Genomic DNA, 195,407 nt, shown 5'->3' with positions numbered 1-195,407 from the left:
AGCGGGCACACACGGAATTCAAGCGACATCAGCCAATCGACCCCAACAGCTTCATTCGTGACCTGGGCGCGCCGGCATGCCTGCAACTTCTACGCGAGTTTTCCCGCAGCGGCTTGTCCTTGCGGGCGGCGTCGGCGGCGGAAATCCAGGCGTTCAACCAGACCCGCGATGCTGCGCTCGACCTGCGCCGGCAGCTCAAGGACACCTACAAACAGCGCCATCGCGAGCTGGCGCGGCAAATCTATGGCCTGACCGAGCCAGGCGGCGAGCAGAGGCTTAACCAGCGGATCATCAGTCTCAAGACCGCGTTGGTGCCGCTGGAAGACCAGCTGAGCCGGGCCCTGGCAAATCGGCACCGTGATCGATGGCATGGCCCCGGCGCTGCGTGACGAAATGTTGCGCACCGTGCGTGATTTTCGCGCCACGGGGACGTTTGGCCAGCCACTGATGAGTGCGTTGAAGTCCGGGGGCGACGGGATTGCGTTGTTGCTGTTTTTTTATCAGGGGCAGAAGTTTTTAGAGGTGTTGAGTGCGTTTAGTAAAAAGACGGTTCACTCCCTTTCAGACTTGGGTGTCCTCGCAGAATCGTTCATTGGTATATCGGCTGCGGGTTTTGCAGCGGTACAGGGCCTGTCGGTGACGATCCTTCAAGCGCATATCGTGCAGATGGACAGTGCGGCCGGTAAACTCAACACGATGAGTCGTTTGGGACGCTGGAGTGGTATTGCTGGTAATGCTGCATTTGGGTTTGGCGCATTGGCCGCCGCAATCGATCTAGGCAAACACTCCCGACAATGGGCTAAAGCTCTGGCCCAGGGCAATCAACAGGCCTTGGCGGCCACGACCCTGCAAATCGCCGGCGACGGCATCCTCGTGGGCACCAACACCTGGGGCGCCAAACACACGACGTCGATCATCAACCAGATCCTCAAAAATCCCGCCGAACTGCGGGCGCTGGCCTGGGCCGAAGCCAGTCCACGGCTGCTGAGCATCGCTGCCAGGGCCAACCTGGTGGGGCTGATCGGCACGGCCCTGCAACTGGTGGGCGAAGGTTTGTACAACTACTTCAACCTGGACGAACTGCGAAAATGGCTGCAAGCCAGCGCCTGGGGCAAGGCCAATCTGCAACGCAGTCTGGCCGAGGACTGGAGCGCGTTGGCGCGGGTGGTGCAACAGCCCACCTGCGAACTGGTGCGCGAGGGTGAACGCACCTATGTGCAACTGCGACTGCCCGGCGTGCGCACCCGGGAAATGGACAGTCGTCAGCTGCATTTGCAGGCCTATCGTCAAACCCGCGATCTGAATCGCCCTCGGCCCCACAGTCGGCAGTTACCGCCGGCCCGCTGGCAGGAATGCAGCGCGGCATGGGCGGCGGTTGCCGTGGTCGCCAGCCAGGAAGAGGAGGCCCTGACCCTACACCTGCCCATCGGCAAAGGTATACAAAAATGGGATTTCGCCCTGGCGATCAACATCGGTTACCAACTGGAGCCCGGGCGCGACTTGCTTCACCGCACTTGTTTCGTCCTGAGCGACCTGCGCATCGCCACAGTGCGAGGGGTACGTTTGCCGGCCGAGGGCCGATTCAAGCTTGAGCCCGTGGACAGCTTGCCCCGCGGTACGGGCGATGCCCCTTACTGGTGGTTCACCCGAGACGAAATGGCGACGGTCGATGTTTAGTCAGCTGTTCAAACGCAAAAAAAAGCCTGAAAGCTCTGAGCCGGCACTTGACATTCGCAGCCAGCGGCCCAGCGCCGGGGAGCTGCGGGTTCGGGGCTTGAATGAAACGCTGTTTCTGGCGCCGTTGCCGGTGTACACCGGGCAGGTGCCGGTCTCTCGCCGTAATTTTTCGGCGATGAATGAGACCTATCTGGAGTTGGGGGGGAGCAACTACGGGATGGTGGAACTGGGGAAAAGACTGGCGATTCAGATATGGATCGCCTTGTTCACAGCATTTATGGCCCCTAGTTTTGTAATCCTCTACGGCGTACTTTTTTATCCAGAAAATTTTCCGACACCGTTTAAGGATCTCATCAATGGGGTCAAGGTGTTTTCTAGTTACGCTCTTTTATTCATTATCCCCATCGGCGCCTTCATCTACGGCATGCTCTCCAACGTCCGTACCTTGGCCAAAAGCTACCCGGTGCGCTTCAACCGCCAGCGCCGCGAAGTCTGCTACATCGACGACACCACCCACCGCGTGCTGATCGTGCCCTGGGAAAGCGTGGTGGCTTGGGTCGCTCGCAGCCAGGGCGTCACCAGCTACGGCGCGATGCGCGATTACACCTTCGGCATGGGCCTGGAGGACGAAGCGCACGACACCGTGCAATTCATCCTGTCGGCCCAGCCCAGCGATGCCCATGCCCTGGGCATGTGGACGGCCATTCGCAACTACATGGAAGAAGGGGAGTTGGTCGATACGCCCAACCCCATGCTCGTTGTTCTGGGCCTGACGCCAACCGAGGACGAGCTCAAACCGTATGAAGGCTTGCATACGTTTGAGATTGAGCGCAAAGGGGCACGTTTCATGGGCTCATTGGACGATGGTGCCGAGCACCTGAGCGCCGAACAGCGTCACCGTTACGGTTATGGCAAGCGCACGCCATGGCCCCTGCGCTGGTGGTACGTCCGCCGCGTCCTGACCTTCTGGAAAATGCCCTACCTGATCGCCGAGTGGGCCCACCGCAAGGGCCGTCCGACCCTGCCGCAAAGCGTGCAAACCTGGTCCCAATCACTGCCCCCCGAACAATGGGCCAAGCCCAGCCCGGCGCTGCAAAAAGCCAATGCACTGGTGAAAACCGCGATGGACAAAAAAGGGGCGAACTTCATCGATGCCTGCAAAGCGGCGGGGCTGCATTGAGCGCGCCGTTGCAAACGAGAAAGTGGACTCACTGGTGGTTCACCCGAGACGAAATGGCGACGGTCGATGTTTAGCCAACTGTTCAAACGCAAAAACAAACCGGAAACCACCAAGCCGGCACCGGACATTCGCAGCCAGCGGCCCAGCGCCGGGGAGCTGCGGGTTCGGGGCTTGAATGAAACGCTGTTTCTGGCGCCGTTGCCGGTGTACACCGGGCAGGTGCCGGTCTCTCGGCGTCATTTTTCGGCGATGAATGAGACTTATCTGGAGTTGGGGGGGAGCAACTACGGGATGGTGGAGCTGGGGAAAAGACTGGCGATTCAGATATGGATGGTTTTGTGTACCGCTTTTTTTGTGCCTGTGCTTATTTGTCTATGGCTCGTTGCTTTTAGCCCCCCTGAAATCGACCGAAAGTTTTTCGACATTGTTGGGGATGCTGTGCAGGTATTCGCCACGGGCTCGCTTCTATTCATTATCCCCATCGGCGCCTTCATCTACGGCATGCTCTCCAACGTCCGCACCCTGGCCAAAAGCTACCCGGTGCGCTTCAACCGCCAGCGTCGTGAAGTCTGCTACATCGACGACACCACCCACCGCGTGCTGATCGTGCCCTGGGAAAGCGTGGTGGCCTGGGTCGCTCGCAGCCAGGGCGTCACCAGCTACGGCGCGATGCGCGATTACACCTTCGGCATGGGCCTGGAGGACGAAGCGCACGACACCGTGCAATTCATCCTGTCGGCCCAGCCCAGCGATGCCCATGCACTGGGCATGTGGACGGCCATTCGCAACTACATGGAAGAAGGGGAGTTGGTCGATACGCCCAACCCCATGCTCGTTGTTCTGGGCCTGACGCCAACCGAGGACGAGCTCAAGCCTTATGAAGGCCTGCATACGTTTGAGATTGAGCGCAAAGGGGCACGTTTCATGGGCTCATTGGACGATGGTGCCGAGCACCTGAGCGCCGAACAGCGTCACCGTTACGGTTATGGCAAGCGCACGCCATGGCCCCTGCGCTGGTGGTACGTCCGCCGTGTCCTGACCTTCTGGAAAATGCCCTACCTGATCGCCGAGTGGGCCCACCGCAAGGGCCGCCCGACCCTGCCGCAAAGCGTGCAAACCTGGTCCCGACCACTGCCCCCCGAGCAATGGGCCCAGCCCAGCCCGGCGCTGCAAAAAGCCAACGCACTGGTGAAAGCCGCGATGGACAAGAAGGGGGCGAACTTCATCGATGCCTGCAAAGCGGCGGGGTTGCATTGAGCGCGACCTTGCCCAACAAAAAGCCCACGTAAAGTGGGCTTTTGTGTTTTTTCGACCTTCAGGCATAACTTCTGAGGGCCATCGGGGGAATGAACGTTTCAAGCTCATCCTCCACGGCTTCGATTATTCGCTCTACATCGGCTGCATTCATGACCGTTGCACAAGGAATACCGGCAATGGCGATCATGGTCTCGCCAGTGGCGCGATCGAACAGACGGGCAATCATGCTGCCCGGGGCGTCCATGCTCGCCTCGAAACCCATGGGATGAAAATGCCAGCGCATCAGCTGACAGGCGTTTGGAAACGTAACCTTACTGAACCCTTTATTCATATGTTGCCCGCCTTCTTCATCGAGCGCTTCCATTAGCTCATGGTAGGAGGGAAGAACCTTCATTGGTTCAACCGGTGACAGACTTTAAAAGTAGCACCCGGATGTGAAAATCATGTGTTTTTTTCAGTCCGTTTGGCGATTGCCTCGCGCTTTCTTGATCCAGCGCACGAGTCGGCGAATTTTCCGATAAAAGGTTGCCAGCGGGTGACCATTGAAGCGACGGCAGAAGTTCGGCAAAGTCGTTTCTTTTCTTCGAGACCCTTATGCACGTCGAGGATGATGGCCCGCAGCAAACCCAGGCCACGGGCGAAACGGTCATGCGCTACCACTTGCGCTGGAAACACCGGGACCTGGATGGGGTCATGGCGCTGTATCACCCGGACGTCCTGTACAGCGATTTTTTCCAGAATCGGGTGATGGGCCTGGCCGAATTGCGTGAATACGTGCGCAGCAGCATGCCGAGGGATCCGGATGAGGCGCTCGAGCATTCCGACCGTATCCGCCTTGATGGCAACACCGCATTCATTCAGTACCGCATTACCCTGCGTGGCGGGGACGGCCTGGTGTCGTTCCGCGCCAGCGAGGCGATCACGGTCAAGGACGGGTTGATCTGGCGGGTCAACGAATACGCGTCACTGGTGCATGAGCAGCCCCCCAGCAAGGCCGCCAACAACCAGCGTCCGGCGGTGAGTCGGCTCGGATTGTCGCCCCGTCAGTTGAGCTTCATGGCCGAGGACTTGCAGCAATATTTCCAACGCCAGCAGCCTTACCTCGATCCAGAGCTCGATCTGCAGCGGGTGGCGAAGGAGTGCGGCTACAGCCGCAATCAGATTTCCTATCTGCTCAATCAGGTGTTGGGCCAGAGCTTCTATCGCTACGTCAACCAGGCGCGCCTGCGACACCTGCTTGCCGCACTGGATAACGCCACACCGCCGCTGCGTATCGACGAACTGGCCTTTGCCGCCGGGTTCAATTCGCTGTCGGCGTTCTACAGCTGTTTCCGCCAGCACACCGGCCAGTCGCCCAAGGCCTACGCCAAACAAATTTCTTTGCGTGCACGCGCGCAAGACAGTCTCTGAGCCCACGCACTAGGATCACCGCCATCGAAGTTTGAGTGGCGGAGTCCTGCATGCCGGCGTGGCGCACTATCAGTTTGTGGATGGACCAACTCGACGAGCCACTGTTGGCTCGTCCGGCGCTGGCCGAGGATCTGGATGTCGATGTCGCCATTATCGGCGCGGGCTACACCGGGCTCTGGACGGCGTACTACCTGAAACTTCAGGCACCGGGGCTGAAGATTGCCATCATCGAGGCGCAAACCGCCGGTTTTGGCGCTTCGGGGCGAAATGGCGGCTGGCTGATGGGCAATCTGCTGGGGGAAGACCGGCTACTCGCCGATTTGTCGCCCGTGCAGCGCCGGGCGTCCTATGACCTGCTGCACAACATTCCCGATGAAGTGGAAATCGTCCTCGAACGCGAAGGCATCGCCTGCGATTACCGCAAAGGCGGGGTACTGTACTGTGCCGCCCGGTACCCCGAACAGGAAACAAGCCTTCGCCAGTATCTGGACTCGCTACACAAGCAGGGCCTCAACGAAAACGATTACCGCTGGCTCAACCCGGAGCAGTTGGCGCAGCAAATCCGCATCGCCAAGCCCTATGGCGGGATCTACGCACCTCACGTCGCGACCCTGCACCCGGCCAAACTGGTCCGTGGTCTGGCGCGCACGGTCGAGCGCATGGGCGTCAGAATCTACGAAAACAGCCCGGTCACCCATTGGCAGGCGGGTAGCCTGCGCACGGCGCAAGCCTCGGTTCGCAGCCGCTGGGTGGTGCCGGCGGTGGAAGGTTATTCGGTCACGCTGCCGCCGCTCGGGCGTTACCAATTGCCGGTACAGAGCCTGATCGTCGCGACCGAGCCTTTATCCGCGGCTACCTGGGATGAAATTGGCCTGAGCAACGGCCAGGCGTTCAGCGAAAGCAGCCGTCAGGTCACTTATGGCCAGCGCACGGCTGACAACCGTTTGATCTTCGGCGCGCGCGGCGGCTACCAGTTTGCCGGCAAGCTGCGCCATGACTTCAACCTGACCCGCAGCGAAATCTCGCTGCGCCGCTATCTGTTCGGCGAGTTGTTCCCGCAGCTCAAGAACGTGCAGATCACCCATGGCTGGGGCGGCAATCTGGGCATGTCGCGGCGCTTCAAGCCGCACATGCTCTGCGACCCCGCCAGTGGCATCGCCTTGTCCGGCGGTTATGGCGGGGAGGGCGTGGGCGCCAGCAACCTGGGCGGGCGAACCCTCGCCGACCTGATCCTGCAGCGCGACACCGAGCTGGTTCACCAGCCGTGGGTCATCCCCCGGCGCGGGCTCGATGCGCTCAGGGCCTGGGAACCCGAACCCTGCCGCTGGCTCGGCTACAACGCGATCATCCGCAGCTTCGTCCACGAAGACCAGACCCTGGCCAACCCGGCCACCGCGCCCTGGCGGCGCAAGCTTGCCAGCGGGGTCGCGGGGTTCATGGAAGGTTTCATGCACTGACCGACGCGCTCTTCATCCATAGGCATCATCGACAGGTACTCCCATGAGCATCACGCAATTCAAGAACACCGCCACCCTGACACTGAAAGAGTCGAACCCGGTCGCCGTGCCGCTGGGCTTGCCCGTGGCTGTCGCATCGACCACCAGCGTCGAGCGCGACGACGGCGTCGAAACCGGGGTGTGGGAGTGCACGCCCGGTCGCTGGCGGCGGCAGATCGTCGCCCAGGAGTTCTGTCACTTCATCCAGGGCCGCTGCACCTTCACCCCGGATGACGGCGGCGAAACCCTGCACATCGAAGCCGGCGACGCACTGATGTTGCCCGCCAACACCCTCGGCATCTGGGATATCCAGGAAACCGTGCGCAAGACCTATGTTTTGATTTTTTGAAAATAGAAAGTTGAAAGCTGATCGCTTGATTGCCTGCCAAACAAAAACAGCCTCTACAGGAATCGACTCATGATCCGAAAGACACTCACCCTTGCTCCGCTGATGCTCGTCGCTTCAATCAGTCAGGCCGCCGACACCGTCAAGATCTACAACTGGTCGGATTACATCGCACCGGATACCACGAAAAACTTCCAGAAAGACACCGGCATCGCCTTCACTTACGACGTCTACGACAGCAATGAAACCCTCGATGGCAAGCTGATGACCGGCAAATCCGGTTACGACGTGGTGTTTCCGTCCAACCACTTCATGGCGCGGCAAATTGAAGGCAAGGCGCTGAAAAAACTCGACAAGAGTCAGTTGCCGAACTGGAAAAACCTCAATCCGGTGCTGCTCAAGGCCTTGCAGACCAACGATCCCGGTAACGAGCACGGCTTTCCGTATCTGTGGGGCAGTACCGGGATCGGCTACAACATTGCCAAAGTCAAAGCAGTCCTGGGCGACAACGCACCGGTGGATTCCTGGGACCTGATCTTCAAACCCGAGAACATGCAAAAACTGCAGAAGTGTGGCGTGGCCATTCTCGACAACGGCCCGGAGTTGTTGCCCGCTGCCCTGAACTATCTGGGCCTGCCGCCTCACAGTAAAAAACCGGAAGACTACAAGAAGGCTGAAGCGTTGCTGTTGAAAGTCCGGCCGTATGTCAGTTATTTCCACTCGTCCAAATACACCAGTGACCTGGCCAACGGCGACATCTGCGTGGCCGTCGGCTTCTCCGGCGACATCCTGCAAGCGGAAAACCGCGCCAGGGAAGCCAAGAACGGTATCGACATCGGTTATTCGATTCCCAAGGAAGGTGCGGCGATCTGGTTCGATATGGTGGCCATGCCCGTCGACGCCCCGGACGAAAAGGCCGGGTACGCCTTCATGAACTACCTGCTGCGCCCGGACGTCATGGCCGATATCAGTAACTACGTGCATTACGCCAATGGCAACGAACAGGCCGACAGCTTGATCGAGCCGGCCATCAAGAACGACACCAAGGTCTATCCGAGCCCGGAAATGATGGGCAAATTGTTCGCGCTGGAAGCCATGCCGCTGGACATCGACCGAATTCGCACCCGCGTGTGGAACAAGATTCGCACCGGTAGCTAAGCGGTTCAGGCCATCGGGACAGGACGTCCCGGTGCGTCATCAGCCAACCGGCTCGGCCTTGCAACTCATTTCCGCCGAGCCCGGCATCTGCAACAAGGCGTCGTCGCCGTCGTACCAGAAGCTGTAGCTGCCCCTGAAATCCTTGCCGCCGTATCGGGTGCCGATACTGCTCGGCTGCTGGTTCAGGGTGACGGAGGTGTTCGCCCACTTCAGGTACACGACAGCCGGGTTGACCGTAAAAAAGGTGGCCGCGACCAATGCGTTCAATCCCGCGCAACGAAACGCCACGGGGCCTTCAGTCAGGCGGCTGGGATCTTTGGTCCTGGCAATGGCTGAGCCCTGGCGCAGTTGATAGGCGCGCTCGGCATAACTACGGATCGTGCATGCCTTGGGCTCGCGATCCGTGGCGCACTGATTACGGGCGTCGAGCCAGAACTGCTGGTCGATTTCGACCTTGTTTCGAGGCGGTACGGCGTGGTCATCCGTCAGCACCAGTAGATAGAGGCGCTGCAGTTCGATGTCCATTTGCGCCAGCTGCGGGTCGCGACAGATCAGTTTTTCGATGGATGCCCTGGTCGAGGCGCAATCGAAGCTGGTCTTGAACTCTCGTGAAGACGTGGCGGCACCGGCGCACAGGCTCGTTGCCGCGCACGCGCCGGCGGCGAGGAGAGAGGCCAAAAGGGGTGTGAGCGTTTTCATTCCGGCTTCACCTGAATCATGACGTCATGCCTGCGCAAACATTCGCTCGCACTGGGTGTATCGGAGTGTAAGGCAGGTATCGAAACCTGCCACACCCGGGGGACAAGCAGGGGGGGCGCGATCAAGGAAAACGCGCTACTCAGTCCTCACGACGGATCGTGGACACGTCATTGGCGTTGACTCTGACCTTGGCTCCGGAAATGTCCTCGAACTCGAAGAAGCCGTCCTTGGTCTTGGTTTTAGGCATGTCCTTGGTCAGATACTGTGTGCCGTTCTGCAACGTCACTACCGTTGGCGTCGAGCAGCCGGCCAGTGCCAGAAAGGCCGCGATTGCCAGGGGCAGGCCGAAAGTCTTGATGTTCATATCCACCTCTCATACTCCAAAAAACGCTGTCATGGCCGCAAACGACCGCAGCTCTAACGCGGTTGGTGCCGCGCAAAGGCAGAAAGTTCGACATCCGCTGAAAATTACCTGTCAGTGCCGCCTTTTATCCCTTTTCGTTTGCATCGGGCAGGGCGTAACTGGTATCTGTACGCATAACCAGTATTCGCTTGCCATGGCCCTTTTTCCTGTGACTGAAAACCCTCTCGACGACCCGTTCTATTACCTCAATAACTTCATGCAAGTGCTTGATTGGCTTGAGCATCGCTATGCCGATGTACTGAGCCTCGAGGAGCAGCGCTTCATTCGTGAATTCAATGGCCTGCCGCGTGAGTCCCGGGGCCTGCTGGTCAGAATGGTCATGCGCAAGGGCATTCACTTCAGGGCCGGCAAGCTGCATTACGTCGAGATCGGCGACATCGCCAGCGCCGCCGGCCCGTTACTGGCGCTGGGCTGGATCGATTCACAGGCGCCGTTGACGCTTGAAACGCTGTTCGAGGTCTTGCTCAAGGCCGAGATCGTGCAATGCCTGGGCAACGCCATCGATCAACCCAAGGGCAAAAAAGCCGACTGGTTGCCGGCGCTGAGCGAGCGCTATCCAGAAACGCAAAGCTTCCGCGATTGGTGCCCGACACTGGACGATTGCCTCTACAGTCTGACCATCATGGGCCTGTGCGATCGACTGCGCTTGATGTTTTTCGGCAATCTTTACCAGGACTGGTCCGAATTCGTGCTCGCCGATCTGGGCATCTTCACCTACGAAAAAGTCGAGTTCAGCGCCGACTCCCGCGGTTTGCGCAGCCGTGAGGACGTGGACGCCTGCCTGTTCCTGCATGAGCAACAGCAGCAGTTCGAGGCCGGTGAGGCGCTGGCGGAGGTCGTCGAGCGGATCAACGGCCTGACACTGAGCAATCCCTGGCTGCAAAGACGTCGAGACAAGCTGCTGTTCCAGATCGGTCAACACTGCGAGCGCATTGCCGACTTTTCCACCGCGTTGGCCCTGTACCGCCAGTGCGCCTATCCCGGTGCGCGCCTGCGGCTGATTCGCGTACTGGAGCGCTGCGAGGAATATGAACTGGCGCTGGAGCTCGCGACCCAGGCCGGGCAATCACCGCAAAGCGCTGCCGAACAGCAACAATTGCTTCGTGTGCTGCCCAGGCTGCGGCGCAAACTCGGCGGGCCGGCGATGAAGCGGGCATCCCCTCGGGAAATGGTGCGCCTGGACCTGCAATTGCCCAGGGTCGATCCGGCCTTGTCGGTGGAGTACCACGTCCAGGCGCACTTGTCTGAAGAGGCGGCGCCGGTCCATTACGTTGAAAACAGCTTGATCAATTCGCTGTTCGGCCTGTTGTGCTGGCCAGCGATCTTCGCGCCGTTGCCAGGGGCGTTTTTCCACCCGTTCCAACGCGGCCCGGTGGATCTGCTGAGTGAGGATTTCCACAGTCGACGTGCCGACCTGTTCCAGGCATGCCTGGCCGAACTCGATGACGGGCGTTACCGGCGGACCATTGGTGAACGCTACGCGCAAAAGTGGGGCGTGCAGTCGCCCTTCGTGTTCTGGGGTGTGCTCAGCGAGGAGCTGCTGGAACAGGCCCTCGATTGCCTGCCGGCCGAGCACCTCAAGCACTGGTTCAACCGCTTGCTGCTGGACATCAAGGCCAATCGCGCCGGCATGCCGGATTTGATCCAGTTCTGGCCGCAGCAGAAGACCTACCGCATGATCGAAGTCAAAGGCCCCGGCGATCGCCTGCAGGATAACCAGCTGCGCTGGCTGGAGTTCTGCCATGAGCACCAGATGCCGATTGCCGTGTGCTACGTGCAATGGGCGGAGCAAGACGCTTGAGCTATAGCATCGCGGTGCGGGCGCTGTGTGAGTTCACCGCCAAGGTCGGTGACCTCGACCTGCGCTTCACGCCGTCGCCGACCGCGCTGGAAGGCATCGTCGGTCATCGCACCGTGGCATCCCGGCGCAGCGAGGGTTATCAGAGTGAAGTTGCGCTCGCAGGGCAATATCAGAACCTGACCGTCAAGGGCAGGGCAGATGGCTACGATCCCGGGCAAAACTGTCTGGAAGAAGTCAAAACCTACCGTGGCGACTTGAGCAAGCAACCCGCCAACCACCGTCAACTGCACTGGGCCCAGGCGAAAGTCTACGGCTGGTTGATGTGCTGCAAGCTCGACCTTGAGCAGATCAACCTGGCGCTGGTGTACTTCGACATCGTCAGCGAAAAGGAAACCTGTCTGCTCGAAGCGTTCAGCGCCGCACAGCTGAAGCCGTTCTTCGAGGAACATTGCGAACGGTTCCTGCACTGGGCCGAGCAGGAAATGACTCATCGCGAGGCGCGCAATCGGGCGGCGCAGCAGCTGGCGTTCCCCCATGCCGGTTTTCGACCGGGCCAGCGTCATCTGGCCGAGTCGGTGTTCAAGGCGGTGAGCACGGGCCGCTGCCTGATGGCCCAGGCGCCGACGGGGATTGGCAAGACCGTCGGTACACTGTTTCCAATGCTCAAGGCCCTGGCCCCCCAACAGCTGGACAAGGTGTTTTTCCTGACGGCGAAAACGCCGGGACGAAAACTGGCTCTGGACGCCGCCCAGGTGATCCTCGACAGCGCCGATGCGCCACCCTTGCGGGTGCTGGAAATGGTCGCCCGGGACAAGGCCTGCGAGCACCCGGACAAGGCCTGCCACGGTGAGTCCTGCCCGTTGGCCCAGGGCTTCTATGACCGTTTGCCGGCGGCACGCCAGGCCGCCAGCGGGCTCAACCTGTTGAATCAGGGCGCCTTGCGTCAGGTTGCGTTGGAGCACACGGTCTGCCCGTATTACCTGAGCCAGGAAATGGCCCGCTGGGCGGACGTGGTGGTTGCGGACTACAACTATTACTTCGATTTCAGCGCCTTGCTGTTCGGTCTGGCCCAGGCCAACCACTGGACTGTCGCGGTGCTGGTGGACGAAGCGCACAATCTGGTGGAGCGTGGCCGTCAGATGTATAGCGCCAGCCTCGATCAATCGACCCTCAACGGCGTACGAAAAACCGCGCCCGAAGCGCTGAAAAAGCCGCTGCAACGGGTCAACCGTGAATGGAATGCCCTGCATAACCTGCAATCAGGTGCCTACCAGGCCTATGACAAGCCCCCGGAAAAATTGCTTCAGGCGCTGTCTTCCTGCACTGCCAGCATCGGTGATTACCTGAACGATCACCCGCAAGGGCTGGACAGTGCGTTACAGAGTTTCTACTTCGAGATGCTGCAGTTCTGCCGAGTGGCCGAACTCTTCGATGAACAGTTTCTGTTCGACATCAGCAAGCGCGACCTCGACCGCAAACGATGTCTTTCGCAACTGTGCCTGCGCAACGTGGTGCCCGCCGGTTTCATCGGGCCACGCCTGACCGCCGCACGCAGCACCGTACTGTTTTCCGCGACCCTCAGCCCTCGCCACTATTACGCCGATCTATTGGGCACACCGGCCAACACCGTGTGCATCGACGTCGAATCGCCGTTTCATGCCGACCAGTTGCAAGTGCACATCGTCAATCAGATCTCCACGCGGTTCGTGCATCGGGAAGCCTCGCTGGCGCCGATAGTCGAGCTGATCGCCAACCAGTTCACCCAGCGTCCCGGCAATTACCTGGCGTTCTTCAGCAGTTTCGACTATTTGCAGCAAGTGGCGCAGTTGCTGGCCGAGCGGCACCCGCAGATCGAATTGTGGTCACAATCCCGAGGCATGGGTGAGGCACAACGCCAGGACTTCCTCGACAGATTCACCGAAGACGGCGAGGGTGTCGGCTTTGCGGTACTGGGCGGTGCGTTCGGCGAAGGTATCGATTTGCCCGGCGCGCGGTTGATTGGTGCGTTCATCGCCACCTTGGGGCTGGCACAACTGAACCCGGTCAACGAGCAATTGAAACAGCGCATGGCCGCGATTTTCGGCGCTGGCTACGACTACACCTACCTGTTTCCCGGCGTGCAGAAAGTGGTTCAGGCCGCGGGACGAGTGATCCGCAACGAGCAGGATGAAGGGGTGGTGATGTTGATCGATGACCGTTTCGGCGAGCATAAGGTCAGGCAATTACTGCCGCGCTGGTGGTCGATTGCCCCAACGAATTTGTATTCTGCGCCGTAGGAGTTTTTACGTTAAATAACAAATACATACCTTGATTAAAACAACGATTTGAACAATTGGGGCCAGTACGTTTTATTGGAAGGGCTGGATATCACAACTCAATTCTTTGATAAGGAAATCAAGGTATGTCAGATGTACCGAAATACAGTTACTCCTCAGACGACGTGATCAAGGCGTTCGACGAGATTTACCCGACGCTCTTTGCCGACAAAACTGCTGAAACCATCCCGAAGTTGCTGATCACCGCCGGAGTGGAGGGCTCGGGCAAGACTTACCTGCTGGAAAAGAGCTTGCTGCCATCCGGGAAATACGGGAACTACATTCGACTGTACCTGCCCGAATATCGAAAAAAACACCCGCGTTACGACGACATGATCGAGTTGGGCGTTTTGCACGCCTACGAACATTCAGAAGCGTTTGCCAGGGAGCTGGGTTCGAAAATCTTCGCCAACGCGCTTTCTTATGGATACAACATCATCATGGAGTGCGCGTTCGATGACATCGGTTTTGCCGGATTGGCAAAGTTTGTGCCTGGTTATCAACTCGAAGTCCATGTCGTGGGTTGTAATCACGCGTTCGCCCATCTGTCCAGCATCAAAAGAGCATTCTCCAGCCTGCAAAAGCAGGAGATGGAGCGGTTTGTCAGCTATTCGAGACTCGAGTCGAGCATCAGCAACGCCCCGGCGGTTCTCGTTGCGTTCGAGTTCATCGCAAAGACGGTAAGTGGCTCGCAGATCTTCTTGTACGAGCGTGGCCTGGGAACGCTGAGCGAACGGGTACTGCGTGCTCACAGCCGCTATACCCTGGACGCAAACGGGAATCTGAACGAAGCTTCAACGTTGCAGCCATATGTGTACAGCGCTTATGACACCATCCTCAGGAGGTCCGTCTATTCGATGGAGGAGCGTGACGAGATGGTCAAGGAATGTCATCTACAGCTGCTTAAAACCAGCCAATATGACAAACAGGTTCCTGATTTCGTCTACAACGACCTTTATTCCTATATCACCAAATACGTCTATCGCTAGGCCGGGATTGCAGGCCGCGAAGCAAACTGCCGGAATCATGGCTTTCCAAATGCGGTTTGTCTCATACTCCAGAAAAGCAATGATGATGCGAGAACTCAATGAGCGAGGATCGAAGCAGGCCGAATGCCGTTGAGGACAAGCGTTTTCGCCTGTTGATCGATGCGGTGATTGACTATGCGATCTACATGATTGACCCCGACGGCATCATCACCAGCTGGAACGCTGGCGCCAAGCGTTTCAAGGGGTATGAGGAGGCGGAAATCCTCGGCCAGCATTTCTCGCGCTTCTATACCAATGAGGACCGCCGTGCCGGTTTGCCCCAACGGGCGCTGGACACGGCGATTCACGAAGGGCGATTCGAAGGCGAAGGCTGGCGCGTACGCAAGGACGGCACGCACTTCTGGTCCCACGTGGTGATTGATCCGATTATTGACCCTTCGGGAAAATTGCTGGGATTTGCCAAGATCACCCGTGATCTGACCGATCGTAAAATGGCCGAAGAAGTCCTCAAGCAGAGTGAGCAGCAGTTTCGCTTGCTGGTGCAAAGCGTCACGGACTACGCCATCTACATGCTCGCTGCGGATGGACGCGTGACCAACTGGAATCTCGGTGCGCAGCGCATCAAGGGCTATTTGCCCCAGGAAGTGATCGGCGAACATTTCTCAATGTTCTATACCCCGCAAGACCGCGAGGCGGGTGAGCCGCAGCGAACGCTGGATACGGCGATCCGTGAAGGGCGATTCGAAAGCAAGGGCTGGCGTGTGCGCAAGGACGGTACGCAGTTCCTTGCGCATGTCGTGGTCGATCCGATCCGGGGCGACACCGGCACCTTGCTCGGATTCGCCAAGATCACCCGCGACATCACCGAAGCGACACAGGCCCAGCAGACGCTGGAGCAAACCCGCGAAGCCTTGTTCCAGGCGCAGAAAATGCAGGCCATCGGCCAACTCAGCGGCGGGATCGCCCACGACTTCAATAATTTGCTGACCGTCATTCTCGGCAATCTGGAAATCGTCCGCAAACGTCTGGCGGATGATCCAAAAGTCGTGCGTTTGCTCGACAACGCCACCCAGGGAGCCTTGCGCGGTGTCTCCCTCACCCAGCGCATGCTGGCTTTTGCACGGCGCCAGGAGCTGAAGTCCGAACCGGTCGAGATACCGGCCCTGGTGCAGGGTATTTCCGGGCTGTTGCGCAGTTCGTTGGGACCTTCAGTGGTATTGGAAACGCGTTTTCCCGCGGATGTCGAACCGGTGATGGCCGACGTCAACCAACTTGAACTGGCCTTGTTGAATCTGGCCACCAACGCCCGTGACGCCATGTCCCAAGGCGGCAAAATCGTCATCAGCACGCGAAGCGAAGAGTTTCAGAAGGGCAACCGCCCGGCACTGGCTGCTGGCCGTTATGTGTGCCTGAGTGTCAGCGACACCGGGGAGGGGATGGATGAGGCGACGCTGGCGTCGGCGATGGACCCGTTCTTCACCACCAAAGGACTGGGCAAAGGCACCGGGTTGGGGTTGTCGATGGTCCACGGCTTTATCGCGCAATTGGGCGGACGGTTCGTACTCAAGAGCCAGAAAAACCAGGGCACCACGGCGGAACTGTGGTTGCCCGTCGCTACCGAGTGCACGGCTGCCCTTGTTGCCGACGAACCCGTGGCACCGGATGTGCCTCGCCTGTGCGTCCTGGTGGTGGATGACGACAGCCTGGTGCTGACCAGTACCTGTCTGTTGCTGGAAGACCTTGGTCATCGAGTCGTCAGCGCAACATCCGCTGTCCAGGCACTGGAAATATTTGTCGGGCAACAGGACATTGACCTGGTGATCACTGACATGGCAATGCCGCAAATGAATGGTGCGCAACTGGCGGATGCGATCCGCATACTGAACCCCACCGTACCGATTATTCTGGCCACCGGTTATGCCGAGCGACTGGAAGGCTTCGCCGCCAAACTGCCGAGGCTGCCGAAACCCTTTACTCAACTCAGCCTGGTGGAAGTGATTGCTTCGGCGATGAAGTGAGCGACCGGGTGTACTGCTCATAACGCGCCAACGGCGGTTGCGTGCTGAAGTCCCAGTGCCCCACCAGCACTACGCCGAGCAAGGTCACCAGAAACACTTCCATGGCCCGTTCGACCAGGCTGCCAAACGACAGTATGTCGCCGACTCCAGTGCGCCGCGTTCAGTCTGGTTAAACGCGTTATCGTTCACGTCCATCGCGAGCAAGCTCGCTCCTGCAATCGGGCGGTATCAGGCGTGGAGGTTGCGCAAACTGCGTTCCATCCGCGCGATGCCTTTTTCCAGCAACGAGCGCGGGCAGCCGAAGTTAAGGCGCACGAACTGTTGGCAGTCATCGCCGAAGTCCAGGCCGGCGCTCAAACCGACTTTGGCCTGTTCGAGGAAAAACTGCTGGGGGTTCTCCAGGCCCAACGCCGAGCAGTCGAGCCAGGCCAGGTAGGTGCTTTGCGGCACGTTCATGCTGATGCCCGGCAGGCGGCTGCGTACGGCCTCGACCAGGTAATCACGGTTGGCTTGCAGGTAGGCCTTGAGTTCGTTCAGCCAGGGCGCGGCTTCGCTATAAGCGACGCGGGTGGCTTCCAGGCCCAGGGGGTTGACGCTGTCGACCATGCCGCAACGGGCGTGGTTGACGCGCTCGCGCAGGTGACGGTCCTGAATGATCATGAACGAGGTTTTCAGTCCGGCGATGTTGTAGGCCTTGCTGGCCGACATCAGGGTGATGGTGCGCTGGGCAATTTGCGGGCTCAGTGTCGCCATCGGAATGTGCTGGCGACCGTCAAAACACAGTTCGGCATGGATTTCGTCGGAGATGACCCAGGCGTCGTGCTCCAGGCAGATATCGGCAATGGCCTGCAGTTCGGCACGCGGGAAGGCCTTGCCCAGCGGGTTGTGCGGGTTGCTCAACAGCAGCGCGCCGCCACCTTGCAGCGACTGGCTCAAGGTCGCCAGCGGCGTGCTGTAGGTGCCGTCAGGCTGCGACTCGAAGCCCAGTTCGACCTTGTTCAGCCCCCAGTGGCCCGGGGCGTGGCGCAGCGGCGGATAGTTCGGCACCTGCACCACGACATTCTGTTGCGGTTGTACCAGCGCCTTCAGCGCCATGTTGAAGCCCGACTCGACGCCCGGCAGAAAGATCAGTTCCTGCGGCTCTACGCGCCAGGCGTACTTGTTCCACAGATCGGCAACGATGGCCTCGCGCAAGTCGTCCGGGGCCACGCTATAGCCGACCATCGGGTGTTCCAGGCGTTTTTGCAGGGCCTGGATGATGACCGGCGGCGCAGCGAAATCCATGTCGGCGACCCACATCGGCAACACGTCGGCCGGGTAGCGGCTCCATTTGGTGCTGCCGGTGTTGTGGCGGTCGAAGACCTGATCAAAATCGAAAGTCATGCGCAGTCTCGTGAAGGCTGGGTTGGATATGGCGCCATGATAAGCGCCAAGCCCCTGTAGGAGCGAGCCTGCTCGCGATGAAGTCTGAGTCGACACACCATCGCGAGCAAGCTCGTGTCTACAGGTGACCGCGTCCCCCGGGAATGCCCGACGGTCGGGTGACATCGCGGTTTCGACAGCCTTGACTAGAGTTTAAGTGTCGGCAGCCCGCCTGCCGCAAGGGTGTTTGTCCAGAAAAATCCGGGAAAACTACCGGATCTCCACCTGATCAGGAGTGCACGATGGACCTCAGCCGTCGTCAGTTCTTCAAGGTCGCCGGTATCGGCCTTGCAGGCTCTAGCCTGGGCGCGCTGGGCATGGCCCCGGCGCCTGCCTTTGCCGAACAGGTGCGCCACTTCAAGCTCGCCCACACCCATGAAACCCGCAACACCTGCCCGTACTGCTCGGTCGGCTGTGGGGTGATCATGTACAGCCAGGGCGATGCGGCGAAGAATGTCGCGCAAAGCATCATTCACATCGAAGGTGACGCCGACCACCCGGTCAACCGCGGCACCTTGTGCCCCAAAGGCGCGGGCCTGCTGGACTTCATTCACAGCCCCGGCCGCCTGCAGTACCCGCAGGTCCGCAAGCCCGGCAGCAGCGAATGGACGCGGGTGTCCTGGGATGACGCGCTCAATCGCATCGCCGACCTGATGAAGGCCGACCGCGACGCCAACTTCATCGAAAAAAACGCCCAGGGGCAAACGGTGAACCGCTGGCTGACTACCGGTTTCCTCGCGGCCTCGGCGGCGTCCAACGAAGCGGGCTACATCACCCACAAGGTCATTCGCAGTCTCGGCATGCTGGGGTTTGATAACCAGGCGCGTGTCTGACACGGTCCGACGGTGGCAAGTCTTGCCCCGACGTACGGCCGTGGTGCCATGACCAATACCTGGACCGATATCGCTAACGCGAATCTGGTTCTGGTGATGGGCGGCAACTCGGCAGAAGCGCACCCTTGCGGTTTCAAATGGGTGACCGAAGCCAAGGCGCACAACAAGGCGCGGCTGATCGTGGTCGACCCACGATTTACCCGGACCGCCTCGGTGGCCGACTATTACGCGCCGATCCGCACCGGCACGGACATCGCCTTCATGGGCGGGCTGATCAACTACCTGCTGACCGAGGACAAAATCCAGCACGAATACGTGCGCAATTACACTGACGTGTCGTTCATCGTCAAAGCCGGCTACGGCTTCGAAGACGGGATTTTCAGTGGCTACGATGTCGCCAAACGCGCCTATACCGACAAGTCCGGCTGGGGTTACGAGCTGGGCGAGGACGGTTTTGCCAAGGTCGACCCGACCCTGCAAGACCCGCGTTGCGTCTATCAGCTGATGAAGCAGCACTACAGCCGCTACAACATCGACCTGGCGAGCCAGGTGTGCGGCATGCCGGTCGATGCCATGCAGAAAATATGGGAAGAAATCGCCACGTGCTCGCAACCGGGCAAGACCATGACGATTCTCTATGCCCTGGGCTGGACCCAGCACTCCATCGGGTCGCAGATCATCCGCAGCGCCGCCATGGTGCAATTGCTGCTGGGCAACGTCGGCATGCCGGGCGGGGGCGTGAATGCCCTGCGCGGCCACTCCAACATCCAGGGGCTGACCGACCTGGGGCTGTTGTCCAACTCGTTGCCCGGTTACCTGACGCTGCCGGGCGACGCCGAGCAGGATTACAACGCCTACATCGTCAAACGGACGCAGAAACCGCTGCGTCCGGGGCAGTTGTCCTATTGGCAGAACTACGGCAAGTTCCACGTCAGCCTGATGAAAGCCTGGTACGGCGCCAACGCCACGGCCGAGAACAACTGGTGCTACGAGTACCTGCCGAAACTGGACATTCCCAACTACGACATCCTCAAGGTGTTCGACCTGATGGGGCAGGGCAAGGTCAACGGCTACATGTGCCAGGGCTTCAACCCGATCGCCGCGTTGCCCGACAAGAACCGGGTGATGGCGGCGCTGGCCAGACTCAAGTGGCTGGTGGTGATGGACCCGCTGGCTACCGAAACCTCGGAGTTCTGGCGCAACGTCGGACCGTTCAACGATGTGAAGAGCGCCGACATCCAGACCGAAGTGATACGCCTGCCCACCACCTGCTTCGCCGAAGAAGACGGCTCGCTGGTCAACAGCAGCCGCTGGCTGCAATGGCACTGGAAAGGCGCCGATGGCCCTGGTGAGGCGCAAACCGACATCCGCATCATGAGCGAGCTGTTCCTGCGCTTGCGCCAACGCTATCAGAGCGAAGGCGGCAAATACCCCGACCCGATCCTCAAACTGTCCTGGCCCTACAAGATCGCCGACGAGCCTTCGCCAGAAGAACTGGCCAAGGAAATCAACGGCTCCGCCACCGCCGACTTCACCGACGCCACTGGCGCGGCGGTCAAGGCCAATACCCAACTGGCGGCGTTCAGTCAGCTCAAGGACGATGGCAGTACGGCGTCCGGTTGCTGGATTTTCTGCGGCAGCTGGACCGAGGCGGGCAACCAGATGGCCCGCCGCGACAACAGCGATCCGTATGGCATGCATCAACATCAGGGCTGGGCCTGGGCCTGGCCGGCCAACCGGCGGATTCTCTACAACCGTGCCTCGGCCGACGTGCAAGGCAAACCCTGGGATCCGAAAAAGCGCCTGGTGTGGTGGAACGGCAAAGCCTGGGGCGGCACCGACGTGCCTGACTACAAGGCCGATGTGCCGCCGGAAGCCGGGATGAACCCGTTTATCATGAATCCCGAAGGCGTGGCGCGGTTCTTCGCCGTCGACAAGATGAACGAGGGGCCGTTCCCCGAACACTATGAACCGTTCGAAACGCCCATCGGCATCAACCCGATGCACCCGGACAACAAGAAAGCCACCAGCAACCCGGCGGCGCGGATCTTTGATTCGGTGTGGGATTCGCTCGGTGTGGCCAAGGATTACCCGTACGCCGCCACCAGCTACCGGCTGACCGAGCATTTTCACTTCTGGAGCAAGCACTGCAAGCTCAACGCGATTGCCCAGCCCGAGCAGTTCGTCGAGATCGGCGAAGTGTTGGCCAAGGAGAAAGGCATCGTCGCCGGCGACCGTGTGCGCGTCAGCTGCAAGCGCGGTCATATCGAAGCGGTGGCGGTGGTGACCAAGCGGATTCGGCCGTTGCAGGTCAACAATCAAGTGGTGCACCAGATCGGTATCCCGCTGCACTGGGGGTTCACCGGCCTGACGCGCCACGGTTACCTGACCAACACCCTGGTGCCGTTCCTCGGCGATGGCAACACCCAGACCCCGGAATCCAAGTCATTCCTGGTCAACGTGGAGAAAATCTAAATGGCCAGCCAAGACATCATTGCCCGCTCGGCCACCACCACCGTACCGTCCTCGGTGCGCAATCAGGAGGAAGTCGCCAAGCTGATCGACACCACCAAATGCATTGGCTGCAAGGCTTGCCAGGTCGCCTGTTCTGAATGGAACGAGCTGCGCGACGAGGTCGGCCACAACCACGGCACCTATGACAATCCGCAGGATCTCAGCGCACAAACCTGGACCCTGATGCGCTTCACCGAGCACGAAAACGATGCCGGCAACCTCGAATGGCTGATTCGCAAGGACGGCTGCATGCACTGCGCCGAGCCCGGTTGCCTGGCGGCATGCCCCAGCCCCGGTGCGATCATCAAGCACGCCAACGGCATCGTCGATTTCAACCAGGACCACTGCATCGGTTGCGGGTATTGCATCACCGGTTGCCCGTTCAACATTCCACGCATCTCGCAAAAGGATCACAAGGCCTACAAATGCACCTTGTGTTCGGACCGGGTGGCTGTAGGGCTGGAGCCGGCCTGCGTGAAAACCTGTCCGACCGGGGCCATCGTCTTCGGCACCAAGGAAGACATGAAGGAGCACGCCGCCGAGCGCATCGTCGACCTCAAGAGTCGCGGTTTTGACCAGGCCGGTCTGTACGACCCCGCAGGCGTCGGCGGCACCCATGTGATGTACGTGCTGCACCATGCCGACACGCCGAAGCTCTACGCCGGACTGCCCGCCGATCCGGCGATCAGTCCGTTGGTGGGCCTGTGGAAAGGCGTGAGCAAACCCCTGGCGCTGCTGGCGATGGGCGCGGCGGTGCTGGCCGGCTTCTTCCACTACGTGCGCGTCGGTCCGCAGATCGTGGAAGAAGATGAACGGCCGCCAGGCAACGACCCGGCGGTGCATGAGGTCGATCCGTCGGTGCACACCTATGATCCGAAGCGGGAGAACAGGCCATGATCCGCAAAGAGATCCTTCGCTACACCGCCAATCAGCGCACCAATCACTGGCTGGTGGCGATCCTGTTTTTCATGGCAGGGCTGTCCGGGCTGGCGTTGTTTCACCCGGCGCTGTTCTGGCTGAGCAACCTGTTTGGCGGCGGTCCCTGGACACGCATCCTGCACCCCTTCATGGGTGTGTTGATGTTCCTGTTGTTCCTCGGGTTGGTGGTGCGTTTCTGGCGCGCCAATTACTTCATTGCCAATGACCGCTTGTGGCTCAAGCGCATTGACCGGGTGATGAAAAACGAGGAGGAGGGCGTGCCCCCCATCGGCAAGTACAACCCCGGGCAGAAGCTGCTGTTCTGGACTTTACTGCTGTGCATGTTCGGGTTGCTGTTCACCGGTCTGGTGATCTGGCGTGCGTATTTCAGCGACTACTTCGGCATCACCCTGATCCGTTGGGCGATGTTGCTGCATGCACTGGCCGGTTTCGTGCTGATCCTGAGCATCATCGTGCACATCTACGCCGGGATCTGGATCAAGGGCTCGGTCAGCGCCATGTTGCATGGCTGGGTCAGCCGCGCCTGGGCGAAGAAACACCATGAACTGTGGTATCGCGAGGTGACGCGTGATGAGCGTCCCGACCCGCCCTTGAGCAAAAAAGGATAACGATTTGGCCACCATTCTGGAGCCAGGAGAGATCGAAGCGGCGGCCACGGCACCGCCGTTTCTGCACCTGCCACCGTCCAACCTGTTCACCTTGCGCGCGCTGCGCCTGGAGCGTCTGGCAGAAGGGCATCCATTGGCCGAGTACCTGCGCCTGATTGCCGGATTGTGTCACGCGCAGCAGCGTCTGATGGATGATCCGCCCGACGCGGCCGTGCCGGACCCGCAGCGTGTCCAGCGCTGCCTGGAGCACGGCTTGCCACCGTTCGCCGCCGACAGCCTGGTGCGCGAAGACGCCTGGTTGCCCTGGCTGCACGGTTTGTTGCAAGGCTATCAACCCGCAGCGCAATCAGCGGTGGAGCAGGCCGTGACGACATTACGCAACGCCAGCGCCGGGCAGCTCAAGATCTGGGCGCTGACGTTGGTCAGCGGTCAGTTCTCCTTGCTGCCGGCGGCCCTGGTGCCGTTTCTCGGCGCGGCATTGCAGGCCGCGTGGAGTCATTGGTTGCTGACGACGCCAGACCTCGCCCTGAAACCCGGCACCAGCCTCAACCAGTGCCCGGCCTGTGGATCACCGGCCATGGCCGGGGTGATTCGCCATCGCGGAAAATACAACGGCCTGCGCTATCTGGTGTGCTCGCTGTGCGCCTGCGAATGGCATGTGGTGCGGGTCAAGTGCGTGTATTGCGAGCAAAGCAAGGGCCTGCAATACGTCAGCTTCGACAGCGACCGGCATGCCGCCGACAAAGCGCCGTTGCGCGCCGAAACCTGCCCCGGCTGCCAGAGTTACCTCAAGCAGATCTATCTGGAGTGCGACGCCGAAGGCGAAGCGCTGTCCGCCGACTTGAGCAGCCTGATGCTCGACATGCGCCTGGAGCAGGAAGGCTTTCAGCGGCCGGCGCCCAATCTGCTGCTGGCCCCCGGAGGCGACTGACGCGAGCGTCTACACTCAGGCGGTCCACCTTTGCCGGAGCGCCTGATGTCCGCCAGATCCGCCAGCCCAGCCTTGCGCCTGCCCTCCATCGACAGCTTGCTACGCGACCCGGCGTGTCAGCCTTTGGCCGAACGCTATGGGCGCGATGCCTTGCTCGCCAGCCTGCGGCAGTTGCTCGACGACTTGCGCGAACCGGTGCTGGCCGGACAACTCGACGCCGTTGAACTCGCCCCACAAGTGCTGGCGGGCAGGGCGGGTGAGCGACTGGCCAGCCAGCATCGCAGCCATGTACGCCGGGTGTTCAACCTCACCGGCACGGTGCTGCACACCAATCTGGGGCGCGCCTTGCTGCCGGAAGAAGCCATAGACGCCGTACAAATGGCCGCGCGTTATCCGCTGAATCTGGAGTTTGACCTGCACAGTGGCAAGCGCGGCGACCGCGACGATCTGATCGAAGGCCTGATCCGCGAGCTGACCGGCGCGGAAGCGGTGACCGTGGTCAACAACAATGCCGCCGCCGTGTTGCTCACCCTCAACAGTCTCGGCGCGCGCAAGGAAGGCATCATTTCCCGGGGCGAGCTGATCGAAATCGGCGGCGCCTTTCGCATCCCGGACATCATGGCCCGCGCCGGGGTCAAACTGCATGAAGTCGGCACCACCAACCGTACCCATGCCCGTGACTATGAAGCCGCCATCGGCCCGCGCAGTGGACTGGTGATGCGCGTGCATGCGAGCAACTACAGCATCCAGGGCTTCACCTCCCGTGTGCCCACCGCAGAGCTGGCGCAACTGGCGCACCGGCATGGCTTGCCGCTGCTGGAGGACCTCGGCAGCGGCAGTTTGCTGGACCTCACGCGCTGGGGCCTGCCGGCCGAGCCGACGGTGCGCCAGGCGTTGCTCGACGGCGCAGACATCGTCACCTTCAGCGGCGACAAACTGCTCGGCGGCCCCCAGGCCGGTTTGATCGTCGGCCGCAAGGAACTGATCGCGCGGATCAAGAAAAACCCGCTGAAACGTGCGCTGCGCGTCGATAAACTGACCCTCGCCGCCCTCGAAGCCGTGCTCGGCCTGTACCGCAACCCGGATCGCCTGGCCGAGCGGCTGCCAAGCCTGCGGCTGCTGACCCGACCCCAGGCGGATATCTTCGCCCAGGCCCAACGCCTGTTGCCGCCCCTGGCGCAGGTGCTGGGCGCTGCCTGGGGCGTCAGTGCAGTGCCGGCGCTGGGCATGATCGGCAGCGGCAGCCAACCGGTGGCGCGCTTGCCGAGTGCGGCGCTGTGCCTGCGGCCGAACTGCTCCAAACGTCTGCGCGGTCGTTGGCTGCACGGTCTGGAAGAGCACCTGCGGAGCCTGCCGATTCCGGTGCTCGGGCGCATCGACGACGACGCCTTGTGGTTGGACTTGCGCCAACTGGACGACGAGCCGGCGTGGCTGGCGCAACTCGGCCAGTTGCAAGCAGGGGAAGCAGCACAGTGATCGTCAGCACCGCAGGGCACATTGATCACGGCAAGACCGCATTGCTCCAGGCTCTGACCGGGCAGGCCGGCGACCGACGCCGGGAAGAGCGTGAGCGCGGCATGACCATCGACCTCGGTTACCTCTATGCCGCGCTGGAACCGGGCGCTGGCCTCACCGGTTTTATCGACGTCCCCGGTCATGAGCGCTTCACCCACAACATGCTGGCCGGGGCACAGGGCATCGATCTGGTGCTGCTGTTAGTGGCTGCCGACGACGGGGTGATGCCGCAAACCCGCGAGCACCTGGCCATCGTCGAACTGCTGGGCATCCCCCGGGCGCTGGTGGCAATCAGCAAATGCGACCGGGTCGATGGGGCTCGGGTGCAAGACGTTTGCGAGCAGATCAACGCCTTGCTGGCGCCCGGCCCTTATGCCGATGCGCCGCAGATTGTGCTGTCGAGCGTGACCGGGCAGGGCATCGACACCCTGCGTCAGGCCTTGATCAAGGTGCAACGCGAGGTCGTTCAACGCAGCCACGAAGGTGGTTTTCGCCTGTGGATCGATCGGGCGTTCAGCGTGGCGGGCGCGGGTATCGTGGTCACCGGCACGGCGCTGTCCGGGCAGGTGGCGGTGGGCGATACGTTGATGCTTGGCCCCCTCGGCAAACCGGTGCGGGTGCGCGGCCTGCATGCGCAGAATCAAGTGGCCGAGGTCGCCCTGGCCGGCCAGCGTGTTGCCTTGAACATCAGTGCCGAACGCCTGGCGCTGGAGCAGATTCATCGAGGTCAGTGGCTGTGCGCCGAATGGCTGTATGCCCCGACCCGGCGAATCGATATCGACCTGCGTCTGTTGCCCGGCGAACCGCGCGCTTTCGAGCACTTTCAACCGGTGCACGTTCATCTCGGCACCCAGGATGTGACCGGGCGCGTGGCGTTGCTGGAGGGCACCAGCCTGGCGCCGGGCGCACGGATGTTCGCGCAACTGCTGCTGAATGCGCCGGTGCAGGCAGTCAAGGGCGATCCGCTGATCCTGCGTGACCAGAGCGCACAACGCACCCTAGGCGGTGGCCGGGTGCTCGACCCGTTCGCGCCCGATCGGCAACGACGCAGCCCCGAGCGACTGGCGCAGTTACACGCACTGGCCACGCACAATGAGTTGGAGTACTGCCTGCCGGCATTACTGGCCCACGGCGAAACGGGGCTGGACTCGGTGCGTCTTGAGCGTCAATTCAATCGCCCCCACGACACCTGGGTGTTACCTGCGGACGTGCGTCTGATCGACACCCGCCAAGGGTCTTTGCTGTTCAGCGCGGCGCGCTGGGAAGGGCTGAAAACACGCTTGCTGGAACAACTGGCGCGCTTTCACGAACTGGAGCCGGACCAGATGGGGCCGGACCGTGATCGCCTGCGTCGATTCAGCGCCACGGTGCTTGATCGTCCGACGTTCATCTGCCTGCTTGACGAACTGCTGGCCAGTGGCGCCATCGCCAGCAGCGGGCCGTGGCTGCATCTGCCTGGCCATCAAGTGCGCTTGAGCGACGCAGACGAGGCCCTGTGGCAAGCGTTGCAGCCCTTGTTCGAAACAGCCGGTTTCGATCCGCCGTGGGTGCGCGACTTGCCCCATGACGAAGCTACGGTGCGGCTGCTCCTGCGCAAAATGGCCCGGTTGGGGTTGCTGCACCAGGTGGTCCGCGACCTCTTCTACACCGATGCGATGATCCGCCGTTTGGCGGCTATGCTGTTGCAACTGGCCGACGACAACCCGGTGATCCAGGTGTCGGCGTTTCGCGATGCCGTGGGCCTGGGGCGCAAGCGCAGTATCCAGATTCTCGAATACTTCGACCGCCTGGGCCTGACCCGACGGGTTGGCGACCGGCGCCAGATTCGCCCCGACAACGTGTTGGCCCGGCGCCCATAGCAGGTTTCAAGGAAGGTAATCGCGCCCGGTGGCGCGGCCGGGCTTCAAACCCGGAGGGGGACGGCATCCGTTCCCGGGCAGGTTCGACTCCGGCTACCTTCCGCCATTTTCCACTCAGAAGGGCCCGAAATTCAGCGGGTACTGAATGACCACGTAAAGCCTGTCGATGTCGTCACCGCCCTGGGCAGCGTTGGCGCGGTGCGACACATGGGACACCTGCAGGCTCAACCCCTTGGCGGAACCGGACTGCACGATATAGCGCAGGTCGATGTCGCGTTCCCAGTGGCGTCCGCCATCCCCTTGTTGCGGCACGTACTCACCCAGCGACGGGTCGAAGGGGTTGTAGGCGCCGCCCTGGGGCGCATGGGTGCCATCGATGCCGGTGCCTTTGACGTAGCGGGTCATGAAGTTCAGGCCGGGCACGCCAAAGGTGCTCAAGTCGAGGTCGTAACGTGCCTGCCACGAGCGTTCACCCGCGCCGTTGAAGTCGGCGTACTTGATCGAGTTGGCGAGGTAGATCGAATCGCCGCCGACAAAATCGAAGGGTGTGTTGCCCTGGACTTTTTGATACGCCAGGGTGAAACCGTGGGCTCCGAGCGTGTATTTGCCTGACAGGCTGTAGGCGGTGTTGTCGATGGCGCCGGCCAGCGCCTGACCGGTTTGCCGGGTGTGGTAGATGTTCGCGTCGAGGAATATCCCCGGCTGTTTCAGGTGCAGGTTGCCGTAGTACTGGTACCAGGTGTCCGTCAGCTCTGACGCGTACAGTGCGCCGCCGACAGGGCTCTGTGTGAACAGGTCGGCGCCGGCGAACGAGATCCCGCCCGCGTCGGTATTGGCCCCGTAACCGGAAAAATTGCCCTTGCTTGAGGAACTGTCCTGGTTCTTGAAGGCGGTGAAGTGGCCGGCAGTAAGGTTCATTCCGTCGATTTCGCGGCTGTTGAGCAGAAAACCCGTGGCGTATTCCGGTTGCAGGCGCTTGTCTGAGGTGTCGAACACCGGGGTTTCCACCGTCATTTCACCGAAGGATAGCGTGGTTTTCGACCGTTTGAGTTTGATTGCACCACCACCGCTGGAGTAGTCACTGGCGCTACGCCCGTCGCTGTCGACCGGCAACAGGCCGGTTCCGGAACGGCCCTTTCCGCTGTCCAGTTTCACGCCCAGGAAGGCATGGGCGTCGAGGCCAAAACCCACGGTCCCCGGTGTGAATCCGGATTCAAAAGAGCTGATAAAGCCCTGAGCCCATTCGGCTTTATAGCTTTTGCCCGTCGGTGAGGGGGAACGGTAATCGCTGTTGAGGTAGAAGTTGCGACTGAGCACTTCCAGCGACGCACCGTCGAGAAAGCCTGATGTCGGTTCGTCTGCCAGGGCGGTCCCGGTGATGCCGGTGGCCAGTAGCGAAAACCAGAAGCACGGTCCGATTCGATGATCTTGCAATGCAGTTTCCTTGCGGGCTGACGGGAAACGAGGCGTGCATGATTGCGTAGATTCAGCCGGGAATATTGAATCGGTGTGCTGTGTCAGAAATGTTTTTCGAGGGGGGCTGCGTTTGTCGTTCCCACGCAAGCGTGGGAACGACATTTCGGGGTTTACCAGATCGGTAAGGTGTAGCTGAGGATCAAGCGGTTTTCATCGAGGTCGCTGCCAAAGTGGCTCGAGCGCACGGTCGCGTTGCGCCATTTCACCCCGACATTCTTCAACGGGCCACTCTGGACCACGTAGCCAATGTCGGTATCGCGCTCCCATTCCTTGCCTTCGGGCCGATTGCTGCCCAGGTCAATGTTGGAACCGTTGATGTAGCGGGTCATGAAGGTCAGGCCGGGCACGCCGACGGCTGCGAAGTTGTAGTCGTAGCGCGCCTGCCAGGACTGCTCGTCCTTGCTGGCGAAGTCGCCGATCTGGACGAAGTTCACCAGGAATGCATCGGCTCCGTTGATATAGGCAAACCCGGTGTCACCGCTCATGCCTTGATAGCCCAGGCCGAAGGCATGCCCGCCCAGGCTATAGGTGAACATGGCGCCGAACGCATTGTTGTCGATATTGCTGCCGCCATCATCGGTCGAGCGGGCAAAGCGCAGGTCTGTCTTCAATGACTGGCCAGCGGTCACTGGCAACAGGTAAGTCAGGTTGACCATGTGCTGGTCATAGAAGTTATCGAGGTGGCCGTAGGCATACCCGGTGGTCAGATTGCTGGTCCACTTGTAGCTCAGACTGGCGAAGTCGAAGCTGTCGCTCGTCAAATGGCGACTGGTGATGCCCTTGGCGCCGGTTCGGGTAATGCCCATGTCTTCATAGTTCGAAGAGTCGCGCTGATTGACCTGTGTCAGCCGTCCACCATCGATGGTCAGGCCTTCGATTTCCATCGAAGTCAACTGACCGCCTTCGAACGTTTGTGGCAACAACCGTGAGTCGTTGGCCAATACCGTCGGCACCTTGGGCAGCAACGTGCCGAGTTTCAGCGTGCTTTTGGATGCACGCAGCTTTGCCGTCACACCCATTTCGCCGTATTCGTCCTGAGCGCCTTTGCTTGTGTCGCTATGGCGTTTGAGCAGGCCGGAGCCGGCGCGATCAGGGCTGGAATCGAGCTTGACGCCCAGCAGGCCGATGGCATCGAAACCGACACCGATCAACCCTTCGGTAAAACCGGACTCATAGCGCAGCAGGAAACCTTGCGCCCATTCCTCTTGTTTGGATTGCGCAGCGTTGTCCTGGCGGTAATCCCGGTTGAAGTAGAAGTTACGCAGCTCGAGGCTGGCCTTGCTGTCCTTGACGAAGTCAGCAGAGGCGGGAGCCGAGAGACTGATGATACCGCCGGCAAGCAGCAGTCGGGTCGAGAGGGTGCAGGTATTGCGGTCCATGATGAAGCCCCTTTGTTTTTTTATTGTTGAAATGACGGGCACAGCGGCCCTCGCCATGGCGGCAAGGGCTTATGAATAAAAAACGCGGCGCCAAAATGAGAGGAGCTGACGCCGCGTTGGTGAAAACGTCAGAACTGTTCGGCGCTCAAGCCGAACAACGGACCACTGCCAGCGCGAATGGATTGCTCCAGGCTCAAGATGCGTGGCAGCAGGCGGTGGATGTAGAAGTCGGCGGTGGCGATTTTCGCGCCATAAAAACCTTCGTCTTCACTGCGTTTTTGCTGGGCGACCTGAGCCATCCGTGCCCAGAGCCAGGCGTAGGCGACATATCCGAAGAGGTGCAGGTATTCCACCGAAGCGGCTCCGACTTCGTTGCGATTGGTCGCCGCGCGATCCTGCAGCCAGTCGCTCAGTTCCTCCAGGCATCGCACCGCGTCGAGCAGTTGAGCGGCATAGGGGGCGTTCGGCTGGGTGGCAAAGCGGCGAATCTCCCCGGTGAATTGGCGCAGCGCCAGCCCCTTGTCGGCCAGCACTTTGCGGCCGAGCAGGTCCAGCGCCTGGATGCCGTTGGTGCCTTCATAAATCTGCGCGATGCGCACGTCACGCACCAACTGCTCCTGGCCCCATTCGCGGATGTAGCCATGGCCACCGAACACTTGCTGGCCGTTGACACAGCTTTCCAGCCCGGTGTCGGTAAAAAACGCCTTGGCCACCGGTGTCAGTAACGCGACCAGGTCCTGTGCGCTTTCGCGTTCCCAGGCATCGTCGGAAAACTTCGCCAGGTCCAGTTGCTGCCCGACATAACTGGCGAACGCGCGGCCGCCTTCAGTCATGGCTTTCATGCTCAGCAACATGCGACGCACGTCAGGGTGAACGATGATCGGGTCGGCTGCCTTGCCCGGGGCCATGGCACCGGTCGGCGAGCGGCTCTGAATGCGTTCGCGGGCATATGCCACGGCGCTCTGGTAGGACGCCTCGGCACAACCGATGCCCTGAATGCCGATGGACAGGCGTTCGTAGTTCATCATGGTGAACATCGCCGCCAGGCCCTTGTTCGCTTCACCGATCAACCAGCCGCTGGCACCGTCGAAGTTCATCACGCAGGTGGCCGACGCCTTGATGCCCATCTTGTGTTCGATCGAACCACAGCTCACGGCATTGCCGGCGCCCAGGGAGCCGTCGGCATTGACCAGCACTTTCGGCACCAGAAACAGCGAGATGCCTTTCGGGCCAGCCGGCGCATCCGGCAGCTTGGCCAGCACCAGGTGCACGATGTTTTCAGTCAGGTCCTGATCGCCACCGGTGATGAAAATCTTGCTGCCGGTGATGGCGTAGCTGCCATCGGCCTGAGGCTCGGCGCGGGTGCGGATGAGCCCCAGGTCGGTGCCGGCGTGGGCTTCGGTCAGGCACATGGAACCGGCCCAGCGACCTTCATACATCGGCGGCAGATAGAGGTTTTTCAGGGTCTCGCTGGCATGGGCATCCAGCGCCAGGCACGCACCGGAACTCAAGGCCGAATACAGTGCAAAGCTCGAGTTGGCGCCGTAGAGCATCTCTTCGAACTGCACCGCGAGCATCTTCGGCATGCCCATACCGCCGAACTCGGCATTACCGGACAAACCCACCCAACCGCCTTCGATGTAGGTGGTGTAAGCCTGCTTGAAGCCGATGGGCGTGGTGACTTGGCCTTCATGCCATTGCGCGCCTTCTTCATCACCGCTGCGATTGAGTGGTGCAATCAAGTGCGAGGTGACTTTCGCCGCTTCTTCAAGAATGGCGTCGGCCGTATCGGCGTCGACGCTGTCGGCCAGGGCCGGCAGGCGCGCCCACAGGGCCGGGGCGTCGAATACTTCATGCAGCACAAAGCGCATGTCGCGCAGCGGGGCATTGAATTGGGGCATAACGTGAACCTCGTTGGGACGGTTGTGCAACGGGCACGGCGCCGCATGGGCGGGCCGTGCCTTTTCGATCAGTGACTGGAAGCGGCGGCGGCACCGAGACCGGTCTGGGCGCGGACAAACTGGTCGGCGAAGGCATCACGCTCCTTGTCGGCGCGCACGCTGCGGTCGAGCCTGGACACCACGACGATCACCAGGAACGCCAGCGGCATGGAAAACAGCGCCGGGTGGTCATACGGGAAGATCGCGTGAGCATGACCGAGCACAGTGACCCAGACCGCTGGCGAGAGGATCACCAGCACCAGCGCGCAAACCAGGCCGGCAAAACCGCCGATGATCGCGCCTTTGGTGGTCAGGCCTCTCCAGTACATGGCCATGATCAGCACCGGGAAGTTGGTCGACGCGGCGATGCCGAAGGTCAGGCCCACGAGGAACGCGACATTCATCTTCTCGAACAGAATGCCCAGCAGAATCGCGATGATGCCCAGGCCTACCGTGGCCATGCGTGTGACGCGCATTTCCTGTTTCTCGCTGGCCTTGCCCTTCTTGAACACGGTGGCGTAGAGGTCATGGGAGATCGCCGAAGCACCGGCCAGTGCCAGCCCGGACACCACCGCCAGGATGGTGGCGAATGCGACCGCCGCAAGGAAGCCGAAGAACAGGTTGCCGCCGACCGCTTTGGCCAGGTGCATGGCCACCATGTTGCCGCCGCCAATCAGGGCGCCGCCGACTTCACCGTTGACGTAGTACTGCGGATCGGTGCCGATGATCACCATCGCGGCAAAGCCCAGGGTGCACACCACCAGGAAGAAGAAACCGATGAAGCCGGTGGCGTAGAACACCGATTTACGCGCCTCTTTGGCGTTAGGCACGGTGAAGAAACGCATGAGAATGTGCGGCAGGCCGGCGATGCCGAACACCAGGCCCAGGGACATCGACGCGGTGTTGATCGGATCGGCGAGCATCGAGCCCGGGCCCATGATGTTCCAGCCGCTGGCGTGGGCCTGCACGGCTTTGTCGGCCAGGGTCTCGTAGCTGAAACCGAACTGCGACATCGCCATCACCGCGAGGGTGGTGCCACCGGCCAGCAACAGCACGGCTTTGATGATCTGCACCCAGGTGGTGGCGATCATGCCGCCGAAGATCACATACACCAGCATCAGCGCACCGACGATCACCACCGCCACCGGGTAGTCGAGCCCGAACAGCAGCTTGATCAGCTGACCCGCACCGACCATCTGCACGATCAGGTAGCAGCACACCACCGTCAATGAACCGAAGGCCGCGAAGATCCGCACCTTGTTCTGGTCCAGCCGATAGGAAACGATGTCGGCGAAGGTATAGCGCCCCAGATTGCGCAGACGCTCGGCCATCAGGAAGGTGATGATCGGCCAGCCGACGAAGAAGCCAATGGTATAAATGAAACCATCGTAGCCCTTGGCGAACACCAGGCTGGACAGCCCCAGCAGGGTGGCCGCCGACATGTAGTCACCGGCAATCGCCAGGCCATTCTGAAAGCCGCTGATACCGCCGCCGGCCGTGTAGAAGTCCGAGGTGGATTGGGTTTGACGCGCCGCCCACCAGGTAATGGCCAGCGTGCCCAGGACGAAGACGAAGAACATGCCGATCGCATTCAGGTTGAGCGGCTGTTTTTCCACCGCCCCGAGGGCCGGTGCGGCGAGTACGACCGAGGCCGGCAACAGGCCGAGAGTGCCGAGGATGAGCTTGTTGAACAGGGTCATCATTTGCTCTCCTCGAGAATGGCGGCGCCCAGGACATCGAAGCGCGTATTGGCGCTGTAGACATACCAGCCGGTCAGCAGCCAGGAAAACACGATGATTGCCGCGCCTACCGGCATGCCGAGCGTCAACATCCGGTGCTCGCCGAGCGGCGCGTGCAGCCACTGCGGGGCAAACGCCACAATCAGCATGAACAGGTAGTAAGTGCCCAGCACGGCGGCACTCAACGACCAGGCCAGGCGCGAACGACTGCTCACCAGTTCAAGGAATTTGGGATTGTTGCGAATGCGTTCGCAACGTTGGGTATCGGTTGAATGGATGTCGATCATCAGTAGCTCCACTTTTGTTTTTGTTATCGGTCCGTGGTGGGCCCGGCATCGCCGAATTCGGCGTGCACGAACCCGAGGCGGCAGGTTGATCACCTGCCGCCCGAGGGGTACATCGTTGTTTCGGGTTAGAGCGCTGCGGCCCGGTCGCGCAACACGTACTTCTGGATCTTGCCGGTGGATGTCTTCGGCAACAGGGTAAAGATCACGGTGCGCGGCACTTTGAAGCCGGCCAGGTGTTCGCGACAGAAAGTGATGATGTCTGCCTCGCAAACGTCCTGGTGATCGGTCTTGAGTGTGATGAAGGCGCAGGGCGTTTCGCCCCATTTTTCATCGGGACGGGCAACCACCGCAGCTTCCAGCACACCCGGATGGCGGTAGAGCACACCTTCGAGTTCGATGGTGGAAATGTTCTCGCCGCCGGAAATGATGATGTCCTTGAGGCGATCCTTGATCTCGACGTAACCGTCGGGATGACACACCGCCAGGTCGCCGGTGTGGAACCAGCCCCCTTCGAACGCTTCGGCAGTGGCGGACGGGTTCTTCAGGTAGCCCTTCATCACGGTATTGCCGCGCATGAAGATCTCACCGATGGTCAGGCCATCGCGCGGGGTCGGCTCCAGGGTCGCCGAATCAGCGACCATCACGCCTTCCAGTGTCGGGTAGCGCACGCCTTGTCGAGACTTGATTTGCGCCCGCTCATCCAGGGGCAACTCGTCCCATTCGGCATGCCAGGCGCAAATCGTCACCGGGCCGTAGGTTTCGGTCAGGCCATACACGTGAGTGACCTTGATGCCCATCGCTTCGACGGCGCCGATCACTTTGGCGGGCGGCGCGGCGCCGGCAACCATGGCGTTGACCGGATGATCGATGGCCGCTTTCGCCGATTCCGGCATGTTCACCAGGGCATTGAGCACGATCGGTGCACCGCACAGGTGAGTGATCTGGTGTTCGCGAATCAGCGTCAGGATTTTCTGCGGGTCGACCCGGCGCAGGAACACATGCACACCGGCCATTGCGGTGATGGTCCAGGGGTAGCACCAACCGTTGCAATGGAACATCGGCAACGTCCAGAGGTACACGGGGTGGTTGCCCATGGCCCAGGTCATCTGGTTGCCCAGTGAGTTCAGGTAGGCACCGCGATGGTGGTAAACCACGCCCTTGGGATTACCGGTGGTGCCGGAGGTGTAGTTCAGGGAGATGGCTTGCCACTCGTCGGTTGGCCATTTCCAGGCGAAATCCGGATCGCCTTCGGCCAACAGCGCTTCGTAGTCCAGATCGCTGACGGCCTGGCCTTCGCCGTATTCCGGGTCGTTGACGTCGATCACCAGCGGCGGGTGATCGAGCATGCCGATCGCTGCGCGGATCACGTTGTGGAACTCACGGTCGGTAATCAACACCTTGGCTTCGCCATGCTGGAGCATGAAGGCGATGGCCTCGGCATCCAGACGAACGTTGAGCGGGTTGAGCACGGCACCGATCATCGGCACGCCGAAATGCACCTCAAGCATCTCGGGAATGTTGGGCAGCATCACCGCCACCGTGTCGTCCTTGCCGATGCCGCGACCGGCCAGAGCAGAGGCCAGTCGCCGGCAGCGGGCGTAGGTCTGCGCCCAGGTACGGCGGATCGAGCCGTGGATGACGGCGGGGTAGTGGGGATAAACGTTGGCAGTGCGCTCGATGAAACTGAGCGGAGACAGGGCAATGTGATTGACAGCCGAAGGGTCTAACCCTTGCTCATAGATCGACATTTTCGGGTACTCGGTGGCTTATTGTTAGCTCTATGGGTGAACTCGCGAGGCAGTCGCTGAGGGCACCTTGATGTCCGGAGTACGTTATATAACATCCAGCTATACGTATGGAAGTACAACCTAGGGCGTATAGTAGTTCTACTATATTTAATTCTTTCCGATCCAAATCAATGCCGCCGCACCTCCAAAGCCGGTATATGCTTGGTTTTCCTGACAAAGTGGACCCGCGATGACCCTGACCCCCGTTCGATTGCACAGCTGGTTGCGCCTGCAGCGCGAAGGCGTGGCGTTATCCGCCCGCGCCGATGCGTTGTGTCGTGCCCTTCAGGATTGCCCCGAAGTGCAGCGTGCGGTTTATCTCAGTTGGCAGCCCGGTGCGCGGATCTACGGTCACGAGGGCTCGGCCCAGCACTTTCCGCCGGGCCAGGGCGACCCGGCGCTGGCCAGCGATCAGTTGCTGTTTGAGCATCTGGTCGAAGCCGGGCGTCTGGATCTGGCTCAAGTCCGTCAACTCGACTGCTGGTTGTCGGGCCGATTGCGTCGAGCGGCCATCAGCCATGGCCAGGTGTTCGATCTGGCCCTGCAGCCGGGGCAGGCCGGGTTGTTGCTGGTGGAAGTGCGCGAGGGTGTGAGTCTCGACTGGCTGGGCTGGGTGCAGGACTTGTTGACGACATTGCTGACCAGTGTCAATGGCATGCTGCGCGGTTCGCCGTTGCTGGGCCATGATCCGCAACCGAGCCTGTTGCTCGATGCACAGGGCCGACCGCTGGAGTTCAACGCGGCGCTATTGGCCTTGCTTGCCGAAAAGCCGTTGACCGATGTGTTGGGCTTTTTACCGGTCAATCATCGTGTGTTGGTGCGCGCATGCCTGGATCAGCAACGTGCCATCGAAGGCGTCGAGGCACAGTTCGAAGAGCAAATACTGATCTGGACCTTCATCCCCGATCCCCAGGACAACCGCGTGCTCGCCCGTTGCCGGTACGCCACGACCCAGGTGCTGGCAGAACGGGAAGCGGCCACCGCTCGCCGGCTGTACCGGCTGATCATCGAAAACACCACTGACCTGATTTCCCGGCACACGCCGGACGGGCGCTTTCTCGATGCCTCGCCCGCGTCCTGGACCTTGCTCGGCTACTGGCCCGAGGAATTGCGCGGGCAAATGGCCCAAGGCCTGTTCCATGGGCAGGACCTGGCCAGCCTGGTTCAGCGCGCGCGCGATGCGCTGGAGCAGGATGGATATCACACGATGACCTACCGCATCCGCCATCGCGACGGGCATTACCTGTGGTTCGAAACCGCCTGCCGCGCGATACGCGAAACCTACACCGGAGCGGTGGTCGAAGTGGTCAGCGTCTCCAGGGACATCACGGCGCGGGTGCAGGCCGAGGAAAACAAGCGACGACTGGCCGAGGTGGTGGAGGCCAACACCGATCCGGTGCTGTTCATCGACCCCAAGGGCCAAGTCACTTACCTCAACCCGGCGGCGCGGCGCATTCTCGGCATCGATGAGCAGCAAGCGATGCCAGCCCTGGCCGAGTTGTTCGCCAGTAGCGACCTGGGGCGCCTGCAACGTGACGGCTGGAGCAGCGCCGAACGCGATGGCGTCTGGAGCACCGATGCGCGCTTGCAGCCGCCTGGCGGCGGCACGTCGGTGCCCGTGTCGCTGGTGTTGCTGGCGCACCGTTCTGCCGGCGGCGAGCGCTATTACTCGCTGGTGGCACGGGACATGACCGAAAGGGAGCTGCGCGAAGTGCAACAACGTCGCCATCAGGATGAGCTGGCGCACACCGCGCGGTTGGTGACGCTGGGCGAACTGGCCTCGGGGATTGCCCATGAAATCAACCAGCCACTGGCTGCCGTGGTGAATTACGCCAATGCGAGCCAACGCTATTTGCAGACCCTGGGCAGCAATCCCCAGGCGGCCGCCAGGGTGGCGCAGGGCCTGGAGCGCATTACCCATCACGCCACCCATGCGTCTGAAGTGATCCGGCGTCTGCGCGCGTTTCTGCGCAAGGGGCAGCGTCGCATGCAGGCGCTGAACCTGACCGAAGTCGCCCGTGAATCGGTGCGTTTGTGTGCCTGGGAGGCGAGCAATTGCCAAGTGACAATCGAGGATCGACTGCCGGATAATCTGCCGCCCGTTTATGCCGACCGCGTGTTGCTTGAGCAGGTGTTGCTCAATCTGCTGCGCAATGCCATCGACGCTAATCGCGAGCAACATCCTGGCCAGCCTTCGCTGATCGTGATGGCGGTGGAGCAGGGCAGTGGTGGCACCCTGGAAATCAGTGTGCGAGACCAGGGGCCGGGGGTCGGCGAGCCCGAACTGGAGCAGATTTTTACCCCGTTCTACACCAGCAAGGCCGATGGCCTGGGGCTCGGCTTGTCCATGAGCCGCAGCATCATCGAGGGTTTCGGTGGCGAACTGCAGGCCCGGCGCCAGCCTGTCGGGTTGCTGATGTGTTGCCGCCTGCCGCTTGCCGGTCCAACAAAACAACAACAGGAATGACGTAATGGCAGGTGCGACGGAGCACGTGGTGTATGTGGTCGACGATGACCAGGGCATGCTCGAATCAACAGTGTGGTTATTGGAGTCGGTCGGTCTCAAGGCCTTGCCGTTTACCAGTGGTGTCGAGTTCCTCGATGCCTGCGACGCCAGTCTCGATGCCTGCGTGATTCTCGACGTGCGCATGCCCGGCATGGGGGGGTTGAACGTACAGGAAGAAATGCGCGTGCGTGAGCTGAACCTGCCGATCATTTTCGTCAGCGGCCACGCCGATGTGCCAATCGTGGTCCGTGCCTTCAAGGCCGGCGCCCATGACTTCATCGAAAAACCCTACAACGAGCAGTTGCTGCTCGACAGCGTGCAGCAGGCACTGAGCAGTTGCGCCACGCAGCGGTCCGGCAATCAGGCCTTGCAGGCACGCTTGCTGACCCTGACTCCACGGGAACGCGACGTCATGTTGCCTCTGGTGCAGGGTTACACCACCCGCGAAATCGCCGAGCAACTGGGGGTGAGTGCAAAGACCGTCGATCTGTATCGCTCGCGCGTCATGAAACGTATGCAGGCCAGCACGTTACCGGACCTGGTGGGCATGGCCATTGCGGCGAACATGGTCGATCCACTGAAGCTGCGTTGAACCTTCGCGCCGTGCAATGTGCGTCTATGCTGGGCTAACAGATTCGCCCACTTCACGGCGAACCGTGAGGAGACAGCAATGGCGCCCACATCGATCACAGTGAAAACCTTGTCCCGCGGCCTGCTTGACGTAATGATCCGCGCCGGACTGATTGTCGTCATGGTGCTGTTTTGCTTCGAGATTTTCCGACCGTTTCGCGACTTGATGTTGTGGTCGTTGATCCTGGCGATCACGCTTTACCCGTTGCAAACGCGGCTCAGGGGGCCCCTTGGGCACAAGGATGGATTCATTGCGACCCTGATCGTGCTCGTCGCCATCGCGATCCTGATGGTGCCGGTCTATCTGTTGGGCTCCTCGATTGCCGACTCGGTGCAGAACACCATCACCACGGTCAAGACCCAAGGCTTTCAAATTCCCCCTCCGGCCGAATCCGTCGCCACCTGGCCATTGGTGGGCAAACCCATATCGGCCCTGTGGTTGCAGGCAGCCAACGACTTGCCAAGCCTGACCGTGAAGTACATTCCGCAAATCAAAGGCATCAGCCTGGGGCTGCTGAGTAAACTGGCCGGACTCGGCATGGGCTTTCTCATTTTCATCTTTGCGCTGATCATCGCCGGTATCTTCATGGCCTACGGTGAAGCCGGCAACCGTAGCGCGATCCAGATCGCCTCGCGTATCAGCGGCCCGGACAGAGGGCCGAGCATCGCGGCACTGTGCACCGCAACCATCCGTGCCGTGGCGCTCGGGGTGGTCGGCATCGCTTTTATCCAGATGTTGCTGGTGGGCCTGGGGTTTGTCTTCAAGGGCGTGCCTGCCGCCGGGTTGCTGGCACTGGGGATATTGTTGCTGGGGATCATGCAGCTGCCGGCGACGCTGATTACCATCCCGGTCATCGTTTATGTGTTCGCCACCGAAGGCCCCAATACCGGCACCATCGTGTTCGCCATTTATGTGTTCGTTGCGGGGCTGGTGGACAATGTACTCAAACCCTTGATGCTGGGGCGCGGTGTGGATGTGCCGATGCCGGTGATATTGATTGGTGCCCTGGGCGGCATGGTCACCAGCGGCATCCTCGGCTTGTTCATCGGCCCGGTGGTGCTTGCGGTCGGCTATCAGTTGTTCTGGCAGTGGGTGGAGGATCGGCCCCAGGATGAAAATCAGCCATTACTCTGAACCTGTGCGGGAAGGAGCTCAGCATGCGCATCAGGGTACTCACCGTCGTCATCGCCGTTTTCTGTTTATTGAGCCCGGTGCATCTGTGGGCCGAGGATGCACCCAAGGCCTCGGATGTGTCCGCCGAACTCAAAGTGGCCAACCGCAGTGTCATGGTGTTCCGTGCCACGGTACTTGGAGAACCGCCGCAATCGCGGGTCAAACGCGCTGGCGCCGTGATCCGCGAGGCGCTGGATGAATCCGACGATCTCAACGTCCGCATCGATCCGATCCAGAACAGTTACCTGGTGCTGTTGGGCACCCGGCGCGCTTTCATTGTCTCCCCCAAAGACGTCGACAGCCTGGGCACCGCGTCAGTCCTGGAGACCGCCGAGCAAGCGGCGCAGAACCTGCGTCAGGTAGTCGCTGAAACCCAGGAAGCGCGCAGCCTGCGGCTGATTCTCAGGGCGTTGATCGCCGTCACGCTGGCCACCACCCTTTATTTCGCGCTGCTATGGGGCATGGTTTACCTGCGGCTCAAATTGTTGAAAAAACTACCGGCGTTGATGCATCGGCACACCCAGGCGTTGAGCGTGGGACGCGTGCAGCTCATCGATGCCAATTTCCTCTACCCGCTGGTCAGCCGTGTGTTGTGGTTTCTGCGTTGGTTGGTGGTGTTGCTGTTGACCTATGAATGGCTGGGATTTGTCCTGTCGCGTTTTCCCTACACCCGGCCGTGGGGCGAAAGCCTCAATAACTACCTGCTGGAGGTCGCGACCTACCTGTTCCAAAGCATTATCAGCGCGATTCCCGGGCTGGGCGTGGCCCTGATGATTTTCTTCATTGCCCGGGGCGTCAGCGCATTCAGCAAGCGAGTGTTGCGGCGCATGGCCGGCCCCGGCATCTTGAATTGGCTGAATGAGGAAACCCTGCAGCCGACCACCCGGCTGATGTCCCTGGCGATCTGGTTATTTGCGTTGGCCATGGCCTATCCATACTTGCCGGGGGCGGGTACCGATGCATTCAAGGGCTTGTCGGTGCTGATCGGCCTGATGATTTCCCTGGGCGCCACCAGTGTGGTTGGCCAGGCGGCGTCGGGGCTGATTCTGACCTACACACGCACCCTGCGACCGGGGGAGTTCGTGCGCATCGGCGAATACGAAGGCACGGTGACCGAGCTGGGCATGTTCACCACGCGCATCCGTACCGGCCTGGGCGAGGTGCTGACCTTGCCCAACTCGATGATCACCAACTCGGTCACCAAGAACTATTCGCGGACCGTGCAGGGCGCCGGTTATGTGGTCGATACGGTGGTGACCATCGGCTACGACACGCCGTGGCGGCAGGTCGAAGCCATGCTGCTGGAGGCCGCCAGACGCACCGCCGGGATACTCGCAGTGCCCACGCCTCAAGTGTTTCAGACCGCTTTGTCGGACTTCTACCCGGAGTACCGCCTCGTGGCCCAGGCCATCCCCAGCCAGCCGCGCCCGCGTGCCGAATTGCTCAGCATGCTGCACGCCAATATCCAGGATGTGTTCAACGAGTACGGCGTGCAAATCATGTCGCCGCACTATTTCGGCGACCCGCGGGAAGAGAAGTGGGTGCCGAGGGAGAAATGGTATTCGGCACCTGCCCAGGAGCCGAAGGAGACAAAGTGACTGACCGCGAGAAGCAGAAGACGAGCAAGCCCGCACCGCCGCAATGGCCGCTGTGATTCTCCCGGCGAGCCCCACGCCTGTCATGAAATGAAAAGCCGTTGTCGTCTGATGAGAAGCGATGACTGAGCCGCAGACCTACAGTCCAATCAGCGCAATTCGACGCACTCGCCAAAATGCAGATTGGAGAATAAGAAAAAATGGCCAAAGCCGTTCGCTTTTACGAAACCGGTGGTCCCGAGGTGCTTCGTTACGAAGAGGTCGAAGTGGGGGACCCGGGCCCGGGCCAGGTTCGTCTTCGTCACGTCGCGGTCGGCCTGAACTATGCCGACACCTACTTTCGCAACGGCACTTACCCGATCCCGCTGCCGAACGGCATGGGGGTCGAAGCGTCCGGCGTGGTCCAGGCCGTTGGCGAAGGGGTGACCAATGTACAAGTGGGTGATCGCGTCACCTATACCGGGTTTCTCAACACGCTGGGGGCCTACAGCACCGAGCGTCTGATCCCGGCGGCACCGCTGATCAAACTTCCGGAAACCATCAGTTTCGAGACCGCGGCGGCCATGACCATGCGCGGCCTGACGTCGTCGTACCTGATGCGGCGCATCTACGATTTCAAGGTCGGCGACAGCATTTTGCTGCACGCTGCCGCCGGTGGGGTCGGCCTGATCGTTTCGCAGTGGGCCAAGCTGCTGGGCCTGACCGTGATCGGCACCGTATCCACCGAGGTCAAGGGCGAAATCGCCCGGGCCCATGGCTGCGACCATGTCATCAATTACAGCCATGAAGATGTCGCCCAGCGGGTTCGCGAGCTGACGGACGGTGTTGGCGTCAACGTGGTGTTCGACAGCGTCGGCAAGAACACTTTCATGGGCTCGCTCGATTCGCTCAAGCGCCGCGGCCTGATGGTCTGCGTCGGTACGGCTTCCGGCCCGATCCCGGCGTTCGACCCGGTGATGCTGGCGATGAAAGGCTCGCTGTTCCTGACTCGCCCGGCGCTGGCCGATTACATCGCCGACCCTGCGGAAAAAGCGGCCCTGGCCGGTGAACTGTTCGACCACGTCGGCAATGGCCGGATCAAGATCGAGATCAACCAGCACTACGCCTTGCAGGATGCCGTTCAGGCCCACCGGGACCTGGAGTCGCGCAAGACCACTGGCTCGTCGATTTTCGTCATTTAAGGGAGTCCGCTGCCATGAAAGTCGAACAATTGACCTGCAACATTGGTGCGGAACTGATCGGCGTCAACCTTGCCGACGCGATCCATGACGAGGGTCTTTTTGCTGAGATTCGGGCCCAGTTGCTCACTCATCGTGTGGTGTTCCTGCGCGACCAGAACATCAGTCGTGCCGAGCACGTCGCGTTCGCCCGGCGCTTCGGCGAGCTGGAGGATCATCCGGTAGCCGGCAGTGATCCGGATCACCCCGGCCTGGTGCAGATCTACAAAAAACCGGGCCAGCCAATGGACCGCTATGAAAATGCCTGGCACACCGACGCCACCTGGCGCGAATCACCGCCCATGGGTTGCGTGCTGCGCTGCGTGGAGTGCCCACCGGTCGGCGGTGACACCATGTGGGCGAACATGGTCGAGGCTTACGACAACCTGCCCGATGACGTGAAGGTGAAGATTGCCGACCTGCGTGCCCGCCACAGCATCGAAGCGAGCTTTGGCGCGGCCATGCCTCTCGAAAAACGCCTGGCGCTCAAGGCCCTGTATCCGGACGCCGAGCACCCGGTGGTGCGCACCCACCCGGAAACCGGCGAGAAGGTGCTGTTCGTCAACGCCTTCACCACCCATTTCAGCAACTACCACACCCCCGAGCGGGTGCGTTTCGGCCAGGACGCCAATCCTGGCGCGAGCGAGCTGCTGCGTTACCTGATCAGCCAGGCGTACATCCCCGAGTATCAAGTTCGCTGGCGCTGGAAGCCCAACAGCGTGGCCATCTGGGATAACCGCAGTACGCAGCATTACGCCGTCATGGATTACCCGCCGTGCCATCGCAAGATGGAACGCGCCGGGATCGTCGGCGACAAGACTTACTGATCGACCCCTTCTGCATACGCACTCGTAAACACGTCTGCCCGGCACGATCCCGGGTGGACGGGACAATCATAAAAACAGGAGTAAACCATGCAATTCTTCGACGATTCCCTGCACCCCGAAAACATGGAAAAGGTCGTCATTACCGTGGCCCCCTACGGCCCGGAATGGATGCCGGAAGACTTCCCCGAAGACATTCCGCTTACCATGGACGAGCAGGTGCAAAAAGCGGTCGAGTGCTACGAAGCCGGTGCCACGGTCCTGCACCTGCACGTGCGCGAACTCGATGGCAAGGGGTCCAAGCGTCTGTCCAAGTTCAACGAGCTGATCGCCGGTGTGCGCGAAGCCGTGCCGGACATGATCATCCAGGTCGGCGGCTCGATTTCCTTCGCCCCTGAAAGCGATGGTGAAGCAGCCAAGTGGCTGTCCGACGACACTCGCCACATGCTGGCCGAGCTGACGCCAAAACCGGATCAGGTCACGGTGGCGATCAACACCACCCAGATGAACATCATGGAGCTGCTGTATCCGCAATACCTGGAAGGCACCTCCCTGGCCAATCCGTTGTTCCAGGCCGCCTACAGCGAAATGACCGTGCCGGCCGGTCCGGCCTGGGTGGCCGAGCACCTCAAGCGCCTGACGGAAAACGGCATCCAGCCACACTTCCAGCTAACCGGGATTCATGCCTATGAAACCCTCGAACGTCTGGTACGCAAGGGCATCTACAAGGGCCCGCTGAACCTGACCTGGATTGGCATCGGTGGCGGTTTCGACGGCCCGAACCCGTTCAACTTCTTCAACTTCATCCACCGTGTTCCGGACGGCTGCACCCTGACCTCTGAATCGCTGCTCAAGAACGTGCTGCCGTTCAACACCATGGCGATGTCCATGGGCCTGCACCCGCGCGTGGGCAACGAAGACACTATTATTGATCACAAGGGCGAACGTTTCGGCTCGGTCGCACAGATCAAGCAAACCGTGCGCATCGCCCATGAACTGGGTCGCGAAATCGCCACCGGCAAAGAAGCCCGTGAGATCTATCGCATCGGTGTGCAATACCAAAGCATCGAAGAAACCCTGTTGGCCAACGGCATGGCCCCCAACCGCAAGGCCGGGCAAAAGGGTGTGCCGCAGCGCGGCTGACCGGCAGTGGCGGCGAGAGGTCGCTGGCCTCTCGCTCACTGCATGCAACACGCTTGATAACAACAATAAAACGAAGCTTTGAGGAGGCTGCATGGCCTTTCATCCAATCGCCGCGGACGATGACGACTGCAGTGGCGTCGGCGTTGCGCGCAAATATGCCTGGATCGTCTTTGCACTGACGTTCGGCCTGTTGATTTCCGACTATATGTCGCGTCAGGTGCTGAACGCGGTGTTCCCGATGCTCAAGGGCGAGTGGTCCTTGAGCGATGGTCAGCTCGGCTTGCTCAGTGGCGTTGTCGCCCTGATGGTCGGCCTGCTGACGTTTCCGCTGTCGTTGATGGCGGATCGCTTCGGCCGGGTCAAAAGCCTCGCCCTGATGGCGCTGTTGTGGAGTGTGGCCACTCTGGGTTGTGCCCTGGCCCAGGATTACCAGCAGATGTTCATTGCCCGGTTCATGGTCGGGGTCGGAGAAGCGGCTTACGGCAGTGTCGGTATCGCCGTGGTGATTTCCGTGTTCCCCAAACACATGCGGGCCACCCTGGCCAGCGCCTTCATGGCGGGTGGCATGTTCGGCTCCGTGTTGGGCATGGCCTTGGGTGGAGCCATCGCTGCCAAGCTGGGCTGGCGCTGGTCGTTTGCCGGGATGGCGCTGTTTGGCCTGCTGCTGGCGGTGCTGTATCCGGTCATCGTCAAGGAAGCCCGCATCGCACCGAAGCGCATGGCCAACATGGCTGCCGCCAAGGCCAGGCAACCGTTGCGCACGCTGTTTTCCAGCCGCTCGGTGATCGCGACCTATGTCGGCAGCGGCTTGCAATTGTTTGTCGGCGGCACCGTGATCGTGTGGATGCCCAGTTACCTGAATCGCTACTACGAAATGGGCACGGACAAAGCCGGAGGCATGGCGGCCATCATCGTGTTATGCAGCGGTGCCGGGATGATTCTGTGCGGCATGCTCAGTGATCGCCTGTGCCGGCAATCGCCGGAGCGCAAGGTGGCCCTGGCCATTGCCTATTGCCTGGGCAGTTGCCTGCTGTTGTCGGCGGCGTTCGCCCTGCCGGCGGGGCCTGCGCAACTGGCGTTGATCTGCCTCGGTATGTTGATCGCCGCCGGCACTACCGGTCCTGCCGGGGCGATGGTGGCCAACCTGACCCCGTATTCATTGCATGGCACAGCGTTCGCCACCCTGACCCTGGCCAACAACATGCTCGGCCTGGCGCCGGGGCCGTTCATCACTGGCAGGGTGTCCGACCTGATCGGCCTGCACGCGGCCTTCCAGTGGGTGCCTCTGGTCAGCCTCGGGGCAGCCGCGGTGTTCTTTTATGCCAAGTGTCATTACCACAGAGATATTGCCCGCTTTCAGGGTCAGCACGTGCCTGATCCTGTCAATGCAGCCGGGTTAGAGGTGAAGTTGTGAGTCGTCGCTTATCCATTGATGTGTTTTTCGATTTCATCTGCCCCTGGTGCCTAATCGGCAAACGCCAGTTGGAGCATGCGCAAGTGCAGTTTCGCAGTCGCTATCCGGACGTGCAGATCACCACGGTGTGGCATGGGGTGCAGTTGCTGCCTCAGTTGCCCGTGGAAGGTGAACCCTTCGCCGATTTCTATCGCAAGCGCTTGGGCAATGCCGATGCAGTGACCATGCGCCAGGCCCAGGTAAAGCAGGCTGCCTCGGCGGTTGGACTGACCATCGACTTCAGCCGTATCGAGACCATGCCCAACACCGCTGATGCCCATCGTTTGTTCGAGCGAGTCAGCGCGCGGGGCAATGCCACTCAGCGTGAAATGCTGCTCGAACGATTGTTCGCCGCTTATTTCCGCAAAGGCGAAAACCTGGGTTGCCGTGAGACCTTGCTCGCCATAGCCCGCTCCTGCGGCGTCGATACGGACAGCGTGCTCGATTGCCTGAAGGGCGATGCCACGCCCTTTGCCGGATCCCCCGAGGCGACCAGCGGCGTACCGGGCTTTCAGTTCGACCGCCGTTTGACGGTGATCGGTGCACAACCCGCGCAGTCGCTGCTCGGGGCCATGAGCGAAGCGCTTAACGAGAGTGCGCACGAGCGGCAACCGGCATGACCAGACGTATCCCCGTACCGGCCGGCAAACACCCGCAGGCCGGTGGCCGTGCGCTGTTCGAATTCGAAGACAAAAGCCTGGCGCTGTTCAACGTCGACGGGCAGTTGTTCGCCATCGACGACAGCTGCCCGCACCAGGGCGCCTCGCTCTGTGGCGGGCGCCTGGAGGGCCGGGTGATCCAGTGCCGCGCCCACGGCCTGCGCTTCGACCTGCTCAGCGGCTACCTGCTCAATTCCACCCAGGTCAAGGTCACCCACTACCCGGTCGAGATCATCGACGACCAGGCGTTCATCATCATTTCCGAGGAGTCCGCGCCATGAGCGCCATTGCTCTTACCCGTATCCATAGCCGCACCCGCGAATTGGCACCGGGGTTCATTGTCAGTCTGATCGTGGCGGCCGCCGCGTCGTTTTTGTCCGAGCATTACGGCGCCCCGGTGATGCTGTTCGCGTTGCTGCTGGGCATGGCGCTCAACTTTCTGGCGGGTGACGGCGCCTGCAAGGCCGGCATCGAGTTCACCGCTCGCAGCGTGTTGCGCATCGGCGTCGCGCTGTTGGGCATGCGCATCACCCTGGAACAGATGGCCGCGCTGGGCTGGAAACCGGTGGCTTTGGTGGTGATTCTGGTGGTCGTGACCATTAGTGTCTCGGTGATTGCGGCCAAGGCCATGGGGTTCCAGCGCCTGTTCGGCATGCTCACCGGCGGGGCTACCGCGATTTGCGGGGCATCGGCGGCGTTGGCACTGGCAGCGGCATTGCCCAACCATCCGCAGAAAGAGCGGGCTACCTTGTTCACGGTCATCGGGGTTTCGGCGCTGTCGACCCTGGCGATGATCGTCTATCCGATGATCGCCAATTGGCTGGCCTTGTCGCCGCAAGTGGCCGGTGTGTTTCTCGGCGCCACCATCCACGACGTCGCCCAGGTCGTCGGGGCCGGTTACAGCATGTCGACCGAGACCGGCGACACCGCCACCGTGGTCAAGCTGATGCGCGTCGCCATGCTGCTGCCGGTAATCGTCAGCGCCGCCATGATCACCCGCATGCAAGGCGCCGATCCCACCGGCAAACGGCCGCCGCTACTGCCGTGGTTCGCGGTCGGTTTTCTGATACTGGCCTGCATCAACAGCACCGGCTGGGTGGTCCCGGCGGTGCAGGGCGCGGTCAATGAACTGTCGCGCTGGTGCCTGGTGGTGTCCATCAGCGCCCTGGGCATGAAAACCCAGCTCAAGGAGCTGGCGGCCGTCGGTATCAAGCCGATCCTGCTGATGGTGGGGGAGACCGTGTTCCTGGTGGTTCTTGTGCTGCTGTTGCTGCACTGGGGGATGTAAACCCGGCTGCTCGCGACCGCATTCAACAAGCGGCGCCACATTGTGTTCACTCCGACGCAGTGCGGCACTCGACCGGCGTCATAAGCACCGGTTCCTTTACGGCGACTGTACCAGCAGTCGTCGTTTTTTTATTTGGAGGCTGCCTGCAGGAAGATCGGCGCGTGTTCAGGGCTTCTTTGGATCGGAAAGGACGCTGCTGCCTGCCGGCGCCTTGGCACTGCCAGGCTTATGGGTGGTGCGCCAAACGGCTGGCGGCATGTCGAACTGGCTGATGAACCAGCGCGTGAACGAGCTCGCCATGGAGTAGCCGAGCATGTCGGCGATTCGGCTCAGCGAGTAATTGGGGTTGTCCAGATAGCGCAGCACCAGGTCGCGACGCACGTCGTTGATCAGGTCGTTGAACGCGCAGCCATCCTCTTTGAGGCGACGTTGCAGGGTCCGTACGTTCATGCCCTGGGTCTGGGCAATCTGCTCGATCGTGGCGCGCCCCATCGGCAGCAGCAGGTAAATGGCCTTGCGCACCTCAAACAGCATCGACGGCCCTTCGTGGCTCTGTAGCGAATCCAGGTAGCTTTGGGCGTAACGGGCCATGGCCGGGTCGGCATGGGGATTGGTCATGTCGAGGCTGGCGTCTGGGCAGACAATGCCATTGAACTCACTGCCGAACTCCAGGTTGCAACCGAACAGGCGGCGATGCAGGTGCAGGTTTTCCGGGGCCTGGTGGGTGAAGTTGACGCTGTACGGATGCCAATGCGTTCCCAGCAGCGCCGCGCAAAGACGGAACATCACGCCGATGGCCAGTTCATTGGCCTGCCGGCAGGACATCGGAGACTCGGTGACCACCTCTTCACGGATGATCACCATCTTGCCCGCTTCCTCGACGAAGATCGCCAACGAGTCGTTCATGAGATGGCGGTAATGCACCAGCACCTGCAACGCATCACGCAGCGTCCGCTGGTGCGTGAGCAGCAGGCTGACCACGCCAAAGTCCGAGAGTTGACGCGACTCGGCCATGCTCAGGCCGAAGGTCTGACAACCGCTGGCGGTCGCCGAAAGCTCCAGCAGACGCACCGCGGAATCGATCGGAATGCGTTGTTCCGGGGCCAGCAGGCGGGCCTTGCTCAGGCCGACCTGCGCCAGCACATCATGCGGATTGAACCCCAGGTAATGGGCTACATCCAGGTAGTTGGTCAAGACAGCGGCGCGAACGAGCTTGGTCATGAAGAGGTCATCCCTGGAGCGTCTCGATGGAGTTGAGCGGGGCGGACTATATCCAGCACATCATGAAATGAAAAGTTTTTGAAGCCATGTTTTGCGCGTCCACACGACCACCAATCAGGCGCCCTTGTCCTGTCATCAAAAGAAAAGTCGGTGTCGTCAAATGAAAAGCGTAGCGGGTGGGCGCTCTTTAATGTCGGTACTACAAAAAGATTCTGGCGAAACAGCCAGGCGAGCTACCGAGAAGGTGAGGGTGTTCAAGTGAACAAACTGCAAACTGCCGCAACCGTTCTAATCGTACCGGGCCTGCGTGACCACGTTGCCGAGCATTGGCAAACGCTGCTTGAGGCCCGTTTAAGCAATGTGCGCAGTGTACCGCCTCTCCAGACCGACAAGCTCGACTGCGCTGCCCGGGTCCGGGCGATCCAGCATGAACTGGAACAAATCGACGGCCCGGTGATTCTCGTTGCCCATAGCGCCGGCGTGCTGATGGTCGCCCACTGGGCCGCCCGCCACAGCGGCTCGATCAAGGGCGCTCTGCTGGCCGCGCCGCCGGACCTCAATGCCACCTGGCCGGCAAACTACCCGTCCCCTGAAACCCTCAAAGCCAACGGCTGGGCCCCTCTGCCTGCCGGTGCGCTGCCGTTTCGCAGCCTCGTGGCGGGCAGCACCAACGATCACCTGGCCAGCCTCGAGGCCGTCACCCGCATGGCCCGCGACTGGGGCAGCGAACTGGTCAACCTCGGCGAGGTCGGCCATCTCAATCCTGCTTCGGGCTTCGGCCACTGGCCGCTAGCCGAAGCCCTGATTCTGGAACTGGATCGCCAGTCAGGCACCTGACCGGACGCGATCCGTCCGGGAATTGCTCTAACGCGTGAAAAAACGCAGGCCTCTCAGCAGGGCCTGTGCAAGGAAAGCTGCGCTTAAAAAACAAGTACAACATGGCGGAGACAACGTAATGCATAACAATAAGAGTCACAGCCACACACTTCCTTCGCGACACAGTCTGTTGGCCCTGGCCATTCTGGCGGCGTCCATGCCGGTCGCTCACGCCGTCGAGGTGGATACCGGCAACCCTGACTGGTCGGTGCGTTTCGATAACACCGTGAAGTACAACTACGGCGTGCGCACCGAAGGTGCCGACAAGCGCCTGTTGGCGACCCCCAACAATAACGACGGCGATTACAACTTTCGCAAGGCCGGGACCAACATCACCAACCGCGTCGATCTGTTGACCGAAATGGATGTGGTCTACCAGCAGAGCATGGGCTTTCGGGTCAGTGCCGCGAGCTGGTACGACAAGGCGTATGAAAACACCGGTTCCAATTCCAACCCGTTCGTCAACGGCAATGGCGGCACTTCCGGCCTGGTCGCCAATGACCCGCGCCTGGCGGCGGTTACCAACGACAACGTCGGCTTCGGCAGCCCGCACCTGAGCAACTATGCCCAGCGTTATTACAACGGACCTTCCGGGGAAATCCTCGACGCCTTCGTGTTCTACAGCACCGAAGTGGGCGATGAATCGATGTTCAGCGTCAAGGCCGGGCAACACAACGTGTTCTGGGGTGAAACCATCCTCAACCCGGTGCATTCGATCAGCTACGGCCAGTCCGGCCTGGACCTGGCCAAGCTGGCCGCATCGCCGGGGACCGAGGCCAAGGAACTGTTCGTTCCTCGCAATCAGCTTTCGATGACCTTCACCCTCAATCCGGAATTGACGGTAGGCGCCCAGTATTTCCTCGATTGGGATGCGGCGCGCCTGCCCGAGGCCGGGACCTACTATGGCGGTTCCGACCTGGTGGGCTTCGGCGCGCAGTCGTTCCTGCTGGGCAATACCAACTCCGTGACGCCGGGCAGCCCGCTCGGTTGTGGCATCGCGCCTTGCAACGGCCTGACCAACGTGCGCCGCGGGGATGATCTGACGCCGCGCAATTCAGGCGATTGGGGCGTCATGGCCAAATGGTCGCCCGCCTGGCTGGACGGTACGCTGGGCTTCTACTACCGCCAGACGTCGGACATCTTGCCGCAAGCCTGGCTCGACGCCCGAGGCGTGAGCTCGGTCAACCCGAACGGTACGCGGCCAGCGGGCCAGGTGCCGGCGGTGGTCAATACTCTGAACTCCCTGAGCACCGCCACCTATCAACTGGCCTATTCCGACAAGATCGACATCTTCGGCTTGAGCCTGTCCAAGGACATCGGCGGCATCAGCGTCGGCAGTGACCTGAACATCCGGCACAACATGCCCCTGGCCAGTATTCCGGCGATTGTCAGCAGCACCAGCCCGCTCGGACTGGGGCAGGGTCTTGGCCTGTTGCCGGCGCGTTCGGCGGCCAGCGGCGTGATCTATGACACCCCGCACGATGGCGACAGCATGAGCGCCACCGGTGACACGCTGCACTGGACACTCAACGGTCTGATGAGCCTGCCGAAAACGCCGGTATACGATTCGGCGACCCTGCTCGCCGAGCTGTATTACAGCAACCTGCTCAAGCTCGATAGCAAGAACGAGGCGCTCTACAAAGGCAAGAGCACCTATCGCGGTATCGATGCGCCGACCCGCGACAACTGGGGCATTGCCGTCAACTTCACCCCGACCTGGTATCAGGTGTTTCCGGGCGTCGACATGACTCTGCCGATGTCGGTCAACGTCGGCCTCGCTGGCGTGTCCCCGGTCTCCGGCGGCGGCGCCAAGGACACCGGCAACTACGCGTTCGGCGTCGGTGCCGCGGTTTACAACAAGTACTTCGTCGACCTCAAGTACGTGGACTCCTTCGGCAAGACCGACAAGTGCAATGTCAGCGGCAACAGCACCGGCGCTGCCAATGCCGGAAGCGGCGATGGCTCCACGCCGAACGCCTTCAGCGGTAACGAAAACTATGCGTGCTACGCCGGTGGCTATTCAGCCTTCTCGGGTGGCGGCGCGACCACCGAAGACCGTGGCGCCCTGTACCTGACGCTGAAAACCACCTTTTGATTCACCCAATGCTTAGTCACTAAGCAGGAGTATGACCCCATGAAATTCGTGCAAACCTTGCTGGCCGCTTCCCTGGTCATGGCCATTGGCGCCCAGGCGCAGGCCGCCGTTTCGACTCAGGAGGCCGCCAAACTGGGCAGCAGCCTGACCCTGGTGGGGGCCGAAAAGGCCGCCAGCGCCGATGGTGCCATTCCCGCCTATGCTGGCGGGCTGACCACGGCCCCGGCCAGCTTCAAGGCAGGCGACAGCATGCGCCCGGACCCCTTCGCCAGTGAAAAGCCGGTACTGGTCATCGACGGCAAAAACGTTGATCAGTACAAAGGCATGCTCACTGCCACCACCGTGGAGCTGGCCAAGCGTTTCCCGACCTTCCGTGTGGATGTCTACCCGACCCACCGCACCGTTGCATTGCCCCAGGCGGTGCTGGACAACAGCGTGAAGAACGCCAGCGGCGCCAAGTCCCTTGAAGGTGGCCTGGCCATCGACAACGTCTTGCCGGGCGTGCCGTTCCCGATCCCGCAATCGGGCAGCGAGGCGATGTGGAACTTCCTGCTGCGTTATCAGGGCGTCAACATCAACTCCAAGTACGACTCCTGGAACGTCGACTCGGCCGGTGTACCGAGCCTGGCGACCACCGGGCAGGCGTTCATCACGTACCCGATCTACGAAAACCTGGCGCAGACCATCAGCAGTGCCGACGTGTACTACCAGATGAAGCTGTATTACACCGGGCCGGCACGCCGCGCCGGTGAGTCGATCATGCTCCAGGACGCCGCCAACCCGCTGCAGCAGCCGCGCCGCGCCTGGCAGTACCTGCCGGGCCAGCGTCGCGTCAAGCTGGCACCGAACCTGGCCTACGACACGCCGAACCCGGGTACCGCCGGCGCCGGTACTTACGACGACGTGTTTGTGTTCAACGGCGCGCTGGATCGCTACGACTGGAAGCTGGTCGGCAAGCAGGAAATGATCGTGCCGTACAACACCTACAAGCTGACCTACGCCCAGGACCCGAAAAGCCTGACCACGCCGAACCACCTGGCCCCCGATTTCGTGCGCTGGGAGAAACACCGCGTGTGGGTGGTCGAGGGCAACCTCAAGGCCGGCGCACGCCATGTCTACCAGAAGCGTCGCTTCTACCTGGATGAAGACAGCTGGGCCGCTCTGGCCTCCGACCAATACGACGCACGGGGTCAGCTCTACCGTGGCTCCTTTGCCTTCCTCAGCCAGAGCTATGACAAGCAAGTGCCGGACTCCACGCCCTTCATGATTTACGACCTGGTCGGCGGTTCCTACAACATCAACGGTGTGGTCGGGCCTTACGGCGGTATCCGCTACATCGACTCGCTGTCCAAGGCGCAGTGGTCGCCGGAGTCCCTGGCAGGCGCCGGCATTCGCTAAGCGCCTTGTTCGACGCCGGGTGCGCATGAGGTGCGCCCGGCGCGGTCTTTCCAAGAGGACGCAGTATGTGTTCGTACAAGAAGTACCTGCAGTGGGCGCTGGGCGCCACACTGGCTGTGCTACAGGGCTTCACCCTGGCGGCCGGTTACGTCGACGTGCTGGACCTGCCAGCCAGGCCCAGCGCCCTGGCCGCGCACAGCCCGTTGCTCGGCGCGGCCCGTGCGGGTGAACGACTGGTCGCGGTCGGGCAGCGAGGCCACATTCTCTATTCCGATGACAACGGCAACGCCTGGCAGCAGGCCGCCGTGCCGGTCAGCGCCGACCTCAACGCCGTGAGCTTCCCTTCGCCTACCCAGGGCTGGGCAGTTGGTAACGACGGCGTGATCCTGCACAGCAGCGATGCCGGCGCGACCTGGAACAAGCAACTGGACGGCCGCCAGATCGGTGCCTTGCTGGTCAAGCATTACAGTGCGCTGGCCAGTGCCGAACCGGCCAACGAACAATGGGCGCAGCTGGCCGCGGATGGTCAGCGGCTGGTCGAGGAGGGCGCCGACAAGCCGCTGCTCGACGTCTGGTTCGCCAATGAAAAAGTCGGCTATGTGGTGGGCGTGTTCAATCTGATTCTGCGTACCGAGGATGGCGGTCAGCACTGGACACCGTTTCAGGACCGCACCGATAACCCGCAAAGTCTGCACCTCAACGCCATCGCCTCCACCGGGGACGGGCTGTTCATCGTTGGCGAACAGGGGCTGCTGCTCAAATGGGATGAACCCAAGCAGCGTTTCGTGGCGCTGGATTCGCCCTATCAGGGCAGCTTTTTCGGTGTGATCGGCAAGCCCGGCGAAGTGCTGGTGTATGGCCTGCGCGGGCACGTGTTCCGCAGCGTCGACGGTGGCGCCAGCTGGACGGCGCTCAGTACCGGCCTGCAAGTCAGCCTCACGGCGGCCACTCTGGATGCCGAAGGGCACTACCGACTGTTGAGCCAGGCAGGACAGTTATTGGTTAGCACCGACGATGGCGCGCGCCTCCAGCCGCAGCCCCGAAAAGACATGTCGCCGGCCGCCGGCGCGATCACAGCTCCCAACGGCGGGCTGGTATTGGTCGGCAGCCGTGGCGTGCGCGCACTCGACGTCAAATAAAAACTGGATTCACTAGAGCGAGAACCCTGACATGGGCAACCTCAAGCAAGACACCATGCCGGTGATCCGCCACATGCGTGACTTCGATCGGAACTCCGGCAACCGCCTGGAGCGCTGGGTCTTCAACTACCGTCCGCTGTTCATGCTGGTCATGGCCTTGATCACCCTGGTGCTGGGCTACATGGCGGCCACTCGCCTGGAGCTGCGCCCCAGCTTCGAAAAAATGATTCCGCAGAGCCAGCCCTACATTCAGAACTTCCTCGAGAACCGCCAATCGTTGCGCGGCCTGGGCAGCTCGGTGCGGGTGGTGGTGGAAAACACCCAGGGCGACATCTTCGACCCCGACTATCTGGCCGTGCTCAAGCAGGTCAACGACGACCTGTTCCTCACCGAAGGCGTCGACCGCGCCTGGATGAAGTCCTTGTGGAGCCCTTCGGTACGCTGGAATGAAGTCACCGAGGAAGGCTTCCAGGGCGGCCCGGTGATGCCCGATGCGTACCAGGGTTCGCCCGCAGACATCGAACAGCTGCGCCAGAACATCAACCGCGCCGGCATCGTCGGCAGCCTGGTGGCCAGCGATTTCAAATCGACCATGTTGATCGTGCCGCTGCTGGACAAAGCCTCGGCGACCGGCCACGGCATCAATTACTACCCGTTCGCGCAGCTGCTCGAACAACAGCTGCGTGACAAGATCGAGTTTGCCGGCGACAGCAAGGCCCGCAAGGCCGGGGAGGAGGGCAAGGGCAAATACAAGGTGCGGGTGATCGGTTTTGCCAAGTTGATCGGCGACCTGATCGACGGCCTGATCCAGGTGATGATGTTTTTCGGCCTGGCCGTGGTCACCTCGTTCGTCATCATTTACCTCTACACCCGCTGCCTGCGCAGTACGCTGCTGGTGATCTTCTGTTCGCTGACGGCGGTGGTCTGGCAATTGGGCATTGTCGCCTGGCTGGGCTATGCCATCGATCCGTACTCGGTGCTGGTGCCGTTCCTGATCTTCGCCATCGGTGTCTCCCACGCGGCGCAGAAGATGAACGGCATCATGCAGGACATCGCCCGTGGCACCCATAAACTGATCGCGGCGCGCTACACCTTCCGCCGTTTGTTCATTGCCGGGGTCACCGCGTTGCTGGCTGACGCGGTGGGTTTCGCGGTGCTGATGCTGATCGACATTCCGGTGATCCAGGACCTGGCCATCACCGCCAGCATCGGCGTGGCCGTGTTGATCTTCACCTCGCTGCTACTGATGCCGGTGGCGCTGTCCTACATCGGTGTCGGGCGCAAGGCCGCCGAGCGCGCGTTGAAGATCGACACCCGCGCCGACGAAAGCCGTGGCTTCGGCAAACTGTGGGATTTTCTCGACCGCTTCACCACGCGCAAGTGGGCCACGGGCATCGTGCTCGGCGCCGTGGCGCTGGGCATCGCGGGCTTCATGGTCAGTCAGCACCTGCAGATCGGCGACCTCGACAGCGGCGCCCCGGAGCTGCGCGCCGACTCGCGCTATAACCGCGATAACGCCTACATCACCAGCCACTATGCGCTGTCCAGTGATCTGTTCGCGGTGATGATCAAGACCGCACCCGAAGGTTGCCTCAATTATCAGACGCTGATTCTGGCCGACCGCCTGGCCTGGGCACTGCAGCAATACCCCGGTGTGCAAGCGACCTCTTCGCTGGTCAACGCGGTCCGGCAGATCACCGCCGGATCGTTCGAGGGCAATCCCAAGCTCAACAGCATCCAGCGCAACCAGAACGTGCTGAACTACGCGGCGCAGCAGGCCTCGGTCAATGCCCCGGAACTGTTCAACACCGACTGTTCGGTGATGCCGGTGATCGCTTTCCTCAAGGACCACAAGGCCGAGACGCTGGACGCGGTGGTCGCCATCGCCGACAAGTTCGCCCGGGAAAACAGCACCCCGGACCGCCAGTTCCTGCTGGCTGCCGGCACCGCCGGTATCGAAGCGGCGACCAATATCGTCGTGCGCGAGGCCAACCACACGATGCTGCTGTACGTCTATGCAGCAGTGACGCTGTTCTGCCTGATCACCTTCCGCAGCTGGCGTGCCACGCTGGTGGCGCTGTTGCCGCTGGTGCTGACGTCGATTCTCTGCGAGGCGTTGATGGTCATCATGGGAATCGGCGTCAAGGTCGCGACGCTGCCGGTGATCGCGCTGGGGGTCGGGATCGGCGTCGACTACGCGCTGTATTTGCTCAGCGTGCAGTTGCACTACCAGCGCCAGGGCATGCCGTTGGCACAGGCCTACCGTAATGCCGTGTCCTTCACTGGCCGGGTGGTGGGGCTGGTCGGCATCACCCTGGCGGCAGGTGTGGTGTGCTGGGCCTGGTCGCCGATCAAGTTCCAGGCCGACATGGGCATCCTGCTGACCTTCATGTTCATCTGGAACATGCTCGGCGCCTTGATCCTGATCCCGGCGCTGTCCTGTTTCCTGCTGCGCAACATCACCCCCGTACCCGCAAGCACCAGCGAACGCACGGCTGAGCTTGTGGGCGCAAACCATTAACCCTTCGCACTTCCATTGACCAGGGCATGTTGAATGCCCTGACATTGCCTGAGTATTTCAAATATGGCTGACTACAAAGCGCCCCTGCGCGATATCCGGTTCGTACTCAATGAAGTTTTCAAAGTCTCCCGCCTGTGGGCGGCGATGCCGGCGCTGGCCGAGGTGGTGGATGAAGAAACCGCCAATGCGATCCTTGAAGAAGCCGGCAAGATCAGTGCAGAACTGATCGCACCGCTCAGTCGCAGTGGCGACGAGCAGGGTTGCGCCTGGAACAACGGCGAAGTGTCCACCCCTGACGGTTTTGCGCAGGCCTATCGCGCCTTTGCCGAAGGCGGCTGGGGCGGTGTCGGTGGTGACCCGGCCTACGGCGGCATGGGCATGCCCAAGGTGATCGGTGCGCAGGTCGAGGAAATGGTCAACGGTGCCAATCTGTCTTTCGGTCTGTATCCGATGCTCACCGCTGGGGCCTGTCTGGCGATCAAGGCCCATGCCAGCGAAGAACTGAAATCCGCCTTCCTGCCGAACCTGTACGCCGGTGTCTGGGCCGGTTCCATGTGCCTGACCGAACCGCACGCGGGCACCGACCTGGGCATCATCCGCACCAAGGCCGAGCCTCAGGCCGATGGCTCCTACAAGGTCAGCGGCACCAAGATCTTCATCACCGGTGGCGAGCAAGACCTGACCGAAAACATCATTCACCTGGTGCTGGCCAAACTGCCGGATGCCCCGGCGGGGCCGAAGGGCATTTCGCTGTTCCTGGTGCCGAAGTTCATGGTCAATGCCGATGGCAGCCTGGGGCCGCGAAACGCGCTGTCCTGTGGTTCGATCGAACACAAGATGGGGATCAAGGCCTCCGCCACCTGTGTGATGAACTTTGACGGCGCCACCGGCTGGATCGTCGATGCGCCGAACAGGGGCCTGGCGGCGATGTTCACCATGATGAACTACGAGCGTCTGGGTGTCGGCATTCAAGGCCTGGCCACGGGTGAGCGTTCGTATCAGAACGCCGTTGAATACGCCCGTGATCGTCTGCAAAGCCGTTCGCCGAGCGGCGCGCAGAGCAAGGACACCGTGGCCGACCCGATCATCGTCCACCCGGACGTGCGGCGCATGCTGCTGACCATGAAAGCCGCAAACGAAGGCGGGCGCGCCTTCTCGACGTACGTGGCCATGCAACTGGACACCGCCAGATTCAGCGAAGACACCGCAACCCGCCAGCGCGCGGAAGGCCTGGTGGCGTTGCTGACCCCGGTGGCCAAGGCGTTCCTCACCGATATGGGGCTGGAGACCACGATTCATGGCCAGCAGATCTTCGGCGGCCACGGTTACATCCGCGAATGGGGCCAGGAGCAACTGGTGCGCGACGTGCGTATCACCCAGATCTACGAAGGCACCAACGGCATTCAGGCGCTGGACCTGGTTGGACGCAAAGTGGTGGGCACTGGCGGTGAGCTGTACAAACTGTTCGCTGACGAGATTCGCCATTTCACCGCCACCGCTTGCGCCGACCTCGCGGAGTTCACCAGACCGTTGAACAGCGCCCTGGACAACCTCGACGAACTCACGGCATGGCTGCTCGACCGTTCGAAAAACAATCCCAACGAAATCGGCGCGGCGTCGGTCGAGTACCTGCACGCCTTCGGCTACACCGCCTACGCCTACATGTGGGCGCTGATGGCCAAGGCTTCGGTGAGCAGGGAAGCGCAGGACGACTTCTACGCCAGCAAACTGGGCACGGCGCGGTTCTACTTCGCCCGCCTGCTGCCGCGCGTTCAGTCGCTGGCCGCGTCGGTCAAGGCCGGTAGCGATTCGCTGTACTTGCTCGACGCCGATCAGTTCTGACCCCGTGAACCGGAGATGACCTCCAATCAACCGCATCAGGAAGACTTCACCGTGGTGAAAACAAAAATACTCGCCCCCGCACCAGGCGCTTATAGCTACCCCTTGTTGATCAAGAGCCTGTTGCTCTCGGGCGCACGCTATGCGCCCGATCAGGAAATTGTCTACGCGGACAAGCTGCGCTACAGCTACCGGACACTGAATGAGCGCATCCAGCGATTGGCCAACGCGCTCACGCAAGCGGGCGTCAAGGCCGGTGATACCGTGGCCCTGCTGGATTGGGACAGCCATCGGTATCTGGAGTGTTTTTTCGCCGTGCCCATGCTTGGCGCGGTGTTGCACACGGTGAATATCCGTCTGTCTGCGGAGCAGGTTCTCTACACCATGAACCACGCCGAAGATGATCTGGTGCTGGTACATGACGATTTTCTGCCACTGATGGAGCAGGTCCACGATCAGCTGACAACCGTCAAAGGCTACATTCAGCTCACCGATCAGGACGCGCCGTCGACTGGGTTACCGGTGCTGGGGGAATATGAACGTCTGTTGGCGCAGGCTGAACCGCGCTTCGATTTCCCCGATTTCGATGAGCATTCGGTCGCCACACTGTTCTACACCACCGGCACGACGGGCGACCCCAAGGGCGTTTACTTTTCCCATCGCCAGTTGGTCTTGCACACGCTCAATGCCGTCGGCACCCTCGGCGTGTATCAGGGTTTGCCATTGTTGCGCTCCGACGATGTCTACATGCCAATCACGCCGATGTTCCATGTGCATGCCTGGGGCGTGCCCTATGTCGCGACATTGATGGGGATCAAGCAGGTTTATCCCGGGCGCTATGAGCCCAATAGCCTGGTCAGGTTGTACCGCGAAGAGAAGGTCAGTTTTTCCCATTGCGTGCCAACGATCCTGCAAATGATCCTGGGTTGCGACGAAGCCGCCGCGACTGACTTTCGCGGCTGGAAAATGCTCCTGGGCGGCAGCGCCTTGACCCATGGCCTGGCCGCCCAGGCCACCGCACGGGGCATGCGGGTGCACAGCGGCTACGGGATGTCCGAGACCTGTCCGTTGCTGTGCCTGACGCACCTGAGTGAGGCCGAGCTGGAACAACCGGCGCCAGACCAGGTGGCCGCTCGGATCAAGACCGGGGTGGCAGTGCCGATGGTCGACTTGCGCATCATCGATGCCAGCGGCAACGAGGTGGTGCAGGATGGCGAGGCGCTCGGCGAGATCGTGGTGCGTGCGCCCTGGTTGACCCAGGGCTACCTGAACGCACCCGAGCAAGGCGCGCAGCTGTGGGAAAACGGCTGGATGCATACCGGTGACATTGGCTCCATCGACCCCATGGGCGTTGTGGAGATCAAGGACCGGATCAAAGACGTGATCAAGACGGGCGGGGAGTGGATCAGCTCGCTGGAACTGGAGAGCCTGATCAGCGAACACCCGGCGGTCAGCTCGGTTGCGGTCGTGGGCGTTCCGGACCCGCAGTGGGGTGAACGACCGGTGGCGCTGGTGGTGTCAGAAGGCATCACGGCTGAAATGCTGGTGGCTCATCTGCATCGGTATGTCGAGAGTGGCCGCATCAACAAATGGGCGATCCCCCGGCAGATCAGGCTGGTGGCCGACATACCCAAGACCAGTGTCGGGAAGATCAACAAGCGGCTGATCCGTGAACAGGAATTGAGCCAATAGCCGACGATGTGCCCTTGCAGGGGCGAGCCTGCTCGCGATGGTGGTCAACGAAAACGCGGGGACCTGATACCCGTGGCGTCTTCGAGTTCATCGTCGGAACGCCGCCCGGAGCCGGCTCGCTCCTACAAGGGCGGTGGGTCACTCCAGATGTTCGGGTTTGACCGGGTCCCCTGACTGCATGTTCAGCTGCACCCGTACATCCTCGAACATGAGGTCGTAATGCTTGTGGATCGAGCCGATCTGGCTGTGGGTCTTGGGAATGCCGTACTTCTCCGCGATTTTCGTGACGTTGCTGGCGAAGTTGTAGGCCTGGTCCTTGGGCAGATAGAACGTCTCGTCGAACTCCCTGCCCTGAATGGTGCCGTGCATTTTGAACTGCATCCCCTTGCCTTCCTTGGGGTCCTGAGTGACTTCATAGTCGATGTACACGTTGTAGCTGACGTCGTCGCTGGTCAGCGCGTGACGCTCGATGTGTAAGTGACCGGGCTCGAACTTAGCCATTGTCATCTCTCCTGCAAACAGGCCTTGAAGGCGGGCAGGCCTGCTGCCGGCCCGCGACTTAACGTTTATCGATAGCTGATGCCGGGTGTCGCCGTACTGACGCGGGTGCCGGCCTTGCCCTGGACGATCGCTTCGATGTCCGAGAGTGAGCCAATCACCGCGACCTTTCCAGTATGGCGGGCAAACTCGCAGGCTGCCTGCACTTTTGGCCCCATGGACCCGGCGGCAAAGCCCAGACGCTCCAGTTCGTCGGGGTGCGCCTGGGCGATGGCTTTCTGGGTCGGTTTGCCATAGTCGATAAACGCCGCGTTGACGTCTGTAGCGATCACCAGCAGATCGCTTTCCAGCTGTTCGGCCAGCAGCGCCGAGCAAAGGTCTTTGTCGATCACCGCTTCGACGCCTTCGAGTTTTCCGGGCGCCGTGTACAGGGTCGGAATACCGCCACCGCCGGCACAGATCACGATGCTGCCTTTCTCCAGCAGCCACTTGATCGGGCGGATTTCGAAGATACGCTTCGGTCTGGGGCTGGCGACCACGCGGCGGAATTTGTCGCCGTCCGGAGCGATGGCCCAGCCTTTTTCGGCGGCAAGTTTTTCCGCCTCGGCCTTGGTGTACACCGGTCCGATGGGTTTGCTGGGCTTCTGGAACGCCGGGTCATTGGCGTCCACTTCGACCTGAGTCAGCAGCGTGGCGAAGGGCACTTCGAAGTCCAGCAGGTTGCCCAGTTCCTGTTCGATGATGTAGCCGATCATGCCTTCGGTTTCGGCACCCAGCACGTCCAGCGGATAAGGCGATACCGAGGTGTAGGCCGCCGCTTGCAGTGACAGCAGGCCGACCTGAGGGCCATTGCCGTGGGCGATGACCAGTTGGTTGCCGGGGTGGATCTTGGCGATCTGTTCGGTGGCGACCCGGATGTTGGCGCGCTGATTGTCAGCGGTCATCGGTTCACCCCGGCGAAGCAGGGCGTTACCGCCCAGAGCAACGACGATTCGCATGGTGCATGTCCTTCAAAAAGAGAAGTAAGCGGGCGACCCGATCTCCTTGTGGGAGCTGGCAAGCCAGCTCCCACAAGGAGCCGAGTCAGCTGTTACAGATCAGCCAGAGTCGACACCAGAATCGCCTTGATGGTGTGCATGCGGTTTTCCGCTTGCTCGAAGGCGATGCAGGCCGGTGACTCAAACACGTCGTCCGTCACTTCGATGCCGTTGGCCAGGTGCGGATACTGTTCGGCAATCTGCTTGCCGACCTTGGTATCGCTGTTGTGGAACGCGGGCAGGCAATGCATGAACTTGGTGCGCGGGTTGCCGGTGGCTTTCATCAGTTCGGCATTGACCTGATACGGCAGCAGTTGCTTGATGCGTTCGGCCCAGGCTTCGACCGGTTCGCCCATGGACACCCAAACGTCGGTGTGGATGAAGTCCACGCCTTTGACAGCGGCTTTCGGGTCCTCGGTCAGGGTGATGCGGGCACCGCTTTCTTCCGCGTATTTTTTGCAGCGACCCACCAGGTCGTCCGCCGGCCACAGGGCTTTTGGCGCGCAAATGCGCACGTCCATACCGAGCTTGGCACCCACCAGCAGCAGTGAGTTGCCCATGTTGTTACGCGCATCCCCGAGGTAGGCGTAGCTGATTTCATGGATCGGCTTGTCGGCGTGTTCACGCATGGTCAGCACGTCGGCGATCATTTGCGTCGGGTGATATTCATCGGTCAGGCCGTTGAACACCGGGACGCCGGCAAACTTGGCCAGCTCTTCGACGATTTCCTGTTTGAAGCCACGGTATTCGATGGCGTCGTACATGCGCCCGAGCACCCGGGCGGTGTCCTTCATGCTTTCCTTGTGGCCGATCTGCGAAGAGTTGGGATCGATGTAGGTGACATTGGCGCCCTGATCATAAGCAGCGACTTCGAAGGCGCAGCGGGTGCGGGTCGAGGTCTTTTCGAAGATCAGCGCAATGTTGTTGCCCTTGAGGTGTTGCTGTTCCGTGCCGGTGTATTTGGCCCGCTTGAGGTCGCGAGACAGGTCGAGCAGATAGCGCAATTCGCGAGGGGTGTGATGTTCCAGGCTCAGCAGATTGCGGTTATGGATGTTGAACGCCATTTTGGATCTCCAGGGTGTCGGTTATCCCCTTGGTCCGCACTCGGTAAGTGCGGACCGAGGTCTATAGGTTAGTAGTCGATCGGGTCGCGGATGATCGGGCAGGTCATGCAGTGGCCACCGCCACGGCCGCGGCCGAGTTCGCCGGCGCTGATGGTGATGACCTCGACCCCGGCCTTGCGCAGCAGGGTGTTGGTGTAGGTGTTGCGGTCATAGCCGATGACCACGCCGGGTTCCATGGCGACCACGTTGTTACCGTCGTCCCACTGTTCGCGTTCGGCGGCGAAGCTGTTGCCGCCGGTTTCCACGACGCGCAGTGCTTTCAGATTGAGGGCCTTGGCCACGGTGTCGAGGAAGTTGGTTTCTTCGCGACGAATGTCGATGCCGCCTTGCTTGCTTTCGTCCGGGCGCAGGGTGAAGGCCACGATCTGGTTCACCACTTCCGGGAAGATGGTCACCAGGTCGCGGTCGCAGAAGCTGAACACCGTGTCCAGGTGCATCGCTGCACGGGATTTTGGCAGGCCGGCGACGATCACTTTCTCGACGGCTTTGTTCTTGAACAGATTGAGCGCCAGTTGGCCAATGGCCTGACGGGAGGAGCGCTCACCCATGCCGATCAAGACCACGCCGTTGCCGATTGGCATGACGTCGCCGCCTTCAAGGGTGGAGCTGCCGTGTTCCTGGTCAGGATCGCCGTACCAGATCTGGAAGTCGGCGTTAGTGAACTCCGGGTGGAATTTGTAGATGGCGGTCGTCAGCAGCGTTTCCTGACGGCGCGCCGGCCAGTACATCGGGTTGAGCGTCACGCCACCGTAGATCCAGCAGGTGGTATCGCGGGTGAATTGGGTGTTGGGCAGTGGCGGCAGAATGAAGCTGGAGTGGCCGAGGAAGTCGCGGAACATCTGGATGGTCTTGCCACCGAAGCTGTCCGGCAGGTCATCGGCCGACACGCCGCCGATCAGGAACTCGGCGATCTTGCGCGGTTCCAGGCTGCGCAGCCAAGAGCTTGTTTCATTGATCAGGCCCAGGCCGACCGAATTGGCGGTGACCTTGCGTTCCAGAATCCAGTCCAGGGCTTCGGGAATGGCAACGATGTCGGTCAACAGGTTGTGCATTTCCAGCACATCAACGTTGCGCTCTCGCATTTTGGTGACGAAGTCAAAATGGTCGCGCTTGGCTTGTGCCACCCACAACACATCATCGAAAAGCAGTTCGTCACAGTTGTTCGGGGTCAGCCGCTGATGGGCCAGGCCGGGGGAGCAAACCATGACTTTGCGCAGCTTGCCGGCTTCGGAATGGACGCCGTACTTAACTTTTTCCGTGGTCATTACCGTGATCCTCCAGATGACAATTATTCAGCTATTACATGGTCAGGAAGCCGTCATACAGCCCATAGGCCGCCACCAGGGCGCCTACGACGACGGCTGCGAAAATCAGCTTCTCGACGTTGGTGAAAACCGGTTTGTTGAGTTCCATCTTGGCCTTGGCGAACAGAATCACGCCGGGGGCATAGAGCAGGGCGGACAGCAGCAGGTATTTGACGCCGCCGGCGTAGATCAGCCAGATCGCGTAAATCAGGGCGACAGCACCGATGAGCAGGTCTTTGCGGCGCTCGGCCGCCGCGTTTTCATAAGTCTCACCGCGTACCGCCAACAGCAGCGCATAGGCCGCCGACCACAGGTACGGCACCAGAATCATCGAGGTTGCCAGGTAGATCAGTGACAGGTAAGTACTGGCCGAGAACAGGGTGATGATCAGGAACAGTTGCACCATGGCGTTGGTCAGCCACAGGGCGTTGACCGGTACATTCTTGGCGTTTTCCTTGCGCAGGAACGCCGGCATGGTGTGGTCCTTGGCCGCGGCAAACATGATTTCCGCGCACAGCAGCACCCATGACAGCAATGCACCGAGCAGCGAGATGACCAGGCCGACGCTGATCAGCACCGCGCCCCAATGGCCCACCACGTGTTCCAGCACGGCGGCCATCGACGGGTTCTGCAGCTTGGCCAGTTCCGGTTGGGTCATGACGCCCAGCGACAGTACGTTCACCAGCACCAGGAACAGCAGCACGGTGATGAAACCGATCACGGTGGCTTTACCCACATCGGTGCGTTTTTCCGCCCGCGCCGAGAAAATGCTCGCGCCTTCGATGCCGATGAACACCCACACGGTGACCAGCATCATGTTGCGCACCTGGTTCATCACACTGCCCAGGTCGGGGTTTTTCAGGCCCCAGATGTCAGCGGTAAAGATGTCCAGTTTGAAGGCGAACAAGGTAATCAACATGAACAGCATCAGCGGCACGACCTTGGCGACGGTGGTCACCAGGTTGATGAACGCCGCTTCCTTGATCCCCTGCAACACGAGGAAATGCACGGCCCACAGCAGCACTGACGCGCCGATGACGGCGGCCACGGTATTGCCTTCACCGAAGATCGGGAAGAAATACCCCAGCGTGCTGAACAACAGAACGAAGTAACCGACGTTGCCCAGCCAGGCACTGATCCAGTATCCCCAAGCGGACGAGAAACCCATGTAGTCGCCAAAACCGGCCTTGGCATAAGCGTAAACCCCGGCGTCCAGATCAGGCTTTCGGTTGGCCAGGGTCTGGAACACGAAGGCCAGGGTCAACATGCCCACGGCGGTAATTGCCCAACCAATCAGAATGGCGCCGACGTCAGCACTGACGGCCATGTTTTGTGGCAAAGAGAAAATGCCGCCACCAATCATCGAGCCGACGACCAGGGCAACCAGTGCGCCAAGTTTCAGTTTTCCGGGGGATTCAGACATTGCATGACTCCAATGCAGGAGAAGAGAGACAACAGAGTAGTTCTGTTAGCAATTCAATCATCTGACTTAGATCAGTACATGGGTACATTCCATTGTAATTTGAAGGACTTATGCGTATTTCATTGGCATAGTGATTTCTCCGGAAAAGCCTTATCCAGAGGGCTTGTACAGAAAAAAACGGCAATACCCGGTATTGCTTTGAGTTTTTACGCTAGTTCGTTTTTTGGTTTCCGCAAATTTTCGACGTCCGATTGCAGTAGCGCTTGTGGATTAACGGTTTCGTTCAACCCAAGTGTTCTTAGCAAGGCGCCTATATTCTGATCGGCTATAAATAAACGGGTCCCCGATTTGGCGTTATTTAATAAACGTACTTACGCTGTAGCCCTTTAGTTAATGCCAACCAAGTGACGGTTTGATGGCTGTGCCAGAGCCCGGCCGCATCGGGAAATACATGGAGACTCAGGAATGTCGCAACCGACGCAAAAGCTTCGACTCAGTGCATTGATCGCCCTGGTGGTGGGCTCGATGATAGGTGGCGGTATTTTCTCTTTGCCTCAGAACATGGCAGAACGCGCCCATGCCGGTGCGGTGCTGATTGGCTGGGCAATTACCGCCGTGGGCATGTTGACCCTGGCTTTCGTGTTCCAGACCCTGGCCAATCGCAAGCCGGAACTGAATTCCGGGGTGTATGCCTACGCCAAGGCCGGGTTTGGCGACTACATGGGGTTTTCTTCGGCCTGGGGATACTGGATCAGTGCCTGGCTGGGTAACGTTGGCTATTTCGTATTGCTGTTCAGCACCCTCGGTTATTTTTTTCCGGTATTTGGCCAGGGCAATACACCGATCGCCATCGGCTGCGCCTCGGTGCTGCTATGGGCCGTGCATTTTCTGGTGATGCGAGGGATCAAGGAAGCGGCGTTCATCAACCAGTTGACCACCGTGGCCAAGATCGTCCCGCTGATCATGTTCATTGTGATTGCCGCCGTGGCGTTCAAGGCCGAAGTCTTTACTCGCGACATTTGGGGCAAGAGCAATCCGGACTTCGGCGGCGTGATGGACCAGGTGCGCAACATGATGCTGGTGACGGTGTTCGTGTTCATCGGCATTGAAGGCGCCAGCATCTATTCGGCCAGGGCAGAGAAACGTGCGGATGTCGGGCGGGCGACGGTGATCGGCTTCCTCGGTGTCCTGGCGCTGCTGGTATTGGTGAACGTGTTGTCGCTCGGGATCATGAGCCAGCCTGAACTGGCGACGTTGCAGAACCCGTCGCTGGCAGCTGTTCTGGAGCACGTAGTGGGGCATTGGGGGGCGGTACTGATCAGCGTCGGCCTGGCGATCTCATTGCTTGGGGCCTTGTTGTCGTGGGCATTGCTGTGCGCGGAGATCCTCTTTGCCACCGCCAAAGACAAGACCATGCCGGCGTTCCTGACCCGGGAAAACGCCAACCATGTACCGGTCAACGCCTTGTGGCTGACCAATTCAATGATCCAGATTTTCTTGCTGATCACGCTGTTTTCCGCAGGGACCTACACCAGCCTGATCTACCTCGCGTCTTCGATGATTCTGGTGCCTTACCTGTGGTCGGCGGCCTATGCGGTGCTGTTGAGCGGGCGCGGGGAAACCTATGAACATGCCTCGGCGGAGCGGACCAAGGATCTGTTGATCGGCGGCATCGCGTTGAGTTATGCGGTGTGGCTGCTGTATGCCGGGGGCGTGAAATACCTGCTGCTCTCGGCGTTGCTGTATGCACCTGGGGTGATCTTGTTCGCCAAGGCCAAGCACGAGCAGGGTGAACCTTTGTTCACCCATTTCGAGAAGGGCATTTTTACCTGTGTCATCACCGGCGCCGGCCTGGCGGGATATGGGTTGTACAGCGGTTTTCTGTCGTTATGAGGCGTGTTCAAAGCTCCTCGTCTTCGGCACCGGGATAGAACCCATGCAGCAGGCGATAGCGGTCATGCCGTACCTGAGCGATACGGTCGAGGACCTGGCGCTCAGGGAAACCCAGCATGATCAGGGCATGGGAGGCGAGCATCAGGCTGGACTCGAGTAACTCGGGCACCACTTCGCTGGCACCGGCCGCTTTCAACTCGGGACTCTGGCTGTCGTCCCGCGTACGCACCAGGATCGGCACGTGCGGATTGATGCGGCGCGCCTCCTTCACCACCTGCAGGGCAACCTCGGCTTTGTCGACGGCTATGACCACCAGGCTGGCACGCTCCAGGCCCACGGCGACGAGTAGCTCGCCACGATGAGAGTCGCCGTAATGCACAGCGCTTTCGGCCACGGCGGCTTCCCGAACCCGGACCGGGTCATTATCGAGGGCGATGTAGGGCTGCCGGGCCTTGTGCAGGATGCGCCCGATGGATTGCCCCACGCGACCGTAACCACAAATCACCACATGGCCCTGCACCTCGGCGTTGAGCGCGCTGATTTCCTCCAGCTTCACTTCTTCATTGGGTTTGCGGTGCAGATGTGTGGCAATCCAGGGTGCGGCGCGCAGCAAAGACGGGGTGACCACCATCGAGCAGAAGGTCGCCGCGAGCAGCAAGCTGCCGAGCCCAGCGGGCATCAGGTCGTTTTGCTGCATCTGCGCCATCAATGCAAAGCAGAACTCGCCGCCCTGGGCCAGGGCCAGGCCGCTACGCCAGGCGGTCTCCCGGTCGCTGCCACGTAATTTGACCAACAGCGCGACCACGCTGCCCTTGATCAGCAACAACGCCAGGGTCAGTCCGAGGATTAACAGGCCGTGACTGGCGAACAGGCGCAAGTCGATCAGCATGCCGATGCTGATGAAAAACACGCCGAGCAGTATGTCGCGAAACGGCCGCAGATCGGCCTCGATCTGGTGCCGGTAGTGGCTTTCCCCCAGCAGCATGCCGGCGAGAAATGCGCCGAGGGCAGGGGAGAGACCGATCAGGTGCGTCAGCCCGGCGGTCAGCAGGACGATCACCAGGGCCAGCAAGACGAACAGTTCCGCCGAGCGAGCCGCCGCGACCTCATGGAACAGGCGCGGCAGTACCCAGCGACTGGCCAGGGACAGCCCGACGAACAACACCACGGTTTTGCCCAGGGTCAGGGGCAGCGCCCAATACCAGGCTTGATCGCTGTTGCCGGCGAACACCGGCACCAGGGTCAGCAACAACACCGCGACCACGTCCTGGAACAACAAAACGCCGATGGCGTTCTGGCCGTGGCTGCTGAAAATCTCGCCGAGGCTGGTCAGCTCCTTGCTGACAATGGCCGTGGACGACAGCGCCAGGCCGCCACCGAGTAACAGTGCAGACGTGGTCGGCACGCCCGCGAGCATCAGCAATGCGCCCAGCACCGCCCCGGACACCAGCACTTGAAGGCTGCCCAGGCCAAAGACAACCTGGCGCAGCGCGATCATTTTCGACAGGGAAAACTCCAGCCCGAGCGAGAACAGCAAAAACACCACGCCCAGTTCGGCCAGAAGCGGCAGTGCTTCACTGTCATCCACCCAGCCAAATGCCTTGGGCCCGACGATCAGGCCCACAAAGAGATAACCCAGCACCGGTGGCAATCGCAGGCGATAGAACAGGGAAATGACGACCAGCGACGAGGTGAGGATGATGATCAGACTGACGAACATGGAGACTCCGTGACGGTGCTGGGGGCGGCCACAACGCCGCGCCAGTGAGGCTCAAGGCGAAAGGTTGACGTCAGGGTGGGGCCTGATTCTTCAAGTCGGCTATCGAGGGTAACGCTAAGCCAGTGCGTGGTTACCGGGGGAGTGTAGACCGCGCTTCGAACACAGCCGGGGTTTGCTCGCGTCAATACGGCAGCAATATCGATTCAAACTACACTCACAGGGCTGCAAGTGCCCTGTCGAAAGGCCGGGGTCAGCGCAAACCCGTGAACTTGAATGACGATGGTGATCCCGTTCCTGAGGCTTGAACGGACGATGCTCGCAGTACGCCTCCGCCGGGGCGAACTGTTGTAAGTCAGTGACTCTTCTTCGTGAGGGCTTGAACATGGCAAAGGAAAAAAAACGCAGCTCCAAGGGCACTTCCGCTGAAAGCTCGAAACTGACAAACAAAGTGTATCTGGCGCAACTGCGCCTGTTGCATGTCGAACTGGTCAAGCTGCAGGAGTGGGTCCAGAAAAAGGGCGTCAAGGTCTGTATCGTCTTCGAGGGGCGCGACGGTGCCGGCAAGGGCGGAACGATCAAGGCGCTGACCGAACGAGTCAGCCCGAGGGTTTTTCGGGTGGTGGCCTTGCCGGCACCGACCGACCGAGAAAAAAGCCAGATGTATGTGCAGCGCTACCTGCCGTACCTGCCTGCGGCCGGTGAAGTGGTGATCTTCGATCGCAGTTGGTACAACCGTGCGGGCGTCGAGCGGGTGATGGGGTTCTGCAGCGAGGAACAGGTAGACGTTTTCCTGAAATCGGTGCCCATGGTGGAACATGCGATCGTCAACTCGGGCGTCATTCTGCTCAAGTATTGGCTGGAGGTCAGCGAGCAAGAGCAGACCCGTCGACTCGAGGCGCGCATCCAGGACGGACGCAAAATCTGGAAGCTTTCCCCGATGGATCTCAAGTCCTACAGTCGCTGGTACGACTATTCGCGCGCCCGTGACGAGATGTTCAAGGCAACCGACACCGAATTTGCGCCGTGGCTTGTTGCGAACTCGAACGACAAGCGCCGGGCGCGCCTCAATATCATCACCGACCTGCTCAGCCGCATCCCCTACCAGAGTGTTCCGCGCGAGAAGGTGAAGTTGCCCAAGCGGCAGAAGCCTGATGGCTATCGCGAACCGGATTATCCCTACAGGAAAATCCCGCAAAAATTCTGACCGGTACGTCCACGCGAACCTGCGCCATCGCCAGAGGGCTGAAGTCCCATGAATCAATCGGATACGACGCCACCCGAGCCGGGGCGGATTGCGCGCAAGGAAACAGGCGCTGACCAACCTGGCTGGAGCCGCTGGCTGCCGGGCCTGCGAGTGCTGCGCAGTTACAAGGCTGCCTGGCTGCAGCACGATATCGTCGCCGGCCTGGTGCTCACGACCATGCTGGTGCCGGTCGGCATCGCCTATGCAGTGGCATCAGGCGTCCCCGGTATCTATGGCCTCTACGCGACCATCGTGCCGCTACTTGCCTATGCGCTGTTCGGGCCCAGCCGGATTCTGGTACTGGGGCCCGATTCCTCGCTGGCTGCGGTAATACTCGCGGTGGTCCTGCCATTGTCCGGCGGCGACCCGCAGCGAGCGATCGCCCTGGCGGGCATGATGGCGATCGTTTCGGGGGTGGTGTGCATTCTGGCCGGGGTCGCGCGTCTGGGCTTCGTCACGGAACTGCTGTCCAAACCGATTCGCTATGGCTACATGAACGGGATCGCGTTGACAGTTTTGATCAGCCAGTTACCGAAGTTTTTCGGCTTCTCGATCAACTCGGAAGGCCCCCTGAGAAATCTGTGGGCCATTGCCAACGCGGTGCTTCATGGCAAGACCAATTGGGTCACGTTCGCCATCGGCGCGGCAACCCTGGCGGTGATCCTGCTGCTCAAGGACAAAAAGCGCGTGCCGGGGATTCTGATCGCAGTGGCAGGCGCCACGGTGGCCGTGGGTGTCCTGGACCTGGCATCGCATAACGTAGCGATCCTCGGCTCGCTGCCACAAGGCCTGCCAGCGTTCGCCATCCCGTGGATCACCACTGACGATATCGTCCCGGTGATCATCGGCGGTTGCGCCGTTGCCCTGGTGTCGTTCGCCGACACCAGTGTGCTTTCACGGGTGTATGCGGCGCGCACCCATTCCTACGTCGACCCGAACCAGGAGATGGTGGGGCTCGGTGTCGCCAATCTGGCGGGCGGGTTGTTTCAAGGCTTCCCGATCAGCAGCAGTTCATCGCGCACCCCCGTGGCCGAAGCAGCGGGGGCCAGAACCCAACTGGCCGGCGTCGTCGGTGCGCTGGCGGTCGCCGTGTTGCTGATGGTGGCGCCGGACCTGCTGCATAACCTGCCGACCAGCGCCTTGGCCGCTGTGGTGATCGCTTCGGCGATCGGTCTGATCGAGGTCACCGACCTGCTGCGTATCTACCGTATCCAGCGTTGGGAATTCTGGCTCTCCATCGTCTGTACGATAGGTGTGGCGGTGTTCGGCGCCATCGAGGGCATCGGCCTGGCGATCGTCATTGCGGTCATTGAGTTTCTATGGGATGCCTGGCGCCCGTACTCTGCCGTGCTGGGTCGTGCCGATGGCGTGCACGGCTTTCATGACATCAAGCGTTATCCGGACGCACGCATGCTGCCGGGCCTGGTGTTATTCCGCTGGGACGCACCGTTGTTTTTCGCCAACGCCGAGCTGTTCAGTGACCGCGTGCTGGACGCCGTGGCCGCATCCCCGACGCCCGTGCGATGGCTGGTGGTGGCGGCAGAACCGGTGACCAGCGTCGATGTGACCTCCGCCGACATGCTCGCCGAGCTGCACCAAACCTTGCACGAAGCCGGCATCGAATTATGCGTGGCGGAAATGAAGGACCCGGTCAAGGACAAACTGCAGCGATTCGGGCTTCTCGCGAAGTTCGGCGAGTCGGCGTTCTTCCCGACGGTGGGCTCGGCGGTCAGCCACTACCTCCAACGCTATCCCGTAGAACATCGGGAGGGAAATGACCTGGATCTCGAGTAAGCCATCACGATGGTGATAGGGCGGGCCCTGGCGGTTTGATCATGGTTGCGTTTTCGGCACATCGGTTGCGGTCAGTTTGTCTGCCTGATTCACCCAACCGCCGCCGGTTGCCTTGTACAGATCAATCATGCTGGTGAACACCGAGCCACGGGTGCGGGTGTAGTTCAATTCGGCGTCGAACAGACTGCGCTCGGCGTCCAGCACTTCGATGTAGCTGGTGTAGCCGTTGTCGTAGCGCAACCGTGCGTAGTGGGCGTAGGTGCTCAGTGCCTCGACCTGCTTGGCCTGGTAGGCCATCTGTTCTCTGGATTTGCTCGACGCGACCAAGGCGTTTTCCACGTCCCTGAACGCCGATTGAATCGACTGTTGGTAGAACTGCAGCGCTTGTTTCTGGATGGCTTCGGCTTGTTGCACCTGCCCGGCGATACCGCCGGCGGTGAAGATCGGCATGCTCGCCGCAACACCATAGGACCAGGTGGAAGCGGGTCCGGTGAACAGGTTCGACAGCTGGTTGCTGGCAGAGCCCAACAGCCCGGTCAGGGAAATGGTCGGGAAGTACTGGGCCTTGGCTGCGCCGATCTGGGCATTGGCCGAGATCAGGTTCAGCTCGGCCTGACGCAAATCAGGTCGCCGTTCGAGCAAATCCGACGGCAGGCCGGCAGGCACCGTTGGCAGATTCAGTTGGGCCAGGTCACGCCCGCGGATGATCGGCCCCGGGTTGCGTCCGAGCAGCACGGCCAGGGCGTTTTCCTGTTGTGCGACCAGGGGTTCGAATTGCGCAACCGACGCCCGGGTGCGCTCGTATTCGGATTGGTTCTGCGCCAATTCCATTTCGGAAATGGTGCCGGCACCGTAGCGCAGTTTGAATATTTCGTAGGATTCACCGCGCGCCTTGGCGGTCGTGCGGGCGATTTCCAGCTCCCGGTCGAGATCACGCAGCGTTACGTAACTCGACGCGACTGACGCCACCAGGCTCAATATGACGCTTCGACGGCCTTCTTCCGACGCCAGCAGATCGGCACGGGCGGATTCGTCAAGGCGGCGCAAACGGCCCCAGATATCCAGTTCCCAGTTCACGCTGAGAATCGCCTGGTAGTTGTTGAACACCGGATCCACCGACGGATCGAGCGGCACCGGCCCGTTGTCTCGCTGCGAGCGGGACCGCTGCCCCTGGGCGCCCAGCCCGACTTGTGGAAACAGCAGGGAGCGGGTCTGACCGTAACGCCCCTGGAATTCCTCGACCCGCGCGGCGGCAATCTTGATGTCTTTGTTTTCGAGCAACGCGGTGCGGATCAGATCATTCAGGACCGGGTCCTGGAACTGCTCCCACCACAGCGTGTTCGACAGATTCTTCGCTTCCTTGTCCGCGTAACGGTAGGCCGCCGGGGTTTCAATGGTCGGGTGCTGGTAGTCAGGTCCTACCATGCAACCCGCCAGGCCCAGGCACAACAAGAGTGGAAAAGGGGGCTTACGCATCTCAATCCCCCTCATGTCTGTTCTGCGCCGCGCCGTCGGGAAGCTGCGGAGCCTGTGTCAGTGCAGCCGGTTTGGCAGGTTTTTGGACGGCGTCCTTTTCCCCGAACATTCGTTCCACCAGGTAATAGAAGAGGGGGATGAAGAAGATCGCGATCACCGTCGCCGCCAGCATGCCGCCGATCACCCCGGTGCCGATGGAGTGACGGCTGTTCTCGGAGGCGCCGACGGCAATGGCCAGTGGAACGCAACCGAGAATGAAGGCCAGGGATGTCATCACGATAGGGCGCAGACGTTCTTTCGCGGCAGTCATGGCGGCATCGTAGGCCGACATGCCGGTTTCCCGGTTCAACACCGCAAACTCGAAAATCAGGATGGCGTTCTTGGCGGCCAGCGCCACCAGCATGGTCAAGCCGATCTGGAAGTAGACGTCGTTGCTCAAGCCCCGAAGCAACACGGCGAGCAGGGCGCCGAACAGGGCAAAAGGCACTGCCAGAAGCACACCCACGGGCAGCGACCATTTTTCGTACTGCGCGGCGAGAATCAGGAACACCATCACCAGGCCGAAGATAAACACCTGGGAAGAGGCGCCGCCGCTCTTTTTCTCTTCGAACGCCTCGCCGCTCAAGGCCAGCGCGTAGTCGTTGGTCATGATTTCGGCGCTGATTTCTTCCAGGGCCTTGAGCGCCTGGCCGGAGCTATAACCGGGTGCGGGGTTCGCCGTGAGTTTGACCGCCGGGAAGTTGTTGAAACGGGTCAACAGGTCGGGGCCGGTGACGTAGCGGGTAGTCAGCAAGGCCTTGAGCGGCACCATGTCCAGGTTTTTGCTGCGCACGAAGATCTCCTGCAGGTCCTCGGCTTTCAAGCGATAGGCCGGTTCGGCCTGCAAAATCACCTGCCACAGGCGACTGAACTTGTTGAACTGCGATACGTACAGCGAGCCGAACATGGTCTGCATGGCGCTGTAGACATCTTCGACGGGTACCCCCAGGGATTCCGCCTTTTCCCGGTCAACGTCCACCATCAATTGCCGGGAAAACACGTTGAAGGTGGAGGTGATGACGCCCAGCTCCGGACGCTCCTTGGCCTTGGCCACCAGAGTGCCGACCATTTCCGCCAGTTGATCGACGCTGCCGTCGCCCTTGCTCTGCACCCAGACCTCCATGCCGCCGGTGGTACCCAGGCCGGGAATGGACGGTGGGTTGACCGGCAGGATGATCCCGCCCTGAACCGTGGAAAACGCCCGCGCGGCTTTCTGAATGACCGCCGGGGCGCTTTGTGCCTTGATGGTTTCGGAATCTTTGTAACGCCCCTCAAAATCCTTGAAACCGACGAAAAACGCACCGGCATTGTTCTTGTTCTGGCCGTCGAGCAGGCTGTAGCCGTTAACAATGGCGACGCCTTCGACGGCCTCTTCGTTCATGAAGAAGTCACTGGCCACTTTGCCCACCTCACCGGTGCGATCCAGGCTGGCGGCGTCGGGCATGATCACCGCGCCGAGCAAGTAGCCCTGGTCTTCCGGTGGCAGGAACGCACTGGGGATGCGCTCTGCCATCAACAGGATCAGCACGATCATCCCGGCAAAGAGCAGCAGCGCCAGGACGAAGCGCTTGATCATGAAAGCTACCGAGCGTGAATAGCCCTCGGTCATGCGCTCGAAGTTGCGTTCGAACCAGCGGAAAAAGGCGTTCTTGTCGCCGTGCTGCGGCTTGAGCAGCAGGGCGGCGAGGGCGGGGGACAGGGTCAGGGCGACCAGGCCGGAAATCACCACGGAAATGGCGATGGTGATCGCGAACTGCTTGTAGAGCTGACCGGTGATACCGCCCATGAAGGCCACCGGAATGAACACCGCGCACAGCACCAGCACGATGGCGACCACCGGGCCTGCCACTTCATCCATCGCCCGTTTCGCCGCGTCCTTGGGCGTCATCTTGTGTACATGCATGTTGCGTTCGACGTTTTCGATCACCACGATCGCATCGTCCACCACGATACCGATGGCCAGCACCATGCCGAACAGCGTCAACATGTTCACCGAAAACCCGAGGGCGGACATGCCGATGAACGTGCCGACGATCGACACCGGCACCGCCAGCACCGGAATCAGCGTGGCTCGCAGGCTTTGCAGGAAGATGTAGACCACGATGACCACCAGCACCAGGGCTTCGAAGAAGGTGCGAATCACCTCGGTAATCGAAGCGCGGGTAAAGTCCGTGGTGTCCATCACGATCTTGTATTCGATGCCCTCGGGAAACGTGGCCTTCATGTCCGACAGGGTCTTGGTCACCGCCGCGGACACGTCGAGGGCGTTGGCGCCGGGTTGCTGATACACGGCAATCAGCGTCGCCGGCCGACCCTGATAGGTGCTGCGCAGGGAATAGTCTTTTTGCCCGAGCTCGGCGCGGCCGACGTCCTTGAGTCGAACGATGGCCGCGCCGTTGTTGCTGGCGCGCAAGATAATGTTTTCGAACTCCGAAGGCTCGGTCAGGCGCCCCTTGGTGGTCACGGCAAAAGACTGCTCGACCGGTTGCCCCGTTGGCGACTGGCCGACCCGGCCCACGGCGAACTGCTGGTTCTGGTTGGCGACGGCTTTCTGCACATCGGCGGCGGTGATGCCCAACTGGGCCATGCGGTCGGGCTTGAGCCAGATCCGCATGGCGTAGTCCGGCGTGCCGAAGATGCTGGCCTGGTTCGCCCCCGGAATCCGTTTGATCGCATCGAGGATATAGAGGTTGGCGTAGTTGGCGACGTAGGTGCTGTCGTAGCGCTCGCCGGCGGAGTACACGGCAAGCACCATCATGAATGCCGAGGATTTTTTCTGTACCTGGATGCCCTGGCTCTGCACGGCGGAGGGCAGTTGCGGCAAGGCCAGGTTGACCCGGTTCTGCACGTCGACCTGGGCCAGGGACGGGTCGGTGCCGATTTCGAAGAACACGTTGAGGGTCATGTTGCCCGTCGCGGAGCTCGACGAGTTCATGTAGATCATGTTGTCGGCGCCGTTGACCTGCTGCTCGATGGGCGCCGCCACGTTATTGGCCACGACCTGTGCATCGGCCCCGGGGTATGTCGCGGCCACCGTAATCTGTGGCGGCGTGATGTCCGGGTACTGCGCGACGGGCAGCTTGAGCATGGCCACTGCACCGGCCAGGGTGATGATGATGGAAATCACCGAGGCGAAGATGGGCCGATCGATGCAATAGTGAGAAATGCTCATTGGCTTTTCCCGCCATTGGCTTTGGCCGGTTGCCCGTCGGCGGCGCCCGGGGCATCGACGATATTCAATGGCCCGCCCGGCGTGACCCTGATCGCGCCATCGACCACGATGCGCTCGCCGGCCCGCAGGCCCTTGTTGATGAACCAGTTGTCACCCTGCCAGTCACCCACTTCAACCACCCGTTGCTCGGGTTTGCCTTCGGCATTGAGGACCCATACGAAGTGGCTTTTGGCACCTTCGAGCACGGCCTTTTGCGGGACAAGAATGGCGTTTGGCCGGGACGCGCCTTTGGCCAGGGCCCGCACAAACTGGCCGGGGCGGAGCAGGCCATCGGGGTTGGCGAGCACGGCGCGAACCAGGAAGGTGCCGGTGCCCTGGCTGTAGGAAGGCGCCAGAAAGTTCAACTTGCCCTTGTTGGGAAACACGGTGCCGTCCGCCAGGACTACCTCAACGATAAATTCACTGCGCGGCGGGAAAATGAGATGGCCGTTGGCTATTTCGTCGCGGTACTTCAGTGTTTCGTTTTCCGAGAGGCTGAAATTGACGTACATCGGGTCCATCTGTGACACCGACGTCAGCAACCCCGATTCGCCTGGTGTCACATAGCTGCCTTCCTGCTTCTTGGCATAGCTGGAAAGCCCGTTGAGGGGCGAGGCGATGGTGGTGTAACTGAGGTTCAACTGTTCGGTACGCACGGTACCCTCTGCGGCGAGCACGGCAGCACGGGTTTCACGCTCGTTGCCCACGGCATTGTCCAGGTCCATCTTGCTGACTGCATTCTGCGCCGCCAGTGGTTTGACCCGGGCCAGCGTAGCCTTGGCCACTTCCCAGCGGGCCTGTTGCTGGGCCAGTTGACCCTGGGCCGACACCAGCGCGGCTTCAAAGGGTTTACGGTCCATCTGGAACAGTGTCTGCCCGGCTTTCACCACATCGCCTTCGGTGTACAGCCGCTTATCCAGGAATCCGGCCACGCGAGCACGGATTTCCACCTCGCGGGAGCTCTGGGTCTGGGCGACGAACTCGAAGGTCACTGGCGTGTCGCGGGCGGTGACCGTCATGACGGTTACTTCAGGCGGCTTGCGCGCCGGGGAAACCGGTTCCTTGCCACAGCCGGCCAACAGGACGCAAATCCCCAGCAGACTGGCAACTGGCAGGCCCAAACCGCTGGAAAATTTCACGCCACCCATACCAATGCTCCCTCAGGTCGATGAAGCAAGCGTAGCTAGCATTGCTTTGGATACCAGTGGCGAGGGGCGTTTTTGACTCAAAAAAAAGCGGTGATTGCGATGTTCTACCGAGCAGCGCTTCTTGACGAGCCGGTGAGAATGACACCACCGGCTCTACGCGCAATTGAACGAGAGGATCTGGTCACCCGGACGTTCGCAATTGACCGTCAGCGGTTATTGCGCCAGATGGAAAAATTCAACGCAGCCGCTACACACAGCCATGCAAGGTAAGGAAAGAGGATCAGGCCAGTGATGAGGTCAAGCCGCAATGCCATCAACACCATTGCCGCGACGACCAGCCAGAGCAGTGTCAGGATCACCATGGCGGCGAAGAGGCGATGAGCGCCGAAGAACACCGGTGTCCAGAGTGTATTCAGTGCGATCTGCGCCGCCCATAGAGCCAGCACCGTCTGACTTCCGGGTATCAGGGTCAACCGGTATCCGGCCCAGGCGAGCAGCAGATAGATAGACGACCAGGCGACGGGAAACACCCAATTGGGCGGTGTGAAGCCGGGTTTGACGAGAGACTCGTACCACGGGCCCGGTTTGAACAGCAGGCCGGTGGTGGCGGCAGCAGCGCAGGCGAGAAGAAAAATGAGAAAGGTCATCACCAGTCCTTGATTGAGGTCAGTTGTCCGGGGTTACAAAGCCATGTCGGCATTCTTAAAGGAAAGACGCTCGGCGAAGCGAAAAGTTTGGGTCGAGGGATGACATTTCACTGATCGCTGCGTTTCCCGGTGCATGCGCCCTGGCCGCAATTAGCGTAGTTCAGGATTTCCAGCATCTTTAATCCAGGCGCTCAGTTCCGTCACCATTTTGTTAACCTCACTGTCTTCCCGCTCGGAGGGGCGAACGATGGCGTTCCAGGCGATGTCGAGGCCGTCATTCAGAGCCGCCCATGCCAGCTCCCCACGCTCCAGGCTGGGGGTCACCAAATCCCGTTGCAATATGCTGATTCCGTACCCTGAACGAACCAGTTCGACGATGGCTTCGATCAACTCCACGGTGATCATGCGCCGCGGCAAGATGCTGGCGGGGGCGAAAAACCGATCATATTCCCAGCCACTGGCGCGATCGGTTGAGTAGGTCACCAGGTTGTAGGTCTTGAAGTCTTCGGCGTAGATATTTTTCCTTCCCGCAAGGGGATGGTCAGTGGCCATGATGGCAATCAAATCGTCGCGGAACAGCGGCAACTTTGCGACCCCGCTGGGCACCATGCCGTCATCGATAATGGACACGTCAAGCCGACCTTGCATCAAGCTCGCATAAACGTCGTTACGCGGCACCGTCACCAGCGTGATTTCGATATCCGGACGCAAGTTTGAATAATGCTTGATGAATTTGGGTATCCAGCGAAACGGGCCATAGGAGGTGACCCCCATACGAACAAAAGCGGTAACGCCTCCAGCCATGGACCGGGCTTCGGATTCGGCTTCATTCAGTATCGCGATGATGTCCTTGGCGGCTCGTTCCAGGCGCACGCCGGCAGGGCTGAGTCTTAGTTTTCCTCCGGATCGTTCTGTCAGGCTCACACCCAGTCGCCGTTCCGCCTCGCGTATGCGGTGACTGACGGCGGAGGGCGTCAGCCATAGGCGCTCGGCAACGGCCGTCACTGAATCGACTTCCGACAGGGTTTGCAGCATGACGAGGTGATCCAGAGTGAGTCTCATAGGGGAGGCGACCTGAAAATAATTCACAAAAATGCGTAAAAATATGAGCGTGACTTGTTTTTTGCTCCGGTGCAATCTGGTTTCAGCAACAGCCCATCGGAGAACAACAACATGACAAAGCTTGCCTTAACCCCTGCAGCCACTCTGGGCGATATCGTCGACCTCGAGCGTTATCCCATTACCGATCGAACCAACCCGGCCTATCAGGCGCTGGTGACCCGAAGCCAATCCCTGCTCGGCGAGGAAGGCGTTGCGATCTTTCCGGGGTTCGTCCGCGATGAAGTGGTCGCCACGATGGCGGATCAAACCCTTGCGTTGCACCCGTGCATGTTCCCTTTCCGGGAAAGCCACACGGTGTATTTCAAGCCTCAGGACGACAGCGTTGAACCGACGCACCCGCTGCGGCGATTGATGAGCACCGAGAAAGATACGGTCGCCTACGCCGATATCCCGACAGACCATCTGATCCGGCAGATTTACCAATCGGACGACGTACTTTCGTTCATTCGCGATGTACTGAATCTGGACGTGCTCTATCGCCATGCAGATCCCTTGGCGGCACTTAATCTGCAAGGCTTCTCGGCGGGGCAACAGTTGGGCTGGCACTTTGATCGTTCCGACTTCAGCGTGACGCTGTCGCTTCAGGCGGCGAACGCCGGTGGCGATTTTGAGTATGTGCGCATGCTGCGTAACGAGAACGACGATTGCTATGACGCGGTCGGGCAATTCCTCGACAACCCCGCGACACAGAAGATAGAAGTTCTGCCGCAGGTGCCCGGAACGCTGACGTTGTTCCGTGGCCGTTATTCATTGCACCGTGTGACGCCGGTGGTGGGGGACAGGCTCAGGCTCAACGCGGTATTGGCCTACGTGGATCAGCCCAATGTCGAGTTCAGCGACTATGCGCGTAAATTGTTCTACGGACGCACGTCGGTAGAGCCGTTGGTTTAAGTCCAGCAGCACTCACAATAAAAACAGTCGATTCACTTCTTCGCTTCACGTGTATGCACAGGCACTTGTCCACCTTCGATCGGTGGGTCTCGTTTTGCAGGTGCAGCACGCAACAGCTCGCTGCCCCCAATAATAATTTCGGAGCGTCTGATCATGAAATACAGGAAGAACTTGCTGGCCTCGTTACTGACCCTTGGCGTACTGGTTGCCAGTGCTTCAAGCCAGGCATCAGGGTGGTGCGACTCGGGCAAGTCGGTGAAGTTTGCCGGTCTGAACTGGGAGAGCGGGATGCTGCTCACCGACATCATGAAGATTGTGCTCAAGGAAGGGTACGGCTGTGCAACCGACGAGTTGGTCGGCAACACCATCATTCTCGAGACCGCTCTGGCCAGCAACGACATCCAGGTATTCGGCGAAGAGTGGATGGAGCGTAGTGAAGTCTGGAAAAAGGCCGCAGCGGCCGGCAAGGTCGTGGCGATCGGCTCGCCGATCATCGGCGCCGTTCAGGGCTGGTATGTGCCGCGTTATGTGGTCGAAGGGGACGCAAAACGCAACAAGCCGGCACGGGCGCCAGACCTGAAAACGGTCGCGGACCTGAGCAAATACCCCGAGGTGTTTCGTGACGCGGAAGAGCCGTCCAAAGGCCGCTTCTACAACTGTCCGGCAGGTTGGATCTGCGAACAGGAAAATACGGAGATGTTGAAGGAATACGGTCTTGAAAACACCTTCGTCAACTTCCGTCCGGGAACCGGTGCTGCCCTGGATGCCGCGGTACTGTCCAGCTATAAGCGCGGGGAACCGGTGCTGTTCTACTACTGGTCGCCGACGCCACTGATGGGACAGATCGATGCGATCCGGCTGGAAGAGAAGCCGGGTGTCGACAAGAACGTGGTAACCAAAGTCGGCATTTCCAAAGCCTTCCATGAGCAGGCACCCGAGCTGGTGGCGGTGCTGGAGAAGGTCAATATTCCCATCGAACTGTTGAATCAGAACCTGGCGAGGATGACCAGGGAACGCATCGAGTCACCCAAACTGGCCCGAATCTTCCTCAAGGAACACCCCGAAGTGTGGCATGCCTGGGTGGACGACGCGGTCGCCAGCAAAATCCAGGCGGCGCTTTAATCGGTAATGAGGGCAAGGACGCCCGCCAGCCATAACGCCTTAAGCAACACCGAATTCACGACTGACTTTCTTGCTTCTATCCAGAGGCAGCCTTTTTTGCGTGCGGAATTTTATGAAAAAGATCAAATCACGAGCGGCGGTGGCGTTCGCGGCCAACCAGCCCCTGCAAATTGTCGAAGTCGACGTGGAGCCCCCGCAAGCCGGGGAAGTACGGGTCCGGATCGTGGCAAGCGGTGTCTGCCATACCGATGCCTTCACCCTGTCCGGTGCCGATCCGGAAGGTATCTTTCCGGTGATTCTCGGCCACGAAGGCGGCGGTATCGTCGAAGCCGTGGGTGAGGGGGTGACCTCCCTGGCGGTGGGCGATCATGTGATCCCGCTGTACACCCCGGAATGCGGCGAGTGCAAATTCTGCCGGTCCGGCAAGACCAACCTCTGCCAAAAGATCCGTGCCACCCAGGGCAAAGGCCTGATGCCGGATGGCACCAGTCGTTTTTCCTACCAGGGCCAACCCATCTTCCACTACATGGGCACTTCGACCTTTTCCGAATACACCGTGTTGCCGGAAATCTCCCTGGCCAAGATCCCCAAGGATGCACCGCTGGACAAGGTCTGCCTGCTCGGTTGCGGCGTGACCACCGGCATCGGTGCAGTACTCAACACCGCCAAGGTGGAAGAGGGCGCCAGCGTGGCCATCTTCGGTCTGGGTGGCATCGGCCTGGCGGCGATCATCGGTGCCACCATGGCCAAGGCCGGCCGAATCATCGCCATCGATATCAACCCGGCCAAATTCGAGATCGCCAGGCAACTGGGCGCCACCGACTTCATCAACCCCAAGGATTACGCCAGGTCGATCCAGGAAGTGATCGTCGAGATGACCGAGGGCGGCGTCGATTACTCGTTCGAGTGCATCGGCAACGTCCAGCTGATGCGTGCGGCGCTTGAGTGCTGCCACAAGGGCTGGGGCGAGTCGGTGATTATCGGCGTCGCCGGTGCCGGGCAGGAAATCAGTACCCGTCCGTTCCAGTTGGTGACCGGTCGCGTCTGGCGCGGTTCGGCTTTTGGCGGCGTGAAAGGGCGCAGTGAACTGCCCAGCTATGTCGAGAAGTCCCGCACGGGCGAAATCCCGCTGGAGACCTTCATCACCCACACCATGGGCCTGGAAGACATCAACCGGGCCTTCGACCTGATGCATGAAGGCCGCAGCATCCGCACCGTCATTCATTTCGATCGCTGATTCAACCACTACCACCCACCGTGTCTTTACCCGAGAGAACATCACAATGAGCATCTTTACCCATGTCACCGTCGGCACCAACGATCTGCAAAAAGCCCGCGACTTTTACGACAAAGTCCTCGGCGCATTGGGCCAGAAGCGCCTCGCCGACCTCGATGACAATGGCTCGATCTGGGGACAGGACGCCCCGTCCTTCTTCGTGCTGAAACCGGCCAACGGCGCCCCGGCGAGCGTGGGCAACGGTGTCACGGTCAGCTTTGAAGCACCTGATCGCGCCGCGATCGATGCCTTCCACGCCGCCGCGCTGGCCAATGGCGGCACCGATGAAGGCGCACCGGGCCCTCGTGGCTGGGCGCCTAATGCCTATGCGGCTTATGCCCGCGACCTCGACGGCAACAAGCTGGCGGCGTATTGCTTCAAGCCTGCCTGGTAAGTGTCGGGGCGAGGCTTGGTTCAAGCCTCGCCCTTTCAATTCGACGAAATCGACCCTTGGTCGCCTCTCCACTGTTCTGGCCGTTTTAGGTGTCTACTGCTCATGAAGGCCGGCAGATTCAGCGAGGAGAGCGTGATGAGCGACGAACAGAAGGCACCCGAAACGCAAGGTGTTGCGGTGCAGTTACTCGCAACGATCGACCTGGGCCCGGAGATCGAGGGTATGGCGGGGCGCCAACTCAGGATGCGGATGGTGACCATCGAGCCTGGAGGTGTGTTCGGTCCCGTTCACAACCATATAGACAGGCCCGGCGTCGTCTACATTTTGCAAGGCACCATCACTGACCATCGCAACGCAACGGCCACGGATTACGGACCGGGTGTGGGCTGGCCCGAAGACAGGAACACCACGCACTGGCTGGAAAACCGGGGAACGATCGCGGCGCGCGAGATCTCGGTGGACATTGTCAGGCAGGCATAAACTCAAGTCAGAGATCCTCACGGGCAAGTTGATCCGCGTCTGCCGCGGACGTGCTTATGCCTGCTGATTCACTCCTCTTCTCTCAACACATTAATCCGTCCTGATTTTTCTGCGGCCACCAGCATGGCGTGGTCTTTGGCATTTTGATCGGCGTAGGTGATGGCAAACTTGCCGATGGCCTGGTCGAAGGAATCCGTCTTGCCCAAGTAGCCGCTGATGAGGGCTGCATCCCCGGATTTGGCGTGGGCACGGGCCAGGGTGAGGCCGCACCATTCGGCGTACATCTTCATTCGTGCGGCGGATATGTTCTCGATAGGCGCTGACATTTTCATGTCGCGCAACTGACGGACAAAGAAATAGCGACCGTTCTGACCGCGGGTCCAGCCCAGGAAGATATCGCTGGACGACTGCATCAGGCGCTGCCCCGTGACGACCCGTTGGCCCTGGTTCTCGTATTCGCTCTTGCCCGCATAGGGCGCCAGCACCGAGGGACAGGCTTCCTTGAATTGCAGGAGCAACGGGTGATTTTCCGCGGAAAAGAACAGGCCGACGAAACAGTAGGTCCCGACGCTACCGATGCCGACGGCCTTGACGGCGATGTCTTCGAGGCGATAGCGATCGAAGAGCACGCGCCGTTCATGGGGCAGCGACAAACGATAGTCCTGGATGGCCAGGCGCACGTTGTGCATGAAGCCTTTTTCATACACGTGAAACAGTATTGGCGGTTGGTCGATCAGGCGCCTGCGTCCGCCGACTTCGCTGCTGATCTTGGGATAGAGGTAATCGCCGACCCGCATCCTGGCCTTGGCGACCACTTGCTCGCGGAATTTCTTGATTTCAGCATTGGGTGCCATGTCGATGATCGCTTGGGCGTCCAGTCGGTCGTACCAGACATCCAGCGGGCTCATTTTCGAGAATTTGCGCAGGCGCTCGCGGTAGGCGCGAACGCTTTCGACCGCGATGGCCCGTGCGTCTTTATCGCTGAGGCGGTTATCCCGTGCGGCCACGGCAAAACTGATCGCCAGGCGTTTGACATCCCACTCCCAAGGGGCGGGAAGTGTTTCGTCGAAATCGTTGATGTCGAAAATCAGATTGCGCTCAGGTGTGGCGAATAACCCGAAGTTCATCAGGTGACAATCGCCGCAGGCCTGCACCTGAATGCCGGTGGTCGGGGTCGTGGCCAGGTCATGCGCCATCAAGCCCGCAGAACCACGCAGAAAAGTGAAAGGACTGCGCAACATGCGGCCGTAGCGCACCGGCACCAGATTAGGCAGTCGATAGCGGTTGGAGATTTCGAGGAGTTCGATGGGGTCACGGTGTTTGCGCGGCGGTTTCCAGACGGCGTGACTGGCATGCGGCACGCGCTCGCGTATTTGCTCACCTTCGAACAGACGCTCCTTGCGCGAGTGGAAGACCCTCTCGTCCCCTTGGCCTTCCGACTGCCCTGTCGTGCTGCGGGCGGACTTGTTTTTACGGGGAGGCATTTCCACTCCTTTGCTCAACGAAGACAGATTCGCTTGGGCACCGGATCCGGGAATGCGACTGTTCCATCAGCCCACAGAAAGCGCGTGCGCCGGGTTCCTGAAAAACACCGAAGAATATTGTTTCAAGCGTAGCAGTTCCCCTGGCTGATCGAGGCCCGTTTTTAGGGAATCGCATAGAGTTTGAACAGTTTTTTCGCCATGTCGCTGATGCCTCCCAGGTAGGTATTACAGGCCTGTTCAATCTCGCCCGACCTGTACATTTCGCTGAGCGCGGTATCAACCAGCAAGCGGAAATTTTCATCGTCTCGATCCACTGCCATCGCGGTCGGCGAATATTCGAAAACCCGATCCAGCAGCACCAGTTTTGCCGTGGAGGGGTGCGTGACCAGAAGGTTGCTCAGCAACATGCGTTCGGCGAAAAAGGCATCGGCCTTGCCCTCGGCGACCAGGTTGATGCCCGCTTCAGTGTTCTTGACCGTGACCAGGGTTGCCACCACGCCGAGCAAACGCATTTGCTGGCGGATCCAGGTCTCGGTGATTCCGCCAGAGACGGTGGCATAGGTTTGATCGGACAGCCCATGATTGACCGTCGCGCGCCAGGTCGGACCGGTACGGGCGACTTCGCCGTTCAGGACATTGAGCAGCGTCTCGGGTGCATCCTTGCGCACTACCACCGATAGGCCGGCGGTGTAGACCGGTATCGAGTAACTCACATGCTTGCGTCGCGTCAGGGTGGGCGGGGTGGGTGTACAGAGGATGTCGACCTTGCCCGTGCTGACGGCCGTCAACTCGTCGTCGACGGCGACGGGTTGGTAGCGCACTTGCAAGTCGGGCAAGCCCAGTTCGACTTTGACTTTGTCAGCGATTTTCTGACAAAGCTCAATCGCATAACCGCTGGCCTTGTCGCCTGCCTGGACACTGAATGGGGCCAGGTCCGGCAGGTAACCGAGCGTGAAGGTGTGACTCCCTCGGACGCGTTCAAGGGTATTGGCATCGGCCAGTGCCGGCACCATGGCAAGCAGGCTGACTAGCAGCAAGTGGGTGGCTTTGATCCGTTGTACGTTCATATCCTGGCGCCCCGCATTCGAATGTCCGTGTTGCCTGAAAATTACAGCTGAGGATTGCCGGCACTGGTCGGGGCGGCGGGAGGCATTTCGACAAAACGTTTGGAGAGGAAGCCATAGAGCAGGTAGCCAAATGCAAGGACGATGAGGCCACCGAATACGGCATCCTTGCCACAGGCATAAAGGGCGTACAACGAATAGGCCACGGCGATCAGTAATAGCGAGGTGTTGCGGGTGTAGATCCCTTTACTGACTCTGGCTTTGTACATCATGACCAGCAGGCCCGTGGCGGCTGTCACGTAGGGGATCAGGTTGGTCACTGCCGCCAGGCTGACGAGTTTGCCGAACTGCTCGCTGGCATTGGGTGAAATGGTCGACAGCGCCATCAAGGTCTGCAGCACGCCGCAGGCAAGCATGCCGATAATCGGGGCATCCCGCGTACTGACCTTGCTGAAGAATTTCGGGAACATGCCCTGGTCAGCGGTCATCTTGGCGGTTTGCGCCAGGGTGAATTGCCAGCCCAGCAACGACCCGACACAGGCCATCACGGCCAGCGCCATGACGATGTTGCCGACCGTGGGATTGAACATGTGGGCATAGACGAGGGCGAAGGGCGCGGACGAGTTGGCCAGTTCGGCATTGGGAATCATCCCCTGGATTACCGTCGTCGACAGTATGTAGACCACCGCCGCGCCCAGCGTGCCGAAGAGGCAGGCCAGCGGCACGTTGCGCTTGGGATTTTCCACCGCATCGGAAGCCTGCGCCGCCGACTCCATGCCCAGAAAAGCCCACAGGGTCAGGGGAATCGCCTTGCTGATGGCTTCGGAGATCGGCAGGTTGTTGGGGTTCCAGGCGGCTACCAACACATCGGTCTTGAACCAGTACCAACCGATGATGCTCAAGCCGGCCACCGGGATGATGACACCCCACACGGTAATCGTACCGATCTTGCCCGTGATGCTCGGGCCGCCGAAGTTGGCCACAGTGGTGAGCCAGAGCAGGCCGACCGTACCGATGAACAGGGGAATGGCGCCACTGCCGAGCCAGGGCACGAACGCTGTCATGTAACCCACCGCAGAAATGGCGACGGCCACATTGGCGATGCCCAGGGAGAGAAAATACAGATACGAACAGAGGAAGAAGCCCGATTTGGCATGAGCCTCTTCGGTGTAGGCCGACAGCCCGCCCGAGCGCAGACAGTAGATGCCGCACTGAGAAAAGCAATAGGCGATGGCCATGGAGCCGACGGCGGTGACGATCCATGAGAGCAATGAAACGGCACCGAGTTGCGCCATGCTCGTCGGCAGCAGGATGATGCCCGAGCCCATCATGTTCACGGTCACCAGCGTGGTAAGCCCCATGAGGCTCATCTTCTTGCTTGAGTCGGCCATCGGGAACTCCTTGATATGCGCAACGCCTTGGCCCGAGCACTGAGGCCTTCGTTAACCCACCACCTTTCAGTCGTTACCGCTAACCACGTCAATCGCTTTTGCGCAGGGTCAGTTATCGCAAGATCATGTTCTTCGTTTGCGATGGATCGCCTGCGGATAACCTTAGAACATGGATTCACGCACGCCAGTGTTGCACCGCAAAACGGGAAGAATTGGCGAGACTCGCGAGTAGAGGCTGGCCAGGCTTCTCTACGTGCGGTCGCGCAAAACCATCCCGTCCATTGCCGGCGACACGGTTCGACCGACAAAGGACGGCGCCCACGTGACTTCCTTTATTCCTCATTCAGTTCCTGTGGCGAAACCACCCAGACGCTGCACGGCATCTTGTACAGCAGATGTTCTACCGTACTGCCGACCAACCGGTCCATGACACGATGCCCGGCCCGGCCCATCACGATCATGTCGATGTCATAGGCGGTTGCGTAGCTGGCAAGCACCTTCGCCGGATTGCCCATGATCATGCGCTGGTGCTCCGGCGGGATGCCGTTGCGCTCCGACAGTTCGCGGAAGGCATCAGCCTGTGCATCGAACAGGGTCTTGGCTTTGCTGGAAGAGAAAAACGTCGAGGCATTCTCGAAGCCGAATTCGTCTGCGCTGATGGAAGAGAGGTCATGGGCATAGACAACGTCCAGTTCGGCATGACAGGTAATCGCCAGTTTTGAAGCCTCTTGCAGAATCCGGTCATTGAAGTCCTGGTATTGCCCCTCGCGATGGAAGGGGTCGATGGCGGCGACTATCTTGCGCGGCAAGGCGTGGTGCATGTGGCTGACAAAATGCAAGGGCACCGGGCATTCGCGCAGCAGATGAATGTCCAGCGGCGTAAACAACAGGCGCGACAGACGCGACTCGTGTGCCAGGGCCTTGATCAGTGCCGCCATGGGCTGCTCTTTGAGATGGATCAGGATTTCCTGCAAGGGGTTTTCCACCCAGACCACTTCCGTGGTCACGTGCACCCCGATTTTGCGCAACGGCCGAGCCTGATCTTCCAGCCACTGGCGATGGCGTTCCACGTACCCGAGCCGCATCTGTTCCAGCGCTTGCTCATTGACCATGCCGGCGGTCGCCAGCCCTTCGAGATAGTCGAACGCCACGATGTGCAGTGCCGCGTTCGAGGCGTGGGCCAGTGCGGCAGCCCGATCGAAGGCAGGGCTGTTTTCCATCAAGGGCGAGACGACCAACATGAAACGTGATTGATCCGACATGACCTGTCTCCTCTAGTCATTTTGCAAGCGTTGGGTCCAATGGCTTCGCTGCCATCTGGACGTGAAACCTTGCATTCATCCTGCGTCTATCCGGGAACGCGGGCTTGATCTTTGTCAAACCCGGGGAGTTACGACGATGCCGCCCGACGTCCGGTCATGCGTGGCGCGTTCAGTCATTGAAATTGTTGACCGTGATCAACTTTTGCTCAGTCACCCTGGCGCAATCTGGAGTTCGTGCTTATCGCTTGCGCACCTGGAACGAAAACGTCCGGCAGTTGGGTGCGATCCACGCTGTCAATTTCAAGCACGGCAACGTCGCCGAGCCAGTCTTGGCCCAGATCGAGGGCCGTGGGGTTATCGCGCCTTGGCGCCCGTTCAAGTGATCGGCGTATTGCACCGTTGGGTGCGGGGGCATTTTCGAGGATTTCGGGAGGTTTTCGATGATTATTGAGATCACGCAGAAGCAGGCAACCGATGTCTGGATGGTGTACATGGACGACCTGGCGGTGGACTTCAACAGCCTGGAAGGCGCCCAGGCGTTTGTCGACCAGCTCAAGGCGCGAATCGATGCGCCGCATGTCTGGCCTGTCAGCACCGGCCGGACTTCTTTCACACGCCCATTCCCCGGGGGGCGATCTGCTTATACCCGGGGCGCAAGGATGAGCGCCGACCTTGTGGACTGACAGGAATCACGCTGATACCGAGACAGGCGATTGAACGGGGGAGGGACTTGCAATCTTGTGTACTCAATCGCCCCGCGATGAACCGTTGGCCGGTACATCGCGAGGCGATGTATTACAGGTGCAGACGATGAATGACCTGGCGGGTGTCATCGGGATCATTGCGTGTCTCGAACCCCAGGGATTTGGCCAGATCCCGCATCGGTGCATTGCTTGAGGCGTCCACCGAATACATCTGGTGAAAGTTGTTTTTGCGTGCGGTCTTGATCAAGTGTTCCATCAACAATGTCCCCAGGCCCAGATGTGCCCATTCATCGGCGACGGTCACGGCGCATTCACATTCATGCTCGGACGTGGCGGCATAGCGGGCGACGCCAATTTCAATCAATTGGCCGTTTTCGTGGACCAGCGCGACGTAGGCGGTGCGCTGCTTGTTGTCGGTATCCATCAGCTGGTCGAGCATCCCGGTGCCGGGCTCACTGATCTGTGAAAGAAAGCGCATGTGCCGGGACTCGGGCGACAGCCGCTTGATGAAGGCGTATTCACGCTCGCGGTCTTTCTCCGTCAGCGGCCGAATCAATACATGGCGGCCATCCTTGAGCGCTTCGATCCAGTGTTCTCCGGTGACGGTGGAGTAGGCCGCTGCGGCCCGATCGTTGTGGTCTTTGACGGTGAGCATGGGGTGATCCTCCATTCGGTTTGAAAGGCAGGCGCACGGTGACGCGCCGTACGGTTCATTCCTTTCTACGCCGTCGGCGGCGCTTGAATCTGATCTGGATCATAGACTCTTGCCGACGGCGCAGATTTGCACGTGTTTGATGTAAATCAACGTGGGGCAGGGGGTAACGAGCGCAGTCTGGAACCTGACGGCACTGAAGGGCCGGAACCGAGCGGAGGTGTGTGATGGGTCAATATCAACGTTTATTGCTGATTGCCGACCAAACCCTGCAACAATCTCCCGCCCTGCTGCGCGCCGTTGCGCTGGCCAAGGTGAGCGGGGCGGTGCTGGATATAAGAGCCTTTGTCGAACCGGTGCCGGTCGTGCATTTGTGGGAAGAGAAAACGGACGACGCCGGGTATCAGCGTTACATGCGCCGCTATCGTCGCTGGGTTTCAGACGAGGTCGAACTGCTCGGCGGACAAGGGCTGGATGTCTCGGTGGAAGTGGTCTTCACGACCCATCCACTGCTGGACATCCTGAAAACGGTCGAAGAACTCAAGCCCGACCTGTTGATCAAGGATGTCACCCTGGAGCCTGTACTCAAGCGAGTGTTCATCACGCCGCTCGATTGCCACCTGCTGCGTGTCTGCCCGGTTCCCGTACATCTGGTCAACCAGGCCCGCTACAGCTTGCCGCACCGGGTCGTGGCTGCCGTCGATCCGTTTGATCCTTCCACGCAAATCAATGGCCTGAACGACACCATCATTCAAACCGCCAATGCCCTGGCCTTGCAATGCGATGCGCCGTTGCACTTGCTGTATGCCTACGATTTGTCGCCGGCCTTCAATGCCGATTCGCCGCTGGTGGGCGGTGGTTGGGGGGTGGACTTCATCGAGGAACTGCGTCAGTCCCTGCACCAGGCTTTTGTGGCCCTCGCGGATCGTTACGGGGTGCCGCCTGAGCGGCGGCATTTCGTCATGGGTTTGCCCGTGCCGGTGATCAGTGAGTTTGTCGAACAATACCTGGCGGATGTGGTGGTGATGGGGACCGTGCACCGGGTGGGAATCGATCGCTTGATCGGCAGTAACACTGAACGTGCGCTGTACTCGGTGCCGGGCAGCATTCTGGCGGTCAGGACGGGCGTCACGGGGTGAGCACGATGGCGCCATTGAACTGCCCGGCCCTCAAGCAGGCGAGTGCTTGATTGGCGTCGTCCAGGGCAAAAAGAGTGACGTCGCAATGCACGGGCGTGTGTTTGAGCTCTTGAAAAAACGCGCTGCCATCCTCGCGGGTCAGGTTGGCCACTGAACGAACGCTGCGTTCGCCCCAGAGCAGCCGATAAGGAAACGCGGGAATGTCGCTCATGTGAATGCCGGCGCAGATCACACAGCCGCCCTTGACCGTCGCCGTCAGTGCCATCGGCACCAAAGCACCGACGGGCGCGAAAATCAGGCTGGCGTCGAGCAAGTGCGGTGGCGGTTGATCCGATGCCCCCGCCCATTCGGCCCCCAGGGATCGGGCGTAAGCCTGACCGTCATGGTCATCCGGTCGGGTAAAGGCGTACACCTTTTGTCCTCGGCCCCGCGCCACCTGAATCGCCAGATGCGCCGCCGCACCGAACCCGTAGAGGCCCAGGTGGCGCGCGCCCCCGGCCATCTGCAACGCGCGAAAGCCGATCAGCCCGGCACACAGCAGCGGAGCCGCTTGAATGTCCGAGAGCACCTGGGGGATCGGGAAGCAGAAACGCTCGTCGGCGACGGTGTATTCGGCGTAACCGCCGTCCAGATGGCAACCGGTGAACTGCGCCTTGTCGCAAAGATTCTCCCGGCCCGAGAGACAGAATTCGCACTGACCGCAGGTCCACCCCAGCCACGGAACCCCGACCCGCTGGCCGATCCAGTGCGCTGCGACGTCGGCGCCCACCGCCGTGACTTCACCGACGATCTCGTGGCCTGGGACCCGTGGCAGTTGCGCTTGCGCCAATTCGCCGTCCACCAGGTGCAGGTCGGTGCGACAGACGCCGCAGGCCAGGACTTTGATTAACAGTTGGTGCGGGCCGGGTGTGGGGATGGGGCGTTCTTCCAGTTGCAGCGGTTCGCCGTAAGTACGTAGCACCATGGCGCGCATGACGATTCTCCAGATGTGCAAGGGTTAGCGAATAGAGCGATTGCATCCGGCGACCAGTTGCTTGAGCCCTTCCAGGTTCTGGATCTTGACGTCTCGGCCTGCGACCTCCACCAATCCTTGGTCCCGCAGGTGCGCGATCCCCCGGCAGATGGTTTCCAAACGCAACCCCAGGTAGGAGCCGATTTCTTCGCGACGCATTTTCAGCACGAAATCCTTGGCGGAATAGCCACGGATGCTGAAACGTTGCGACAGGTTCAGCAGAAAAGCGGCCAGGCGCTCATCGGAGTTCATGTTGCCCATCAGCATCAGCATGCTGTGATCACGCACGATTTCACGGCTCAGGAGCCTGTTGAGGTTGTGTTGCAGCGATGGCAGGTTTTGCGCGAGTTTCTCCAGTTGCGCAAAAGGGATGGGGCAGACTTCGCTGTCTTCCAGGGCAAACGCATTGCAGGCGTGCTGATCGGCGCTGATGGCGTCCAGGCCAAGCATCTCGCCGGGTATGTGAAAGCCTGTGACCTGTTCACGCCCATCGACTGACAGCACGCTGGTCTTGAAGGAGCCGATACGGACCGCGTAAAGCGAACGCAGGGGATCTCCCGTACGGTACAACGCAGCGCCCTTTTTGACCTTGAAGCGTTGCACGATCAGCGTATCCAGCCGTTCGACCTCCAGGCTGCTCATGCCAATCGGCAGGCACAATTCCAGCACGCTGCAGTTGGAACAGGCAGCCTTCATATAATGAACTTGCAGTGGACGGACTTCAGGCATGGGTCATGACGCCTTGTTGGGGAACGTCAATCAGTTAAGCATGACCCTCGACCTCAAGTGAGGGAATTTATCGGAATGCCGAACCGTCCCGTGTGGTTGGGGTCGCTTCGCTGCCCAGCGGAGCAAGTTCCCTCGTCACACGCGACTCTTCGCTCGTTCAATCTCTTAACTGATCGGCATTAACATTAATTAGGGGTGGTCTAAGCATAGGTGTTGGGCCAGGGGATGCATCGCTCATTCGGGCATTTTGCAGGATAGGCGACGGACGGGAGAACACGATTGTCCTGGTCAGTCGATAGGGTTCGATCCCAACGTCATTCAGCTTGGGCGTTGGCTTTGACATTTGATGTAAATCAAGTCTTGAACGTTTCAGGCTCCCAGAATCGGCCAACAACTTCAGCAGGCCGGGCGCTGGCGGAGAACTTCATGAGCGATTTTCTGAGTGATGAGCAACTGGAAGGGCTGGATGCCTATTGGCGGGCCTCCAATTATCTGGCTGTGGGGCAGATCTACCTCAAGGACAACCCTTTGCTGAACGTGCCCCTGACACAGGCACACATCAAACCGCGTTTGCTGGGCCATTGGGGCACGACGCCGGGACTCAACCTGATCTACACGCACCTCAACCGGCTGATCAATCAGTATGACCTCACGGTGCTCTTTGTCGCCGGCCCCGGCCATGGCGGGCCAGCGATTGTGGCGCAGACCTACCTCGAAGGCACCTACACCGAGCTTTACCCCTCGGTTGAGCGCAATGCCAACGGCCTGCTGCGCCTTTTTCGGCAGTTTTCCTGGCCATACGGGATCTCCAGCCATGTGTCGGCGCAGATTCCGGGCTCGATCCATGAAGGCGGCGAACTCGGCTATAGCCTGGCGCATGCCTATGGTGCCGCGTTTGATAACCCGGACCTGATCGTCGCCTGCGTGATCGGTGATGGCGAGGCCGAAACGGGTACGCTGGCGGCCAGTTGGCACTCCAACAAGTTCCTCAACCCCAGACGTGACGGCGCGGTGTTGCCCATCCTGCACCTCAATGGCTACAAGATCGCCAACCCGACGGTGCTCTCCAGCATCAGTGAGGATGAGTTGTCGGCCCTGATGTATGGCTATGGCTACGATCCCTATTTCGTTGAAGGCGATGATCCGGCGCAGGTGCATCAGGCCCTGGCCCGGACGCTGGATACGATGGTGCTGAAAATCCGCGAGATTCAGCGCGACGCGCGCCAGTCCCGACAGTCCGGCAGGCTGGAGCGGCCGCTTTGGCCCATGTTGGTGTTGCGCACCCCTAAAGGCTGGACCGGCCCGACATTCGTCGACGGCCATCGTGTCGAAGGGACCTGGCGCGCCCATCAGGTGCCCCTGGCCGATTTTCAGCAACCCGTTCATCTACAGCAGCTGGAGGCGTGGCTCAACAGCTACCGTCCCGGTGAGCTGTTTGATGCCAATGGCGCCTTGCTGCCCGAAATCGCCGCGCTGGCACCGACCGGGCATCGGCGCATGAGTGCCAATCCCCACGCCAACGGTGGCGGGCTGTTGCGCGCCCTGGACCTGCCGTCGTTCACCGACTATGCGGTGAAGCTCGAGGTTCCCGGCAGCGTGCGCGCCGAGGCCACGCGGGTACTGGGTACGTTTTTGCGCGACGTGATGAAAAACAATCTGGCCTCGAATAACTTCCGTCTGTTCGGTCCGGACGAAACAGCCTCGAACCGGCTGGATGCGGTCTACGAGGTCAGCGCCAAGGCATGGATGGAGCCGCTGGAGCCCGAGGATGTGAACCTGTCAGTCGATGGCCGGGTGATGGAGATCCTCAGCGAACAGGTGTGCGAGGGTTGGCTCGAAGGCTATTTGCTGACGGGGCGCCATGGCCTGCTGTCCTGTTACGAGGCGTTCATCCATATCGTCGATTCGATGGTCAATCAGCACGCCAAATGGCTGAAAACCGCCGCCGAGGTGCCATGGCGCAAGCCGGTTGCTTCGCTCAATTTTTTGCTGACGTCCCATGTCTGGCGTCAGGACCATAATGGCTTCTCCCACCAGGATCCGGGGTTCATCGATCTGGTGGCGAATAAAAAGTCAGACGTGGTGCGGATCTACTTGCCGCCCGATGCCAATTGCCTGTTGTCGGTGACGGACCATTGCCTGAAAAGTCGCAACTACATCAACGTCATCGTCGCCGGCAAGCAACCGGAGTGGCAGTGGCTGGATATTGATGCAGCGATCCGACATTGCCTGACGGGCATCGGTCGTTGGGACTGGGCATGCCGGGATGATCAGGACCCGGACGTGGTGATGGCCTGCGCCGGTGATGTGCCGACCCTGGAAACCCTGGCGGCGGTCACCTTATTGCGCGAGTACGTGCCTGATTTGCGCGTCAGGGTCATCAATGTGGTCGACTTGATGGTGCTGCAACCGTCCTTCCAGCACCCCCACGGTTTGCCTGACACGGCGTTCGATGAGCTGTTTACGGTCGATAAACCGGTGATTTTCGCCTTCCACGGCTATCCCGCGCTGATCCACCGCCTGCTGTACAAACGCACCAATCATGACAATTTTCACGTCCGCGGCTTCAAGGAGGAGGGCGCGACCACGACGCCGTTCGACATGGCCGTGATCAATAACCTGGATCGTTATCAACTGGCACTGGACGTCATTGAGCGAGTACCTCGCTTACATGATCAACTGCAAATCGCGCGGTCGCGGTATTGGTCGACGATGGAAAAACACAAGCTTTACCTGATCGAACACGGGCAAGACATGCCCGAGGTGCTGAACTGGCAGTGGACGCCTGTGGCCGTTGGCTGAGGCCCAGACGGGGCAGGGCGGTGATAGCGAGGGGCAACGTCCGGTCCTTCGCTATTTGCTCTTCCAGTACTTCTGCATTTCGAGAAAGAGAAACGAGGCCGTCCAGGTGATGAGTACCAGACCGGTCAACGCTTGCAGGCCGGTCAGGTACTTGAGATTGCCCACGGGTGAAATATCGCCGAAACCGATCGTCGTGTAGGTCGTGAAGGAAAAGTAGACACAGTCCATCAGCGAACCATCGAAGTTGCCTGTCAGGCCGCCCCATTCGCCGGAGCGCACCATCAGGTAATAGACCAGTGCAAAGCACCAGACTTCCATCGCGTGAGCCACCAGTGCGCCGAACACCCCGACGACAATCCTGAAGCGGCTCCAAAGCTTGAGTCGCGGAAGCCAGTCATTCAGGCGTAACAGGCATTCGTAGTGGATCACCACGACGACGATGACCACCAGCGTGTTGATCAAGGTGACTGCCAGCATGGAGGTTCTCCGGCGGTGACGGCTGCGTGGAGGTGCGCGCCAAGGGGGTCAACAAGACGGCTTGCTCAGGGCGATGTCGCCCACTGAGCCGGTGCCCTTTTCCTTCTGGACCTGGACTGTTTCGGCACTTCCCACTACAGGTCGCCAGAACCCGGTTCTGTTTTACGCCTGAGCAGGGCGAAGACATTGAGCTAAATCAACGAGGCTTGAGTGAGCCCCAGACAAATCGCTCGCGGGCCATGGCAACGCGCCGATATCACCCCTCTGCACAAAACGGATAGCGATATGCGCAAAGCGGATATTGCCGCTCTGCCGGTCTCAATACCCTTCATTTGCATCCCGCGTAACAGTGCTGTGCATGACGCGTAACAATGCGGCCGCCATCGGCGGACCCTTGCCTGCACCGCTCATGGCAGCACGCTGAAACGCCCGAACGAACAATAAAAAATAACAACAAGAGACCCATGCCATGCGAAAAATCGATGTACACGAGGTTATCGACAACGCACGCTTCAACCGCTTTCACTGGATGGTGTTGTTCTGGTGCGCCCTGATCATCATCTTCGACGGCTACGACCTGGTGATCTACGGGGTGGTGTTGCCGACGCTGATGAAAGAGTGGGGGCTGAGCCCGTTGGAGGCCGGGGCGCTGGGCAGTTATGCGCTGTTTGGCATGATGTTCGGTGCGCTGTTTTTCGGCCCGCTGTCGGACAAGATCGGGCGCAAGAAAACCATCACCCTTTGCGTGATGCTCTTCAGCGGCTTCACCGTGCTCAATGGCTTTGCCACGAGTCCCACGACCTTTGGCATCTGCCGGTTCATTGCCGGCCTTGGCATCGGCGGCGTCATGCCCAACGTGGTGGCGCTGATGAACGAGTACGCGCCGAAGAAAATTCGCAGCACCCTGGTCGCCATCATGTTCAGCGGTTATTCGGTGGGCGGCATGCTCTCGGCGGGCCTGGGGATCGTGCTGATTCCAAGCTTCGGTTGGCAGGCGGTGTTCTATGTGGCGGGGCTGCCTTTGCTGCTGTTGCCGCTGATCATGTACTTCCTGCCTGAGTCGGTGGGGTTCATGCTGCGCCAGGGCCGCAACGAGCAAGCGCGTGCTGTCTTGCAACGCGTTGACCCGGCCTATGTCGCCCAGGCCAGCGATACCCTGCACATGGCGGAAGTGAAGGGCACCGGCACGCCGGTACTGCAGCTGTTCCGCGAAGGCCGCGCCATGCGCACGCTGATGCTCTGGCTGGCGTTTTTCTGCTGCCTGTTGATGGTCTACGCCCTGAGTTCCTGGCTGCCGAAACTCATGGCCAACGCCGGTTACAGCCTGGGCTCAAGCTTGTCCTTCCTGCTGGTGTTGAACTTCGGCGCGATTTTCGGTGCGGTGGGCGGTGGCGTATTGGGCGACAAGCTCAATCTTCCAAGGGTGCTGGCGGTGTTCTTCGCCATTGCCGCGGTGTCGATCACCTTGCTCGGCTTCAAAAGCCCGACCCCTGTGTTGTACCTGCTGATCGCAATCGCCGGCGCCACCACCATCGGTTCGCAAATCCTGCTGTATGCCTGTGCCGCGCAGTTCTATTCCATGGCCATTCGTTCCACGGGGCTTGGCTGGGCGTCGGGGATCGGCCGTAACGGCGCCATTGTCGGCCCTTTGTTAGGCGGTGCGTTGCTGGGAATCAGTTTGCCGCTGCAACTCAACTTCATGGCGTTCGCCCTGCCGGGTGCGGTGGCCGCCCTCGCCATGACCCTGTACGCCATCAGCAGCGAGCGAAACGCCTCCAGGGTGACCGCGCCACTGTCCACGGCCAAGGCCTGAGTCCGCAAGGAGCTGTTTGATGAAAGGCTTGATGCGTGACTTTTCGCTGTCCGCTGCGGTGGCGGGCTTTATTGCCACGGTGATCTCGTATGCGGGCCCACTGGTGATCATTTTCCAGGCGGCGGACGCCGCGCATCTGTCTCGCGAGCTGTTGTCGTCCTGGGTCTGGGCGATCTCCATTGGCAGTGCGCTGCTGGGTATCGGCCTGAGCCTGCGCTACCGCGTGCCGATCATCATTGCCTGGTCGGCACCCGGCTCGGCCCTGCTGGTGGCATTGCTGCCGGGCATCTCGATGAACGAGGCCGTCGGTGCCTATCTGCTGAGCAGTCTGATTATCTTTCTGGTCGGCATCTCGGGCGCCTTCGACCGCGTTATCAGCAAGCTGCCCGGCGCCATCGCAGCGGCCATGCTGGCGGGGATTCTGTTGCGTTTCGGCACTGGCCTGTTCGTGTCATTGCAAGGCCAGCCCGGGTTGGTGCTGGCCATGTTCGTCACCTACCTGGTGTGCAAACGGCTGCTGCCGCGTTACGCGGTGATGGCGGTACTGGTGGTGGGCTGTGCCATCGCCATGCTCACCGGCCAATTGCACCGCGAAGCCCTGGTGATCGGCCTGGCGACGCCGGTTTGGGTCACCCCGCAGTTCAGTCTGAGTGCAACCTTGAACGTCGCCTTGCCACTGGTGATGGTGGCGCTGACCGGGCAGTTCGTGCCGGGCATGGCCGTGTTGCGCGCCTCGGGTTACGCCACGCCGGCCAGTCCGATCATCGCCTGCAGCGCGCTGGGCACGGCGCTGTTGGCGCCGTTTGGTTGCCATGGCCTCAACCTGGCGGCGATCACTGCCGCCATCTGCACTGGCCGCGAGGCCCACGAAGACCCGGGCAAACGCTACGTCGCCGGTGTGGTCGGCGGTCTCTGTTACCTGGTACTGGGCATCTTTGGTGCGACCCTGGTGTCGTTGTTTGCCGCTTTCCCCAAAGAACTGATCGCCGCCCTGGCGGGCCTGGCCCTGTTCGCTGCCATTGCCGGCGCCCTGGCCAATGCCATGGCCGTACCCCATGACCGCGAAGCGGCGCTGGTGACGTTCCTCACCACCGCCTCGGGCATGTCGCTGTTCGGCTTGTCCGCCGCGTTCTGGGGGCTGATTTTCGGCATCGCCGCGCACCTGCTGTCGGGTGCGCGGCGGCCGCCCCATGCCACCTCCAGCAGCGTCCGGGAGGTGGCGCGCTGACCTTTATCCGCCACGCCTTACCTATTCATAACAACAATAAGAGCACACCGATGAAGTCAACCATTCATGCAACTCGTACGCTTTTGTCCACGGCTGTCGCCTTGGGTTGTTCCAGCCAGTTGATGGCCGCCGAGGGCGGTTTTATCGAGGACGCCACCGCCACCTTGCAGGCACGCAATTACTACTTCAGCCGGGACTTTTCGGACATTGTCGGCGCTAACCGGCAGTCGAAGGCCGAGGAGTGGGCCCAGGGCTTTATCCTCAACGCCAAGTCCGGTTACACCCAAGGGACGATCGGCGTTGGCGTCGATGTCATCGGCCTGCTCGGGCTCAAGCTCGACAGCAGCCCGGACCGGGTCAATACCGGCCTGTTACCGGTGCAAAGCGATGGTCGCGCGGCCGATGACTACAGCCGCGTGGAAGGCACGCTGAAACTGCGTTACTCGAAAACCGAACTGCGCGTTGGCGAGCTGCAACCGAACTTGCCGGTGCTGGTGTTCAGTGACATCCGCCTGCTGCCGCCAAGCTACCAGGGGGCCAGCATCACGTCCGGCGAGATCAATGGCCTGACGTTGCAAGGCGGTCATCTGACTTCCACTCACCTGCGCAACGAGGCCGGCGACGAGAAGATGCAAGCGATGCTCAGCTACGTGCCTCAGCGTCAGGCCAGCAGTGACGCGTTCAACTATGGTGGCGGCGATTACGCCTTCAACGACAAACACACCAGCGTCAGTGCCTGGTACGGGCAACTGGAAGACATCTACCATCAAGGCTTCCTGGGCCTGAAACACAGCCAGCCCTTGGGCAGTTGGACCCTGGGCGCCAACCTCGGCTATTTCGATGCCAGGGAGGATGGCAAGAAGCTGTTGGGCAATATCGACAACCAGGCGTTCTTCTCCCTGTTGTCGGCCAAGTACGGCGGCCATACCTTCTACGTCGGCTATCAGGGCATGTTTGGTGAAAGCGCGTTCCCTCGGGTATTTGCCAACATCTCGCCGCTGGGCAACGAAGTGCCAACCTATGAATTTGCCTCTACCGACGAGCGCTCCTGGCAGGCGCGCTACGACTACGACTTCGCCGCCCTCGGCGTGCCGGGCCTGACCAGCACCGTGCGCTACATCACCGGCAACAACGTCGAGACCGGCAAGGGCTTTGAAGGCAAGGACCGTGAACGCGACCTGGACCTCGGTTACGTCGTGCAGAGCGGCACCTTCGCGGGGCTTGGGATCCGGGTGCGCAATGCCATGGCGCGCTCCAATTACCGCACCGATATCGACGAGAACCGACTGATCCTGAGCTACACCTGGACGTTGCTGTGAGCCAACTGGGGGCGAGTATGAGCAATAAAGCCTGGGCACGACTGGCCCTGATTACAGCCGGCGGCGCAGTGGTGCTGCTCGCTGCCGGCAACGGCATGCACCTGATGTATGCGGGCATCATCGACCTGTTGCTGCTGGCGGCGGCGGTGCTTTATCAGCGTCAGCCGGTGCGCGTGGTCGAGGTGCTCGTGGAGCGGGAGCCGGATCCCGTGGTGTCCAGTGCACCGGTCCCGCTGCCGTCATTGCCGGTGGTCGAGCCGGCCTGGCCGGGCGCCGAGGTCAAGGTGGCACTTGAACACTTGACTCAAGTGGTGCAGCAGACTGAAGACGACATGCACTTTGCCAACCAACTGGCGCGTGGCGCGGGCGAGCGGGTACAGGCCAGCGCCGTGAGCATGCAGTCTTCGGCTGCCGTGCTGGGGGATCTTGATCAGTACCTGCAGCGCCTGGATCAGGTGTTCGATGAGCTGGGCAGCCAGTCGGTACGCATCGGTGCGATTGTCGGCAGCATCCAGGACATCGCCCGGCAGACCAACCTGTTGGCACTCAACGCCGCGATCGAAGCCGCGCGGGCCGGTGACCATGGCCGCGGTTTTGCCGTGGTGGCGGACGAGGTGCGCAATCTGTCGCGCCAGGCAGCGGACTCCAGTGCGCAGATCCGGCAGATCGCGACAGGTCTGGAAAAGTCGGCGCAGGATGCCCGTCAGGGCCTTGAACAACTGACCGATTCGACGCGTTTGGGCCTGGACAAGGCCGAGGTCGCGTTGCAGTCGATGGGGGAGTTACGCAGTGGCGCGGTGGCCAGGCTGGAGGTGGTCGAACGCGTCATGCAGCGGTTGGCCAATTTGCACGAGTTGGCCCTGCAGGCCACCCGGATAGCAGCGTGAACGAGGTGCCTTTGCGGTCTCTCACACGCCCGAGCAACTGCCCATCACGTTGTAGGTCAACTGGTGGGTTTCACCCTGATGATCGATGTAGACCATGGTCGCCGGTACGACGTCGCAGGCAGTCGAGGTATCGGTCACCGAGATGACCTTTGCGATATCCAGGGATGGAGGTGTTGTGGCCGGGTTGCCTTCACCGGCCATGACGGCGGTCGTGGTCAGGGCCAACAGGACGCTTAACAAAGTCTTCATGGTTTCTTCTCCGTGGTGTTTCGATGAGTCAATTCTATTCTTCTACAGATAGGGATAAAGAGGGCCGTACTTGATGCAGCGTTACATCAGATGCAACAGTCATTGTCGCCGGAGGGTCCATGGACTTGCTTAACAGCCTGCGCGTATTTGTACGTGTAGCCGATGCAGGCAGCTTTACCACCGCCGCACAGGCGCTGGACTTTTCCACGGCGCAAGTGTCTCGGCTTGTGGCGGATCTTGAGCAGCACGTGCAGGCGCGTCTGTTGCAGCGCACCACCCGCCGTTTGAGCCTGACCGAAGCCGGCGAACGCTTCCTGTTGCGGGCGCGGCAAATACTGGATGACATGGCCGAGGCCACCGCAGAAGCCCGTGGCGCTCACCTGGAGCCCAATGGCCGGTTGCGTCTGCACTGTTTGACCGGGCTGGGTGTGCTGATGACGCCGCTGATTGCCCGCTACTGCGAGCTCTATCCGGACGTGGTGGTCGAGTTGACCTTGTCGCAACGCAACCCCGACCCCCTTGAAGACGGCCACGACGTAGTCATCTCCATTGCCCATGAATTGGCGGATTCACAATTCGTTGCCCAAACGGTAGGGTGCATCTTCAGCATGCCTTGCGCATCGCCTGCGTACATCGCGCGTCGGGGCCTGCCCACCCGCCCCGAACAACTGAATGAACATTGCTGCCTGCGCATGATCGACCCGTTGTACGGCGATGAGTGGGTGTTCCGTGACGAGCAGGGTGAGCATTGCGTGGTGCCCGGCAAGACCTTCCAGAGCAACGTTCCCGAGGCGATGGTCAATGCGTCGGAGGCCGGGATGGGCATCAGCCTGTTGCCGTTCTACACCGCCACCCGGTCGCTGCGCGAGGGCACCTTGCTGCGCCTGCTGGGCGACCACCGGCTCAGGGAGCGCAACGTCTATGCACTCTATCCTTCCAAGCGTTTTCTGGATGCCAAGGTCAGGACCTGGGTGGACTTTCTCAAGGCCGAGTTGCCCGGGCTTTTTTCCGGACATGAGGTCATCGCGAACGATGTTCGGTATTGGGGGGTGGACTGCAGAGCAAGTCTGTTGAACGGACCGACATGAGCGCTCGTTACAGCGGCTTGCCAGGACAGCCAGGCTTTACACCTGGCTTCTGCCAGGCATGTCGATGCCGTGCTGATGCACCCGCCGATACAGGGTTGCCCGGGAAATGCCCAACGCCTTGGCAGCGGCGGTGGGTTTCCAGCGGTGGCGGACCAGGGCGTCGAGCAGCGCCTGGCGTTCCGGGCTCGCGCAGCCATCAATGGTGGGGCCATCAAGTCTGTGATCCCGCAGCTGCTCGGGTAAATGGCTGACCTGAATCAGGTTTGAATCGCACACCGCACAGGCATAACGCAGCACGTTCCGTAACTGGCGTACGTTACCTGGCCAGCGGTAGCCAAGCAGGCATTCCAGAGCCGCACCGCCCAGTTGCATCGGTTCCGCGCAACGCGTCGATTCTTCAGCGAGAATCCGGTTGATCAGCGCCAGCCGGTCAGTGCGCTCGCGCAAAGGCGGTAACTGGAAGCGTGCACCATTCAAACGAAAGTAGAGGTCTTCGCGAAACTCGCCCGCGGCGACCAATCCTTCCAGATCGCGGTGGCTCGCGCAGATGACCTGAAGGTCGATCGCTCTGCTCCGTGAAGCGCCCAGAGGCGCCACTTCACCCTCCGCCAGCACCCGCAGCAGCCGGGTTTGCAAGGGCAGGGGCATGTCGCCGATTTCATCGAGAAACAGAGTGCCGCCATCGGCTTGTTCCAGCAGACCTTGCATGCCCTTGCTCAAGGCACCTGTGAAGGCACCGGCGACATAGCCAAATAATTCGCTTTCGATCAGGTTCTCGGGGATCGCCGCGCAGTTCACCGCAACGAACGGCCGCTCGCGGCGCTGACTGGCCTGGTGCAGCTGACGGGCGAAGACTTCCTTGCCGGAGCCGGTCTCGCCCTGGATCAGCACCGGCAGGTTGCGGTCTTTAACCCGCACGGCAAGGCGCAGGCTTTCTTCCAGTCGCGGGTCGAGTTCGGCGGGTGTCAGTGCCAGTCGCGGAGCGCTGTGTTTCACCCGCCGTGGCACGTTCAGGCGACCGTGCAATTGCGTGTGGCCAACCTGGCTGTGCAACAGGCACAGCGACTCGTCACTGATCCGATGCAGCAGCTGCTGATCGAACACCTGGCCAATGTGTTCCGGCAGTTGACCAAAGCTGTGCAACAGCCATTGCCGCGCAGCGGGGTTCAAGGCCTGCAAGCAGCCGTCGTCGTCCCAGGCAAGCAAGTAATCGGGTTGACTGTCGACGTAGCCCGGGCTGCCGTGGGCCCGCAGCACCCAGTAACCCTGGGCGCTGCTCATGAAAAATGCCTGTTCGATTTCACGCGCGCTCTGCACCACCATCTGCCGGATCAGGTGTTGGGAGCGGCGGTCGTCGGGTGAGCGCACCGCCGACACATCGAGCACTCCGAGCAGTTCGCCCTTGGGGTCGAAGACCGGCGCTGCAGAGCAGGTGAGTCCGATAAACGCGGCGCGAAAATGATCGCGTTTGTGAACAGTGACCGGCGTTCGCGCAGTCAGTACCGCCGCCACGCCACACGTACCTTCCTCACCTTCCGACCAGCAGGTGCCGAGGTAAAGACCGGCCTTGCGGCAGTCATTGCGGATGGCGGTTTCGACGCGGTAGTCGATGGTCTGGCCCTGAGCGTCTGTGAGCAGCACGCAGTAGTCGGCATCGCGGACCCGACCGTGGAGGCGGGCGACTTCTTCACTGGCGATGCGCAAGAACAACTCGGAGCGCTCGCGGCATTCCTGCAACACGTTCTGCGAGAGGATCCGTGGTCCTTGTAGCGAGCCGGGATCCAGGTGGTGTTGCTCCATGGAGCGCCGCCAGGAGTCGAGAATCAGGTCCGACACGGGCAGTTGCGGCAGGTGCCCGGCATTCTTCAAAACACGGCTGACGCAATCCACATGCGCCTTTGAGTGTGCGGAAAGCATTAAGGCCTCCGGTTCCATCTTCTTTTAGTTGTGCGGCTATTAAGCGCCGTTCATTGGCCACAGACAAGTGTCGGGTCAACCGGGGCCGGCGGTGAGACGCGACGTCTCACGGTCTCGCCGCCACCTCGTGCAGCCTGACATGACGCGTCTCATCCGGGACGGATTCCGGTCATCCATGGGTGACCACCGGAACGCTCTACGGCGCGGTTATGCAGGCGTTTTTGCAGACTTGGCACCGGCCTTGCTCTTGCACTGGCAACCAGCCCGACTGGCCACCCAATAATAAAAAGAGGTGCCCGATGTCCTGCCCAAACCCTTTCCCTGATCTGCCGTTGGTGGCGTCATGAGTCGTGCGCCGCTGACCGTAGGCATCATTGCCAACCCGGCCTCCGGCCGCGACGTGCGGCGACTGACCGCCAACGCCGGGTTGTTTTCCAGCACCGACAAGGTCTCGGTGATCCAGCGCTTGCTGGCGGCCTTTGGCGCCACGGGTGTCGACCGGGTGCTGATGCCCACGGACATGACTGGCATTGCCGCCGCCGTGCTGAAAAACAGCCACGGCCGCCAGGCGCGCAGCAGTCACTGGCCAGCCCTGGAGTTCCTCGACCTGACCCTGCGCCAAAGCGTCGAGGACACCCGCCTCGCGGCACGCTGGATGGCCGAACGCGGCGTTGCGCTGATTGCCGTGCTGGGCGGTGACGGCACTCACAAGGCGGTGGCCGCTGAAGTGGGCGACATTCCGCTGCTGACGCTGTCCACCGGCACCAATAACGCCTTCCCGGAATTACGTGAAGCCACCAGCGCCGGGTTGGCCGGCGGACTGTTTGTCAGTGGGCGGATTCCGACCGGGATCGCCTTGCGCCGCAACAAACGCTTGCTGGTGCGCGAGCCGAGTCGTGGCCTGTGCGAAATGGCCCTGGTGGACGTGGCGGTGTCCTCGCTGCCCTTTGTCGGCGCACGGGCCATCAGTCGTGGGACCGATCTGGCCGAGGTGTTCGTGACTTTCGCCGAACCTCAATCCATTGGCATCTCGGCCCTTTGCGGCTTGTGGTTCCCCGTGTCACGTCAGGCGCCTGGCGGAGCCTGGATGCGACTTGATGCGCGATCGCCCGAAGCGCTGCTGGTGCCGCTGGCGCCGGGCCTGCTGCAAGGCTGCGGTGTGCTCGCGGCTGGAAGTCTTGAACCCGGGGTCGCCCATCGTCTGTGCCTGGCCAGCGGAACCCTCGCCCTGGATGGCGAGCGCGAGATCGAATTCAACGCCCATGACCGGCCCACGGTCACGCTCGATGCCGGCGGTCCGCTGAGCATCGATGTCAATGCGACCCTGGCCCATGCCGCGCAACAGCGACTACTGGCCATCGGCCGCGAGCACCCGCAACACCCTCTGAACCTTGAATCACAAGACACCCTGGAGAATAAAAATGTCGACACAGCTGACCGCTGATCAATTGCTGCATGCCTATCAGGTGATGCGCACCATCCGCGTCTTTGAAGAGCGCCTGCACGTGGAATTCGCCACCGGTGAGATTCCCGGTTTTGTCCATCTGTACGCCGGCGAAGAAGCCTCGGCCGCCGGGGTCATGGCCCACTTGGGTGATGACGATTGCATTGCCTCCAACCACCGTGGTCACGGCCACTGCATCGCCAAAGGCGTCGATGTGTACGGAATGATGGCCGAGATCTACGGCAAGAAAACCGGGGTCTGCCAAGGCAAGGGCGGCTCCATGCACATCGCCGATTTCGAGAAGGGCATGCTCGGTGCCAATGGCATTGTGGGGGCCGGAGCGCCGCTGGTCGTGGGCGCGGCCCTGGCCGCCAAACTCAAGGGGACTGACAGTGTTGCGGTGGTGTTCTTTGGTGACGGTGGTTCCAACGAAGGGGCGGTGTTCGAAGCGATGAACATGGCCTCGGTGTGGAATCTGCCGTGCCTGTTCATTGCCGAGAACAACGGTTACGCCGAAGCCACGGCCTCCAACTGGTCGGTGGCCTGCGATCACATCGCCGACCGCGCAGCCGGCTTCGGCATGCCAGGCGTCACCGTGGACGGCTTCGACTTCTTCGCCGTTCACGAAGCCGCCGGTGCCGCCGTGGAGCGGGCCAGGGCCGGGGAGGGGCCGTCGCTGATCGAGGTCAAGCTGACGCGCTATTACGGTCACTTTGAGGGCGACGCCCAGACCTATCGGGCGCCGGACGAGGTCAAGCATTTCCGCGAACACAACGACTGTTTGATGCAGTTCCGTGACCGCGTCACCCGTGCCGGGCGGGTGCAGGCCAGCCAGTTGGACCAGATCGACAGCGAGGTGGACCTTCTGATCGAGAACGCCGTGCGCAAGGCCAAGTCCGACCCCAAGCCGAGCGCGGCCGATCTGCTATCCGACGTCTACGTTTCCTATCCCTGAACGCCCCCTATAACAAGAATCGAGACCTTCATCATGGCGAGAAAAATCAGTTATCAGCAAGCAATCAACGAAGCGCTGGCCCAGGAAATGCGCCGCGATCCCAGTGTGTTCATCATGGGGGAGGACGTCGCCGGCGGTGCCGGTGCCCCCGGTGAAAACGATGCCTGGGGCGGGGTGCTGGGCGTGACCAAGGGCCTCTATCACCAGTTCCCCGGGCGCGTGCTGGACACGCCATTGTCGGAGTTGGGCTATGTCGGTGCTGCCGTGGGCGCCGCGACCTGTGGCGTGCGCCCGGTGTGTGAGTTGATGTTCGTCGATTTCGCCGGTTGCTGCCTGGACCAGATCCTCAATCAGGCGGCCAAGTTTCGCTACATGTTCGGTGGCAAGGCGGCCACGCCACTGGTGATCCGCACGATGGTCGGTGCCGGGTTGCGGGCCGCCGCCCAGCACTCGCAGATGCTGACCTCGTTGTGGACCCACATTCCGGGGCTGAAAGTGGTCTGCCCGTCGTCTCCTTATGACGCCAAGGGTTTGCTTATCCAGGCGATCCGCGACAACGACCCGGTGATCTTCTGTGAACACAAAATGCTTTACAGCATGCAGGGTGAAGTACCGGAAGAGCTCTATACCATCCCTTTCGGTGAAGCCAATTTCCTGCGTGACGGCAAGGATGTGACGCTGGTCTCCTATGGCCGTACGGTCAACACCGCAATGGACGCCGCCCGCAATCTGGCCGCGCGTGGCATCGACTGCGAGGTGATCGACCTGCGCACCACCAGCCCGCTGGACGAAGACAGTATTTTGGAAAGTGTGGAGAAGACCGGACGCCTGGTGGTCATCGACGAAGCCAACCCGCGTTGCTCCATGGCGACTGATATTTCGGCGTTGGTGGCGCAAAAAGCATTCGCCTCGCTCAAGGCACCGATCGAGATGGTGACTGCACCGCATACGCCGGTTCCGTTCTCCGATGCTCTGGAAGACCTCTACATTCCCGACGCGGCGAAGATCGAGAACGCCGTGCTCAAGCTGATCGAGTGGAGCAAGCGTTCATGAGCCAGATCCATACGTTGACCATGCCCAAGTGGGGCCTGTCCATGACTGAGGGCCGGGTCGATGTCTGGCTCAAGGAGGAGGGCCAGGCCATCGCCAAGGGCGACGAAGTGCTGGACGTCGAAACCGACAAAATCTCCAGCAGTGTCGAGGCGCCTTTTTCCGGGGTGCTTCGTCGGCAGATCGCCCGCCAGGATGAAACCCTCGCGGTGGGGGCGTTGCTCGGCATCGTGGTCGATGGCGAGGCCAGCGAGGTCGAGATCGATGCGGTTATCGAACAGTTTCAGGCCACGTTCGTGCCCGGGGGCAGTGCCGAAGAAGACCTGGGGCCGAAGCCGCAAAAGGTCGAGCTGGACGGGCGGTTGATCCGTTACTTCGAGCGCGGCGAAGGCGGGGTGCCGTTGGTACTGGTGCACGGCTTTGGCGGTGACCTGAACAATTGGATGTTCAATCACGAAGCATTGGCCGCCGGGCGTCGGGTGATTGCTCTGGACCTGCCGGGCCATGGCGAGTCGACCAAACAGCTGGAGCGCGGAGACCTGGATGAGCTGAGCAGCGCAGTGCTGGCACTGCTTGATCACCTGGACATTCCCGTCGCGCATCTGGTGGGGCATTCCATGGGCGGAGCGGTGTCGCTGAACATGGCGCGTCTGGCACCGCAACGGGTACGGACCTTGACCTTGATCGGCAGCGCGGGTCTGGGGGAGGGTATCAACGGCGAATATCTGGAAGGCTTTGTCGAGGCGGCCAACCGCAATGCCCTCAAGCCACAGTTGATGAAACTGTTCTCCAATCCCGATCTGGTCAACCGGCAGATGCTCGAAGACATGCTCAAGTACAAGCGTCTGGAAGGCGTGGGCGAGGCCCTGCGCCTGCTGGTATCAGGCTTGTTCAAAGATGGATCGCAACAGCTCGATCTGCGGGGCGTGGTGCAAGACGGCCAGCAGCCGGTATTGCTGATCTGGGGCAGTGACGATGCGATTATTCCGGTGAACCATAGCGTCGGGCTGAACGCCCAGGTCGAGGTCCTGCCTGGTCAGGCACACATGGTGCAGATGGAAGCGGCCGAGCAAGTGAACCCATTGATTCTGAAGTTTGTGCAACAGCACTGACGCCCCTCCTGGCGGCCTCTCGCGGGCTGCCAGGAGCAACTATTTCAAGGAGATGTCGCTATGAGCCTTCCAATCAATCCTCAACGCAGTATGCGTGCCGCTGTCTGGCACGGCCGTCACGATATCCGTGTCGAAGACGTTCCGCTGCCAGTGGCGCCACCGGCCGGCTGGGTGCAGATCCGTGTGCAATGGTGCGGAATTTGTGGGTCCGATCTGCATGAGTACGTGGCCGGGCCGGTGTTCATACCGGTTGACGCACCGCACCCCCTGACCGGGATCAAGGGCCAGTGCATTCTCGGTCACGAGTTTTGTGGCGAAATCGTCGAGCTCGGTGCCGGGGTCCAGGGTTTCAGCGTCGGCGAACCGGTGGCGGCCGATGCCTGCCAACATTGCGGCACTTGCTACTACTGCACCCACGGGCTGTACAACATCTGCGAGAACCTGGCCTTCACCGGACTGATGAATAATGGTGCCTTCGCCGAACTGGTCAACGTGCCGGCGAATCTGTTGTACAAGTTGCCGGCGAACTTTCCAGCAGAAGCCGGGGCACTGATCGAGCCTCTGGCGGTGGGCATGCACGCGGTGAAAAAAGCCGGGAGCCTGCTGGGTCAGAACGTTGTCGTCGTGGGTGCGGGCACCATTGGCTTGTGCACCATCATGTGCGCCAAGGCTGCCGGTGCGGCTCAGGTGATCGCGCTGGAAATGTCTGGCGCGCGCAAGGCCAAGGCCCTGGAAGTGGGGGCGAGCCATGTGCTCGATCCCAAGGAATGCGATGCCCTGGCTGAAGTGCGACGCCTGACGGGTGGGCTCGGGGCGGATGTCAGCTTCGAATGCATCGGCAACAAACACACGGCCAAGCTCGCGATCGACCTGATCCGCAAGGCCGGCAAGTGCGTACTGGTGGGGATCTTCGAGGAGCCCAGCGAGTTCAACTTTTTCGAGTTGGTGGCTACCGAAAAACAGGTGCTGGGTGCGCTGGCCTATAACGGTGAGTTCGCCGATGTGATCGCCTTTATCGCTGATGGTCGGCTGGATATCACGCCGCTGGTGACGGGGCGCATTCAGTTGGAGCAGATCGTGGGGCAGGGCTTCGAGGAACTGGTCAACAACAAGGAGCACAACGTCAAAATCATCGTGTCGCCCGCTCGAGTCTGAAGCGGCTGAATCGCACGATGGACCAGGCTGGTCGCAAGCGGACAAGGGCTACGACGCTGAGTACCTGCGACGCTATTGCGACCAGCGCAACATCATTGAACGCAGGTTTGGCGGGTTGAAAGAGAACCGGACCCTGGATTTGAGACGCGTCAGCCCAAAACCGGGTTAGAGTGCTCATCAAATGTCTGTTCATAAGGTCCCTCCACTCGATTCGCATCGTCGCGCCAAGCGTTTCCAGCGAACGAACCGGGCAAAAAAACCGTCTATCAATCGTTATTTGAAAAATGAATCGTCCGCTGTTTGTTTCACTCGATGGGCCCAAGGGAACCGGCAAAACCACGCTGTTGGAGGCCGTTACGAAAGTACTGAGGGCCGACAATAAAATGGTGATCCGGCTTTGTGAGAAAAAAAGCGATCCCGGCAGGGGTGAAACAATGGCCCTCGTCAACCAGCTCGTCAGAAATCCCGGCCGGGAGTTGGAGTGGGGGGTTTGTGAGCGCTTTGCCGATAGCCGTGCCTGGATTTCCCGGCATGTGCTGACTAAACAGCCACCGGGCAGCATCATCTTGATTGATCGCTGGTACCCGTCTGATGCGGCGTTTCGCCGGATAATCCCGTTTGCAGACATTCTACAGTTAAACATTGAGCGAAACGTGCGAGTGCCAGACCTGCATGTCGGGGTTGTCACTGCCCCTGAAGTTTCATGGGCCAGGGCCGCGGCACGACAGCGCGGGCTGAGCAGTACGGTCATCCATAAGCTGGAAGAGCAGGTCGCTTGTACCCACGCGTTCGAACGAGCGATTGCGGATCACGGCTGGGTTCTATGCCGTAATGAAGGAACGATCGAAGACGCAACGATGCAGGTGATTTCTGAGATCTATAGCGTCCTTGAATGTCCGGTAGATGCGGTTGAGATAGCCGAGGTTTAGAGCGTTGGCCGGATCGAAGGGGGAATGTGTCGCCGCAGCGGTAGCGGGCTCACGGGGCAGGACCTGAGCGAGGCACCGAACGACAGGCGCCAAAGCGCCTGGTTGCCTGGCGCTTCTCCAAGTCACTCGCTGTCAAAGCGAAACCGCCAGTAGCGATCACCGAAGACACGGACATCTACACCGTAGTGAACCGCATCCCGAGCACCACTGGCGATTACGAAACCGTCACCGCATGACGGTACTCAGTCCTGGCCGCATGGCTTGCCGTGCGTACCAGCAACAGCACCGAGCCCAGCACCGGCAGGCTCACCAGCATCAGCGCATAACGCAGTGACTCCTGGCCATAGACCGGCAGCAGCAGGTCGCTGAACAGGCCGACGAGCAGCGGACCGACACCGACTCCGAGCAGGGTGCTGATGATGGTTTGCAGGGCCATGGCACTCCCGCGCCGACCCGGGGGCACGAGTTGGGTCACCAGGTTGTACGACGGCGCAACCCACCACACGGCAAAGAACGCGTACAGGGCGCACCAGAGCATGGCCGTGGGGATGGGCACATCGCCGATGCGGATCAGCACCGAGTCGGACCAGAGCAGGTAGGGTATCAGCGCACCGAGCGCCGTCAGGTGGCCCAACACCGGAATGGACAATTGCCAGTGCGGGTGACGGCGGCTCAGGCGATCACTCAGCCAACCGCTGAACAGCCCGCCGATCCCGGCCGAGATACCGCAAATGACCCCGGCCAGTAGCCCGGCGTGTTGCAACGACAAGCCGTGGGAGCGCACCAGGAAACTCGTATTCCACATGCCGACGGCGTAGGAGCTGAGTGTGGTCAGGCCGCCGGCGAGTATCAGGCAGCGATAAGCCGGAAAAGTCCAGAGCTCACGAGCTTCGGCCCTCATGCCCAGCAACGGGGAAGGCGCTTGCGCGTGGGGCGTGAGGTCCCAGCGGCCTCGTTGTGGATCACGGACGACAAAGGCGAGCAGGGCGCTGAACAGCACGGCGGGCGCGCCAAGGGCAATGAACCCGGCGCGCCAGCCGTAGTGTTCGACCACCCAGGCGCCGATGCTCAGGCCGATGATTGAAGAAAAGGTGGGGGCGCTGGTGAAGCAACTGATCGCCAGGGAGCGCCGTTGCGGAGGATACAAATCGGCAATCACCGACAGCGAGGCCGAGGTGGTCGGCGATTCGCTGACGGCCACCAGCATGCGCGCAATGGCCAGCGCCAGGAAACTTCCCGCCAACCCGCAGGCCATGGTCGCCCCTGCCCAGAGCAGGCAAGCCATGGCCAGCAAGCGGGTGCGTGGCATGCGATCGACCAGCCGTCCCGCGGGCAATCCCATAAGGGCATACACCGCCGCGAACGCCAGGCCGGAAATCAGTCCCATGGCCGTATCGCCGACGCCGAATTCCGATTTGATCGGTTCGATCATCACCGCGAGTATCTGTCGCCCGACGAAGTTGTCGGCGAACACCACGGCCAGCAGCAACAGCAAACCGTGGCTGCGCCAACCGACCCTGGCCGGTGGCAGCGTGCTCCTCGGGTTCGCGCTCATCGTGGTGCCCAAAGATCCGGCAAGCCAGGGTCGCTCACCACAATCAGGCGCTTGAGCAAGACCTTCAAGGCTTGTGCATCGGCGGCGCCGAGTTTGACCGAAAGGTCTTCCTCGACAGCCTTGGCCAGTGCCAGTTGATGCAGCGACACCTCCCGGCCCTGCGCGGTCAGGACAAAACGCAAGGCATCGGTTGTCCCCTCGATCGCCACCAGGCGCTGGTGTTCGAGGAAGCGCATGCTGGCCAGGGTGACTTCGCGGCCGGTGTACGCCACGAAGGTATTGATTTCTTCGAGGGACAGGTTGTCGCGGATACACAGAATGGACAGGATGAAAAACGCCATTTCGTCCAGCTGCTGATGACTCAGCATCTGCCGCAGGGCATTGAGCACCTGATAGTGGCCGCGTCCCAACAGATAGCCGAGCAAGTCCTCGGTGTAGCTGCATTCCGGAGGCGGCGGTGTGGTGGCCAGACGCAGCTCACTGCGCGGCTTGCGGGTCGCCAGGGCATATTGGCCGCTCTGGAACGCCAGTGGCGCGCGGTCGCTGTGATCGAACGCAAGCACTTCGCCGACAAAAATCACATGGTCGCCGCCTTCGTACTGGAACGCGGTGCGGCACTGGAAACGCGCTGTGCAGTCCTGCAGCAACGGCGCCTCGCTGACGCCATTGTCCAGCTGGATTTCCGAGAACTTGTCCTCGCCTTGGGTGGCGAAGCGTCCCGACAGGGTTTCCTGTTCAGTGGACAGCACGTGGACGTTCCAGTGCTTGCCGCTGGTGAACACCGGCAGGCTGCGGGCCTGCTTGGACAGGCTCCAGAGCACAAGTGGCGGGTTGAGCGAAACCGAATTGAAACTGTTGGCCGTGATCCCCACGGGTGAGCCGTCTTCGGACTGGGTAGTGATGATCGTGACCCCGGTGGTAAAGGTGCCGAGTGCGGCACGAAAAGCCTGGGGATCGAAACTGACGTTTGGCGTTGCCATGACTGGCCTCATGGAGTTGGATTTTCGTAGGGCCAGTATTGGTTCCGACACGCTATTAAACATCGTCTCAACGGACTAACAGATTCGGGCGTGCCTCGTCCGATCGGACGAGGCGGCGCGGGGGCAGGCGGGGCTAGGGTGATGGCAAGCGCATCGGGCGCTTCCCGGCCATGGGGCCAGTACCTGCAAGGGGGCACGAATGAGTTCCGTCACATCATCCGTCGAGGGGCTTGCCAGCCTGTTATCCCGGCAAAAAAACGCATTCGCCAGCGCCGGTGCGGTGAGCGCTGATACCCGCCGACGCCGACTTCAGCAGGTCATCGATCTGCTGGTGCGCCACCATGGGGCGCTGACCGAGGCGATCGACCTGGATTTCGGCGGCCGGCCTGCCGGTTTCACGCTGATGAATGACGTGGTGGGTGCCCTGGCTTCGCTTAAATATGCGCGGGACCATCTGCAAGACTGGATGCAGGATGAACCGCGTGCGCCGTTCGCGCCTTACGATCAACTCGGCGCCAAGGCCTGGGTGATGCATCAACCCAAGGGCACGGTCGGCATTCTCGGGACCTGGAATGCGCCGTTGTATACCTTGTTCAGTCCCCTGGCCTCGGTATTGGCAGCGGGCAACCGGGCCATCCTCAGGCCGTCGGACGTGGTACCGCGCACCGCCGAGCTTGTGGCGCAGTTGTTCGCCGACCACATCGACCCGCTGGAGATCGCTGTGGTCACCGGTGACGTCGAACTGGCCGAAGCCTTCAGCGCCCAGCCGTTCGATCACCTGGTGTACACCGGCAGTACCGCGACCGGGCGGCTGGTCATGCGCAACGCTGCGCTGAACCTGGTGCCGGTGACGCTGGAGCTGGGTGGCAAGTCGCCGGTCATCGTGACCGCCAGCGCCGACCTGAAAAAAGCCGCTTTCAGCATCGCCGTGGGCAAGGCCTGCAATGGCGGGCAGATCTGTATCAATCCGGATCTGGTGTACGTACCCAGGGCGCTGCTCGAATCCTTCCTCGACGCACTGCGTGCAACCTACAGCGAACTCAACCCTTCGGTGGCTGGCAACCCGGACGTGGTGGCGGTGGTCAACCAGCGGCATCTGGATCGGGTCGAAGGCTATGTACTGGATGCCCAGGCCCGGGGCGCCCGCATCGAGAGCGTGCCTGAACCCGTGGCGGCCAATGCCGATGATCGGCGCCGTCCGTTGCGCGTGGTAGTCGACCCTGCGCCGGACAGCGTGATCATGCGCGAAGAAATTTTCGGCCCGGCCATGGTGGTACTCACCTATGACGAGCTCAACTGCGTCCTCGACGACATTAATGCGCGTCCGCGTCCGCTGGCCCTGTATTACTTCGGCGAAGACCCGCAAGAGCAGCAATACGTACTGGATCGCACCGTGTCCGGCGGGGTCACCGTCAATGACGTAATGATGCATGCGGCGATGCACGACGCGCCGTTCGGTGGCGTCGGCGCTTCGGGCATGGGCCATTACCATGGCCACGAAGGATTCCTCGAATTCAGCCACCAGCGCACCGTGTTCAAGGCGCCGGCCCATGACCCGCGTCGCGAATGGGGACTCTTGCCGCCGTACAGCGAACACTTCCTGACGGCCATGCTGGCCAGCGTGACTGCCGACTGATCCCGTGCGGGGCGCTTCCGGCGCTGCGCACGCTGCACGAGACAAGCCATTGTTCATGTTCAAGACAATCACGATCGCTCAGCGTCTGTGGCTTTGGGCGCTGTTGGCCACCTTGTTGTTCGTGCTGGCGGTCGGTTTTGGCGCCCACGGCCTGCAACAGGCGCGCGACAGCCTGCGAGCGATCAACGAAGACAACCTGGCGACGCTGTTGGTGTTTGGCGAGGTCCGGCAACGCCTCGATGAGAGCCGGCGCCAGGTTCTGCTCGCCATCCAGCAAGACCCCGAGGGCCCGTTGGTGGCGGCGTTCGACCGTCCCGTCGAAGCCACCTTGAGCGCAATCGAGACCAGCAACCGGACGCTTGATCTACGCTGGGCGCAGTACCGCCAGCGTACGCTGAGCAGTGAGGAACAACAGGCGGCCGACGCCTTTGCCGCGCATTACCAGGCCTGGAAGGACGAGTTGCAAATCCTTCTGGAAACCTTTCGAGCCGGCGACTTCCGATTGCCGGGCATTCTTTCATTCCTGCGCATGGCCGAGCCTGAGGGCGATGCCGCCGTGCTTGAGCTGGGCAAGTTGCAAGCGATCCAGCAGGCGGCGGCCGAGCACGCGTATGAAGCGGCGCAGCAACGCTATCGCTCGACCTTGATGGCGTATCTGGCATTGGCCCTGTTCGGTGTATTCGCGGGCAGCCTGACCGCGTTTTCCACCCTGACCCGGCTCAAGCGTGCCTTTGCCCAGGCGGGTGCCAGTGTCCGCGCCATCGCCGCTGGCGACTTGTCCCGGACCATCGAGGTCAAGGGGCATGACGAGTTCTCGCGGATGCTGGGTGACATCGCGGCGATGCGTGACAACCTGCACAGGCTGATCTCGCAAATGCGCGTGCTGGTCAAACGTGTCAGTTCTGAGGCCAGGCACATGGCCGAGTCGGCGGAACTGGCCTCGTTGGCCACCCGGCAGCAGGCTGATGCGGTGCGCGGCATCTCCAGCGCGGTCGAACACCTGTCGGGGTCGATCGGTGAAGTGGAGAATCATGTGAGCATGTCGCGCAGCATCACCCAACACTCGGCGGCGCGTTCGGGCAAAAGCGAAGATTTTATCCGCGACATGGCCCGGGAGATGAACCGTATCAGCGATGTGATCAGCGATACCGCGGTGCATATTCGCGAACTGGAAGATTTTTCCGGTGAAATCAGCCATGTGCTCAATGTGATTCGCAGCATTGCCGAGCAAACCAATCTGCTGGCCCTGAACGCCGCAATCGAAGCGGCGCGGGCGGGCGAGCAGGGGCGTGGGTTTGCTGTGGTCGCCGACGAAGTCAGGATGTTGGCGCAGCGTACCGCCCGCTCGATTGGCGAGATCGATCTGACGGTGCAACGCATCCAGGAAGGTACGCTGGCGGTGGTCGACGGTATGGGCCGGGTGGTGGACCGGGTGAATGACGGGGTCAGCCTGGCGCATCAGGCCGGCGACTCGGTGGCGCAGATTCGCAGTGGCACCGATGACGTGATCCGCAGTGTCGACACCATTGCCACGGTGATCACTGAACAGGTGCGGGTGACCCGGGAAATGGTCGCGCGGGTCGACAGTGTCTCGGCGGGCACCGGCGCGCTGTCGGCCGGCGCCGGGCGAAGTGCGATTGCCGCGTCGGACCTGGAACAACTGGCGCAAGAGCTGGATCAGCTGTCGTCACGCTTCAACGTGGTTTGAATGCCTGGCGGGACAGGGTTGTTCGCCGAAAGAAAAAAGCCGTTTAATCACCCTTAAAACAATAATTGACAGGGCGCGAGACCATTATGCAGAACGACGAATACCGATTCATGACTGCCCAGCCATCCACCGCTTCCGACGCTGCGCAGAGCGGCTGGCCCCGTCGCAGCGTGCTCAAGGCCGGCGCGCTGGCCGTGGGGGTTGGCCTCCTCGGGCGATTCGCCGATGCCCGCTCCGAAGGACTGTCCAGCAGTGACTACCAGGGGCTGGACGCCTGGGCGATGGGCCAGGCGATCCGTAGTGGCGAGCTGCAACCGGCCGACTTGCTGGCGGCCGCGCTGGCGCGCTGCCAGGCGGTCAATGGCCGGGTCAAGGCGGTGAACATGTTGCACGAGGACTACGCCAGGGCGCTGTTGGCCCAGCGTCGCGCCGCTGGTACTGAGAAACAAGGCGCGCTGGCCGGTGTTCCGGTACTGATCAAAGACCTCAATACCTATCTGCAAGGCACCTCGACCAGCAACGGTTGCCGTTTATTCAAGGATGCGCCGCCCGCACCGCGGACCAGTACCCTGATCACCCGCTACGAACAGGCCGGCGCCGTGCCCTTCGGCAAGACGACGTGTCCCGAGTTCGGCCTGACCACCACCACCGAATCCAAGCTGTGGGGGCAGACGTGCAACCCATGGAACCTGGCCATGAGCGCCGGCGGATCCTCCGGTGGCGCGGCGGCCGCAGTGGCCGCCGGCATCGTGCCCGTCGCCCATGCCACCGACGGCGGCGGCTCGATCCGCATTCCGGCGTCCTATTGCGGTCTGGTGGGACTCAAGCCCAGCCGTTATCGCACACCCAGCGGTCCGGGGCATTTCGAAGGCTGGTTCGGTGCCAGTGTCGCCAACGTCGTCTCGCGTTCGGTGCGTGATACCGCTCTGTTTCTCGACGCGGGCCAGGGTCATGAGGCCGGTAGCGCCTATTGGAGCCCACCGCTGTTGCGGCCCTATGTCGAAGAATTGCAGCGCGAACCGGGCAAGTTGCGAGTCGCCGTGGTTCGCCAGTCGCTGACCGGTGCCGCGCTGGAACCGGCGATTGCGACCACGCTGGAGCAGACCATCAAGCAGTTGCTGGGGCTGGGGCATGAAGTCGAGGAACTGACGCTGAACATCGACCCTGGCCAGTTGTTCGGCGCTCACGGCGCGGTGATTGGCACAGCCTTGCGTACGGCCATTCAGGACCGTGAACAGGTGCTGGGGCGGGCTGCCACCGAGCAGGACCTGGAGCAAATCACCCTGGTCAACCTTGGACGAGCCAAGATGACCACCGGCGAAGCCCTGTATCGCGCCCGGCAGTCGTTCGAAAGCATCGGCGCGACCATGGAGCAACCCTTCGAGCGCTTCGATGTGATCCTCTCACCGGTGACCGCCAACCTCACCCCGCAACTGGGCCTGTTGACGCTGGATCAGCCCTGGGACAGCTATGCCCATCACGCCATGGGTAGCGCCGGTTTCACCGTGTTGGCCAACGTCAGTGGGCAACCGGCCATTTCCCTGCCCCTGGGACAGAGCGACCGCGGCATGCCCGTGGGCATGATGTTCACCGCCCGCCTGGGAGGTGAAGACGGACTGTTGCGTCTGGCCCACCAGTTGGAACAAGACCGCCCCTGGGCGGCAAGGCGCGCAGTCCTCTGAGACACCGCACACCTGTTGTGGCGAGGGAGCAAGTTCCCTCGCCACAAAAACGCGCTGTCACCCCAAGCCATCCCTCGCAGCACCGGCAAGCGCCCTACGCACACACGCCTTCCTAGTCCGCTTTGACGATGAGCACGGCCCGTGCAGCCCCGATCATGGGTTGCACTCCGCCCGCGTTCGCGCAGCGTCGACGGCGGTTATTTCTGACCTCAGCTAATGGCACAACAATAATGACGGCTCAAGTTCAGTCTCAGACCCACTACGACGTGATTGTCGTTGGTTCGGGAGCAGGTGCAATGACGTCGGCGGTGTTCCTCGCCGACCAGGGTTTCAGCGTGCTGATCGTGGAGAAAAGCGATAAGTACGGTGGCACCTCGGCGATCTCCGGCGGCGGCATCTGGATCCCCAACAACCACTATTTTGCACGCCTGAACGGCAACGACGATTACGACACGGCGTTGCGTTATCTGAAGGCCGCGGCGGGCGATCAGGTTGAGGAAATCCGCCTTCGCACCTATCTGGACAACGCACCGAAGATGATCGAAGCGCTGGCCCGTACCAGCCGGGTGCGCTACGCGGTGGCCTCCAAATACCCCGATTATTACCCGCACCTGCCGGGCGCCTTGCCGGGCGGCAGGACGCTGGATCCGGAATTCTTCGATACCAGCCTGTTGGGTGACGAACTGGTCAACCTGCGCAAACCATCGCCCTCGACGTTGCTCATGGGGTGCATCGCCTGGACCGCCCGCGATGCGCACAAGGTCATGGCGCGCAGCTTTGGCTGGCGCCTGCTCATCATGGGCCTGATGCTGCGATACAAACTGGACTTCAAGTGGCGTCGTAAAAGCAAGATAGATCGACGTGCCTCGCTGGGCAGTTCGCTGGTGGCGTCGCTGCGACGCTCGCTGATGGACCGCCATGTACCGTTGTGGCTCAACACCGATTTTTCCGGGTTGCTCACCGAAGGCGGGCGGGTCAACGGCGTCACCGTGCGGCGTAACGGGGCCGAGATGCAATTGCACGCGCGCCATGGCGTGATCCTGGCGTCCGGTGGTTTTGAACAGAACCAGGCACTGCGTGAAAAATACCTGCCGCAACCGACCCGCATGGCCTGGAGTGCAACCCCTCCGGGGAATAACACCGGCGCGGCACTGGAGGCCGGGCTGGCGCAGGGGGCGGCCACTGCCTTGATGGATTGGGCCTGGTGGGCCCCGACCATCGCCGTACCGGGCGAGGAAAAACCCCGGGGGATCTTTGCCGAGCGCGCGTTTCCTGGCGCCATCGTGGTTAACAGCCTGGGGCAGCGCTTCGTCAACGAGGCCGCTCCCTACCTCGAATTCGTCGATGCCATGTACCGCGACAACGGACTCACCGCTGGCAAGTCGGTGCCGGCCTGGGTGATTTTCGACGGGCATTTCCGTTTCAACTATGCGATGGGACCGTTGATGCCGGCGCAGATCATGCCCGACAGCCGCTTGCGCAAGGAATGGCTGAACACCCTGTACTGGAAGGACGAGTCCCTCGCCGGGCTGGCCAGGCAGATCGGTGTCGATGCCGTCGGTCTCGAAACCACCGTGGTCAAGGTCAACGAGTATGCGCGCACGGGCAAGGACTCGGACTTCGGGCGCGGCGACAATGTGTTCGACCGTTACTATGGCGACAGCACCATCAAGCCTAATCCGTGCCTGGCACCGTTGCGCAAGGGACCTTACTACGCCATGCGCCTGGATGCGGGAGACATTGGCACCAAGGGTGGTTTGCTGACCAACGAACATGCACAGGTGGTCCGCGAGGACGGCGCGCCTATCGACGGGCTGTACGCGATCGGCAACTGTTCGGCATCGGTGATGGGGACCAGCTATCCGGGCGCCGGGGGCACCCTGGGGCCGGCGATGACCTTCGCTTATGTGGCCGCCAACCACTTGGCCAGCCAGCGATAGGAGGGCGTATGGCGACGTTCGATGACAGCTTTTGCACCCCGATCCAGACACCCTTGCAAGTCGCCGACAGCGGTGCATTGGTGTGGGACGAGCATTGTGATGTGTTGATTATTGGCTGGGGCGCAGCCGGGGCCTGCGCGGCGCTCGAGGCACGTGCCCAGGGCGCGGATGTGTTGATTACCGACCGCTTTACCGGTGGCGGTGCCAGCGCCAAAAGCGGCGGGGTAGTCTACGCCGGTGGCGGCACTCGGCATCAGCAGGCCGCGGGCTATAACGACACCCCCGAAGCGATGTTTGATTACCTCAAGCATGAAACCCGAGATGTGGTCAGCGACGACACCCTGCGGCGCTTCTGTGCCGACAGCGTCAGCAACCTCCAATGGCTGGAAAGTCACGGAGCGCCCTATGGTCACCGGATGCCCCCGGGTGGCAAGACCTCGTACCCGCCGGATGGTTATTTTCTCTACTACTCCGGCAACGAGCTGGTCCCGCAACACGGCGGGCCATTGCCGCCGGCACCCCGGGGACATCGTACCGTCGGCAAGGGGCAGTGCGGAGCCGTGCTGTATGGCCACCTCAAGGCCGCGTGTTTGCGTGCCGGGGCGCGGCCGCTGCTGCAAGCGGCGGCGAAACGCCTGGTGGTCGATGCCCAAGGCTGCGTGCTCGGTGCCGAGCTCTGGTGCATGCCGCCCGACAGTGCGCAAGCGCAGTTGCATGCGCGCCTGGCCGCTCGTGCCGAGCGCTTGCAGAATTTTGCCCCGGGTTACTGCAGGAAACTGCGGGAGCGGGTCGGCCAGCTCGAACGGAATTACGCCCGGCCAAGGCTGGTTCGCGCCAGGAGCGGCGTCATCCTCAGTACCGGCGGGTTCATTTTCAATCGCGAGCTGATCAAGCGCCATGCGCCGAAATTCCAGCGAAATTTCAAAGTGGGTGCCACAGGGTGCGATGGCAGCGGCCTGCGGCTGGGGACCAGCGTCGGCGGTCAGGGCTCGGGGCTGGAGCGCGTCTCGGCCTGGCGTTTCATCAACCCGCCGTACAGTTGGCACAAAGGCTTGGTGGTCAATCGCGAAGGCCGGCGTTTCTGCAACGAAGAAGTCTACGGTGCGACCCTGGGGCAACCCTTGATGGAAGAGCAGGGCGGCAAGGCGTGGTTGGTGCTGGATGCGCCGTTGCGCAAGAAGGCCATCCGTGAGGCCTTGTTTGGAGGCTATTGGTGGTTTCAAAGCTTTCCGGCCCTGGCCCTGATGCTGTTCAAGGTGCGCAAGGGCAAGCACCTGAGCGAGTTGGCCGCCATTACCGGCATGAACGCGACGGTGCTGCGCGAATCGGTGCTGGCCGCCAACGCTGCAGCCCGTGGCGAGGCGCCCGATCCGTTCGGCAAGTCGCCGGGTGGGCGTCAGGTGCTCAATCATGGGCCGTTTTATGCCGTCGACATTTCCGTGACTAACCCGGTCTTTCCATTGGGTGCCCTCACGCTCGGCGGGTTGCGGGTGGACGAGGACAACGGCGCGGTGCTCGACGGCAACGGGCTGGCGATACCGGGTCTGTACGCCGCCGGGCGCACCGCGCTGGGCATTCCTTCGCACCTCTATATCAGCGGTTTATCCCTGGCTGACTGCGTGTTTTCCGGACGCCGTGCCGGAGCGGCCGCCGCCCGGTTCGTGGACCCACAGCAGCAGGCCTTTGCACGAGAGACGACATCATGACGAACAACCACAACAACACGAATGGCCGTGTACTCGGCAAGGTTGCACTGGTCACCGGAGGTGCAAAGGGCATCGGGCGGGCCAGCGCTCGCCTGTTGGCGGCGCAAGGTGCCCACGTGCTGATCAGCGACCTGGATGTCGCGGCGGGTGAGGCCTTGGCCGCCGAGATCGGTCCGGCGGCGACCTTTATCCGGCATGACGCCAGCAGTGAGAGCGATTGGCGCGACGTCATGGCTCATCTGCGCGAGCGACACGGCCGGCTGGATATTCTGCTGAACAACGCCGGCATCCTCCTGCACGCCAACATCGAGGACGCGACGTTGCAGGACTGGCACAAGGTCATGCGGGTGAACGCCGACAGCGTATTCATCGGGTGTCGCGAAGGGATCGCACTGATGAAGCAAACCGGTGGTTCGATCATCAACCTGTCATCGGTCGCGGCCCTTGCCGGGCGCGACGATTACGTAGCGTACAGCGCCTCCAAGGGGGCGGTGGCGGCGTTGTCGCGTTCGGTGGCGGCGTTCTGCCGGCGCCGAAAATACCGGATTCGCTGCAATACGTTACACCCGGACGGCGTCCTCACCGACATGACCCGTGGCAGCTTCCCCCAAGGCCTCGATCCGACGCGCCTGACCATCGACAGCGACCCTATGAACCGCATGTGCCTGCCCGAGGACGTCGCCGCCAGCGTGCTATTCCTCGCCAGCGACGAATCGCGGGCGATCAACGGCGTCGAGCTGCGCATCGACAGCGGGCAGATGATCATGAGTATCTAGCGGCCCGTCACGCGGTTTGTCTGCAGCATGCAGACAGCCCGCGTGACCCTGGACGAGCATCGCGAGCAGGTGGACGCGTTGGTATTGGTACCATTGCCTGAGCTCTGTGGGAGCGAGAAAGGATTCAATCCCCCGTGAATCGAGCCGGGCGTTTTTCGATGAAGGCTTGCATGCCTTCCTTCTGATCGAGCGAGGCGAACAACAATGCATTGGCCTTGCGTTCCAGCGCCAGGCCCGCCTCCAGCGGCGCGTCCATGCCCGCCAGAATCACCTCCTTGATCTGTTCGGCCGCCAGGGCCGGCATTGCTGCGATGACCCGCGCCAGCTCCAGGGCGTGGCTCTGCACCTGGTCATCGTCGACCAGATCGCTGACCAATCCCGCCACCCAAGCCTCATCGGCGCTGATCGGCTGACCGGTGAGCGCCATGCGCATCGCCTTGACCTTGCCCACCGCGCGCACCAGCCGCTGGGTGCCACCAATGCCGGGCATGATGCCAATACGGATCTCCGGTTGGCAGAAGCGCGCGCTGCGTCCGGCAACAATCAGGTCAGCGTGCATCGCCAGTTCGCACCCCCCGCCATAGGCATAACCGCAAACCGCAGCGATCACCGGCTTCGGACAGTGCTGGATCGGTCCCCAGACCCGCTCGGTGTGACGCTTGTAGATGTCGATGGCACCGACCCCGGCCATGCTGTTGATGTCTCCTCCTGCGGCGAACACCTTGTCACCGCCCGTCAGCACAATGCATCGCACCTGAGGATCGACCGCCAGTTCCCTGAAATAACGCGACAGCAGCGCCTGTAATTCCAGGCTCAAGGCGTTTGTCGCTTGCGGCCGGTTGAGCCGCAACAGCGCCACGCCCGGCAGAGGGCGTTCGAGCAGAACCGGTGCAACGGATGAATCGGACATGGGCATCCTCAAGGACCAGGCAACGTATGAATGAGCGCCAGTGTCCTGTTCGCACGGTTGAATTTTCATCGTCCGTTCAGACGTAGTTCGGCCCCGGATTCGTCCCTAGAGTGACCCTTGTCAGTAAACAAGGAGCACATGATGGAGCTGCATTCGAGTCTTGATTACAGCGGCAAGGTGGTGCTGGTCACCGGTGGCACCAAAGGCATCGGCGCCGGTATTGCGCTGGGGTTTCTGGCGGCGAACGCACGGGTGATCGTCTGTGCTCGACGCGAGCCGGAACAGCTGCCGACGCTGGGCGGCAAGAGCGCAACCTTCATTGCCGCCGATGTGCGCGACCACGATTCCCTGCAACGGCTGTTTACCACCGTCGAGCGCGATTTCGGACGACTCGATGTGGTGATCAACAACGCCGGCGGCAGCCCTGCTGCCGACGCGGCCACGGCCTCGCCCAGGTTTCATGAAAGCATCATCGGCCTGAATCTGATCGCCCCACTGAACGTCGCCCAGCACGCCAACCGGCTGATGCAGGCGCAAGTCCAGGGCGGTTGCATCGTCTTTATCGGCAGCATCAGTGCGTTGCGCCCCTCGCCAGGCACTGCGGCCTATGGCGCGGCCAAGGCCGGGGTCCTGGCGCTGGTGAATTCCCTGGCAGTGGAGTGGGGGCCCAAAGTGCGGGTGGTCACGGTCAGCCCGGGTCTGGTGCTGACTGAGCAGGCGCATCTGCACTATGGCTCCGAGGCCGGTATCGCTGCTGTTGCAGCCGGTATACCGGCGGCGCGCATGGCGGTTGCCGAAGACATTGCCAACGCCTGCCTGTACATCGCATCACCCCTGGCCAGTTACGCCAGCGGTTGCAATCTGTTGCTGCATGGCGGAGGTGAGCGTCCCGCCTTTCTTGGGGCCGCCGCGCAGGTTCTGCCCACCTGATCGACCCGTGGCGGCGGCCGGGTCCGGCTGCCGCCTTCAATTTGAAGGAGACGACTTTGGCTGATCCACAATTGCTATCCGATGCGCGCGCCCTGGTAGGGCGCCAATACGGCCGCGTGTATGCCTGGGATGAAGTCAACGCGCCGATGGTCCGCCAATGGTGCGAAATCATGGGCGTGGACAACCCCGTCTACACCGACCCGGCGTTTGCCCTGGGCACCCGGTATGAAGGGCTGATCGCCCCGCCGGCCATGTTGCAGGTGTGGACCATGGAAGGTTTGCACGCCAACAATTATCCGCCTGGCTCGACCGACGAGAACCCTTACGAGGTGCTCAAGATCATGGAGGCCCACGGCTTCATGTCGACCGTGGCGGTCAACTCCGAACTGACCTTCAGCCGCCCGGTGCGCATGGGCGAGAAGCTGTACTACACCACTCGCCTGGACTCGGTCAGCGATGAAAAAACCACGGCCCTGGGCACCGGCTTTTTCGTCACCCTGGTCATGAGTCATTTCGCTGAAAAAGCGGGCGGCGATGAGCCGGTGGGCGAACTGTTGTTTCGCGTCTTCAAGTTCCGTCCTGCCAATGCCCAGGCGCCCGCCAAACCGGATGCCGCGCCAGCCAGGCCCAAGCGCCCCCTGCCGGGCATTAGCGATGACACGCGCTTTTTCTGGGAAGGCTGCGAGAAGGGCCAGTTGTTGATCCAGCGCTGCACCGCGTGCCAGACGCTGCGTCATCCACCGGCACCGGTGTGCATCGAGTGCCACAGTTTCGACTGGGACACGCTGCAAGCCAGCGGCCGCGCCACTTTGTATTCGTTCGTGGTCATGCACTACCCCGAAGTTCCGCCGTTCGATTACCCCAATCCCATCGGGTTGATCGAGCTGGAGGAGGGTGTGCGCCTGATCGCCGGCCTGGTCGGTATCGAACGCGAAAACCTACAGATCGGCCAGCGCTTGCAGGTCGAATTCCAGACCTTCGACGACCAGCAGACCCTGCCTTTGTTCCGGCCGGTAGACGCCTAGGAGCCAGTCACCATGGATTTCGAATTGAGTGAAGACCAGCGCGCCATCGCGCAGATGGCCGACAGCCTGTTTGTCGACCATTGCCATGACGACTACATGCGCCAGTGGGACACCAGTGGCGAGCCGATGATGGCGCCATTGTGGAAACTGTGCATCGAGACCGGGCTGCAAGCGCTGGCCATTCCCGAAGAGTACGGCGGCAGCGGCCTGGGCATGACCGAACTGATGCTGGTGTTGCAGGCCCAGGGCAAGGCCCTTGCCCAGGTACCGTTGTGGCGCCACCAACTGGCGGCCGCGACCCTGGCCCGTTTCGCTGCTTTGGGCAGTGCCGGATGGATCGCGAAGGCTGCGTCGGGCGAGGCACTGTTGAGTTTGTCGATTGACGGTTTGAACAGCGCCTTGGGGATCGAGCTGCAAGCCACTGCGTGTGCCGACGGCTGGTCGATCAACGGCCGGGTTGCGGCGCTGTCCCTGGGCGACCAGGCCGACGCTGCGCTGGTCGTGGTTCAGGCCAAGGGCGAACCGCGCTTGCTGTTGCTGGACCTGTCCGCGCCACAGATTCAGAAGCTTTCAGCCGTGTTGACCCACGGCGAAGCCGTGGCAGACCTGCATATCCAGGGTTTGACCGTGGAGGCCGGGGCGCTGCTGCCGGCCGAGGCCGTCGACTGGCTGGAGTTGCGCAGCGTGGCGGCGCTGGCCGCCTTGCAATTGGGCGTGAGCCAAGAGCAGGTCCGCCGCACCGTGGCCTATATCAGCGAGCGCCGACAGTTTGAGCGCGTCATCGGCAGCTTCCAGGCGGTACAGATGAGCATGGCCGACACCCACATTGCCGTCGAAGCCTTGCGCACGGTGTTGTGGCAACTGGCCTACCGCATCGATGCCGGCCTGCCAGCACCTTCCGAAGCCTTGGCCACCGCCTGGATGGCCTGTGAAGCGGGGCACCGGATCGGCCACGTCACGCAGCATGTACATGGCGGGATTGGCGTCGACCTGACGTACCCGATCCACCGTTTTCTCTATTGGAGCCGTGGCCTGTGCCTTGCCCTCGGTGGTTCGGCGGCAAGCCTGGAACGCCTGGGCGACTGGCTCAACGATAACGACAAGCTGGGATGGAAATATGACCTCGAAGAACACCAAGCGCTTTGAAGACGTGCGCCCCGGCGAAGCACTGCCGGAACTGGCGGTGCCAATCACGGTGACCCTGATCAATGGCGGCGCGATTGCCACCCGCGATTACTTTCCCGGCCACCATGACGCGGACGCCGCCCGAACCCTGGGGTCGCCCCATGTGTTCATGAACATCCTGACCACCAACGGGTTGGTGCAGCGGTTCATCGAGCAATGGACGGGCCCGCAGGCAGTCTTCACCTCGCTGAAAATCAAGCTTGGCGCACCGAACTATCCCGGTGATTGCATGACCTTCAGCGGCAGCGTCACGCGCCTCGACGCCGATACCCGCACGGTGGAAATCACCCTCGGCGGCAAAAATTCCATGGGCAACCACGTGACCGGTACGGTCGCAGTGGTCCTGCCCTGACAGCCGGAGAGACACAGATGACTGATTCATCGATTTCCGGGCGCGCCGCGATCGTTGGCCTTGGCGCAACCGAATTTTCCAAGAACTCCGGACGCACCGAATTGCGCCTGGCCATGGAAGCCACCTTGAGCGCGCTCAAGGATGCCGGCATCGACCCGAGCGAGGTCGAGGGGTTCAGTTCCTATTCCGTCGACAAGGTCCCGGAGTATGAAGTTGCCCGTTTGCTCGGTTGCAAGGACGTGAAGTTTTTCTCACAGGTGCCCCATGGCGGCGGTGCGGCTTGCGGACCGGTGATGCACGCGGCCATGGCGGTAGCGACCGGGATGGCGAAAGTTGTGGTGGTGTATCGCGCCATGAACGAGCGTTCCTGGTATCGCTTCGGCACCGGCAGCTACGGTTTCGCCTCTACGCCGACCTTCGATAACGTCAACTACGGCTGGTACATGCCCCACGGTTTCCACACGCCGGCGGCCTGGGTTGGCATGTTCGCCCAGCGCTACATGCACACCTATGGCGCGACCTCCGAGGACTTCGGGCGGATCGCAGTGGCGGCGCGGGATTTTGCCGCGACCAACCCCCAGGCGTTTTTCCATGGCAAGCCGATCACCCTGGAAGAACACCAGGCTTCGCGCTGGATCTGCGAACCCTTGCACTTGCTCGATTGCTGCCAGGAATCCGATGGCGCGGTGGCGATGGTCATCACCTCGGCCGAGCGCGCCCGTGACTTGAGGCAGAAGCCGGTGACCATCAAGGCGGGTTCCCAGGGCATCAGTCACGGCCAGCAAAGCATGACCTCGTTCTACCGCGACGACATCACCGGTCTGCCGGAGATGGGCGTGGTCGCCCGCGAACTGTATCGCCAGTCGGGACTCGGTCCGGAGGCGTTCCAGACTGCCGTGATCTACGACCACTTCACCCCGTTCGTGATGCCGCAGCTCGAAGAGTTCGGTTTCGTGAAACGCGGCGAAGCCAAGGAGTTCATTCGCGCCGGGCACCATGCCCGTGGCGGCAAGCTGCCGATCAATACCCACGGCGGGCAACTCGGCGAAGCCTACATTCACGGCATGAACGGCATTGCCGAAGCGGTGCGCCAGGTGCGCGGCACGGCGGTCAACCAGGTGGCGGATGTGCAAAACGTGCTGGTCACCGCCGGTACCGGCGTACCCACCAGTGGCCTGATTCTCGGCTCAGCCTAAGGAGCAGCTATGTTCGTCGACCTCACTCCCGAACAACATGCCCTGCGCCACAAGGTGCGGGACTATTTCCAGGCCCTGATGACCCCGGACATGCGCGATCAGTTGCGCGGCAAGGAAGGCGGCGAGCTGTTTCGCCAGACCATTCGCCAGATGGGGCGCGACGGCTGGCTCGCGGTCGGCTGGCCCAAGGTCCATGGCGGCCAGGGTTACGCGGCCACCGAGCAGTTGATTTTCTTCGAAGAAGCCAACATCGCCGGGGCACCGCTGCCGTTCGTGACCATCAGCACCGTCGGCCCGGCCTTGATGACCCATGGCAGCGAGCTGCAGAAAGAACGCTTCCTGCCGGGCATCGCCGGGGGCGAAATCATGTTCGCCATCGGTTATTCCGAGCCCGACGCCGGCAGCGATCTGGCCGTGCTGAAAACCACTGCGCGCCAGGACGATGAAGGCTTCCTGGTCAACGGCAACAAGCTATGGACCTCGGGGGCCGAATCAGCCGATTTCGTCTGGCTGGCGGCCCGTACCGATCCAACTCAGTTGCGGCACAAAGGCATTTCGCTGTTGATCGTCGACACCTTGACACCGGGTTTCTCCCACACCCTGATTCCGACCACCAGTATTCCGACCACGGCCACCTACTACGACAACGTGCGGGTGCCCAACGAGATGCTGGTCGGCGAGTTGAACGGTGGCTGGAAGCTGATTACCTCGCAGCTAAACCATGAGCGCCTTGGCTTGGGCACCTGGTCAGACAAGGTCGTGGCGCTGTTTCGCCGGGTCTACCTGTGGGCGCGAGCGCGCGACGAGCAGGGCCGTCGTGCCATGGACAAGGCCTGGGTGCGCAGCTCTCTGGCCGAGTGCTATGCGCGCCTTGAGGCGATGCGCCTGATCAACATGCGCATTGCCGCCGACCTGGAGCACGACCGTATGGACGTGGCCCTGAGCTCGACCACCAAGGTGTTCGGCTCGGAGTCGGCGATCGAGATCCTGCGCAAGCTGGCGTCGATCCTCGGTGCCAATGGCTCGATGCGCAGCGGCTCGGCCGCGACCCTGTTGCAGGGCGAGCTGGAGTACGAATTGCGCAGTTCGGTGACCCTGACGTTCGGCGGCGGCACCAATGAAATCCAGCGCGAACTGATCGCCCAGTTTGGTCTCGCAATGCCACGCACCCAACGCTGACGCTCGTCCATCAACAACAAAAAACCGTACTCGCCCCGCCACGGGGCGGGGCGAAGGGGACTTTCATGAGCACTATCGAGCAATTCCGGCACGACACCCGTGCCTGGCTGGAGGCTAACTGTCCGCTGTCGATGCGCACGGGCATGGCTGAAGGCGATGTGGTGTGGGGTAGCCAGAACCCGCAGTTTCCCTGCGAAGACGCGCGCCTGTGGTTCGAACGCATGCGCGACAAGCGCTGGTTCTGCCCCGAGTGGCCGGTGGAATACGGTGGCGCGGGCCTGAGCGACGAAGAGCTGGCGGTACTGGAAAGCGAAATGCGCCGGATAAAATGCCGGCCACCGCAGATCAACCTGGGCATCTGGATGCTCGGGCCGGTGTTGCTGGCGTATGGCAGCGAAGAGCAGAAACGCGACCTGCTGCCGCCGATCGCCCGGGGTGAAGTGCGCTGGTGCCAGGGCTTCTCCGAACCGAACGCCGGTTCCGACCTGGCCAGCCTGAAAATGGCCGCCCGCGATGCCGGCGACCATTTCGTGGTGGACGGCAGCAAGATCTGGACGTCTTACGGCGACAAGTCCGACTGGATGTATGCGCTGGTGCGCACGGACTTCAGCGCGCCGAAACACGAGGGCATCAGCCTGATTGTGCTCGACATGCGCAGCCCTGGTGTCAAGCCACAGCCGATCGATTTGATCAGCGGCAAATCGGCGTTCTGCCAAGTGTTCTTCGATGGCGTGAAGGTGCCCAAGAGCCAGTTGATCGGGCCATTGAACGGCGGCTGGAACCTGGCCAAATACCTGTTGCAGCACGAACGCAAGGCGATGTCGAAGTTCGGCGAGTTCAGCTTGCCATCGCACTTCGACCTGCTGGCCCTGATGCGCGAATACGTACCGGCACCACGAAGCCAAAGCGAATATGCGCTGCAGGCGCGGGCCACGGCCTGCGCGATGAACGAGCAGGCCTATAACCTGACCGTGCAGCGCATGGGCGAAGAGGCGCGGGCCGGCGATGACATCGGCGGCCTGATGTCGATCATGAAGCTGGTGCATACCGAGCAGGAGCGCGACAAGTTCGAGGTCTTGCTCGATGCCATGGCAGGGCATGCCTTCGGTTGGCAATGCCCGGCGTTCAGCGAGCAGCAACAGGCTATCACCCGAGCCTGGCTCAACAGCTATGCGTTGACCATTTCGGGCGGCGCCTCGGAAATCCAGCTCAACGTCATCGCCAAGCGCGTGCTTGGCTTGCCTGAAGCCAAGAAGCCTGCCGTGAAAGGAGCTCAGTCATGAGCCTGCGTTATAGCGATGAACAGCGTTTGCTGGCCGACAGCGCGCGAGACTTTCTCGCCGCCCGCAGCCCGGTCAGTGTCCAGCGTCGACTGCGCGATGAGGCCGTGCAAGCAGGTTTCGACGCGCAGCTATGGCGCGATGCCGTCGAGCTGGGCTGGAGTGCGATTCCATTTCCGGAAGACTTCGGCGGTCTTGATTTCGGTTGTAAGGGCCTGGGGCCGATTTTCGAGTCCATGGGCCGCAACCTGTCCGCCACGCCTTTGCTTTCCAGCGTGGTGCTTGGCGGCTCATTGCTGCACCTGGCGGGCAATTCAACGCAGCAGACGCAATGGTTGCAAGCGGTGATCGGTGGCGATCGGCGCCTGGCCCTTGCCGTGGACGAACGCTCGCGCCATGAGCCGAGTCACATTGCTCTTGAGGCGAAGGCCGAAGGGCAGGGCTATCGCCTTCACGGCGACAAGTACTGGGTGGTCGACGGCCTGGGCGTCGATGCCTATGTGGTGGCGGCGCGTACGTCCGGACAGCCGGGCGACACCCGTGGCATCAGCCTGTTCCTGGTGCCCGCCAATACGCCGGGCCTGACGGTGAGTGCCTTGTCGCTGATCGATTCACGCAATTGCGCACGCCTGCAACTGGAGGGTGTGCAACTGGGGAGCGATGCGCTGCTGGGTACGCTGGACGAAGGCTGGACTGCGCTGGAAACCGCGCTGGACCGGGGCCGCGCCTGCCTGGCGGCGGAGCTCCTGGGGATGGCCGAGCAATTGTTCGAAACCACCCTGGAGTACCTCAAGACCCGCGTGCAGTTCGACACGGCGATCGGCACTTTCCAGGTCCTGCAGCATCGCGCCGCGAAAATGTACGTCGACCTGGCGCTTAGCCGCAGCGCCCTGATGGCTGCGCTCGCGACCCTGGATGACGCCAGCCTCGATGCCGGCGCGCGCGCACGACTGGTCAGCCTGGCGAAATGGAAAGCGGGCGATACGGCAGTCAAGGTCGCCAACGAAGCGGTGCAAATGCACGGTGGCATTGGTGTCACCGACGAACTGGATGTCGGCCTGTACCTCAAGCGCGTCCGCGTTGCACAGAGCTGCCTGGGCGATCGGGATTTTCATTGCGAACGCTACGCCGCCCTTGCGTAGGCGCCAGGCTTGCCGGCGAACGGGATGACGCGGTGTACCCGATACACCGCTTTCGCCGGCAAGCCTCCCCCCTGCAAAGGCGTCGTACCCCATTTGGAGATTCACCGCAGACCCACGGGTCTTCCGCCCGTTCTGGAGAAAATAAAAATGAGTATTGAACGCTGGCAAACCGCGTGGCGCCAATTGATTGCCCCCGGTTCGCCCTTTGAAGTGGTGACGCCGGAGGATGGTGGGCCACGCTATTTTCGTCACGCTGCGTACGACCTGTTGCAAGTGATCGACGCGGGTCGGGTCCACGGCGACCGTGAGTTTCTTGTCTGGCAGTCGCAACGCCTGACCTTCAATCAGTATTACGATCAGGTTGATCGCCTGGCCGGGCAAATCGTCGCTCGATTCGGCCTGCAACCGGGCGAGCGGGTGGCGATTGCCATGCGTAACCAGCCGGCCTGGCTGGTGGCCTTCGCCGCGATCCTGAGCTGTGGCGGTGTATGTGTGCCGCTCAACAGTTGGGGGCTGCGCGATGAGCTGCAATACGCGTTGCAGGACAGCGGCGCGCGCGTGCTGATAGGCGACGAAGCGCGCCTGGACACCTTGCGCGAAGACCTGGCGCAGGAGCAGCGGGCGACCATTGTCGTCGGTGCGCAGGGCGTTTTGCCCGAATACTGCCTGAGTTACGAAGCCCTGATCAGCGAACCGGCTGTCGCGTTGCCAGCCCGGGAAGTCGACCCTGATGCGCCAGCGCTGATCCTCTACACCTCGGGCACCACCAGTCGTGCCAAGGGCGCGGTGTCCAGTCACCGGGCGATCTGCCAGGCGCTGGCCGCGCTGGAATTCCAGGGTGCGTTCTGTGCCATGAGTTCGCCCGAGCGAGTCGGCGTGGTGATCAACAGCGGTTTTGCCCCCACGACCCTGGCGGCGGTCCCGCTTTTCCATGTCAGCGGCTTGCATGCGCAGTTCTTGTCGGCACTGCGCGGTGGTCGACGCTTGATGCTGATGTACAAGTGGGATGTCGAACGCGCCATCGACCTGATTCGCGACGAGCGCTGCACCCAGTTCAATGGCGCGCCGATGATGATGCAGCAATTGCTCGCCTCACCGCGTTTCGGCAGCGAGCAAACCGCCAGCCTGTTTGGCCTGGGCCTGGGCGGCGGTGCGTCATCGGCCAGCGTGCTCGACGACATGCTCAGGATCAAGCCCGATGTCATTGGCGGTGCCGGCTACGGCCTGACCGAAAGCAACGGGATCGGCGCGGCGATTGGTGGCGATCCGTTTGTCTACAAGCCGGCATCGGCAGGGTGGGCGCTGCCGATCGTTGATATCCGCATCGGTGACAGCCCCGACCAGGCGCAGTCGGTGGACACCCGCGGCGTGATCTGGCTGCGTTCGCCCACACTGATGAGCGCCTACTGGAACCTGCCCGAGGCCACCGCGCAAAGTCTGCGCAACGGTTGGCTCGACACCGGCGATATCGGCTATCTCGACGATGAGGGATTCCTCCACATCACCGGCAGGGTCAAGGAGCTGATCAACCGCGGCGGCGAGAAGATTTCCGCCGCCGAGATCGAAACCTGCGTTCTTGATATGCCTGGCGTGCTGGAAGCGGCGGCATTCGCCATCGCCGACCCGCTACTGGGTGAAACGGTCGGGCTGGCAGTGCATGGCCAGGCATCGACGTTGCCTGGGGAGGCACAAGTCTGCGCCTTCATCGCCAAGCGCCTGGCCGCCTACAAAGTGCCGGCGCAGGTGTATCGGGTACTTCAACCCTTGCCCCGCAATGCCACCGGCAAGGTGCTCAAGGCGCAACTGCAAGAAAGTTTGGGGGCCTGACGCCTTCTTAGTCTTTCCGGACGATGTTGGGGCCGGCAGAACACGAACAATGGGTCATCCACAGAGCCTTATCAGCGTAGGAGGCAACACATGAAAATAACAAGAACAGGTCTCATGCTCGCGGTCGCATTCACAGCCAATAGCGGGCTGACGGGTTATGCGTACGCCGAGGTCTCACCTGAGGAAGCCGCCAGGCTGGGCAAGGATCTGACGTGCGTCGGCGCCGTGCAGGCGGGTAACGCCGAAGGCACCATTCCGCCTTATACCGGCAAGTATCTGGGTGAAGTGCCGGGCTGGAATCACGTGAAGTACTCCGGTGACCAACCCGTTGATCCTTACGCAGCCGAGAAGCCGATCCTGGTGATCACTGCGCAGAACATGAGTCAGTACGAGTCGCACCTGACCGAAGGGCAGAAGGCGCTGCTCAAGAAGTATCCGACCACCTACAAAATGAACATTTACCCGGGCCACCGGGATTTCCGCTACCCCGATTACGTCTGTCGCCGCGTGATGGACAACGCGCAGCACGCCAAACTGGTCAATGATGGCGCCGGTTTCACCGGGATTGGCCAGGTACCGTTCCCGATCCCGAAGAACGGCACCGAAGTGTTGTGGAACCACCAACTACCGGCACGTGCCTACACCGAGGAAAAAACCACGGATCTGGCCTCGGTCCTGCCCAACGGCAGCATCGGCTGGGGACGTGCGTACGCGCGTAACCTGTCGTTGGCGAACTCGCCGACCACCGACTCGCGGACCGAAGAAAAGCTATCGGCCATGAGTAACAACATGACCCTCAAACCGGCCCGAGACAACGGCACCCTCAGCATTGCCCATGAACCCTACAACTACGGCACCGATGCGCGTCAGGCCTGGTCCTACAGCCCTTCAACCCGGCGCGTACGGCAATTGCCGGGCTACGGTTACGATCAGCCAATGATCGGCACCAACGGCACCATGACCGTCGACGAAGACCGTTTGTTCAACGGTTCACCGGAGCGCTATACCTGGAAACTGATCGGCAAGCGCGAGATCTACAGCCCGGCCAACGCGTTCAAGGCGAACACTGGAACCGTCAAGTACGCCGACATCCTGACACCCAACCACCCCAATCCTGATTTCATGCGCTATGAATTGCGCCGTGTGTGGGTGCTGGAAGCGGACTTGAAGGAAGGCTTTCGCCATGTCTATGGCAAGCGCGTGCTGTTCATCGACGAAGACACCTGGAACGCGGTGATGGCCGACAACTACGACGCCCGCGGGCAGCTGTGGAAACACGCCATGATCAACTACTTCTACCACCCGGACATGAGCGGCTGGCAGGCTGGTTCGCAGTTCTTCATGGATCTTAACTCCGGCCAGTACACCGGTTATGGCATGACCAACGAGTCGAAGAAGGGGCCAATCCTCAACGAAGGCAAATTCACCCCTGACCAGTACACCGCAGACGCGGCGCGGGCTATCGGGCGGTAATCATTTCGGTAATGTCCGTTGACCAAGCCCTGCCGGTTTCCGGCGGGGCTTTTTTACGACTTTCTCATCGGTGGTGAGCGCACCACATCGCAGCCTGGCAGATAGCTTTCTTGACCGCGCCTTGCGCCGTGAGGAAAACCTGCAGGCGCTGGCCCGTTACCTACACCACCAGATGCGCCTTCAAGTCCCCCAGCATGTCCAGTTTCGAATAATCACGAAAACTGAACCGCCATGCCCCATCGACACGTTCGAATTCATCCAGATAACGCCCGGCGGCGATGGGCTGCAAAGGCAGGTCTTCAGTTGCCTGCAGCACCGTGTAGCAGGCGCGTATCGTCGCCGTACCCGACGCCTCGTCAATGTCGATGATGGGGTTGCTGATGACGTGTCGGGTGCGGGGCGTGCCGCAGGGGTAGAGCTTGATTCGCTGCTGCCAGAGGCGCAGCAGGGCCGTGTGATCAATGAAATGCTGACTGTGGACCTTGATGCGGGCATGACGAAACAGCTCCGCGGCCTCGACCAGTTGTCCGCTGTCCATACACTCGGCGTAGCGGTAGAGCAGGTTGCAGATCTGTATCGCGCTGGTGCTCATGGCAATCCTCAAAAAAAAAGCCGCTGGAACCCGACAGGGACTCAGCGGCGCGATGTCGCGGGGGAGGGGGCTCAGGCCGTGGCGGTTTGGATCGGTGCAGGCAGCACGGCGGGGTTCTTGATCTGCTGGCGATAACGCGGCAGCGCCAGCGCCAGAAACACGCTGGCCAATGCCAGCATCGACACCGACGAGGCGAGGGCATAGCGCAGGGACTCAGCGCCCATTCCTTTCACGTAAAAATCGCTCAGCATGCCCACCAGCAATGGTCCGATACCCACACCCAGCAAGGTCATGGACATCAGGAAAATCGACGTGGCCTGGGCCAGGCGCGTGGCGGGGAACAGGTGAGTGATAGCGCTCAGGCAGGGAGTTGCCCACCAGACGCCAAAGAAGCCGAAGACGCTGTAGAACAGGAAGGCTTGCGGTATCGCGATACCGCCGATGATGAACGCCGTGCCTTGCGGCCAGAGGAAATAGGCCAGGGCGAAGGGAATGCTGATCAGCGTGCCCAGCAAGGGCACGCCGATTTGCCAGCCGGCATCGCGTCGGGCCATGCGGTCGGTGAGTATGCCGCACGTCAGGGTGCCGACGGTCGCCCCCGTACCGCCGACAACCCCCACCAGAAATCCGGCCTGTTGCAGATTGAGGCCATGGGAGCGGATCAGGAAGCTCGGGCTCCAGGTGCCGATGGCGTAACCGGCAATGGCTGCCGCGCCGCCGGCAAGCACCAGACACAGGAAGGATGGCATGCGAAACAGTTCAGCCAGTGTCTTGACCCAGTTGTCCTGTTGCGCCGGGACAACGCCCAATGGCGTCACGCGCTGGGGTGAACGTACGGTCAGCAATAGCAGCAAACCGAGGAAAATCCCGGGTGCACCGATCAGCAAGAACGCGTAGCGCCACCCGTGGTGCTGGGCAATCCAGCCCCCCAGCCCGAGTCCCACGATTGCCCCCAGGCTGGAACCGAGCATCAGCACCGACAGCGCGGTGGAGCGGCGATTCGGCGGGTACAAATCCGAAACCATGGCCACCGACGGTGCCGTGCCGCCGGCTTCACCGACGGCCACGCCGATCCGCGTCAGCACCAGGCTCAGGAAATTGCCGGCCATGCCGCAGAGCATGGTCATCAGGCTCCAGGCGATGCAGCTGAAGGCAATCACTGGCTTGCGCCCGATGCGATCCGAAAGGCGTCCCAGCGGGAATCCGAACACGGTGTAGAACACCGCGAAGGTCACGCCGGAAAGCAGGCCGATGCCCGTGTCGGAAATACCGAATTCGAGCTTCACCGGCTCGATCAGGATCGCCATCAACTGTCGGTCGATGTAATTGAACACATAGATGCTGGCGAGCACGAAGAGCGCGTAGTGCGTTCGCCATGTCACGGGGGGGGATTGATTCACTGCGGGTGCTCCCGGTCTTGTTCTGGTTGTCGCGATGCTCGGTCGGTCGCGGCTTTTTTTCATCGTCCGTTCAGACCATCTTTTCGTCCCCGGCCAGGTCGCCGGAAACGGTCAGCGGGTTGCGCATGAACGATGCGGCACCGGCATCGCCTTGTCGATAGCGAACCTAGTCTTGTCGGACGATGTTTCGCCCGCGTTCAACGTCAATCATTCAGCCCAATTCGCTGGTTTGTCAGTGCTTGCCACCGCCGTGGCAAACCCTTGACAGCCAGAAAACAATAAGAAGCTGAGGTATTGAAATGAGCGTCTTGTTCGAGCCGGTAGTCCTGGGCGAGCTGCAACTGGCCAACCGCATTGTCATGGCCCCCATGACGCGCAGTCGCGCTCTTGCCGATTCGGTGCCCGGCAGCGCCATGGTCGATTATTACCGTCAGCGTGCCGGTGCCGGGTTGATCGTGGCCGAAGGCACAGCACCTTCCGCCAGCGGCCTGGGCTACTGCCGCACCCCGGCCATCTACAGCAGCGAGCAGATCGCCGGATGGCGGCAGGTCACCGAGGCGGTGCATGCCGAGGGCGGGCGCATCGTCCTGCAACTGATGCACGTCGGCCGCGCCGCCAGCCACTACAACAAGCCAGCCGGGGCGGCCACGGTTGCACCTTCGGCGCTGCGCGCGCGCACCCAGGTGTTCAGCGATGTTGCGGGCCTGGTGGACACCGACACGCCAGAGGCACTGACCTTGCAGGGCATTCAAAAGGTTATCGATGACTATCGCCAGGCGGCGTTGAATGCGCGCCTGGCGGGCTTCGACGGTGTCGAACTGCACTGCACCAGCGGTTATCTGCCCATGCAATTCATGGCGTCGGGCAGTAACCAGCGCAACGATGCCTATGGCGGCGATGTGGCGGGGCGGGTGCGTTTTGCCAGGGAAGTGATCGAGGCCATGGCCAGCGCGATCGGCGCCGGACGCGTCGGTTTTCGACTGTGCCCCGGCAACCCCTACAACGATATCGACGACCGTGATCCGGCGGCCACGGCTGCAGCCCTGTGCGAAGCCCTGGCGGCACTGGACCTGGCTTACCTGCACATCATGCGCTCCCCCCTGGCCGACCTCGACGCCTTTGCCCTGGCGCGTCGGCACAGTCCTCACGCACTGATTCTCAACGATGGTTTCGACGGCCCTTCGGCCAGCGCCGCTCTCGCGTCGGGCGAGGGGGCAGCTGTGTCGTTCGGTCGTCATTTTATTGCCAACCCCGACCTGGTGGAGCGCCTCAGGCGTGGCCTGCCGCTGAGCGGTTTCGACCGCAAGACCCTCTATACGCCGGGCTCGGCTGGCTACTCGGATTACCCCGCCTATCAAGCGATCGCCCAGGAGATGGCGCAATGAACCTGAACGACTTGACCAGCGTCCTGCCGACCAAAGTGGTGCCACGGGAGCAGACCCAGGCGCTGCTGGATCAACGCTCGGCGGCTGCCGGGCTGATCAAGCCGGGCGACCTCTACACCTTGGCAGATCGCCTGGAACATCAGGCGCGCGAACTGGGCGAACGCCCGTTCCTGATCTACGGCGAACAGGTCCTGAGCTACCTCGAAGTCGATGCGCGGGCCAATCAGATGGCTCACACCTTCTATGCCAATGGCCTGCGTGCCGGCGATGTCTGCGCCCTGGCCATGGAAAACCGTCCGGCGTTCTTCTGTACCTGGTTCGGCCTGGTCAAGCTCGGCGTGGTAGTGGCCTTTATCAATACCCAGGTCAGCGGCCGCCCGCTGCTCCATGCGTTGCAGACCACTGACGCCAAGGCGTTGGTTGTCGGCGAAGAGTGCCTGGCTAACGTGCAGGCCACCGAAGGTTTTCCGGAACTGCCGTGCTGGCTGATCCGAGACCCGGAAAATCCCTGGACAGAAGCGCTGCCCAAAGGCATCGACGGACATTTCGATGCGCGCCTGGAAAAAGCGCCGCGTACACCGTTCCCCCGTGATATCCGCGCCCACATCGATGCACAGACGCCAACCCTGCTGATCTTCACCTCGGGTACCACCGGTTTGCCCAAGGCGGCGCGCTACAGCCATATGCGCTGGATGTCCTCCGGCGATGTGATGGAAGTCACCCTGCAAGCCACTTGCGACGACGTCTTTTATTGCTGCTTGCCGCTGTACCACGGCGCCGCCGCCACCTCAGTGACCTCCACCGCGTTGCGGGCCGGGGCCGCCATCGTGGTGCGCCGCAAGTTCAGCGTGCGCGAATTCTGGAAAGATGTGGCACGTCACCGGATTAGCATCTTCCAGTACATCGGCGAAATCTGCCGCTATCTGCTCAATCAACCGCAACAAGCCCACGACCGTCAGCACACCCTGCGCTGCATGCTCGGCGCGGGCCTGTCGCCGGACACCTGGCAGCGCTGGCTGGAACGCTTCGGGCCGATCCAGGTGTTCGAGGGCTGGGGGGCCACCGAGGCCAATGCCGCGGTTATTAACGTCGACAACTACGTTGGCTCCTGCGGTCGCGTGCCGGACTGGAACAAGACCAACCTGCGGCTGGTGCGTTACGACGTCGAGAACGACTGCCACCCACGGGACGAAAACGGTTTCTATCAAGTCTGCAAAGTGGGTGAGATCGGCGAGGCGATGGGTTTTATCGTCGATCACCCGCAGATTGGCGGCGGGCGTTTCGAGGGCTATACCTCGGCCGAAGCCACCGAGAGCAAGATCCGCCGCAACGTGCTGCGCGAGGGCGACGCCTATTGGAGCTCCGGTGACTTGCTGCGCGAAGACGCGGACGGTTACTGCTATTTCGTCGACCGCATCGGTGACACCTACCGCTGGAAAAGCGAAAACGTGTCGACCCAGGAAGTCGCCGATGCACTGAGCGATCTGCCAGGGCTTGAACTGATCAACATCTACGGCGTCCAGGTCCCGGGGCATGAAGGACGCGCCGGTATGGCGGCGGTGCTGATGCAACCGGGCCATTCCTTCGATCCCGACGCGCTGTTTGCCCTGACCGAGGCGCGTCTGCCGCGTTATGCGGCCCCGGTATTCGTGCGGGTCGCCCGGACGGCCGACCTGACCGCCAGCTTCAAGTTGCGCAAGGTCGATCTGCAGCGCCAGGGCTACTGTCCGACTCGCTGCAGCGACCCACTGTTCATCCGCGACGAGCAAACCCGGTCCTATGTGCCGTATTCGCCTCAGGCCCTGACGCGAGCCGGCCTTGCACCGTTCGCGGTGGCCAGCCATGACTGATCTCGACGAGAACGGTCACGAGCTGCGCAGCGGCCTTCGCTATCCGTGGCCACAGGCGCCCGAAGCCGGAAAAGTGCTCGAAGTGGCGCCGGGGGTTTTCTGGCTGCGCATGCCGCTGCCGTTTCGCCTGGATCACATCAATCTCTACCTGCTGCGCCACACCAACGGCTGGATCGCGGTGGACACCGGCATGAACACCGAACAGAGCCGTGAAGTCTGGGACCGTGTGCTAACTGAGGTCTGTGCAGGCCAGCCTTTGCTGGCGGTGGTTTGCACCCACTTTCACTCCGACCACGCTGGTGTGGCGGCCTGGCTGTCGGAGCGCTTTCAGTGCCCGGTGTACATGACCGCCAGCGAGTTCCAGTCGTTGCATGTGCGGTTTCCCGCCGGCCAACCGGTGGGCTGGGACTTTCTCGATTTTTATCGCAAGGCCGGCGTCACTGACGAGCAGAGCAGCGAAATGTTCGGGGTGATGAGCAATGCGCATTTCTTGCCCGCGCCCCTGAACCATTTCCGCCGTCTGCGCGAAGGCAGCGTCCTGGAAATCGGCGGTCGTACCTGGCAAGTGGTCGTCGGTCGTGGCCATTCGCCGGAGCACGCCTGTCTGTACGCCGCCGATGACGGCTTGCTGATCTCCGGCGATCAGGTGCTGCCGCGCATCACCTCCACCGTTGGCGTGCATGCCACCGAACCCTTGGCCAACCCGCTGCGCGACTGGCTCGAGTCCATCGAGCATTTGCGCGCCTTGCCCGACAGCGTGCTGGTACTGCCGGCACACGAGCGGCCTTTCTTCAATTTGCATCAGCGCCTGGATCAACTGGAGGCGCATCACCGGGCGCATCTGGCGCTGCTGCTGGCCAACTGTGACGAGCCGCGCACGGCACTCGAACTAATGGCCGTTTTATTCACCAGGTTGTCCGGTCGTTTCGACGAGCTGATGGCACTTGGCGAAACGTTGGCGCATGCCAACTACCTGGTGGCCGAAGGGTCGCTGGTGCGGGAAGAGGACCGGGGGCGATATCGCTACCGGCGCGCTGTAAGGGGAGCGTGCGCAACGACACCACTCAAGGTGTTCTGAGCGGGCGGCACGGCGGCAGTGTTGAACATTCCAGGCAGCTTTCGGCTGCCCTAGAGGAGAGAAAGTGTGATCAACAAAAACAACAATAACTCTACGGTCATGGTTTCGGGCGCATTCCAGCTCGGCAGCCTGGCGGCGGCGATTACGCTGGCGACCACGCCGGTATGGGCCGGAGAGACAATCGAGTTCGACAACGGGTTGACCATGGACTGGTCGGTGACTACCAGCTACGGCATCGGTGTGCGCACTGGCGAGCAAAGCAATCGCTTGCTGAGCAACGTCAACGCTGACGACGCCAATCGCAACTTCGATCGTGGCAGCCTGACGACCAATCGTGTGGGCGCCCTCGGCGAAATGATTCTGCGCAAGGATAACTATGGCGCAGTGGTGCGGGGCAGTACCTTCTACGATGACGTCTACCACCGGGAAAACGATAACGATTCCCCCGGCACGGTCAACAAGACCGGGCGCAACGACGAGTTCACCAGCGACACCCGCTATTACAGTGGTGGCCGGACCCGTTTGCTGGATGCCTATGTGTTCAGTGGCTGGCGCTTCGATAACAACACCATGCTCGACGTCAAGGCCGGGCGGCATATCGAGTCCTGGGGCGAAAGCCTGTATTACCCGGGCGTGAATGGCGTGCAGAACCCGTCCGACGCCGTCAAGGCTTCGCAGCCGGGGGTGGAGGTCAAGGAAATCTTGTTGCCGGTTGGCCAGTTCTCCGGCTCGTTCCGCCTCAATCCCAGCATCACCTTCGGTGCTTATGTGCAATATGAATGGAAGGGCACCGAGTTGCCGCCGGTGGGCAGCTACCTGTCGAGCAGCGACGTGGTCGGGCCGGGCCGCGAGTTCATTTATGCAAACGGCCAGAAGATCGCTTATCGCGGCACCGACGAACCGCGCGATGGCGGCCAGTGGGGTGTGCAAGTCCGTTACCGTCCGGTGCCGGCCCTGGAACTGTCGCTGTTCCACGTCAACTATCACGACAAGAACCCGGCCACGGCCCAGGTCGGCTACGACCCGTTACCGGTCGGCGGCGGCAGGTACGCCCTGACGTCCAATGGTTACCGGATCAAGTACTTCGAGGACATCAAGCTGACCGGCATCAGCGCCTCGACCAAGCTTGGCGATACCCAGGTCGGTGCCGAATGGTCGTACCGTGACGGCGCGCCGGTGATGGTCAATACAGGACTTGGCGCGGTTCCGGCTCGGGGCAAGGGTCAGCAAATGCAATTGTCGGCGATGCGCATCCTGGGCGACCGCCCATGGGCCAGCCAGACCACCCTGACTGGCGAAATCATTCGCGTGCAGGTCGACAGCGTTGAATCCGTTTCGGCGGCCCCCAACCTGCAAGGCCTGAACCTGCTGCCTTCCGTGGCCAATCTAGTGGCGCCTTCCGATGACTATACCTACAACACCAGCGCAGGCATGCGCACCAAGTCCTCCAGTGCCTACACCGTGGGCGCATCGTTCAGTTATCCGGGAGTTTTCCAAGGCTGGGATCTGGAAGTCCCCTTCAGCTTCTCCAACGTCTTCAGCGGATCGACGCCCATGGCCGGCAGTATCTCCGGTATCGAGGGAGACCGACGCCTGAGCGCCGGGACGACCTTCAAGTACCTGGGCAACCTGGAACTCGGTTTGAAGTACATCGCCTACCTGGGTGAAGCCGACCCGATCAAGCGTCCCTATGCTGACCGCGACTACGCCACGTTCTCGATGAAGTACACCTTCTGATCGACCGCTCAAGGGCCGGGGCGCTCACGCGTGCCCGGTCCTCTTTACCAACTGGAAATCGCCGTGGCGAGTACGCTTCGGCAGGGAGGCACTATGGGGCTTAAAGGGCACGCGGCCATTGTTGGCACTGCGCAATACAAACCGGAAAAATACGCCACCGCGCCCAAGATGTTTCACCTGGAGCAGGTCGCCGACCTGGCGGCCCAGGCCCTGCGGGATGCCGGACTCAAGGCATCGGACCTCGACGGGCTGGTGATCAACGGCCCGCATTTTCATGAAGCCTCGGTGTTCGTGCCAGCCATGGCTGCTGAATACCTGGGCTTGCGCCTGAACTTCGCGGAAGTGGTGGATCTGGGGGGCTGCACCTCGGTGGGCATGGTCTGGCGCGCTGCCGCCGCGATCGAGCTGGGCCTGTGCCAGGCCGTGTTGTGCGTCATCCCTGCACGCATGGCGCCGTTCGGCCCCGACGAGGACCCGGGCTGGATGGCCCGGTCGATGCGCTACGGCGGGCACAGCACGGCGTTTGGCGCACCTGAAGCCGAGTTCGACCTGCCATACGGGCACATGGGCCAGAACACCGGTTACGCGATGATCGCTCAGCGTTACGCCGCACAATACGATTACGACCAGCGAGCGATGGCCAAAATCGCCGTCGACCAGCGCACCAATGCCCTGGCCAACCCGCAGGCCATGTTTTATGGCCAGCCATTGACCATCGAACAGGTGTTGGCGAGCAAAATGGTCGCCGACCCGCTGCACGTCCTCGAAATCGTCATGCCGGTGGCCGGTGGCGCCGCATTGATTATCACCAGCAAGGAAGTGGCCGCACGGTGCCGCAAACGTCCGGCGTTCATTACCGGGTTTGGCGAACACCTGGCGTTCAAGTCGCCGTCCTATGCCCAGGACATGATCAATACGCCGATTGGCCCTGCATCCCAAAGGGCCTTTGCCATGGCCGGGATCAAACCCGCGGATGTCGACGCCGCGCAGATCTACGACTGCTACACCATCACCACCTTGCTGACCCTGGAGGATGCCGGTTTCTGTGCCAAGGGCGAGGGCATGGCATTCGTGCGTGAGCACGACCTGACCTGGCGCGGCGATTTCCCGATGAACACCCACGGCGGGCAACTCAGTTTCGGCCAGTCGGCTTCGGCTGGCGGCATGAGCCAGGTGATCGAGGCGGTCACGCAGATCGCGGGCACAGCCGGCGAACGCCAACTGGGGCGCTGTGACAACGTCTACGTCTCCGGTACCGGTGGCGTGATGAGCGAGCAGGGCGCATTGATACTTCAGGGAGCATAAGCACATGTCCAACAACAAACCGATGCCGGTCGCGACGCAGATCTCCGCACCGTTCTGGGAGGGCCTGAAGGCTCGTCGCCTGTTGATCCAGCAATGCAACGCCTGCGAGCACTGGAACTTCTACCCGCGCCGGCATTGCACGGCCTGCCTGGAACATGACCTGGCCTGGCGCGAAGTCGATGGCACCGCGACGCTGTACAGCTATACCGTGACGCGCATCGCCACGTTGCCCGACTTCATGGACGAGATGCCGCAGAAACTGGCGGTGGTTGAACTGGCCCAGGGTGTGCGCATCAACACCAATCTGGTCGGCCTGGCGGAGGACGAAATCCGCATCGGCATGCCGTTGCAGCCGGTGTTCGCCGAAGTCGACGCCAAGGGCAACCGCCTGCTGCGCTTTACCGGCGTAGACAAGGATGCGGCGAGCCTTGAACCGCTGCCTGCGCAGGAAAGTGAACCGGCACCCGTGGCGTCAGAACAACCGGCTGCCCGACAAATCGACCTCAACGACGGGCCGGCCTTGCAGAGCCTTGTCGGCGAGCAGTTCAGCGACTGGAGCAACGTCGTGGTGGTCGACCAGGCGTTGATCGATGCGTTTGCCCAGTTGTCGGGAGACGATTACTGGATTCACACCGATCCCGAGCGGGCGCGCCTGCACAGCCCGTTTGGCGGCACCATCGCCCACGGCGCGCTGGTGCAAGTGTTGCAGTCGCGGATGAAAATGAAGCTGGATTTCGAAATCACCGGTTTCAGCACCCAGATCAACTACGGTTCCGACCGCTTGCGCTTCCCCGCGCCAGTGCCGGCCGGCTCGCGCATCCATGCGCGGGCACGGGTGAAAAAAGTCGAGATCTCCGCGCGCGGCACCCAGTTGACCCTGGAACTGAACACCCACGTGGTTGGCCAGGATCGGCCGTCGGTGATCAACGACCTGGTGATTCTCTACCTCGCCTGATCGTTGGTATAGCAGGCGCGAGCCTGCTCGCGATGGTCGTCAACGATAACGCGGGCTGTCTGAATGCCCGTGTTGTCCTGGCGTTATTCGCGAGCAGGCTCGCGCCTGCAAGGGCGCGCACGTACATCCGCGAACGCAGTCCGGCTGTCAGGTCCCTTCGTCGGCATACCGTTCGGCGCAAGCCCGCTCCCTCCCAGGTCCTCTAAGGCATTTGCGCCATTGCATAAGCCATTTGGACGATGTTTCAAACGAACCTACCCCCGACTATCCCCTCAGAGGCGAGACCCACGTGGCTTGCCTCGCATGCCCTGGCGCCTGACAAGAACAAGAGGATTGGCCCTATGACTTGCCCTATGCAAACGTGCCCCGAACAGGAGCGTTGCCCATGCGCTCAGTGATCGGTTACCTGGTCTGCCTGGTGGTCGCCCTGACCATTGGCTACACCTTTTCCCCCAAATCTGCGCCTCAGGCAGAGTTGTTGGCCACGCGCGCGGACCGTGTGCAGATCAACGGCCTGCTCAATCTTGGCTCGCGCGTGGTCGCCGTAGGTGAGCGAGGCAGCATCCTGCTCAGTGATGACCAGGGCGTCAGTTGGCAGCCTGCCAGCGTCGCGACCCAGCGCAACGCCACGTTGACTGCCGTGGTGGCACTGGACGACAAACGTTTGCTGGCCGTCGGGCATGACGGCTGGATCCTGCGATCCATGGACGCCGGAAGCCACTGGCAGGAAGCACGCTACGACGCCGATCTGGGCGAACCGCTGCTGGGCCTCTGGACCGCTGGCGGCGACAAGGTCATGGCCTTCGGCAGTTTCGGCAAGTTCTATCAATCGACCGATGCCGGGCAGACCTGGGCGCCCCACGCCCTGGATATCGACAACGCGCACCTCAACAGCATGGCCGGCGGCAGCGATGGTCGCCGCATGCTGGTGGGCGAGCAGGGCCTGGTACTGCGCACGACCGATGCTGGCCAGCACTGGCAAACCGTGCCGGCGTTCTACAGCGGATCGCTGTTCGGCATCGTGCGCTTGAGCGCGGACACCTGGGTGACCTATGGCATGCGCGGGCATGTCTTCGTCAGCCATGACTTTGGCGACAACTGGACCCGGATCAACCTCGGCAACCAACTGCCGCTGTACGGCCATGTGGTGCTGCCCGACCGCTCAGGGTTAGTCATCGTCGGTGCCGGCAGCTCGGTAGTACACCTGAATGCACAGGGCGCGTTGCTCGGTGTCAGCCGTCTGGCAGGGTTGGGCACGCTGACCTCGGCGACGATGGTCGGCTCACGCCTGCTGGTCGGCGGTGAGCGCGGTGTACTGCAAGGTTCAGGTGGCAGCGTCGCTGCTTTAGAGGCCACACAGGCCACCCAGTAAATGAGAGGCGGGCAATGAATCAAGGTAAACACTGGGTGACGCGCTGCGTCGAAACGGCCGCCGACCACTTGATGGCCTGGCGCAAGGGACTGCTGGTGTTGTTTGTGCTGGTCACCCTGGGCCTGGGCTACAGCGCCACCCACACACAGCTGGATCCGGGGTTCAACAAACAGATCCCGGTCACCCACGCATACATGGTCAATTTTCTAAAGTTCAGCCGCTACTTCACCGGCGCCAACCGCCTGCTGGTCAGCGTGCACTGGAAGGGCGAGGGCGATATCTACAACACCGAGTACCTGGAGACCCTGCGCAAAGTCACTGACGATGTGTTTTTCATCTCCGGGGTCAGCCGTCCCAGCGTGACGTCGCTGTTTACCGCCAACGTGCGCTATATCGAAATTACCGAAGAAGGGTTCTTCGGCGATGTGGTGGTGCCGCCGCGCTTCAGCGGCACTGCCGAAGACCTGGCGCAAGTGCGCAGCAACACCGCGGCCTCCGGCCAGGTGGGCCGCCTGGTGGCCAATGACCTGAAGTCGGCGATGGTCCGCGCCGACCTGCAGGACACCGATCCCATGACCGGCAAGCCGGTGTCCTATGTCGAGATCGCCAAGCGCCTGGAAGAGATCCGCGCCAAGTACAACAGCCCGGATATCGAGATCAATATCGTCGGCTTCGCCAAACTGGTGGGCGATGTGGTCGAAGGCTTGAATACGGTGATCGGCTTTTTTGTCGTGGCGTTCGTGATCACGGGTTTGCTGTTGTGGCTGTATTCGCGCTCCCTGCGCCTGACGGTGGTGGCGCTCGTGGTGGCGTTGCTGCCGGTGGTCTGGCTGCTGGGCCTGTTGCCGCTGCTGGGGTTAGGCATCGATCCGATGTCGATCCTGGTGCCGTTCCTGATTTTTTCCATCGGCGTGTCCCATGCGGTGCAGATGACCAACGCCTGGAAGCAGGACGTCCTGGCCGGGAGCAGCTCACTGGGCGCGGCGCGCACGGCATTCTGCAAGATTTTTATCCCCGGTTCCCTGGCCTTGCTGATGAATGCCCTGGGGTTTGCGGTGATCATGCTGATCGACATTCCGATCGTCCACGAACTGGGCGTAACCGCCTGCATCGGCGTGATCCTGATGATCGTCACCAACAAACTCATGCTGCCGATCATTATTTCCTGGTTGCACCTGGAACCCGCGCTGTTGCGCCGGGCGCAATCGAGGCCGGAAGGCAAGCACCGCCTGTGGTGGCGCCTGTCGGCACTCGCTGAACCGGGGCCTGCGCTGGGGGTGTTTGCCATCAGTCTGTTGCTGTTGGCGGCCGGGGCCTGGAAGGCTCGCGACCTGGCGGTGGGCGATGTCGGCGCGGGTGCGCCAGAGCTGCGTGCCGATTCGCGCTACAACCTGGACAACGGCAAGATCATCAACAGCTACGCGATCGGCCTCGATGTGATGTCGGTGTTCGTCCAGGTCAAAGGCGTCGAGGAAGGCTGCCTTTCCCCGGCGGTGATGCGCGCGGTGGAGGCCTTCGATTTCCGCATGCGCACAGTCCCCGGTGTGCAGTCGATCCAGAGCGTGGCGGACATGGGCAAGCGGGTCATTGCCGGCAATAACGAAGGCAATCCGCGCTGGGCAGCGATCCCCGGTTCATCCCGGGGCCTCAGTCAGGGCGCGAGGGCCTATATGCCGGACGACGGCCTGGTGACCGACGGCTGCCAGCAGATGCAGATCCTCGTGTTCCTCACCGACCACGAAGGCAGCACGGTGAGCCATGCGATCAATGAGGCGAAGCGGATCATTGCCGAGGTCAACTCGCCGCAGGTCGAATTCCTCCTGGCCGGTGGCAATGTCGGCGTGATGGCGGCATCCAACGAAGCCGTCAAGCGCGCTGAAGTCATCATGCTGGGGGCGCTGTTCGGTTCGGTGGCGCTGTTTTGCTGGCTGACCTTCCTGTCGATCCGCGCGGTGCTGTGCATTCTGGTACCGCTGGCGATCGTGGCGATCCTGTGCAACGCGCTGATGACCCTGCTCGGGATCGGTCTGAAAGTCGCCACCTTGCCGGTTATGGCCCTGGGCGTCGGGGTAGGGGTCGACTACGGTATCTACCTGTATGAGCGCATTCAGCACGAAATGCTGCGCGGCGCCAGCCTGCGCGAAGCGTTCTACGAAGCCATGTGCCAACGAGGCACGGCGGCGGTATTCACGGCCGTGACCATGTCCATTGGCGTGTGCACCTGGGCATTCGCGCCGCTGAAGTTCCAGGCCGACATGGGCGTATTGCTGTCCTTCATGTTCCTGGTCAACGTGTTGGGGGCGATTTTCCTCCTGCCGGCACTGGCGGCCTGGTTCAACCGCGGGCGACCGCTGGTCTCCGAACGCATGCGTCCGCCGCCGGCTGCACAGGGTCAGTTCCGGCTGAAAGACAGCCCGGCTGCGCGTGATCCCCAATAGGAAAAAATAAACCTGCCGGGCCTCTTGTGGACGGCGCTGACGATAGGGAGACTGACGTGCGGGTCTTGTTGCCGGGCCCGCGAGCCAGTTGCAGTCCAGAGGGGGAACCCTGAGTTCCCCCCCAGCCGAAATTATAAAAATAACAAGGGAAGGGCACCGTCCTTACCCGTGCGAGGAGAAGACTATGCAAGATGTTGTCTTGACCCATGAAGCCCTGGCGAGTCTTGGCCTGGACCTCACACGTTTCAACCAGTTGGTGGGCGAAGTCTACGACGGCGCCCTCGATCCGAAACTGATGGCCAACGCCCTCAAGAGCCTGCTCAATGTCTACGATGCCAATTACGTCACCCTGATCTTGCGGGTGCCAGAGCAACCTGACATGGGCCTGATGATCATCGCCGGCGATATCGAAGGTGCCGGTGACGTCAACTACATGACTTACCCGCAGACCAACACGCCGTTCGTCAACCAGCCGCTGGATCGCGTGTTCGCCGTCGATGACATCATGAGTTCCACGGAGTGGGAGCACACGGCCTACTTCAAGACATTCTGCGGTCCCAACGACGTTTATCATGTGATGGGTGCCGACATATCCACCCCGGACGGCGGCAAGGTGCGTTTTCGCATCACCCGGCCCAAGCGCTCTCCCAACTTTTCCGCACAGGAGCGGACACTGTGCGCGATGTTTCTGCCGCACCTGCGCCGGGCCTTGCAGTTGCACAATCTTCTGGACCGCAGCGAGTCACTGAGCGAGCTGTACTCCCAGGCCATCAGCCGTTTGTCGGTGGCCACCCTGGTGCTCGACGAGAGCGGCAGTGTGTTGCAGGTCAACGCGGTGGCCCAGGAAATCCTCGCGCGTTCGGACGGCCTGAAAATGGTGGGCGGGCGCCTGGAGGCGACTTATCCCAGCGACAACCGCGAGCTGCAACGCTTGATTCGGGGTGCTTTCGCTCCGGATGCACCGAAGGGTGCCGAAGCCATGTCGGTGACCCGGCCTTCGGGGCTGGTCAATCTGGGGGTAGTGGTGGAGTCGATTCCGTCCCTGGACTGGGCCGAGGAAAAGGGCCAGCCGGCGGCGCTGGTGTACATCCGTGACGCGGCGAGCAAATCCCTTGCCAGCGAGGCGGTGACCAAGCAGCTGTTCAACTTGACCAAGGCAGAGACGGCGTTGGCCATGGAACTGACCAACGGCCTGTCCCTGGAAGAGGCCGCCGAAGCCCTGAACATCCGACGCAACACCGCCCGGGCGCATTTGCGCTCCATCTTTTCCAAGACTGGCGTACGCCGCCAGACCGAGCTGGTGCGCATCCTGCTTAACAGCGTGGTGGCCCTGGGCAAACCCAAGCTGGCGTTGAAGGCTGTCGAGAAAATCAAGGTGCCGCCGCTGAAACTGGCTGAGCCTGTCTATCGCCAGGCTTAATGGGCCCACCACAGCAGACGAGGACACAACGGGCTTTCAGACAGCCCGCGTCAAGGGTTCTCACCTTCGCGAGCGGTTCGCTCCTGCAGGTGGGGACCGCCAACGCACGGCAACAGGTTCACCTCAGCCCCGTTTTAGTCCGCATAGACGATGCCGTCCGGCGATGGCGCTGTCGATACTGGGTGGACCTATCACGGAGAACCACCATGCCTATTACAGCCATCACCGGTAGTGCCTCGGGAATCGGGGCCGCCGTCAGCGCCGCCATGCGCGCGGCCGGCCACCAGGTCATCGGGATCGATCGCAGCGACGCCGAAGTGATCGCCAACCTGTCCACCGCCCAGGGACGCAACGCCGCCGTCGCGCAAGTGCTTGAACAGAGTGGCGGGGTGCTCGACGGGCTGATCTGTTGCGCCGGGGTCGGTGTCACGGCGCCGTCCTGCTCGGTGATCCTGGCGGTCAACTACTTTGGGGTCAGTCAATTGCTGGATGGCTTGCAAGGCGCGCTGGCCAGGAGTCGGCAGCCGGCGGCGCTGGTGATCGGCTCGGTCGCGTCGACTCATACGAGTCCTGAGTGCCAACCGATGATCGAAATGATGCTGGCCGGTGACGAGGCCCATTCGCTGCAGTTGGCCGATACCCTTGGCCAGCCTCACCTCGCTTATGCCGCGTCCAAATACGCCATCAGTCACTACGCCCGCCGCCTGGCGGTCAGCTGGGGCAAGCAGGGCATGCGGTTGAACGTGGTAGCGCCCGGCGCGGTGGAGACGCCCTTGCACCAGGCCTCGCTGGATGACAAACGCTTCGGCAAGTCGACCCGCGAATTCGTCGCCCCCCTGGGTCGCGCCGGCCGGCCTGACGAGATCGCCTCGGTGGTGGCCTTCCTGCAATCGCCGCAAGCCTCGTTCGTCCATGGCAGCGTGGTGTTCGTCGACGGCGGCATGGACGCCATGGTCCGCGCCTCGCGCTTCTAAAAGGAATACCCATGAATAAAGTGGCATTCATTACCGGCGCCAGCCGGGGTATTGGTCGCGAGGCGGCACTGGCGTTCGCCCGTGCCGGTTTCGACCTGGCGATCAGCGCCCGTACCCTCAACGAAGGCGAACACCATGAACACGCCCTGCGCGATGCCAACGGGGCGCCGCTGGCCGGCAGCCTCAACGGCACTGCCCAGGCGTTGCGCGAACTCGGTTGCCGGGTTCTCGTGGTGCCGATGGACCTGCTCGACAGCGCTTCGGCGCTCGACGCCTGCGAGGCGGTACTGGCCGAGTACGGGCGCATCGACGTGCTGATCAACAACGCGATCTATCAGGGCAGTGACCTCAATGCCGGGTTCATGGACCTGCAGGCGCAAACCCTGGAGCGGATGTTCAAGGGCTACATCCTGACCCCGTTCCTGCTGACCCGGGCGGTGGCCGAGCACATGGTGACGCGCGGCGGCGGAGTGGTGATCAACGTCACCTCGGGCGCCGGCGAAAGCGATCCACCGGTGGCGGCGGGCAAGGGGGGCTGGGGTTATGCCTACGGTGCTGGCAAGGCAGCGGTGTCGCGGTTGTCCGGCGTGCTGGCCACGGAGTTGGGGGATCTTGGCGTCCGTGCCTACACCCTCAATCCGGGGGTAGTGACCACTGAAGCGCTCAAGGCCACCATCGGCGACAAGGGATTGATCGCGCTGCGCGCCGGCAGTGCGCCACCCCATGTCCCGGCGGCGGTCATGCTATGGCTGGCCACGTCCGAACAGGCACCGCAGTTTCAACGCCGCACGATTGCCGCGCAGCCGTTTGCGCTGGAGCATGGCATCGTCGCCGATTGGCGTTGATCTGTTGATCTGTTGGTTCGCGGGCAATCCTCGCGCCTGCGGTCGTTGATCGTTCCCACGGTTGTGCGAACGATCAACGTCGGTTTCAGGCCTGCTTGCGTTGACGTGCCAGGGTCATGGCAGTGTCTTCGATCATGTCTTCCTGGCCGCCGACCATTCCGCGGCGCCCCATCTCGACGAGGATTTCCCGCGCGGAAACGCCGTACTTCTTCTCGGCGCGCTTGGCGAACAGCAGGAACGAACCGTAGACCCCGGCGTAACCCATGGTCAGCGCGTCGCGGTCGCTGCGGATCGGGAAGTCCATGATCGGCACCACCAGATCTTCGGCGACGTCCTGAATGCCAAACACACTGACCCCGGTGTCGATGCCCATGCGGTCGCACACCGCTACCAGCACTTCCATCGGCGTGTTGCCGGCCCCGGCACCGAGGCCTGCGCAGGCGGCGTCGATGCGGTTGGCACCGGCAGCAATCGCGGCGATGGAGTTGGACACGCCCATCGACAAGTTGTGGTGGCCATGAAAACCGATCTCGGTTTCAGGCTTCAAGGCAGCGCGCATCGCCGCCACGCGGGCGCTGACGTCATGGGGCAGCAGGTAACCGGCCGAGTCGGTCAGGTAGATGCAGTTGGCTCCGTAGCTTTCCATCAGCAAGCCTTGCTTGACCAGGCCTTCGGGGCTGTTCATGTGGGCCATCATCAGGAAGCCGACGGTATCCATGCCCAGCCCCCGGGCGTGGGAAATATGCTGCTCGCTGACATCGGCTTCGGTGCAATGGGTGGCCACGCGAATGGTGTTGACGCCCAGCTCATGGGCCATGGTCAGGTGATCGACGGTGCCGATACCTGGCAACAACAGCGCCGAGACCTTGGCGTTTTTCATCAGCGGAATCACTGCCGACAAATATTCTTCATCGGTGTGGGCCGGGAACCCGTAGTTCACCGAGCTGCCGCCCAGGCCGTCGCCATGGGTCACTTCGATCAGCGGCACGCCGGCCGCATCGAGGCCGCAGGCAATGTCCTTCATCTGTTGCAGACTGATCTGATGACGCTTGGGGTGCATGCCGTCGCGCAGGCACATGTCGTGAACGGTAATGCTTTTGCCGCGAAGATCCATGGTCGACTCCTTATGCGTGGGCGGGTTGGGCGGTGGCTTGCAGTACCAAGTCGCCCTTGAGGATTTCCTCGGCGAACATCTCGGCGGTGCGCGCTGCCGCAGCGGTCATGATGTCCAGGTTGCCAGCGTACTTGGGCAGGTAGTCGCCCAGGCCTTCGACTTCCATGAAGATCGACACGCGATTGCCGTCGAACACCGGGCCGTTGACCAGTTTGTAGCCGGGGACGTAGCGCTGCACCTGTTTGATCATCGCCTCGATGGCGGCGGTGATGGCCGGCTGGTCGGGTTCGCTGGCGGTCAGGCAATGCACGGTGTCGCGCATGATCAGTGGCGGCTCGGCAGGGTTGATGATGATGATCGCCTTGCCTTTCTTTGCGCCGCCGACCTTTTCCACCGCGCTGGCGGTCGTGCGGGTGAACTCATCGATGTTTTTCCGGGTGCCGGGGCCGACCGATTTGGAAGCGGCAGTGGCGATGATTTCCGCGTAGTCGACCGGCTGCACGCTGGACACTGCCGCCACCAGCGGAATGGTGGCCTGGCCACCACAGGTGACCATGTTGACGTTCATCACACCCCGCCCCAATTGGGCCTTGAGGTTGACGGGTGGCACGCAATAGGGGCCGACGGCCGCCGGGGTCAGGTCGATCATCAACACGCCCAGGGCGTTGAGCTTGCGCGAGTTCTGCGCGTGCACATAGGCCGAGGTGGCGTCGAAGGCGATCTGGATCTCGTCTTCAATGACGTGTGGCAACAGACCGTCAACGCCATCGGCGGTGGTTTTCAGGCCCAGCTCGCGAGCCCGCGCCAAACCTTCGGAAGTGGCGTCGATGCCGACCATCCATACCGGTTCCAGCACTTCGCTGCGCATCAGCTTGTACAGCAGGTCGGTGCCGATATTGCCCGGCCCGATCAGCGCGCATTTGATCTTTTTGCTCATGGTTTCTGGCTCCAGTGGAGGGAAGGGTGGTTCAAGGGACAAAGCGCAGGCTGGCTTCGCCCAACCCGCTCATGGTCAGGCTGATATGGTCTCCGGCGACCACAGGCACCAGCGGCGCGAGGGCGCCCGAGAGAATGATTTCGCCGCGACGAAAGGGGATGCCCAGCTCGCCCAGGGTATTGGCCAGCCAGGCCACCGCCGCGCAAGGGTGACCTTGCACCGCCGAACCCAGGCCCGAGCCCGCCGGCTGACCGTTCTTGAGCAGCTGCATGTGTACGACGGCCAGGTCCAGCTCTCGCGGGTCGATGCGATGTGTCCCGAGGGCGAATACACCGCACGAGGCGTTATCGGCCACGGTGTCCTGGATGCGGATCTGCCAGTCGTCAATTCGCGAATCAACGATCTCGAAGCAGGGCGCCACCGATTGGGTAGCGGCCAGCACGTCCTCGGCGCTGATCCCCGGGCCCTGTAAGTCTTCACCCAGGATAAAGGCGATTTCGCCTTCGGCACGGGGCTGGATCAGGTTGTAGCGAGCCAGGCTGACATCGCTGGCGACCTCGACTTGCATGGCATTGGTCAGGAAGCCGAAGTCCGGTTGGTGGACATCGAGCATCTCCTGCACGGCGCGGCTGGTGACCCCGATTTTCTTGCCGATCACCCGTTCGCCGAGGGCTTCGCGGCGTTTCAGGAACTGCAGGGAAATCCGATAGGCCTGCTCCAGGGTGATCGCTGGATAGCGACGGGTCAGGGGCGCGAGTGTCTGGCGATTGCGCAAGGCGTTGAACAGTTCATCACCGAGCGCGGTGATCAAATGGGCATCCATGGTGAGGGCTCCAGATGGCAGGAAAAAAAGCCTGCCCCGACAGCAAACCGGTGCAGGCGCAAAGGTGTCGGTTCAGCCGGGCCAGACCGACGAGTCGGCACCGCCATCGACATCGATGATCTTGCCGGTCACCCAGGCCGAAGCAGGGCTGGCCAGATAGAGTGCGGCGGCGGCGATGTCTTGCGGGGTTCCGAGGCATTTGAGCGGGGTGTTGGTTTCCATGACCTGGCGCATGGTCGTCGGCATTACGCCGTTGAGTGCTTCGGTCAGGGTGGGGCCCGGGGCGACAGCGTTGACCCGGATCTGCGGAGCAAAGTCCTGGGCCAGCAGACGGGTCAGGTGGCTGAGGGCCGCCTTGGCCGTGCCGTAGGCGCTGAAATGGCGCTGGGCGTAACGCGCCGCCACCGAGCTGATATTGATGATGTTGCCGCCACCGGCCTCGCGCATCAGCGGGACACACAACTGGCAGAAGGCGTAGGTGGTGGCGACGTTGAAATTCAGCACCTGGGCAAAGTCTTCGGGCGTCATTTCCAGCGGATCATTCGGCCCGCCGCCGCCCACGTTGTTGACCAGATGGGTGATTCGGCCCATCTGCTCGACGCTCTGGCGAACCAGTATCCGGCGCTGCTCGGCATCGTTGACGTCGCAGGCGACGGCCAGGGCGCGCCGACCAAAGTTGCGCACCTCCTCGGCCACCGCCTGCACCTCGTCCAGCGAGCGTGCCGAGCACACCACATCGGCGCCCGCTTCGGCATACGCCAGGGCAATCGCTCGACCAATGCCACGGCCGCTGCCGGTGACGATGGCGACGCTGCCGTCCAGGTGGAAACGCTGCAAAATACTCATGGGCCCTTGCTCCGTGGGGTCGGCTATAGATGGGTTCACTATCGCTGTGGTGGCCGGGCAAGGCATCGTCTCAACGGACTAGCGCCGCGGCGGCCGCATCATCGCTCCTAGCCCCATATAAGCAGGGTGTCACCGGCTCGCACGCCCTAGTCCGCTTTGACGATGAATGATTGCTCGCTCAACCCGATGATCCATCACAGTTCGCGCAGTGGCGCAGTGAGATCGGGAGAATTGAGTGATGCACAGCATGCGAGAAAAGACCCAGGACGAACGTGATCTGCTTGAACGTGCACGCAGCCTTGTGCCGGCACTCAAGGCACGTACGGCGCAGGCCGAAAAGGACTTGAAGGTGCCTGAAGAAAGCGTTGCGCAATTGCAGGCCGCCGGTCTGCTGCGAGCCTTGCAGCCACGGGCATTCGGTGGTTATGAAGTGGACCCGCGCACCTTCTTCGAAATCCAGACCATCCTGGCCGAGGGTTGCATGTCCACGGCCTGGATCTACGGCGTGATGGGGGTGCACCCCTGGCAGCTGGCGCGTTATCCGATCGAGGCACAACGCGAAGTCTGGGCCGACGACCACAGCACGTTGATCTGCTCGACCTATATGCCGGCGGCCAAAGTCACGGTGGTGGAGGGCGGTTACCGCATCAGCGGGCGCTGGAGTTTCTCGAGCGGCAGCGAACACTGCCAATGGATACTCCTCGGCGGTATCCTGCCGCCCGATGGCGACTATGCCGCCGAGCATGGCACCTTCCTGTTGCCCCGTAGCGATTACCAGATCGAGCGCAACTGGGACGTGCTGGGCCTGCGCGGCACCGGTAGCCACGACATCGTGGTCGAGGATGCGTTCGTCCCGGCCCATCGTGTGCAACGTACTAACAACTGGACCCTCGAAGCGACCCCCGGACGCCTGGTCAATACCAATCCGATCTATGCGATTCCCTTTGCCCAGGTGTTCTCCCGTGCGGTGTCGACCTCGGCCATCGGCGCCCTGCAAGGTGCGATCAACGAGTTCCGCGAAAACGCCGCCAAACACATCGGCAAACACGGCGCCCGCACCGCTGACGATCCGGTGGCGCAAACGGCGGTGGCCGAAGCCATGATCACCGTCGACAGTCTGCGCCTGGTGCTGGAGCGCAACTACGAGCACCTGATGACGCTGGCCCGGGCCGGCGAGTACCCGGACACCGAGACCCGCCTGCTGTACCGCTACCAGTCGGCCTACGTGACCAACATCTGCGCCGATCGGGTCAACGACCTGCTGCGCAGCATGGCTGCCTCGGGGTTGTACAACACCAACCCGGTAGCGCGGCTGTTCCGCGACCTGCACCAGGCGCGCGGGCACATTGCGAACAACTACATGGCTTACGGGCGCAGCTATGGCGCCGTGATGTTGGGCTTGCCCAACCCGGACCCTTACGTCTGAGGCCTCGCCGCCCGTTTCGATACCCCTGGGTTTGCACCTGTCCGCGGCATGCGGGCAGGTGGTCATGAGTACCTGACCTATGAACAATTACTTTGCCCTGCGCGTGGCACGCGTGATCGAGGAAACCGCCGATGCGCGCTCCCTGGTTTTCGACGTGCCTGAACATCTGGCTGAACGCTTTCGTTATCAACCCGGCCAGTTCCTGACACTGCGCGTTCCTTTCGAGGACGGCTGGCTGCCTCGGTGTTACTCATTGTCCAGCACGCCGTTGCTCGATGAGCCGCTGCGGGTGACGGTCAAGCGTGTGCATCAGGGACGTGCTTCCAACTGGCTGTGCGAAGAGCTCCAGGCGGGCGAGGCGCTGGAGGTGCTGCCACCGGCCGGTGTGTTCGTGCCACGCAACCTGGACAGCGACTTATTGCTGTTCGGCGGCGGCAGCGGTGTGACGCCGGTGCTGTCGATCCTGCGTTCGGCGTTGCTCGCGGGAACCGGTCGCATCCTGTTGATCTACGCCAACCGTGATGAAGACTCGGTGATTTTCAAGGATGAGCTCAAGGCCCTGGCCAGCGCCCATCCGCAACGCTTGCAAATCGTCCATTGGCTCGACTCGGTCCAGGGCGTGCCGAGTGTCGGACAACTGTGCGAACTGGCGCGGCCGTTTGTCGATGCCCACGCGTTCATTTGCGGACCAGCGCCGTTCATGGACGCAGTCGTCAGCGCCCTCGGTGACTTGGGCATGCCGGATGGCCGAGTGCATGTCGAGCGCTTCGTGTCGCTGCCCGGCGAAGGCGAACAGCCGCCAATCAGCAGCAGCGAAGCCGCCGTGGCCGCAAGGCTGGAGGTGCGCCTGGATGGCCAGGACTATCAACTGGGCTGCGACAGTGGCGAAACGGTCCTGGCCGCCATGGAGCGTGCCGGCCTCAATCCACCCGCCGCCTGCCGTGTCGGTGGCTGCGCCTCATGCATGTGCAAGCTGGAAAGCGGTGATGTCGAGCTGCTGCACAACGATGCGCTGGACGCGGGCGATCTGGCCGAAGGCTGGATCCTGGCCTGCCAGGCTGTGCCGACCACCGCGCAACTGCATATCCGTTTTCCCGAATGACGTCCCTGAATGATGCCAAGCCAGAGCCTACGATGAATCAGAGCCTGAACCTTGCGCCTTTGAGCGCAGCCCCTGTCACCCTGGCCCAGTTGCTCTTCAGCAGTGCCGAACGCTTCGCCGGTCGCACAGCCATCGAGGAAAACGGCCAACGTATCGACTATGCCCGCTTGCCCGAGCGTGTCCTGGAATTCACCAGGGGCTTGATGGCACTGGGCATCCAGGCGGGTGACCGGGTTGGTGTCTGGGCGCCCAACAGCGCTGACTGGATCCTCGCAGCACTTGGCATCCAGTGCGCCGGTGCAGTGCTGGTGCCGATCAATACTCGCATGAAGGGCCCGGAGGCCGCCGATGTGCTGGAGCGCAGCGGTTGCCGGGTGTTGTTCGTCCAGCAACGTTTTCTTGATGTCGACTACCCGGCGCTGCTGGCACCGCATCGGCCGGCCAGCCTGGAACACCTGATCATTGTCGAGGGTGAAACGCCTGCCCGGTCTTCGGACCTCACCCTTGCGCAGTTCTTGCTGGGCGCGGCGACCATCGATGCCGACAGTGCCAGGCGCCGTGCGCTGGCGGTCGGCCCCGAGACCATGTGCGATCTGTTGTTCACCTCCGGCACCACCGGCAAGCCCAAAGGTGTGATGAGCGGCCACGGCCAGAACCTGCGGGCCTTCACCGAATACGTCAAGGTCATTGGCCTGGTGCCGGGCGATCGTTACCTGATCGTCAATCCGTTCTTCCATGCCTTTGGCTACAAGGCCGGATGGCTGACCTGCCTGATCGGCGGCGCGACCATCCTGCCCCACGCGGTGTTCGACGCAGAAGCGGTGTTCGAGCGCATCGCCCGCGAGCGCATCAGCGTACTGCCCGGTGCGCCGACCCTTTACCTGTCGCTGCTGGCCCATCCCCGACTCAAGCAAACCGATCTGTCGAGCCTGCGCATCGCCGTGACCGGCTCGGCCAGCATTCCGCCAAGTCTGATCGAGCGCATGCGCAACGAGTTGGGATTTGCCGTGGTCACCACCGCCTACGGACTCACCGAGTGCGGAGGGCTGGCGACCATCTGCGATCCCCGGGACTCGGCGCAGGTGATCGCCGGCACCAGCGGACGGCCGATTGCCGGCACCGAAGTGAGCATCCGCGATCCGCATAACCTGGCGCTGGAACCAGGGCAGACCGGCGAGATTTGCCTGCGCGGCTTCCACGTCATGCAGGGCTACTTCCAGAACCCCGAAGCGACCCGCGAAGCCATCGACGCCGAAGGCTGGCTGCACACCGGCGATGTCGGGCGCCTGGACGAGGCGGGCAACCTGATCATCACCGATCGCTTGAAGGACATGTTCATTGTTGGCGGTTTCAACTGCTACCCGGCGGAAATCGAAGCGGCGCTGATCAAACACCCGGCGATTGCCCAGGTGGCGGTGATCGGTATCGCCGACGAACGCATGGGCGAGGTCGGCTGTGCCTGCGTGGTGCTGCGCGAAGGTCAAGTGCTCGATGAGGCTCAACTGATCGCCTGGAGCCGCGAGCAAATGGCCAATTACAAGGTGCCGCGCCAAGTGCGTTTCTTCGACGCCTTGCCATTGAACCCCTCGAGCAAGGTGGCAAAAAACGAACTGCGCGCGCTGGTGGGCAGCACCCAGGCGTAAAGCGGCCCCATCTCGCCAAATGGACGATGTGCGCGGCGGCGGTTCTTTTCATGCTGCGATGACACAAGCACAAAACAACAAAAAGGAGAGGAGCATGCTTACGCGAAATACGGTTGTCCGCCATTCAGCAAATCTGTGGAGAGGACGCAGCCTGTTGGCTGCGACCATTACCGTTGCCGGTGCCTCGGCCCACGCTGCGCCGACGATCGAACTGGGAGAAAACACCACACTGGAATCGGCGCTGACGGTCAACTACACCGCTTCCATGCGCACCGCCAAACAGGCCAATCAATATCTCAACGACCTGAACAACGACGACGGCACGCGCAACTTCAAGCGCGGCTCCTTGATCAACAACCGTCTGAGCCTGTTCGGCGAGTTGTTGCTCAAGCATGACAACCTCGGCGCGGTGCTGCGCGGGAGTGATTTCTATGACGACGTCTATCACCAGCGCAATGCCAACGACTCACCGGACACAGTGAACAAGTTGGGACACAACGATGGCTTCAGTGATGAAACCAGAAGGCAGAGCGGCAGCACCGCGCGCCTGCTGGATGCCTATGTGTATGGCAACTTTGAAATGGGCGAGACACAGTACTTGTCGCTCAAGGCCGGGCGACATCTGGTGGCCTGGGGCGAGAGCCTGTTCTGGCCCAACATCAGCCAGGGGCAGGCCCCGGTGGATGCCACCAAGTTCAACGTGCCCGGCACCGAAGCCAAGGACTCCTACCTGCCGGTGGGACAGGTGTCGGGCTCCTGGTCGCTGAATGAAGACCTGGCGCTGGTGGGCTACTACCAGTACGAGTGGGAAAAGACTGAACTGAACCCGGTGGGGGATTATTTCGGCAGCGATACCTTTGGTCCCGGTGCCGAATTCTTTCGTCTGGGTCGTGGGCAGGTCGACCGCTTGCCGAGCGGTGTGGCGGTCGGTTATGGCGGTGAGAAAGACCCCAGCGACAGCGGCCAATGGGGCGTTGGCGTGCGTTACCGGGTCACCGAGAACACCGAGGTGGGGCTTTTCCATTACCGCTATAACGAGCGCATCGGCTCGTTGTTCTTCGACTTCACCGGCAACACCCAATATTCATCGCTCAAGAGCATTGGCCATGACGGCACCGCGCCGATCTATCGCCTGGGCTACTTCGAAGACGTCAAGCTCACCGGCATCAGCTTCAGCTCCAAGGTCGGCGATTCGGTGCAGTACGCCGGTGACCTGAGCTACCGCGACGGCGCCTCGGTCTACCTGAACAACGGCTCGCCGACCACCGGGCAAATCTGGCAAGGCAACCTCAACGCGTCGTACATCCTCGGCCCAAGCTTGCTGGCCCAGCAGACGACCTTCATGGGCGAAGTGGTGCATCAGCGCATCGCCGGGGTGGACAGCCTGACAATCACCGGCGGAGGCCCCGGCGTGGACGGTACCTTCGATGAATTCGAATCGAAGACTCAGACCCGCGGTTCGACCCTGTTCGGCGTGGGCGCCTACATGGACTACCCGTCCATTGCCAACGGCCTGGACCTCAGCACCAAAGTGGTATGGACGCAGAACGTCGACGGCAGCGCCTATCAGGGGCTGGGGCGCGACGAGAAGCGTCTGACCGTGGGCGGTGACTTCAAGTATCTGGGCAACTTCCAGATCGGCATGACCTATGTCGCCTACCTGAGTTCGCCTGACGTCGCCCAAGGCCGGCTGCTGGCTGACCGCGATTACCTGTCGCTCAACGCCAAGTACACCTTCTGATGAACAGGGCTGCGTCGCGATGAGGCGACGCAGCCTGCGTTCGTAGCCTGATAACAATAAAGAGAGGCATCTCATGAACCCTCGTCCGACCCCGTCACCGTTCAGCCCGATTGCGATTGGCCCGCTGACCCTGAAAAACCGCTTTATCAAGTCCGCCACCAATGAGGGCATGAGTGCCCAGGGCGTGCCTTCCAGGCAGTTGGTCAAGTTGCACTCGGCCCTGGCCGCAGGCGGTATCGCCCTGACGACCGTGGCCTACTGCGCGGTGAGCAACGATGGCCGTACCTTGCCCAACCAATTGACCCTGACCCAGGCCAGCCTGCCGCATTTCAAGGCCCTGACCGACGGCGTGCATGAAGCCGGTGGCCTGGCCAGCGCGCAAATCACCCACGGCGGCTGCTTTACCTTTATCCGTGAACGTTCGACCAAGCGTCCGCTGTCGGCCAGCGGCGGCTTCAACAAGATCGGCTTGATGAGTGGCATGTTCCTCAAGCAAGCGATGAACGAGGCTGACATGCAACAGGTGGTACGCGACTTCGCGCAGGGCGCGCGTCTGGCACGCCAGGCCGGTTTCGATGCGGTGGAAATCCACATGGGCCACGGCTATTTGCTCAGCCAGTTCATTTCGCCGATGTACAACAAGCGTCGAGACCAGTACGGCGGCAGCCTGGAAAACCGCCTGCGTTTTCCGCGCCGGGTGTTGCGCGCGGTGCTGGATGCGGTCGGTCATGAGATGGCGGTGATCTGCAAGTACAGCGTCACCGAAGGTGTTCGCGCCGGTAACAGTGCCGAAGACGGGGCGAAGATCGCCCGCATGCTGGAGCAGGAGGGCGCCCACTTGCTGGTGCTCAGCGCGGGGATGAACGCCGAGTCGATCACCACCATGTTCGGCTCCTCGTTCCCCAAGGAAAACCGCGTACAGCAGAAGAACAAGATCATTGCCCTGGCGATGGCCATCCAGCGCCGCAAGGAACCGACCGTGGAATTCCGCGAGCTGTATCTGCTGGAACATGCGCGCAAGGTGCGGGCGGCGGTGAAGATGCCGCTGGCCTATCTGGGCGGCGCCAAGAGCCTGGCGAGTATCGAGACGATCATGGCCGAGGGGTTCGATCTGGTCGCCATGGGCCGGGTATTGCTGGCCGAGAATGACTATGTCAACAAGCTCGCCAGTGGCACCAGCCGCGATTCGATCTGCACCGCCTGCAACCGCTGCGTGGCGATGATGTACACGCCCGGTGGCACCTCCTGCGTACTGGGTAAGCCCGGTGATGCCGAATTGAACCGTCTGCCGGCGGCGGGGGCCTGAAATCGAGCCCTGGTTGCAGGAGCGAGCCTTGTCCGGCTGGAACGATAACGCGGTGACACAGGGACACCGCATCGTCCTGTTCGCGGGCAAGCCTCGCTCCTACAACGAACCAGATACCGCGGCGTCTTTATCAAACCGCGTCGCCACGGGTTTCAACCGTTCTGCAGGAAGTCGATGCAGCTGCGGTTGAACAATTCGCGGTGTTCCACCTGGACCCAATGCCCGCAGCGGTTGAGCACGATGAACCGGGCATTCGCTGCGCCATCGATGATGCGCTGGGCGCCGCTGACCGGGTTGAAATGATCGTTGTTGCCCCAGAAACCGAAGATCGGGCACTGAATCTCGCCCAGGCGCGACTCCATGTTCTGCACCATCATCGTGCTGAACAGGTTCTTCGGTTGAGTCACGGCCACCGCCACGCGTTCTTGCAGCAGGCTTTCCGGCAGGATCGAATCGTCGAACAACTGCAGACGCATCATGTTGCGCATTTCTTCCATGCCAATGGGCCCGGCGCTGAACAGGCTGACCATGCGCACGATGCCTTCCATCTTGAAGTAGGTTTCCCGCTCCTCGACACCGCCAGGTGCCAGCAGGATCAGACTCTGGGGCAATTGCGGCAGGCGCAGGGCCAGGCCCAGGGCAATCGCACCACCCAATGAGTTACCCAGTAGCGTGCAGCGCTTCACGCCGACGGATTCCAGGAAGGCCGCCACGCAGTCGACGAAAAAATCCAGGTTGTACTGTACGTCTTCGGGTTTGTCCGAGCGGCCGAAACCCGGAAGGTCGAGCACGAGGTTGCGGTAACCGGCAGCGACGAACTGCGGATAGTTACCCTTGAAATTACTGTAGCCACTGGCGCCCGGGCCGCTGCCATGCAGCCACAGCACCACGGGGCCCGTGCCCTCATCCAGGTAATGCAGGCGCAACCCGTTGGGCAGCGTTGCGTAATGGCCCACGGGCAGGGGCAGGTCTACGGGTTGATTCATGGGGTTCTCCATTGTCTGCGGATTCATGAAGCACAGCCGCGCCAGGCGCCGTAGCAGATTGAAGGGGATGCAGCGCCTGGCGAGGTGCGCACCCTGCCAATGCTGGGCGTTGACGGGAGGGATCACATCGTCCGTTCAGACCACGCGGCGATAGTCTCATCGGACGATGTGTGGCCAGGCACTTGCCGCTAATCATGCAGGGGACGGCTCCACTGCAAGGGCAGCGGGCCGCAGCGTATTCGTCCATTCGGAGATTGCTATGAAGTTACTCGATAAAGTGGCGTTCGTGACCGGTGCCGCGCAGGGCATGGGCCAGGCCATTGTGCGTGGATTTGTCGCCGAAGGCGCCAAGGTGGTGGCGGTCGACCTCAACCAGATTGCGCTGGCCGAGAGTCTTGCGGACCTGGGCGACAAAGTCCTGGCCCTGGCTTGCAACGTTGGTGAAAGCGCTTCCGTGGCCGATGCCATGGGCCAGGCCGAGCAGCACTTCGGCGGCCTCGACATCCTGGTCAACAACGCGGGCGTCGGCGCACTGGACAGCTTCCTTGAAACCCCTGACGAGAGCTGGGCGCGGGTGATCGGCGTGAACCTGGGCGGCACCTTCCTGTGCTGTCGCGAAGGCGCCAGGCTGATGATCAAGGGTGGACGCAAAGGAGCGATCATCAACCTCTCCAGCACCGCCGCGCTGACTGGCGACGGTCCTAGCCACTACTGCGCCTCGAAAGCCGGGGTGATGGGCCTGACCCGCTCGATCGCCCGAGAACTGGCCGCCAGCGGTATTCGCGTCAACACCCTGGTGCCGGGACCGACCAATACACCAATGATGGCCGGCATTCCTGACGACTACATGCAAGCGCTGCTGAAAAACGTGCCGTTGGGCCGCATGTGCGAGACGGACGAAATCGCCCGTGTTGCGGTGTTCCTCGCGAGCGAAGACGCCAGTTTCATGACCGGCCAGAACGTTGCCGTCAACGGCGGCATGGCCTTTATCTGATCGGAGAGTGACTGATGAGCAAGCGTTTACAGGGAAAAATCGCCTTCGTGACCGGCGCTGGTTCCGGCATCGGCGAAGCCACCGCACTGCGGTTTGCCGAGGAGGGCGCTACTGTGGTGCTGTGCGGGCGCCGCGTTGAGCCACTGCAGGGTGTGCAGGAAAAAATTCTCGGCTTCGGCGGCCAGGCTGAAATCGCCGTCGCCGATGTCAGCGACGAGCAAGCCTACGTCAGTGCACTGCAAGCCACTGCACAACGTCACGGACGTCTGGACATCCTGGTCAATAATGCGATGGCCTACACCTGGGGCGACATCGACAACATGACCACCGCCGACTGGCACGCCAACTTCGCCACCACCGTCGATGGCACCTTCTTCGGCACGCGCACGGCGATGCGCCTGATGAAAGAGCAGGGCGGCGGTTCGATTGTCAACATCGCCTCGATCTGCGGGCTGTTCGGAACCGCGCAGATGGCCGGTTACTCGGCGGCCAAGGCGGCAGTGATCAACTTCAGCCGCGCGGCGGCCAGCGAAGGCGCGCCGCACAACATCCGTTGCAACGTGATCATCCCGGGCGTGGTCGATACCCCGGCGACCGCCGGCATGCTCGGCGACAAGAAGGCCCGTGCCAACACCGAAAAAGTCATCCCGATGAAACGGGTCGGCCTGCCGGTGGAGCTGGCGAACGCCATTTTGTTCCTGGCCAGCGACGAGGCCTCCTATGTCACCGGCGCCAGTCTGGCGGTCGACGGCGGACGTGGTTCCGACCTGTACACGGTGTTCGACTGATGGGCCTGGAATCCGCCGCGCTGCTTGAGCGCATCGACCGCCTGGAGTCGCTGGACGCGATCCGTCAACTGGCCGGCAAATACGCGCTGGCCCTGGATATGCGTGACATGGACGCCATGGCCAACTGTTTCGCCCCGGATGTGCGCGTGGGGCGTGACAAGAGCGGTCGGGCGCACCTCAAGGCCTGGCTGGACGAAACCATGCGCAAGCAGTTTCACGGCACGTCCCATCACCTGGGCCAGCACATTATCGAGTTCAGTGACCCGGATCACGCCACGGGCGTGGTCTATTCCAAGAACGAGCATGAGACGGGCCCCGAGTGGGTGATCATGCAGATGCTGTACTGGGACGACTACGAGCGGATTGATGGGCGCTGGTGTTTCCGTCGTCGCCTGCCGTGCTACTGGTATGCAACCGACCTGAACAAGCCACCGATCGGCGGCTTGAAAATGCGCTGGCCGGGGCGCGAGCCCTATGCCGGTACCTTCCACGAACTGTTCCCGTCCTGGGATACGTTCTGGGCGAAACGGCCGGACAAGGAAGCGTTGCCGGAAATTGCCGAGCCGGCGCCGTTGGAGGGGTTTCTTGCGACGCTGCGACGCGGGGCAGGTGACCCGAAGATTCGGGTTCGCTGACTTCGCCCCTGCGTAGGAGCGAGCCTGCTCGCGAAAAACGCCAGGACAACGCGGGCATTCAGACAGCCCGCGTCATCGTTGCCGAATATCGCGAGCAAGCTCGCTCCTACAGTGGGAAGTCGTAGGAGCGAGCCTGCTCGCGAAAAACGCCAGGGCAACGCGGGTATTCAGACAGACCGCGTCTCCCGCGGCATCCCCAGCGCCCGTTCGGCAATGATATTGCGCTGTATCTCGTTACTGCCGCCATAAATCGTGTCGGAGCGGGTGAACAGGAATAGCGACTGCAAACGGCTCAGCTGGTAAGGCGCGCCCTCGAGGATTTCTGCCTCGTCGCCCAACACATCCATCGCCAGTTTCCCAAGATCCGAGTGCCAGGTGGACCAGGCCAGTTTGTAGATCATGGCTTCGCGCTTGAGACTGCCATCCTGCGGACCGGAGAGCATGCGCAGCGAGTTGTAGCGCAACACCTTCAGTCCCGACCACGCCTGTGCGATGCGCTGGCGCAGCAATGGGTCGCGCGAGGCGCCATTGGAGCGGGCGATGCGGATGATTTCATCGAGTTCGTTTTGAAATTGCATCTGTTGGCCCAGCGTCGAGACACCGCGTTCGAAGCCGAGCAGGGCCATGGCGATTTTCCAGCCGTCGCCCGGTTGGCCGATCAGGTTATCGGCGCGGGTTACTGCCTGATCGAAAAACACTTCGTTGAACTCGCTGGTGCCTGTCAATTGCTGGATCGGCTGCACGCGGATCTGCGCCTGGGCCATCGGCACCAGCAGGAATGACAGGCCATGATGACCTTGGCTTCCGGACTCTGTGCGCGCCAGCACGAAACACCAATCGGCTTCGTGCGCCAGCGAGGTCCAGACTTTCTGGCCGCTGATAAGCCAGTGTTCGCCCGTGTCATCGAGCCTGGCCCGGGTTTGCACGTTCGCCAGGTCGGAACCGGCGCCGGGCTCGGAATAGCCCTGGCACCAGAACTCGCTGCCAGTGAGGATGCCGGGCAACAAGCGTTGTTGCTGGGCGGGGGTGCCGAAGGCGGCCAGGGTCGGGCCGACCAGTCCTTCGCCGATGTGGCCCATGCGTCCGGGGCCGCCGGCCCGGGCGTATTCCTCATGGAAAATCACCTGCTGGCAGATGCTCAGTCCTCGCCCACCCTGCTCTGTGGCCCATCCCAGACCAATCCAGCCACCTGCGGCGAGTTCTCGCTCCCAGGCTTTACGTTCCTCGGGAAAACTATGCTCGTCGCCGGGGCCGCCGCGATAGCGCAACGACGCAAACTCACCACTCAGGTGCTCGGCCATCCATTGGGCGACCTCTTGACGGAAAGCCTCGTCGGCCTTGCTGAAACCGATTTTCATGCGTCTTCTCCAAACAGGTGTGTCGCCATGCGTTCACGATGCAGCGCCGGGCTGCCCAGCAATTGCTCGCTGGCGCGGGCGCGCTTGAAGTACAAGTGCGGGTCGTATTCCCAGGTAAAACCTACGCCGCCATGCAACTGGATCGACTCGGCGGCGCAGTGGAAAAATGCTTCGCTGGCATGGATCTTCGCCGTCGCGGCAGCCATGGCCAGTTCGCTGGCCACCGCGATATCACCTTCAGGGTCGAGGTGTTCCTGCACGACGCAGGCGGCGTAGTAGATCGCGGAACGGGCGCATTCGACCTGCAGCATCATGTCGGCGCAGCGGTGCTTTATGGCCTGGAAACTGGCAATGGTGCGGTTGAATTGCCGGCGTTCGGCAATGTACGCCAGGGTCAGGTCGAGCACTTGCTGCGCGCCACCGACCTGTTCGGCGGCCAGGCCGGCGGCGGCAATCGAAAGGGTCTCGCGCAGCACCGGCCAGCCCTGGTCGGGGGCGCAGAGCATTTGCGCCTCGTTAACGAACACATCGTGCAGTTCGATACGTGCAAGGCGGCGTGTCTGATCCAGGGTGGGCAGGGGCGTGCACAGGATTCCCGGCGTATCGGCAGCGACGGCGAACAGGTTGATGCCCGATTCTCCCTCGCTGCCGGGGTTGCGCGCAGCGACGATCAGCAAGTCCGCTTGTGCCCCGTCGATGACCTGGGTGTAGACGCCGTTCAGGTAGCAGCCGCCGGCAGCGGGCCGGGCAATCGCTTGCACACTGCGTGCATCCCAGCCTTTGCCACTGGCGAACGCCAGTGTCGCCGTGGTTTCACCGGCGGCAATCGCACTGAGCCAGTGTTCCTGGAGGGCCGTGTTGTGTCCCGCCAGGAGCGCAGGGGTGGCCAGGCAGGTTGTGGCGAACAGCGGCGAGCCCAACAGGAAGCGACCGCTCTGTTCCAGCAGAATCGCCAGCTCGACAAACCCCAGGCCCATGCCACCGAAACGCTCGGGGATCATCAGCGCCGGCCAACACAGCTCAAGGCCGATGCGCCGCCAGACATCGGGGTCGTAACCGTCCGCGCGAATCATGGCGGCACGCACGGCATGGGAATCGCTGACGGCGGCGAGAAAACGCTCGGCGCTGTCGCGAATCATCAGGTGTTCTTCGGTAAAAGCGAACTCCATGGGGTTGTCTCTGCAAGGCGGATGGATGCAGCAGTCTGGGTTGTTCGGGGCGACTGTCGAATCACTAAAACGGACTAGTGCGCAGGCAGTTGGTTGCGCCGCGTCATCGTTCTTCGCCCGCAGGAGCGCGCAGGCCGTGGTGGTGCTTAGTCTCAACGGACGATGAAGCGGCGGGCGGCGCTTTGCACAATGCTCGCCACGCACCCCCTTCAGCCAATGAGAACTTAGGCATGATCGATATTCGTGGTTTGAGCTATTTCGTCTCCCAGATCGAGAACCTCAGTCAGTGGCAGCGTTATGCCGAGGACGTGCTGGGCATGCAGGTGCATGCGGCGCCGGGCGGGGGCCTGTACGTAAAAATGGACGAACGCCCGTTTCGCATGCTGATCGTCGAAGGCAGCGAGGCACGTTATCTGGCATCCGGCTGGGAGCTGGCCGGCGAGCCGGCGTTCCAGGCGGCCCTCGAACACCTGATTGCGGCGGGTGTTGAATGGCAGCCGGGCACCCCCGCCGAAATCGATCAGCGTGGTGTCCAGGCACTGGTCAAAGTCACCGATCCGTCGGGCAACACCCATGAACTGAGTTGGGGTCATCGCTCCGACTGCCTGCCGTTTGTGTCGCCCCAGGGTGTGCCGCGTTTCATCACCGGCGACATGGGCCTGGGCCATACCGTGCTGCCGGCACCGAACTTCGACGCCACGCTGGCGTTCGCCAAGGACGTGCTGGGTTTCGAGCTGTCGGACATTTTCAACTTCCGCCCGGATCCGTCCAAGCCACCCGTGCGCATTCACTTCCTGCATTGCCATAACGCCCGCCATCACAGCCTGGCGCTGGCCGAATACCCGGTGCCGTCAGGTTGCGTGCACGTGATGGTCGAGGTGGATTCGATGACCGAAGTCGGTCGTGCCCATGACCGGTTGCTGGCCCATGACGTGAACCTGTCGGCAACGCTTGGCCAGCACCTGAACGATCGCATGACCAGTTTCTACATGAAGACACCGTCGGGATTCGATCTGGAATACGGCTTTGGTGGATTGCAAGTCGATTGGGCCGAGCACTCGGCATTCGAGTTCACCCGCGTGAGCATTTGGGGGCACGACTTTTCGGTCGGCCGACAGTAAGGAATTGTCATGATAAATAAACAAATGACAGCGGCCGATGCGGTCGCTCAATTACGCGATGGCATGACCATCGGTTTCGGCGGTTGGGGGCCACGGCGCAAGCCGATGGCGATTGTGCGCGAGATCCTGCGATCAGACGTCAAGGACCTGACCGTGGTGGCCTACGGCGGCCCCGAAGTGGGCATGCTGTGCGCGGCCGGCAAGGTCAGGAAACTGGTGTTCGGTTTCGCCACGCTCGACGCCATTCCGTTGGAGCCCTATTACCGCAAGGCCCGCGAGGCCGGTGAACTGGAGTTGCTGGAACTCGACGAAGGCATGTTCCAGTGGGGCTTGCGCGCCGCCGGCATGCGCCTGCCATTTCTGCCGACCCGTTGCGGTCTGGCGACTGACGTCATGCGCCTGAATCCGCAACTCAAGACCGTCGCGTCGCCTTATGCCGATGGCGAGGTACTGCTGGCGATGCCGGCGTTGAATCTCGATGTGGCCTTTGTCCATGTCAATGTCGCCGATCGCCTGGGCAATACCCTGGTGACCGGCCCGGACCCTTATTTCGATCACCTGTTCGCCCGTGCCGCGCAACAGTGTTTCGTCTCCTGCGAACGCCTGGAAGAACGTCTGGCATTGAGCGCCGAGCAAGCTCGGTTCAATACCTTCGAGCGCTATCTGGTGAGTGGGGTGGTGCATGCACCGCTGGGCGCACACCCGACCGCTTGCGCCCCTGATTACGGCTGGGACATGAAACATCTTAAGGGCTATGTCGCCAGCAGCCAGGCGGAAAACGGCTGGCAGGACTATGTGCAGACCTACGTCGCCGGCGGCGAGCAGGCCTATCAGGCACAGAACGGCGGTGCCGACTCCATGGGCGCCTTGCCCCTTCCCGTGTTCTGAGGATTAGCGACTATGTCTGCAACCTGTGACTTCACCCTGGCTGAACTGATGATCGTCGCCGCCTCCGAGGCCTGGCGCGGCAATGGCGAAGTGATTGCCTCGGGTCTTGGCGTGATTCCGCGACTTGGCGCGAGCCTGGCCAAACTGACCCACAGCCCCGAGCTGCTGATGACCGACAGCGAAGCCTTCCTGGTCGAAGAGCCGATTCCGCTCGGCCCGCGTGGCGACTACGTGCCGCGTTACTCGGGCTACCTGTCGTTCGAGCGGGTCTTCGAATGTGTCTGGGGTGGTCGCCGTCACGCGATGATCGGCCCGACCCAGATCGACCGCTGGGGCCAGACCAACCTGTCCTGCGTGGGCGATTATCAAAAGCCCAAGACCGCGATCCTCGGCGTGCGCGGTTTGCCGGGCAACAGCATCAACCACCTGAACTCGTTTTTCGTGCCCAGCCACAACAGCCGGGTGTTCGTCAGCGGCGAAGTGGACATGGTGTCCGGCGTCGGCTTCAAGGCCGACCGCTGGCCCGAAGGTGCGCGCCGCGACCTGATGGACATCCGCTGGGTAGTCAGCGATCTGTGCGTGCTCGATTTCGACGGCCCCGACCGTGCGGTGCAGGTGCGCTCGTTGCACCCTGGCGTGACCTTCGAGCAGGTCCAGCAAAACACCGGCTTCCCGTTGCTCAAATCGGCGCAACTGCATGAAACGGTGCACCCGACCGAAGAGCAGTTGGCCCTGATCCGCCGACTCGACCCCCACGATTACCGCGCTACGGCGATCAAGGGCAATCCGCCCGGCATCCGTCAGGCCTGAGGCGAGGACAGTGAACATGCACAGCAGCGAGAGTGAATTCGTCGTCCGTGAGGACAAAGCCGTCTACGAAACAGACACACCGGTGCTGTACAGCGTGGCCGAGGGTATTGCCACACTGACGCTGAACCGGCCGACCTTCAACAATGCGCAAAACTCGCAGATGACCTATGCCCTGGACGCCGCCTTTCGCGAGGCGGTCAACGATGACGAGGTCAAGGTCATCGTCTTGCGGGGCAACGGCAAGCATTTCTCGGCAGGTCACGACATCGGCACGCCGGGGCGCGATATCGACAAACCGTTCGAGCGCGCGCACCTGTGGTGGGACCACACCAACAAACCCGGTGGCGAGCAACTTTACGCCCGGGAACAGGAGGTCTATCTGGGCATGTGCCGCCGCTGGCGCGAATTGCCCAAACCGACCATTGCCATGGTCCAGGGTGCCTGTGTCGCGGGTGGGCTGATGCTGGCCTGGGTGTGTGATTTGATCATTGCCAGCGATGACGCATTCTTCCAGGACCCTGTGGTACGCATGGGCATTCCGGGGGTGGAGTATTTTGCCCATCCCTATGAAATGAACCCGCGCATCGCCAAGGAATTCCTGTTTACCGGCGACCGCATGAGCGCCGACCGGGCCTGGCAAGTGGGCATGGTCAACCGCGTGGTGCCCCGTGAAGCGCTTGAACAAGCGTGCTATGCACTGGCCGCCGGCATCGCCCGCCAGCCACGCATGGGCCTGGCACTGACCAAGCAGGCGATCAACCACGTCGAAGACCTGCAGGGCAAGCGCACGGCCATGGATGCAGTGTTCGCCTGGCACCATTTCGCCCACGCCCATAACGAGCTGTTGTCCGGCGACAAATTGGGCGGCTTCGATGCCAAAGGCATGGCCCGGGCCAACAAGCAGGCCGAGGACAAACGCCCATGAACCGATGGCTTGATACGCCCTTGACCGAGGCGCTCGGTTGTCGCTACCCGATTGTGCAAACCGCGATGGGTTGGGTCGCCGACGCCAACCTGGTGATCGCCACGACCCAGGCTGGCGGCTTCGGTTTCCTGGCCGGTGCAACCATTCCCGCTCACGAACTGGAAAGCGAAATCCGCAAGGTGATCGACGCCACCGGGGGCAGCAACTTCGGGCTCAATTTCCATATGTTCCAGGACAACGCCGCGCAGTGCGTCGACCTGGCGATCCAGTACCGCCTGCGTGCCGTGAGCTACGGGCGCGGCCCGGACAAACAGACCATCGCGCGGTTCAAGGCGGCCAAGGTGCTCTGTATCCCGACAGTGGGGGCACTCAAACATGCGCTGAAGGCCGTGGAACTCGGCGCCGATCTGATCACCATTCAGGGCGGCGAGGGCGGCGGTCATACCGGCGGTGTGCCCAGTTCCATCCTGTTGCCCCAGGTACTGGCAGCGGTCAAGGTGCCGGTGATCGCCGCCGGAGGGTTTTCCACGGGCCGTGGCCTGGCCTCGGTGCTGGCCGCCGGCGGTGCCGGGATCGCAATGGGCACGCGGTTCCTCATGACTCGCGAATCGCCGACGCCGCCGGCGACGTTGCAGCGCTACCTGAAGGTCAGCGACCCGCAACAGGTGCGGGTCACCACAGCGGTGGACGGCATGCGCCACCGCATGATCGAAAACCGCTTCATCAATCATCTGGAAAAGGCCGGCCCGTTCGGGCGCTTGCGCATGGCCCTGGGTAGCGCTTGGCAATGGAAGCAGCACACAGGCATGAGCCTGGGGCACATGGCCACGGTATTTCTGCGTGCATTGCGTGAGGACCCGTCCGCGCTATCGCAAGTGGTTATGGCTGCCAACCAACCAGTGCTGCTGCAACGCTCAATGGTCGATGGCGAGCCGGACGAAGGCATCCTGCCCAGCGGCCAGGTCGCTGCGGCGATCGGCGAGTTGCTCAGTTGCCGTGAGGTCATCGAAGGCATCGCCAGTGAAGCCGAGCAATGCCTGGACGCGCTCCTGGCCCGCCGCCAGCCCCATTCATCGAACCATCCCGCCAGTATTGGAGAACCCCTGTGAACCAGGCATTTACCACACAACTCAATCAGGGGATCGCGGAACTGGTGATCGCCAAACCACCGGTCAACGCCCTTGACAGTCAGCAATGGCACGCCCTGGCGCGACAGATCGAGGCACTTGGGGCCGACCCCGAAGTCCGCGTGATTGTCATCCGCGCCGAAGGCCGGGGCTTTTGCGCCGGTGTCGACATCAAGGAACTCGATAAGTACCCCGAGCGAATTGTCGACGTTAATGCCGGCAACTACGCCACGTTCAAGGCCGTGCATCGCAATCCGGTGCCAGTCATTGTTGCGGTGCACGGCTTCGTCCTGGGTGGCGGCATCGGCATCACCGGGGCGGCGGATATCGTCATCGCGTCTGACTGCGCGACTTTCGCCTTGCCGGAAGTCGACCGTGGCGCGATGGGGGGTGGTGCGCATTTGCAACGTCTGTTCCCGGTGCAAAAAGTCCGCTACCTGTTTTTTACCGGCGACAGCATCGGTGCGCCCGAAGCCCTGCAATACGGTTTTATCGAGCGGATTGTCAGCAAGGACCAACTGCGCGAAACCGCCCTGGGCATCGCGGCGAAAATCGCCGAAAAAAGCCCAAGCATGATCCGCATCGCCAAGGAAGCCTTGAACGGTATCGAAGACGGCAACCTGGAAGACAAATATCGCTGGGAGCAGGGCTTCACGATGCAGGCCTACAGCAGCCCGGACTCCGCGGAGACCCGCCGGGCCTTCGTCGAAAAACGCGACGCCAAGTTCTGAGGGAACGCCATGGAACTGACTTACACACCCCAACAAACCGCCTTCCGCGCCGAAGTGCGCGCCTGGCTGGCGGCCAACCTGCCGCGCGAGCCGCTGGCCAGCTACGACACCCGCGAAGGCTTCGAACAACACCGTGCCTGGGAGGCGAAGCTATTCGAGAGTCGCTGGTCGATGGTGATGTGGCCCGCCGAACTGGGCGGTCGCGGTTGTGACCTGATCGAGTGGCTGATTTTCGAAGAAGAGTACTACGGCGCCGGGGCGCCGATGCGGGTCAACCAGAATGGCCAGTTGCTGTTGGGGCCGACGCTGATGGAGTTCGGCACGCCTGAACAGAAGCAGCGGTTTCTGCCGCGCATGGCCGCCAGCCTCGACATGTGGGCCCAGGGCTGGTCGGAACCGAATGCCGGTTCGGACATGGCGGCGATCACCAGCAAGGCGACACTCGACGGTGAGCATTACGTGATCAACGGCCAGAAAACCTGGTCGACCCGGGCGATATTCGCCGACTGGCTGTTTGGTCTGTTTCGCAGCGAACCGGGCTCGAGCCGCCACCATGGCCTGTCGTTCGTGATGGTGCCGCTCAATGCACCGGGAGTGAGCATTCGCCCGATCAAGGCCCTCAATGGCAAGGATGCCTTTGCCGAAGTGTTTTTCGACGACGTCCGGGTGCCGGTGGCCAACCGTATCGGTGCCGAAGGGCAGGGCTGGCACGTGGCGATGGCCACCGCCGGTTTTGAACGCGGGCTCTTGCTGCGTTCGCCGGCGCGTTTCCAATACACCGCGCGCAAGCTGGTGGAACTGTACAAGGCCAACCGCGAGAGCGCCGACCGCGACCCGAGCCTGCGCGACGCGGTGCTGGAAACCTGGATGGGTGCCGAGGCGTATGCCCTGTCGGCCTACTACACGGTCGGCCGGCTGAGTCGGGGCGAGCAGATTGGTGCCGAGTCGAGCATCAACAAGATCATCTGGTCGGAGCTCGACCTGAAAATGCACGAAACCGCGATGCGCATTCTCGGCAGCCGCGCCGAGCTGCTACCGCCCGTGGAGGGCGATGCGGCGGGCTGGCTGGAGGGGTTCCTGTTCGCCCAGTCCGGGCCGATCTACGCCGGAACCAACGAGATCCAGCGCAACATCATTGCCGAGCGGATGCTCGGCTTGCCGAAATAAGGAACGGGCCATGGACTTCACTTTTACCGATGACCAGCTGACGTTTCGCGAAGCCATCAGTCGTTTCCTGATGACCGAAGCCGCCCCGGAAATGCTCCGGGAAATCTGGGAGACCGATGTCGGTCGTTCACCGGACCTGCGCGGCAAGATTGCCGAACAGGGCCTGACCGCCTTGTCGGTGCCGGAGGCCGAGGGCGGTCTGGGCATGGACGATTTGGCCTGGGCGTTGATGACCCAGGAACTGGGTTATTACGCGATTCCCGACTCCCTGGCCGACACTGCGTATGTCGCCACCGGGCTGCTCACCAGCCTGCCAAGCGGGCACCCGGCCCGCAGCAGTCTTTTACCGCGCATTGCCGAAGGCACCGTGCGCATTGCCATCAGTCATCCCGTCAACCCGCTGGTCAGTGATGCTCAGCTGGCTGAAGTCTTGATCCTGACCGATGGCGACGACATTCATATCGTGCCGCGCGCCCAGGTGGATGTTCAGCAACGGCCGAGCATCGACGCGTCCAGGCGTCTGGGGCGGGTTATCTGGAACCCGACCCCGGCCACCTGCGTGGCCAGTGGCGCATTGGGTCGTACCCTGCAGGCACGACTGCTCGAGCGTGGCGCCTTGTCGGTGGCCGGGCAACTGCTCGGGCTGGCGCAACGCATGCTGGATTTGTCCGTGGACTACGTCGCGCAGCGCAAACAGTTCGGCAAGCCGATCGGCAGCTTCCAGGCCGTCAAGCATCACCTGGCCGATGTTGCCCGGCATATCGAACAGGCCAAACCGGTGCTGTACCGCGCCGCGCATGGCCTGGCCAGGGGCGATGCCTATGCCGGCGTGTGGGTTTCCCAGGCCCGCCTGGCCTGCTGCGAAGCCAGCTGGATCGCGGCGCGCAAGGGTATTCAGGTGCATGGCGCGATGGGCTACACCTGGGAAGTCGACCTGCAGATGTTCATGAAACGTGCCTGGGCGCTCGATGCGTCCTGGGGGGATCGCGGTTTCCATAAAACCCGTGTCGGCGAGTACGTGTTCGCCGATGGTGCCCGCCTGGGCCCGGGCCATACCTTCGAGGAGTGAGTCATGCCAGAGGCCTATATTGTTGATGCACTGCGCAGCCCGACCGGCAAGCGCAAGGGAGCCTTGAGCCACGTTCACGCCATTGACCTGGGCGCCCGGGTGCTCAAGGCGTTGGTGGAGCGCAACGCCATTCCCGGCGAAGACTATGACGATGTGATCTTCGGTTGCGTCGATACCATCGGTGCCCAGGCCGGGGACATCGCCCGCACCAGTTGGCTGGCCGCCGGTTTGCCACTGAACGTGCCCGGGACCACGATTGATCGCCAGTGCGGCTCTTCACAACAGGCGCTGCATTTCGCCGCGCAGGCGGTGATGAGCGGCACTCAGGACGTGATAGCCGTCGGCGGGGTGCAAACCATGACCCGGATTCCGATTTCTTCGGCCATGCTGGCCGGGCAGGCGCTGGGTTATCCCGATCCGTTTTCCGGCAGTGAAGGCTGGCGCGCACGGTTCGGCGATCAACCGGTCAACCAGTTCTACGCCGCGCAGCGCATCGCCGATCATTGGGGCATCAGCCGCGAGCAGATGGAGGCCTTCGCCCTGCAAAGTCATGCCCGCGCCCTGGCCGCCATCGAGAGCGGGCGATTCGCCCGGGAAATCGTTGCCTGCAACGGTTTGCGAGTGGATGAAACGCCGCGCCTGACCAGTCTTGCGAAAATGGCCGAATTGCAGCCGGTGGACCCGCAATTCCCCTCGATCACCGCCGCTGTTTCAAGCCAGACCTGCGACGCCTCGGCAGCATTGCTGGTGGTGTCGGAGGCAGCGCTCAAGCGTTATGATCTGACGCCTCGCGCGCGCATCCATCACCTGACGGTGCTGGGCGATGACCCGATCTGGCACCTGACCGCGCCGATCGCCGCGACCCGTCGGGCTCTGGAGAAAACCGGTTTGCGCATGAGCGATATCGACCGGGTAGAGATTAACGAAGCCTTCGCCTCCGTGGTCATGGCCTGGGCCAAGGAGCTCGACTACGACCCGGCGCGCACCAACGTCAATGGTGGCGCCATCGCCCTGGGTCACCCGCTGGGTGCCACGGGAGCCCGGCTGATGACCACGCTGCTGAACGAGCTGGAATGCAGCGGTGGCCGTTACGGCCTGCAAACCATGTGCGAAGGCGGCGGCCAGGCCAACGTCACGATCATCGAACGCCTCTAGGGTTTTCCCTTATCCATCCGTACCGCCGCCCGTGGGGCGTGCGGTCGCGCAGTCAAAGGAGTCAAGCATGGCTATATGTTCAGGCCGCACCGTGATCATCACCGGGGCCGGCGGCGGGCTCGGTCGCGCCTATGCGCTGGCGTTCGCCGCAGCGGGCGCCAACGTGGTGATCAACGATATCCGCGCCGATGCGGCGCAAGACGTCGCGGGCGAAATCCGCGCCAGTGGTGGCCAGGCCATCGCGAACAGTGACGACATCACCACCCTGGCCACCGCGCAGCACATCATCGACGCGGCGTTGGGGGCCTTCGGTGAAGTGCATGTACTGGTCAACAATGCCGGGGTCCTGCGCGACCGCATGTTTATCAGCCTCAGCGAAGAAGACTGGGACATGGTCATGCGTGTGCACCTCAAGGGGCATTACTGCCTGGCCAACCTGCTGGGGCGGCGTTGGCGTGATCTGGCCAAGGCCGGTACACCGGTTGACGGTCGCATCATCAACACCAGCTCCGGCGCGGGTCTCCAGGGCTCGGTGGGGCAGTCCAATTATTCAGCGGCCAAGGGCGCGATTGCCTCGTTGACGCTGGTCCAGGCGGCCGAACTGGCGCGTTACGGCATCACCGCCAACGCACTGGCCCCTGCAGCGCGTACCTCGATGACCGAAAGCGCGATGCCTGATGTGGTGAAGAAGCCCGAGGACGATAGCTTCGATGCCTGGGCCCCGGAAAACGTTGCACCGCTGGTGGTGTGGCTTGGGAGCACGGAATCGGCCCACGTCAACGGCCAGGTGTTCGAGAGCCAGGGCGGGCGAATTTCCCTCGGGGACGGCTGGCGCACCGGCGTGACCCGCGACAAGGGGGCGAGGTGGCAGGTGGAGGAAATTGGTGGCGCCGTAGCCGAGATCCTCGCCGAAGCCCCGAAGGCTCAGAAGGTGTGGGGTACGTAGTCGCCAAGCTTGCCCTCGAACCGGGCGCAGCGGCGTGTCTGTCACTGCGCCTTTTCGTTCTTCGCGGGCAAGCCGAGCTCCCAGGGACACCGGGGTTTTCTACCCTGTTTTGACGATGCGCCCACCTGGCGCCCTCTCTACAAATGCAGGGCATTCATTCCCTGGAGGTAGACGCTGTGAAACAAGCCCCCCCTTATGTTCCCGGTCATCAACTGCTGGCAGGCAAGTCGGTGCTGATTACCGCCGCCGCAGGTGCCGGTATCGGGTACTCAGCCGCCCGGCGCAGCGCCGAGGAGGGCTGCCGGGCATTGATGATTTCCGACGTGCACCCGCGTCGCCTTGAAGAGGCGGTGGAGCGCCTCAAGGCTGAAACGGGCCTGCAAGCCATTTATGGCCAATTGTGCAATGTCACCCTCGAAAATGAGGTCCAGGCCCTGGTGGCGAGCGCCGAGGAACACCTCGGCGGCGTCGATGTGCTGATCAACAATGCGGGCCTCGGTGGCCAGAAGCGCGTGGTCGAGATGAGCGACGAAGAGTGGCTGCGGGTGTTGGATGTGACCCTGACGGGCACGTTTCGCATGACCCGCGCGATGCTGGGGCCGATGCAACGCCGTGGCGCGGGTGCCATCGTCAACAATGCATCGGTCCTCGGTTGGCGCGCCCAGAAGGAACAGGCGCATTACGCCGCGGCCAAGGCCGGGGTCATGGCGCTGACCCGTTGCAGCGCGCTGGAGGCCGCGGAGTATGGCGTGCGTATCAACGCGGTGTCGCCATCAATTGCCCTGCATGACTTTCTCAAGAAGGCTTCCAGTGAAGAGCTGCTCGCCAGCCTGGCCGGGCGCGAGGCGTTCGGGCGTGCCGCCGAAGTCTGGGAAGTCGCCAACGTGATGATGTTCCTGGCCAGAGATTACGCCTCCTACATGGTCGGCGAAGTGTTGTCCGTCAGTTCTCAACAAGCCTGAGGAGTAGGCGATGACTCATGTTTTCAGCAGTGCCCGGGCGTTGCTCGAGGCCGAAGGCCTGGACCTCGGCTGCACCGAATGGCTGACCATCAACCAGGCGCGCATCGATCTGTTCGCCGAAGCCACCGGCGATCACCAGTGGATTCATGTCGATCCGGTACGCGCCGCCACCGGCCCGTTCGGTGCTTGCATCGCCCACGGTTACCTGACCCAGTCGCTGGTCAACCTGTTCCTGCCGCAATTGCTCACGATCGACAACATGGCGATGGGCGTCAATTACGGCAGTGACCGCGTGCGCTTCCCGGCACCGGTCAAGGTTGGATCGCGGGTGCGTGGCAGCGCCAGCATCGTGCGTGCCGAACAACTGGCGGACGCTGTGCAATTGGTGGTGCGCGTCACTGTGGAAGTCGAGGGCCAGTCGCGCCCCGGCTGTGTGATCGACACGATCAGCCGCTACACCTTCAACCCTATTACCGAGTGAGCCTGTCATGGATTTGAATGAAGTTGTCATCGTTGCTACTGCGCGGACCGCGCTCGCCAAGTCGTTTCGCGGTTCGTTCAACGACACCGAAGCCCCGGTGCTGGGCGGACACGTGGTACGTGCCGTGGTCGAGCGCGCCGGCATCGAACCGGGTGATGTGGATGATGTGATCATGGGCGCTGCGGTGCAGCAGGGTACCCAGGCCTACAACATCGGCCGCCTGTGCGCCTATACCGGCGGCTTGCCGGACACCGTGCCGGGCATGGCCCTGGATCGCATGTGCGCCTCGGGCTTGATGAGCATCGGCGTCGCGGCCAAAGGCATCATGACCGGCGAGTTGAACATCGCCATCGGCGGTGGCGTGGAATCGTTGTCACTGACCCAGACCAAGCACAAGAACAGCTATCGCGCCCAGTCCGAAGCCGTATTGCAGATCATGCCCAGCGCCTACATTCCGATGCTGGAAACCGCTGAAATCGTGTCGCGTCGCTACGGCATCAGCCGCGCCGCCCAGGACGAGTATGCCTTGCAGAGCCAACTGCGCACCGCCGCCGCCCAGCGTGACGGATTGTTCGACGAGGAAATCGTTGGCTTGAGCGTCGACAAGCTGTGTTTCGATGCCGCCGGCCAACCCGGCGGACATCAGCGTGTGTTGGTCGAGCGCGACGAATGCAATCGCCCCAACACGCGCCTGGAAGACCTGGCGTCGCTCAAGCCGGTGTGGAAGGACGGTAAATGGATTGAGCAGGGAGAGTTCATTACTGCCGGCAACGCTTCGCAGTTTTCCGACGGTGCATCGGCCAGCCTGCTGATGAGTCGTGCGGAAGCCCAGCGTCGCGGGCTGACTCCGCTGGGCATCTATCGGGGCATTGCCGTGGGCGGTTGCGCCCCCGAGGAAATGGGCATCGGCCCGGTGGTGGCGGTGCCCAAGTTGCTCAAGCGCTTTGGCCTGAGCGTGGCGGACATCGGCCTGTGGGAAATCAACGAAGCCTTCGCCTGCCAGGTGCTGCATTGCCGCGATGCGTTGCAAATCCCGGCCGAACGCGTGAACGTCAACGGCGGTGCAATCTCCATTGGCCATCCGTTCGGCATGTCCGGCGCGCGCATGGTCGGTCACGCACTGCTGGAAGGTCGTCGTCGCGGCGCCCGTTATGTGGTGATTGCCATGTGCATCGGTGGCGGCATGGGCGCGGCCGGGTTGTTCGAACTGCCATAAGATGGACCACGGTGCATTGCGCATCGATATCACCCATGACCATTGATTCAAGCGGGCCCCTTAGTCCGGGCCCGCTGCCGGGGGAGTGGCAATGCAAAGTCGCTTGACGAACACACAGGTCCTGACTGAGATGGGGCTGGAGCTTTCAGACTACGAACGACTCATCGGCAACATGTACGATTCGGCCATGGATATCCGCCGTTTGGGTGATTCGTTGCGCCAGCTGCGTTCACTGTTCAAGGCCAATTTCGTGACCTTGATCCTGCGCGTTCAGGATGAGCCGCTGTTGTCGCCGATGATGGTCGCCGGCGATGTCGAGCTGGGGGAGGGGGGCATCAACCATTACGCCTACTATTCCAAATCCACGTTGTTCGACAATCTGCCCACCGACACGGTTTTCACCGTGGATGAATTGATGAGCGAGGCCGAGTGGCTTGGTTCTTCTTTTTATCTGCTCTACTGCCAACCCTATAACTGTCATCAGATGCTGGGCGCCGATATCCGCATGCCCGATGGCAGCGCCGTGCGTTTCCGGATCAACCGTCCACGGGATCAGGCACGGTTTTCCCATGTCGATCGAGCCATGTGCGAGATGCTCCTGCCGCATTTGCGCCGCGCCTTGCACATGCATTCGCAGCTTGATCGCAGTGAATCCATGGGCAGTCTGTATTCGCAAACCATCAGTCGCATGGCGGTGGCGACCTTCGTCCTCGATGAGAATGGCAGCGTAGTGCAGCTCAATTCGGTGGCCCGGGAGATTCTCGACAGTCAGGACGGCCTTAAAGTCGTTGGTGGTCGGCTCGAAGCCATTTACCCGAGTGACAATCGCGAACTGCTGCGCCTGGTGCGCAATGCCTTTCAGCGGGCAAGCCCGGGCGGTGCCGGCGTGCAGGGTGCCGAGGCGATGTCGATTTCCAGGCCCTCGGGGAAAGTCAGCCTGGGCGTGGTAGTGGAATTGATACCGACGCAGGAGCTTGTCGAGGGCAGGGGGAAACCGACGGTCGTGGTGTATGTGCGCGACGCGGTCAGCAAGTCGCTGGTGAGTAACGTGGCGACGTCGCAGTTGTACAACCTGACGCCGGCGGAAACGGCGCTGGCCCTGGAACTGGCCAACGGTCTGTCGCTGGAGGAGGCGTCGGAGACATTGAGTATTCGCCGCAACACAGCCCGCGCGCACTTGCGTTCGATTTTTTCCAAGACCGGTGTCCGTCGCCAGACCGAACTGGTGAGGATCATGCTCAACAGTGTCGTGGCGTTGGCGCAGCCCCACGGACCGGGTTTGGCCGAGCAAGCGCTTTAAGTGGTATTGCTTGGGCGCCGGGTAAAAATGCGTTAGTCCGTGCGGACGATGCTTCTCGATCCTTGGGCTGCCGATACTGGGTGACCGCTATCGGTAACCAAGGAGAATAAAAATGACCGGCAGTAACCTGGCCTCCAGTTGTCTTGTCTCGCGGCCTGCCAACGCCACTCCCAGCTGGGTGTTGGGGTTGATATTGGGATGCAGTGCAATCGCCACGGCGAATGCGGCACCCGAAGATGTGGAGCGCCTGGGCAAGGATTTGACCTGTGTCGGCGCCGACAAGAGCGCCAATGCCGATGGCAGCATCCCGGCGTTCAGTGGCAAGTGGCTGGGAGTGCCACCCCACGTGGACTTCAAGGGCACCGGCAACCATCCCATTGACCCGTACCCGGACGAAAAACCGCTGTTCGTGATTACCACGGCCAACCTGGCGCAATACAGCCAGTATCTGTCCGACGGGCAGAAAGCCTTGTTCAAGCTGTACCCGGCTACGTACAAGATGCCGATCTATCCCTCGCACCGGGACTTCCGTTTCGATGATGGGGTGTGCAATGCCACCCGCGAAAACGCCAGCATCGCGCGACTGGTCGATGACGGTGAAGGGGTGGTGGGCAAAACCGGTGGCACGCCCTTTCCCGTACCACGCAGCGGCCTGGAACTGTTGAAGAACGCCTCGTCCTTCACCTTGCGCGCCTGGACCGAGGAGTACACCTCCGACAATGCCTATGTGCTCAAGGACGGCAACATCAACTGGGGACGCGTGCACTCGCGCAACCTGGCGCCGTCGCTGGAACCGGGCAAGAAAGGCGAGACGGTGGGCAACTCGGCGTTCTACCTCAACGAAACCCTTCTGCCACAACGGGACAAGGGCGAGATCAATACCGGCACCGAGTTCTGGAACGACAAGACCGAACCCCGCCAGGCCTGGCGTTACGACCCCGGTACCCGTCGTGTGCGCCAGTCGCCGGGGTATGGCTTCGACATGTCGTTCCCTGGCAGCGGCGGTTCGATCACCGTGGACGAAGTGCGGCTGTTCAACGGCTCGGGCCAGCGTTATGACTGGAAGATCGTCGGCAAGCGCGAGATGTTCATCCCCTACAACACGTATCGCCTGCACGCGGCGAATCTCAAGTACGCCGACTTGCTGACCCCGGGCCACTTCAATCAGGACGCCATGCGCTACGAGCGTCATCGGGTCTGGGAGCTGGAAGGCACCCTGAAGCCGGGTTATCGCCATCTGTACGGCAAACGCAAGCTGTACATCGATGAAGACACCTGGTTCCCGATGCTGGCCGACAACTACGACAACCGTGGCGAGCTATGGCGGACGTCGATGCTGAATTTCTTCTACGCCTATGAAAGCCAGCGACCGCAAGCGGGTGTGGGGCTGTACTACGACCTCAATGCCGGCAGCTACCTGGCGTTCAACCTGATCAATGAACAGCGCAGTGGCTACCAGTTGAACAAGCCGGGTTTCAGCCCGCGGGACTTCGGCCCGGAAGCCGCCCGTCGATTCGGCCAATAGCCGTGGAGCAGGGTGCTCAACGAGCAGTGAGCACCCTTTGAGAATGGATCGCGTTTGATCTAGTCCAACTGAAGGATGATCTCCTTGCGCGGCTGTTCAATGATGCCTGCCATGGGATCACCCTGTATTTCTTGGGGGCATTACCCGCCCCGAAGTCTGCAATCGAGGAACAATAACAATGACGAAACTCGTTGAGATCAATGTCGAGAACGCCCAGCGCACCCACCGTTACGCGCGTGGCTGGCATTGCCTGGGCAATGCCAGCGAATACCGTGACGGCAAGCCCCATACTCTGGAAGTCTTTGGCACCCGGCTGGTGGCCTTCGCCGACAGCCAAGGCAACATCAGCGTTCTGGATGCCTATTGCCCGCACATGGGCGCCGATCTGTCCCAAGGCACCATCGAGAACGACAAACTGGTGTGCCCCTTCCACCACTGGAAGTACGACACGGGCGGCAAATGCGTGGAGATCCCTTACTGCAAGCGCATTCCACCCAAGGCAAAGACCCGTAGCTGGCTGACCTGCGAAGAAAATAACCTGCTGTTCATCTGGAACAATCCCGAGGGCCGTCCGCCGAAAGAAGGCGTGGTCATCCCGCACCTGCCGGAGATGGACGACCCGGACTGGATCCATGACTGGAACATCGACACCATGCACATCGAGACCAATCCACGGGAACTGGTCGATAACCTGGTGGACGCCCAGCATTTCGGACCGGTACACGGCACGCCCACCAAATACTTCGCCAACGTCTTTGAAGGTCACATCGGGCACCAGATTTTCCATGGTGACTCCGAGCGCCTGGGCGGCGACCTGATCGCGCCATCGGCCTACTACGGCCCTGCTACCCACTTCACGCAGATCAGCTCGATGTTCGGCGATGTGCGCATCCACGCCATTTTGCTCAACAGCCACGTGCCAGTGACGCCGAACAGCTTCGATTTACGTTTTGGGTGCATGGTCAAACGGGTGCCGGGCTGGACTGAAGAACAGAACCAGGAGGTGGCCAGGGCCTATGTCCAGGGCAATCGGGATTCGTTCTATCAGGACGTCGTCATCTGGAAGCACAAGATACGGATCGATAAGCCGATACTGGCTGAAACCGACGGCCCGGTGTACCAGTTGCGCGAGTGGTACGAACAGTTCTTCACCAATGAGGATGACGTGCCCGCGTTCATGGCCGAACGCCGTGAATTCATCACGGTCGACGAGCGCTGAGAGGTAACCCCCCTGCGAGCACAGGATGATCGCAGGGGGTGATCGCAACACCTGGGTCCGACTTAACAGTCACGAGAGCACTAACAATGAAAACAAAAAGTCTTCTTGCCTATTATGTTTGCTTCCTGATTCTGTTCCTCCTGGTGGTGACCGTGCAGGTCTCCCAACCGGTGGAAACCCAAAGCGTGAAGGCCTGCAAGCAATATGCGGGCTGTGTTGCGATCAGCCAGAGCGTTCCGAACTGGTTGAATTTGCGCTGAGGCCAAAAATCGTGCTGCGTCATGCCGACGCAGCAGCAACGCAATCCCTGTAGCAGCTGCCGCAGGCTGCTACAAGTGGTCGGCATCGGGCATTAAAAAAGGCGACATCCCTGTCGCCTTGTCTATTTCTTCGTCCTTCAGTTGATCGGTTTGGAGGTGATCTTCCACTGGGCGTCCAGCGGGCCGATCATCTCCAGCAGCCGCTTGTAACCGGTGTGGAGGATGCGCCACTCGCCCTCAATCTTGACGTAGCGATCCTCATAGATCGCGCTGCCGTTGAGCATGGTTTGCTCATCGAGGTTGATGAACAGGTCGTTGAGGTACCAGAGCCCCGTCGCTTCATCACCGTTGACCACGATTTCCGGGGTATGGCCGTTGTGCATGCCGAAACGTCGGCTGGTGAAGCTGGTGCGGTAGAACTCCATGGCTTCCTCCAGACCGTTGAGTTCAAGTTGATAGGTCGGGCTGTCAAAACGGATCTTCACTTCAGGGGCCAGAAGCGTGCGCAGCAGCTCCAGGTTGCAGGTGTCGATACCGCGAAAGTAGCGGGCCTTGAGCTGTTTGATGTGCTCGATGGCAACGAGATCCAGCATGTGGGTAATCTCCGGGGCGATGGTCAGAATGACCATTCTGCGGGCAGCCGAAAGAGGCGACATTGCTGTCGCCTCGAGCTAGTTAGCAAGGCAGGAAGTGACCGCCGTTGACGTCCAGTTGCGCGCCGGTAATGACCTTGGCGTAATCGCTGGCCAGGTACAGGGCGGCCATGGCGCAGTCGCTGTCTTCGGGGATCTTGCGCAATGGGATCTGTTGGGCGATCTGGTCGACCAGCGACTCCATCGGGACGCCCAGGCGCTTGGCTTCGCTCTTGAAAAAGCCCATCACCGGCGCGCCCCACATCCAGCCCATGAAGGTGGAGTTGACGCGGATGCCGAACGGGCCAAGGTCCTGGGCCAGGTACTGCACGGCGGTTTTCAATGCGCCCTTGGAGACGGCATAACCGGATTCCAGCTGGTTCGGGGTGCGGGTGGCCATGGTGTTGATCATGACGATGCTGCCCACCTTCTGTTTCTTCATCTGCGGCAGCACGGCCTGGGTCATGTGCAGGGTGCCGAACAGGTTGACGTCCATCGCGTTGCGCCAGTCGTCCATCGACGACGCGGACGAAGTGCCCCAGGCGCCATGGGCGTAGGCGGAGTTGATCAAAATGTCGATGCGGCCGAAGTGCTCGACCGTCAGGTCGGCAAGCGTCTGGCACTGTTCGGGCTGGGTAATGTCGGTAGGGACTTTCAGGATCGGCGTGCTGTAGCCCGCATCGCGAACGGCTTTTTCCGCCTGGTCCAGCTTGGCCGGTGTACGCGCGGCCAACACCACGGCCTTGGCCTGGTATTCCGCGGCCCGCACGGCGAGCTTGATGCCCAGGCCAGGACCGATACCGGAAATAATCACAACTTTATCTTTCAGCAACATGGCAATTACCTTCTTGTTTTTATGGGGGGGAATGGGGTGCTCAGGCGCCGCGGGCGTACAGTTCTTCGGCGCGGCGTTTCAGGTCGAGGGCCATCTGGTCGAAGCCGATTTTTACCCAGGCCCCGTGTTCACGCATGATGGTGTCCTGGTTCAGGCCCAGGAAAATGTCGGTGGTGAAGTAGCGGCAGCGGTGGTCATCGATGGCCTTGATGTACTGGTCGCGGCGGGCGGCGTCCATGTTCTCCGGGACGGGGCGCTGTTCCCACGACAACAGCTGCTCGGGGTCGCACGCCACGAGGTATTCAAAGACTGGAACGGTCTCGCGGGTATCGGGCGTCAGCACCTGCATGTGCACCTCGTCGCCGATCTGCAGGCCGCACTGGATGCTCGGACAAAAGCTGTTCCACAGGTGGTAATTCTCCAGATCAATCAGCACTGCCCAGACCACACGGGCGGGGGCGTTAATCTCCACCGTGTGGGAGGTGACGATGTTTTCGGCTCTGGCCATGACGGTCTCCTGTCGTGCGTTCAGTTGATGGGGCGGGAGGTGATCTGCAGCTGCTCGCTCAACGGCTGGATCGTCTCGAGCAAGGTTCCGTAACCCGTCTCGGCGATCATCCAGCGCCCGTCGCGCTTGACGTAGCGATCCTGATAGATCGCGCTGCCATGCAGGTGGGTGTTGTCCTCGAGGTTGATGAACACGTAGCTCAGGTACCAGAGAGCGGTGGCATGGTCGCCGTCGACTTCGATTTCCGGGGTGTGACCGTTGTGGGTGGCCAGGCGGGTCTTGGTGAACGAGGTGCGATAGAAATCCAGCGCATCGCCCAGGCCTTTGACGTGGAACTCGTAGGCCGGGCTCTTGAACGACAGGGCGATGTCTTCCGTGAGCATGGCCTGGAGCATCTCGATATTGCAGGTGTCGATGGCGCGGAAGTAGCGCGCCTTGAGCTGTTTGATCAGCTCGATTGCTTCTAGGTCCAACATGGAAAGCCTCCTTGTGAGCTGTTCACTCGCAGAGCTGGTATTGGCTGGTTTGGATGCAGTCGATTTTGTCGAAGTCGATGAACTGGCTGGTCGACTCGTACATGGCCTGCTGGCGCTTTGCGCAGGTGTCCGGGTCGCCCAGGGCAGCGAAAAATCCCTGCTGATTGCCGATGGCTTCGGGCGGGAAGTTTTCTTCGACGATGGCGTGCAGCACCGGCGCGCCAAAGGTCAGCGAGCGCACCACGGTGTTCTGTCGGTAGCCGAAGATCGATTGCAGGGGATAGGCCTTGGGCCCGTGCCCGTTGCGCCAGGCGTCGTACCATTGCTCGTAGCTCAACCGGTGGGGCTTGTGCAGCAGCGCCACTTGATTCATGCCTGGGGTGCGCTCGCCAAGCGGCACCCGGTATTGAGCGGCGCGGGCCTGGCGTTCTTCGGGGTAGGGCTCGGATTCCAGCACCAGATAAGCCTCCAGGCGGCTGGTCAACGGCGCCACGATCTTCTTGATCGCGGGCCATTGCGAGGCACTGTCCAGCCACAACGAAAGCAGCCCGTCCAAAGGCACGGCGCTGTTGGTAATGCACTGGGCGTGGGCGGCGGCCACCGCGTCATCGGCCAGCATGACGCGGATATTGTTGGCGCCGGCACGCACCAGTTCGTCGCGAAGGCCGAGCAAGTCCGGGCGCCATTGCTCGGCGCTCGGTTGTGTCGGCTTCCACAAGGTCAACATGATTTTTTCCAAGAGTGCTTCCCCCGCGCTTAGTGATTGACGCTCAAGTGACGGGCGCGATATTCGCTGTAGTCCTCAGTCATCTGCGCTTCATTCAGGCCGAAGCGCTCCAGGCTGTAGTCGTGGCTGGCGCGTTTTTCCCGGCTGTTTTGCGACAGCCAGGCCTGCGCATCGGCGCGGACCTTGTCGGTAAACGGCAGGTTGGCGAAGGCGTAGACCTTCTCCAGGACTTGCATCGGCTGGGTCACGGTGTCGGCGAAGTGGATGTCGAGGAAACGCCCGGCCGCGTGCTGTTCGCGAACCTGCATAGTGTGACGGATGCCCCGGGCCATGCGGTTGTTCCACTGCTCGCCGGCGGCTTTCGGGTCCGGGTCGTCGCTGTACATCTGCCACAGGGTGTGGGCCATGCTCGCCATGGACGGGATGGTCTGCGCCGGTTCGCGGTGGGTCAGAATCACCTGGGCATTCGGGAACACGTCCAGCAGCAAATGCAGGGTGTGCAGGTGTTGCGGTGCCTTCAGCAGCCAGCGTTGGCCGGCGGGTTCACCCCGTTGTTTTTTCTGCCACTGCAGGAACTGCAGCATCTTTTTCAACTGGGTGTAGACCGGCCGCTGGTCTTGCCGGTCCAACCAGCGGGTGTAGCTGGGCACGTTGACGTAGGCGTCCATGGCGCACATGAACGAGTGTTCCATGAGCATGAACTCTTCGTCGCAGAGCATGGCATCCAGCGGGTGGATCGCGAGAATCTGCGGGATGACTTCGGCCATCAGGTCGACCTCGGCCTTGGCCTGGGCGATGCGCTTGGACGGTGCGGCCAGGGTTTCGTCCGGCAGCGGTGCCGGGAATCGGGTTTCCCACCACGCCGCGGAGTAGAAGCGCGGGTCAACCGCCAGGGTGCGCTGAAGCATGGTGGTGCCGGTGCGAGGCAAACCGACGATGACCAGTGGATCGTCGATCGACACCTCGGTTATTTCCGGATAACGGCGCAGGTAGTCTTCCATCACCAGACGGTTGACCAGTTGCCCCACCAGCCGTTCTTCCAGCAAATACAGGCCGGACGGCGACAGCCGGGCTTCGGCGGCCAGGGCCTCGAACAACGCCTGCAACGACTCGCGGTAATTGTCGTCGCCGAAATCGCTCAGGCCGTTGGCGCGCGCGATGGCGCTGGCCAACAGTTTTTCGACGGTCAGGTCATCAATGCGGGTGAGGGCGTTCATACGGCCTCCGCCACAGCAGACAGGTTGACGACGCGCGTGGTGGGGTGGCATTGCTCCTTGGCGCCGACCCAGCGCAGGCACAGGGTGCCTTGACGTACGCCGGCGGTTTGCAGCCAGTTGTTCACGCCCGGGTCCCGCTCGCTGAGCACCAGGGTCACGCCGCCGTTATCGTCGTATTGCGCCTGGTGTTTGTTGAGGCAGATCTGGTGGTAGCGGTAGTCCAGCGATTCCATCCAGTAGTTGTTGATCTGCAAGTTCCAGAAATCGCAGTCCGGCACTTCATCGATGTGGATGACCAACGCCTCGTCCTCGGCCAGCGCCCAGTGCGAGTGGTAGTAGAAAATGTTCGGGTCGCCGCCCACGGACTGGCAGAGCGCCTGGTTGGCCGGTGGCAGTTGATTGCTGTGCGGCAGGTAGCTTTGGCTCCAGTCGGCGAACAGCCTGGCGGTGTTTTCGACGAAGCTTGATACTCGCGCCAGGCCTTGCTGGAACGTCGCCGGATCAAGGGCCTGCGGCTTGCTGTCGGTGCCGATGCGTTCGATGTTCAGCTTGGCCGGCACTTCGCTGCGACGGTCGAGAAATGTCTGCCGTACGATCAAGGCATTGGTGGCGGGTTCCATTTTCAGCCAGTTGCCCGGTTGCGGCTCGGTGCTGAGGATGATTTCGAAGTTGCCCTGGGCATCGACCTGCAACTGGCTGGCGTCGATGAAGCCGGTCTGGATCAGGGTGCCGTCGGTTTCATACCCGCCTTTCTGGGTGCCAAAGCTCAGGTAGGCGACACTGCCGCGCTGGCCTTTGATGCGGTATTGCAGCGTACCGTCCAGGCGCGAGTACTCGTAGAGGTTGTCCGGGTTGTCGGCACCGATCTTCGCGGTCTCGTGGGAGGTCTTGAAGAAGCTGGGAAAGGCCGGGTCGGCAAACTCGATGTGCATTTCCAGGCCGATGCGCAGCAGGCGCGTGAGGTAGCGGAAACCTTCGGCGCGGGTGGCGGCATCGGCGGGCGCTTCGGGGCGCAGGATCTGTTCGCCGCAACGCTTGAGGTGATCGCAAAACGTGGCCCAGGTCTGGCCACTCAATAACTGTTGTTCGTCAATAGAGCTGATTGTCATTGTTAGACTCTCTTGATTAGGCGAGCACCACCGCAGCGGCGCTCGTTTAAAACCCGGCGTACCGGGCGCTGGGGGTCAGAGTTCTTTGCCGATGATGCCTCGCTCGGTTAGCACGGCGAGGATGCGATCCACGGCGCCTTCCGGCGTGAGCTTGCTGGTCTCGATATGGATGTCCGGTTTGCTTGGCACCTCATAAGGCGAGTCGATGCCCGTGAAGTTTTTCAGCTCGCCGCGACGAACTTTCTTGTACAGGCCCTTGGGATCACGCTCTTCAGCGACCGCCAGCGGCGTATCGACAAAAATCTCGATGAACTCGCCTTCCTGCAGCAGACCACGCGCCATTTCGCGTTCGGAACGGAACGGCGAAATGAAGGCGGTCAGCACAATCATCCCGGCATCTACAAACAACTTGGACACCTCGGCCACCCGGCGGATGTTTTCCACGCGGTCGGCATCGGTAAAGCCCAGGTCGCGGTTCAGGCCATGGCGCACGTTGTCGCCATCGAGCAAGTAAGTGTGCCGGCCTCGGGCGTACAGTCGGGTTTCCAGCAGGTTGGCGATGGCCGATTTACCAGCGCCCGACAAACCGGTGAACCACAGCAACACCGGTTGCTGGCCCATCTGTTCAGCGCGGGCCTTCTTGTTCACATCCACATGCTGCATGTGGATGTTCTGCGAACGGCGCAGGGAGAACTCGATCAGGCCTGCGCCAACGGTGGCATTGGTCAGACGGTCGATGAGGATGAAGCTGCCGGTTTCGCGGTTGCACTTGTAAGCATCGAAAGCGATCGGCTGGCTGGTGAACAGATTGCATACGCCAATTTCATTCAACGCCAGTTCCTTTGCCGCCAAGTGCTCCATGGTGTTGACGTTGATCTTGTACTTGGGCACTGTCAGGGTGACTGGCAGCGTCTTGCCGCCGATCTTCATCAAGTAGGGGCGACCGGCGAGCATGGCCTGTTCGTGCATCCAGATGAGGTTGACCTGGAATTGATCGGCCACGCTGGCAGGGTCTTCTGCGGTGGACAACACATCGCCGCGGCTGCAATCGACTTCGTCGGTCAGGGTCAGGGTGATGGACTGCCCGGCCACGGCTTGTTGCAGGTCACCGTCAAGGGTGACGATGCGAGAGATCCGACTTTCTTGTCCTGCCGGTAACACACGTACCCGGTCACCGGGATGAATGACGCCGCTGGCGATGGTGCCTGTGAAACCACGGAAATCCAGGTTGGGACGGTTCACCCACTGCACCGGCATGCGAAACGACAGTTTCTGCTGGTGCGCTTCGTCGATCTCGACGGTTTCCAGATAGCCCATCAGGGTGGTG

Annotated in this window: 163 protein-coding genes, 1 tRNA gene and 1 pseudogene (1 of these 165 only partly in view); 112 read left to right on the top strand and 53 right to left on the bottom strand. The window is 61.6% G+C overall.

What is annotated here, in order from left to right:
• The 4 genes from AC1Q6D_RS10445 to AC1Q6D_RS10430 form a co-directional block, all read left to right on the top strand.
• Positions 1-389, top strand: a 389-nt coding sequence (locus AC1Q6D_RS10445; RefSeq protein WP_492574017.1) for a hypothetical protein, incomplete at its 5' end; no start/stop codon positions are given.
• The gene (locus tag AC1Q6D_RS10440) at positions 370-1,677 is read left to right on the top strand and encodes a hypothetical protein (protein ID WP_492618463.1); all 1,308 of its coding nucleotides are present in this window, start codon (positions 370-372) and stop codon (positions 1,675-1,677) included. The genes AC1Q6D_RS10445 and AC1Q6D_RS10440, both read left to right, overlap by 20 nt.
• A complete protein-coding gene (locus AC1Q6D_RS10435; protein WP_492618462.1) occupies positions 1,670-2,857 on the top strand; it encodes a hypothetical protein in 1,188 nt (395 codons plus the stop codon). The genes AC1Q6D_RS10440 and AC1Q6D_RS10435 overlap by 8 nt, the downstream gene beginning before the upstream one ends.
• 66 nt (positions 2,858-2,923) lie before the next feature.
• A complete protein-coding gene (locus AC1Q6D_RS10430) occupies positions 2,924-4,114 on the top strand; it encodes a hypothetical protein (protein WP_492618461.1) in 1,191 nt (396 codons plus the stop codon).
• A gap of 58 nt (positions 4,115-4,172) precedes the next feature.
• Here AC1Q6D_RS10430 and AC1Q6D_RS10425 read toward each other — a convergent pair whose 3' ends face one another.
• Entirely contained in the window at positions 4,173-4,445 is a 273-nt protein-coding gene (locus AC1Q6D_RS10425; protein WP_103405537.1) for a DUF1652 domain-containing protein, read from the bottom strand.
• A 263-nt stretch (positions 4,446-4,708) separates the two neighbouring features.
• Between AC1Q6D_RS10425 and AC1Q6D_RS10420 the strand changes: the two genes are divergently transcribed.
• From AC1Q6D_RS10420 to AC1Q6D_RS10405, 4 genes are all read left to right on the top strand, one after another.
• The gene (locus AC1Q6D_RS10420; RefSeq protein ID WP_103405531.1) at positions 4,709-5,524 is read left to right on the top strand and encodes a helix-turn-helix domain-containing protein; all 816 of its coding nucleotides are present in this window, start codon (positions 4,709-4,711) and stop codon (positions 5,522-5,524) included.
• 50 nt (positions 5,525-5,574) lie between these two features.
• Entirely contained in the window at positions 5,575-6,981 is a 1,407-nt protein-coding gene (locus AC1Q6D_RS10415; protein WP_103405530.1) for an NAD(P)/FAD-dependent oxidoreductase, read from the top strand.
• 43 nt (positions 6,982-7,024) lie between these two features.
• On the top strand, positions 7,025-7,369 hold the full coding sequence (locus AC1Q6D_RS10410; protein ID WP_103405529.1) for a cupin domain-containing protein: 345 nt from the start codon (positions 7,025-7,027) through the stop codon (positions 7,367-7,369).
• Positions 7,370-7,438: 69 nt separating this feature from the next.
• The gene (locus AC1Q6D_RS10405) at positions 7,439-8,524 is read left to right on the top strand and encodes a polyamine ABC transporter substrate-binding protein (protein WP_103405528.1); all 1,086 of its coding nucleotides are present in this window, start codon (positions 7,439-7,441) and stop codon (positions 8,522-8,524) included.
• A 39-nt stretch (positions 8,525-8,563) separates the two neighbouring features.
• On the opposite strand, the gene AC1Q6D_RS10400 is transcribed toward AC1Q6D_RS10405, so the two are convergent.
• Together AC1Q6D_RS10400 and AC1Q6D_RS10395 are read right to left on the bottom strand one after the other, a co-directional pair.
• Complete coding sequence (locus tag AC1Q6D_RS10400) at positions 8,564-9,223, bottom strand: MliC family protein (protein ID WP_103405527.1); 660 nt, start codon at positions 9,221-9,223, stop codon at positions 8,564-8,566.
• A gap of 139 nt (positions 9,224-9,362) precedes the next feature.
• Positions 9,363-9,587 carry a YgdI/YgdR family lipoprotein gene (locus AC1Q6D_RS10395; protein WP_047528837.1) on the bottom strand — a complete coding sequence of 75 codons (225 nt, stop codon included), beginning with the start codon at positions 9,585-9,587 and terminating at the stop codon, positions 9,363-9,365.
• A 193-nt stretch (positions 9,588-9,780) separates the two neighbouring features.
• On the opposite strand from AC1Q6D_RS10395, the gene AC1Q6D_RS10390 reads away from it, so the two are divergent.
• The 4 genes from AC1Q6D_RS10390 (at position 9,781) to AC1Q6D_RS10375 (ending at position 16,770) form a co-directional block, all read left to right on the top strand.
• Complete coding sequence (locus tag AC1Q6D_RS10390) at positions 9,781-11,448, top strand: VRR-NUC domain-containing protein (RefSeq protein WP_103405526.1); 1,668 nt, start codon at positions 9,781-9,783, stop codon at positions 11,446-11,448.
• The gene (locus tag AC1Q6D_RS10385) at positions 11,445-13,724 is read left to right on the top strand and encodes an ATP-dependent DNA helicase (RefSeq protein WP_103405525.1); all 2,280 of its coding nucleotides are present in this window, start codon (positions 11,445-11,447) and stop codon (positions 13,722-13,724) included. The genes AC1Q6D_RS10390 and AC1Q6D_RS10385 overlap by 4 nt, the downstream gene beginning before the upstream one ends.
• Before the next feature lie 125 nt (positions 13,725-13,849).
• Positions 13,850-14,752, top strand: coding sequence for a zeta toxin family protein (locus AC1Q6D_RS10380; protein WP_103405524.1), 903 nt, complete (start codon positions 13,850-13,852; stop codon positions 14,750-14,752).
• A gap of 98 nt (positions 14,753-14,850) precedes the next feature.
• Positions 14,851-16,770, top strand: coding sequence for a hybrid sensor histidine kinase/response regulator (locus AC1Q6D_RS10375; protein WP_103405523.1), 1,920 nt, complete (start codon positions 14,851-14,853; stop codon positions 16,768-16,770).
• On the opposite strand, the gene AC1Q6D_RS10370 is transcribed toward AC1Q6D_RS10375, so the two are convergent.
• The gene (locus tag AC1Q6D_RS10370; RefSeq protein ID WP_371919927.1) at positions 16,733-16,873 is read right to left on the bottom strand and encodes a hypothetical protein; all 141 of its coding nucleotides are present in this window, start codon (positions 16,871-16,873) and stop codon (positions 16,733-16,735) included. The two genes, AC1Q6D_RS10375 and AC1Q6D_RS10370, sit on opposite strands and share 38 nt — an antisense overlap.
• Before the next feature lie 125 nt (positions 16,874-16,998).
• Complete coding sequence (locus AC1Q6D_RS10365) at positions 16,999-18,153, bottom strand: MalY/PatB family protein (RefSeq protein WP_103405522.1); 1,155 nt, start codon at positions 18,151-18,153, stop codon at positions 16,999-17,001.
• A 281-nt stretch (positions 18,154-18,434) separates the two neighbouring features.
• Between AC1Q6D_RS10365 and fdnG the strand changes: the two genes are divergently transcribed.
• From fdnG to AC1Q6D_RS10330, 7 genes are all read left to right on the top strand, one after another.
• Positions 18,435-21,500, top strand: a complete 3,066-nt coding sequence (gene fdnG / locus AC1Q6D_RS10360) for a formate dehydrogenase-N subunit alpha (protein WP_146041511.1) — start codon at positions 18,435-18,437, stop codon at positions 21,498-21,500.
• Positions 21,501-22,436 carry a formate dehydrogenase subunit beta gene (fdxH, locus tag AC1Q6D_RS10355; protein ID WP_103405519.1) on the top strand — a complete coding sequence of 312 codons (936 nt, stop codon included), beginning with the start codon at positions 21,501-21,503 and terminating at the stop codon, positions 22,434-22,436.
• A complete protein-coding gene (locus AC1Q6D_RS10350; RefSeq protein WP_103405518.1) occupies positions 22,433-23,086 on the top strand; it encodes a formate dehydrogenase subunit gamma in 654 nt (217 codons plus the stop codon). The genes fdxH and AC1Q6D_RS10350 overlap by 4 nt, the downstream gene beginning before the upstream one ends.
• A gap of 4 nt (positions 23,087-23,090) precedes the next feature.
• Positions 23,091-24,017, top strand: a complete 927-nt coding sequence (fdhE, locus tag AC1Q6D_RS10345; RefSeq protein WP_103405517.1) for a formate dehydrogenase accessory protein FdhE — start codon at positions 23,091-23,093, stop codon at positions 24,015-24,017.
• A 45-nt stretch (positions 24,018-24,062) separates the two neighbouring features.
• Entirely contained in the window at positions 24,063-25,493 is a 1,431-nt protein-coding gene (gene selA / locus AC1Q6D_RS10340) for an L-seryl-tRNA(Sec) selenium transferase (protein WP_103405516.1), read from the top strand.
• A complete protein-coding gene (gene selB / locus AC1Q6D_RS10335) occupies positions 25,490-27,391 on the top strand; it encodes a selenocysteine-specific translation elongation factor (protein WP_103405515.1) in 1,902 nt (633 codons plus the stop codon). Before selA ends, selB begins: the two co-directional genes overlap by 4 nt.
• A gap of 10 nt (positions 27,392-27,401) precedes the next feature.
• Positions 27,402-27,497: transfer RNA gene (locus AC1Q6D_RS10330), tRNA-Sec, on the top strand.
• 8 nt (positions 27,498-27,505) lie between these two features.
• On the opposite strand, the gene AC1Q6D_RS10325 is transcribed toward AC1Q6D_RS10330, so the two are convergent.
• From AC1Q6D_RS10325 to AC1Q6D_RS10300, 6 genes are all read right to left on the bottom strand, one after another.
• Positions 27,506-28,783, bottom strand: a complete 1,278-nt coding sequence (locus tag AC1Q6D_RS10325) for an OprD family porin (RefSeq protein WP_256590344.1) — start codon at positions 28,781-28,783, stop codon at positions 27,506-27,508.
• A gap of 194 nt (positions 28,784-28,977) precedes the next feature.
• A complete protein-coding gene (locus AC1Q6D_RS10320) occupies positions 28,978-30,246 on the bottom strand; it encodes an OprD family porin (protein ID WP_047528866.1) in 1,269 nt (422 codons plus the stop codon).
• 128 nt (positions 30,247-30,374) lie between these two features.
• Entirely contained in the window at positions 30,375-32,147 is a 1,773-nt protein-coding gene (locus AC1Q6D_RS10315) for an acyl-CoA dehydrogenase C-terminal domain-containing protein (RefSeq protein WP_103405514.1), read from the bottom strand.
• A 68-nt stretch (positions 32,148-32,215) separates the two neighbouring features.
• Positions 32,216-33,886, bottom strand: coding sequence for a cation acetate symporter (locus tag AC1Q6D_RS10310; RefSeq protein WP_103405513.1), 1,671 nt, complete (start codon positions 33,884-33,886; stop codon positions 32,216-32,218).
• Positions 33,886-34,212 carry a DUF485 domain-containing protein gene (locus AC1Q6D_RS10305; RefSeq protein ID WP_052193517.1) on the bottom strand — a complete coding sequence of 109 codons (327 nt, stop codon included), beginning with the start codon at positions 34,210-34,212 and terminating at the stop codon, positions 33,886-33,888. The genes AC1Q6D_RS10310 and AC1Q6D_RS10305 overlap by 1 nt, the downstream gene beginning before the upstream one ends.
• A 125-nt stretch (positions 34,213-34,337) precedes the next feature.
• Positions 34,338-35,960 carry an acyl-CoA synthetase gene (locus AC1Q6D_RS10300; protein ID WP_047528872.1) on the bottom strand — a complete coding sequence of 541 codons (1,623 nt, stop codon included), beginning with the start codon at positions 35,958-35,960 and terminating at the stop codon, positions 34,338-34,340.
• Positions 35,961-36,189: 229 nt separating this feature from the next.
• On the opposite strand from AC1Q6D_RS10300, the gene AC1Q6D_RS10295 reads away from it, so the two are divergent.
• From AC1Q6D_RS10295 to AC1Q6D_RS10245, 11 genes are all read left to right on the top strand, one after another.
• Positions 36,190-38,466, top strand: a complete 2,277-nt coding sequence (locus AC1Q6D_RS10295) for a PAS domain-containing sensor histidine kinase (RefSeq protein ID WP_103405512.1) — start codon at positions 36,190-36,192, stop codon at positions 38,464-38,466.
• Positions 38,467-38,470: 4 nt separating this feature from the next.
• A complete protein-coding gene (locus AC1Q6D_RS10290; protein WP_103405511.1) occupies positions 38,471-39,097 on the top strand; it encodes a response regulator transcription factor in 627 nt (208 codons plus the stop codon).
• A 78-nt stretch (positions 39,098-39,175) separates the two neighbouring features.
• Positions 39,176-40,270, top strand: a complete 1,095-nt coding sequence (locus tag AC1Q6D_RS10285) for an AI-2E family transporter (RefSeq protein ID WP_103405510.1) — start codon at positions 39,176-39,178, stop codon at positions 40,268-40,270.
• A 23-nt stretch (positions 40,271-40,293) separates the two neighbouring features.
• Positions 40,294-41,907, top strand: coding sequence for a mechanosensitive ion channel family protein (locus tag AC1Q6D_RS10280; RefSeq protein WP_103405509.1), 1,614 nt, complete (start codon positions 40,294-40,296; stop codon positions 41,905-41,907).
• Positions 41,908-42,104: 197 nt separating this feature from the next.
• A complete protein-coding gene (locus tag AC1Q6D_RS10275) occupies positions 42,105-43,085 on the top strand; it encodes a quinone oxidoreductase family protein (protein ID WP_047528884.1) in 981 nt (326 codons plus the stop codon).
• Positions 43,086-43,099: 14 nt separating this feature from the next.
• Entirely contained in the window at positions 43,100-43,948 is an 849-nt protein-coding gene (locus tag AC1Q6D_RS10270) for a TauD/TfdA dioxygenase family protein (RefSeq protein ID WP_103405508.1), read from the top strand.
• Between the two features lie 87 nt (positions 43,949-44,035).
• Positions 44,036-45,088 (top strand): beta-keto acid cleavage family enzyme, encoded by a 1,053-nt coding sequence (locus AC1Q6D_RS10265; RefSeq protein ID WP_103405507.1) that lies wholly within the window; start codon positions 44,036-44,038, stop codon positions 45,086-45,088.
• A 91-nt stretch (positions 45,089-45,179) separates the two neighbouring features.
• Positions 45,180-46,502, top strand: a complete 1,323-nt coding sequence (locus AC1Q6D_RS10260) for an MFS transporter (RefSeq protein WP_103405506.1) — start codon at positions 45,180-45,182, stop codon at positions 46,500-46,502.
• The gene (locus AC1Q6D_RS10255) at positions 46,499-47,161 is read left to right on the top strand and encodes a DsbA family oxidoreductase (protein ID WP_103405505.1); all 663 of its coding nucleotides are present in this window, start codon (positions 46,499-46,501) and stop codon (positions 47,159-47,161) included. Before AC1Q6D_RS10260 ends, AC1Q6D_RS10255 begins: the two co-directional genes overlap by 4 nt.
• Positions 47,158-47,481, top strand: a complete 324-nt coding sequence (locus AC1Q6D_RS10250) for a Rieske (2Fe-2S) protein (RefSeq protein WP_090461667.1) — start codon at positions 47,158-47,160, stop codon at positions 47,479-47,481. The genes AC1Q6D_RS10255 and AC1Q6D_RS10250 overlap by 4 nt, the downstream gene beginning before the upstream one ends.
• Complete coding sequence (locus tag AC1Q6D_RS10245; protein WP_103405504.1) at positions 47,478-48,488, top strand: YeiH family protein; 1,011 nt, start codon at positions 47,478-47,480, stop codon at positions 48,486-48,488. The genes AC1Q6D_RS10250 and AC1Q6D_RS10245 overlap by 4 nt, the downstream gene beginning before the upstream one ends.
• 165 nt (positions 48,489-48,653) lie before the next feature.
• On the opposite strand, the gene AC1Q6D_RS10240 is transcribed toward AC1Q6D_RS10245, so the two are convergent.
• The gene (locus AC1Q6D_RS10240; protein ID WP_103405503.1) at positions 48,654-49,709 is read right to left on the bottom strand and encodes an AraC family transcriptional regulator; all 1,056 of its coding nucleotides are present in this window, start codon (positions 49,707-49,709) and stop codon (positions 48,654-48,656) included.
• A gap of 258 nt (positions 49,710-49,967) precedes the next feature.
• On the opposite strand from AC1Q6D_RS10240, the gene AC1Q6D_RS10235 reads away from it, so the two are divergent.
• The 7 genes from AC1Q6D_RS10235 to AC1Q6D_RS10205 all read left to right on the top strand — a co-directional run bounded on the left by AC1Q6D_RS10235 (position 49,968) and on the right by AC1Q6D_RS10205 (position 61,269).
• Positions 49,968-50,546, top strand: coding sequence for an RBBP9/YdeN family alpha/beta hydrolase (locus AC1Q6D_RS10235; RefSeq protein WP_103405502.1), 579 nt, complete (start codon positions 49,968-49,970; stop codon positions 50,544-50,546).
• A gap of 118 nt (positions 50,547-50,664) precedes the next feature.
• Positions 50,665-52,680: a DUF1302 domain-containing protein gene (locus tag AC1Q6D_RS10230; RefSeq protein WP_103405501.1), complete on the top strand. Its 2,016-nt coding sequence runs from the start codon at positions 50,665-50,667 to the stop codon at positions 52,678-52,680.
• A 39-nt stretch (positions 52,681-52,719) separates the two neighbouring features.
• A complete protein-coding gene (locus tag AC1Q6D_RS10225) occupies positions 52,720-54,078 on the top strand; it encodes a DUF1329 domain-containing protein (RefSeq protein ID WP_103405500.1) in 1,359 nt (452 codons plus the stop codon).
• Between the two features lie 65 nt (positions 54,079-54,143).
• Positions 54,144-55,217 (top strand): WD40/YVTN/BNR-like repeat-containing protein, encoded by a 1,074-nt coding sequence (locus AC1Q6D_RS10220; protein WP_103405499.1) that lies wholly within the window; start codon positions 54,144-54,146, stop codon positions 55,215-55,217.
• A 31-nt stretch (positions 55,218-55,248) separates the two neighbouring features.
• Entirely contained in the window at positions 55,249-57,738 is a 2,490-nt protein-coding gene (locus AC1Q6D_RS10215; RefSeq protein WP_103405498.1) for an efflux RND transporter permease subunit, read from the top strand.
• 63 nt (positions 57,739-57,801) lie between these two features.
• Positions 57,802-59,580 (top strand): acyl-CoA dehydrogenase C-terminal domain-containing protein, encoded by a 1,779-nt coding sequence (locus tag AC1Q6D_RS10210; RefSeq protein WP_103405497.1) that lies wholly within the window; start codon positions 57,802-57,804, stop codon positions 59,578-59,580.
• 51 nt (positions 59,581-59,631) lie between these two features.
• Positions 59,632-61,269: a fatty acid--CoA ligase gene (locus AC1Q6D_RS10205; RefSeq protein WP_103405535.1), complete on the top strand. Its 1,638-nt coding sequence runs from the start codon at positions 59,632-59,634 to the stop codon at positions 61,267-61,269.
• A 138-nt stretch (positions 61,270-61,407) separates the two neighbouring features.
• On the opposite strand, the gene AC1Q6D_RS10200 is transcribed toward AC1Q6D_RS10205, so the two are convergent.
• The 5 genes from AC1Q6D_RS10200 to arcD (AC1Q6D_RS10180) form a co-directional block, all read right to left on the bottom strand.
• The gene (locus AC1Q6D_RS10200; RefSeq protein WP_103405496.1) at positions 61,408-61,770 is read right to left on the bottom strand and encodes a DUF5064 family protein; all 363 of its coding nucleotides are present in this window, start codon (positions 61,768-61,770) and stop codon (positions 61,408-61,410) included.
• Positions 61,771-61,835: 65 nt separating this feature from the next.
• Positions 61,836-62,765: a carbamate kinase gene (arcC, locus tag AC1Q6D_RS10195; protein ID WP_103405495.1), complete on the bottom strand. Its 930-nt coding sequence runs from the start codon at positions 62,763-62,765 to the stop codon at positions 61,836-61,838.
• A 92-nt stretch (positions 62,766-62,857) separates the two neighbouring features.
• Entirely contained in the window at positions 62,858-63,868 is a 1,011-nt protein-coding gene (locus tag AC1Q6D_RS10190; RefSeq protein WP_090461679.1) for an ornithine carbamoyltransferase, read from the bottom strand.
• Positions 63,869-63,936: 68 nt separating this feature from the next.
• Positions 63,937-65,193: an arginine deiminase gene (gene arcA, locus AC1Q6D_RS10185; protein WP_103405494.1), complete on the bottom strand. Its 1,257-nt coding sequence runs from the start codon at positions 65,191-65,193 to the stop codon at positions 63,937-63,939.
• A 34-nt stretch (positions 65,194-65,227) separates the two neighbouring features.
• Entirely contained in the window at positions 65,228-66,655 is a 1,428-nt protein-coding gene (gene arcD, locus AC1Q6D_RS10180) for an arginine-ornithine antiporter (protein WP_103405493.1), read from the bottom strand.
• A 465-nt stretch (positions 66,656-67,120) separates the two neighbouring features.
• Between arcD (AC1Q6D_RS10180) and arcD (AC1Q6D_RS10175) the strand changes: the two genes are divergently transcribed.
• Positions 67,121-68,548, top strand: coding sequence for an arginine-ornithine antiporter (arcD, locus tag AC1Q6D_RS10175; protein ID WP_103405492.1), 1,428 nt, complete (start codon positions 67,121-67,123; stop codon positions 68,546-68,548).
• 7 nt (positions 68,549-68,555) lie between these two features.
• On the opposite strand, the gene AC1Q6D_RS10170 is transcribed toward arcD (AC1Q6D_RS10175), so the two are convergent.
• A complete protein-coding gene (locus AC1Q6D_RS10170) occupies positions 68,556-70,268 on the bottom strand; it encodes a cation:proton antiporter (protein WP_103405491.1) in 1,713 nt (570 codons plus the stop codon).
• A 382-nt stretch (positions 70,269-70,650) separates the two neighbouring features.
• Between AC1Q6D_RS10170 and ppk2 the strand changes: the two genes are divergently transcribed.
• Both ppk2 and AC1Q6D_RS10160 read left to right on the top strand, forming a co-directional pair.
• On the top strand, positions 70,651-71,472 hold the full coding sequence (ppk2, locus tag AC1Q6D_RS10165; protein WP_103405490.1) for a polyphosphate kinase 2: 822 nt from the start codon (positions 70,651-70,653) through the stop codon (positions 71,470-71,472).
• Between the two features lie 48 nt (positions 71,473-71,520).
• On the top strand, positions 71,521-73,305 hold the full coding sequence (locus tag AC1Q6D_RS10160) for a SulP family inorganic anion transporter (RefSeq protein ID WP_103405489.1): 1,785 nt from the start codon (positions 71,521-71,523) through the stop codon (positions 73,303-73,305).
• A gap of 39 nt (positions 73,306-73,344) precedes the next feature.
• Here AC1Q6D_RS10160 and AC1Q6D_RS10155 read toward each other — a convergent pair whose 3' ends face one another.
• The 5 genes from AC1Q6D_RS10155 to AC1Q6D_RS10135 form a co-directional block, all read right to left on the bottom strand.
• Positions 73,345-74,781 (bottom strand): efflux transporter outer membrane subunit, encoded by a 1,437-nt coding sequence (locus AC1Q6D_RS10155; RefSeq protein WP_103405488.1) that lies wholly within the window; start codon positions 74,779-74,781, stop codon positions 73,345-73,347.
• 1 nt (position 74,782) lies between these two features.
• Positions 74,783-77,992, bottom strand: coding sequence for an efflux RND transporter permease subunit (locus AC1Q6D_RS10150; RefSeq protein WP_103405487.1), 3,210 nt, complete (start codon positions 77,990-77,992; stop codon positions 74,783-74,785).
• The gene (locus tag AC1Q6D_RS10145) at positions 77,989-79,179 is read right to left on the bottom strand and encodes an efflux RND transporter periplasmic adaptor subunit (protein ID WP_256590343.1); all 1,191 of its coding nucleotides are present in this window, start codon (positions 79,177-79,179) and stop codon (positions 77,989-77,991) included. Before AC1Q6D_RS10145 ends, AC1Q6D_RS10150 begins: the two co-directional genes overlap by 4 nt.
• A gap of 206 nt (positions 79,180-79,385) precedes the next feature.
• Positions 79,386-79,826, bottom strand: coding sequence for a tryptophan-rich sensory protein TspO (gene tspO, locus AC1Q6D_RS10140; RefSeq protein WP_103405486.1), 441 nt, complete (start codon positions 79,824-79,826; stop codon positions 79,386-79,388).
• Positions 79,827-79,976: 150 nt separating this feature from the next.
• Positions 79,977-80,888: a LysR family transcriptional regulator gene (locus AC1Q6D_RS10135; protein WP_103405485.1), complete on the bottom strand. Its 912-nt coding sequence runs from the start codon at positions 80,886-80,888 to the stop codon at positions 79,977-79,979.
• A 111-nt stretch (positions 80,889-80,999) separates the two neighbouring features.
• Between AC1Q6D_RS10135 and AC1Q6D_RS10130 the strand changes: the two genes are divergently transcribed.
• From AC1Q6D_RS10130 to AC1Q6D_RS10110, 5 genes are all read left to right on the top strand, one after another.
• The gene (locus AC1Q6D_RS10130; protein WP_103405533.1) at positions 81,000-81,839 is read left to right on the top strand and encodes a HalD/BesD family halogenase; all 840 of its coding nucleotides are present in this window, start codon (positions 81,000-81,002) and stop codon (positions 81,837-81,839) included.
• A 153-nt stretch (positions 81,840-81,992) separates the two neighbouring features.
• Positions 81,993-82,961: a glycine betaine ABC transporter substrate-binding protein gene (locus AC1Q6D_RS10125; protein WP_090461693.1), complete on the top strand. Its 969-nt coding sequence runs from the start codon at positions 81,993-81,995 to the stop codon at positions 82,959-82,961.
• Between the two features lie 112 nt (positions 82,962-83,073).
• Entirely contained in the window at positions 83,074-84,198 is a 1,125-nt protein-coding gene (locus tag AC1Q6D_RS10120; RefSeq protein WP_103405484.1) for an S-(hydroxymethyl)glutathione dehydrogenase/class III alcohol dehydrogenase, read from the top strand.
• A 46-nt stretch (positions 84,199-84,244) separates the two neighbouring features.
• A complete protein-coding gene (locus AC1Q6D_RS10115; RefSeq protein ID WP_103405483.1) occupies positions 84,245-84,631 on the top strand; it encodes a VOC family protein in 387 nt (128 codons plus the stop codon).
• A 135-nt stretch (positions 84,632-84,766) separates the two neighbouring features.
• Positions 84,767-85,111, top strand: a complete 345-nt coding sequence (locus tag AC1Q6D_RS10110; RefSeq protein ID WP_103405532.1) for a cupin domain-containing protein — start codon at positions 84,767-84,769, stop codon at positions 85,109-85,111.
• A 68-nt stretch (positions 85,112-85,179) separates the two neighbouring features.
• On the opposite strand, the gene AC1Q6D_RS10105 is transcribed toward AC1Q6D_RS10110, so the two are convergent.
• The 4 genes from AC1Q6D_RS10105 to AC1Q6D_RS10090 form a co-directional block, all read right to left on the bottom strand.
• Positions 85,180-86,595: a DUF2252 domain-containing protein gene (locus AC1Q6D_RS10105; protein WP_103405482.1), complete on the bottom strand. Its 1,416-nt coding sequence runs from the start codon at positions 86,593-86,595 to the stop codon at positions 85,180-85,182.
• 161 nt (positions 86,596-86,756) lie between these two features.
• A complete protein-coding gene (locus AC1Q6D_RS10100; protein WP_476305308.1) occupies positions 86,757-87,662 on the bottom strand; it encodes an amino acid ABC transporter substrate-binding protein in 906 nt (301 codons plus the stop codon).
• A 41-nt stretch (positions 87,663-87,703) separates the two neighbouring features.
• The gene (gene potE, locus AC1Q6D_RS10095) at positions 87,704-89,050 is read right to left on the bottom strand and encodes a putrescine-ornithine antiporter (protein WP_103403207.1); all 1,347 of its coding nucleotides are present in this window, start codon (positions 89,048-89,050) and stop codon (positions 87,704-87,706) included.
• 332 nt (positions 89,051-89,382) lie between these two features.
• On the bottom strand, positions 89,383-90,312 hold the full coding sequence (locus AC1Q6D_RS10090) for a universal stress protein (protein WP_103403206.1): 930 nt from the start codon (positions 90,310-90,312) through the stop codon (positions 89,383-89,385).
• Between the two features lie 176 nt (positions 90,313-90,488).
• Between AC1Q6D_RS10090 and AC1Q6D_RS10085 the strand changes: the two genes are divergently transcribed.
• The gene (locus AC1Q6D_RS10085) at positions 90,489-90,695 is read left to right on the top strand and encodes a hypothetical protein (protein WP_103403205.1); all 207 of its coding nucleotides are present in this window, start codon (positions 90,489-90,491) and stop codon (positions 90,693-90,695) included.
• 57 nt (positions 90,696-90,752) lie between these two features.
• Positions 90,753-90,995: a hypothetical protein gene (locus AC1Q6D_RS10080; RefSeq protein ID WP_103403204.1), complete on the top strand. Its 243-nt coding sequence runs from the start codon at positions 90,753-90,755 to the stop codon at positions 90,993-90,995.
• A gap of 112 nt (positions 90,996-91,107) precedes the next feature.
• Here the strand turns inward: AC1Q6D_RS10080 and AC1Q6D_RS10075 are convergent, their stop codons facing one another.
• Positions 91,108-91,671 (bottom strand): GNAT family N-acetyltransferase, encoded by a 564-nt coding sequence (locus tag AC1Q6D_RS10075; RefSeq protein ID WP_103403203.1) that lies wholly within the window; start codon positions 91,669-91,671, stop codon positions 91,108-91,110.
• A 224-nt stretch (positions 91,672-91,895) separates the two neighbouring features.
• Here AC1Q6D_RS10075 and AC1Q6D_RS10070 point away from each other — a divergent pair, with 224 nt between their 5' ends.
• A complete protein-coding gene (locus AC1Q6D_RS10070) occupies positions 91,896-92,807 on the top strand; it encodes a universal stress protein (protein WP_103403202.1) in 912 nt (303 codons plus the stop codon).
• On the opposite strand, the gene AC1Q6D_RS10065 is transcribed toward AC1Q6D_RS10070, so the two are convergent.
• Positions 92,797-93,780: a zinc-dependent alcohol dehydrogenase family protein gene (locus AC1Q6D_RS10065; protein ID WP_103403201.1), complete on the bottom strand. Its 984-nt coding sequence runs from the start codon at positions 93,778-93,780 to the stop codon at positions 92,797-92,799. The two genes, AC1Q6D_RS10070 and AC1Q6D_RS10065, sit on opposite strands and share 11 nt — an antisense overlap.
• A 24-nt stretch (positions 93,781-93,804) precedes the next feature.
• On the bottom strand, positions 93,805-94,548 hold the full coding sequence (gene fnr / locus AC1Q6D_RS10060) for a fumarate/nitrate reduction transcriptional regulator Fnr (protein ID WP_103403200.1): 744 nt from the start codon (positions 94,546-94,548) through the stop codon (positions 93,805-93,807).
• 426 nt (positions 94,549-94,974) lie between these two features.
• On the opposite strand from fnr, the gene AC1Q6D_RS10055 reads away from it, so the two are divergent.
• Positions 94,975-97,350 carry a phosphoketolase family protein gene (locus AC1Q6D_RS10055; RefSeq protein ID WP_103403199.1) on the top strand — a complete coding sequence of 792 codons (2,376 nt, stop codon included), beginning with the start codon at positions 94,975-94,977 and terminating at the stop codon, positions 97,348-97,350.
• Positions 97,351-97,401: 51 nt separating this feature from the next.
• Here the strand turns inward: AC1Q6D_RS10055 and AC1Q6D_RS10050 are convergent, their stop codons facing one another.
• Positions 97,402-97,827, bottom strand: coding sequence for a potassium channel family protein (locus tag AC1Q6D_RS10050; RefSeq protein WP_103403198.1), 426 nt, complete (start codon positions 97,825-97,827; stop codon positions 97,402-97,404).
• Between the two features lie 469 nt (positions 97,828-98,296).
• Here AC1Q6D_RS10050 and AC1Q6D_RS10045 point away from each other — a divergent pair, with 469 nt between their 5' ends.
• The 4 genes and pseudogenes from AC1Q6D_RS10045 to AC1Q6D_RS10030 form a co-directional block, all read left to right on the top strand.
• Entirely contained in the window at positions 98,297-99,640 is a 1,344-nt protein-coding gene (locus tag AC1Q6D_RS10045; protein ID WP_047528959.1) for an aromatic acid/H+ symport family MFS transporter, read from the top strand.
• 19 nt (positions 99,641-99,659) lie between these two features.
• Positions 99,660-100,868 carry a benzoate/H(+) symporter BenE family transporter gene (locus AC1Q6D_RS10040; RefSeq protein ID WP_103403197.1) on the top strand — a complete coding sequence of 403 codons (1,209 nt, stop codon included), beginning with the start codon at positions 99,660-99,662 and terminating at the stop codon, positions 100,866-100,868.
• Positions 100,869-100,918: 50 nt separating this feature from the next.
• Positions 100,919-102,187, top strand: a complete 1,269-nt coding sequence (locus AC1Q6D_RS10035; protein ID WP_103403196.1) for an OprD family porin — start codon at positions 100,919-100,921, stop codon at positions 102,185-102,187.
• Positions 102,188-102,672: 485 nt separating this feature from the next.
• A pseudogene (locus AC1Q6D_RS10030) lies at positions 102,673-103,074 on the top strand (methyl-accepting chemotaxis protein); the annotation flags it as partial.
• A gap of 21 nt (positions 103,075-103,095) precedes the next feature.
• Here AC1Q6D_RS10030 and AC1Q6D_RS10025 read toward each other — a convergent pair.
• Positions 103,096-103,323, bottom strand: coding sequence for a DUF2790 domain-containing protein (locus tag AC1Q6D_RS10025; RefSeq protein WP_047528965.1), 228 nt, complete (start codon positions 103,321-103,323; stop codon positions 103,096-103,098).
• 119 nt (positions 103,324-103,442) lie between these two features.
• On the opposite strand from AC1Q6D_RS10025, the gene AC1Q6D_RS10020 reads away from it, so the two are divergent.
• Positions 103,443-104,411: a LysR family transcriptional regulator gene (locus tag AC1Q6D_RS10020; RefSeq protein ID WP_103403195.1), complete on the top strand. Its 969-nt coding sequence runs from the start codon at positions 103,443-103,445 to the stop codon at positions 104,409-104,411.
• 36 nt (positions 104,412-104,447) lie between these two features.
• Here the strand turns inward: AC1Q6D_RS10020 and AC1Q6D_RS10015 are convergent, their stop codons facing one another.
• Positions 104,448-106,328, bottom strand: coding sequence for a sigma-54-dependent Fis family transcriptional regulator (locus tag AC1Q6D_RS10015; RefSeq protein WP_103403194.1), 1,881 nt, complete (start codon positions 106,326-106,328; stop codon positions 104,448-104,450).
• Positions 106,329-106,671: 343 nt separating this feature from the next.
• Here AC1Q6D_RS10015 and AC1Q6D_RS10010 point away from each other — a divergent pair, with 343 nt between their 5' ends.
• From AC1Q6D_RS10010 to AC1Q6D_RS09985, 6 genes are all read left to right on the top strand, one after another.
• Positions 106,672-107,772 (top strand): ATP-NAD kinase family protein, encoded by a 1,101-nt coding sequence (locus tag AC1Q6D_RS10010; protein ID WP_103403193.1) that lies wholly within the window; start codon positions 106,672-106,674, stop codon positions 107,770-107,772.
• Positions 107,750-108,727: a thiamine pyrophosphate-dependent dehydrogenase E1 component subunit alpha gene (locus tag AC1Q6D_RS10005; protein WP_047529008.1), complete on the top strand. Its 978-nt coding sequence runs from the start codon at positions 107,750-107,752 to the stop codon at positions 108,725-108,727. Before AC1Q6D_RS10010 ends, AC1Q6D_RS10005 begins: the two co-directional genes overlap by 23 nt.
• 33 nt (positions 108,728-108,760) lie before the next feature.
• Complete coding sequence (locus tag AC1Q6D_RS10000) at positions 108,761-109,780, top strand: alpha-ketoacid dehydrogenase subunit beta (protein WP_047529010.1); 1,020 nt, start codon at positions 108,761-108,763, stop codon at positions 109,778-109,780.
• Positions 109,777-110,889: an acetoin dehydrogenase dihydrolipoyllysine-residue acetyltransferase subunit gene (locus tag AC1Q6D_RS09995; RefSeq protein WP_103403192.1), complete on the top strand. Its 1,113-nt coding sequence runs from the start codon at positions 109,777-109,779 to the stop codon at positions 110,887-110,889. The genes AC1Q6D_RS10000 and AC1Q6D_RS09995 overlap by 4 nt, the downstream gene beginning before the upstream one ends.
• Before the next feature lie 90 nt (positions 110,890-110,979).
• A complete protein-coding gene (locus AC1Q6D_RS09990; RefSeq protein WP_236693142.1) occupies positions 110,980-112,044 on the top strand; it encodes a 2,3-butanediol dehydrogenase in 1,065 nt (354 codons plus the stop codon).
• A 284-nt stretch (positions 112,045-112,328) separates the two neighbouring features.
• Complete coding sequence (locus AC1Q6D_RS09985; RefSeq protein WP_103403191.1) at positions 112,329-112,973, top strand: dTMP kinase; 645 nt, start codon at positions 112,329-112,331, stop codon at positions 112,971-112,973.
• Between the two features lie 214 nt (positions 112,974-113,187).
• Here the strand turns inward: AC1Q6D_RS09985 and AC1Q6D_RS09980 are convergent, their stop codons facing one another.
• Entirely contained in the window at positions 113,188-114,528 is a 1,341-nt protein-coding gene (locus AC1Q6D_RS09980; RefSeq protein WP_103403190.1) for a spinster family MFS transporter, read from the bottom strand.
• Positions 114,525-115,508 (bottom strand): flavin reductase family protein, encoded by a 984-nt coding sequence (locus AC1Q6D_RS09975; protein WP_047529018.1) that lies wholly within the window; start codon positions 115,506-115,508, stop codon positions 114,525-114,527. The genes AC1Q6D_RS09980 and AC1Q6D_RS09975 overlap by 4 nt, the downstream gene beginning before the upstream one ends.
• Before the next feature lie 199 nt (positions 115,509-115,707).
• Between AC1Q6D_RS09975 and AC1Q6D_RS09970 the strand changes: the two genes are divergently transcribed.
• The 6 genes from AC1Q6D_RS09970 to AC1Q6D_RS09945 all read left to right on the top strand — a co-directional run bounded on the left by AC1Q6D_RS09970 (position 115,708) and on the right by AC1Q6D_RS09945 (position 124,956).
• Entirely contained in the window at positions 115,708-117,144 is a 1,437-nt protein-coding gene (locus tag AC1Q6D_RS09970; RefSeq protein WP_103403189.1) for a coniferyl aldehyde dehydrogenase, read from the top strand.
• Positions 117,145-117,199: 55 nt separating this feature from the next.
• The gene (locus tag AC1Q6D_RS09965) at positions 117,200-118,852 is read left to right on the top strand and encodes a methyl-accepting chemotaxis protein (protein WP_103403215.1); all 1,653 of its coding nucleotides are present in this window, start codon (positions 117,200-117,202) and stop codon (positions 118,850-118,852) included.
• A 110-nt stretch (positions 118,853-118,962) separates the two neighbouring features.
• Complete coding sequence (locus AC1Q6D_RS09960; RefSeq protein WP_103403214.1) at positions 118,963-120,534, top strand: amidase; 1,572 nt, start codon at positions 118,963-118,965, stop codon at positions 120,532-120,534.
• A 230-nt stretch (positions 120,535-120,764) separates the two neighbouring features.
• On the top strand, positions 120,765-122,474 hold the full coding sequence (locus tag AC1Q6D_RS09955; protein ID WP_103403188.1) for an FAD-binding protein: 1,710 nt from the start codon (positions 120,765-120,767) through the stop codon (positions 122,472-122,474).
• Between the two features lie 8 nt (positions 122,475-122,482).
• Complete coding sequence (locus AC1Q6D_RS09950; RefSeq protein WP_103403187.1) at positions 122,483-124,180, top strand: FAD-binding protein; 1,698 nt, start codon at positions 122,483-122,485, stop codon at positions 124,178-124,180.
• On the top strand, positions 124,177-124,956 hold the full coding sequence (locus AC1Q6D_RS09945) for an SDR family oxidoreductase (RefSeq protein ID WP_103403186.1): 780 nt from the start codon (positions 124,177-124,179) through the stop codon (positions 124,954-124,956). The genes AC1Q6D_RS09950 and AC1Q6D_RS09945 overlap by 4 nt, the downstream gene beginning before the upstream one ends.
• Before the next feature lie 124 nt (positions 124,957-125,080).
• Here AC1Q6D_RS09945 and AC1Q6D_RS09940 read toward each other — a convergent pair whose 3' ends face one another.
• Entirely contained in the window at positions 125,081-125,866 is a 786-nt protein-coding gene (locus AC1Q6D_RS09940; protein WP_103403185.1) for an enoyl-CoA hydratase, read from the bottom strand.
• Positions 125,867-126,007: 141 nt separating this feature from the next.
• On the opposite strand from AC1Q6D_RS09940, the gene AC1Q6D_RS09935 reads away from it, so the two are divergent.
• From AC1Q6D_RS09935 to AC1Q6D_RS09890, 10 genes are all read left to right on the top strand, one after another.
• Entirely contained in the window at positions 126,008-126,796 is a 789-nt protein-coding gene (locus AC1Q6D_RS09935; RefSeq protein WP_103403184.1) for an SDR family oxidoreductase, read from the top strand.
• A 56-nt stretch (positions 126,797-126,852) separates the two neighbouring features.
• A complete protein-coding gene (locus AC1Q6D_RS09930) occupies positions 126,853-127,821 on the top strand; it encodes a bifunctional MaoC family dehydratase N-terminal/OB-fold nucleic acid binding domain-containing protein (RefSeq protein WP_103403183.1) in 969 nt (322 codons plus the stop codon).
• 12 nt (positions 127,822-127,833) lie between these two features.
• Entirely contained in the window at positions 127,834-128,967 is a 1,134-nt protein-coding gene (locus AC1Q6D_RS09925; protein ID WP_103403182.1) for an acyl-CoA dehydrogenase family protein, read from the top strand.
• On the top strand, positions 128,939-129,358 hold the full coding sequence (locus AC1Q6D_RS09920) for a MaoC family dehydratase (protein WP_047529032.1): 420 nt from the start codon (positions 128,939-128,941) through the stop codon (positions 129,356-129,358). Before AC1Q6D_RS09925 ends, AC1Q6D_RS09920 begins: the two co-directional genes overlap by 29 nt.
• Before the next feature lie 17 nt (positions 129,359-129,375).
• Positions 129,376-130,554 carry a lipid-transfer protein gene (locus tag AC1Q6D_RS09915; protein ID WP_047529034.1) on the top strand — a complete coding sequence of 393 codons (1,179 nt, stop codon included), beginning with the start codon at positions 129,376-129,378 and terminating at the stop codon, positions 130,552-130,554.
• A 9-nt stretch (positions 130,555-130,563) separates the two neighbouring features.
• Entirely contained in the window at positions 130,564-131,733 is a 1,170-nt protein-coding gene (locus tag AC1Q6D_RS09910) for an acyl-CoA dehydrogenase family protein (RefSeq protein ID WP_103403181.1), read from the top strand.
• 65 nt (positions 131,734-131,798) lie between these two features.
• Positions 131,799-133,016 (top strand): acyl-CoA dehydrogenase family protein, encoded by a 1,218-nt coding sequence (locus AC1Q6D_RS09905; protein ID WP_103403180.1) that lies wholly within the window; start codon positions 131,799-131,801, stop codon positions 133,014-133,016.
• On the top strand, positions 133,013-134,155 hold the full coding sequence (locus AC1Q6D_RS09900; protein WP_103403179.1) for an acyl-CoA dehydrogenase family protein: 1,143 nt from the start codon (positions 133,013-133,015) through the stop codon (positions 134,153-134,155). The genes AC1Q6D_RS09905 and AC1Q6D_RS09900 overlap by 4 nt, the downstream gene beginning before the upstream one ends.
• A gap of 147 nt (positions 134,156-134,302) precedes the next feature.
• The gene (locus tag AC1Q6D_RS09895; protein WP_103403178.1) at positions 134,303-135,982 is read left to right on the top strand and encodes a class I adenylate-forming enzyme family protein; all 1,680 of its coding nucleotides are present in this window, start codon (positions 134,303-134,305) and stop codon (positions 135,980-135,982) included.
• Between the two features lie 90 nt (positions 135,983-136,072).
• Complete coding sequence (locus AC1Q6D_RS09890; protein WP_178083099.1) at positions 136,073-137,455, top strand: DUF1329 domain-containing protein; 1,383 nt, start codon at positions 136,073-136,075, stop codon at positions 137,453-137,455.
• Positions 137,456-137,615: 160 nt separating this feature from the next.
• Here the strand turns inward: AC1Q6D_RS09890 and AC1Q6D_RS09885 are convergent, their stop codons facing one another.
• A complete protein-coding gene (locus AC1Q6D_RS09885; protein ID WP_047529047.1) occupies positions 137,616-138,047 on the bottom strand; it encodes a nuclear transport factor 2 family protein in 432 nt (143 codons plus the stop codon).
• A 71-nt stretch (positions 138,048-138,118) separates the two neighbouring features.
• On the bottom strand, positions 138,119-139,447 hold the full coding sequence (locus AC1Q6D_RS09880) for a spinster family MFS transporter (RefSeq protein ID WP_103403176.1): 1,329 nt from the start codon (positions 139,445-139,447) through the stop codon (positions 138,119-138,121).
• A 299-nt stretch (positions 139,448-139,746) separates the two neighbouring features.
• On the opposite strand from AC1Q6D_RS09880, the gene AC1Q6D_RS09875 reads away from it, so the two are divergent.
• The 11 genes from AC1Q6D_RS09875 (at position 139,747) to AC1Q6D_RS09825 (ending at position 154,806) form a co-directional block, all read left to right on the top strand.
• Positions 139,747-140,832, top strand: a complete 1,086-nt coding sequence (locus AC1Q6D_RS09875; RefSeq protein ID WP_103403175.1) for an alkene reductase — start codon at positions 139,747-139,749, stop codon at positions 140,830-140,832.
• On the top strand, positions 140,829-142,682 hold the full coding sequence (locus AC1Q6D_RS09870; RefSeq protein ID WP_103403174.1) for a long-chain-acyl-CoA synthetase: 1,854 nt from the start codon (positions 140,829-140,831) through the stop codon (positions 142,680-142,682). The genes AC1Q6D_RS09875 and AC1Q6D_RS09870 overlap by 4 nt, the downstream gene beginning before the upstream one ends.
• Positions 142,675-143,760 (top strand): MBL fold metallo-hydrolase, encoded by a 1,086-nt coding sequence (locus AC1Q6D_RS09865; RefSeq protein WP_103403173.1) that lies wholly within the window; start codon positions 142,675-142,677, stop codon positions 143,758-143,760. Before AC1Q6D_RS09870 ends, AC1Q6D_RS09865 begins: the two co-directional genes overlap by 8 nt.
• A gap of 66 nt (positions 143,761-143,826) precedes the next feature.
• Positions 143,827-145,497, top strand: coding sequence for a DUF1302 domain-containing protein (locus AC1Q6D_RS09860; protein ID WP_103403172.1), 1,671 nt, complete (start codon positions 143,827-143,829; stop codon positions 145,495-145,497).
• Positions 145,498-145,590: 93 nt separating this feature from the next.
• Positions 145,591-146,802, top strand: a complete 1,212-nt coding sequence (locus tag AC1Q6D_RS09855) for a thiolase family protein (RefSeq protein ID WP_047529057.1) — start codon at positions 145,591-145,593, stop codon at positions 146,800-146,802.
• Positions 146,803-146,806: 4 nt separating this feature from the next.
• Positions 146,807-147,757 carry a bifunctional OB-fold nucleic acid binding domain-containing protein/MaoC family dehydratase gene (locus AC1Q6D_RS09850; protein WP_103403171.1) on the top strand — a complete coding sequence of 317 codons (951 nt, stop codon included), beginning with the start codon at positions 146,807-146,809 and terminating at the stop codon, positions 147,755-147,757.
• Between the two features lie 385 nt (positions 147,758-148,142).
• A complete protein-coding gene (locus AC1Q6D_RS09845) occupies positions 148,143-149,129 on the top strand; it encodes a WD40/YVTN/BNR-like repeat-containing protein (RefSeq protein WP_103403170.1) in 987 nt (328 codons plus the stop codon).
• 14 nt (positions 149,130-149,143) lie between these two features.
• Positions 149,144-151,567 (top strand): efflux RND transporter permease subunit, encoded by a 2,424-nt coding sequence (locus AC1Q6D_RS09840; protein ID WP_103403169.1) that lies wholly within the window; start codon positions 149,144-149,146, stop codon positions 151,565-151,567.
• 184 nt (positions 151,568-151,751) lie between these two features.
• The gene (locus AC1Q6D_RS09835) at positions 151,752-152,987 is read left to right on the top strand and encodes a helix-turn-helix transcriptional regulator (protein ID WP_103403168.1); all 1,236 of its coding nucleotides are present in this window, start codon (positions 151,752-151,754) and stop codon (positions 152,985-152,987) included.
• A 206-nt stretch (positions 152,988-153,193) separates the two neighbouring features.
• Complete coding sequence (locus tag AC1Q6D_RS09830; RefSeq protein ID WP_103403167.1) at positions 153,194-153,961, top strand: SDR family oxidoreductase; 768 nt, start codon at positions 153,194-153,196, stop codon at positions 153,959-153,961.
• A gap of 11 nt (positions 153,962-153,972) precedes the next feature.
• Positions 153,973-154,806 carry an SDR family NAD(P)-dependent oxidoreductase gene (locus tag AC1Q6D_RS09825; protein ID WP_103403166.1) on the top strand — a complete coding sequence of 278 codons (834 nt, stop codon included), beginning with the start codon at positions 153,973-153,975 and terminating at the stop codon, positions 154,804-154,806.
• A gap of 85 nt (positions 154,807-154,891) precedes the next feature.
• On the opposite strand, the gene dmpG is transcribed toward AC1Q6D_RS09825, so the two are convergent.
• The 4 genes from dmpG to AC1Q6D_RS09805 form a co-directional block, all read right to left on the bottom strand.
• Entirely contained in the window at positions 154,892-155,920 is a 1,029-nt protein-coding gene (dmpG, locus tag AC1Q6D_RS09820; RefSeq protein ID WP_047529071.1) for a 4-hydroxy-2-oxovalerate aldolase, read from the bottom strand.
• Positions 155,921-155,930: 10 nt separating this feature from the next.
• A complete protein-coding gene (locus AC1Q6D_RS09815; RefSeq protein ID WP_103403165.1) occupies positions 155,931-156,857 on the bottom strand; it encodes an acetaldehyde dehydrogenase (acetylating) in 927 nt (308 codons plus the stop codon).
• Positions 156,858-156,888: 31 nt separating this feature from the next.
• Entirely contained in the window at positions 156,889-157,680 is a 792-nt protein-coding gene (locus tag AC1Q6D_RS09810; protein ID WP_103403164.1) for a fumarylacetoacetate hydrolase family protein, read from the bottom strand.
• A gap of 72 nt (positions 157,681-157,752) precedes the next feature.
• Positions 157,753-158,526, bottom strand: a complete 774-nt coding sequence (locus AC1Q6D_RS09805) for a glucose 1-dehydrogenase (RefSeq protein ID WP_103403163.1) — start codon at positions 158,524-158,526, stop codon at positions 157,753-157,755.
• Positions 158,527-158,764: 238 nt separating this feature from the next.
• On the opposite strand from AC1Q6D_RS09805, the gene AC1Q6D_RS09800 reads away from it, so the two are divergent.
• From AC1Q6D_RS09800 to AC1Q6D_RS09780, 5 genes are all read left to right on the top strand, one after another.
• Entirely contained in the window at positions 158,765-159,952 is a 1,188-nt protein-coding gene (locus tag AC1Q6D_RS09800) for an acyl-CoA dehydrogenase family protein (protein ID WP_103403162.1), read from the top strand.
• Positions 159,953-160,031: 79 nt separating this feature from the next.
• Positions 160,032-161,054 (top strand): ferredoxin--NADP reductase, encoded by a 1,023-nt coding sequence (locus AC1Q6D_RS09795; RefSeq protein ID WP_103403161.1) that lies wholly within the window; start codon positions 160,032-160,034, stop codon positions 161,052-161,054.
• Between the two features lie 32 nt (positions 161,055-161,086).
• The gene (locus AC1Q6D_RS09790; protein WP_103403160.1) at positions 161,087-162,697 is read left to right on the top strand and encodes a FadD3 family acyl-CoA ligase; all 1,611 of its coding nucleotides are present in this window, start codon (positions 161,087-161,089) and stop codon (positions 162,695-162,697) included.
• A 94-nt stretch (positions 162,698-162,791) separates the two neighbouring features.
• Positions 162,792-164,438, top strand: a complete 1,647-nt coding sequence (locus tag AC1Q6D_RS09785; protein ID WP_103403159.1) for a DUF1302 domain-containing protein — start codon at positions 162,792-162,794, stop codon at positions 164,436-164,438.
• A gap of 73 nt (positions 164,439-164,511) precedes the next feature.
• On the top strand, positions 164,512-165,744 hold the full coding sequence (locus tag AC1Q6D_RS09780) for an NADH:flavin oxidoreductase (protein ID WP_103403158.1): 1,233 nt from the start codon (positions 164,512-164,514) through the stop codon (positions 165,742-165,744).
• A gap of 152 nt (positions 165,745-165,896) precedes the next feature.
• On the opposite strand, the gene AC1Q6D_RS09775 is transcribed toward AC1Q6D_RS09780, so the two are convergent.
• Complete coding sequence (locus AC1Q6D_RS09775; RefSeq protein WP_047529090.1) at positions 165,897-166,730, bottom strand: alpha/beta fold hydrolase; 834 nt, start codon at positions 166,728-166,730, stop codon at positions 165,897-165,899.
• 259 nt (positions 166,731-166,989) lie between these two features.
• Between AC1Q6D_RS09775 and AC1Q6D_RS09770 the strand changes: the two genes are divergently transcribed.
• From AC1Q6D_RS09770 to AC1Q6D_RS09760, 3 genes are read left to right on the top strand one after another with little or no spacing between them, the layout of a single operon-like run.
• Positions 166,990-167,724: an SDR family NAD(P)-dependent oxidoreductase gene (locus AC1Q6D_RS09770; RefSeq protein ID WP_103403157.1), complete on the top strand. Its 735-nt coding sequence runs from the start codon at positions 166,990-166,992 to the stop codon at positions 167,722-167,724.
• A gap of 14 nt (positions 167,725-167,738) precedes the next feature.
• Positions 167,739-168,512 (top strand): SDR family NAD(P)-dependent oxidoreductase, encoded by a 774-nt coding sequence (locus tag AC1Q6D_RS09765; protein ID WP_103403156.1) that lies wholly within the window; start codon positions 167,739-167,741, stop codon positions 168,510-168,512.
• 5 nt (positions 168,513-168,517) lie between these two features.
• Positions 168,518-169,147 carry a nuclear transport factor 2 family protein gene (locus tag AC1Q6D_RS09760; RefSeq protein ID WP_207291501.1) on the top strand — a complete coding sequence of 210 codons (630 nt, stop codon included), beginning with the start codon at positions 168,518-168,520 and terminating at the stop codon, positions 169,145-169,147.
• Positions 169,148-169,314: 167 nt separating this feature from the next.
• On the opposite strand, the gene AC1Q6D_RS09755 is transcribed toward AC1Q6D_RS09760, so the two are convergent.
• Together AC1Q6D_RS09755 and AC1Q6D_RS09750 are read right to left on the bottom strand one after the other, a co-directional pair.
• On the bottom strand, positions 169,315-170,505 hold the full coding sequence (locus tag AC1Q6D_RS09755; RefSeq protein ID WP_103403154.1) for an acyl-CoA dehydrogenase family protein: 1,191 nt from the start codon (positions 170,503-170,505) through the stop codon (positions 169,315-169,317).
• A complete protein-coding gene (locus tag AC1Q6D_RS09750) occupies positions 170,502-171,674 on the bottom strand; it encodes an acyl-CoA dehydrogenase family protein (protein WP_103403153.1) in 1,173 nt (390 codons plus the stop codon). Before AC1Q6D_RS09750 ends, AC1Q6D_RS09755 begins: the two co-directional genes overlap by 4 nt.
• 230 nt (positions 171,675-171,904) lie before the next feature.
• Here AC1Q6D_RS09750 and AC1Q6D_RS09745 point away from each other — a divergent pair, with 230 nt between their 5' ends.
• From AC1Q6D_RS09745 to AC1Q6D_RS09665, 17 genes are all read left to right on the top strand, one after another.
• Positions 171,905-172,795 carry a VOC family protein gene (locus tag AC1Q6D_RS09745; RefSeq protein ID WP_103403152.1) on the top strand — a complete coding sequence of 297 codons (891 nt, stop codon included), beginning with the start codon at positions 171,905-171,907 and terminating at the stop codon, positions 172,793-172,795.
• Positions 172,796-172,807: 12 nt separating this feature from the next.
• Positions 172,808-173,683: a CoA transferase subunit A gene (locus AC1Q6D_RS09740; RefSeq protein ID WP_103403213.1), complete on the top strand. Its 876-nt coding sequence runs from the start codon at positions 172,808-172,810 to the stop codon at positions 173,681-173,683.
• A 12-nt stretch (positions 173,684-173,695) separates the two neighbouring features.
• Positions 173,696-174,493: a CoA-transferase subunit beta gene (locus AC1Q6D_RS09735; protein ID WP_103403151.1), complete on the top strand. Its 798-nt coding sequence runs from the start codon at positions 173,696-173,698 to the stop codon at positions 174,491-174,493.
• A 16-nt stretch (positions 174,494-174,509) separates the two neighbouring features.
• A complete protein-coding gene (locus AC1Q6D_RS09730; protein WP_047529105.1) occupies positions 174,510-175,418 on the top strand; it encodes an enoyl-CoA hydratase in 909 nt (302 codons plus the stop codon).
• Positions 175,415-176,527, top strand: a complete 1,113-nt coding sequence (locus AC1Q6D_RS09725) for an NAD(P)H-dependent flavin oxidoreductase (RefSeq protein WP_103403150.1) — start codon at positions 175,415-175,417, stop codon at positions 176,525-176,527. Before AC1Q6D_RS09730 ends, AC1Q6D_RS09725 begins: the two co-directional genes overlap by 4 nt.
• Positions 176,524-177,276, top strand: a complete 753-nt coding sequence (locus AC1Q6D_RS09720; protein WP_047529109.1) for an enoyl-CoA hydratase family protein — start codon at positions 176,524-176,526, stop codon at positions 177,274-177,276. The genes AC1Q6D_RS09725 and AC1Q6D_RS09720 overlap by 4 nt, the downstream gene beginning before the upstream one ends.
• A 9-nt stretch (positions 177,277-177,285) precedes the next feature.
• On the top strand, positions 177,286-178,443 hold the full coding sequence (locus AC1Q6D_RS09715; RefSeq protein WP_103403149.1) for an acyl-CoA dehydrogenase family protein: 1,158 nt from the start codon (positions 177,286-177,288) through the stop codon (positions 178,441-178,443).
• Between the two features lie 10 nt (positions 178,444-178,453).
• On the top strand, positions 178,454-179,512 hold the full coding sequence (locus tag AC1Q6D_RS09710; RefSeq protein WP_103403148.1) for an acyl-CoA dehydrogenase family protein: 1,059 nt from the start codon (positions 178,454-178,456) through the stop codon (positions 179,510-179,512).
• A gap of 3 nt (positions 179,513-179,515) precedes the next feature.
• On the top strand, positions 179,516-180,667 hold the full coding sequence (locus AC1Q6D_RS09705; protein ID WP_103403147.1) for an acetyl-CoA C-acetyltransferase: 1,152 nt from the start codon (positions 179,516-179,518) through the stop codon (positions 180,665-180,667).
• A 67-nt stretch (positions 180,668-180,734) separates the two neighbouring features.
• Positions 180,735-181,613, top strand: a complete 879-nt coding sequence (locus AC1Q6D_RS09700) for an SDR family oxidoreductase (protein WP_047529116.1) — start codon at positions 180,735-180,737, stop codon at positions 181,611-181,613.
• A 176-nt stretch (positions 181,614-181,789) separates the two neighbouring features.
• On the top strand, positions 181,790-182,575 hold the full coding sequence (locus AC1Q6D_RS09695; protein ID WP_492618460.1) for an SDR family oxidoreductase: 786 nt from the start codon (positions 181,790-181,792) through the stop codon (positions 182,573-182,575).
• A 10-nt stretch (positions 182,576-182,585) separates the two neighbouring features.
• Positions 182,586-183,056, top strand: a complete 471-nt coding sequence (locus AC1Q6D_RS09690) for a MaoC family dehydratase (protein ID WP_047529118.1) — start codon at positions 182,586-182,588, stop codon at positions 183,054-183,056.
• A gap of 7 nt (positions 183,057-183,063) precedes the next feature.
• Positions 183,064-184,272 carry an acetyl-CoA C-acyltransferase gene (locus tag AC1Q6D_RS09685; protein WP_103403146.1) on the top strand — a complete coding sequence of 403 codons (1,209 nt, stop codon included), beginning with the start codon at positions 183,064-183,066 and terminating at the stop codon, positions 184,270-184,272.
• Positions 184,273-184,363: 91 nt separating this feature from the next.
• Positions 184,364-185,572 carry a helix-turn-helix transcriptional regulator gene (locus AC1Q6D_RS09680; protein ID WP_103403145.1) on the top strand — a complete coding sequence of 403 codons (1,209 nt, stop codon included), beginning with the start codon at positions 184,364-184,366 and terminating at the stop codon, positions 185,570-185,572.
• A 112-nt stretch (positions 185,573-185,684) separates the two neighbouring features.
• Entirely contained in the window at positions 185,685-187,097 is a 1,413-nt protein-coding gene (locus AC1Q6D_RS09675) for a DUF1329 domain-containing protein (RefSeq protein ID WP_103403144.1), read from the top strand.
• 178 nt (positions 187,098-187,275) lie between these two features.
• Positions 187,276-188,316, top strand: a complete 1,041-nt coding sequence (locus AC1Q6D_RS09670) for a 3-ketosteroid-9-alpha-monooxygenase, oxygenase component (protein ID WP_090461810.1) — start codon at positions 187,276-187,278, stop codon at positions 188,314-188,316.
• A gap of 86 nt (positions 188,317-188,402) precedes the next feature.
• Positions 188,403-188,576 (top strand): hypothetical protein, encoded by a 174-nt coding sequence (locus AC1Q6D_RS09665; protein WP_178083098.1) that lies wholly within the window; start codon positions 188,403-188,405, stop codon positions 188,574-188,576.
• 137 nt (positions 188,577-188,713) lie between these two features.
• On the opposite strand, the gene AC1Q6D_RS09660 is transcribed toward AC1Q6D_RS09665, so the two are convergent.
• From AC1Q6D_RS09660 to cysN, 8 genes are all read right to left on the bottom strand, one after another.
• Positions 188,714-189,232 (bottom strand): nuclear transport factor 2 family protein, encoded by a 519-nt coding sequence (locus tag AC1Q6D_RS09660; RefSeq protein ID WP_256590116.1) that lies wholly within the window; start codon positions 189,230-189,232, stop codon positions 188,714-188,716.
• A 19-nt stretch (positions 189,233-189,251) separates the two neighbouring features.
• Complete coding sequence (locus tag AC1Q6D_RS09655; protein WP_103403142.1) at positions 189,252-190,043, bottom strand: SDR family oxidoreductase; 792 nt, start codon at positions 190,041-190,043, stop codon at positions 189,252-189,254.
• 40 nt (positions 190,044-190,083) lie between these two features.
• Complete coding sequence (locus AC1Q6D_RS09650) at positions 190,084-190,551, bottom strand: SRPBCC domain-containing protein (RefSeq protein WP_103403141.1); 468 nt, start codon at positions 190,549-190,551, stop codon at positions 190,084-190,086.
• 20 nt (positions 190,552-190,571) lie between these two features.
• The gene (locus tag AC1Q6D_RS09645; RefSeq protein WP_103403140.1) at positions 190,572-191,027 is read right to left on the bottom strand and encodes a nuclear transport factor 2 family protein; all 456 of its coding nucleotides are present in this window, start codon (positions 191,025-191,027) and stop codon (positions 190,572-190,574) included.
• Positions 191,028-191,049: 22 nt separating this feature from the next.
• Positions 191,050-191,754, bottom strand: a complete 705-nt coding sequence (locus AC1Q6D_RS09640) for an EthD domain-containing protein (RefSeq protein WP_256590114.1) — start codon at positions 191,752-191,754, stop codon at positions 191,050-191,052.
• 29 nt (positions 191,755-191,783) lie between these two features.
• Positions 191,784-192,971: a sulfotransferase family protein gene (locus AC1Q6D_RS09635; protein WP_103403138.1), complete on the bottom strand. Its 1,188-nt coding sequence runs from the start codon at positions 192,969-192,971 to the stop codon at positions 191,784-191,786.
• Positions 192,968-194,080, bottom strand: coding sequence for a DUF1214 domain-containing protein (locus AC1Q6D_RS09630; RefSeq protein WP_103403137.1), 1,113 nt, complete (start codon positions 194,078-194,080; stop codon positions 192,968-192,970). Before AC1Q6D_RS09630 ends, AC1Q6D_RS09635 begins: the two co-directional genes overlap by 4 nt.
• Positions 194,081-194,155: 75 nt before the next feature.
• Positions 194,156-195,407 carry the 3' portion of a sulfate adenylyltransferase subunit CysN gene (cysN, locus tag AC1Q6D_RS09625; protein WP_103403136.1) on the bottom strand. 662 nt of this gene lie beyond the right edge of the window, so the window shows 1,252 of its 1,914 coding nt (coding positions 663-1,914); its start codon lies off the right edge, out of view; its stop codon occupies positions 194,156-194,158.

The organism is Pseudomonas sp. MT92 (genome assembly GCF_058792515.1).
Note: the sequence above shows the minus strand (reverse complement) of the source record. Positions and strands in the feature narration are given on the sequence as shown.

Bases quoted from the DNA above. Each gene is read 5' to 3' on its own strand.
- AC1Q6D_RS10440 (WP_492618463.1), top strand. From the start codon at position 370: ATGGCCCCGGCGCTGCGTGACGAAATGTTGCGCACCGTGCGTGATTTT.
- AC1Q6D_RS10435 (WP_492618462.1), top strand. From the start codon at position 1,670: ATGTTTAGTCAGCTGTTCAAACGCAAAAAAAAGCCTGAAAGCTCTGAG.
- AC1Q6D_RS10430 (WP_492618461.1), top strand. From the start codon at position 2,924: ATGTTTAGCCAACTGTTCAAACGCAAAAACAAACCGGAAACCACCAAG.
- AC1Q6D_RS10425 (WP_103405537.1), bottom strand. From the start codon at position 4,445: ATGAATAAAGGGTTCAGTAAGGTTACGTTTCCAAACGCCTGTCAGCTG.
- AC1Q6D_RS10420 (WP_103405531.1), top strand. From the start codon at position 4,709: ATGCACGTCGAGGATGATGGCCCGCAGCAAACCCAGGCCACGGGCGAA.
- AC1Q6D_RS10415 (WP_103405530.1), top strand. From the start codon at position 5,575: ATGCCGGCGTGGCGCACTATCAGTTTGTGGATGGACCAACTCGACGAG.
- AC1Q6D_RS10410 (WP_103405529.1), top strand. From the start codon at position 7,025: ATGAGCATCACGCAATTCAAGAACACCGCCACCCTGACACTGAAAGAG.
- AC1Q6D_RS10405 (WP_103405528.1), top strand. From the start codon at position 7,439: ATGATCCGAAAGACACTCACCCTTGCTCCGCTGATGCTCGTCGCTTCA.
- AC1Q6D_RS10400 (WP_103405527.1), bottom strand. From the start codon at position 9,223: ATGAAAACGCTCACACCCCTTTTGGCCTCTCTCCTCGCCGCCGGCGCG.
- AC1Q6D_RS10395 (WP_047528837.1), bottom strand. From the start codon at position 9,587: ATGAACATCAAGACTTTCGGCCTGCCCCTGGCAATCGCGGCCTTTCTG.
- AC1Q6D_RS10390 (WP_103405526.1), top strand. From the start codon at position 9,781: ATGGCCCTTTTTCCTGTGACTGAAAACCCTCTCGACGACCCGTTCTAT.
- AC1Q6D_RS10380 (WP_103405524.1), top strand. From the start codon at position 13,850: ATGTCAGATGTACCGAAATACAGTTACTCCTCAGACGACGTGATCAAG.
- AC1Q6D_RS10375 (WP_103405523.1), top strand. From the start codon at position 14,851: ATGAGCGAGGATCGAAGCAGGCCGAATGCCGTTGAGGACAAGCGTTTT.
- AC1Q6D_RS10370 (WP_371919927.1), bottom strand. From the start codon at position 16,873: ATGGAAGTGTTTCTGGTGACCTTGCTCGGCGTAGTGCTGGTGGGGCAC.
- AC1Q6D_RS10365 (WP_103405522.1), bottom strand. From the start codon at position 18,153: ATGACTTTCGATTTTGATCAGGTCTTCGACCGCCACAACACCGGCAGC.
- fdxH (WP_103405519.1), top strand. From the start codon at position 21,501: ATGGCCAGCCAAGACATCATTGCCCGCTCGGCCACCACCACCGTACCG.
- AC1Q6D_RS10350 (WP_103405518.1), top strand. From the start codon at position 22,433: ATGATCCGCAAAGAGATCCTTCGCTACACCGCCAATCAGCGCACCAAT.
- selA (WP_103405516.1), top strand. From the start codon at position 24,063: ATGTCCGCCAGATCCGCCAGCCCAGCCTTGCGCCTGCCCTCCATCGAC.
- AC1Q6D_RS10320 (WP_047528866.1), bottom strand. From the start codon at position 30,246: ATGGACCGCAATACCTGCACCCTCTCGACCCGACTGCTGCTTGCCGGC.
- AC1Q6D_RS10315 (WP_103405514.1), bottom strand. From the start codon at position 32,147: ATGCCCCAATTCAATGCCCCGCTGCGCGACATGCGCTTTGTGCTGCAT.
- AC1Q6D_RS10310 (WP_103405513.1), bottom strand. From the start codon at position 33,886: ATGACCCTGTTCAACAAGCTCATCCTCGGCACTCTCGGCCTGTTGCCG.
- AC1Q6D_RS10305 (WP_052193517.1), bottom strand. From the start codon at position 34,212: ATGATCGACATCCATTCAACCGATACCCAACGTTGCGAACGCATTCGC.
- AC1Q6D_RS10300 (WP_047528872.1), bottom strand. From the start codon at position 35,960: ATGTCGATCTATGAGCAAGGGTTAGACCCTTCGGCTGTCAATCACATT.
- AC1Q6D_RS10295 (WP_103405512.1), top strand. From the start codon at position 36,190: ATGACCCTGACCCCCGTTCGATTGCACAGCTGGTTGCGCCTGCAGCGC.
- AC1Q6D_RS10290 (WP_103405511.1), top strand. From the start codon at position 38,471: ATGGCAGGTGCGACGGAGCACGTGGTGTATGTGGTCGACGATGACCAG.
- AC1Q6D_RS10285 (WP_103405510.1), top strand. From the start codon at position 39,176: ATGGCGCCCACATCGATCACAGTGAAAACCTTGTCCCGCGGCCTGCTT.
- AC1Q6D_RS10280 (WP_103405509.1), top strand. From the start codon at position 40,294: ATGCGCATCAGGGTACTCACCGTCGTCATCGCCGTTTTCTGTTTATTG.
- AC1Q6D_RS10275 (WP_047528884.1), top strand. From the start codon at position 42,105: ATGGCCAAAGCCGTTCGCTTTTACGAAACCGGTGGTCCCGAGGTGCTT.
- AC1Q6D_RS10270 (WP_103405508.1), top strand. From the start codon at position 43,100: ATGAAAGTCGAACAATTGACCTGCAACATTGGTGCGGAACTGATCGGC.
- AC1Q6D_RS10265 (WP_103405507.1), top strand. From the start codon at position 44,036: ATGCAATTCTTCGACGATTCCCTGCACCCCGAAAACATGGAAAAGGTC.
- AC1Q6D_RS10260 (WP_103405506.1), top strand. From the start codon at position 45,180: ATGGCCTTTCATCCAATCGCCGCGGACGATGACGACTGCAGTGGCGTC.
- AC1Q6D_RS10250 (WP_090461667.1), top strand. From the start codon at position 47,158: ATGACCAGACGTATCCCCGTACCGGCCGGCAAACACCCGCAGGCCGGT.
- AC1Q6D_RS10245 (WP_103405504.1), top strand. From the start codon at position 47,478: ATGAGCGCCATTGCTCTTACCCGTATCCATAGCCGCACCCGCGAATTG.
- AC1Q6D_RS10240 (WP_103405503.1), bottom strand. From the start codon at position 49,709: ATGACCAAGCTCGTTCGCGCCGCTGTCTTGACCAACTACCTGGATGTA.
- AC1Q6D_RS10230 (WP_103405501.1), top strand. From the start codon at position 50,665: ATGCATAACAATAAGAGTCACAGCCACACACTTCCTTCGCGACACAGT.
- AC1Q6D_RS10225 (WP_103405500.1), top strand. From the start codon at position 52,720: ATGAAATTCGTGCAAACCTTGCTGGCCGCTTCCCTGGTCATGGCCATT.
- AC1Q6D_RS10220 (WP_103405499.1), top strand. From the start codon at position 54,144: ATGTGTTCGTACAAGAAGTACCTGCAGTGGGCGCTGGGCGCCACACTG.
- AC1Q6D_RS10215 (WP_103405498.1), top strand. From the start codon at position 55,249: ATGGGCAACCTCAAGCAAGACACCATGCCGGTGATCCGCCACATGCGT.
- AC1Q6D_RS10210 (WP_103405497.1), top strand. From the start codon at position 57,802: ATGGCTGACTACAAAGCGCCCCTGCGCGATATCCGGTTCGTACTCAAT.
- AC1Q6D_RS10200 (WP_103405496.1), bottom strand. From the start codon at position 61,770: ATGGCTAAGTTCGAGCCCGGTCACTTACACATCGAGCGTCACGCGCTG.
- arcC (WP_103405495.1), bottom strand. From the start codon at position 62,765: ATGCGAATCGTCGTTGCTCTGGGCGGTAACGCCCTGCTTCGCCGGGGT.
- AC1Q6D_RS10190 (WP_090461679.1), bottom strand. From the start codon at position 63,868: ATGGCGTTCAACATCCATAACCGCAATCTGCTGAGCCTGGAACATCAC.
- arcA (WP_103405494.1), bottom strand. From the start codon at position 65,193: ATGACCACGGAAAAAGTTAAGTACGGCGTCCATTCCGAAGCCGGCAAG.
- arcD (WP_103405493.1), bottom strand. From the start codon at position 66,655: ATGTCTGAATCCCCCGGAAAACTGAAACTTGGCGCACTGGTTGCCCTG.
- arcD (WP_103405492.1), top strand. From the start codon at position 67,121: ATGTCGCAACCGACGCAAAAGCTTCGACTCAGTGCATTGATCGCCCTG.
- AC1Q6D_RS10170 (WP_103405491.1), bottom strand. From the start codon at position 70,268: ATGTTCGTCAGTCTGATCATCATCCTCACCTCGTCGCTGGTCGTCATT.
- ppk2 (WP_103405490.1), top strand. From the start codon at position 70,651: ATGGCAAAGGAAAAAAAACGCAGCTCCAAGGGCACTTCCGCTGAAAGC.
- AC1Q6D_RS10160 (WP_103405489.1), top strand. From the start codon at position 71,521: ATGAATCAATCGGATACGACGCCACCCGAGCCGGGGCGGATTGCGCGC.
- AC1Q6D_RS10155 (WP_103405488.1), bottom strand. From the start codon at position 74,781: ATGCGTAAGCCCCCTTTTCCACTCTTGTTGTGCCTGGGCCTGGCGGGT.
- AC1Q6D_RS10150 (WP_103405487.1), bottom strand. From the start codon at position 77,992: ATGAGCATTTCTCACTATTGCATCGATCGGCCCATCTTCGCCTCGGTG.
- AC1Q6D_RS10145 (WP_256590343.1), bottom strand. From the start codon at position 79,179: ATGGGTGGCGTGAAATTTTCCAGCGGTTTGGGCCTGCCAGTTGCCAGT.
- tspO (WP_103405486.1), bottom strand. From the start codon at position 79,826: ATGACCTTTCTCATTTTTCTTCTCGCCTGCGCTGCTGCCGCCACCACC.
- AC1Q6D_RS10135 (WP_103405485.1), bottom strand. From the start codon at position 80,888: ATGAGACTCACTCTGGATCACCTCGTCATGCTGCAAACCCTGTCGGAA.
- AC1Q6D_RS10130 (WP_103405533.1), top strand. From the start codon at position 81,000: ATGACAAAGCTTGCCTTAACCCCTGCAGCCACTCTGGGCGATATCGTC.
- AC1Q6D_RS10125 (WP_090461693.1), top strand. From the start codon at position 81,993: ATGAAATACAGGAAGAACTTGCTGGCCTCGTTACTGACCCTTGGCGTA.
- AC1Q6D_RS10120 (WP_103405484.1), top strand. From the start codon at position 83,074: ATGAAAAAGATCAAATCACGAGCGGCGGTGGCGTTCGCGGCCAACCAG.
- AC1Q6D_RS10115 (WP_103405483.1), top strand. From the start codon at position 84,245: ATGAGCATCTTTACCCATGTCACCGTCGGCACCAACGATCTGCAAAAA.
- AC1Q6D_RS10110 (WP_103405532.1), top strand. From the start codon at position 84,767: ATGAGCGACGAACAGAAGGCACCCGAAACGCAAGGTGTTGCGGTGCAG.
- AC1Q6D_RS10105 (WP_103405482.1), bottom strand. From the start codon at position 86,595: ATGCCTCCCCGTAAAAACAAGTCCGCCCGCAGCACGACAGGGCAGTCG.
- AC1Q6D_RS10100 (WP_476305308.1), bottom strand. From the start codon at position 87,662: ATGAACGTACAACGGATCAAAGCCACCCACTTGCTGCTAGTCAGCCTG.
- potE (WP_103403207.1), bottom strand. From the start codon at position 89,050: ATGGCCGACTCAAGCAAGAAGATGAGCCTCATGGGGCTTACCACGCTG.
- AC1Q6D_RS10090 (WP_103403206.1), bottom strand. From the start codon at position 90,312: ATGTCGGATCAATCACGTTTCATGTTGGTCGTCTCGCCCTTGATGGAA.
- AC1Q6D_RS10080 (WP_103403204.1), top strand. From the start codon at position 90,753: ATGATTATTGAGATCACGCAGAAGCAGGCAACCGATGTCTGGATGGTG.
- AC1Q6D_RS10075 (WP_103403203.1), bottom strand. From the start codon at position 91,671: ATGCTCACCGTCAAAGACCACAACGATCGGGCCGCAGCGGCCTACTCC.
- AC1Q6D_RS10070 (WP_103403202.1), top strand. From the start codon at position 91,896: ATGGGTCAATATCAACGTTTATTGCTGATTGCCGACCAAACCCTGCAA.
- AC1Q6D_RS10065 (WP_103403201.1), bottom strand. From the start codon at position 93,780: ATGCGCGCCATGGTGCTACGTACTTACGGCGAACCGCTGCAACTGGAA.
- fnr (WP_103403200.1), bottom strand. From the start codon at position 94,548: ATGCCTGAAGTCCGTCCACTGCAAGTTCATTATATGAAGGCTGCCTGT.
- AC1Q6D_RS10055 (WP_103403199.1), top strand. From the start codon at position 94,975: ATGAGCGATTTTCTGAGTGATGAGCAACTGGAAGGGCTGGATGCCTAT.
- AC1Q6D_RS10050 (WP_103403198.1), bottom strand. From the start codon at position 97,827: ATGCTGGCAGTCACCTTGATCAACACGCTGGTGGTCATCGTCGTCGTG.
- AC1Q6D_RS10045 (WP_047528959.1), top strand. From the start codon at position 98,297: ATGCGAAAAATCGATGTACACGAGGTTATCGACAACGCACGCTTCAAC.
- AC1Q6D_RS10040 (WP_103403197.1), top strand. From the start codon at position 99,660: ATGAAAGGCTTGATGCGTGACTTTTCGCTGTCCGCTGCGGTGGCGGGC.
- AC1Q6D_RS10035 (WP_103403196.1), top strand. From the start codon at position 100,919: ATGAAGTCAACCATTCATGCAACTCGTACGCTTTTGTCCACGGCTGTC.
- AC1Q6D_RS10025 (WP_047528965.1), bottom strand. From the start codon at position 103,323: ATGAAGACTTTGTTAAGCGTCCTGTTGGCCCTGACCACGACCGCCGTC.
- AC1Q6D_RS10020 (WP_103403195.1), top strand. From the start codon at position 103,443: ATGGACTTGCTTAACAGCCTGCGCGTATTTGTACGTGTAGCCGATGCA.
- AC1Q6D_RS10015 (WP_103403194.1), bottom strand. From the start codon at position 106,328: ATGCTTTCCGCACACTCAAAGGCGCATGTGGATTGCGTCAGCCGTGTT.
- AC1Q6D_RS10010 (WP_103403193.1), top strand. From the start codon at position 106,672: ATGAGTCGTGCGCCGCTGACCGTAGGCATCATTGCCAACCCGGCCTCC.
- AC1Q6D_RS10005 (WP_047529008.1), top strand. From the start codon at position 107,750: ATGTCGACACAGCTGACCGCTGATCAATTGCTGCATGCCTATCAGGTG.
- AC1Q6D_RS10000 (WP_047529010.1), top strand. From the start codon at position 108,761: ATGGCGAGAAAAATCAGTTATCAGCAAGCAATCAACGAAGCGCTGGCC.
- AC1Q6D_RS09995 (WP_103403192.1), top strand. From the start codon at position 109,777: ATGAGCCAGATCCATACGTTGACCATGCCCAAGTGGGGCCTGTCCATG.
- AC1Q6D_RS09990 (WP_236693142.1), top strand. From the start codon at position 110,980: ATGCGTGCCGCTGTCTGGCACGGCCGTCACGATATCCGTGTCGAAGAC.
- AC1Q6D_RS09985 (WP_103403191.1), top strand. From the start codon at position 112,329: ATGAATCGTCCGCTGTTTGTTTCACTCGATGGGCCCAAGGGAACCGGC.
- AC1Q6D_RS09980 (WP_103403190.1), bottom strand. From the start codon at position 114,528: ATGAGCGCGAACCCGAGGAGCACGCTGCCACCGGCCAGGGTCGGTTGG.
- AC1Q6D_RS09975 (WP_047529018.1), bottom strand. From the start codon at position 115,508: ATGGCAACGCCAAACGTCAGTTTCGATCCCCAGGCTTTTCGTGCCGCA.
- AC1Q6D_RS09970 (WP_103403189.1), top strand. From the start codon at position 115,708: ATGAGTTCCGTCACATCATCCGTCGAGGGGCTTGCCAGCCTGTTATCC.
- AC1Q6D_RS09965 (WP_103403215.1), top strand. From the start codon at position 117,200: ATGTTCAAGACAATCACGATCGCTCAGCGTCTGTGGCTTTGGGCGCTG.
- AC1Q6D_RS09960 (WP_103403214.1), top strand. From the start codon at position 118,963: ATGACTGCCCAGCCATCCACCGCTTCCGACGCTGCGCAGAGCGGCTGG.
- AC1Q6D_RS09955 (WP_103403188.1), top strand. From the start codon at position 120,765: ATGACGGCTCAAGTTCAGTCTCAGACCCACTACGACGTGATTGTCGTT.
- AC1Q6D_RS09950 (WP_103403187.1), top strand. From the start codon at position 122,483: ATGGCGACGTTCGATGACAGCTTTTGCACCCCGATCCAGACACCCTTG.
- AC1Q6D_RS09945 (WP_103403186.1), top strand. From the start codon at position 124,177: ATGACGAACAACCACAACAACACGAATGGCCGTGTACTCGGCAAGGTT.
- AC1Q6D_RS09940 (WP_103403185.1), bottom strand. From the start codon at position 125,866: ATGTCCGATTCATCCGTTGCACCGGTTCTGCTCGAACGCCCTCTGCCG.
- AC1Q6D_RS09935 (WP_103403184.1), top strand. From the start codon at position 126,008: ATGGAGCTGCATTCGAGTCTTGATTACAGCGGCAAGGTGGTGCTGGTC.
- AC1Q6D_RS09925 (WP_103403182.1), top strand. From the start codon at position 127,834: ATGGATTTCGAATTGAGTGAAGACCAGCGCGCCATCGCGCAGATGGCC.
- AC1Q6D_RS09920 (WP_047529032.1), top strand. From the start codon at position 128,939: ATGACCTCGAAGAACACCAAGCGCTTTGAAGACGTGCGCCCCGGCGAA.
- AC1Q6D_RS09915 (WP_047529034.1), top strand. From the start codon at position 129,376: ATGACTGATTCATCGATTTCCGGGCGCGCCGCGATCGTTGGCCTTGGC.
- AC1Q6D_RS09910 (WP_103403181.1), top strand. From the start codon at position 130,564: ATGTTCGTCGACCTCACTCCCGAACAACATGCCCTGCGCCACAAGGTG.
- AC1Q6D_RS09905 (WP_103403180.1), top strand. From the start codon at position 131,799: ATGAGCACTATCGAGCAATTCCGGCACGACACCCGTGCCTGGCTGGAG.
- AC1Q6D_RS09900 (WP_103403179.1), top strand. From the start codon at position 133,013: ATGAGCCTGCGTTATAGCGATGAACAGCGTTTGCTGGCCGACAGCGCG.
- AC1Q6D_RS09895 (WP_103403178.1), top strand. From the start codon at position 134,303: ATGAGTATTGAACGCTGGCAAACCGCGTGGCGCCAATTGATTGCCCCC.
- AC1Q6D_RS09890 (WP_178083099.1), top strand. From the start codon at position 136,073: ATGAAAATAACAAGAACAGGTCTCATGCTCGCGGTCGCATTCACAGCC.
- AC1Q6D_RS09885 (WP_047529047.1), bottom strand. From the start codon at position 138,047: ATGAGCACCAGCGCGATACAGATCTGCAACCTGCTCTACCGCTACGCC.
- AC1Q6D_RS09875 (WP_103403175.1), top strand. From the start codon at position 139,747: ATGAGCGTCTTGTTCGAGCCGGTAGTCCTGGGCGAGCTGCAACTGGCC.
- AC1Q6D_RS09870 (WP_103403174.1), top strand. From the start codon at position 140,829: ATGAACCTGAACGACTTGACCAGCGTCCTGCCGACCAAAGTGGTGCCA.
- AC1Q6D_RS09865 (WP_103403173.1), top strand. From the start codon at position 142,675: ATGACTGATCTCGACGAGAACGGTCACGAGCTGCGCAGCGGCCTTCGC.
- AC1Q6D_RS09855 (WP_047529057.1), top strand. From the start codon at position 145,591: ATGGGGCTTAAAGGGCACGCGGCCATTGTTGGCACTGCGCAATACAAA.
- AC1Q6D_RS09850 (WP_103403171.1), top strand. From the start codon at position 146,807: ATGTCCAACAACAAACCGATGCCGGTCGCGACGCAGATCTCCGCACCG.
- AC1Q6D_RS09845 (WP_103403170.1), top strand. From the start codon at position 148,143: ATGCGCTCAGTGATCGGTTACCTGGTCTGCCTGGTGGTCGCCCTGACC.
- AC1Q6D_RS09840 (WP_103403169.1), top strand. From the start codon at position 149,144: ATGAATCAAGGTAAACACTGGGTGACGCGCTGCGTCGAAACGGCCGCC.
- AC1Q6D_RS09835 (WP_103403168.1), top strand. From the start codon at position 151,752: ATGCAAGATGTTGTCTTGACCCATGAAGCCCTGGCGAGTCTTGGCCTG.
- AC1Q6D_RS09830 (WP_103403167.1), top strand. From the start codon at position 153,194: ATGCCTATTACAGCCATCACCGGTAGTGCCTCGGGAATCGGGGCCGCC.
- AC1Q6D_RS09825 (WP_103403166.1), top strand. From the start codon at position 153,973: ATGAATAAAGTGGCATTCATTACCGGCGCCAGCCGGGGTATTGGTCGC.
- dmpG (WP_047529071.1), bottom strand. From the start codon at position 155,920: ATGGATCTTCGCGGCAAAAGCATTACCGTTCACGACATGTGCCTGCGC.
- AC1Q6D_RS09815 (WP_103403165.1), bottom strand. From the start codon at position 156,857: ATGAGCAAAAAGATCAAATGCGCGCTGATCGGGCCGGGCAATATCGGC.
- AC1Q6D_RS09810 (WP_103403164.1), bottom strand. From the start codon at position 157,680: ATGGATGCCCATTTGATCACCGCGCTCGGTGATGAACTGTTCAACGCC.
- AC1Q6D_RS09805 (WP_103403163.1), bottom strand. From the start codon at position 158,526: ATGAGTATTTTGCAGCGTTTCCACCTGGACGGCAGCGTCGCCATCGTC.
- AC1Q6D_RS09800 (WP_103403162.1), top strand. From the start codon at position 158,765: ATGCACAGCATGCGAGAAAAGACCCAGGACGAACGTGATCTGCTTGAA.
- AC1Q6D_RS09795 (WP_103403161.1), top strand. From the start codon at position 160,032: ATGAACAATTACTTTGCCCTGCGCGTGGCACGCGTGATCGAGGAAACC.
- AC1Q6D_RS09790 (WP_103403160.1), top strand. From the start codon at position 161,087: ATGAATCAGAGCCTGAACCTTGCGCCTTTGAGCGCAGCCCCTGTCACC.
- AC1Q6D_RS09785 (WP_103403159.1), top strand. From the start codon at position 162,792: ATGCTTACGCGAAATACGGTTGTCCGCCATTCAGCAAATCTGTGGAGA.
- AC1Q6D_RS09780 (WP_103403158.1), top strand. From the start codon at position 164,512: ATGAACCCTCGTCCGACCCCGTCACCGTTCAGCCCGATTGCGATTGGC.
- AC1Q6D_RS09775 (WP_047529090.1), bottom strand. From the start codon at position 166,730: ATGAATCAACCCGTAGACCTGCCCCTGCCCGTGGGCCATTACGCAACG.
- AC1Q6D_RS09770 (WP_103403157.1), top strand. From the start codon at position 166,990: ATGAAGTTACTCGATAAAGTGGCGTTCGTGACCGGTGCCGCGCAGGGC.
- AC1Q6D_RS09765 (WP_103403156.1), top strand. From the start codon at position 167,739: ATGAGCAAGCGTTTACAGGGAAAAATCGCCTTCGTGACCGGCGCTGGT.
- AC1Q6D_RS09755 (WP_103403154.1), bottom strand. From the start codon at position 170,505: ATGAAAATCGGTTTCAGCAAGGCCGACGAGGCTTTCCGTCAAGAGGTC.
- AC1Q6D_RS09750 (WP_103403153.1), bottom strand. From the start codon at position 171,674: ATGGAGTTCGCTTTTACCGAAGAACACCTGATGATTCGCGACAGCGCC.
- AC1Q6D_RS09745 (WP_103403152.1), top strand. From the start codon at position 171,905: ATGATCGATATTCGTGGTTTGAGCTATTTCGTCTCCCAGATCGAGAAC.
- AC1Q6D_RS09735 (WP_103403151.1), top strand. From the start codon at position 173,696: ATGTCTGCAACCTGTGACTTCACCCTGGCTGAACTGATGATCGTCGCC.
- AC1Q6D_RS09730 (WP_047529105.1), top strand. From the start codon at position 174,510: ATGCACAGCAGCGAGAGTGAATTCGTCGTCCGTGAGGACAAAGCCGTC.
- AC1Q6D_RS09725 (WP_103403150.1), top strand. From the start codon at position 175,415: ATGAACCGATGGCTTGATACGCCCTTGACCGAGGCGCTCGGTTGTCGC.
- AC1Q6D_RS09715 (WP_103403149.1), top strand. From the start codon at position 177,286: ATGGAACTGACTTACACACCCCAACAAACCGCCTTCCGCGCCGAAGTG.
- AC1Q6D_RS09710 (WP_103403148.1), top strand. From the start codon at position 178,454: ATGGACTTCACTTTTACCGATGACCAGCTGACGTTTCGCGAAGCCATC.
- AC1Q6D_RS09705 (WP_103403147.1), top strand. From the start codon at position 179,516: ATGCCAGAGGCCTATATTGTTGATGCACTGCGCAGCCCGACCGGCAAG.
- AC1Q6D_RS09700 (WP_047529116.1), top strand. From the start codon at position 180,735: ATGGCTATATGTTCAGGCCGCACCGTGATCATCACCGGGGCCGGCGGC.
- AC1Q6D_RS09690 (WP_047529118.1), top strand. From the start codon at position 182,586: ATGACTCATGTTTTCAGCAGTGCCCGGGCGTTGCTCGAGGCCGAAGGC.
- AC1Q6D_RS09685 (WP_103403146.1), top strand. From the start codon at position 183,064: ATGGATTTGAATGAAGTTGTCATCGTTGCTACTGCGCGGACCGCGCTC.
- AC1Q6D_RS09680 (WP_103403145.1), top strand. From the start codon at position 184,364: ATGCAAAGTCGCTTGACGAACACACAGGTCCTGACTGAGATGGGGCTG.
- AC1Q6D_RS09675 (WP_103403144.1), top strand. From the start codon at position 185,685: ATGACCGGCAGTAACCTGGCCTCCAGTTGTCTTGTCTCGCGGCCTGCC.
- AC1Q6D_RS09670 (WP_090461810.1), top strand. From the start codon at position 187,276: ATGACGAAACTCGTTGAGATCAATGTCGAGAACGCCCAGCGCACCCAC.
- AC1Q6D_RS09665 (WP_178083098.1), top strand. From the start codon at position 188,403: ATGAAAACAAAAAGTCTTCTTGCCTATTATGTTTGCTTCCTGATTCTG.
- AC1Q6D_RS09660 (WP_256590116.1), bottom strand. From the start codon at position 189,232: ATGTCGCCTCTTTCGGCTGCCCGCAGAATGGTCATTCTGACCATCGCC.
- AC1Q6D_RS09655 (WP_103403142.1), bottom strand. From the start codon at position 190,043: ATGTTGCTGAAAGATAAAGTTGTGATTATTTCCGGTATCGGTCCTGGC.
- AC1Q6D_RS09650 (WP_103403141.1), bottom strand. From the start codon at position 190,551: ATGGCCAGAGCCGAAAACATCGTCACCTCCCACACGGTGGAGATTAAC.
- AC1Q6D_RS09645 (WP_103403140.1), bottom strand. From the start codon at position 191,027: ATGTTGGACCTAGAAGCAATCGAGCTGATCAAACAGCTCAAGGCGCGC.
- AC1Q6D_RS09640 (WP_256590114.1), bottom strand. From the start codon at position 191,754: ATGTTGACCTTGTGGAAGCCGACACAACCGAGCGCCGAGCAATGGCGC.
- AC1Q6D_RS09635 (WP_103403138.1), bottom strand. From the start codon at position 192,971: ATGAACGCCCTCACCCGCATTGATGACCTGACCGTCGAAAAACTGTTG.
- AC1Q6D_RS09630 (WP_103403137.1), bottom strand. From the start codon at position 194,080: ATGACAATCAGCTCTATTGACGAACAACAGTTATTGAGTGGCCAGACC.